This is a genomic window from Pseudomonas zanjanensis (genome assembly GCF_014268745.2).
Lineage (GTDB): Bacteria > Pseudomonadota > Gammaproteobacteria > Pseudomonadales > Pseudomonadaceae > Aquipseudomonas > Aquipseudomonas zanjanensis.
Window position 1 is genome coordinate 402,542 of record NZ_JABWRB020000003.1, and the last position, 230,686, is coordinate 633,227.

The 230,686-nt window shown below is 61.3% G+C and carries 202 protein-coding genes, 2 tRNA genes and 1 pseudogene (1 of these 205 only partly in view); 102 read left to right on the plus strand and 103 right to left on the minus strand.

Annotated elements, in window-relative coordinates:
• The first annotated feature begins 280 nt into the window (after positions 1-280).
• The 7 genes from HU715_RS21545 (at position 281) to HU715_RS21575 (ending at position 9,467) form a co-directional block, all read left to right on the plus strand.
• Positions 281-1,630, plus strand: a complete 1,350-nt coding sequence (locus HU715_RS21545; protein WP_186709501.1) for a TolC family outer membrane protein — start codon at positions 281-283, stop codon at positions 1,628-1,630.
• A 37-nt stretch (positions 1,631-1,667) separates the two neighbouring features.
• Positions 1,668-3,824, plus strand: coding sequence for a type I secretion system permease/ATPase (locus tag HU715_RS21550; protein ID WP_186709500.1), 2,157 nt, complete (start codon positions 1,668-1,670; stop codon positions 3,822-3,824).
• The gene (locus HU715_RS21555) at positions 3,814-5,181 is read left to right on the plus strand and encodes an HlyD family type I secretion periplasmic adaptor subunit (RefSeq protein ID WP_186709498.1); all 1,368 of its coding nucleotides are present in this window, start codon (positions 3,814-3,816) and stop codon (positions 5,179-5,181) included. The genes HU715_RS21550 and HU715_RS21555 overlap by 11 nt, the downstream gene beginning before the upstream one ends.
• Positions 5,182-5,627: 446 nt before the next feature.
• A complete protein-coding gene (locus tag HU715_RS21560) occupies positions 5,628-6,530 on the plus strand; it encodes a TauD/TfdA dioxygenase family protein (RefSeq protein ID WP_186709489.1) in 903 nt (300 codons plus the stop codon).
• A 37-nt stretch (positions 6,531-6,567) separates the two neighbouring features.
• Complete coding sequence (locus tag HU715_RS21565; protein ID WP_186709487.1) at positions 6,568-7,593, plus strand: ABC transporter substrate-binding protein; 1,026 nt, start codon at positions 6,568-6,570, stop codon at positions 7,591-7,593.
• Positions 7,594-7,598: 5 nt separating this feature from the next.
• Positions 7,599-8,459, plus strand: coding sequence for an ABC transporter ATP-binding protein (locus HU715_RS21570; RefSeq protein ID WP_186709479.1), 861 nt, complete (start codon positions 7,599-7,601; stop codon positions 8,457-8,459).
• A gap of 141 nt (positions 8,460-8,600) precedes the next feature.
• Complete coding sequence (locus HU715_RS21575) at positions 8,601-9,467, plus strand: ABC transporter permease (protein ID WP_186709477.1); 867 nt, start codon at positions 8,601-8,603, stop codon at positions 9,465-9,467.
• Positions 9,468-9,474: 7 nt separating this feature from the next.
• Here HU715_RS21575 and HU715_RS21580 read toward each other — a convergent pair whose 3' ends face one another.
• A complete protein-coding gene (locus tag HU715_RS21580; protein WP_186709475.1) occupies positions 9,475-10,299 on the minus strand; it encodes an RHS repeat-associated core domain-containing protein in 825 nt (274 codons plus the stop codon).
• Between the two features lie 460 nt (positions 10,300-10,759).
• Entirely contained in the window at positions 10,760-11,104 is a 345-nt protein-coding gene (locus HU715_RS21585) for a DUF6124 family protein (RefSeq protein ID WP_186709473.1), read from the minus strand.
• A 728-nt stretch (positions 11,105-11,832) separates the two neighbouring features.
• Between HU715_RS21585 and HU715_RS21590 the strand changes: the two genes are divergently transcribed.
• From HU715_RS21590 to HU715_RS21620, 7 genes are all read left to right on the plus strand, one after another.
• Positions 11,833-12,258: a cell division protein gene (locus tag HU715_RS21590; RefSeq protein WP_437182516.1), complete on the plus strand. Its 426-nt coding sequence runs from the start codon at positions 11,833-11,835 to the stop codon at positions 12,256-12,258.
• Complete coding sequence (locus HU715_RS21595) at positions 12,251-13,693, plus strand: TIGR01777 family oxidoreductase (protein ID WP_186709468.1); 1,443 nt, start codon at positions 12,251-12,253, stop codon at positions 13,691-13,693. The genes HU715_RS21590 and HU715_RS21595 overlap by 8 nt, the downstream gene beginning before the upstream one ends.
• 9 nt (positions 13,694-13,702) lie before the next feature.
• Positions 13,703-16,138, plus strand: coding sequence for an alpha/beta hydrolase (locus tag HU715_RS21600; RefSeq protein ID WP_186709466.1), 2,436 nt, complete (start codon positions 13,703-13,705; stop codon positions 16,136-16,138).
• 414 nt (positions 16,139-16,552) lie between these two features.
• On the plus strand, positions 16,553-17,329 hold the full coding sequence (locus HU715_RS21605; protein WP_186709463.1) for an efflux RND transporter periplasmic adaptor subunit: 777 nt from the start codon (positions 16,553-16,555) through the stop codon (positions 17,327-17,329).
• A complete protein-coding gene (locus HU715_RS21610) occupies positions 17,326-18,645 on the plus strand; it encodes an efflux RND transporter periplasmic adaptor subunit (RefSeq protein WP_186709461.1) in 1,320 nt (439 codons plus the stop codon). The genes HU715_RS21605 and HU715_RS21610 overlap by 4 nt, the downstream gene beginning before the upstream one ends.
• A 1-nt stretch (position 18,646) precedes the next feature.
• Positions 18,647-20,743, plus strand: coding sequence for a site-2 protease family protein (locus HU715_RS21615; protein WP_186709459.1), 2,097 nt, complete (start codon positions 18,647-18,649; stop codon positions 20,741-20,743).
• A gap of 15 nt (positions 20,744-20,758) precedes the next feature.
• Positions 20,759-21,250, plus strand: a complete 492-nt coding sequence (locus HU715_RS21620; RefSeq protein WP_186709457.1) for a GNAT family N-acetyltransferase — start codon at positions 20,759-20,761, stop codon at positions 21,248-21,250.
• A gap of 258 nt (positions 21,251-21,508) precedes the next feature.
• Here the strand turns inward: HU715_RS21620 and HU715_RS21625 are convergent, their stop codons facing one another.
• Both HU715_RS21625 and HU715_RS21630 read right to left on the minus strand, forming a co-directional pair.
• Positions 21,509-21,820: a DUF6916 family protein gene (locus tag HU715_RS21625; protein ID WP_186709455.1), complete on the minus strand. Its 312-nt coding sequence runs from the start codon at positions 21,818-21,820 to the stop codon at positions 21,509-21,511.
• A gap of 46 nt (positions 21,821-21,866) precedes the next feature.
• On the minus strand, positions 21,867-22,454 hold the full coding sequence (locus HU715_RS21630; protein WP_186709453.1) for a phage tail protein: 588 nt from the start codon (positions 22,452-22,454) through the stop codon (positions 21,867-21,869).
• Between the two features lie 304 nt (positions 22,455-22,758).
• On the opposite strand from HU715_RS21630, the gene HU715_RS21635 reads away from it, so the two are divergent.
• The 9 genes from HU715_RS21635 (at position 22,759) to HU715_RS21675 (ending at position 37,459) form a co-directional block, all read left to right on the plus strand.
• Positions 22,759-23,604 (plus strand): sulfotransferase family protein, encoded by an 846-nt coding sequence (locus HU715_RS21635; protein ID WP_186709452.1) that lies wholly within the window; start codon positions 22,759-22,761, stop codon positions 23,602-23,604.
• A gap of 52 nt (positions 23,605-23,656) precedes the next feature.
• Positions 23,657-30,895, plus strand: a complete 7,239-nt coding sequence (locus HU715_RS21640; RefSeq protein WP_186709451.1) for an Ig-like domain-containing protein — start codon at positions 23,657-23,659, stop codon at positions 30,893-30,895.
• Between the two features lie 40 nt (positions 30,896-30,935).
• Positions 30,936-32,450: a TolC family protein gene (locus HU715_RS21645; RefSeq protein WP_122565140.1), complete on the plus strand. Its 1,515-nt coding sequence runs from the start codon at positions 30,936-30,938 to the stop codon at positions 32,448-32,450.
• A gap of 15 nt (positions 32,451-32,465) precedes the next feature.
• Positions 32,466-33,251 (plus strand): aspartyl/asparaginyl beta-hydroxylase domain-containing protein, encoded by a 786-nt coding sequence (locus HU715_RS21650; RefSeq protein WP_186709508.1) that lies wholly within the window; start codon positions 32,466-32,468, stop codon positions 33,249-33,251.
• The gene (locus HU715_RS21655) at positions 33,239-34,180 is read left to right on the plus strand and encodes a sulfotransferase family protein (RefSeq protein WP_186709450.1); all 942 of its coding nucleotides are present in this window, start codon (positions 33,239-33,241) and stop codon (positions 34,178-34,180) included. Before HU715_RS21650 ends, HU715_RS21655 begins: the two co-directional genes overlap by 13 nt.
• 198 nt (positions 34,181-34,378) lie before the next feature.
• Entirely contained in the window at positions 34,379-34,624 is a 246-nt protein-coding gene (locus HU715_RS21660) for a DUF2789 domain-containing protein (RefSeq protein ID WP_186709449.1), read from the plus strand.
• A 209-nt stretch (positions 34,625-34,833) separates the two neighbouring features.
• Entirely contained in the window at positions 34,834-35,415 is a 582-nt protein-coding gene (locus HU715_RS21665) for an alpha/beta hydrolase (protein WP_186709448.1), read from the plus strand.
• A gap of 47 nt (positions 35,416-35,462) precedes the next feature.
• Positions 35,463-36,398, plus strand: a complete 936-nt coding sequence (locus HU715_RS21670) for a sigma 54-interacting transcriptional regulator (protein ID WP_186709447.1) — start codon at positions 35,463-35,465, stop codon at positions 36,396-36,398.
• Positions 36,399-36,676: 278 nt separating this feature from the next.
• Entirely contained in the window at positions 36,677-37,459 is a 783-nt protein-coding gene (locus HU715_RS21675) for a MetQ/NlpA family ABC transporter substrate-binding protein (RefSeq protein WP_186709445.1), read from the plus strand.
• Between the two features lie 501 nt (positions 37,460-37,960).
• Here the strand turns inward: HU715_RS21675 and HU715_RS21680 are convergent.
• Positions 37,961-39,121 (minus strand): AAA family ATPase, encoded by a 1,161-nt coding sequence (locus tag HU715_RS21680; RefSeq protein WP_186709443.1) that lies wholly within the window; start codon positions 39,119-39,121, stop codon positions 37,961-37,963.
• A 240-nt stretch (positions 39,122-39,361) separates the two neighbouring features.
• On the opposite strand from HU715_RS21680, the gene HU715_RS21685 reads away from it, so the two are divergent.
• From HU715_RS21685 to HU715_RS21695, 3 genes are read left to right on the plus strand one after another with little or no spacing between them, the layout of a single operon-like run.
• Entirely contained in the window at positions 39,362-40,465 is a 1,104-nt protein-coding gene (locus HU715_RS21685; protein ID WP_186709441.1) for an efflux RND transporter periplasmic adaptor subunit, read from the plus strand.
• Positions 40,462-41,526 carry an efflux RND transporter periplasmic adaptor subunit gene (locus HU715_RS21690; protein ID WP_186709439.1) on the plus strand — a complete coding sequence of 355 codons (1,065 nt, stop codon included), beginning with the start codon at positions 40,462-40,464 and terminating at the stop codon, positions 41,524-41,526. Before HU715_RS21685 ends, HU715_RS21690 begins: the two co-directional genes overlap by 4 nt.
• Positions 41,523-44,570, plus strand: coding sequence for an efflux RND transporter permease subunit (locus HU715_RS21695; RefSeq protein ID WP_186709437.1), 3,048 nt, complete (start codon positions 41,523-41,525; stop codon positions 44,568-44,570). Before HU715_RS21690 ends, HU715_RS21695 begins: the two co-directional genes overlap by 4 nt.
• A 356-nt stretch (positions 44,571-44,926) precedes the next feature.
• Here the strand turns inward: HU715_RS21695 and HU715_RS21700 are convergent, their stop codons facing one another.
• Positions 44,927-47,146 carry a heavy metal translocating P-type ATPase gene (locus tag HU715_RS21700; RefSeq protein ID WP_186709435.1) on the minus strand — a complete coding sequence of 740 codons (2,220 nt, stop codon included), beginning with the start codon at positions 47,144-47,146 and terminating at the stop codon, positions 44,927-44,929.
• An 87-nt stretch (positions 47,147-47,233) separates the two neighbouring features.
• Here HU715_RS21700 and cadR point away from each other — a divergent pair, with 87 nt between their 5' ends.
• A complete protein-coding gene (gene cadR / locus HU715_RS21705; protein ID WP_186709433.1) occupies positions 47,234-47,680 on the plus strand; it encodes a Cd(II)/Pb(II)-responsive transcriptional regulator in 447 nt (148 codons plus the stop codon).
• A gap of 134 nt (positions 47,681-47,814) precedes the next feature.
• On the opposite strand, the gene HU715_RS21710 is transcribed toward cadR, so the two are convergent.
• The 3 genes from HU715_RS21710 to HU715_RS21720 all read right to left on the minus strand — a co-directional run bounded on the left by HU715_RS21710 (position 47,815) and on the right by HU715_RS21720 (position 50,497).
• Positions 47,815-48,786, minus strand: coding sequence for a thymidylate synthase (locus tag HU715_RS21710; protein ID WP_186709432.1), 972 nt, complete (start codon positions 48,784-48,786; stop codon positions 47,815-47,817).
• A gap of 49 nt (positions 48,787-48,835) precedes the next feature.
• Complete coding sequence (gene lgt / locus HU715_RS21715; RefSeq protein WP_053117240.1) at positions 48,836-49,645, minus strand: prolipoprotein diacylglyceryl transferase; 810 nt, start codon at positions 49,643-49,645, stop codon at positions 48,836-48,838.
• A 69-nt stretch (positions 49,646-49,714) separates the two neighbouring features.
• Positions 49,715-50,497 carry a TSUP family transporter gene (locus HU715_RS21720; protein ID WP_186709430.1) on the minus strand — a complete coding sequence of 261 codons (783 nt, stop codon included), beginning with the start codon at positions 50,495-50,497 and terminating at the stop codon, positions 49,715-49,717.
• Between the two features lie 327 nt (positions 50,498-50,824).
• Between HU715_RS21720 and HU715_RS21725 the strand changes: the two genes are divergently transcribed.
• Positions 50,825-51,571 (plus strand): NRDE family protein, encoded by a 747-nt coding sequence (locus tag HU715_RS21725; protein WP_186709428.1) that lies wholly within the window; start codon positions 50,825-50,827, stop codon positions 51,569-51,571.
• Positions 51,572-51,709: 138 nt separating this feature from the next.
• Here HU715_RS21725 and HU715_RS21730 read toward each other — a convergent pair whose 3' ends face one another.
• From HU715_RS21730 to HU715_RS21740, 3 genes are all read right to left on the minus strand, one after another.
• Positions 51,710-53,041 carry an IS110 family RNA-guided transposase gene (locus tag HU715_RS21730; RefSeq protein ID WP_217884307.1) on the minus strand — a complete coding sequence of 444 codons (1,332 nt, stop codon included), beginning with the start codon at positions 53,039-53,041 and terminating at the stop codon, positions 51,710-51,712.
• Between the two features lie 272 nt (positions 53,042-53,313).
• Positions 53,314-55,593, minus strand: coding sequence for a phosphoenolpyruvate--protein phosphotransferase (ptsP, locus tag HU715_RS21735; protein ID WP_186707334.1), 2,280 nt, complete (start codon positions 55,591-55,593; stop codon positions 53,314-53,316).
• 22 nt (positions 55,594-55,615) lie between these two features.
• Positions 55,616-56,095 carry an RNA pyrophosphohydrolase gene (locus tag HU715_RS21740; protein WP_003186867.1) on the minus strand — a complete coding sequence of 160 codons (480 nt, stop codon included), beginning with the start codon at positions 56,093-56,095 and terminating at the stop codon, positions 55,616-55,618.
• Between the two features lie 143 nt (positions 56,096-56,238).
• On the opposite strand from HU715_RS21740, the gene HU715_RS21745 reads away from it, so the two are divergent.
• The gene (locus HU715_RS21745; RefSeq protein ID WP_186707333.1) at positions 56,239-56,895 is read left to right on the plus strand and encodes a histidinol-phosphatase; all 657 of its coding nucleotides are present in this window, start codon (positions 56,239-56,241) and stop codon (positions 56,893-56,895) included.
• 103 nt (positions 56,896-56,998) lie between these two features.
• On the opposite strand, the gene HU715_RS21750 is transcribed toward HU715_RS21745, so the two are convergent.
• Both HU715_RS21750 and ilvA read right to left on the minus strand, forming a co-directional pair.
• Positions 56,999-57,424, minus strand: a complete 426-nt coding sequence (locus HU715_RS21750) for a DUF2269 family protein (protein WP_186707332.1) — start codon at positions 57,422-57,424, stop codon at positions 56,999-57,001.
• A gap of 45 nt (positions 57,425-57,469) precedes the next feature.
• Positions 57,470-58,984: a threonine ammonia-lyase, biosynthetic gene (ilvA, locus tag HU715_RS21755; RefSeq protein WP_186707331.1), complete on the minus strand. Its 1,515-nt coding sequence runs from the start codon at positions 58,982-58,984 to the stop codon at positions 57,470-57,472.
• Between the two features lie 299 nt (positions 58,985-59,283).
• Between ilvA and rpiA the strand changes: the two genes are divergently transcribed.
• Entirely contained in the window at positions 59,284-59,958 is a 675-nt protein-coding gene (gene rpiA, locus HU715_RS21760) for a ribose-5-phosphate isomerase RpiA (RefSeq protein ID WP_186707330.1), read from the plus strand.
• A 141-nt stretch (positions 59,959-60,099) separates the two neighbouring features.
• Here the strand turns inward: rpiA and HU715_RS21765 are convergent, their stop codons facing one another.
• The 4 genes from HU715_RS21765 to HU715_RS21780 form a co-directional block, all read right to left on the minus strand.
• Positions 60,100-61,014, minus strand: a complete 915-nt coding sequence (locus HU715_RS21765) for an SdiA-regulated domain-containing protein (protein WP_186707329.1) — start codon at positions 61,012-61,014, stop codon at positions 60,100-60,102.
• 119 nt (positions 61,015-61,133) lie between these two features.
• Positions 61,134-62,066, minus strand: coding sequence for an SdiA-regulated domain-containing protein (locus HU715_RS21770; protein ID WP_186707328.1), 933 nt, complete (start codon positions 62,064-62,066; stop codon positions 61,134-61,136).
• A 246-nt stretch (positions 62,067-62,312) separates the two neighbouring features.
• Positions 62,313-62,978 (minus strand): fumarylacetoacetate hydrolase family protein, encoded by a 666-nt coding sequence (locus HU715_RS21775; protein ID WP_186707327.1) that lies wholly within the window; start codon positions 62,976-62,978, stop codon positions 62,313-62,315.
• Positions 62,979-63,016: 38 nt separating this feature from the next.
• A complete protein-coding gene (locus tag HU715_RS21780; protein ID WP_186707326.1) occupies positions 63,017-64,417 on the minus strand; it encodes a D-2-hydroxyglutarate dehydrogenase in 1,401 nt (466 codons plus the stop codon).
• A gap of 204 nt (positions 64,418-64,621) precedes the next feature.
• Here HU715_RS21780 and serA point away from each other — a divergent pair, with 204 nt between their 5' ends.
• On the plus strand, positions 64,622-65,851 hold the full coding sequence (gene serA, locus HU715_RS21785) for a phosphoglycerate dehydrogenase (protein WP_053117264.1): 1,230 nt from the start codon (positions 64,622-64,624) through the stop codon (positions 65,849-65,851).
• Between the two features lie 194 nt (positions 65,852-66,045).
• On the opposite strand, the gene HU715_RS21790 is transcribed toward serA, so the two are convergent.
• A complete protein-coding gene (locus HU715_RS21790) occupies positions 66,046-66,471 on the minus strand; it encodes a DUF4399 domain-containing protein (RefSeq protein WP_186707325.1) in 426 nt (141 codons plus the stop codon).
• Between the two features lie 132 nt (positions 66,472-66,603).
• On the opposite strand from HU715_RS21790, the gene HU715_RS21795 reads away from it, so the two are divergent.
• Complete coding sequence (locus tag HU715_RS21795; RefSeq protein ID WP_186707324.1) at positions 66,604-67,170, plus strand: transporter substrate-binding domain-containing protein; 567 nt, start codon at positions 66,604-66,606, stop codon at positions 67,168-67,170.
• A gap of 194 nt (positions 67,171-67,364) precedes the next feature.
• Here the strand turns inward: HU715_RS21795 and HU715_RS21800 are convergent, their stop codons facing one another.
• The 12 genes from HU715_RS21800 to HU715_RS21855 all read right to left on the minus strand — a co-directional run bounded on the left by HU715_RS21800 (position 67,365) and on the right by HU715_RS21855 (position 79,848).
• Positions 67,365-67,991: a class I SAM-dependent methyltransferase gene (locus tag HU715_RS21800; protein ID WP_186707323.1), complete on the minus strand. Its 627-nt coding sequence runs from the start codon at positions 67,989-67,991 to the stop codon at positions 67,365-67,367.
• Between the two features lie 219 nt (positions 67,992-68,210).
• Positions 68,211-68,855 carry a methionine ABC transporter permease gene (locus HU715_RS21805; protein WP_186707322.1) on the minus strand — a complete coding sequence of 215 codons (645 nt, stop codon included), beginning with the start codon at positions 68,853-68,855 and terminating at the stop codon, positions 68,211-68,213.
• The gene (locus tag HU715_RS21810; protein ID WP_186707321.1) at positions 68,845-69,969 is read right to left on the minus strand and encodes a methionine ABC transporter ATP-binding protein; all 1,125 of its coding nucleotides are present in this window, start codon (positions 69,967-69,969) and stop codon (positions 68,845-68,847) included. The genes HU715_RS21805 and HU715_RS21810 overlap by 11 nt, the downstream gene beginning before the upstream one ends.
• A gap of 1 nt (position 69,970) precedes the next feature.
• Positions 69,971-70,780 (minus strand): MetQ/NlpA family ABC transporter substrate-binding protein, encoded by an 810-nt coding sequence (locus HU715_RS21815; RefSeq protein WP_186707320.1) that lies wholly within the window; start codon positions 70,778-70,780, stop codon positions 69,971-69,973.
• Between the two features lie 161 nt (positions 70,781-70,941).
• Positions 70,942-72,300 carry an LLM class flavin-dependent oxidoreductase gene (locus HU715_RS21820; protein ID WP_186707319.1) on the minus strand — a complete coding sequence of 453 codons (1,359 nt, stop codon included), beginning with the start codon at positions 72,298-72,300 and terminating at the stop codon, positions 70,942-70,944.
• The gene (locus tag HU715_RS21825; RefSeq protein ID WP_186707318.1) at positions 72,300-73,493 is read right to left on the minus strand and encodes an SfnB family sulfur acquisition oxidoreductase; all 1,194 of its coding nucleotides are present in this window, start codon (positions 73,491-73,493) and stop codon (positions 72,300-72,302) included. Before HU715_RS21825 ends, HU715_RS21820 begins: the two co-directional genes overlap by 1 nt.
• Positions 73,494-73,516: 23 nt before the next feature.
• Complete coding sequence (locus HU715_RS21830) at positions 73,517-74,758, minus strand: SfnB family sulfur acquisition oxidoreductase (protein WP_186707317.1); 1,242 nt, start codon at positions 74,756-74,758, stop codon at positions 73,517-73,519.
• 371 nt (positions 74,759-75,129) lie between these two features.
• On the minus strand, positions 75,130-75,897 hold the full coding sequence (locus HU715_RS21835; protein WP_186707316.1) for a hypothetical protein: 768 nt from the start codon (positions 75,895-75,897) through the stop codon (positions 75,130-75,132).
• A 419-nt stretch (positions 75,898-76,316) separates the two neighbouring features.
• Positions 76,317-77,078: an L-cystine ABC transporter ATP-binding protein TcyN gene (tcyN, locus tag HU715_RS21840; RefSeq protein WP_186707315.1), complete on the minus strand. Its 762-nt coding sequence runs from the start codon at positions 77,076-77,078 to the stop codon at positions 76,317-76,319.
• A 3-nt stretch (positions 77,079-77,081) separates the two neighbouring features.
• Positions 77,082-77,747 carry a cystine ABC transporter permease gene (gene tcyL / locus HU715_RS21845; protein ID WP_186707314.1) on the minus strand — a complete coding sequence of 222 codons (666 nt, stop codon included), beginning with the start codon at positions 77,745-77,747 and terminating at the stop codon, positions 77,082-77,084.
• Positions 77,747-78,547: a cystine ABC transporter substrate-binding protein gene (gene tcyJ, locus HU715_RS21850; RefSeq protein WP_186707313.1), complete on the minus strand. Its 801-nt coding sequence runs from the start codon at positions 78,545-78,547 to the stop codon at positions 77,747-77,749. The genes tcyL and tcyJ overlap by 1 nt, the downstream gene beginning before the upstream one ends.
• 302 nt (positions 78,548-78,849) lie before the next feature.
• A complete protein-coding gene (locus HU715_RS21855) occupies positions 78,850-79,848 on the minus strand; it encodes a D-cysteine desulfhydrase (protein ID WP_186707339.1) in 999 nt (332 codons plus the stop codon).
• Between the two features lie 482 nt (positions 79,849-80,330).
• On the opposite strand from HU715_RS21855, the gene betT reads away from it, so the two are divergent.
• A complete protein-coding gene (betT, locus tag HU715_RS21860; RefSeq protein WP_186707338.1) occupies positions 80,331-82,292 on the plus strand; it encodes a choline transporter BetT in 1,962 nt (653 codons plus the stop codon).
• Between the two features lie 165 nt (positions 82,293-82,457).
• Here betT and HU715_RS21865 read toward each other — a convergent pair whose 3' ends face one another.
• Positions 82,458-83,198 carry an SDR family oxidoreductase gene (locus HU715_RS21865; RefSeq protein ID WP_186707312.1) on the minus strand — a complete coding sequence of 247 codons (741 nt, stop codon included), beginning with the start codon at positions 83,196-83,198 and terminating at the stop codon, positions 82,458-82,460.
• A 129-nt stretch (positions 83,199-83,327) separates the two neighbouring features.
• On the opposite strand from HU715_RS21865, the gene HU715_RS21870 reads away from it, so the two are divergent.
• Positions 83,328-84,218, plus strand: coding sequence for a LysR family transcriptional regulator (locus HU715_RS21870; RefSeq protein WP_186707311.1), 891 nt, complete (start codon positions 83,328-83,330; stop codon positions 84,216-84,218).
• 330 nt (positions 84,219-84,548) lie between these two features.
• Positions 84,549-85,586 carry an L-glyceraldehyde 3-phosphate reductase gene (gene mgrA, locus HU715_RS21875; protein WP_186707310.1) on the plus strand — a complete coding sequence of 346 codons (1,038 nt, stop codon included), beginning with the start codon at positions 84,549-84,551 and terminating at the stop codon, positions 85,584-85,586.
• Positions 85,587-85,784: 198 nt separating this feature from the next.
• Here the strand turns inward: mgrA and tauD are convergent, their stop codons facing one another.
• From tauD to HU715_RS21910, 7 genes are all read right to left on the minus strand, one after another.
• The gene (gene tauD, locus HU715_RS21880) at positions 85,785-86,627 is read right to left on the minus strand and encodes a taurine dioxygenase (RefSeq protein ID WP_186707309.1); all 843 of its coding nucleotides are present in this window, start codon (positions 86,625-86,627) and stop codon (positions 85,785-85,787) included.
• Positions 86,628-86,677: 50 nt separating this feature from the next.
• A complete protein-coding gene (gene tauC / locus HU715_RS21885; protein ID WP_186707308.1) occupies positions 86,678-87,517 on the minus strand; it encodes a taurine ABC transporter permease TauC in 840 nt (279 codons plus the stop codon).
• The gene (gene tauB, locus HU715_RS21890) at positions 87,514-88,308 is read right to left on the minus strand and encodes a taurine ABC transporter ATP-binding subunit (RefSeq protein ID WP_186707307.1); all 795 of its coding nucleotides are present in this window, start codon (positions 88,306-88,308) and stop codon (positions 87,514-87,516) included. The genes tauC and tauB overlap by 4 nt, the downstream gene beginning before the upstream one ends.
• A 20-nt stretch (positions 88,309-88,328) precedes the next feature.
• Entirely contained in the window at positions 88,329-89,306 is a 978-nt protein-coding gene (tauA, locus tag HU715_RS21895) for a taurine ABC transporter substrate-binding protein (RefSeq protein WP_186707306.1), read from the minus strand.
• Positions 89,307-89,553: 247 nt separating this feature from the next.
• Positions 89,554-91,137 (minus strand): glutamate--cysteine ligase, encoded by a 1,584-nt coding sequence (gene gshA, locus HU715_RS21900; RefSeq protein WP_186707305.1) that lies wholly within the window; start codon positions 91,135-91,137, stop codon positions 89,554-89,556.
• A 270-nt stretch (positions 91,138-91,407) separates the two neighbouring features.
• Positions 91,408-91,791: a PaaI family thioesterase gene (locus HU715_RS21905; RefSeq protein ID WP_122565189.1), complete on the minus strand. Its 384-nt coding sequence runs from the start codon at positions 91,789-91,791 to the stop codon at positions 91,408-91,410.
• Entirely contained in the window at positions 91,791-94,115 is a 2,325-nt protein-coding gene (locus tag HU715_RS21910; RefSeq protein ID WP_186707304.1) for a Tex family protein, read from the minus strand. The genes HU715_RS21905 and HU715_RS21910 overlap by 1 nt, the downstream gene beginning before the upstream one ends.
• A 358-nt stretch (positions 94,116-94,473) precedes the next feature.
• On the opposite strand from HU715_RS21910, the gene ompR reads away from it, so the two are divergent.
• Positions 94,474-95,214: an osmolarity response regulator transcription factor OmpR gene (ompR, locus tag HU715_RS21915; protein ID WP_003196691.1), complete on the plus strand. Its 741-nt coding sequence runs from the start codon at positions 94,474-94,476 to the stop codon at positions 95,212-95,214.
• Between the two features lie 114 nt (positions 95,215-95,328).
• The gene (locus HU715_RS21920) at positions 95,329-96,642 is read left to right on the plus strand and encodes an ATP-binding protein (RefSeq protein ID WP_186707303.1); all 1,314 of its coding nucleotides are present in this window, start codon (positions 95,329-95,331) and stop codon (positions 96,640-96,642) included.
• A gap of 165 nt (positions 96,643-96,807) precedes the next feature.
• Here the strand turns inward: HU715_RS21920 and rimK are convergent, their stop codons facing one another.
• Positions 96,808-97,713 carry a 30S ribosomal protein S6--L-glutamate ligase gene (rimK, locus tag HU715_RS21925; protein WP_053117324.1) on the minus strand — a complete coding sequence of 302 codons (906 nt, stop codon included), beginning with the start codon at positions 97,711-97,713 and terminating at the stop codon, positions 96,808-96,810.
• Positions 97,710-98,192 carry a retropepsin-like aspartic endopeptidase RimB gene (rimB, locus tag HU715_RS21930; protein WP_446534749.1) on the minus strand — a complete coding sequence of 161 codons (483 nt, stop codon included), beginning with the start codon at positions 98,190-98,192 and terminating at the stop codon, positions 97,710-97,712. Before rimB ends, rimK begins: the two co-directional genes overlap by 4 nt.
• 236 nt (positions 98,193-98,428) lie before the next feature.
• Here rimB and HU715_RS21935 point away from each other — a divergent pair, with 236 nt between their 5' ends.
• The 3 genes from HU715_RS21935 to HU715_RS21945 all read left to right on the plus strand — a co-directional run bounded on the left by HU715_RS21935 (position 98,429) and on the right by HU715_RS21945 (position 101,703).
• Positions 98,429-98,833: an RNA-binding S4 domain-containing protein gene (locus tag HU715_RS21935; RefSeq protein WP_060739670.1), complete on the plus strand. Its 405-nt coding sequence runs from the start codon at positions 98,429-98,431 to the stop codon at positions 98,831-98,833.
• Positions 98,834-99,077: 244 nt separating this feature from the next.
• Positions 99,078-99,980, plus strand: a complete 903-nt coding sequence (gene hslO, locus HU715_RS21940; RefSeq protein ID WP_186707302.1) for an Hsp33 family molecular chaperone HslO — start codon at positions 99,078-99,080, stop codon at positions 99,978-99,980.
• Positions 99,981-100,158: 178 nt separating this feature from the next.
• Complete coding sequence (locus tag HU715_RS21945) at positions 100,159-101,703, plus strand: phosphoenolpyruvate carboxykinase (RefSeq protein ID WP_186707301.1); 1,545 nt, start codon at positions 100,159-100,161, stop codon at positions 101,701-101,703.
• A 54-nt stretch (positions 101,704-101,757) separates the two neighbouring features.
• Here the strand turns inward: HU715_RS21945 and HU715_RS21950 are convergent, their stop codons facing one another.
• The 3 genes from HU715_RS21950 to HU715_RS21960 all read right to left on the minus strand — a co-directional run bounded on the left by HU715_RS21950 (position 101,758) and on the right by HU715_RS21960 (position 104,073).
• Positions 101,758-103,029: a type II toxin-antitoxin system HipA family toxin gene (locus HU715_RS21950; RefSeq protein ID WP_186707336.1), complete on the minus strand. Its 1,272-nt coding sequence runs from the start codon at positions 103,027-103,029 to the stop codon at positions 101,758-101,760.
• The gene (locus HU715_RS21955) at positions 103,029-103,520 is read right to left on the minus strand and encodes a helix-turn-helix domain-containing protein (RefSeq protein WP_186707300.1); all 492 of its coding nucleotides are present in this window, start codon (positions 103,518-103,520) and stop codon (positions 103,029-103,031) included. Before HU715_RS21955 ends, HU715_RS21950 begins: the two co-directional genes overlap by 1 nt.
• Before the next feature lie 199 nt (positions 103,521-103,719).
• Entirely contained in the window at positions 103,720-104,073 is a 354-nt protein-coding gene (locus HU715_RS21960) for a DUF1493 family protein (protein ID WP_186707299.1), read from the minus strand.
• A 191-nt stretch (positions 104,074-104,264) separates the two neighbouring features.
• On the opposite strand from HU715_RS21960, the gene HU715_RS21965 reads away from it, so the two are divergent.
• The 5 genes from HU715_RS21965 to HU715_RS21985 all read left to right on the plus strand — a co-directional run bounded on the left by HU715_RS21965 (position 104,265) and on the right by HU715_RS21985 (position 109,639).
• Positions 104,265-105,512: an S-type pyocin domain-containing protein gene (locus tag HU715_RS21965; RefSeq protein ID WP_186707298.1), complete on the plus strand. Its 1,248-nt coding sequence runs from the start codon at positions 104,265-104,267 to the stop codon at positions 105,510-105,512.
• A gap of 7 nt (positions 105,513-105,519) precedes the next feature.
• Positions 105,520-105,774 (plus strand): colicin E3-like toxin immunity protein, encoded by a 255-nt coding sequence (locus HU715_RS21970; protein WP_186707297.1) that lies wholly within the window; start codon positions 105,520-105,522, stop codon positions 105,772-105,774.
• 138 nt (positions 105,775-105,912) lie between these two features.
• Positions 105,913-107,841 (plus strand): RecQ family ATP-dependent DNA helicase, encoded by a 1,929-nt coding sequence (locus HU715_RS21975; RefSeq protein WP_186707296.1) that lies wholly within the window; start codon positions 105,913-105,915, stop codon positions 107,839-107,841.
• A 109-nt stretch (positions 107,842-107,950) separates the two neighbouring features.
• Positions 107,951-109,177, plus strand: a complete 1,227-nt coding sequence (locus HU715_RS21980; protein ID WP_186707295.1) for a 3-hydroxyacyl-CoA dehydrogenase — start codon at positions 107,951-107,953, stop codon at positions 109,175-109,177.
• A 42-nt stretch (positions 109,178-109,219) separates the two neighbouring features.
• Positions 109,220-109,639, plus strand: a complete 420-nt coding sequence (locus HU715_RS21985; RefSeq protein WP_186707294.1) for an acyl-CoA thioesterase — start codon at positions 109,220-109,222, stop codon at positions 109,637-109,639.
• Between the two features lie 84 nt (positions 109,640-109,723).
• Here the strand turns inward: HU715_RS21985 and HU715_RS21990 are convergent, their stop codons facing one another.
• From HU715_RS21990 to HU715_RS22005, 4 genes are all read right to left on the minus strand, one after another.
• A complete protein-coding gene (locus HU715_RS21990) occupies positions 109,724-110,209 on the minus strand; it encodes a glycine zipper domain-containing protein (protein ID WP_053181061.1) in 486 nt (161 codons plus the stop codon).
• 331 nt (positions 110,210-110,540) lie between these two features.
• Positions 110,541-112,889, minus strand: coding sequence for an FdhF/YdeP family oxidoreductase (locus HU715_RS21995; RefSeq protein ID WP_186707293.1), 2,349 nt, complete (start codon positions 112,887-112,889; stop codon positions 110,541-110,543).
• Positions 112,886-113,725, minus strand: a complete 840-nt coding sequence (fdhD, locus tag HU715_RS22000; RefSeq protein ID WP_186707292.1) for a formate dehydrogenase accessory sulfurtransferase FdhD — start codon at positions 113,723-113,725, stop codon at positions 112,886-112,888. Before fdhD ends, HU715_RS21995 begins: the two co-directional genes overlap by 4 nt.
• A 93-nt stretch (positions 113,726-113,818) precedes the next feature.
• Positions 113,819-114,706 carry a LysR family transcriptional regulator gene (locus tag HU715_RS22005; protein ID WP_186707291.1) on the minus strand — a complete coding sequence of 296 codons (888 nt, stop codon included), beginning with the start codon at positions 114,704-114,706 and terminating at the stop codon, positions 113,819-113,821.
• Between the two features lie 133 nt (positions 114,707-114,839).
• Here HU715_RS22005 and lysM point away from each other — a divergent pair, with 133 nt between their 5' ends.
• On the plus strand, positions 114,840-115,280 hold the full coding sequence (gene lysM / locus HU715_RS22010; protein ID WP_186707290.1) for a peptidoglycan-binding protein LysM: 441 nt from the start codon (positions 114,840-114,842) through the stop codon (positions 115,278-115,280).
• Between the two features lie 106 nt (positions 115,281-115,386).
• Here lysM and yrfG read toward each other — a convergent pair whose 3' ends face one another.
• Complete coding sequence (gene yrfG, locus HU715_RS22015) at positions 115,387-116,049, minus strand: GMP/IMP nucleotidase (RefSeq protein WP_186707289.1); 663 nt, start codon at positions 116,047-116,049, stop codon at positions 115,387-115,389.
• An 88-nt stretch (positions 116,050-116,137) separates the two neighbouring features.
• Between yrfG and nudE the strand changes: the two genes are divergently transcribed.
• Both nudE and cysQ read left to right on the plus strand, forming a co-directional pair.
• The gene (gene nudE / locus HU715_RS22020) at positions 116,138-116,704 is read left to right on the plus strand and encodes an ADP compounds hydrolase NudE (RefSeq protein ID WP_186707288.1); all 567 of its coding nucleotides are present in this window, start codon (positions 116,138-116,140) and stop codon (positions 116,702-116,704) included.
• A complete protein-coding gene (cysQ, locus tag HU715_RS22025; RefSeq protein WP_186707287.1) occupies positions 116,701-117,528 on the plus strand; it encodes a 3'(2'),5'-bisphosphate nucleotidase CysQ in 828 nt (275 codons plus the stop codon). Before nudE ends, cysQ begins: the two co-directional genes overlap by 4 nt.
• Before the next feature lie 212 nt (positions 117,529-117,740).
• Here cysQ and HU715_RS22030 read toward each other — a convergent pair whose 3' ends face one another.
• The 7 genes from HU715_RS22030 to rfbB all read right to left on the minus strand — a co-directional run bounded on the left by HU715_RS22030 (position 117,741) and on the right by rfbB (position 124,876).
• Entirely contained in the window at positions 117,741-118,196 is a 456-nt protein-coding gene (locus HU715_RS22030) for a YiiD C-terminal domain-containing protein (protein WP_186707286.1), read from the minus strand.
• Between the two features lie 37 nt (positions 118,197-118,233).
• A complete protein-coding gene (locus HU715_RS22035) occupies positions 118,234-119,625 on the minus strand; it encodes a sigma-54-dependent transcriptional regulator (RefSeq protein WP_186707285.1) in 1,392 nt (463 codons plus the stop codon).
• Entirely contained in the window at positions 119,622-121,430 is a 1,809-nt protein-coding gene (locus HU715_RS22040; RefSeq protein WP_186707284.1) for a sensor histidine kinase, read from the minus strand. The genes HU715_RS22035 and HU715_RS22040 overlap by 4 nt, the downstream gene beginning before the upstream one ends.
• 68 nt (positions 121,431-121,498) lie before the next feature.
• The gene (gene rfbD / locus HU715_RS22045) at positions 121,499-122,383 is read right to left on the minus strand and encodes a dTDP-4-dehydrorhamnose reductase (protein WP_186707283.1); all 885 of its coding nucleotides are present in this window, start codon (positions 122,381-122,383) and stop codon (positions 121,499-121,501) included.
• Positions 122,380-122,925, minus strand: coding sequence for a dTDP-4-dehydrorhamnose 3,5-epimerase (gene rfbC / locus HU715_RS22050; RefSeq protein ID WP_186707282.1), 546 nt, complete (start codon positions 122,923-122,925; stop codon positions 122,380-122,382). Before rfbC ends, rfbD begins: the two co-directional genes overlap by 4 nt.
• A complete protein-coding gene (rfbA, locus tag HU715_RS22055; RefSeq protein ID WP_186707281.1) occupies positions 122,922-123,797 on the minus strand; it encodes a glucose-1-phosphate thymidylyltransferase RfbA in 876 nt (291 codons plus the stop codon). The genes rfbC and rfbA overlap by 4 nt, the downstream gene beginning before the upstream one ends.
• On the minus strand, positions 123,794-124,876 hold the full coding sequence (rfbB, locus tag HU715_RS22060) for a dTDP-glucose 4,6-dehydratase (protein ID WP_186707280.1): 1,083 nt from the start codon (positions 124,874-124,876) through the stop codon (positions 123,794-123,796). The genes rfbA and rfbB overlap by 4 nt, the downstream gene beginning before the upstream one ends.
• A 207-nt stretch (positions 124,877-125,083) precedes the next feature.
• Between rfbB and HU715_RS22065 the strand changes: the two genes are divergently transcribed.
• From HU715_RS22065 to HU715_RS22105, 9 genes are all read left to right on the plus strand, one after another.
• Positions 125,084-127,996, plus strand: coding sequence for an aminotransferase (locus HU715_RS22065; protein WP_186707279.1), 2,913 nt, complete (start codon positions 125,084-125,086; stop codon positions 127,994-127,996).
• Positions 127,997-128,256: 260 nt separating this feature from the next.
• Positions 128,257-129,363 carry an agmatine deiminase gene (aguA, locus tag HU715_RS22070; protein ID WP_186707278.1) on the plus strand — a complete coding sequence of 369 codons (1,107 nt, stop codon included), beginning with the start codon at positions 128,257-128,259 and terminating at the stop codon, positions 129,361-129,363.
• A gap of 244 nt (positions 129,364-129,607) precedes the next feature.
• The gene (locus tag HU715_RS22075; protein WP_057449186.1) at positions 129,608-129,808 is read left to right on the plus strand and encodes a hypothetical protein; all 201 of its coding nucleotides are present in this window, start codon (positions 129,608-129,610) and stop codon (positions 129,806-129,808) included.
• 303 nt (positions 129,809-130,111) lie between these two features.
• Entirely contained in the window at positions 130,112-130,783 is a 672-nt protein-coding gene (locus HU715_RS22080; RefSeq protein ID WP_186707277.1) for a DsbA family protein, read from the plus strand.
• 249 nt (positions 130,784-131,032) lie between these two features.
• Entirely contained in the window at positions 131,033-132,319 is a 1,287-nt protein-coding gene (locus HU715_RS22085) for an OprD family porin (RefSeq protein ID WP_186707276.1), read from the plus strand.
• 290 nt (positions 132,320-132,609) lie between these two features.
• Complete coding sequence (locus HU715_RS22090; RefSeq protein ID WP_186707275.1) at positions 132,610-133,356, plus strand: 2OG-Fe dioxygenase family protein; 747 nt, start codon at positions 132,610-132,612, stop codon at positions 133,354-133,356.
• Positions 133,357-133,369: 13 nt separating this feature from the next.
• Positions 133,370-133,807 carry a GNAT family N-acetyltransferase gene (locus HU715_RS22095; protein WP_186707274.1) on the plus strand — a complete coding sequence of 146 codons (438 nt, stop codon included), beginning with the start codon at positions 133,370-133,372 and terminating at the stop codon, positions 133,805-133,807.
• Positions 133,804-134,517 carry an AzlC family ABC transporter permease gene (locus HU715_RS22100; RefSeq protein ID WP_186707273.1) on the plus strand — a complete coding sequence of 238 codons (714 nt, stop codon included), beginning with the start codon at positions 133,804-133,806 and terminating at the stop codon, positions 134,515-134,517. The genes HU715_RS22095 and HU715_RS22100 overlap by 4 nt, the downstream gene beginning before the upstream one ends.
• Positions 134,496-134,813 (plus strand): AzlD domain-containing protein, encoded by a 318-nt coding sequence (locus tag HU715_RS22105; RefSeq protein WP_186707272.1) that lies wholly within the window; start codon positions 134,496-134,498, stop codon positions 134,811-134,813. Before HU715_RS22100 ends, HU715_RS22105 begins: the two co-directional genes overlap by 22 nt.
• On the opposite strand, the gene HU715_RS22110 is transcribed toward HU715_RS22105, so the two are convergent.
• A complete protein-coding gene (locus tag HU715_RS22110) occupies positions 134,730-135,656 on the minus strand; it encodes a LysR family transcriptional regulator (RefSeq protein ID WP_186707271.1) in 927 nt (308 codons plus the stop codon). The two genes, HU715_RS22105 and HU715_RS22110, sit on opposite strands and share 84 nt — an antisense overlap.
• Positions 135,657-136,048: 392 nt before the next feature.
• Between HU715_RS22110 and HU715_RS22115 the strand changes: the two genes are divergently transcribed.
• The 3 genes from HU715_RS22115 to HU715_RS22125 all read left to right on the plus strand — a co-directional run bounded on the left by HU715_RS22115 (position 136,049) and on the right by HU715_RS22125 (position 138,010).
• Entirely contained in the window at positions 136,049-136,570 is a 522-nt protein-coding gene (locus HU715_RS22115) for a PBECR2 nuclease fold domain-containing protein (protein ID WP_186707270.1), read from the plus strand.
• A gap of 352 nt (positions 136,571-136,922) precedes the next feature.
• A complete protein-coding gene (locus tag HU715_RS22120; protein WP_060739641.1) occupies positions 136,923-137,333 on the plus strand; it encodes an MbcA/ParS/Xre antitoxin family protein in 411 nt (136 codons plus the stop codon).
• Positions 137,333-138,010, plus strand: coding sequence for an RES family NAD+ phosphorylase (locus tag HU715_RS22125; protein ID WP_186707269.1), 678 nt, complete (start codon positions 137,333-137,335; stop codon positions 138,008-138,010). Before HU715_RS22120 ends, HU715_RS22125 begins: the two co-directional genes overlap by 1 nt.
• Positions 138,011-138,149: 139 nt before the next feature.
• On the opposite strand, the gene HU715_RS22130 is transcribed toward HU715_RS22125, so the two are convergent.
• The gene (locus HU715_RS22130; RefSeq protein ID WP_186707268.1) at positions 138,150-139,757 is read right to left on the minus strand and encodes a methyl-accepting chemotaxis protein; all 1,608 of its coding nucleotides are present in this window, start codon (positions 139,755-139,757) and stop codon (positions 138,150-138,152) included.
• A gap of 230 nt (positions 139,758-139,987) precedes the next feature.
• Positions 139,988-140,266: a DUF3077 domain-containing protein gene (locus tag HU715_RS22135; RefSeq protein ID WP_024619250.1), complete on the minus strand. Its 279-nt coding sequence runs from the start codon at positions 140,264-140,266 to the stop codon at positions 139,988-139,990.
• A gap of 564 nt (positions 140,267-140,830) precedes the next feature.
• On the opposite strand from HU715_RS22135, the gene HU715_RS22140 reads away from it, so the two are divergent.
• From HU715_RS22140 to HU715_RS22150, 3 genes are all read left to right on the plus strand, one after another.
• Complete coding sequence (locus HU715_RS22140) at positions 140,831-141,070, plus strand: type II toxin-antitoxin system RelB/DinJ family antitoxin (RefSeq protein WP_186707267.1); 240 nt, start codon at positions 140,831-140,833, stop codon at positions 141,068-141,070.
• Positions 141,060-141,350 (plus strand): type II toxin-antitoxin system RelE family toxin, encoded by a 291-nt coding sequence (locus HU715_RS22145; RefSeq protein ID WP_186707266.1) that lies wholly within the window; start codon positions 141,060-141,062, stop codon positions 141,348-141,350. The genes HU715_RS22140 and HU715_RS22145 overlap by 11 nt, the downstream gene beginning before the upstream one ends.
• A 621-nt stretch (positions 141,351-141,971) precedes the next feature.
• A complete protein-coding gene (locus tag HU715_RS22150) occupies positions 141,972-142,397 on the plus strand; it encodes a type II toxin-antitoxin system HicB family antitoxin (protein ID WP_186707265.1) in 426 nt (141 codons plus the stop codon).
• A 301-nt stretch (positions 142,398-142,698) separates the two neighbouring features.
• On the opposite strand, the gene HU715_RS22155 is transcribed toward HU715_RS22150, so the two are convergent.
• The 10 genes from HU715_RS22155 to vapB all read right to left on the minus strand — a co-directional run bounded on the left by HU715_RS22155 (position 142,699) and on the right by vapB (position 149,845).
• Positions 142,699-142,774 (minus strand) — tRNA-Thr (locus HU715_RS22155).
• Positions 142,775-142,849: 75 nt separating this feature from the next.
• Positions 142,850-143,674 (minus strand): FkbM family methyltransferase, encoded by an 825-nt coding sequence (locus tag HU715_RS22160; protein WP_186707264.1) that lies wholly within the window; start codon positions 143,672-143,674, stop codon positions 142,850-142,852.
• 331 nt (positions 143,675-144,005) lie between these two features.
• Positions 144,006-145,238, minus strand: a complete 1,233-nt coding sequence (locus HU715_RS22165; RefSeq protein ID WP_186707335.1) for a methyltransferase — start codon at positions 145,236-145,238, stop codon at positions 144,006-144,008.
• Positions 145,219-145,908: an ABC transporter permease gene (locus HU715_RS22170; protein ID WP_039592683.1), complete on the minus strand. Its 690-nt coding sequence runs from the start codon at positions 145,906-145,908 to the stop codon at positions 145,219-145,221. Before HU715_RS22170 ends, HU715_RS22165 begins: the two co-directional genes overlap by 20 nt.
• Positions 145,905-146,600 (minus strand): ABC transporter permease, encoded by a 696-nt coding sequence (locus HU715_RS22175; RefSeq protein ID WP_186707263.1) that lies wholly within the window; start codon positions 146,598-146,600, stop codon positions 145,905-145,907. Before HU715_RS22175 ends, HU715_RS22170 begins: the two co-directional genes overlap by 4 nt.
• Before the next feature lie 78 nt (positions 146,601-146,678).
• A complete protein-coding gene (locus HU715_RS22180) occupies positions 146,679-147,431 on the minus strand; it encodes an ABC transporter substrate-binding protein (protein WP_186707262.1) in 753 nt (250 codons plus the stop codon).
• A 13-nt stretch (positions 147,432-147,444) separates the two neighbouring features.
• Positions 147,445-148,218: an ABC transporter ATP-binding protein gene (locus HU715_RS22185; RefSeq protein WP_079301527.1), complete on the minus strand. Its 774-nt coding sequence runs from the start codon at positions 148,216-148,218 to the stop codon at positions 147,445-147,447.
• A gap of 301 nt (positions 148,219-148,519) precedes the next feature.
• Positions 148,520-149,020 (minus strand): hypothetical protein, encoded by a 501-nt coding sequence (locus HU715_RS22190; RefSeq protein ID WP_186707261.1) that lies wholly within the window; start codon positions 149,018-149,020, stop codon positions 148,520-148,522.
• Positions 149,021-149,195: 175 nt separating this feature from the next.
• The gene (vapC, locus tag HU715_RS22195; protein WP_186707260.1) at positions 149,196-149,615 is read right to left on the minus strand and encodes a type II toxin-antitoxin system tRNA(fMet)-specific endonuclease VapC; all 420 of its coding nucleotides are present in this window, start codon (positions 149,613-149,615) and stop codon (positions 149,196-149,198) included.
• Positions 149,615-149,845 carry a type II toxin-antitoxin system VapB family antitoxin gene (gene vapB / locus HU715_RS22200; RefSeq protein WP_058546214.1) on the minus strand — a complete coding sequence of 77 codons (231 nt, stop codon included), beginning with the start codon at positions 149,843-149,845 and terminating at the stop codon, positions 149,615-149,617. Before vapB ends, vapC begins: the two co-directional genes overlap by 1 nt.
• A gap of 182 nt (positions 149,846-150,027) precedes the next feature.
• Here vapB and HU715_RS22205 point away from each other — a divergent pair, with 182 nt between their 5' ends.
• Positions 150,028-150,477 carry a carboxypeptidase regulatory-like domain-containing protein gene (locus HU715_RS22205; protein WP_186707259.1) on the plus strand — a complete coding sequence of 150 codons (450 nt, stop codon included), beginning with the start codon at positions 150,028-150,030 and terminating at the stop codon, positions 150,475-150,477.
• A gap of 9 nt (positions 150,478-150,486) precedes the next feature.
• Here the strand turns inward: HU715_RS22205 and HU715_RS22210 are convergent, their stop codons facing one another.
• The 10 genes and pseudogenes from HU715_RS22210 to HU715_RS22255 all read right to left on the minus strand — a co-directional run bounded on the left by HU715_RS22210 (position 150,487) and on the right by HU715_RS22255 (position 159,043).
• Positions 150,487-150,936 carry a hypothetical protein gene (locus HU715_RS22210; protein WP_186707258.1) on the minus strand — a complete coding sequence of 150 codons (450 nt, stop codon included), beginning with the start codon at positions 150,934-150,936 and terminating at the stop codon, positions 150,487-150,489.
• Between the two features lie 40 nt (positions 150,937-150,976).
• A complete protein-coding gene (locus HU715_RS22215; protein ID WP_186707257.1) occupies positions 150,977-153,211 on the minus strand; it encodes an ATP-binding protein in 2,235 nt (744 codons plus the stop codon).
• Complete coding sequence (locus HU715_RS22220; RefSeq protein ID WP_186707256.1) at positions 153,208-153,813, minus strand: biliverdin-producing heme oxygenase; 606 nt, start codon at positions 153,811-153,813, stop codon at positions 153,208-153,210. The genes HU715_RS22215 and HU715_RS22220 overlap by 4 nt, the downstream gene beginning before the upstream one ends.
• Positions 153,814-153,897: 84 nt before the next feature.
• A pseudogene (locus HU715_RS22225) lies at positions 153,898-154,173 on the minus strand (PDDEXK nuclease domain-containing protein); the annotation flags it as partial.
• A gap of 209 nt (positions 154,174-154,382) precedes the next feature.
• Positions 154,383-154,790, minus strand: a complete 408-nt coding sequence (locus HU715_RS22230) for a hypothetical protein (RefSeq protein ID WP_186707255.1) — start codon at positions 154,788-154,790, stop codon at positions 154,383-154,385.
• 65 nt (positions 154,791-154,855) lie between these two features.
• A complete protein-coding gene (locus HU715_RS22235) occupies positions 154,856-155,185 on the minus strand; it encodes a DHCW motif cupin fold protein (protein ID WP_186707254.1) in 330 nt (109 codons plus the stop codon).
• A 115-nt stretch (positions 155,186-155,300) separates the two neighbouring features.
• Positions 155,301-155,376 (minus strand) — tRNA-Phe (locus HU715_RS22240).
• Between the two features lie 102 nt (positions 155,377-155,478).
• Positions 155,479-155,751, minus strand: a complete 273-nt coding sequence (locus HU715_RS22245; protein ID WP_186707253.1) for an oxidative damage protection protein — start codon at positions 155,749-155,751, stop codon at positions 155,479-155,481.
• Entirely contained in the window at positions 155,748-156,815 is a 1,068-nt protein-coding gene (mutY, locus tag HU715_RS22250; RefSeq protein WP_186707252.1) for an A/G-specific adenine glycosylase, read from the minus strand. The genes HU715_RS22245 and mutY overlap by 4 nt, the downstream gene beginning before the upstream one ends.
• Entirely contained in the window at positions 156,812-159,043 is a 2,232-nt protein-coding gene (locus tag HU715_RS22255) for an AsmA family protein (protein ID WP_186707251.1), read from the minus strand. Before HU715_RS22255 ends, mutY begins: the two co-directional genes overlap by 4 nt.
• A 386-nt stretch (positions 159,044-159,429) precedes the next feature.
• On the opposite strand from HU715_RS22255, the gene HU715_RS22260 reads away from it, so the two are divergent.
• From HU715_RS22260 to HU715_RS22290, 7 genes are all read left to right on the plus strand, one after another.
• Positions 159,430-161,091 (plus strand): OFA family MFS transporter, encoded by a 1,662-nt coding sequence (locus HU715_RS22260; protein ID WP_186707250.1) that lies wholly within the window; start codon positions 159,430-159,432, stop codon positions 161,089-161,091.
• 284 nt (positions 161,092-161,375) lie between these two features.
• Entirely contained in the window at positions 161,376-161,969 is a 594-nt protein-coding gene (gene hisB, locus HU715_RS22265; protein WP_186707249.1) for an imidazoleglycerol-phosphate dehydratase HisB, read from the plus strand.
• The gene (gene hisH, locus HU715_RS22270) at positions 161,969-162,607 is read left to right on the plus strand and encodes an imidazole glycerol phosphate synthase subunit HisH (protein ID WP_186707248.1); all 639 of its coding nucleotides are present in this window, start codon (positions 161,969-161,971) and stop codon (positions 162,605-162,607) included. The genes hisB and hisH overlap by 1 nt, the downstream gene beginning before the upstream one ends.
• Entirely contained in the window at positions 162,607-162,861 is a 255-nt protein-coding gene (locus HU715_RS22275; RefSeq protein ID WP_030141479.1) for a DUF2164 domain-containing protein, read from the plus strand. The genes hisH and HU715_RS22275 overlap by 1 nt, the downstream gene beginning before the upstream one ends.
• Before the next feature lie 99 nt (positions 162,862-162,960).
• On the plus strand, positions 162,961-163,698 hold the full coding sequence (hisA, locus tag HU715_RS22280) for a 1-(5-phosphoribosyl)-5-[(5-phosphoribosylamino)methylideneamino]imidazole-4-carboxamide isomerase (protein WP_014336098.1): 738 nt from the start codon (positions 162,961-162,963) through the stop codon (positions 163,696-163,698).
• A gap of 9 nt (positions 163,699-163,707) precedes the next feature.
• Positions 163,708-164,478 (plus strand): imidazole glycerol phosphate synthase subunit HisF, encoded by a 771-nt coding sequence (gene hisF, locus HU715_RS22285; protein ID WP_003196830.1) that lies wholly within the window; start codon positions 163,708-163,710, stop codon positions 164,476-164,478.
• Positions 164,479-164,541: 63 nt separating this feature from the next.
• Complete coding sequence (locus HU715_RS22290; RefSeq protein ID WP_186707247.1) at positions 164,542-165,288, plus strand: substrate-binding periplasmic protein; 747 nt, start codon at positions 164,542-164,544, stop codon at positions 165,286-165,288.
• Positions 165,289-165,695: 407 nt separating this feature from the next.
• Here HU715_RS22290 and HU715_RS22295 read toward each other — a convergent pair whose 3' ends face one another.
• From HU715_RS22295 to gpmI, 4 genes are all read right to left on the minus strand, one after another.
• Entirely contained in the window at positions 165,696-166,475 is a 780-nt protein-coding gene (locus HU715_RS22295) for a divergent polysaccharide deacetylase family protein (RefSeq protein WP_186710856.1), read from the minus strand.
• 1 nt (position 166,476) lies between these two features.
• Complete coding sequence (locus HU715_RS22300) at positions 166,477-167,793, minus strand: S41 family peptidase (RefSeq protein ID WP_186710854.1); 1,317 nt, start codon at positions 167,791-167,793, stop codon at positions 166,477-166,479.
• A gap of 31 nt (positions 167,794-167,824) precedes the next feature.
• On the minus strand, positions 167,825-169,117 hold the full coding sequence (locus HU715_RS22305) for a murein hydrolase activator EnvC family protein (RefSeq protein ID WP_186710853.1): 1,293 nt from the start codon (positions 169,115-169,117) through the stop codon (positions 167,825-167,827).
• Positions 169,118-169,355: 238 nt separating this feature from the next.
• A complete protein-coding gene (gpmI, locus tag HU715_RS22310; RefSeq protein WP_186710852.1) occupies positions 169,356-170,885 on the minus strand; it encodes a 2,3-bisphosphoglycerate-independent phosphoglycerate mutase in 1,530 nt (509 codons plus the stop codon).
• Between the two features lie 152 nt (positions 170,886-171,037).
• On the opposite strand from gpmI, the gene HU715_RS22315 reads away from it, so the two are divergent.
• The 3 genes from HU715_RS22315 to secB are packed head-to-tail and all read left to right on the plus strand — an operon-like array spanning position 171,038 to position 172,230.
• Complete coding sequence (locus HU715_RS22315; RefSeq protein WP_186710851.1) at positions 171,038-171,451, plus strand: rhodanese-like domain-containing protein; 414 nt, start codon at positions 171,038-171,040, stop codon at positions 171,449-171,451.
• 1 nt (position 171,452) lies between these two features.
• Positions 171,453-171,707: a glutaredoxin 3 gene (gene grxC, locus HU715_RS22320; RefSeq protein WP_186710850.1), complete on the plus strand. Its 255-nt coding sequence runs from the start codon at positions 171,453-171,455 to the stop codon at positions 171,705-171,707.
• Positions 171,708-171,747: 40 nt separating this feature from the next.
• Complete coding sequence (gene secB, locus HU715_RS22325) at positions 171,748-172,230, plus strand: protein-export chaperone SecB (RefSeq protein WP_186710849.1); 483 nt, start codon at positions 171,748-171,750, stop codon at positions 172,228-172,230.
• Between the two features lie 124 nt (positions 172,231-172,354).
• On the opposite strand, the gene trmL is transcribed toward secB, so the two are convergent.
• Complete coding sequence (gene trmL / locus HU715_RS22330) at positions 172,355-172,810, minus strand: tRNA (uridine(34)/cytosine(34)/5-carboxymethylaminomethyluridine(34)-2'-O)-methyltransferase TrmL (RefSeq protein WP_092173386.1); 456 nt, start codon at positions 172,808-172,810, stop codon at positions 172,355-172,357.
• On the opposite strand from trmL, the gene HU715_RS22335 reads away from it, so the two are divergent.
• Entirely contained in the window at positions 172,809-173,249 is a 441-nt protein-coding gene (locus HU715_RS22335; protein WP_186706134.1) for a hypothetical protein, read from the plus strand. The two genes, trmL and HU715_RS22335, sit on opposite strands and share 2 nt — an antisense overlap.
• Positions 173,250-173,744: 495 nt before the next feature.
• Here the strand turns inward: HU715_RS22335 and ntrC are convergent, their stop codons facing one another.
• The 6 genes from ntrC to glnA form a co-directional block, all read right to left on the minus strand.
• The gene (gene ntrC, locus HU715_RS22340) at positions 173,745-175,181 is read right to left on the minus strand and encodes a nitrogen regulation protein NR(I) (protein WP_186706133.1); all 1,437 of its coding nucleotides are present in this window, start codon (positions 175,179-175,181) and stop codon (positions 173,745-173,747) included.
• Positions 175,178-176,263: a nitrogen regulation protein NR(II) gene (gene glnL / locus HU715_RS22345; protein ID WP_003186732.1), complete on the minus strand. Its 1,086-nt coding sequence runs from the start codon at positions 176,261-176,263 to the stop codon at positions 175,178-175,180. The genes ntrC and glnL overlap by 4 nt, the downstream gene beginning before the upstream one ends.
• Before the next feature lie 253 nt (positions 176,264-176,516).
• Positions 176,517-177,140 carry a DUF4124 domain-containing protein gene (locus tag HU715_RS22350; RefSeq protein ID WP_186706132.1) on the minus strand — a complete coding sequence of 208 codons (624 nt, stop codon included), beginning with the start codon at positions 177,138-177,140 and terminating at the stop codon, positions 176,517-176,519.
• A complete protein-coding gene (locus tag HU715_RS22355; protein WP_186706139.1) occupies positions 177,137-177,652 on the minus strand; it encodes a DUF4124 domain-containing protein in 516 nt (171 codons plus the stop codon). Before HU715_RS22355 ends, HU715_RS22350 begins: the two co-directional genes overlap by 4 nt.
• A 326-nt stretch (positions 177,653-177,978) precedes the next feature.
• Complete coding sequence (locus HU715_RS22360) at positions 177,979-178,542, minus strand: chorismate mutase (protein WP_186706131.1); 564 nt, start codon at positions 178,540-178,542, stop codon at positions 177,979-177,981.
• Positions 178,543-178,663: 121 nt separating this feature from the next.
• A complete protein-coding gene (gene glnA, locus HU715_RS22365) occupies positions 178,664-180,070 on the minus strand; it encodes a type I glutamate--ammonia ligase (RefSeq protein WP_014336114.1) in 1,407 nt (468 codons plus the stop codon).
• A gap of 328 nt (positions 180,071-180,398) precedes the next feature.
• On the opposite strand from glnA, the gene thiI reads away from it, so the two are divergent.
• Complete coding sequence (thiI, locus tag HU715_RS22370) at positions 180,399-181,853, plus strand: tRNA uracil 4-sulfurtransferase ThiI (RefSeq protein ID WP_186706130.1); 1,455 nt, start codon at positions 180,399-180,401, stop codon at positions 181,851-181,853.
• A gap of 134 nt (positions 181,854-181,987) precedes the next feature.
• Complete coding sequence (gene typA, locus HU715_RS22375; protein WP_186706129.1) at positions 181,988-183,808, plus strand: translational GTPase TypA; 1,821 nt, start codon at positions 181,988-181,990, stop codon at positions 183,806-183,808.
• Between the two features lie 223 nt (positions 183,809-184,031).
• Here typA and HU715_RS22380 read toward each other — a convergent pair whose 3' ends face one another.
• Positions 184,032-184,469, minus strand: a complete 438-nt coding sequence (locus tag HU715_RS22380) for a YkgJ family cysteine cluster protein (RefSeq protein ID WP_003196865.1) — start codon at positions 184,467-184,469, stop codon at positions 184,032-184,034.
• Between the two features lie 254 nt (positions 184,470-184,723).
• Here HU715_RS22380 and HU715_RS22385 point away from each other — a divergent pair, with 254 nt between their 5' ends.
• The 5 genes from HU715_RS22385 to HU715_RS22405 all read left to right on the plus strand — a co-directional run bounded on the left by HU715_RS22385 (position 184,724) and on the right by HU715_RS22405 (position 194,305).
• A complete protein-coding gene (locus tag HU715_RS22385) occupies positions 184,724-187,174 on the plus strand; it encodes a glycogen/starch/alpha-glucan phosphorylase (RefSeq protein WP_186706128.1) in 2,451 nt (816 codons plus the stop codon).
• Positions 187,175-187,458: 284 nt separating this feature from the next.
• On the plus strand, positions 187,459-191,082 hold the full coding sequence (locus HU715_RS22390; RefSeq protein WP_186706127.1) for a DUF2339 domain-containing protein: 3,624 nt from the start codon (positions 187,459-187,461) through the stop codon (positions 191,080-191,082).
• A 29-nt stretch (positions 191,083-191,111) separates the two neighbouring features.
• Positions 191,112-192,455 (plus strand): DUF3999 domain-containing protein, encoded by a 1,344-nt coding sequence (locus HU715_RS22395; RefSeq protein ID WP_437182517.1) that lies wholly within the window; start codon positions 191,112-191,114, stop codon positions 192,453-192,455.
• Positions 192,456-192,694: 239 nt separating this feature from the next.
• Positions 192,695-193,705, plus strand: a complete 1,011-nt coding sequence (locus HU715_RS22400; RefSeq protein WP_030141457.1) for a class 1 fructose-bisphosphatase — start codon at positions 192,695-192,697, stop codon at positions 193,703-193,705.
• Positions 193,706-193,708: 3 nt separating this feature from the next.
• The gene (locus tag HU715_RS22405) at positions 193,709-194,305 is read left to right on the plus strand and encodes a DUF924 family protein (protein ID WP_186706125.1); all 597 of its coding nucleotides are present in this window, start codon (positions 193,709-193,711) and stop codon (positions 194,303-194,305) included.
• Between the two features lie 398 nt (positions 194,306-194,703).
• On the opposite strand, the gene HU715_RS22410 is transcribed toward HU715_RS22405, so the two are convergent.
• Positions 194,704-196,596, minus strand: a complete 1,893-nt coding sequence (locus HU715_RS22410) for a methyl-accepting chemotaxis protein (RefSeq protein WP_202892779.1) — start codon at positions 196,594-196,596, stop codon at positions 194,704-194,706.
• A gap of 284 nt (positions 196,597-196,880) precedes the next feature.
• On the opposite strand from HU715_RS22410, the gene HU715_RS22415 reads away from it, so the two are divergent.
• Both HU715_RS22415 and HU715_RS22420 read left to right on the plus strand, forming a co-directional pair.
• A complete protein-coding gene (locus tag HU715_RS22415; protein WP_003186715.1) occupies positions 196,881-197,135 on the plus strand; it encodes a hypothetical protein in 255 nt (84 codons plus the stop codon).
• A gap of 31 nt (positions 197,136-197,166) precedes the next feature.
• Positions 197,167-197,736 carry a lipocalin family protein gene (locus HU715_RS22420; RefSeq protein ID WP_186706123.1) on the plus strand — a complete coding sequence of 190 codons (570 nt, stop codon included), beginning with the start codon at positions 197,167-197,169 and terminating at the stop codon, positions 197,734-197,736.
• A gap of 137 nt (positions 197,737-197,873) precedes the next feature.
• Here HU715_RS22420 and HU715_RS22425 read toward each other — a convergent pair whose 3' ends face one another.
• Positions 197,874-199,238, minus strand: a complete 1,365-nt coding sequence (locus HU715_RS22425) for a formimidoylglutamate deiminase (RefSeq protein WP_186706122.1) — start codon at positions 199,236-199,238, stop codon at positions 197,874-197,876.
• Positions 199,239-199,381: 143 nt separating this feature from the next.
• On the opposite strand from HU715_RS22425, the gene hutC reads away from it, so the two are divergent.
• From hutC to mdoH, 17 genes are all read left to right on the plus strand, one after another.
• Positions 199,382-200,092 (plus strand): histidine utilization transcriptional repressor HutC, encoded by a 711-nt coding sequence (gene hutC, locus HU715_RS22430; protein WP_014336125.1) that lies wholly within the window; start codon positions 199,382-199,384, stop codon positions 200,090-200,092.
• On the plus strand, positions 200,089-200,658 hold the full coding sequence (locus HU715_RS22435) for a HutD/Ves family protein (RefSeq protein ID WP_186706121.1): 570 nt from the start codon (positions 200,089-200,091) through the stop codon (positions 200,656-200,658). The genes hutC and HU715_RS22435 overlap by 4 nt, the downstream gene beginning before the upstream one ends.
• A gap of 448 nt (positions 200,659-201,106) precedes the next feature.
• Positions 201,107-202,795 carry a urocanate hydratase gene (hutU, locus tag HU715_RS22440; protein ID WP_186706120.1) on the plus strand — a complete coding sequence of 563 codons (1,689 nt, stop codon included), beginning with the start codon at positions 201,107-201,109 and terminating at the stop codon, positions 202,793-202,795.
• Positions 202,796-202,941: 146 nt separating this feature from the next.
• Positions 202,942-204,408 (plus strand): purine-cytosine permease family protein, encoded by a 1,467-nt coding sequence (locus tag HU715_RS22445; RefSeq protein WP_186706119.1) that lies wholly within the window; start codon positions 202,942-202,944, stop codon positions 204,406-204,408.
• Between the two features lie 70 nt (positions 204,409-204,478).
• Entirely contained in the window at positions 204,479-205,447 is a 969-nt protein-coding gene (locus HU715_RS22450) for an ABC transporter substrate-binding protein (RefSeq protein WP_186706118.1), read from the plus strand.
• A 71-nt stretch (positions 205,448-205,518) separates the two neighbouring features.
• Positions 205,519-206,370 carry an ABC transporter permease gene (locus tag HU715_RS22455; protein WP_181290757.1) on the plus strand — a complete coding sequence of 284 codons (852 nt, stop codon included), beginning with the start codon at positions 205,519-205,521 and terminating at the stop codon, positions 206,368-206,370.
• Positions 206,367-207,197, plus strand: coding sequence for a quaternary amine ABC transporter ATP-binding protein (locus HU715_RS22460; protein WP_063323338.1), 831 nt, complete (start codon positions 206,367-206,369; stop codon positions 207,195-207,197). Before HU715_RS22455 ends, HU715_RS22460 begins: the two co-directional genes overlap by 4 nt.
• Positions 207,198-207,372: 175 nt before the next feature.
• On the plus strand, positions 207,373-208,896 hold the full coding sequence (gene hutH, locus HU715_RS22465) for a histidine ammonia-lyase (RefSeq protein ID WP_186706138.1): 1,524 nt from the start codon (positions 207,373-207,375) through the stop codon (positions 208,894-208,896).
• A gap of 131 nt (positions 208,897-209,027) precedes the next feature.
• Positions 209,028-210,560 (plus strand): histidine ammonia-lyase, encoded by a 1,533-nt coding sequence (gene hutH / locus HU715_RS22470; RefSeq protein WP_186706117.1) that lies wholly within the window; start codon positions 209,028-209,030, stop codon positions 210,558-210,560.
• A gap of 205 nt (positions 210,561-210,765) precedes the next feature.
• The gene (hutI, locus tag HU715_RS22475) at positions 210,766-211,968 is read left to right on the plus strand and encodes an imidazolonepropionase (RefSeq protein WP_186706116.1); all 1,203 of its coding nucleotides are present in this window, start codon (positions 210,766-210,768) and stop codon (positions 211,966-211,968) included.
• Between the two features lie 11 nt (positions 211,969-211,979).
• A complete protein-coding gene (gene hutG / locus HU715_RS22480) occupies positions 211,980-212,783 on the plus strand; it encodes an N-formylglutamate deformylase (RefSeq protein WP_186706115.1) in 804 nt (267 codons plus the stop codon).
• A gap of 294 nt (positions 212,784-213,077) precedes the next feature.
• On the plus strand, positions 213,078-214,025 hold the full coding sequence (locus tag HU715_RS22485) for a choline ABC transporter substrate-binding protein (RefSeq protein WP_186706114.1): 948 nt from the start codon (positions 213,078-213,080) through the stop codon (positions 214,023-214,025).
• 182 nt (positions 214,026-214,207) lie between these two features.
• Positions 214,208-215,119 (plus strand): alpha/beta hydrolase, encoded by a 912-nt coding sequence (locus HU715_RS22490; protein ID WP_186706113.1) that lies wholly within the window; start codon positions 214,208-214,210, stop codon positions 215,117-215,119.
• A gap of 105 nt (positions 215,120-215,224) precedes the next feature.
• On the plus strand, positions 215,225-216,196 hold the full coding sequence (gene pip / locus HU715_RS22495) for a prolyl aminopeptidase (protein WP_003196909.1): 972 nt from the start codon (positions 215,225-215,227) through the stop codon (positions 216,194-216,196).
• Entirely contained in the window at positions 216,193-216,630 is a 438-nt protein-coding gene (dtd, locus tag HU715_RS22500; RefSeq protein ID WP_186706112.1) for a D-aminoacyl-tRNA deacylase, read from the plus strand. Before pip ends, dtd begins: the two co-directional genes overlap by 4 nt.
• A 350-nt stretch (positions 216,631-216,980) precedes the next feature.
• The gene (locus HU715_RS22505; RefSeq protein WP_189656173.1) at positions 216,981-218,720 is read left to right on the plus strand and encodes a glucan biosynthesis protein G; all 1,740 of its coding nucleotides are present in this window, start codon (positions 216,981-216,983) and stop codon (positions 218,718-218,720) included.
• Complete coding sequence (gene mdoH / locus HU715_RS22510; protein ID WP_186706110.1) at positions 218,713-221,283, plus strand: glucans biosynthesis glucosyltransferase MdoH; 2,571 nt, start codon at positions 218,713-218,715, stop codon at positions 221,281-221,283. The genes HU715_RS22505 and mdoH overlap by 8 nt, the downstream gene beginning before the upstream one ends.
• A gap of 94 nt (positions 221,284-221,377) precedes the next feature.
• Here the strand turns inward: mdoH and HU715_RS22515 are convergent, their stop codons facing one another.
• Entirely contained in the window at positions 221,378-222,301 is a 924-nt protein-coding gene (locus tag HU715_RS22515) for a CgnE/CgnB domain-containing protein (RefSeq protein ID WP_186706109.1), read from the minus strand.
• A 433-nt stretch (positions 222,302-222,734) separates the two neighbouring features.
• Between HU715_RS22515 and srmL the strand changes: the two genes are divergently transcribed.
• Entirely contained in the window at positions 222,735-223,883 is a 1,149-nt protein-coding gene (srmL, locus tag HU715_RS22520; protein ID WP_186706108.1) for a PheS-related mystery ligase SrmL, read from the plus strand.
• A gap of 94 nt (positions 223,884-223,977) precedes the next feature.
• Here the strand turns inward: srmL and HU715_RS22525 are convergent, their stop codons facing one another.
• The 9 genes from HU715_RS22525 to ubiB form a co-directional block, all read right to left on the minus strand.
• Positions 223,978-224,319 (minus strand): DUF6124 family protein, encoded by a 342-nt coding sequence (locus tag HU715_RS22525; protein WP_186706107.1) that lies wholly within the window; start codon positions 224,317-224,319, stop codon positions 223,978-223,980.
• Between the two features lie 407 nt (positions 224,320-224,726).
• Entirely contained in the window at positions 224,727-226,643 is a 1,917-nt protein-coding gene (locus HU715_RS22530; protein WP_186706106.1) for a methyl-accepting chemotaxis protein, read from the minus strand.
• 205 nt (positions 226,644-226,848) lie between these two features.
• Complete coding sequence (locus HU715_RS22535; RefSeq protein WP_186706105.1) at positions 226,849-227,556, minus strand: 16S rRNA (uracil(1498)-N(3))-methyltransferase; 708 nt, start codon at positions 227,554-227,556, stop codon at positions 226,849-226,851.
• Positions 227,553-228,350 carry a twin-arginine translocase subunit TatC gene (gene tatC / locus HU715_RS22540; protein ID WP_186706104.1) on the minus strand — a complete coding sequence of 266 codons (798 nt, stop codon included), beginning with the start codon at positions 228,348-228,350 and terminating at the stop codon, positions 227,553-227,555. The genes HU715_RS22535 and tatC overlap by 4 nt, the downstream gene beginning before the upstream one ends.
• Positions 228,347-228,766, minus strand: a complete 420-nt coding sequence (gene tatB, locus HU715_RS22545; protein ID WP_186706103.1) for a Sec-independent protein translocase protein TatB — start codon at positions 228,764-228,766, stop codon at positions 228,347-228,349. Before tatB ends, tatC begins: the two co-directional genes overlap by 4 nt.
• 10 nt (positions 228,767-228,776) lie before the next feature.
• On the minus strand, positions 228,777-229,064 hold the full coding sequence (locus HU715_RS22550) for a twin-arginine translocase TatA/TatE family subunit (RefSeq protein ID WP_186706102.1): 288 nt from the start codon (positions 229,062-229,064) through the stop codon (positions 228,777-228,779).
• Positions 229,065-229,088: 24 nt separating this feature from the next.
• Positions 229,089-229,421, minus strand: a complete 333-nt coding sequence (locus HU715_RS22555; RefSeq protein WP_186706101.1) for a phosphoribosyl-ATP diphosphatase — start codon at positions 229,419-229,421, stop codon at positions 229,089-229,091.
• A complete protein-coding gene (gene hisI, locus HU715_RS22560; protein ID WP_003196931.1) occupies positions 229,414-229,812 on the minus strand; it encodes a phosphoribosyl-AMP cyclohydrolase in 399 nt (132 codons plus the stop codon). Before hisI ends, HU715_RS22555 begins: the two co-directional genes overlap by 8 nt.
• Positions 229,813-229,943: 131 nt before the next feature.
• On the minus strand, positions 229,944-230,686 hold the final stretch of the coding sequence (ubiB, locus tag HU715_RS22565; protein WP_186706100.1) for a ubiquinone biosynthesis regulatory protein kinase UbiB. 862 nt of this gene lie beyond the right edge of the window; the window shows 743 of its 1,605 coding nt (coding positions 863-1,605); the start codon falls outside the window, past its right edge — the gene reads right to left on this strand; its stop codon occupies positions 229,944-229,946.

Below are 230,686 nucleotides of genomic sequence, written 5' to 3' on the forward strand. Positions count from 1 at the left end.
ATGTGTACAAAGTAAGGTTATTTGACGCTTTTCATTGTCAATATTTTGGCTGTTTTTGCCGGCTATTTTGTTTGTGCCAAACTATTGACCTTCTGCCGGCCATCCTAAACAATTGCCAACGTAATGTCACATTGATATTTAAGCGGCGACCTGTTCTTTCAGCGCGTGTTCCAGCTCCTGTTTTGAACTTTCCGACATACGGTCATTCCGGTTGCCATCATCCGATGCAGCGCCACGTTTCGCTGTGATTCAAGACAAGAGTTCTGGGAATAATCCAACCATGCGTTCGCACCTGCTCAAGGCTTTACCCTTCGTCCTCGCCGCCAGTTTCGTACAAGCACAAACCTTGCCGCAGGCCATGCAGCAGGCTTTGGATGTCCATCCTGAAATCCAGGCCGGCGTGAACAGTCGTCTCGCGGCGGATTACCAACTCAAGGCGGCCAAGGGCGGCTACCTGCCTAGAGTGGACCTTGCAGCCGGATATGGCCGCGAAGGCACCGACAGTGTCACCACCCGTTCGGGCGGTAATAACCATTGGGAAACCCTGAACCGCAGCGAATCGAGCCTGCGCTTGTCGCAAATGGTTTTTGACGGTTTTGCGACGTCCAGCGAAGTCGGGCGTCAACAAGCCACCGTCAATGCCCGTGCCTATTCGTTGCTGGACGCCTCCGAGCGCACCGGTTTGACAGTGGCCCAGGTTTACCTGGACGTGCTGACCCGTCGTGAGTTCGTGCGCCTGGCCGAGGAAAACCTCAAGAGCCACGAGCGCATCTTCGATCAGATCAAGCTGCGCACTTCCCGTGGCGTGGGCAGCGGCGCAGACCTGGACCAGGCCGAAGCGCGCATGGCCCAGGCCCGCAACAACTTGATCACCGAACAAACCAACCTGGCCGATGCCGAGACCAACTACCTCAGCGCCGTTGGTCAACTGCCCGATCAACTGGAGCGTCCTGCCGATTTTCTGGCATTGCTGCCGGCCAACCTGACCGAAGCCCGCGCCCAGATGCTGGAAAACAGCCCGGTGCTGCGTTCGGCCGAAGCCGACATCGCTGCCGCCGAGCAACAGTATGAAGCCGCCAAATCGAGCTTCTACCCACGCTTCGATGCTGAGTTGGGTCGCACCGCCGACAACGACCTGGACGGCCAGAACGGTCACAACAATGAATGGCAAGCCATGCTGCGCATGCGTTTCAACCTGTATGCCGGTGGCAGCAACAAGGCCGACCTGGAATCCAAGTCGTACCTGTCCAACCAGGCCCTGGACATCCGCAACAACGCGCTGCGCCAGTTGAACGAAGAACTGGGCCTGGCCTGGAACGCCTTGAACAACGCCAACGCCCAGGTGCCGGTCGCCCAGCAATACGTAGACCGCAGTGCCAACGTGCGCACCGCCTACCAGAAACAATTCAGCCTCGGCGAACGCACGCTGCTCGACTTGCTCGACAGTGAAAACGAGCTGTTCAGCGCTTCCCGTCGCCTGGCGGAAATCAAGAATGTGCAGCTGTTCACCCAGTACCGGATCAAGGCAACCATGGGCCAGTTGTTGAAAAGCCAGGGTGTGGTCGCGCCGTTGGCATCGGTTGTGCAGAACGACGTGAAACCCAAGGTCCAGTTGCCTGGGATGAATTGAGTCTTACCAGCCGTTTTAATCAGTCAGAGTGCCGAGCGTGGAATCAGAAGTCAGTCCAGTCGAACTAGTTCATGACCCGCGCACGCTGCACGACGACCCGCTGCTGGACGGTCTGCTGGCGCTCTGCATGCTGCATCAGAAGCCGGCCAGCGCGGCGATGCTCACCACCGGCCTGCCGCTGCCCAAGCAACGGCTGAGCGTCGAATTATTGTCGCGCGCGGCAGCCCGTGCCGGTCTGCAAGGGCGGGTGTTGCAACGCAAGCTCGAGCAAATTCCGACCATCGCCATGCCGGCGTTGCTGCTGCTTAAAGACGGCCGCAGCGCCGTATTGCTGGGCTGGGTCGGTGACGACCAGGCGCGATTGCTGCTCAGCGAAAGCGACGGCGGTGAGGTGACCGTCAGCCGCGAGCTGCTGGCCGATGACTACAGCGGCAAGGTGTTCTTCGCCCAACCGCAGCATAAATTTGACGTTAACCACGGCACGCTCATTCCCCGGGCGCGTTCGTGGTTTCGCGACACCCTCAAGCGCTCCCGTTGGCTGTACGCCGATGCCATCGCCGCCAGCCTGTTGATCAACATCATCGCCATGGCCGCGCCGCTGTTCGTGATGAACGTCTACGACCGCGTCGTGCCGAACCAGGCCGAATCGACCCTGTGGGTATTGGCCGTCGGCATCACCGGCGCCTATGTGTTCGACCTGATCCTCAAGATGCTGCGCAGCCTCTGCCTGGACCTGGCGGGCAAGAAAACCGACTTGATCATTTCGGCGACGCTGTTCGAGCGCATCGTCGGCATGGCCATGAAACACCGCCCGGCGCGGGTCGGCAGCTTTGCCCAGAACATTCATGAATTCCAGAGCCTGCGGGACTTCCTCGCCTCGCTAACCCTCACCAGCCTGATCGATTTGCCGTTCACCCTGCTGATCTTCATGGTCATCGCGATTATCGGTGGGCACCTGGTGTGGATTCCGGTGCTGGCCTTCCCGATTGCCCTGCTGATCGGCTATGCCTTGCAGAAGCCGTTGGTCGCGACCATGGAACGCACCATGGCCCTGGGCGCCGAGCGCCAGTCGAGCCTGATCGAAACCCTGGCCGGCCTGGACGCGGTGAAGGTCAACAACGCCGAGAGCGAGCGCCAGTACCAATGGGAACAGACCATCGGCACCCTCAGTCGCCTCGAACTGCGGGTGAAGATGCTGTCCGGCCTGGCGATGAACATCACCTTGCTGATCCAGCAATTGGCCGGGGTGATCATGATCGTCTTCGGGGTTTACCTGATCATCGCCGGCAACCTGAGCATGGGTGGGCTGGTGGCCTGCTACATGCTCAGCGGCCGCGCCCTCAGCCCGTTGGCCTCGTTGTCGGGCCTGCTGACGCGTTACCAGCAGGCGCGGGTGACCATGACCTCGGTCGACCAGATGATGGAGCTGCCCCAGGAGCGCAATTTCGACGAGCGCCCGCTGAGTCGCAAGGTATTGCAGGGCGCCGTTGAATGCCGGCAGTTGAACTTCACCTACCCGAACCAGCAGAACCCCGCGCTGAAGAACATCAACCTGGTGATCAAGCCGGGCGAGAAAATCGGCATCATCGGTCGCAGCGGCTCGGGCAAGAGTTCCCTGGCCAAGTTGCTGGTGGGCCTTTATCAGCCCGATGACGGCGCCTTGCTGGTGGACGGCGTGGACATCCGCCAGATCGACGTCAGCGAGCTGCGCTACAACATTGGCTACGTGCCCCAGGACATCCAATTGCTGGCCGGGACCCTGCGGGACAACCTGACCTCCGGCGCCCGTTACGTCGAAGACGAACTGGTGCTCCAGGCTGCTGAGCTGGCCGGCGTGCATGAATTCGCCCGCCTGCATCCGCAAGGCTATGAACTGCAAGTCGGCGAGCGCGGGCAGAACCTGTCTGGCGGCCAGCGCCAGAACGTCGCCCTGGCTCGCGCGTTGCTCCTCAACCCGCCGATCCTGCTGCTGGACGAACCCACCAGCGCCATGGACAACACTGGTGAAGAACGCTTGAAACAGCGCCTGGCCGCCGTGGTGGAAAACAAGACCGTGCTGTTGGTGACGCACCGGGCCTCCTTGCTGTCCCTGGTGGACCGCCTGCTGGTGATCGACCGTGGACAGATCCTCGCCGATGGCCCGAAAGCCGCCGTCATGGAAGCGTTGAAAAAGGGGCAGATCAGTGTTGCTTAAATCAGGTTTCAAGGGCGCTGTGGGTCGTTACTTCAAAGGTTCCGATTCACTGCATGGCCAACCGCTGCCCGAGGTCAACAAAGCCCTGATCGAGGACGCTCCCCGGGTGGTGCGCCTGACAATCTGGGGCATCATCGGCTTCTTTGTGTTCCTGGCGCTGTGGGCCAACTTCGCCGAGATCGACGAAGTGACCAAGGGCGACGGCAAGGCGATCCCCTCGTCCAAGATCCAGAAGATCCAGAACCTGGAAGGCGGCATCGTCGCAGAGCTGTTCGTGAAGGAAGGGCAGATCGTCGAGGCCGGCGCGTCGTTGATTCGCCTGGACGACACGCGGTTTGTCTCCAACGTCGGCGAAACCGAAGCGGATCGCCTGTCGATGCTGTTGCGGGTCGAACGCCTGAGTGCCGAGGTTGATGACCGGCCACTGAACTTCCCGGCCGATGTGCTCAAGGCGGTGCCGGGCCAGGCCGCCAGCGAAGAGTCGCTGTACATCAGCCGTCGCCAGCAATTGCACGATGAAATCGGTGGCTTGCAGGAGCAGTTGATCCAGCGCCAGCAGGAACTGCGCGAGTTTGTCTCCAAGCAGGCGCAGTACCGCTCCGGCCTGGCGCTGCAACGCCAGGAAATCAACATGTCCGAGCCGCTGGTGGCCCAAGGCGCGGTGTCGCCGGTGGAAGTGCTGCGGCTCAAGCGCGCCGAAGTCGAGACCCGTGGGCAACTGGACGCCACGACGCTGGCGATTCCTCGCGCCGAATCGGCGATCAAGGAAGTGCAGCGCAAGATCGACGAGACCCGCGGCAAGTTCCGCAGCGAAGCCCTGACCCAACTCAACGAAGCACGCACTGACCTAAACAAGGCCCAAGCCACCGGCAAGGCCTTGGAAGACCGCGTGAGCCGTACCCTGGTGACCTCGCCGGTGCGCGGCATTGTCAATAAACTGCTGGTGAACACCATCGGCGGCGTGATCCAGCCCGGCAGCGACCTGGTGGAAATCGTGCCGCTGGACGACACCCTCCTGGTGGAAGCGAAAATCCGTCCCCAGGACATCGCCTTCCTGCACCCCGGCCAGGACGCCACGGTGAAATTCACCGCGTACGACTACACCATCTACGGTGGGATGAAAGCCAAGCTGGAACAGATCGGTGCCGACACCATCACCGATGAAGACAAGAAGACCACCTACTACATCATCAAGCTGCGCACCGAACGCAGCCATCTGGGCACGCCTGAAAAGCCCTTGCTGATCATCCCTGGGATGGTGGCGTCGGTGGACATCATCACCGGCAAGAAAACCGTGCTCAGCTACCTGCTCAAGCCAATCATCAAGGCCCGGTCCGAGGCGTTGCACGAGCGGTAATGCCGAGTAGTTGATTATTCTGTGGCTTGGTAGCTTTTGTGGCGAGGGAGCTTGCTCCCGCTTGAGTGCGCAGCACTCATCGCTTTTTTTGGGGCCGCTGCGCGCCCCAGCGGGAGCAAGCTCCCTCGCCACAGTGTGGGGCTAACCCTTAAACCCCTGTGGGAGCGGGCTTGCTCGCGAAGGCGGTTTGTCAGTCAATGTATATGTAGCTGACCCGACGCCTTCGCGAGCAAGCCCGCTCCCACATTTGGTTTTGCAGCTCTAGCCAAAAGCCATATAGTTATTCGTTAACGGTATTTAAATTACTGTTCTTATACCTTTAAAGTCATCCCCCTGCGTACCTGCCGACCAATCGGCGCGCCGCACGACACAAACCAACACGGTGACCCCGTGAGTTTTTGATCGATTGCGCGCCCATTCAAGCGCGCCGTGCGTGGGAGTGATGTATGCCAGCCGTCTCTTTTTCTCCAGCTTCAAATGCCGCGAACATCGCGCCGCAGTCGTTCGACATCCGTCCATTCCCCGATGCCGTAGGCGCCGAGATCGTTGGCCTGGACTTGTCCAGACCCATCAACGACCAGGATTTCGCCCGCATCCACCGCGCCCACCTGGACTATCACGTCGTGGTGTTCCGCGATCAACGCATCACACCCGAACAGCACATCGCTTTCAGCCGTCGTTTTGGCGTGCTGCAGATCCATGTGCTCAAGCAGTTCCTGCTGGCCGGGCATCCCGAGATTCTCATCGTTTCCAACATCATCGAAAACGGCCAGTCCATCGGCCTGGGGGACGCCGGCAAGTTCTGGCATTCAGACCTTTCCTATAAAGAACTGCCCAGCCTCGGCTCGATGCTTCATGCCCAGGAGCTGCCGAGCGAAGGCGGCGATACGCTGTTCGCTGACATGCACAAGGCCTGGGACGGGTTGCCGGAAGCGCTGCGCAAAGCGGTGGAGGGCCGTTCGGCGGCGCACTCCTACACGGCGCGCTACAGCGAGACCAAATTCGAAGGCAACTGGCGCCCGACGCTCACGCCTGAGCAACTGGCCCAGGTCGCCGAAGTCGTGCATCCCATCGTCCGCACCCACCCGGAAACCGGGCGCAAGGCGTTGTTCGTCAGCGAAGGCTTCACCACCCGCATCGTCGGCCTGCCGGAAGATGAAAGCAAAGCCATCCTGACGGAGCTGTATGCCCACAGCGTGCTGCCGCAGAACATCTATCGCCATCAATGGCAGCCCCACGACTTGGTGTTCTGGGACAACCGCTCGCTGATTCACCTGGCCGCCGGCTGCCCGAGTCATCTGCGCCGCAAGCTGTACCGCACCACCATCCAGGGCGACGCCCCTTTCTGATCGGCTGCGCCTCGCGCAAAAAGCCCGGAGAATCACCATGTCCACACGCATTGCTTTTGCCCCGCTGGCCGCCGCCATCGGCCTGGGGTTCAGTTTGCTGGCCGGCAGCCTCGTCGCGCCCGCCAGCGCCCACGCCGAGGGCGAGATTCGCATCGCCGAACAGTTCGGCATCGTTTACCTGTTGCTGAACGTGGTCCGCGACCAGCAATTGATCGAGAAGCATGGCAAGGAGGAGGGCATCGACATCAAGGTCGACTGGACCCAGCTATCAGGCGGCGCGGCAGTCAACGATGCGTTGCTGTCGGGTTCCATCGACATTGCCGGGGCTGGCGTCGGGCCGCTGCTGACGGTCTGGGACCGCACCCGTGGCAAGCAGAACGTCAAGGCCGTGGCCTCCCTGGGCAACTTTCCCTATTACCTGTTGAGCAACAACCCGAACGTCAAGACCATCGCCGACTTCACTGAGAAGGACCGCATCGCGGTCCCAGCGGTGGGAGTGTCGGTGCAATCGCGGTTCCTGCAATTCGCTGCCGCCAAGCAGTGGGGCGACAAGGACTTCAATCGCCTCGACAAGTACACCCTGGCCGTCCCGCACCCGGACGCCACGGCCGCGTTGATTGCTGGCGGCACCGAGTTGACCGGGCACTTTTCCAATCCACCGTTCCAGGACCAGGCCCTGCAAAATCCCAACGTCCACGTCGTACTCAATTCCTATGACGTGCTCGGGCCGAATTCACCCACGGTGCTGTTCGCCACCGAGAAATTCCGCGACCAAAACCCGAAGACCTACAAGGCCTTCGTCGAGGCCCTGACCGAAGCGGCCGAGTTCGCCCAAAAGGACAAAGGCGCGGCGGCGGACACCTACCTGCGTGTGACCAAGGCCAAGATCGACCGGGCGACCTTGCTGAAGATCATCGACAACCCGCAGATCGAATTCACCGTCACCCCGAAAAACACCTACCCGCTGGCCGAATTTCTCTACCGCGTCGGCGCCATCAAGCACAAACCGGCGTCGTGGGAAGATTATTTCTTCCAGGACGCCAAGCCGTTGCAGGGGAGCTGATCGTCATGAACGCGCCATTGCAAGGCCACGCGGCCAGCAACCTCAGCCGTACCGATACCGCGTTGTTATCGGTGGACAACGTCAGCCTGGAATACCGCACCCCGCAGCGTGTGGTGCGGGCCACCCATCAAGTGAGTTTCGAGGTCGATCCGGCGGACCGCTTTGTATTGCTTGGCCCGTCCGGGTGCGGCAAGTCCACGCTGCTCAAGGCCATTGGTGGTTTCATCGCACCGTGCGAAGGCGAAATTCGCCTGCAAGGCCAAACCGTCAACGCGCCGGGCCCGGATCGCATCGTGGTGTTCCAGGAATTCGACCAATTGCCGCCGTGGAAAACCGTCAAGCAGAACGTGATGTTCGCGCTGCTGGCGTCGGGCACGCTCAAGCGTCGCGAAGCCGAGGAGCGGGCGCTGCATTACCTCGACAAGGTCGGCCTGGCGGCGTTTGCCGATGCCTACCCTCACACCTTGTCCGGCGGCATGAAGGCCCGCGTTGCGATTGCCCGGGCGCTGGCGATGCAACCAAAAATCCTCCTGATGGACGAGCCCTTTGCCGCCCTCGATGCCCTGACCCGACGCAAGATGCAGGAGGAATTGCTGCTGCTCTGGGAGGAGGTGCGTTTCACCCTGTTGTTCGTCACCCACTCCATTGAAGAGGCATTGGTGGTGGGCAATCGTATTTTGCTGTTGTCGCCGCACCCGGGACGGGTGAGGGCGGAAATCCACAGCCATCAATACGACCTGCACAGCCTCGGCGGCGTGGGTTTCCAGCACACGGCGCGGCGGATTCATTCGTTGCTGTTCGAGCAAGGCCAGTCGCCGGACGCCGAGCGTGAGCTGGATTTCACCGACATCCGTATCGCCTACTGACCCTGTAGGAGCTGTCGAGTGCAACGAGGCTGCGATCTTTTGATCTTTCGTCCGAGACTCAAGCGTCAGGGGAAAGATCGCAGCCTCGCTTCGCTCGGCAGCTCCTACGGGGCGGTGCCAGGATTTGAAAAGAGAGTGTTTATGAGCCAGTTATCGCCTGCGCGCGAAGAATACGAAGTCGACCTGCAGCCGCTGACCCACGTGCCATTGGAGCGCGAGTTGCCCTTGGGCCAGCGCCTCTGGCAACAGGGTTGGTTGCGCAAAAGCCTGATCCTGTTACTGCTGGCGCTGGTGTGGGAGGGCGTGGCCCGATACCAGAACAATGACCTGCTGCTGCCGAGTTTCCTGCAAACCACCAGCGCTTTGTACGACGGAATGCTCAGTGGCGAGCTGCTGGGCAAGGTGTGGATTTCCCTGGTGGTGCTGCTCAAGGGTTATTTGCTGGGCATCGTCCTGGCGTTTGGCTTGACCACCTTGGCGGTGTCGACGCAGCTAGGCCGCGACCTGCTCAGCACCCTGACGTCGATGTTCAACCCGCTGCCGGCCATCGCCCTGTTGCCTTTGGCGCTGCTGTGGTTCGGCCTGGGGCAGAACAGCCTTATTTTCGTGCTGGTGCATTCGGTGCTGTGGGCGTTGGCGTTGAATATGTATGCGGGGTTTCTTGGCGTGTCGGAAACGCTGCGCATGGCCGGGCGCAACTACGGGCTCAAAGGCCTGCGCTTTGTCTTGTTCATCCTGATCCCGGCGGCGCTGCCGTCGATCCTCGCCGGGCTGAAGATCGGCTGGGCTTTTGCCTGGCGCACCCTCATCGCTGCCGAGCTGGTATTTGGCGCCACCAGCGGCAAGGGCGGCTTGGGCTGGTACATCTTCCAGAACCGCAACGAGTTGTACACCGACAAGGTGTTTGCCGGGTTGGCGGTGGTGATCCTCATCGGGTTGCTGGTGGAGAACCTGGTGTTCGACAGTTTGGAGCGGGTGACGGTGAAGCGTTGGGGGATGCAGCGGTGAAAAGGGGTTAGTCACCTAAATGACGCTTGATTTCAGCCAACCTTTGGTTACGGATCTCTTTGGCTTGCTTGATTGCAACGAATTCACGCTCATCACTGAGTTGCTTCCTGGCGTCTTTGCTTGCCTGCTGGAGACGTTGTTGGGATCGGTAGGTAGGTTGCTGTCGCACTAGGGTGCGGGGAGGGGAAGGTTGGATGCGTGAGATTGTCGAAGTACGTGTAGTAGCGGTATGAGCGTGGAGTGGCATAAGCTGCTGCGGCACTGTCTGCGTCGTCCCTATTTTTTGGGTGACGAACATACTGACCGCTTTTCTTGCTCGACTTGTGCCACCGGAAATAGTTGAGATAACGCTACCGATATTGCTAGCCGCCCGACTAGCTGATGTTGTCGCAACGCTGGTGGTCCGATTTATGGCAGTTCGCAGCCCGCCAATAAATTTCTGCATAACGACCGAAGGCCAGCCAAAATGGTGTCCCGTCGGATCCGAATTCATCACCGGCTCCCCACCGCAATACATATACGAATTCAACCCACCCTTACCAAACGGACTCATATTGTCCGGGCTATGAAAGCGCATCAGGCGTGGGTTGTAGACGCGGTAGCCATTACCCAGGAAATACCATCCGGGCATCGTTTCACGCCGTTCGCCATTGAACCCCAATTGGGATATCACCTCATGCTGCGCCGACTGGTGACCGTACGGCGAGTATGCGATGCGATTGGTATTGCCCGCATCGACTTCAACGAGTACCGAGTTTTTGAGATCCACCGCCAGCAACACGGTACGTTGTTGGCTAGGGTTTGCTGGATCGTTCGTTATGGTCTGAGTCATACGAAACACCGGCAAGCATGAGATTGGGAGCTGTGGGCCATAGTTCTACTCCCTTGGCGTCGGTTGGAGAACTATCAGAACTGTTAGTTTTTCTCACTCCGTACAGCCTGCTTGCAGGTACCCGGACGCCAACATGGACCCGTGGCCAGAGATTGCTCCCGCTCGACTGTTCCCTGTAGGAGCTGCCGAAGGCTGCGATCTTTTGATCTTTCGCTTGGGACTCAAGTGCCTGGGGGAAGATCGCAGCCTCGTTTCACTCGACAGCTCCTACACAGCTCCTACACGCAGGCCGGCGGGAGCAATCTCTGGCCGCGGGGTTTGGGTTGCCTGGGCTGACGCCTTCGCGAGCAGGCTCGCTCCCACAGTTGATCGGGTGTTGGCCTCGATATTGGGTTCGACACAAAACCCCTGTGGGAGCGAGCCTGCTCGCGATGGCAATCTTCAATCCACCGCAGACCTGTCAGCCCGCCGCTTGCACCTCCAGTCGATCCATCGCCCGCTCCACCAACAGATGCACCCCATCGGCCATCCGACTGATCGCCAGGATCACGCTGCGGCGCGAACCGTCGACATCGTCGGCCAGGTCGGCGGCGATGGCGCTGATGGACAGCAGGTCTTCGGAAGCATTGGCCAGCAGGGTTTCGGTGTCGATATCAGGGGCAACCATGAAGAGTTGGGATGCTTGGGTTTTGCCCGAGGCTTCAGCGGTGGGTTTGGGGTTGAGGTAGTAATCGAGGGCGCGTTGGGCTGCTTCGTCGAGTGTGCTGGAGCTGGGTGAAGTGGGCTTCGTTTCTGCTGTTGTCATTGGGGAACTCCTAAACGACCAGTAAGGAGCCTTTGCTACGCAGCGAATCCTACTGAGATCGCTGAATGGCATGGGCTGTTTCGCCCTAAACAGATATTTCGGACTTGCACGTCCGTGTCACCGTTTTTTCAGTGACAAACCCAGACTAGCGGTGAGCCTAAAGGCGGACAAGTTCACCAACATCGCCGCAACTTGAAGGAAATCTCCTAGGACTCAGCTGTAGGTAAGCGGTACACAGAACCTGTGGCGAGGGAGCTTGCTCCCGCTCGGCTGCGCAGCAGTCGTAAAACCGGGCAATGCGGTGTGCCTGAAGGAATGCTGAGGCCTGCTTCGCAGGCCAGCGGGAGCAAGCTCCCTCGCCACGGTTATGGGTTGTCTGGGCTGACGCCATCGCGAGCAGGCTCGCTCCCACAGTGGGACGGGGGTGGTCTCGATATTGAGTTCGACACAAAATCCCTGTGGGCCCGAGCTTGCTCGCGATGACAATCTTCAAGTCACCGCTAACCTGACACTTAAATCCCTGTGGCGAGAGAGCTTGCTCCCGCTGGCCTGCGAAGCAGGTCTCGTTGGCGAGATTTAATTATCGCTGCCAGCCCATCAGCCCAGTAAAGCCCCTCCCATTTCCTTTAGACTGGCCGCCCTCAAGCAAGCCTTCAGGACATGGAATGCCAACCTCTCACAGCCCTCTTCGCAAAGCCCTGGTCGTTTGGTTATACGCGGCGGCCCTGATGCACCTGCTCGCCGGCGTCATGCTGACGTGGGCGGGTCACTCCGGCTTGCTCGATCACTATCTGAACACCATCGAACAAGCGTTCTGGGGTACCAATGCCGTGCCCGCTACGGCACACGCGCAGCAAGTCTGGTGGCTGGCCTTGTTCGGCGCCACATTGCAGAGCTATGGGCTGTACATGCTCGCCCTTGTCCACATCGGTCATCGATTGAAGCGCGCCATGCCCTGGGGTTGGCTGATCGCCGGCATCCTGCTGTGGGCACCCCAGGACATGTGGATTTCCGCCCAGGCCCAGGTCTGGTCGCACCTGTGGTTCGACAGCGTCGCCTTGCTCGTTTTATTGCCGCCGCTGTTCTGGCTCTATCGCCACGACCGCCGCACCTCCCTGACTGACAACGCGTCGAGTGATTCAAACCATGCCTGACTTTTCACTGCTGGACTGGGCCATCACCCTGCTGATTGCCCAAGCGATCCTCGGTGCGCTGGACACCCTGTATCACCACGAACTCACCGTCGCCTTGCCCTATCGCCACAGTGCGCGGCTGGAGCTGTCCATTCATGCCTTGCGCTCGTGCTTTTACGGGATCCTGTTCCTGGGCATGGCGCATCTGGCCTTCGAAGGCACCTGGGCGATTGTCATCGCGCTGCTGTTCGCCCTGGAGATTTGCCTGACGCTCTGGGACTTCGTGGTCGAGGACCGCAGCCGCAAGCTGCCGCCCATCGAGCGCATCATGCACACGGTGCTGGCGGTCAACGGCGGGGCCTTCTTCGCGTTGTACGGCGTGCAATTGGCCCAGTGGGCGAGTTTGCCCACCGGCCTGAGCGCGATCGACCTCGGTTGGCGCGGCTGGCTACTGACCTTGTTCGCCATCGGGGTCACGGCCTCGGGGATTCGCGACGGCTTGGCGGCCTTGCGCATGCAACGGGCAGGCAAGCCGGCCAACCCATTTGCCGGCGGCGCCTACAAGCGCGTGCTGGTCACGGGGGGCACCGGGTTTATCGGCGAGACCCTGGTCAATCAATTGCTCGACGCCGGGCACACGGTCAGCGTGCTGGCTCGCGATCCGTTGAAGGCGGCCTATCTGTTTGACGGCCGCGCCCGCTGCCTGCGTTCGCTGGGCAAGCTGGGCCATGACGAAATGTTCGATGTGGTGATCAACCTGGCGGGTGCCCCGGTGGCCGGGCCGCGTTGGAGTCCCAAGCGCCAGGCGCAACTCATTGCCAGCCGGGTCAACACCACCGAAGCCTTGATGGCCTGGTTGAAAAACGCCCGGCACAAACCGGCGTTGTGGATACAGGCCTCAGCCGTGGGTTTTTACGGCGTGCGTGACGCCACCGAAAGCCTCGATGAAAGCGCCGCCCAGGGCGATGGCTTCATGGCTGAACTCTGTGTGCGTTGGGAAGCCTCCGCCCGGCCTGCCACTGAGTTGGGCGTGCGTCAGGTGGTGATGCGCCTGGGCGTGGTGTTCGGTCCGGGCGGTGCGTTGCTGCCGTTGCTGATTCCGTTTCGCCTGGGGTTCGGCGGGCGCATGGGCGACGGTCGGCAAATCATGAGTTGGGTGCATCGCGATGACGTGATCCAAGTGATCGCCCGAGCCTTCGATGATGAAAGCCTGTGCGGCACCTACAACCTGGTGGCACCGGAGACGGTCAGCCAGGCGTTGTTTGCCGAAAGTGTCGGCAAGGTGCTCAAGCGTCCGGTGTGGTTCCACATCCCTGCCGCGCCGGTACGCGCCTTGGCTGGCGAGATGGCCCAGCTGTTTTTCGACGGCCAGCGGGTGGTGCCCAATCGTCTCGTCGAGGCCGGCTATACGTTCCGTTACCCGACGCTCGACGCCGCCCTGCGCGACTTGGCCTGAGGAGCGCCCATGAGCAAGCCCCGGATGTACCTGCTGGCCGGCAACGGCAGCGCGGTCGATTGGTGGGACGACGCGTTGCCGCATTTTCAACACCACGACGTCGTGCCGCTGGAACTGCCCGGTTTTGGCAACAACCCCCACGCTCCTTGCGAAGACCTGGCGGCCTACGCGCAGGCGTTGCTGGCGGCAACGGACAAGGGCAGCGCGATCATGGCGGTCGGGGTCAACGCCTTGCTGGTGCTGCACGCCTTGCAACGGCAACCGGGACACTTTTGCCGCAGCGTGTTGCTGGCGCCGGTGGGCGCGTTTTTGTGGCAGCGGCGACTGCCGGCATTGATGTCGCCACTGCCGATTCGAAAGACCATTCATTGGCTGCTGGCGAACAAGCCGACGCTGTTTGCCCACAAGTTCTCCAGCCAGGCCTGGACGCCCGCGCAATACCAGCGCATGGGCGCCGGCTACGCTCGTTGCCGAGCCTTTGTGCCGCACTGGGACCTGGTGCGTGCCGACACCGCGTTGCCATTGCTGGAATGGATCACCGACCCGGTCGAACTGGTGTGGGGCGATCAGGACAAGGTATTGGGCATCGCGCAGGCGGCGGCCTGGTCGGCCATTCTGGCCCGTGCCGACTTGACCATCAGCCTGAAGCCCGGTTGGGGCCACTACCCGTGGATCGACTCGCCCGCTGAATTCACGGCATGGCTGGAGTCTGGCGAGCGTGGTTTTGTCGCGCATACCAAAGGCGGCCGCTTGCGTCTCGCGGCGCTGGCGGGGCAGCCGGTGCCGGCGGCGCTGTCGCTCAACCACTGCGATGATCCGAGCCTGCGGGTTTTTTTGGACGGCCAGCCGGACGCTACCTGGGCGGTGCGCTCCTCCAGTTACGGCGAGGATCAGGCCGATGCGGCCAACGCCGGCTTGAGCACCACGTACCTGCGCGAACCGACGCACAACGTACCGGCGCGGATTGCCGAGTTGAGCGCGGCGGGTGTCGAGGAAGTGGTGGTGCAGCGTTTCATCGCGCCACGGCTGTCGGGGATCGCGTTCGTGCGTCACCTGTCCGTTGAGCTGGAATGGGTCGAGGGGCACCTGGAGTCGTTGGCCGATGGCCAAGTGAGCCCCGAGCGGGCGGTTATTTCCCGTCTCGGCGAGGCATGGAACAGTGGCACGTTCAAGCCAGTCCACGGCCTGACCGCCGAGGCGCTATGGCGCTTTCTGCAAGGCGTATTGCGGGTCTTTCACTATGTGCCCGGCGACGTCGAATGGGCCTGGGACGGCAGCCAACTGTGGCTGCTGCAATACCGGCCGATCAGCGACTACGGCTGGCGCCGCCACCTGACCGCCGCCAACATCGCCGAGATCCTGCCGCCCCGACCCAGTGTGTTGGTGGAGTACGCCCAGCGTCGCGCGGCGGCAAGCATTCCGGCGATCATGGCGCGTTGGGATTCGCGGGTACTGCAGGACAACGAGCCCTTCACGGCAGTGTTTGGCGGCGCTTCGTACATCAACAATGACCTGTTTCTCGCCCGGCTGGTCGACTGGGGCATCAGCGCCAGCAGCTACGCCGGCGAGGTCGGCGGCGCGACACCGCACCTGCCTTGGCGGCCACTGCGCCTGATGCGTTCGCTGCCGTTGTTCCTGCGCATGCAACGCATCGCCCGCGGGAACTTGTTGACGCTGGAAAACGGCTTGCGACGTTTTGACCGAGAGCTGCGCGAACTGACCGAACAAGGCGCCGACGGCCAGCAACTGGCCGACTGGTTTACCCGCTTCTACGTGTTCGTAGTGCAGGGCAACCTGTGCATCGCCAGCGCCTTGGCCAGCAGTGGCGGCGACTGGCTGGGGCGGCCACCGACCGCCTATGACAACCTTGAACACAGCCCTCATCGGCTGCCGTGGGAGACCGACCCGGCGACACCACGCCCGGCGCCGATCGCGCTACCGTTGCAGGCCTTTCCACAATGGCCCCTGGCGATTCGCTTGGCCCATGGCGCCGGCCTGCCGGGGCTGCGCGGTTATTACTTGCAAGTGCGCGAGTGGTATCGCGACAACCTGATGCGGATTTTCTTTCGCTTGCATCACGCCATGCCCGCCGCTGACCAGGCGCATTGGTTCGCCCCGCACCCGGATATCCGTAGCCGTGACGGCAGCTTCTGGCAGGACGGTCGTGAAGGCACCGAGCAGGCGAGTGGTTTCTTGATTTACCCGGGGCAGGCCCAAGGTATTTTGGGCGAGGACATCCTGTTGGAGGACACCCTGGACCCTGGTCGCCACGCCCACTATCAAAGCGCCCGTGCGGTGATCGCGCGCATGGGTGGCCGCCTGTCCCACGGCTCGACGCTGCTGCGTGAATTGCGCAAACCTTCGGCGGTATTGCCTCAGGTTGATGTGGGGTGGTTGGGGCGCGAGGTGGTGTATTGCGATGGGGTGTTGAGGTTGGTGGAGTAGGCAGCGCGATGATCCGTCGATCACAGAACCTGTGGCGAGGGAGCTTGCTCCCGCTGGGTTGCGCAGCAACCCCAAGCAATTTGAATGCGATCTGCCTGATACACCGAGGCGTTAGGGTTTGGGACTGCTGCGCAGTCCAGCGGGAGCAAGCTCCCTCGCCACAAGGAGTGCGTTCAACTCTGGAGCTGTTCTCAATCCCCAGAAACGAAAAAACCGGCCGAAGCCGGTGTTTTCACCCCAACGGCCAGAGAATTTAATCTCTGCGTACGGGGTTGAGTGAGGTCATCCCAAGTTGAAGAAGTCGTGAGGTGAACGCTGCCCTCGCCACAGAGATTTTCCCTCTCTTCACCGCTACTCCCTTGACGCCCCCCACCGCTGTCGTAGACTCCGCCCATCCGTCAGGGAGTAACGGTCATGCGACGTTTGAGCAGTTGGGTTGTGGGATTGACCTTCATAACGTGCGGGGTCCAGGCGCAAACGCCGGCTTCCGACGATCCGTTGCTGGAGAGCAACGTCTCGGCCAGTGTGTCGGGAAACGAGGCGCGTGGCGTGCTTCGGGCGCGGGACCAGGCAGTGTTGGCCAGCGAGTTGGCCGGGCGGATTGTCGAGTTGCCGTTCAGCGAGGGCGAGTCGTTCAAGAAGGGTGACACCCTGGCGCGTTTCGATTGTTCGGCCTATCAGGCCCAGCTCAATGCGGCCCAGGCGGCCAGCCGTGGTGCCGGTGAAGAGCTGGCCCATAACCGGCAGTTGGCGGCGTTGAAATCCGTTGGGCGTTTCGAGGTGTCGCGGGCCGAGGCGCGCCTCAGCGAGGCCCAGGCGCAATCCCAGGTCTACCAGGTGCAGGTCAAGCGTTGCAGCGTGATCGCGCCGTTCGATGGACAGGTGGTGGCGCGCAAGGTCCAGCGTTATGAAAGCGTCGCGGCCGGCGCGCCATTGCTGGATGTGGTCGATAACCGCACCCTGGAGATTCACCTGCTGGTGCCTTCACGCTGGATGGACCGGCTCAAGCCCGGCCAGCCCTTTACCTTCGTCCCCGATGAAACCGGCAAGCCGTTGCAAGCGACGGTCAAGCGCCTGGGCGCGCGCATCGACGAGGGCAGCCAGACGCTGCTGCTGGTGGCGAACGTGCCGGATGCCAGCGGCCTGCTGTCCGGCATGAGCGGCACGGCGCGTTTCTCGGAGTCGAAGTGAACGCGCCAGTGACGGGCAGTACCGAGCAGGTGTTCGCCCGCTTCCTCGATCTGGAGCGCCAGACGAGGGCCGCGCGTACACCGGAGCAACTGAGTTACAGCCTGGTCAACGACGGCCAGGCGCTGTTCGGCTTTCGCCACGCCGCGTTGTTGATCGCCGGCAAGGTCCAGGCCGTGACCGGGGTCAGTACCGTGGAACCGAACGCGCCGTTCGTGGCGTTTGTCGAGCAGGCGGTGGCGCAGTTGTTCAAGCTGGGCCTGTTGAACCAGGCCCGGGTGATCGCCGCCGATGGGGTGAGCGAATCCATCCGGGCAGACTGGCGCAGCCTGTCGGCCGGGCAAGTGTTCTGGCTGCCGTTGATCGATCATCAGGGCCAGGTGTTCGGCGGTTTGTGGTTGGCCCGCGACCTGCCATGGACGCCGCCGGAGCAAGTGCTGCTGTCGCAACTGGGCGACACCTACAGCCATGCGTGGTTGGCGTTGCAACCGCGCAAGCCATGGCGCCTGCGTTGGACGCGCAAGCGCCAGGTGGCGCTGGTGGCGCTGTTGCTGCTGGGCTTGCTGATCCCGGTGCGCCAGTCCGTGTTGGCTCCGGCCGAAGTGGTGCCGCTGGGCGGGCAAGTGGTGGCGGCGCCGTTGGATGGGGTGATCGCCGAGTTCCTGGTCAAGCCCAACCAGAGCGTCAAGAACGGCGACCTGTTGTTACGTTTCGAAAGTACCAGTCTCAAGGCCCAGGCCGATGTGGCCGAGCGGGCGTTGGGCGTGGCCGAGGCCGAACTCAAGGCCAATTCCCAGCGCTCGTTTGCCGACGCTGAATCCAGTTCGAAGATTGACTTGCTCGCCGCCCGCGTCGAACAGAAACGCGCCGAGCGCAACTACGCACTTGAACTGCTCAAGCGCAGCGAAGTGCGCGCCGAGCGCGACGGCATTGCGGTGTTCGCCGACGCCGAGCGCTGGCTCGGCAAGCCCGTGCAAACCGGCGAACGCCTGATGGAAATCGCCGATCCAAACCAGGCCGAGTTACGCATTGAATTGGCGGTGGGTGACGCGATTGCCTTGGAGCCCGGTGCGCAAGTGGCGTTGTTTCTCGACAGCGACCCGTTGCAGCGGCACCTGGCCCGGCTCGAACGTTCGGCCTATGAAGCGCAGCCTACCGCCGCCGGCCAACTGGCGTATCGATTGGATGCGCGTTTCGATGCCACGGCGCCGCGCATTGGCCTGCGAGGCACGGCGAAGGTCTTCGGCGACCGTGCCCCGCTGGCGTTGTACCTGCTGCGGCGGCCGCTGGCCGGCCTGCGCCAGAGCGTAGGCCTGTAGCATGGACCTGCCGAGCCTGCGGCCGGACCTGCAATTGTCCACGGCGGCCCCCGATCCGGATGGCTCGCCGCAATGGACGCTGGCCGATCCGGTGCGCGGACGCTATTTCAAGCTGGGCGCGGCGGCGATGCGCATGTTGCGGCACTGGTCCCTGGGCGATCCGGAACAGGTACTGCAGGCCGCGAACCGCGAGCCGGGCCTACCGCTCAACGGGGAATCGCTGGAGCAGTTGCTGGGCTTCTTGCGTGGTCATGACCTGATCAGCGCGATGGACCCGCAACAGCGTGACAGTTATCTGTTCAAGACCGCCGCGCAACGCCAGAGCGTGTGGCAGATCCTGCTGCACCAATACCTGTTTTTTCGCATTCCGCTGTGGCGCCCGGACGCTTTTCTAAATCGGGCCTGGCCCTGGTTGGCGCGGTTCGGCCCTGGGATCCTGCGTTATGGCCTGCCGCTGACCCTGGGTCTTGGCATCTTCCTGGTGTCGCGGGACTGGCAGCGATTCGTCGCGACGTTTCCACACCTGTTCAGCCTGGGCGGTGCGTTGGCGTTCGGGGCGGCGTTGCTCTTCGCCAAGCTGTGCCACGAGTTCGGCCATGCCTTCATGGCCAAGCGCGCCGGTTGCCGGGTGCAGAGCATGGGCGTGGCGTTCATGGTGCTGTTGCCGATGTTCTATACCGACGTCAGCGACGCCTGGCGGATCAGGGATCGCCGCGCACGGTTGCTGATCGGTGCCGGTGGGGTCCTGGCCGAATTGCTGCTGGCGTGCATCGCGCTGCTGGCCTGGTCGCTGTTGCCCGACGGGCCGGCACGTACCGCGGCGTTCATGTTGGCCAGCGCCACCTGGATCACCACGTTGATCATCAACCTGAACCCCTTCATGCGCTTCGACGGGTATTTCCTGCTCAGTGATTTCTGGGCGGTGGATAACCTTCAGGGGCGTGCGTTTGCCCTGTGTCGCTGGCGCCTGCGCGAAGCCTTGTTCGGGTATGGCGCGGCGGCGCCGGAACCCTGGTCGCCGAAGATGCGTCGGCGTTTGTTGGTGTGGGGTTATGGCTCGTGGCTGTGGCGGGCATTGTTGTTTTTCGGGATTGCCTTGGCGGTCTATCACCTGTTCTTCAAGGTGCTGGGAATTTTTCTGATGATGGTGGAATTGGTGTGGTTCATTTTCATGCCCATCGTGAATGAGTGGCGGCAATGGTGGAGTCGTCGTGAGCAAGCCCACGGCGGGCGGATGCTCCTGAGTGGCCTGGTGTTGCTGGCGCTGCTGCTGGTGTTGCTGCTCCCCTGGCGCAGCGCGGTGGAAGTGCCGGCCATGCTCGAGGCCGGGCGCGCCAGCGCCTTGCATGCGCCGGTGGCGGCGCGGGTCAAGCGGGTGAATGTGCACGACGGCCAGACCGTGGCCCAGGGCGATGTGCTGATTGAGTTGGAGTCGCCGGACATGGCGTCGCGCCTGGCCATCGTGCGCCGGGAAATCGAGATCCAGCAGTTGCAGATGCGCCGTCAGGCCGGGCGCAGCGAAACCGCCGCCGATGCCGGCATCGTCGAACAGCAACTGGCCGAAGCGGTGGCCGAGTACCGCGGCCTGGTGGCCCAGCGCGAACGGCTGTTGTTGCGTGCGCCCCATGCCGGCCAGGTGCGCGATGTGTTGCCGCAACTGTCGATAGGGCGCTGGTTGTCACCCACACAGGCGCTGGCGCGGGTGGTGCAGACCGATTCGCGGTTGCGCGGCTACCTCACCGAAGCCGAGCTTTGGCGGGTCGGGCCGGGTGCCACGGGCCGGTTCATCGCTGACGATCCGATGCACACATCGATGGCCGTGCGGTTGAATGAAATCGACACCAACGGCGTGGCCTGGGTCGAACAGCAAGCGTTGACGTCCGACCATCACGGGCCGATTGCGGTGCGCCGCGACTCGCAACAACGGGCCGAGCCGGTCCAGGCGCAATACGGCGTGCGCCTGAGTACGGTGGACGCCACGTCCGCTCCGGTGCAGCCGCTGCGTGGCGTGGCGGTGTTGCAGGGCGAGGGCGAGTCGGTGTTGGGAGCGGCCTGGCGTCGGTTGGCGGCGTTGGGTGTCAGGGAAAGCGGGTTCTAGGCCTAGGGGGCAAGCATGGATTCGGTGGCGGCAGAGGGGTTGGTGGTGCGTCCATCGCGGATCAGCGATGGTCCGTTCCTGCAGGGCCTGTACCAGGCGGCGCGGCCGGACCTGCAATGGATCGACGGCGAACATGAACAGGTACAGCAGGTGATTGCCCAGCAGTTCCAGGTGCAGGAGCAAGGGTTGGGCGAAAATTTCCCCAACGCCATGCATTACGTCGTGGAAAAACTCGGCACTGCGATTGGCGCCTTGAGCACGGATTTCGGCCCCAATGAGATTCGCGTGCTGTACCTGGCCTTCATCCCCCAGGCCCGCGGCCAGGGCTATGGCCGGGCGGTGTTGCAAGGGGTGCAGAAAGCCGCGCAACAGATCCGCTGCCCGGTGGCGACCGTGGTCTGGGCGAGCAACCCTCATGCACGCCGGCACTACTTGGCGCTGGGCTTCGAAGTGCAAGAGCGCAACCCGGCGGCGGAGCGGTTGGTCTGGTATCCGAAAGGCAACTGAATGACGCCGTACCCCTGTGGGAGCGAGCTTGCTCGCGAAGGCGATCTTCCATCCATCCGGAACCCGTGGCGAGGGAGCTTGCTCCCGCTGGCCTGCGAAGCAGGCCCTCTGTCTTTCTCCAGTCGGACAGTTTTGTCAGGTTTTGCGACTGCTTCGCAGCCGAGCGGGAGCAAGCTCCCTCGCCACAGGTTCCGGGTCGTCTGGGCTGACGCCATCGCGAGCAAGCTCGCTCGCTACCACAGTTTGAAATGAGTCCAGTCAGTTAAACGCAATATAGAAATACCCCAGCGCCGGATCCCGCCCCATGGGCGGTATCCGTGATACGAACACCCCCTCGATCTTGCCCAGTTCCGGCACTTCCAGAGCGCAGAGTCCGTCGACGAATTCAGTGCCTTCCAGGCTGTTGAATTCCACGCTGAACGGCATCCGCGCGGTGTTCGGCATCTTCGCCCGTGGGCTTTCTTCAAGGGTTTCGAAGTGCACCGGCAGGCAGCTGCCGTCGGGCAGGGTCAGGCTGCCGGTCCGGCCCAGCAGCGGTTGGAAATGGCGGCTATGAACCTGTTGCAGCATGTCGACACTCCAAAAGGCCGGAGGACCGCAGCCCTCCGGCGGCTCATCAGTTACGGGACGGGAAGTAGCCTTGAAGGGCGATGCTGAAGTTGATCGCCAGGAACGGGTTCATTACCGCCATTGGCGTGTTGCCGCCCGTGGGGGCGACCGTGCCGTTGACCGTGGTGGTGACGCCTTGCAGCGGCACTGGCGAAGCGCCTATCTGGTCGGAATAGATCGCCGCCGAGCCCGGCCCGGTGCCCGAGGTGCCGATGAACGAGTTGGTGGCCGTGGGGGTATTCACCGGATTGCTGGCCGGGTTGGCCAACTGCAAAGTGGTCGAGGCGGTGATGCCGGTGAGGGCGTGGGTGTGGTTGGGCAAGTTGTTGATCGTTGCCGTGACGTTTTCGGTGCCGGAGATTTCACCGATGACCCGCGGGGTCAGGCCCAGGCCATTGCCTTGGCCCATGGGCAGGCGACCTTGCAGGTTGGGCAGCATGAAGGTGGTCTGGCCGTTGCCTCCGTACGTCACGCCGAGCAGGGCGAACAAGGTCTGGTATTGGGAAAGGGCAAGCGTCTGCCCGTTGCACAGCGCCCAATCCCTGGGTGCAAAGTTAAAGGCGAACGACTGGATAGTGCCGATGAATACTTCCATAGATTCCTCATCCTTCAGGTGATTGGTTCTTGCAGTGCCCGGACGTGAAGGACAAGAGTGCGATCAGCCCGACTCCTTGATTCCCTGGCCTGGTCACGCACGGCTGAGCGTAGACCGTGATGTTTGATTTTGCCGGGCGAAGCGGGCGGAAAAATGTCGCGACACGGCTTAATCGATTCAGGTTCCCGAGCGTCGCTACCGTCCATCTTCTTTTATGGCTTGGGATGAATCTGATATCAAAGTACTACTAGGCGAAGATTGTTTCCTCGGCTACGCTTCGGCTACAAAGGGACTACAAACAAAGGTGAATGGATTGCCGCAGTTTCACTTCATTTCCGGTTTACCGCGCTCAGGCTCGACCCTGCTTTCTGCCATTTTGTTGCAGAACCCGCGCTTTCATGCCGGCATGACCAGTCCCGTCGGCACGCTGTTCAGCAGCGTCCTGCAGCAATGCAGCGCCGGCAGTGAGTTCGGCTCGGTGATCGACACCGACCTGCGCCGCCGCCTCTTGCGCGGCCTCTTCGATTCCTACTACGCCGACAAAGCCGACAAGCCGGTCATCTTCGATACGAACCGCCAGTGGTGCGCACGCTTGCCTGCCCTGCAGGATCTGTTTCCCCAAGCCAAGACCATCGCCTGTGTGCGCAACGTCGCTTGGGTGCTCGACAGCCTGGAGCGGCTCTACCGTGCCAACCCGTTCGAGAACACCAAGCTGTTCAACGACGATGACGAGCGCAACACCGTCTACAGCCGCTGTGAAACCCTGGCCCAGCGCAACCGCCTGGTGGGGTTCGCCTGGACGGCGCTCAAAGAGGCTTACTACGGTGAGAACGCCGAGTCGCTGCTGATCGTTGATTACGATTTGTTGAGCCAGGCCCCGGAGCGGGTGCTGCGCCTGGTGTACGAGTTCATCGGCGAGCCCTGGTTCGAGCACGATTTCAATCACTTGACCTACGACGCGCCGGCCTTCGACCAGGCCCTGGGCGTTGCCGGCCTGCACAAGGTCAAGCCCAAGGTCGCGCCGCAAGCCCGGCGGACCTTGCTGCCGCCGGATCTGTTTGAAAAGTATGCCGAGTTGTCGTTCTGGCGCGATGGGTCCGCAAGCGCCGCCAATGTCATTCGTATGAAAACCGACGCCGCCGTCAGCTGACTGCGGTTTTTTTCATTTGCGTGTTCAAGAAGTTCGAGTCCAGGTGATCGTCATGTGGTGGAGCAAAGGCAAATCGCGGGTAACCGAGGGCGCACAGGCCCTGGCATCGCCAATGATCATGTCCCTGGAGCCGCGAATGCTGTTCGACGGCGCGGTGGCGGCAACCGTGGCCGACGCCGCGCAACCGGACGCGCAGCCGACCGCTGATGCCGCGAAGGCGCCGACGGCCGACCAGCCTTCCGACAACCATGCGCCTCAAGGTCAGACTGACGCCACCGAGGCTGCCGTCCCAGGCAAGTCGGTGGTGTTCGTCGATTCCCGGGTCAAGGATGCCGCCAGCCTGCTCGAAGGCGTGGCGCCCGGTACCCAGGTGGTGCAACTGGATGCCACCAAGGACGGCTTGCAGCAGATTGCCGATTACCTGGACACCCACCAGGGCGTCAGCTCGGTGCAGATCATCGCCCACGGTAACGCCGGTGATTTGTGGCTGGGCGATAGCTACCTGTCGGCGGACAACGTCCAGGCCCGCAGCGAAGTGCTCGCGCAGATCGGCCAGGACATGAACGCTGGCGGCGATATCCTGATCTATGGCTGCTACACCGCCGAAGGCGAGCGTGGTTTGAGCCTGGTGGATTCACTGGCGCAGTTGACCGGCCGCGACGTGGCGGCGTCCAACGACCGCACGGGCCTGGGCGGCGACTGGGACCTGGAAATCGCCACCGGTAGCATCGAAAGCGCCAACGTGCTCTCGGCCAATGCCATGAGCGAGTATCAATGGGGCCTGGCCACCTGGACCGCTACAAACAACCTCAATAGCGGCGTGGGCTCTCTGCGCGCCGCCTTGTTGTCTGCACAGAGCGGCGACATCGTCACTTTCAATACCAGCATGACCGTCGCCCTGACCCAGGTGCTGGTGGTCGACGAGAACATCACCATCGATGGCGACCTCAATAACGACAACGTCGCCGACGTGACTCTCGACGGTCAGAACCGCACCCAGATCATGCAAGTGACGTCCGGCACCACGGCCACCCTCGATGGCCTGGTGATTACCCGAGGCATGGTGGCAGGTAACGGTGGTAACGGCGGCGACGATGCGCTGGTGTCCCAGGGCGGCGGCATCTACAACGCCGGCACCTTGACCCTGCGCAACGTTACGGTCACCGCGAACGCCGCTTCAGGCGGCGGTGGCGGTGGCGGTGTGACGCCGCAGTACGCCGGTGGCGGCGGCGGTGGCGGTGGTGCGGTCGGTAGCGGTATCGGCGGCAAGGGCGGCGACACGCTCAACTCCACAGGCTCCAATGGCTCGGCCGGGCAGGGCGGCGCCGGTGGCGGCTTCTTCAACATTGGTGGGCGTGGCGGTTCCACCACGGGTGGCGCCGGCGGTGCGGCTTACCCGGGATACAGCACCGGTTCGGCCGGCGGCACGGCCTCCAGCGGTGGCTTGTCCATCGGCGGTGGCGGCGGCGGTGACGGGTATGACAACTTCGGCGGCGACGGCGGTGGCGCGGTCGGTGGTATCTATAACGACACCGGCGCGACCCTGCGGATCATCGGCAACTCGACCATTTCCAACAACGTCGGCGCCGGCGGCGGCGGCGGTGGCGGCGGGGCGGGCGGTAGCTATCTCCAGGCAGGTGGTGCGGGCGGTGTCGGTGTCGGTGCCATCTGGAACAAAGGCTCGATCCTGATCACTGCCGCCAACTTCGCCGCCCTGGCCGGCAACGTCGGCGGCAGCGGCGTGGGTGGGACGAGTGCGGGCACCGCAGGTGTTTCGCCAGCGTCGGTGGCCAACGTCTACGGCGATGGCGGCACCATCAACACCAACTATGTGCCGGACGAGACGCCGCCCACCGCGACCGTCGTGGTGGCCAATACCAACCTGAACTCCGGCGGCACGTCGACGGTGACCATCACCTTCTCCGAAGCCGTGACCGGCCTCACCGCGGCGGACCTGACGGTGCAGAACGGCACCGTTGGCACCTTGACCAGTGGCGACGGCGGCATCACCTGGACCGGTACGTTGACCGCGGCCAGCAACATCGCCGACACCACCAACATCATCACCCTTAACAATACCGGCGTGGCCGACCTGGCTGGCAATGCCGGGGTGGGCACCACCGATTCGAACAATTACATCGTCAACGACACCGTGGCGCCTACGGCGTCCATCGTGGTGAGTGACACGGCCCTCAGGATTGGCGAGACCTCGACAGTCACCATTACTTTCTCCGAGGCCGTCAGCGGTTTCACAGCCGCCGACCTCACCGTCGCCAACGGCACGCTCAGCGGCCTGAGCACCAGCGACGGCGGTATCACCTGGACGGCCACGCTGACACCGGATGCGACTGTCACCGATACGTCCAATCTCATTGTCCTGAACAACACGGGCGTGGCGGACCTCAATGGCAACGCCGGCGTGGGGGCGACCAACTCCAACAACTACGCCATTGACACGCAACGCCCGACCGCCACCATCGTGGTAGCCGACACCGCGCTGCGTGCTGGGGAAACCTCCGTGGTGACCATCACCTTCAGCGAGGCCGTGAGTGGTTTTACCACCGCCGACCTGACGGTCGCCAATGGCACGGTCACCGGCCTGAGCAGCAGTGACGGCGGCATCACCTGGACCGGGACGCTGACCCCGAGCGCCAGCATCACTGACACCAGCAACCTGATCACCCTGGATAATACCGGCATTGCCGACCTGTCTGGAAACGCCGGCAGCGGTACCACCGACTCGAACAACTATGCCGTCGACACCCAGCGTCCGACCGCTTCCATCGTGGTGGCCGATAACGCGCTGAACATCGGCGAAACGTCCCTGGTCACGATCACCTTCAGCGAGGCCGTCACCGGTTTCACCCTGGCGGACCTGACCGTTGCCAACGGCTCCTTGAGCGGGCTGAGCAGCAGCGACGGCGGCATCACCTGGACCGCGACGCTCACCCCGAGCGCCAGCGTCACCGACGCCACCAACCTGATCATCCTGGCCAATACCGGCGTGGCCGATGCGGCAGGGAACAATGGCAGCGGCACAACCAGCTCCAACAACTACGCGGTCGACACGCAGCGGCCCACTGCTAGCATCGTTGTAGCCGACACCTCCCTGAGCGTCGGCGAAACCTCGCTGGTGACCATTACTTTCAACGAAGCGGTGACCGGCTTTACCGCCGCCGACCTGACGGTCGCCAACGGTACGGTCACCGGCCTGAGCAGCGGCGACGGCGGCATTACCTGGACCGGGACGCTCACGCCAAGCGCCAGCACCAGCGACACCAGCAACCTCATCACCCTGGATAACACCGGTGTGAGCGACGCGGCGGGCAATGCCGGCAGCGGCACCACCGACTCCAACAACTACGCCGTCGACACCGCGCGTCCGACCGCCACCGTCGTGGTCGCCGACACGGCCATCGCCGTGGGCGAAACCTCGGTGGTGACCATCACCTTCAGCGAGGCGGTGACCGGTTTCACCCTGGCGGACCTGAGTGTCACCAACGGCAGCCTCAGCGGTCTGAGCACCAGCGACAACATCACCTACACCGCGACCTTCACGCCGAGTGCGGGCGTCAGCGATGCCTCCAACCTGATCACCCTCAATAACACGGGGGTGGTGGACGGCGCGGGCAATACCGGCAGCGGCACCACCGACTCCAACAACTACGCCGTCGATACCCAGCGTCCGACCGCTACCATCGTGGTGGCCGACACGGCGCTGAGCGTCGGCGAAACGTCGCTGGTGACCATTACCTTCAGCGAGGCGGTGAGCGGTTTCGACAATTCGGACCTGAGCGTAGCCAACGGCACGCTGAGTGCGGTCAGCAGCAGCGATGGCGGCATCACCTGGACCGCGACGTTCACGCCCAGCCTCGGGGTCACCGACGTCTCCAACCTCATTGTCCTGAACAACACCGGGATCAACGATGGGGCGGGCAACACCGGCACCGGCACGACCAGTTCCAACAACTACGCCATCGACACCAACGTGCCGACGGCGACCGTGGTGGTGGCCGATTCGTCCCTGAGCATCGGTGAAACCACCGTGGTCACCGTGACCTTCAACTCGGCGGTCAGCGGGTTCGACAATGCGGACCTGACCGTCAGCAACGGCACCCTGAGCACCATGAGCAGCACCGACGGCGGCGTCACCTGGACGGCCACGTTCACGCCGAGCGCGAGCATTTCCGATACCAGCAACGTCATTACCCTGGACAACACTGGCTTGATCAACGGCGCGGGCAATGCCGGTGTGGGGACTACCGACTCGAACAACTACGCGGTCGACACGGTGCGTCCGACCGCGACCATCGTCGTGGCCGACACGGCCATTGCCGCCGGCGAGACTTCGCTGGTGACCATCACCTTCAGCGAGGCCGTGACGGCGTTCACCAGTGCCGACCTGACGGTCGCCAACGGCGTGATCTCAGGGTTGAGCAGCAGCGACGGCGGCATCACCTGGACCGCGACCTTCACGCCGACCGCTGGCGTCACGGACACCAGTAACGTCATCTCGCTCAACAGTGGCGGCATCGTTGACCTGGCCGGCAACGTCAACGTCGGCGGCACCGACTCCAACAATTATGCGCTGGACACTGAACGTCCCACCGCAACGATCGTGCTGGCCGATTCCAACCTCAGTGTCGGTGAGACCTCGTTGGTGACCATCACCTTCTCCGAGGCGGTCAGCGGTTTCGACAATTCGGACCTGAGCGTTGCCAACGGCACACTCAGCGCTGTCAGCAGCAGTGATGGCGGCCTGACCTGGACCGCCACCTTCACGCCGACCCTCGGCGTGCGTGACGCGACCAACCTGATCGTCCTGAACAACACCGGGATAAGTGACGCGGCGGGCAACACCGGCACCGGCACGACCAACTCGGCCAACTACGCCATCGACACCCAGGTGCCGACGGCAACCATCGTAGTAGCCGATACGTCCCTGAGCATCGGTGAAACCAGCCAGGTAACCATCACCTTCAACGAAGCAGTGAGCGGTTTCGACAACAGCGACCTGACCATCAGCAACGGCACGCTGAGCAACGTGTCGTCCTCCGACGGCGGCGTTACCTGGACTGCCACGTTCACGCCGAGCGCGAGCATTGCCGACACCAGCAACCTGATCACCCTGGACAATACAGGTGTCGTCAACGTCTCGGGCAACGCCGGCGTTGGCACCACCGATTCGAACAACTACGCCATCGACACCGTGCGCCCGACGGCGACCATTGTCGTCGCCGACACCGCCATTGCCGCCGGCGAGACGTCGTTGGTGACCATCACCTTCAACGAGGCCGTGACGGGCTTCACCGATGCCGACCTGAGCGTCGCCAACGGTACGCTAAGCGGGTTGAGCAGCAGCGACGGCGGCATCACCTGGACCGCGACCTTCACGCCTGCCGCCGGCATCGCTGACACCAGCAATCTCATCACCCTCGCCAACAGCGGCGTCGCCGACCTGGCGGGCAACGCCGGCAGCGGCACCACCGATTCGAACAACTACAGCGTCGACAGCCAGGGTCCGACTGCCACCATTGTGCTGAGCGATTCGGTGTTGAAACCGGGCGAAACTGCCCAGGTGACCATCACCTTCAGCGAGGCGGTGACGGGTTTCAGCAACGCTGACCTGAGCGTGGCCAACGGCACCCTGAGCGCCGTCAGCAGCAGCGACGGCGGCCTGACCTGGACCGCGACGTTCACGCCGACCCTGGGCGTGACCGACGCCACCAACCTGATCACCCTGGACAATACCGGTGTGAGCGATGCGGCCGGCAACGCCGGGACAGGCACGACTGATTCGGCCAACTACGCGGTCGAGACACGCGTCCCGACGGCCACCATCGTGGTGGCCGACAGTGCGCTGCGGATAGGGGAAACCTCGCAGGTCACCATCACCTTCTCGGAAGCGGTCAGCGGTTTCGACAACAGCGACCTGACCATCAGCAACGGCACGCTGAGCAACGTCTCCTCTTCCGACGGCGGCGTCACCTGGACGGCCACCTTCACCCCGACCACCAGCATCACCGACACCAGCAACCTGATCAGCCTGGACACCAGCGGCGTGGTCAACGCCTCGGGCAACAGCGGTGTCGACGTGGTGAATTCCAACAACTACGCGATCGACACGGTTCGTCCAGGCGCGACCATCACCGTCGGCGATACCACCTTGGGCATTGGCCAGAGCACCACCGTGACCATCAGCTTCAGCGAGGCGGTGTCCGGTTTCGACCTGTCGGACCTCAGCGTCGCCAATGGCGTGCTGTCCAACCTCGCCAGCAGTGACGGCGGCCTGACCTGGACGGCGACACTGACGCCGACTGCGGGCGTCAACGATGCCACCAACCTGATTCTGCTCGACGCCAGCACTGTGCAGGACCTGGCCGGCAACGCCGGGGTGGGCATCGCGATTTCCAGCAACTATGCACTCGACGCCACCCGGCCGACGGCGACCATCGTCGTCGCCGATCCGGACCTGACGGTGGGCGAGACGACCCAAGTGACCTTCACCTTCAGCGAAGCGGTGACGGATTTCGACCTGTCGGACCTCAGCGTCACCAACGGTGAACTGACCAACCTGACCACCAGCGACGGCGGCAAGACCTGGACTGCGACATTCACGCCAACGGTGAACCTCACCGACCCGAGCAACTTCATCGCCCTGGACACCAGCAACGTCAGCGACCTGACGGGTAACGCCGGGGCCAGCGTGGCGGTGTCCAACAACTATGCGATCGACACCGTGGTGCCCAACGACGTGAAGCCGCCACCGGAGTTCCTGACGTCCGACCCGGTCACGGTGATCCCGCCGTCCGAGGTGCCGCTGCAACCGATCGTCTTTACCCCGCCGACCGGCAACCTGGGTTCGCCGCTGGGCTTCCCGCCGCTGTTCGAGCAACGGGACGTGGGTGGGGGCCTGCGGCCGATCGGGGATATTTTCATCAACCATGGCGCCCTGGCACCGAGCTATATCGCCCAGGTGTTCAGCACTGACGCCGCCGGCGATGGTAGCGGCCAGGGGTTCCTGGGCTTTGGTGGGGGCGATGGCGGGGTGTTCGGCAGCAGCACGCTTTCGACCCTGTTCAACCAGGACTCTGGCTCCGAGGGCGAATCGATGGAGGCCTTCGGCAGCCAGTCGATGCAGGGCGGCGATGTGTCCCAAGGGGTGCGCGGGATGTTCGGGGCACCCACCCTGGGTCAACAACTGCAACAGCTCAAGGACACTGAACAACATCAGGTCGACAGCCTGGCAACCGCGTTACGACAGGTCGGCATCAGCCAAGTGCAGGCCTGAATTCTAAAAAATATTGGGGCAGCCAGGGGCAATCCAGGGAATGAATAGAAGTCAGAAGTTATTCGGTATGAGTGTGCTGGCGTTGGTGGTGAGTGGATGTGCGGTCACCAGCGATCCGATCGAGCGTAGCGTCAGCGAACAGCGCGCTCGAACCGACCTGCAGAACATGTACAAGGACCAGGAGCCGCTGAGCGGCCCACTGACCCTGCACCAGGCCATGGCCCGTGCGGTGAAGTACAACCTCGAAGGTCGCTTGAAGATCATGGAGGAAGCCCTGGCCAAGCGTCAGCTGGACCTGGCCAGTTTCGACATGCTGCCGCGCATGGCCCTGGACGCCGGGTACGTGGGCCGTAACAACGTCAGTGCCTCCAGCAGCCAGAGCGTGGAAACCGGTACCCAGTCCCTCGAACCGTCGACCTCCCAGGACCGTGACCGTGAGGTGGCCGACCTGACCATGGTCTGGAACGTGCTCGATTTCGGCGTGAGCTACATCAGTGCCAAGCAAGCCGGGGACCAGCGGCTGATCGTGCAGGAACGTCGGCGCAAGGTGATCAACACCATCGTCCAGGACGTGCGTTCGGCCTACTGGCGCGCCATGGCCGCCGAGCGCCTGCTCAAGCAGATCGACAGCCTGATGGTCCGGGTCGAGGCGGCACGTGACAACAGCCAGAGCATGAGCGAACAGCGCATCGGCGACCCGGTGCAAGCCCTGGGTTACCAGCGTTCGCTGATCCAGGCCACCCGCCAACTGGAAGAGCAACGCCGGGCGCTGTCCCTGGCCAAGACCGAACTGGCGACGCTGATCAACTTGCCCCTGGGCACCGAGCTGACCCTGGCGACCCAGGATGAATACACCATCCCGGAACTCAAGGTCGACCTGGCCCGTCTCGAACAGGAAGCCCTGGCCAGTCGTCCGGAATTGCGCGAGCAGGATTACCAGACCCGCATCACCGCTGCCGAAACCCGCAAGGCCATGTTACGCCTGCTGCCGGGGCTGGAGTTTTCCGCCGGCGGGCACTACGACAGCAACTCGTTTTTGGTGGAACAAGGCTGGGCCGACTATGGCGTGAAAGTCACCTGGAACCTGTTCAACGTGATCTCCGCCCCGGCGGCCATCGACGTGGCCAAGGCCGGTGAAGAAGTGGCGTCGGCGCGCCGCCAGGCGATGTCGATTGCCGTGCTGGCGCAGCTGTACGTGGCCAATGCCAACTATCGCGAAGCCCTGCGCCAGTTCAAGACCAGCCAGCAACTGTCGGACATCGATGGGCAGATTGTCGGTCAATTGCGTAGCCGTCACCAGGCTGCCGGCATTGGCGAGTTGGACCTGATCCAGGGTGAACTGAACACCTTGCAGGCCGACCTGCGTCGGGACTTGGCTTATGCCGACCTGCGCAACGCCTACGGGCAGATCTTTGCCAGCGCCGGCCTCGATCCACTGCCGAACGAAGTGCAATCGACCGAGGTCCAGTCGATTGCCACGGCGCTGGCCAACCGCGAAGCGGCCTGGGCCCAGGGTGATATCACGCTGCCGAAGCCTGCCACGGTGACTCAATAACCGGGCGCAGCCATGATGATGCGCCCGGCGTTTTCCCGGCTGCCGGTGGCGGTGAACCTGCCGTTGCTGTTGCACGCACTGGCGGCCATTGACGACGCACGTTGGCAGGGGCACTTCAACAGCGCCTATCACAGCGGCGACTGGAGCGGCGTGGCGCTGATATCGGCGGCCGATGCCGTTACCGAACTGTCGCCCGGGCACGGTCAGCCCGTGCATCGCGCGCCTTGGACAGCGGACAGTCGCTGGCAAGAGGCATTGCATGACTGGCCCCTGGAGATCGTCTCGGCCCGGCTGCTGCGGTTGGGCCCCGGTGGGCGCATCCACGAGCATCGCGACTATGATCTGGGCGGGCCGGATGCTGATCTGCGCCTGCACGTGCCGCTGCTCAGCCCACCTGACGTGGATTTTTTCCTGGATGGACACATTATTCCGATGACGGCCGGCGAGTGCTGGTTTCTCGACCTGGCGCGGCCCCATCGCGTTGTGAATCGAAGTGCTCATTCGCGGGTTCACCTGGTGCTCGATTGTCGCCCCGGGCCGTGGCTGGCCCAGCAGATTGCCGATGGGCTACCCACCACACCCGCCGCGGGCGTCGGGCCAAGCGACTTTGTCCGTTTTCAGCAGCGCGTGGGAACGGATCCTCATCTCGCGCGAACCTTGCAGAACTTGCATGAGCTGGACGCTTTTTTTGACTCTGCCCTGGCACTGGGGGCCGAACAAGGGCTTCACTTCACCCGGGAGGAATTGCGGGCTGCGATGCGCACCGGTCGCCAGCAGTGGAGAAACCAGTGGAAGACCTGAATCTGCACGGCTGGTTGCCGATCAGCGTATGGCAAGAGGCCGGGCAGTGGCGGGTCGATTGGTGCTGGTTCGGCGACATGCGACTGTCACAGCCGTTCTTTGGAGATGCGGTGGAAGACGCCCTGCGCCTGCCCTTCAACCAGGCGTTCCGCCGCCAGACACCTTTGGAGGTGCTCGGTCAGTGGCAACGACAAAGCCCGGGCCTGGCGCCCAATGCGTTCATTTTCCATGCCTCCCGTTGCGGCTCGACATTGATCAGCCAGATGCTTGCCCAATTGGACCATCACATCGTCATTTCGGAACCACCGCCCCTGGATACGCTGCTGCGCAGTGATTTGCCGTTGCCCGAGCGGTGCGTGGCGCTCAAGGGCTTGATGTCGGCCTATGGGCAGCGCCGCCGAGGCGTGGAGCAACGGCTGGTGGTCAAGCTCGACGCCTGGAACATCGGTGAACTGCCGTTGTTGCGTGAGTGCTTTCCCGACACGCCCTGGTTGTTCGTGTACCGCGACCCCTTGGAAATCTCGGTCTCCCACCTGCGCCGTCCCGGCATGCACATGGTGCCGGGGATGATCGGGGCGACGGTCCTGGATGATGGATTGCCGTTCGCCGGCCAGGAAGATTTCATCCCGCGCCGGGTGGGACGGTTATTGGCGACCGGCTTGGACCACTGCCAGGCATTGGCTGGGATGGCGGTCAACTACACCGAACTGCCTGAGGCGATGACGGGCAGGCTGGCGGCGTTTTTCGGCCTCGATGAAGGGCAGTACAAACAAGTGTTCGCAGCGGTCGGGCAACATGCCAAGCAGCCGGCGCAGGTGTTTGTTGGCGACAGCGAGGACAAGCGCCGGGAGGCTTCGGCGCTGTTGCGTGAGCGGGTCCTGCGCTGGGCGCAGGAGCCTTACGAGGCGTTGAAGTCACTCTCTCCGTAGCGGATTCAAACCCGCTTTTGTGGCGAGGGAGCTTGCTCCCGCTCGGTTGCGCAGCAACCGCAAAGTCGTGGGGCCGCTTCGCCCGAAGCGTCGGACCGGCCCAGCGGGAGCAAGCCCCCTCGCCACGGTGTGCTCAGCTCCAAGGGACTAGACTGCAGGAATAGCGCCCAGCCATTCATTCATGCCCAGGAGTCCCGCATGGAAACCCCGATCCATACACTTCCCGCCCTGTTCAAACAACTCGGCCTGCCTGACGACGCCGTCAGCATCGATCAATTCATTGCCAGCCATTCGCCGCTCAAACCCGACCTGCGGCTTGCCGATGCGTTTTTCTGGAGCGAGAGCCAGCGGCAGTTGCTACGCGACGAAATCCTCGAGGATGCGGACTGGGCCGTGGTGGTGGATCAACTCGACGTGCTGTTGCGCAAGGGCCGCAGTGAGTGATGCACGAACCTGTGGGAGCGGGCTTGCTCGCGAATGCGCCGTGTCAGGCAACATCAGCGTCAACTGACCCACCGCTTTCGCGAGCAAGCCCGCTCCCACAGAGATACACGATTATTCTTTATTGTTATTAACAAATAGCTTCTTATTCCTTAAGTAATATACCTCTCCTCCCTATACTCGTCCGGGAACAGACACGCAGGAGAGCACCCATGCGCAACGAATCGATTCGCTACCTGATTGTGCCGGGCTGGCAAGGATCGCCGGAAAATCATTGGCAAACCCACTGGCAGAACAGCCTGCCCAACAGCGCCCGGGTCGAGCAGGCCGACTGGGTCACGCCCCGGCGTGAGGACTGGGTCGCGGCGCTGGCCGAGGCCGTGGCCGCCGACAGCACGCCGGTGATCCTGATTGCCCATAGCCTGGGCTGCATCACGGTGGCCCATTGGGCCGCCACCGCACCGGTGCACTTCCTGCGGCAGGTGCGGGGGGCGTTGCTGGTGGCGCCGGCGGATGTCGAGCGGCCGGCCTGCGTCCCGGCGCTGCGCAACTTCGCGCCGATTCCCAATGATCTGCTGCCGTTCCCAAGCCAAGTGGTCAGCTCCGACAACGACGCCGCCGTGAGCGCCCCGCGCGCCTTGGAGCTGGCCCGCAACTGGGGTGCCGAGGCCGGGATCCTGTCAGGGGCGGGGCATATCAATGTGAAGTCTGGCCACCAGCGTTGGGAGCAGGGTTTCGCTTACCTCTACCGTCTGCAAAACCGCATGGAGCATCACGCCCTGCGTCGCGCCTGAATTTTTAGCGCCCCCCGTCTCCCGGCGGCCTGGGGCGGGAGCCTGCCATGAGTTTGCATGAAACCTTCGGTCAGCCCTTGCTGACCTTTCCCGATGCGGAGAAAAGCCCCCTGAGCATTCGCGCCAAGGCGCTGGTGTTCGTCGATCCTCGTTCACGGCAGTTGCGCCAGGAATTGGAGCAACTGGCGCCCCGGGCGATTTCAGTGCTGATACGCGGCGAAACCGGTAGCGGCAAGGAACTGCTGGCCCGGCATATCCATCGCGAAAGCGATCGCGGCGGATTGTTTGTATCGGTCAATTGCGGCGCCATCAGCCCGACCTACGCCGACGCCGAACTGTTCGGCTATGCCGCCGGTAGCTACAGTGGTTCGGCCAGCAGCCGGGCCGGCTGGTTTGGTTCGGCCAACGGCGGCACTCTTTACCTGGATGAAATCGGCGACTTGCCGCTGCCGATCCAGATCAAGCTGCTGGCGGCCCTGGAGAACCATGAAGTCACCCGTGTCGGCGCTCATCAGCCCAGTCCGGTGGATGTCCGCCTGGTCGCGGCCACCAGCATCGACTTGGCGCAAGCGGTGGCGGCCGGGAAATTCCACGAACGGCTCTACCACTATCTGGGCGAAGGCCGGCTCGAACTGCCGGCCCTGCGCGAACGGGTGGGCGATATCCTGTCCCTGGCCGAATACTTCCTGGGCATCTACAGCCAGCGACTCGGCCTGGCCGTGCCGCTGATCAGTGAAGCCGCGCAACATGCCCTCGAACAGCACAGTTGGCCGGGCAATACCCGCGAACTGGAAAACGTCATTCATTTCGCGTTGCTGGTGAGCACGGGGGAGGAGATTTTGCCGGAGCATTTGAATCTGCCGTCCCAACCATCGGCCCTGGAGCTGATCGATCAGCAAGTGGCGCAGGTCATTGCCCAGGGGTCGGACGCCGAGCGTACAGCCCTCAAGGCGCTGCTCAATCAATTGAGCCAAACGCTCTAGACCGGATACCCACCTGTGGCGAGGGAGCTTGCTCCCGCTCGGTTGCGCAGCGATCGCAAAAATCTAGGGTCCGCTACGCGGCCCAGCGGGAGCAAGCTCCCTCGCCACAAAAGCGTCGTCTTGTATATGAATAAAATGAATATGAACTTGAATAAAAGATATTGTTAAGGAATAAAAAATATCGGTATTGTCCGCATCACGCCAGCGATAGCACTTCACTGGCACACCCACATTTAGCCGTCGTCCATGACGACCGTGATTTTCGATAAGGACACTGCATGAAAAAGGTTCTGTTGTTCACCGCATTGGCGGCAGCCCTGGCCTCGGGCCTGGCCCAGGCCGCGGAGAAGCTGGTCGTGGCCGCCACGCCAGTACCCCACGCGGAAATCCTCGAGCTGATCAAGCCGGCCCTGGCTAAAGAAGGCGTGGATTTGCAGATCAAGGTTTTCACCGACTACGTCCAACCCAACGTACAAGTCGACCAGAAACGCCTGGACGCCAACTACTTCCAGACCTTGCCCTACCTCAAGAGCTTCAACGAAGGCAAAGGCACCCACCTGGTGACGGTCATCGGCGTGCACGTCGAACCGTTTGGCGGCTACTCGAAAAAGGTCAAGAGCCTGGCTGAGCTGAAGGACGGCGCAACCATCGCCATCCCTAACGAAGGCAGCAACAGCGGCCGTGCGCTGATCCTGCTGCAGAAGGCTGGCCTGATCACACTCAAGGATCCGAAAAACGCCCTGGCGACGCCGAAGGACATTGCCGAGAACCCTAAGAACTTCAAGTTCAAGGAACTGGAATCGGCCATGCTGCCGCGTGTGTTGGATCAGGTCGACCTGGACATGATCAACACCAATTACGCCTTGGAAGCAGGTCTTAACCCGGCCAAGGACGCCTTGGTGATCGAAGGTGCGGATTCGCCTTACGTGAACTTCCTGGTGGCCCGTCCGGACAACAAGGACAGCCCGGCCATCCAGAAACTGGCCAAGGCCCTGACCAGCCCTGAAGTGAAGGCGTTCATCGAGAAGAAATACAGCGGCGCGGTACTGCCGGCGTTCTGATTCGCGCGGTTAACCCTGTTACGGTTTCAAACGTCGACGGCTGATACAGCGTCGGCGTTTTTTATGCTCGAAAGATTGCTTGGGTCAGGGACCGGATTACCTGTGGCGAGGGAGCTTGCTCCCGCTCGGCTGCGCAGCAGTCGCAAAACCCGCTAATGCGATCTACGTGAAGGACTGCTGGGGGCCTGCTACGCAGGCCAGCGGGAGCAAGCTCCCTCGCCACAAGATCAAACGCGCAAATCAGGCCACCCTGGTCTTCAACGCCCGGCGCAACGCCACCAATAATTTCACTATTTCCTGCGGTTCCAGTCGTTGCGGCACTTTCACGTCAGCCATTTTTTTCTTCCTTGTAATGGTGAGGGGATGTCGAATAGATCCTCCCTGCGGCGCAAGGAAAATAGTCGTCTTTGTCCTAACCGGCAAATCCGGGAACAGTTCTGTGCTCGCTGAAGGCCTACGGTGGGAGCGAGCCTGCTCGCGATTCGGTTGATCAGGCGCCATTCAATCCGGCCAATGCCACGCCGGCTCATCCAACGCCCGCTGCCCGACAATCCCGGTCTGTCCAAGGTCTTTCTCCAGCACGATGCAATTGCACTGTTCATCCTGTTCCAGCGCGGCAATCAGGCGCGAGGCATGGGACACCACCCAGACCTGGCAATTGGCCGAGGCACGGATGATCAACCGCGCCAGGGCCGGCAACAGGTCGGGGTGCAGGCTGGTTTCCGGTTCGTTGAGCACCATCAGCGAGGGCGGTCTGGGCGTGAGCAGGGCGGCCACCAGCAACAGATAGCGCAAGGTCCCGTCCGACAGTTCGGCGGCGGACAGCGGTCGCAGCAGGCCGTGCTGCTGGAACGCGATGGCGAAACGTCCGCCTTGCAGCTTATCGATATGCAGTCGGGCGCCGGGGAACGCGTCACCGATGGCCGCATGCAAGGCCTCGACGTCACCGATTTCAAGAATGGTCTGCAGCGCGGCGGCCAGATCCCGCCCATCGTGATGCAGCACCGGCGTGCGGGTGCCCAGTTGTGGTTGGCGCACCGGGGCGTCGGCGTCGCTGCGAAAGTGATCGTAGAAGCGCCAGCGACGAATGAACTCGCGCATCTGCAGGACCTCCGGCGAAGCGCGCAGGCTGCCGACCTGGTCGAACAGGCTGTCGAAGGTGGGCGTGTGCTGGGTCAGTACATCCCATGAACGGCCTTCGCGGGCACGGATCATCGGCCCGTTGCGGTCCACCAGCAGGCTGGCCGGTCGAAACACCGGGCCGGCCCAGATGCATTCACGCTTGATTTCGGGGTCCAGGGAAAACGCTGAGCGACTGGGCTCCGGCAGGCCCAGGGCGATGGAGTAGCTGAAGTCTTCGCCGGCGAAGCCCAGGCGCAGGCGCTTGGTGCCCTGGCGCACAACCGCCTGGACCGGCACCTCACCGTTACGCATGCGGCGGCTGATTTCCTCCGGCCCGGCCCAGAAGGTCGAGTCCAGTCCGCCTTCCCGGGCCAGGGCGTTGACCACCCCGCCCTGGGCCGTTTCCGACAGCAGCCGAAGGGCGCGATACAGATTGGATTTGCCACTGCCGTTGGGCCCGGTGATCAGGTTCAGCCGGCCCAGGGGGATGACCAGTTTATTGATCGATCGATAGTTGGCCACCGCCAATGTCTTGAGCATGGGCAGACTCCTGCTGCGTGGGTTCGTAGGAGCTGTCGAGCGCAGCGAGGCTGCGATCTTTCCAAACCCCGTTGAGTCCCAAGTGAAAGATCAAAAGATCGCAGCCTCGCTTCGCTCGACAGCTCCTACAAGAGGCGATCAGTTTGCCTGATTTGCCGTACCCGTTGTATTCGTGGAACCCTGTTCTAAGCTCACAGTCGTATCGTCACTGGTACGTCCGTACAACGCAAAGGAGTCTGCATGGCTGGTCCCGGAATCAAATTGATTGTTGGCTTGGGCGTGTGTGCGTTGTTGGCGGGGTGTGGTGACAAGAAGCCCGAAGAAAAGGCCCTGCCACGGGTTTTCGTGCAGCAGGCCGTGCCCAGCGAATACGCGGCCTCGGTGACCCTGACCGGCGATGTCCAGGCGCGGGTGCAGGCCGACCTGTCGTTTCGCGTGGGTGGCAAGATCATCGAGCGCAAGGTGGATGTCGGCGACCGGGTCTCGGCCCGGCAAGTGCTGGCCCGGCTCGATCCCCGGGACCTGCAGACCAACGTCGACTCCGCCCAAGCCCAGGTGGCCGCCGAGCAGGCGCGGGTCAAGCAGAGTGCGGCGGCATTCGTGCGCCAACAGAAGCTCCTGCCCAAGGGCTATACCAGCCAGAGCGAATACGACGCGGCCCAGGCCCAACTGCGCAGCAGCCAGAGTGCGCTGACCGCTGCCCAGGCCCAACTGGCCAACGCTCGCGAACAACTGAGCTACACCGCGCTGATTGCCGAAGCGCCGGGCATCATCACCGCGCGCCAGGCGGAAGTCGGCCAAGTGGTGCAGGCCACGGAGCCGATCTTCAGCCTGGCCCGGGACGGCGAACGCGACGCGGTGTTCAACATCTACGAGTCACTGTTGAGCGAACCGCCGTCTGACCCTGCGATCACCATCAGCCTGTTGGATAACCCCACCATCAAGACCACCGGCACGGTGCGCGAGATCACCCCGGCGGTGTCCGCCCAGACCGGCACCGTGCAGGTCAAGGTGACCCTCGATGAATTGCCCGAAGGCATGCGCTTGGGGTCGGTGGTCAGCGCCACGGCCAAGTCCGCCGGCAAGACCGCCTTCGAGTTGCCTTGGTCGGCCCTGACCAAGAACCTCAGTGAGCCGGCCGTGTGGCTGGTGGACGGCGACGGCAAGGCGCAGTTGCAGACGGTGACGGTCGGCCGCTACCTGACCGGCAAGGTCATCATCAGTGCGGGCCTCAAGGGAGGAGAGAAAATCGTCACCGCCGGTGGGCAGTTGCTGCACCCCGGCGTACGCGTCGAGATCGCTGAAAACACTTATGAAAAATCCACGCCGGGAGCCCAGCCATGAAGCGTGTGTGGATGGTCGCGGCCGGCCTCTTGCTGGCGGCCTGCTCCAAGGAAGAAGCACCGCCCGAACCGGTACGCCCGGTGTTGTCCGTTGAAGTCCGGGCCCTCGACCAGCAGGCCCTCGGGCGTTTCGCCGGGAATATCCAGGCGCGTTACGAGAGCAACGTGGGTTTCCGCGTGCCCGGACGCATTGCCAGCCGCAACGTCGATGTTGGCGCCGAAGTGAAGAAGGGCGACCTGCTCGCCACGCTCGACCCCACCGACCAGCAGAACCAGCTCCGCGCCGCCCAGGGCGATCTGGCGCGGATCGAGGCGCAGTACATCAATGCCCAGGCCAATGCCCGTCGCCAGCAGCAATTGTTCGACCGTGGTGTCGGCGCCCAGGCGCAACTGGACGTCGCCCAGACTGACCTGAAAACCACCGGGGCGTCCCTCGAACAGGCCCGGGCTTCGGTGGAGCAGGCCCGCGACCAACTCAACTACAGCCAATTGCACACGGACCACGACGCCGTCGTCACCGCCTGGAACGCCGAAGCCGGGCAGGTGGTCACCGCCGGCCAGCAAGTGGTGACCCTGGCCCGCCCGGATATCAAGGAAGCAGTGATCGACCTGCCGGCCGGGCTGGTCGAGCGCTTGCCCACGGACGTGGTATTCGAGGTCGCCGCGCAATTGGACCCGAGCATCCACACCACCGCCATCGTCCGCGAGATCGAGCCCCAGGCCCAGAGCGCGACCCGCACCCGCCGCGCGCGCCTGACGCTGACCGACACACCGCCAGGTTTTCGCCTGGGCACGGCCATCAGCGTGACCCTGAGCTCGACCATCGAACCGCGCATCGAACTGCCGCTCAGCGCGCTGCAAGAAATCGACGGCAAGGCGCGCATCTGGCTGATCGACCCGCAAACGCAGACCGTCTCACCCCGTGAGGTACGGATTCTCGAGCGTTCGGCCAACTCGGTTCTGGTGGCCAACGGCATCAAGGCCGGCGATCGCGTGGTCAGTGCCGGCGTGCACAGTCTCCAGCCAGGACAGAAAGTGAAACTCGACGAGGACGCACGATGAAAGGGCCTTTCAACTTATCCGAATGGGCCCTGCGGCATCAGTCGTTCGTCTGGTACCTGATGTTCGTGGCGCTGTTGATGGGCGTGTTTTCGTACATGAACCTAGGTCGCGAGGAAGACCCGTCGTTCACCATCAAGACCATGATCATCCAGACCCGCTGGCCGGGCGCGACCCAGGAAGAAACTCTCAGGCAGGTCACCGACCGCATCGAGAAGAAACTCGAAGAGCTCGACTCCCTCGACTACGTCAAGAGCTACACCCGCCCGGGAGAGTCGACGGTGTTCGTGTACCTGCGCGATACCACCGGGGCCAAGGAAATCCCCGAGATCTGGTACCAGGTGCGCAAGAAGATCAACGACATTCGCGGCGACTTCCCCGAAGGCTTGCAAGGGCCTGGGTTCAATGATGAGTTCGGCGATGTCTACGGTTCGGTGTACGCCTTCACCGGCGACGGCCTGTCGATGCGCCAGTTGCGCGACTACGTGGAACAGGTGCGTGCCGAGATCCGCGAGGTACCGGGCCTGGGCAAGGTCGAGATGGTGGGCGAGCAGGACGAAGTGCTGTACCTGAACTTCTCCACGCGCAAACTCGCCGCCCTGGGCATCGACCAGCGCCAGGTGGTGCAGAGCCTGCAATCGCAGAATGCCGTGACCCCGGCCGGGGTGATCGATGCGGGACCGGAGCGGATTTCCGTACGTACGTCCGGGCAGTTCCAATCGGAAAAAGACCTGGCCAACGTCAACCTGCGACTCAATGACCGCTTCTATCGACTGGCCGACATCGCCGACATCCGTCGCGGCTATGTCGACCCCGCCACACCGATGTTCCGTTTCAACGGTACGCCGGCCATCGGCCTTGCCATCGCGATGAAGAAGGGTGGCAACATCCAGGACTTCGGCAAGGCGCTGCATGCGCGCATGAACGAGCTGACCGCCGACCTGCCGGTGGGCGTTGGCGTGCACACCGTGTCGGACCAGGCCGAAGTGGTGGAGGAGGCGGTCGGCGGCTTCACCAGTGCCCTGTTCGAGGCGGTGATCATCGTCCTGCTCGTCAGCTTCGTCAGCCTCGGCGTACGGGCCGGGCTGGTGGTGGCCTGTTCGATTCCGCTGGTGCTGGCGATGGTCTTCTTGTTCATGGAATACAGCGGCATCACCATGCAGCGGATTTCCCTCGGCGCGTTGATCATCGCCCTCGGCCTGCTGGTGGACGACGCGATGATCACCGTGGAAATGATGGTCACGCGCCTGGAAAAAGGCGACAGCAAGGATCAGGCCGCGACGTTCGCCTACACCTCGACGGCGTTTCCCATGCTCACCGGGACCCTGGTGACCGTGGCCGGTTTCGTGCCCATCGGCTTGAACGCCAGCTCCGCCGGTGAATACACCTTCACCCTGTTTGCGGTCATCGCCGTGGCGATGCTGGTGTCATGGGTCGTCGCGGTGCTGTTTGCCCCGGTGATCGGCGTGCATATCCTCAGCGCTGACGTGAAACCCCACAGCGCCGAGCCGGGGCGGATCGGCCGGGCATTCAACGGCGGCCTGTTGTGGGCGATGCGCAATCGCTGGTGGGCCATCGGCATCACCGTGCTGCTGTTCGTGCTGGCGGTGTTTTGCATGCGTTTTGTGCAGAACCAGTTCTTCCCGTCCTCGGACCGGCCAGAAATCCTGGTGGACCTCAACCTGCCGCAAAACGCTTCGATGGACGAGACCCGCAAAGCCGTCGACCGCCTGGAGGCGACCCTCAAGGGCGACCCGGACATTGAGCGCTGGAGCACCTACATCGGCGAAGGCGCGATTCGTTTCTACCTGCCGCTGGACCAGCAGTTGCAGAACCCGTACTACGCGCAATTGGTGATCGTCAGCAAAGGCCTGGAGTCGCGCACGGCGCTGACCGAGCGCCTGCAAAAGCGTCTGCGTGAGGAATTCGTCGGGATTGGCAGCTACGTCCAGGCCTTGGAAATGGGCCCGCCGGTGGGCCGGCCGATCCAGTATCGGGTCAGCGGCAAGGACATCGACCTGGTGCGCAAGCATGCGATCGAACTGGCCACCGAACTGGACAAGAACTCGCACATTGGCGAAATCATCTACGACTGGAACGAGCCGGGCAAAGTGCTGCGCATCGACATCGCCCAGGACAAGGCGCGGCAATTGGGCTTGTCGTCCGATGATGTGGCGAGGCTGATGAACAGCATTGTCAGCGGCTCGCCGGTGACCCAGGTCAACGATGATATTTACTTGATCAATGTGGTCGGCCGTGCCGAGGATGCCGAGCGCGGTTCGCCGGAAACCCTGCAGAACCTGCAGATCGTCACCCCGAGTGGCACCTCGATTCCGTTGCTGGCGTTTGCCACGGTGCGCTATGAACTGGAGCAACCGCTGGTGTGGCGTCGTGACCGCAAGCCGACCATCACCATCAAGGCCGCGGTGCGCGACGAGATCCAGCCCACCGACCTGGTCAAGCAGTTGCAACCGGACATCGACAAGTTCGCCGCCGGCCTGCCGGTGGGCTACAAGGTCGCCACGGGCGGTACGGTGGAAGAGAGCAGCAAGGCCCAGGGGCCGATCGCCAGCGTCGTGCCGCTGATGCTGTTTTTGATGGCGACTTTCCTGATGATCCAGTTGCACAGCGTGCAGAAACTGTTCCTGGTGGCGAGCGTCGCGCCCCTCGGATTGATCGGCGTGGTGCTGGCGCTAGTGCCGACGGGCACGCCCATGGGCTTCGTGGCGATCCTCGGGATTCTCGCGCTGATCGGCATCATTATCCGTAACTCGGTGATCCTGGTGACTCAGATCGATGAGTACGAGCGTGACGGCTACGAACCCTGGGACGCGGTGGTGGAGGCCACCGAACACCGCCGCCGGCCGATCCTGCTCACGGCCGCCGCGGCGAGCCTGGGGATGATCCCGATTGCCCGGGAAGTGTTCTGGGGGCCGATGGCCTACGCGATGATCGGCGGGATTATCATCGCCACGTTGCTGACGCTGCTGTTCCTGCCGGCGTTGTATGTGGCCTGGTACAAGATCCGCGAGCCGAAGCGTGATTGACGCGGCCGCCTTCGCTGCCCTTGTGGCGAGGGAGCTTGCTCCCGCTCGGCTGCGCAGCAGTCGTGAACCGGTGGACTCGGTCTGCCTGAAGTTACTCATTGTCTGGGTTTTGGGCTGCTTCGCAGCCCAGCGGGAGCAAGCTCCCTCGCCACAGGGATACGTCGCAAACTTGAACTCTGGGTTACTGGAACAGGCTTTGCACCTGCTCCAGCACCGCGTTGGCTGACATACCGCTATCGCGAGCAAGCTCGCTCCCACAGTGGTTCTCCGTTGCTCACAAAATATGTGTTCACTGAAGATCCCTGTGGGAGCGAGCCTGCTCGCGATGAGGCCAGCCCAGTCACCCTGGCCTTTACTTACTTGCGCAACAACCGCAACCCATTGAACACCACCAGCAAACTCACCCCCATGTCGGCAAACACCGCCATCCACATGGTGGCGAACCCGGCGAAGGTGACCCCGAGAAAGATCGCCTTGATCACCAAGGCCAAGGCAATGTTCTGTTTCAGAATGCTGGACGTCTGCCGCGACAGGCGAATGAAGGCCGGGATCTTGCGCAGGTCATCGTCCATCAAGGCGACGTCGGCGGTCTCGATGGCCGTGTCGGTGCCGGCCGCCGCCATGGCGAAACCGATTTCCGACCGGGCCAGGGCCGGGGCGTCGTTGATGCCGTCGCCGACCATGCCGACGCGGTGACCCTGGGCATACAGCGCTTCGATGGCTTGCAGCTTGTCTTCCGGCAACAGGTCGCCCCGCGCCTGGTCCATGCCCACTTGCGCGGCAATCGCTTCGGCGGTGTGGGCGTTGTCGCCGGTGAGCATCAGGGTCTTGATGCCCAGTTCATGCAGTTGCCGGATGGCCTCGCGGCTGGAATCCTTCACGGTGTCAGCCACGGCAAACAACGCCAAGGGGCCTGTAGCGTCGAGCAGCAGCACCACCGACTTGCCTTGTTTTTCCAGGGCGAAGAGTTTTTCTTCCAATTCGGGAGAGCACAGGCCGAGGTCTTCCACCAGGCGGTGGTTGCCCAAGTGATAGGTCCGGCCGTCGATGTCGCCGCGCACGCCGCGCCCGGCCAGCGCCGCGAAGTTATCCACAGCCTGCTGCACCACTTGCTTATCCACAGCCGCGTTGGCAATCGCCCGGGACACCGGGTGGTCGGAACGGGCGGCGAGGCTGGCGGCCAGGGCCGGGGCTGTGCTTTCCAGAGTAGGGTCCAAGGCTACATAGTCGGTTTGCACCGGTTTGCCGTGGGTGATCGTGCCGGTCTTGTCCAACGCCAGATAGTCGAGCTTGTAGCCGCTCTCCAAGTAAACGCCGCCCTTGACCAGGATGCCTTTGCGCGCCGCGGCGGCCAGGCCGCTGACGATGGTCACGGGGGTGGAAATCACCAGTGCGCAAGGGCAGGCGACTACCAGCAGCACCAGGGCCCGGTAGATCCAGTCGAACCACAAGGCGCCCATGAACAGCGGTGGAATGACTGCTACCGCCAGGGCCAGGGCAAACACCGCTGGGGTATAGATCGTCGAAAAGCGGTCGACGAAGCGCTGGGTCGGCGCCCGGGAGCCCTGTGCCTGTTCCACGGCGTGGATGATTCGCGCCAGGGTCGATTGATCGGCCGCCGCCGTCACCCGATATTCCAGTTCGCCAGCCTGGTTGATGGTGCCGGCGAACACCTTGTCACCGGCGATTTTTTCCACCGGCAGGCTTTCACCGGTAATCGGTGCCTGGTCGACGGTCGAGCGGCCGGTGATCACCTCACCGTCCAGGCCGACGCGCTCGCCGGGCCGCACCCGCACCCGCGCGCCGAGGGCAATGGCCTTGACCTCCTGGACATGCCAGGTGCCATCGGCCTGCTGCACGGTGGCCTGTTCCGGGGCCATCTGCATCAGGCCGCTGATGGCGTTGCGCGCCCGATCCAGGGATTTGGCTTCGATCAGTTCGGCCACGGTGAACAGGAACATCACCATCGCCGCTTCCGGCCATTGGCCAATCAGCACGGCGCCGGTCACGGCGATGCTCATCAGCGCGTTGATGTTCAGGTTGCGGTTCTTCAGGGCGATCCAGCCCTTCTTGTAGGTACCCAGGCCACCGCTGAGGATCGACACCAACGCCACCAGCGCGACCACCCAGTTTGGCGCGGCATTGGTGAAATGGATCACCTCGGCGCCCAGGGCCGTCACGCCGGACAGCGCCAACGGCCACCAAGGCTTGGCCGGGGCGGGCAGGTCGTGGCTTTGCGGTTTCTCGCCCGCAATCAGCGGGTCGGCCTGCATGCCTAAGGATTCGATGGCCTTGATGATCGGCGCGTCGCTGGGCAGATCGTGGGTTACGCCCAAGACGCGGTTGATCAGGTTGAACTCCAGTCGCTGCACGCCTTCGAGTTTGCCGAGCTTGTTCTGGATCAGCGTCTGTTCGGTGGGGCAGTCCATGGCTTCGATGCGGAAACTGCTCAGCCGCGCGCCGTCCGTCGGCGTTTTGCCGAGATCGACCACTGCCGGTGCCGCTTTCGAGGCGCAGCAGGAATGCCCGTGGTCATGGCCGTGGTCTGGTTTGTGGATGTGAAGGGAATCGCTCATCGGGTGACGTCCGTGAAAAGTGCCTGTTGCGCAGTAAAGACCCTGTAGCCACTATAGGGTCAAGCACCTATTTTGGGAGGCCGCACCATGAAGATCGGAGAACTGGCGAAAATCACCGACTGCCAGGTCGAAACCATCCGCTACTACGAACGCGAAGGCCTGTTGCCGGAACCGGCCCGCAGCGACGGCAATTACCGGGTCTACACCCAGGCCCATGCCGAACGGCTGACCTTCATCCGCAACTGCCGCACCTTGGACATGACCCTGGAAGAAATCCGCAGCCTTCTGGTGCTGCGCGACAGCCCCCAGGATCAATGTGAAAGCGTCAATGCGCTGATCGACGAACACATCCACCACGTCAAGGCCCGCATCGATGGCCTGCTGGCCTTGCAGGCGCAACTGATCGACCTGCGCCATCGCTGTGGCGAAGGGCCGGATCTGGATCAATGCGGGATCTTGCAGCGGTTGGAGGTGAGCGGGGCGGTGGCGCCGGAGGTGGAGCATTCACATGTGGGGCGTAGCCACGGGCATTGAGCCGATCTTGGAGCACATGCAGATCCAATGTGGGAGCGGGCTTGCTCGCGAATGCGGTGTGTCAGGCAAAGTAATGGTGTCTGACACACCGCATTCGCGAGCAAGCCCGCTCCCACAGGGCCGATGGGGTCCTTTCAGACCGCCATCGGCGCGGTCATCGGCGCGTGGTGCTGGTAGCCTTCGAGGGAGAAGTCGCTCGGCTCCACCAACTCCAGCCACTCAGGCTGGTACACGCCGGCCTTGGCAAACTCTGGCACGCGCTCGGAAATCACCAGCTTGGGCATTGGGAACGGCTCGCGGGTGAGCTGTTCGTTGAGCATGTCCAAGTGGTTTTCGTAGACGTGGGCGTCGCCGATGAAATAGGTGAACCAGCGCGGCGTGTAGCCGGTCAGGCGGCCGATCAGGCTCAGCAGCGCGGCGCCTTCGGTGAGGTTGAACGGCGTGCCCAGGCCCAGGTCGTTGGAGCGGATGTAGAGGGTCAGGGAAATTTCCCTGGTCTCGACATTCGGGTGGAACTGGTAGAGCAGATGGCACGGCGGCAGGGCCATTTCATCGAGCTGGGCGCAGTTCCAGCCGTGGAACAGGATGCGCCGGCTGCCCGGGTCCTTGATGATGGTGTCGACGCACTGGCGAACCTGGTCGATGGCCTTGTACAGCACCACGTAGGCCTGGCCGTTTTCTTCGCCCTCGGCGATCTGCCGGTAACCCTGGGCCAGCGTCTGCTCGATGGCCGCCGGGTTGCTTACCGGGATCTGCTTATAGGCCGGCCACTTGCGCCACTGCACGCCGTAGATCTCACCCAGGTCGTCTTCGCCCTGGCGGAACGGGTTGGCCAGCCACTGGGCGTTTTCGTTGGCGTTCTGGTCCCAGACCTTGCAGCCCAGGGCGCGAAACTCAGCGGCATTGTTCACACCACGGAGAAAACCGCACATCTCGCCGATGGCCGATTTGAAGGCCATCTTGCGGGTGGTGATAGCGGGAAAGCCTTCCTTCAAGTCATAGCGCAGCATGGCGCCGGGGAAGCTGATGGTGTTCACACCGGTGCGGTTGGCTTGCTTGGTGCCGTTCTTGATGACGTGGGCCACCAGATCGAGATATTGCTTCATGGGTTACCTGTGTCCTTGAACCCGGGGCCTGCGCCCCGGGGTTCGAATTTTAAACCTTGGCCGCCGCAGCCGGCGCGCGATGATAAGCCAGCCAGATCAGCGCCAGGCCACCGATGATCATCGGCAGGCACAGCACCTGGCCCATGGTCAGCCAGTTCCACGCCAGGTAGCCGAGCTGGGCATCCGGCACGCGGACGAATTCGACAATGAAACGGAAGATGCCATAGAACAGCGCGAACATGCCCGACACCGCCATGGTGGGGCGCGGCTTGCGCGAGAACAGCCAAAGGATCAGGAACAGTGCCACACCCTCGAGGGCGAACTGGTACAGCTGCGACGGGTGGCGCGGCAACTGCGCCGGGTCGCTGAACGGCGGGAAGATCATCGCCCAGGGCACGTCGGTCGGCTTGCCCCACAACTCGGCGTTGATGAAGTTGCCGATGCGCCCGGCACCCAGGCCGATCGGCACCATCGGCGCGACGAAGTCCATCAGCTCGAAAAACGACTTGTTGTTGCGCTTGCCGAACCACAGCGCCGCCAGCATCACACCAATGAACCCACCGTGGAACGACATGCCGCCTTTCCAGACTTCGAAGATCAGCGTCGGGTTGGCCAGGTAGGCACTCAGGTCGTAGAACAGCACGTAGCCCAGGCGTCCGCCGACGATCACGCCCATGGACAGCCAGAACACCAGGTCGGAGAGCTTTTCCTTGTTCCAGGTCGGGTCGAAGCGGTTGAGCCGGCGCGACGCCAGCCACCAGGCGCCGCCGATACCGATCAGGTACATCAGGCCGTACCAGTGGATTTTCAGCGGGCCGATGGCCAGGGCTACCGGATCGATCTGCGGGTAAGGCAGCATTGATATTCCTCGTAAACGTCAAAAAATACCCGGGCGACGCTGCCACCACGGGATTAAGCCAGGATTGCGTCAGAGCAGAAAACTCACCCCCACGCAGAATAGCAAGGCGGCGAACAAGCGCTTGAGCAAGCGTGGCGACAGGCGATGGGCCAGCCGCGCACCAAAGCGGGCAAAGACCATGCTGGTCAAGGCGATGCCCAGCAGCGCCGGCAAATACACAAAACCGAGACTATGGGCCGGCAGCAACGGATCGTGCCAGCCCAGAATCATGAAACTTAATGCACTGACCAGGGCGATCGGCAAGCCGCAGGCCGATGAGGTCGCCACCGCTTGTTGCATCGGCACGCTGCGCCAGGTCAGGAACGGCACGGTCAGCGAACCACCACCGATGCCGAAAATCGCCGAGGCCCAGCCGATCACCGTGCCAGCCACGGTCAGCCCGGCCTTGCCCGGTACGGTGCGGCTGGCCTTGGGCTTGAAGTCCAGGGCCAGTTGCACGGCAACGATCAAGGCGAACACGCCAATGATCTTTTGCAGGTGCGGGCCGGAAATCGCTTCGGCGGTGATCGCGCCGAAACCGGCACCGATCAGGATGCCGACGGTCATCCAGGCGAATACCGGCCAGCGCACCGCGCCTTTGCGCTGATGTTCGCGCACGGCATTGACCGAGGTAAAGATAATCGACGCCAGGGAGGTGCCGACGGCCAGGTGCGTCAACACCTGCGGGTCGAAGCCCTGCAGGGTGAAACTGAATACCAGCACCGGGACGATGATGATCCCGCCCCCTACGCCAAACAACCCGGCCAGTACGCCAGCGCAGGCGCCGAGTAGCAGATAGAGCACAAATTCCACCAGACTCTCCCCGCCGATCCCCGAAATAAGAGCGGCATGGTAACGGATCGAGGGGCTTGGGCTCTACTGAAGGCGATGGATGCCGGGGCGATGTGTGAGTAGAGTGGCTGGAAACACTCGGGTGTCTGCATCACGACACCGGATGGCGAACCGCTGTTGTGGCGAGGGAGCTTGCTCCCGCTGGAGTGCGAAGCACTCCCGAAAAAGCAGGGTGATAGGTCTGACAAGCCTGGCCCTTGGATTTGGGCTACTTCGTAGCCCAGCGGGAGCAAGCTCCCTCGCCACAAAAAGCGCTGCTCGGTTTTATTCCTATAACAGGACAACCTGATGTGCCTGATCGTATTTGCCTGGCGCCCTGGCCACGCCCAGCCGCTGGTCGTGGCGGCCAACCGCGACGAGTTCTACGCCCGGCCGACCTTGCCCCTGGCCCAATGGCCTGACGCGCCCCATGTCCATGCAGGGCGCGACCTCGAAGCCGGCGGTACTTGGCTCGGCATCGGCGCCGAGGGCCGTTTTGCCGCGCTGACCAACATCCGCGACCCAGGCCAATTGCCGGCCTTCAAGTCCCGCGGTGAACTGGTGGCGCGGTTCCTCACCGGGAATCTGTCGATTGCCGACTACCTGAGCGAAGTCGTGCCCCGTGCTGGCGAGTACGGTGGCTTCAACCTGCTGCTCGGCAATGGCGCCGAGCTCTGGCACTACAACGCCCGTGATACCCGGCCACAGCAGTTGGCCAAGGGCGTGTATGGCCTGTCGAACGCTGGGCTGAACACGCCATGGCCCAAGTTGCTCAAGGCCCGGTTGGCGCTGGAGGAGGTGCTGGACGATCCGCAACCCCAGGCCTTGTTGGCGTTGCTGAACGATCCACAACCCGCGCCGGTGGCTGAACTGCCCGACACCGGCGTCGGGCTGGCGACCGAGGCATTGTTGTCGAGTGTGTTCATCGCCAGCCCGGCCTACGGGACGCGGGCGAGTACGGCGCTGATTGTCCATGCCGATGGGACGCGGCAGATGGTCGAGCGCAGTTTCGGGCCCCATGGGGGGCATTTGGGGGAGGTGGCGCTACACACTTGAATGAGAGTCACTTGTGGCGAGGGAGCTTGCTCCCGCTGGTGGGCGAAGCCCGCCCAAAAAAGCCTTGGGGCTACTTCGTAGCCCAGCGGGAGCAAGCTCTCATCAAACAAAATCCATCCCCTTGTTCTCCAAAGCTTTTTAAGCCGCGACCAATCGAACACCCAGCTTTGTAGCCTTACGCTGTAAGGCTCTCAGCTGGCGATCACGGCTTTTGGCCTCGTATTCGTTCATATCCTGCGCCACGTAAGGTTGTCCCTTGGTCAGCATGGCGTAGATCAGGCGGGCCAGTTGGTGAGCCGTAGCCTTAATGGCGCAGGCCGTATCCATGCGAGCCAATCGGGCGCGGTGACTGGCACCGATAAAGCTTTTATCGGTGCGGGCGCTAGAGGCCGCCTGCTTCAACGCTTGTGCCGCCCGGTTAAATACCTTGGGGACATGACCGGGCAAGGGTTTTCCCCCCGATATTCGGGTTGAGGGCGCTACCCCCATCCAGGAGCTGAAATGTTGCTCAGTCGGAAAACGCGACAAATCAGGTCCGACTTCGCTCGCCAGAACCAAGGCGGATTCGATTCCGATGGTGGGAATCGCGGTCAGGTCCACGCCCATGATTCTCACAAGTGCCTGGTGCAAGCTGGCTTGTTCATCTGCCGAGCGATGCGGGCTACGCAGTGGCTTGGTGGGTTGCGTGGGCTCATGGTTCAGCACTGGAAGTCGATCAAGTGCCTGAGTGATGGTCCGATCACATTCGGCAATCTGCTTCTCAAGGAAATCATGAGCAGCCACCTCCTGAGCCAAAGCATGCAGATGCTCGACTCGCCAGTTACCGTGCAGGCTGCGGGCAATGGTTTGGTGATCGGCCTTGATACGGCCGTCTCGGAAGTTGGCCAAGACTTGAGGGTCACGCTCGCCATCGATGATGGCCTTGATGATTTTCATCCCTGTCACGCCAGCAATATTGCTGATGACATTGGCTAACTGAATGTTCATCTGCGTCAGGGCTTTTTGCATGCGGTTGATGGTCTTGGCTTGATCACGAACCTTCATGGCCCGCTGGCGAACCAATGATCGCATCGAGCAAATATCATCAGCGGGTCGGAAAGCACCTCTGAGTAAGCCATGGGTCATGAGTTGCCAGATCCACTGGCAATCCAGAACATCGGATTTACGTCCGCTTATCTGACGAGTTGCACGGGAATTGACCAGATACACCTCAAAGCCCCTTGAATCGAGAAGCTCGAACAGCGGTATCCAGTAAACGCCAGTGGCCTCCATCGCCACGACCTTGATTTTCAGCGATTCCAACCATTCGGCCAGGCTCACCAAATCCTCAGTGAAGGCCGGAAAACAGCGAACCGGCTTGTCGCTTTGATCGGGATTGACGCCAACCCAGTGCTCGCGGCTGCCGATATCGATACCGGCACAATGAGGGTGAATCACTTCAAATCGTTTCTGCTGCTTCTTGCGCGCCATGACAATTCCTCGCAGGATTGAATGGCGCGCGGGGAACACGGTGGCGAACGGATTCACTCTCTCATACGTGGTCACAGCTTGCTGTGCCTACAACGACTCCACGCCGATACCGTGCCGGCCACTCTCCCTCGCGGGTGCGGACACACCAGTGATAGCTACGGCCTCTTTCCCCGCGCGCACCCAATCTTAAGCCGAGCACTTGTTTGCTGCGCGACAGCGCAGCGTCGGCGACGCGGCGGGGACTCCCTCGCCACAAATGCTCGCTGAACTGTCTAGAGGGTCTTGTTCGAAGCCGGATTGATCATCCGCGCCAACCCAAGGTTCTTCAGCGCCAGTTGCAAGGAGCTGTGGATCACTTGCGGGTTGTCGATGGTCATCACTTCCGCGAGCAATTCCTGGGCCTTGCTGAGGTTGATCTGGCGCAGCATCCACTTCACTTTCGGCAGGTTGGTGGCGTTCATCGACAAACTGTCGAACCCCATCGCCATCAGCAGCACCGCGGCCGCCGGGTCGCCGGCCATTTCGCCGCAGATACTGACCGGCTTGCCTTCGGCATGGGCGTCACGCACCACGTTCTGCAAGGCTTGCAGCACCGCCGGGTGCAGGTAGTCGTACAGGTCGGCGACCCGTGGGTTGTTGCGGTCCACGGCCAGCAGGTATTGGGTCAGGTCGTTGGAACCCACCGACAGGAAGTCCACCTGCCGCGCCAGTTCCTTGGTCTGGTACACCGCGGCCGGAATCTCGATCATCACGCCGACCGGCGGCATCGGCACGTCGGTGCCTTCGTCACGGACTTCGCCCCAGGCCCGGTGGATCAGGTGCAGGGCTTCTTCCAGTTCATGGGTGCCGGAGATCATCGGCAACAGGATGCGCAGGTTGTTCAGGCCTTCGCTGGCCTTGAGCATGGCGCGGGCCTGGACCAGGAAGATTTCCGGGTGGTCGAGTGTCACGCGGATGCCGCGCCAGCCGAGGAACGGGTTGTCTTCCTTGATCGGGAAGTAGGACAGGGACTTGTCGCCGCCGATGTCCAGGCTGCGCATGGTCACCGGTTGTGGGTGAAACGCGGCCAGTTGTTCGCGGTAGATCGCCAACTGTTCTTTTTCGCTGGGGAAGCGCTGGTTGATCATGAACGGCACTTCGGTGCGGTACAGCCCCACACCTTCGGCGCCACGCTTCTGCGCCCGGGCGACGTCGGCCAGCAGGCCGGTGTTGACCCACAATGGCATGCGGTGGCCATCGAGGGTAATGCACGGCAGGTCCCGCAGCGCATCCAGGCCCAGGGACAGTTGCTTTTCTTCCTCCACCACATCGGCGAACTGCTTGCGCAGCACGTCGCTGGGGTTGGTGTAGACCTCGCCGTGGTAGCCGTCGACGATCATCTGGATGCCGTCGACCTTGGAATACGGCAGGTCCACCAGGCCCATCACCGTCGGAATGCCCATCGCCCGGGCCAGGATCGCCACGTGGGAGTTGCCCGAACCCAGTACCGAGACCAGGCCCGCCAGCTTGCCTTCGGGTACTTCGCCGAGCATGGCCGGGGTCAGCTCTTCACTGACCAGGATGGTGTTGTCGGGGTAGACCAGGGTCTGCTGGCGCTCCTGCTGCAAGTACGCCAGCAAGCGACGGCCAAGGTCCTTGACGTCCGAGGCGCGTTCGCGCAGGTAGGCGTCGTCCATCAGTTCGAAACGGTTGACGTGGTCGGTCACCACCTGGCGCAGCGCACCCTGGGCCCACTGGCCGGTCTTGATGACGGTGGTCACTTCGCTGCCCAGGGAGGCATCGTCGAGCATCATCAGGTAGACGTCGAACAGTGCGCGTTCTTCGGGGCGCAACTGCGTCGCCAGCTTGGCCGACAGGGCCCGCATGTCGGCCCGCACGCCTTCGATGGCGGTCTTGAACAAGCCCAGCTCGGCATTGATGTCGGCGACGGTCTTGTCCGGCACCACGTCGAGGTCGGCGGGCGGCAACATGACCACCGCCGTGCCCACTGCCGCGCCCGGTGAGCCGGGCACACCGACGAACTTCGCTTCCTGGATACCCTTGCCCTGGCGACCCAGGCCGCTGATCGAGCCGGTGGCCTCGGCATGGGCGATAACCCCGGCCAGTTGCGCGCTCATGGTTACAAGGAAGGCTTCTTCACCTTCGTCGAACTGTCGGCGCTCTTTTTGCTGGATGACCAACACGCCGACGACGCGGCGGTGGTGGATGATCGGTGCGCCAAGGAACGAGGCGTAGCGTTCTTCACCCGTTTCGGCAAAGTAGCGGTAGCGCGGGTGATCCGCGGCGTTTTCGAGGTTCAGGGGTTCTTCGCGCGTGCCGACCAGACCGACCAGGCCTTCATTGGGCGCCATGCTCACCTTGCCGATGGAGCGCTTGTTCAAGCCCTCGGTGGCCATCAGCACGAAACGATTGGTCTCGGGGTCCAGCAGGTAGACCGAGCAGACCTGGCTGCCCATGGCCTCTTTGACGCGCAATACAATAATCCCCAACGCCGCCTTGAGATCCTTGGCGGAGTTAACTTCCTGGACGATCTTGCGCAGCGTATTGAGCATGGCTCGGGGTCGAACTCCGTCGTCAGTCGCGCGTCAGCAGGCGCGGGGCAAGCTCTTTGAGGGCGCGTCGGTACACCTCGCGCTTGAATGTCACCACCTGGCCCAACGGATACCAATAGCTGACCCAGCGCCAGCCATCGAACTCCGGTTTACCGGTCAAATCCATCCGCACCCGCTGCTCGTTGGAGATCAGGCGCAGGAGAAACCATTTCTGCTTCTGGCCGATGCACAGCGGTTGGCTGTGCGTCCTGACCAGGCGTTGCGGCAAACGATAGCGCAACCAGCCTCGGGTGCAGGCGAGTATTTCGACATCTTCGCGCTCAAGCCCCACTTCTTCATTCAACTCGCGGTACAAGGCCTCTTCCGGCGTCTCCTGGGGGTTGATCCCACCCTGGGGAAACTGCCAGGCGTCTTGATTGATACGGCGTGCCCATAGCACCTGCCCAGCATCATTCGTAAGAATGATCCCCACATTGGGACGGAAACCATCGGGATCGATCACGGCAACAACCTCGCAAACGCATGTCGCCGCATTGTTCCACAAAGGTTGTGAAAGCAGCAACGAGCGTCCCTAGCTTATGTGCACTCTTGTGAAAAGTCCGTATTCTGGACGCCTTTCTTTAGATTTTTCAGCGAGTAACTGCGATGCGGCTGGCTTTATTCGACTTGGACAACACATTGCTGGGTGGCGACAGCGACCACGCGTGGGGCGATTACCTGTGCGAGCGCGGTTTTCTGGACGCTGTCACCTATAAGGCACGCAACGACGCGTTCTACCAGGATTACCTGGCCGGCAAGCTCGACAATGCCGAGTACCTGAACTTTTGCCTGGAAATCCTTGGCCGTACCGAAATGCACATCCTGGCCCAATGGCACTTGGACTACATGCGCGACTGCATCGAGCCGATCGTGTTGCCCCAGGCCATCGAACTGCTGAAAAAGCACCGTGACGCCGGCGACAAGCTGGTAATCATCACCGCCACCAACCGCTTCGTTACCGCGCCAATTGCCGAGCGCCTGGGGGTCGAAACCCTGATTGCCACCGAGTGCGAGATGGTCGACGGGCGCTACAGCGGACGCAGCACCGACATCCCGTGTTTCCGCGAGGGCAAGGTGACCCGGTTGAACCGTTGGCTGGAAGAAACCGGGTACTCGCTCGACGATAGCTACTTTTATAGCGACTCGATGAACGATTTGCCGTTGCTGGAAGCGGTGACGCATCCGGTGGCGGTGGATCCGGATCCGAATCTTCGGGCTGAGGCCCAGAAGCGGGGTTGGCCGGTAATCAGTCTGCGTGGCTGAAACAGCTTTCGCGAGCAGGCTCGCTCCCACATGGACTGTGTTGTTCATACAATCCATGTGGGAGCGAGCCTGCTCGCGAAAGGGGCGATGCGGTCTCTAAGCCTTAAACCGGCTTGGCCCCCATCAACCCCGCGATGGCGACAAAGCAGACAACGCTGAACAGCGCCAGGGCAAAGGTAAACTTCCCGCTACCGCCTGGCGCTTTGCGCAATGTGTTCAGCCGCACCAGCAGCCAGAACCCCGCCAGCGCCGCCAAGGTGTAGAGCACGCTGGAAGCCAGCAGCCAGGTCTGTCCCAGTGGCCAGCCGATTTGATGAACCATCCACCAGCCGGTGAATGGCAGGCTAGCCAGCGCCAGGATCATGACCAGCCAGATGAACAACCGCGGACGTTGCAGCGTGCGCGCAGCCGCCGTGGCGTCGCCGTTGCGGCGCGTGCGCCAGACCCAGATGGCCAGCCCCAGTGCACCCGCCAGCAGTAATACAGTGGCGATGCCGTGGGCGATCTTCAGCGCGGTCAATGTTTCCATGGGTTCGATTTCCTTAAGTCTTGCTCACAGCCTAGCCCGGCTTTATCAACCCAGGAACAACTGATAGGCCGGGTTATCGCTTTCATCCCAGTACGGGTAGCCGATTTCTTCCAGGGCGGCCGGGACCAGGTGGCGTTCATCGTGGGGCACTTGGAGCCCCGCGACCACACGGCCATCCGCCGCGCCATGGTTGCGGTAGTGGAACATCGAGATATTCCAGCGCCCACCCAGCTTGTTCAAGAAGTTGAACAGCGCCCCCGGACGTTCCGGGAATTCGAAGCGCAGCACCACTTCGTCGATGACATGGGCCGCATGCCCGCCGACCATGTGGCGAATGTGCAACTTGGCCAGTTCATTGTCGGTCAGGTCCAGCACCGGGAAGCCTTGTTCGGTCAGGCTGGCGATCAGCGCGCTGCGCGGGTCGTTTTCCGGGTGGGTCTGCACGCCGACGAAGATGTGCGCTTCGCTGCCGGTGTTGTAGCGATAGTTGAATTCGGTGATCTGGCGCTTGCCCACGGCTTCGCAGAACGCCTTGAAGCTGCCCGGCTTCTCGGGGATGGTCACGGCAATGATCGCTTCGCGGCCCTCGCCCAGCTCGGCGCGCTCGGCGACATGGCGCAAGCGGTCGAAGTTGACGTTGGCGCCGGAGTCGATCGCCACCAGGGTCTGGCCGCTGATGTGCCGTGACTCGACGTATTTCTTGATCCCAGCCACGCCCAATGCGCCGGCAGGTTCGGTGATCGAGCGGGTATCGTCGTAGATATCCTTGATGGCGGCGCAGATCTCGTCGGTGCTGACGGTGATCACTTCGTCCACGTGGTGCTTGCAGATATCAAAGGTGTGCTGGCCGATCTGTGCCACGGCAACGCCGTCGGCGAACAGTCCCACGGTCGGCAGCACCACGCGCTCGCCCGCGGCCATGGCCGCTTGGAGGCAGTTGGAGTCGTCCGGCTCGACGCCGATGATCTTGATGTCCGGGCGCAGGTATTTCACGTAGGCCGCGATCCCGGCGATCAGCCCGCCACCGCCCACCGGGACGAAGATCGCATCGAGGCGCCCAGGATGCTGGCGCAGGATTTCCATCGCCACGGTGCCCTGCCCGGCAATGGTGTGGGGATCGTCATACGGGTGGATGTAGACGTAGCCCTTTTCGTCGACCAGTTTCAGCGAATAGGCCAGGGCTTCGGGGAATGAGTCACCGTGCAAGACCACTTTGCCGCCACGGGAGCGCACGCCTTCGACCTTGATTTCCGGCGTGGTCTTGGGCATCACGATGGTGGCCTTGACCCCCAGCACCTTGGCCGCCAGGGCCAGGCCCTGGGCGTGGTTGCCCGCCGAAGCCGTGACCACGCCGCGTGCGCGTTCTTCGTCGCTGAGCTGGGTCAGCTTGTTGTAGGCCCCGCGAATCTTGAACGAGAACACTGGCTGCAAGTCTTCACGCTTGAGCAGGATGCTGTTGCCCAGCCGCTCGGAGAGCTGGCGAGCGGCCTGCAGCGGGGTTTCTACGGCAACGTCGTAAACGCGCGAGGTGAGGATCTTTTTGACGTACTGTTCAAGCATCGGAAAGCATCACTGAGCGGGTTGGGCAGGGCCAAGGAGTCTAACCCGGCTTTTGGCTGGGCGACCACACGATTAAGGCACTTTGAGCGCAGAAACCCCCGTGGCGAGGGAGCTTGCTCCCGCTGGGTCGCGCAGCGGCCCCTTCGATATGCGGTAGACATCAATCACGACTGCTTCGCAGCCGAGCGGGAGCAAGCTCCCTCGCCACACTGGCTCGGTGCCAATCAGGCAATGACCAGGGCCCTTTCGGCGCCTATAATGCCGGCCTTTCGTTCTCTCTCGGCACCTTCGGAGCCCGCATGACCCAGGATCAACTCAAACAGGCCGTGGCCCAGGCCGCCGTCGACCTCATCCTCCCGAAACTGGATGACAAGAGCGTCGTCGGGGTCGGCACCGGCTCCACGGCCAATTGCTTCATCGACGCGCTGGCGCAACACAAGGGTGCGTTCGATGGCGCCGTCGCCAGCTCCGAAGCGACCGCTGCGCGCCTCAAGGGCCACGGGATCCCGGTGTACGAACTCAATACCGTCAGCGACTTGGAGTTCTACATCGACGGCGCCGATGAAAGCGACGCGCGCCTGAACCTGATCAAGGGCGGCGGCGCGGCCCTGACCCGCGAGAAGATCGTCGCGGCGGTGGCCAAGACCTTCATCTGCATCGCTGACGCCAGCAAACTGGTGCCGGTACTCGGCGCGTTCCCGTTGCCGGTGGAAGTTATCCCCATGGCCCGTAGCCATGTGGCCCGCCAACTGGTGAAGCTGGGCGGCGACCCGGTGTATCGCGAAGGCGTGCTGACCGATAACGGCAACATCATCCTGGATGTGCACAACCTGCAGATCACTAACCCGGTGGAACTGGAAAGCCAGATCAACGCCATCGTCGGCGTGGTCACCAACGGTTTGTTCGCTGCTCGCCCGGCGGATGTGCTGTTGCTGGGGACTGCTGATGGGGTGAAGACCCTGCGGGCTGAGTAGGCCCAGGGGCTATTGATTTAAGCTCGAGTCCTGTGGGAGCGGGCTTGCTCGCGAATGCGGTGTGTCAGTTGGCATATATGTGTCTGATATACCGCATTCGCGAGCAAGCCCGCTCCCACATGGTTCTGCGTCAGGCCAAGATCAAGGCAGCGGCTTCTTGAACACATAAAACAGGTTCGGCTCGCTCACCAGGTACAGGTTGCCATCGTCGTCCATGGCCAGGCCTTCGGCCTGGGGTACGGTTTGTTGCAGCCCCTGGCGGCCCTTGCTCAATGAGAGCGTGCTCAACGGTCGGCCGTCGATATCCAACTCGATAATCAACCGCGACTCATCGGACAGCGCCAGCAAATGGCCGCTGCGTTCATCGTATTGCAGGCTTGAAAGGTCGCGTACGAACAGCCCGGCATCGCGCTTGGGGTTGTTGATCACATGCACCGCGTAGGACTTTTCCGGATTGTGGTGGGGAAACCCGTGCACTTCGTAAATCAGCATCGGGTCGCGTTCCTTCGCCACGAACAGGCGTTTGCCCACCGAATCGTAGGCCAGTCCTTCGAACCCCTTGTTGCTCCTCATGTGCACGCCGAGGGATATCTGCTCGGCGTCGGCGGCGTCGAGGAATTGGGTGTCGTCTTCCAAGTGAATCTTGATCAGCCGTTGCTGGCGCTCGTCAGTGATGACGTAGGTGTCTTCGCTGATGAACTCCACCGCCTCCGGGTCGCCAAAGCCGATCAGGGCGATGCGCCGCAGAATCTTGCCATCCAGCGACAGCTCGATCAGCTCGGCGTTTTTATTGGTGACAGTGAACAGGCTCTTGCGGACCGGATCGAACGTCAGCGCGGAAACGTCATCATCCAGGCCTTCGATCACCCGCGCCTCGACGGTGACCCGGTATTGATCCAGGGCAATGGCCTGTTCGCTGGTATTTTTCCAGAGCGTATTCAGGTTGAACCAGGCGCGTTCGAACAGGCGCAGGTGCTGGCCGACGGCGATCAGGCTGATCAGCACCAGCGTCAGCAGTATCAGGATCAAAGATTTGGGGTGGGCGAGTCGACGCATGTTGGGGTGGGCTCGGATAAGAACAGGTGGGTGGAAATACCACGGCTGCCTGAACTGAAACTTAATGGCTGCGTGCCACACCCTACAGCGAAGCAGGACTTATCCTACAGAGTTAGTTGTCAGCGCTGTTTTTCGAAACGATAGAACAGGTTCGGCTCGCTGACCATGTACAGGTTACCGGCCTCATCGATCGTGACACCTTCGGCACGAGGGATCGTGTCTTTCAGGCCGTTGAAGCCGCCTAGCAAGGTCATGAAGCTGACCTGCTCGCCTTCTTCGTCCAACTCCAGCAATAGATGGGAGTCGGCTGACAGCACCAGCATGTGACCGGTGCGGGGGTCTACGGCCAATGCTGAAAGGTTGCGAAGGTCCAATTCGTTGCTGACATGGATTTGCTTATCGCCCTTGAGCAACTGGCTGCCGTCACTTTTCCAGGTGAACAGCGCAGGTGGGCGCTCTTCGCCGAGGACCAGTCGCTGATTTTTCGGGTCCCAGACGATGGCTTCGAATCCCTTGTTCTGATTCTTCGACGTGCCCAGGTCATAGCGAGGAAAGTCATTGATGTTCAGCGCGCGGGTGTCGGCATCGACCTGAACGATCGATAGCAGGTGCTTTCGTTCATCGGTAATGGCCAGCAGACCGTTTTCCATAAACGCCACGCCTTCCGGATTGCCCCAGCCCACCAATGGCATCTTGCGCAATACATCGCCTTGCAGGGTCAGCTCCACCAGGAATGGGTTCTTGCCCATGACTGCGAACAGGGTCTTGGTCTGCGAGTTATAGGTCACATCGGACGCTTCGTCCTTCTCCATGCCCGGTAGCGGCTTGGCGTCGATCACGGCGCGATAGTCTGGCAACCAGATGCTTTCCTGGCGCTGGACCGGACTCTGGAAGTGTTCCGACAGCCAAAGCAGGCCGCGGTCGTCCCAATGCATCGCAAACGCCAAGCCATAGGCTGCAGCCACCGTCAGCAGCGACCAGGCATACCAGGGCAGGGCGAAGCGAGAGCGGCGGGCAGGCTTGGCGGCAGGCAGTGTTTGGGTTTTGGCCATCGGGGAATGCGTTCCAGAAAGTTCGGCTAAGGGAGTGGCTGGCTCAGATGCCGCATTCCTCGGAATTATCCGGATGGCATGTGAAAAAAACGGTAAAACTTCGGTCTTCAGGAAAGCCTGGATCTCTAATGTGGGAGCGGGCTTGCTCGCGAATGCGGAGTGTCAGTCGACATATATGTTTCTGATACACCGCATTCGCGAGCAAGCCCGCTCCCACATTTGATCTGTCGTGGTCACAAAACCGAGTTAGCGAACGCTACTCTGGAAGCGGCTCGCCCCTGGCAGTTCCAGGATCAGTTCATCGCCCGCATTCAGCGGCCCGACGCCCGCCGGGGTGCCGGTGAGGATCACGTCGCCGGCCTGCAGCGAGAAACAACCGGCCATGTATTGGATCATCGGCACGATGGGATTGAGCATCAGGCTGCTGTTGCCGTCCTGGCGCACTTCACCGTTGATGGTCAGGCGCACGGGAATGTCGGTCAGGTCGGCAAACGTATCCTTCGAGACAAATGGCGCGATCACTGCCGCGCCGTCGAAGGACTTGGCGACTTCCCACGGCAGGCCCTTGGCCTTGAGCTCGGCCTGTTTGTCCCGCAGGGTCAGGTCCAGGGCCGGGGCGAAGCCGGAGATCGCGTCCAGCACCTCTTCAACGCTGGGCTTGGTGGACAGCGGCTTGCCGATCAACACGGCGATTTCCGCTTCGTAGTGCACCGAGCCACGGTCGGCGGGAATGCTGAAACCGCCTTCCAGCGGCACCACGCAGCTGCCCGGCTTGATGAACAACAAGGGTTCGGTGGGCACCGGGTTATCCAGTTCCTTGGCATGTTCGGCGTAGTTGCGGCCAATGCACACCACTTTCCCTAGCGGGAAATGAATACGTGTACCGTCGACATACTGGTGCTGATAGCTCATTTACCGACTCCTGCTCTAGGGTTCATCAGGTGTTTTTTTTAGGCGTTAACCGCGAAAATCTTGCCCGGGTTCATGATGCCGTTCGGGTCGAATACGGCTTTCACGGCTTTCATGTACTCGATCTCCACTGGCGAACGACTATAAGTCAGGTAGTCGCGCTTGGTCATGCCCACGCCGTGTTCGGCGGAAATCGAGCCGTTGTACTTCTCGACGGTTTCAAAGACCCATTTGTTCACGGTCGCGCATTTGGCGAAGAATTCATCCTTGCTCAGGTTTTCTGGCTTGAGGATGTTCAAGTGAAGGTTGCCGTCGCCGATGTGACCGAACCAGACGATTTCGAAGTCCGGGTAATGTTCGCCAACGATCCCGTCGATTTCCTGCAAGAAGGCTGGGACTTTGGAGACGGTCACCGAAATGTCGTTTTTGTACGGCGTCCAGTGGGAGATGGTTTCGGAGATGTACTCGCGCAATTTCCACAGGTTTTGCAGTTGGGTTTCGCTCTGGCTCATCACACCGTCCAGCACCCAGCCCTGTTCCACGCAATGCTCGAAGGTTTCCAAGGCCTGGTTGGCGACCTCTTCGGTGGTGGCTTCGAATTCCAGCAGCGCGTAGAACGGGCACTCGGTTTCGAATGGCGCCGGTACGTCGCCACGACCGAGGACCTTGGCCAGGGCCTTGTCGGAGAAAAATTCGAAAGCGGTCAGGTCCAGCTTGCCCTGGAAGGCGTGCAGCACCGGCATGATGGAGTCGAAGTCCGAGGTGCCGAGCACCATGGCGGTGAGGTTCTTTGGCGTACGGTCCAGGCGCATGGTGGCCTCGACCACGAAGCCCAGGGTGCCTTCGGCGCCAATGAACAGCTGCCGCAAGTCGTAGCCGGTGGCGTTCTTGATCAGGTCCTTGTTCAGTTCCAGCAGGTCGCCCTTGCCGGTGACGACCTTCATGCCCGCCACCCAGTTGCGGGTCATGCCGTAGCGAATGACCTTGATTCCGCCGGCATTGGTGCCGATATTGCCGCCAATCTGGCTGGAACCTGCCGAAGCGAAGTCAACCGGGTAGTACAGCCCATGTTCTTTAGCCTTGTTCTGCAGTTGCTCGGTGACCACGCCCGGCTGGCACACGGCAGTGCGGTCGGTGAGGTTCACGTCGAGAATCTGGTTCATGTAGTCGAATGACACCACCACTTCGCCGTTGGCGGCCACGGCGGCGGCGGACAACCCGGTGCGCCCGCCCGACGGCACCAGCGCGACGTTGTGCGCATTGGCCCAGCGCACAATGGCCTGGACCTGTTCGGTGGTCTTGGGAAAGACGATGGCCGAAGGCGCCGGGGCGAAATGCTTGGTCCAATCCTTGCCGTAAGCGTTCAGGGAGTCGGCATCGGTCAAGACCTTGCCAGGCTCAACCAGGGTCTTCAGCTCATCTATCACGGCAGGATGGGTCATCGACAGAACTCTCGAACAATTCATGGTCATCCTGAGAACGCTTCACGTCGCAGGAATGAGTGTTTGCGGGGGGCGTATGCTAGCATACCGACCCCGCAGCGTAGTGCCCAACGGCTGTTCTGCGGCGACGGCTGTCACGCCGGTCGGGCCAGCATGCGCTGTCCGATTCCCTGCCATTTTTCTCCGGGACACAGGTTTACGCAGATGAGCAAGACTTCTCTCGATAAGAGCAAGATCAAGTTCCTTCTTCTCGAAGGCGTCCACCAATCGGCTGTCGACGTCCTCAAGTCGGCGGGCTACACCAGCATCGAGTACATCACCAGTTCTCTGCCGGAAGCCCAGCTCAAGGAAAAGATCGCCGATGCTCACTTCATCGGCATTCGCTCCCGTACTCAACTGACCGAAGAGATCTTCGACCACGCCAAGAAACTGGTCGCGGTCGGCTGCTTCTGCATCGGCACCAACCAGGTTGACCTCAACGCGGCGCGCGAGCGCGGTATCGCGGTGTTCAACGCACCGTACTCCAACACCCGTTCCGTTGCCGAGCTGGTGTTGGCCGAAGCGATCCTGCTGCTGCGCGGCATCCCCGAGAAGAACGCTTCCTGCCACCGTGGCGGCTGGATCAAGAGCGCGGCCAACTCCTTCGAAATCCGCGGCAAGAAGCTGGGTATCGTCGGCTACGGCTCGATCGGCACGCAGTTGTCGGTACTGGCTGAAGGCCTTGGCATGCAGGTGTTCTTCTACGACACCGTGACCAAGCTGCCCCTGGGCAACGCCACCCAGGTCAACGACTTGCACGAGTTGTTGGGCATGTCCGACATCGTGACCCTGCATGTGCCGGAAACCGCTGCCACCCAGTGGATGATCGGCGAGAAGGAAATCCGCGCTATCAAGAAAGGCGGGATCCTGATCAACGCCGCGCGTGGCACCGTGGTCAAGCTCGACGCCCTGGCCGACGCGATCAAGGACAAGCACCTGATCGGCGCCGCCATCGACGTGTTCCCGGTGGAGCCGCGCTCCAACGACGACATCTTCGAGAGCCCGCTGCGTGGCCTGGACAACGTGATCCTGACCCCGCACATCGGCGGTTCCACCGCTGAAGCCCAAGCCAACATCGGCCTGGAAGTGGCGGAGAAACTGGTCAAGTACAGCGACAACGGTACCTCGGTATCGTCGGTGAACTTCCCGGAAGTGGCCCTGCCTGCCCACCCTGGCAAGCACCGCCTGCTGCACATCCACGAGAACATTCCGGGTGTGATGAGCGAGATCAACAAGGTCTTCGCCGAAAACGGCATCAACATTTCCGGTCAGTTCCTGCAGACCAACGAGAAAGTCGGCTACGTCGTGATCGACGTCGACGCCGAATACTCGGACCTGGCGCAAGAGAAGCTGCAGCACATCAATGGCACGATTCGTTGCCGCGTGTTGTTCTAAGCAGCTCTGGCTTGCAATGAAAAACGGGAGCCCCGAAAGGGCTCCCGTTTTTTTTTGAAACACCATCAAACCCCTGTGGGAGCGGGCTTGCTCGCGAAGGCGGTGTGCCAGTCGATATATTGCCGGCTGATACACCGCCTTCGCGAGCAAGCCCGCTCCCACAAGGGATCTGCGTAGTGCCAGCCGGTGCTGTGTTACTTCACATTGACAGTGATTTTCTTGGACACAATCGACGGGTCGAACGGCATGTGGCCGCTGTCGCCCAGGATCAATTGCAAGGTGTGCTTGCCCGGGGGCAGTTTGATGGTGGCCTCGGTCTGTGCCTTGCCGAAGTGCATGTGGTGGGCGTCGGTCGGAATCGGCGCGACTTCGGCGGGTACGTCGTCGACATCGATCAGCAAATGATGGTGGCCGGTATTCTTGGTCACATCGCCCGCCGGGGCCAGGGCGATGTTCTTGACGCCGAACTTGACCTTGAATTCCTGGGCGACCGTGGCGCCGTCTTCCGGGGAAACGATGAACACTTCTGCACCTTTGGGCGCCGGCGTCGCGGCACTTGCCAGCATCGAAGCGCCCAATAACAGACCGGCCAACGCGGCACGAGACATAAAGCTTTTCATTTTTTTCTCCAGTTTTTCCATGAAATCCGCCTGGCCATCACAACTTCATGGCCAATCGTTGTCGAAGCCTGCAACAACCATAGCAAAGCGAGCCTGAAACGAGCGTCGCTTGTATAAATACTAGGAGTGACCATGCGTTTCCTGCCTGGCCTGATCTGCCTGCTACCCCTTTTGAGCCCCCTGGCTCATGCCGAACTGATCGACGACATCAATGACCGTGGCGAGCTGCGCATTGCTCTCGAAGCCAACACCGCGCCCTTCAACTTCAAGGAAGACGGCAAACTCACCGGTTTCGAAGTGGAGCTGGGTGAAATGCTCGCGGCCGAGCTGGATGTACGCCCCGACTTCGTCGTCACCGATGCCGCGGATCTGCTGCCCGGTGTGGAGAGTGGCAAGTACGACGTTGCCATCAACCACATAGCAATGACCCCGGAACTGGCGGAACGTTTCGACCTCAGTGCGGCGTATAGCCGTCCGGATGCGCAACTGCTGGCGAGCAAGGAAGAGCCGCAGCGTCCGTTGGTCATGGCGCAGTCGTTCCAGCCGGAAGAAAAGAGCGACCCGCCGCCGAGCCTGGTAATTCCGTTCCAGAAGGGCAACCCGGCGTTCAAGGCCAGCCTGGATAATGCCTTGGCGCGGATCAAGGATGATGGGAGGCTGGAGCAGTTGTCGCAGAAGTGGTTGGTTAAGCAGGACTGAGGAAAACCTTGAATCAAGCGCAACTCTTGTGGCGAGGGAGCTTGCTCCCGCTCGGCGGCGCAGCCGTCGTAAAGCCGATGACGCCGTCTGCCTGGAAAATCACATCATCCGGATTGGGGCCGCTTCGCGGCCCAGCGGGAGCAAGCTCCCTCGCCACAGAGGTTAGCATCCATCCGGTTCGGGCGGGTTTGCCTTCAAGGTCTACGCCACACACTCGCCAGCCAAGGCTGTTGCTCCCGTGGCAGCCCCGCCGGTCGGTAGTAGTGCTCCAGTTCCACGAAGCCCGCTTCGCCAAGCAGCGTTTGCCAGGCCGCGAGGTCGTGGTAGGCGCCGAAGCGCTGGCCGTTCCAGCCTTCCTGGTTTTCGCCCCGGGGGTTGGAGCTGAACAGCACGCCGCCGGGCTTGAGCGTGGCGCGCAATTGCTTGAGCACCCGAGGCAGTTCCTGGACGGGGACATGAAACAGCACCGCGTTGGCGAAAATCCCGTCAAAGCGTTCGGCCGGCAGGTCGAGCTCCAGGAAGTCTTGTTGCCACACCTCGCAGCCGCTGTCCTGACGCGCCATCCGGGCAAATTCTTCTGAGCCGTCGAGGCCGACCGCGACATGACCCATGGCCGTGAATGTGCGCAGGTCGCGCCCCGGGCCGCAGCCCAGATCCAGGATGTGCAGCGGTGCCTGGCCCTGGATATGGCGCAGTAAGGCGTCGATGTTCTGGCTGACATCGTGATCGCGGGTGCCTTCGCGGAAACTTTCCGCCACGGCATTGTAATGGCCCAGGGTCGTGGCGGTGATGGCGTGCAGGTCTTCGGTGGTGTGTTTCATGATCGGGCTTGGGTGAGGAGTGTCAGCCGACTATACCGCAAGCCCGCTGACCTGCCTGTGGGAGCAAAGCTTGCTCGCGATTGCCGTCGTCCAGCTGGCATCCATGTTGGATGGAATACTGCTATCGCGAGCAAGCTTTGCTCCCACAGGTTGGATTGCCCCCACAGGTCAACTGCCCACAGGTTGGATTGCCCCCAATAGGTCAACTGCTTCCACAGCTCAGCGTTTATTCAAGCCCCGTGCCAGGCGGTCACCACCCAATTGGATCACGGCCACCAACGCCACCAGCAACACGATCACCGTGAGCATGATCTGGCTGTCGAAACGCTGGTAGCCATAACGGTAGGCAATGTCGCCCAGGCCGCCGGCGCCGATCGCTCCGGCCATGGCCGAGGAGTTGATCATGGTCACCAGCGTAATGGTAAAACCACCGACGATGCCCGGCAGGGCTTCGGGCAGCAGCACATGCCAGACAATGTGCCAGCGCCTGCAACCCATGGCCTGGGCCGCTTCGATCAGGCCATGGTCGACTTCCCGCAGGCTGACTTCGGCGATGCGGGCGAAGAACGGCGTGGCGGCGATGGTCAGCGGTACGACCGCAGCCCACACGCCATAGGTGGTGCCGACGATCAGCCGGGTAAACGGAATCAGCGCCACCATCAGGATCAGGAACGGTATCGAGCGGAACAGGTTCACGAACGCGCCCAGGGCCTTGTTCAAGACTGGCGCCTCATAGATCCCACCCTTGCCGCTGGTGACCAGAATCACCGCCAGCGGTATGCCCGCCATCAATGCGATCAACGACGACACGCCGACCATCAGGAACGTGTCGATGAAACCCTGCAACAACCGATCAAACCACATAACCCAGTACCTCCACCCGTTGCGCCCAATTGCCCGCCCGTTGGCGCAGCTCCTCGGCACCCCACGACGAACCGCTCACGGCCAGCAGCAACTGCCCCAGCCCGTGGCCCTGAATCCGTTCGATGCCGCCGTGCAGCAAGCGCACCCGCCCACCCAGGGCGCTGAACAAGGCGGCAAGGTCTACTTCATCATGACCAGCGCCGGTGAATTGCAGGCGCAGCACCGTAGCCGCATCCGCCGACGCCGGCTGCACCTGCAAGCGGCTTTGCAGTTCCTCCGGGATGGCGTGTTGCAACGGCGTCAGCAGCGTCCGGCTGACCTCGTGTCGCGGGTTGCCGAAGACTTCCCAGACCGGGCCCTGCTCGACGATTCGTCCTTGCTCGAGCACCACCACCCGGTCGCAGACTTCGCGAATCACCGCCATCTCGTGGGTGATCAAGACGATGGTCAGGCCCAGCCGCTGGTTGATCTCGCGCAGCAGGCCGAGGATCGATTGAGTGGTCTCCGGGTCCAGGGCCGAGGTGGCCTCGTCGCACAGCAATATCTGCGGGTCATGCACCAGCGCCCGGGCAATCCCGACCCGCTGCTTCTGCCCACCGGAAAGCTGCGCCGGATAGGCCAGGTGCTTGCGTTGCAGGCCCACCAGTTCCAGCAGCTCGCGGACTTTGCGCTGGCGCTGCGCCTTGGGCACGCCGGCGACTTTCAAGGGCAATTCAACGTTCTGCCACACGGTCTTGGCCGACATCAGGTTGAAGTGCTGGAAGATCATGCCGATGCGTCGGCGCAGTTTCACCAGGCGGTCTTCATCGAGTTCGCCAATGTCCACCCGATCGATCAACACCCGGCCGCTGGTGGGTCGTTCGAGCCGGTTGATGGTGCGGATCAGTGAGGATTTGCCGGCGCCGCTGCGGCCGATGATGCCGAACACTTCGCCGCGTTGGATCGCCAGGTCGATGCCTTGCAACGCGGCCACCGGACCCTGGGCGCCGTTGTAGGTCTTGCCCAGGCCGATGAAGCGCACGTGGGCGCGGTTCAGCTCCGGGTGCAGTTCGGTCTGGTCGGCGCTTTGCGGCGCGGGGGCTTCGTGGCGGAGTCGAGCGTTGACGGCGTTCATGTCAGCCTTCCCAGCCGGCTTGGTAGAGCTTGCCGTGGGCCTTGTCCAGGGCGGCGCGCACGGCGGGCGAGTGTTGGTAGATGTCGACGAACTTGATCAGCCGCGGGTCGTCCTTGCTCTTGGGCTGGATCACGAACTGAATCACGTATTCCTTGTGATCGAGGCCGTCGAACAGCAAGGCGGAACTGGCATCGAAAGTCTTAGCCAGGCGGATGTAGGCCGGATATCCCTGCACCAGGTCGGCGTCTTCATAAGCGCGTACCAGTTGCACGGCTTCGACTTGCAGGATCTTGAGTTGCTTCGGGTTGGCGACGATGTCGTCTTCGGTGGCTTTGTAGCCGACGCCCGGCTTGAGGCTGATCAGCCCGGCCTTGGCCAGCAATTGCAGGCCGCGACCGCTGTTGATCGGGTCGTTGGCGATGGCGACGCTGGCGCCTTTGGGCAGTTCGTCGAAGCTTTTGTATTTTTTCGAATAGAGGCCGACGTTGTTGATGATCCCCGGGGCGAAGGGCACCAGGTCGAATCCGGCGGCGGCCTTGGCATTTTCCAGGAACGGGATGTGCTGGAAGTAATTCACGTCGATATCACCGGAGGCCAGGCTGACATTGGGCGCGATCCAGTCGCTGAACTCCACCAGCTCGACTTTCAGGCCCTGCTTGTCGGCTTCTTCGACCGCCGCCTCCAGGGGAATGGCGAAGGCGGCGGTGGTGCCGATCTTCAACGGTGCGTCGGCGGCATACAGCGCCGAGCTGAACAGGCCGAGGGCCAGGGCCAGGGTTTTGACTGGCAGGGTGAGGAAGTGTTTGGTCATGTCGGTTATTCCAGTCATTGATGGATGAGTCTCAGGCCTTTGTGGCGAGGGAGCTTGCTCCCGCTGGGCTACGAAGTGGCCCCAAAGCCTTTTTGGGCGGGCTTCACCCACCAGCGGGAGCAAGCTCCCTCGCCACAGGATCAGTGTCGGTAGCCATAGGATCAGTGCCGGTAGGTCGAGCCAGTGTGTTGTTCGGGCAACCGGGGCCCGGCGTGAAACAGCTTCTCGCGCAGGGTGCCGCTGGCGTATTCGGTCTTGTACGAGCCGCGTCGCTGCAACTCGGGGATCACCAGGTCGATGAAATCCACGTAGCTTTGCGGCGTGACGATGCGGGTCAGGTTGAAGCCGTCGAGGCCGGTTTCGGCGATCCACGATTCCAGCTCATCGGCCACCTGTTCGGGTGAGCCAACCACCGTGATGTAGCGACCGCCCAGGGCGTGCTGTTCGAGCAATTTGCGCCGGGTCCAATCGTTGTTCTGCAAGGTCTTGGTGGCCGACTGGATCGCGTTGCTCTTGACGTACTGGATCGGCTCGTCCAGTTCGTACTGGGAAAAATCGATCCCCGTCGACGCGGAGAAATGCGCCACCCCGGCCTCGGCGCTGGCGTACCCCAAGTACTCGGCATGCTTGGCCCAGGCGGCGGCTTCGGTCTCGGCGACGATCACGTTCAGGCCCATGAACACCTTGATGTCTTCGGGGTTGCGCCCGGCCTCGGCGGCGCTGGCGCGGACCTTGTCCACCTGGACCTTGGTCGTCGGTTTGTTCTGGCCACTGATGAACACGCACTCGGCATGCTGCCCGGCGAACGTCAAGCCGCGCTCGGAACTGCCGGCCTGGAACAGCACCGGCGTGCGTTGGGGCGAGGGCTCGCAAAGGTGATAGCCCTCGACCTGGTAGAACTCGCCTTGGTGCCGGACCTTGTGCACTTTCTCCGGCCGGGCATAGATTCGCTGCTCGCGGTCGTTGATGACCGCGTCGTTTTCCCAACTGCCTTCCCATAATTTGTAGAGCACTTGCAGGTATTCGTCGGCCTGGTCGTAGCGGCGGTCATGCTCGACTTGCACCGTCAGGCCCATGGCTTTGGCGGCACTGTCCAGGTAGCCGGTGACGATGTTCCAGCCGACCCGGCCGCGACTCAGGTGATCGAGGGTGCTCATGCGTCGGGCGAACAGGTAGGGCGGTTCGTAGGTCAGGTTGGCGGTGAGGCCGAAACCCAGGTTTTTCGTCACGGCGGCCATCGCGGAGACCAGCAGCAGCGGGTCATTGACCGGCAGTTGGATCGACTCCTTGAGCGTGACGTCCACCGACTGTTGATACACGTCGTAGACCCCGACGATGTCGGCGATGAACAGCCCGTCGAACAAGCCGTGCTCGAGCAATTGCGCCAGGGCGGTCCAGTATTCGATCGTGTTGTACTGGGTCGATGTGTCCTGTGGATGGGTCCACAGGCCATGATTGATGTGCCCGATGCAGTTCATGTTGAACGCATTGAGGAGGATTTTTTTCTTGCTGGCCGCCATCAGATCGTCCCCCGCAGCGGCGGTTTTTCATCGTTGAGGTAGAAGTTACCTACGGCGTGGTATTTCCAGCGCACCGGGTCGTGCAGGGTGTGCACCCGGGCGTTGCGCCAGTGGCGGTCGAGACCATGCTCGGCCAGGGTCGCCTGGCTGCCGGCCAGCTCGAACAGCGTGCTGCTGGCGGCGAGGGAAATCTCGGTGCTGATGGCGCGGGCTTCGGCCACGGCAATCGAGGCGGCGGCGACCGTGTCGGCCCGGGGGTCGGCCTGGGCCCGGTCGAGGAATTCACCGGCGCGTTCCAACAGGGCTTCGGCGGCGTGCAGGCGGATGCTCAGTTGGCCGAAACTCTTGAGGGTGTGCGGGTCTTCGGTGGCGACATCGCTGGTGGCATCGATCCAGGGACGGGTTTTGCTGCGGACAAAATGCAAAGCGTCTTCATAGGCGGCGCGGGCGATGCCGGTGTCGATGGCGGCGTGAAGAATCTGCGCCAGCGGCCCCACCGGTGTGGGCCGTTCGAAGGCGCTCTGGAAAGGCACGATGTCGTCGGCAGTGACGTACACGTCTTCGAACACCACCGAACCGCTGCCGGTGGTGCGCTGGCCAAAACCGCTCCAGTCATCGATCACCGTCAGGCCTTGGCTGTTGCGGGGGACGAACGCCAGTTGCTGCACGCCATTTTCATCCACCACCGACGTGGGGATGCGCTGGGCGTAGATCGCACCGGTGGCGTAGAACTTGCGCCCGTTGATGCGATAACCCTCGCCGTCGCGGCGCAGTTGAGTGACGCGGTCGTGGGCGGTCTTGGTGCCGAGCTCGGCCAAGGCATTGCCAAAGCGTTGGCCGGCCAGGACTTCGGCGTACAAACGTTGCTTCTGCGCTTCGTTGCCGTTTACCCGCAGCACTTCCAGGGCGTAGAAATGATTCTGGGGAATCTGCCCAAGAGAGCCGTCGGCCTGGGAAATCAAGGCGATCACTTTGGCCAGGGTGACGTTGGACACACCGGCGCCGCCGTAGGCCTTGGGCACACTGATGCCCCACAGGCCGGAGCGGGAGAAAGCTTCCAGTTCCGGGTACGGCAAGCGACGCTCACGGTCGCGCAGTGCGCTGTCGCGCTTGAAGTCATCGGCCAGGTCACTGGCCACGATCAGGGCTTGTTCATCGCTGGTGATCACCGCGACGTGTTGGGAAAACGGCATGTGCTGCTCCAGAGGTCGGGTCGTCAGATCCAGGAATGTCGGGCCGGCAAGGTGCCGTTCAGGTGGTAGGCGCCTATCGCGTGATATTTCCAGCGCACCGGGTCGTGCAGGGTATGGACCCGGGCGTTGCGCCAGTGGCGATCGAGGTTGAATTCAGCGAGGGTGGCGCGGCTGCCGGCCAGTTCGAACAGTTTTTCGCTGGCTTGCAGGGCGATCTCGGTGGTGAGCGCCTTGGCTTCGGCCACGGCAATCGAGGCGCGGGCGGACGATTGCGCCGTGATGGGGGCGGCGCTGACCTGGTCCAGTACCTGTCCAGCCTTGCGCAGCAACGCTTCGGCGGCGTGCAGTTCGATTTTCAGCTTGCCGATGTCGGCGATCACGTAGAGGTCATCACGGGCCCGGTCGACCTTGGCGTCGATCCAGGGCCGGGCCCGTTCGCGCACGAAGGCGATGGCATCGTCGATGGCGCCGCGGGCGATGCCGGCATCGATGGCGGCCTGAATCAGTTGGGAAATCGCCCCTTGCACACCGGGCGTATCGTTGATGCGCCAGTTATCCAGGACCAGCTCGGCATCCACCCGTACATTGTTCAGCAGCACGGTGCCACTGGCCGTGGTGCGCTGGCCGAAGCCCGACCAATCGTCGACGATCCGCAGGCCCGGGGTGCCGCGCCGCACGAACGCCAGCACCTGCCGGCCCTCGTCGTTCAGCGCCTTGACGGCGACCCAGTGGGCAAACAGCGCCCCGGTGGAATAGAACTTCTGGCCATTGATGACAAACCCATCACCGTCGGCGCGGATCCGGGCCTTGAGTTCAAGGGTATTGCGAGTGCCACGTTCGGGCCCGGCGTTACCGATGCGCCAGCCTTCGAGCACGCTTTGCAGCAGGATTTTCTTCTGCCGCTCGGTGCCGGTGCCGAGAATCAGTTGGAGCACGCCAAATTGGTTTTGCGGAATCTGCCCGAGGGCCGGGTCGGCGGCGGAAATGATCGCGAACACGTCGGCCAGGGTGACGAATGAAACCTGCGGGCCGCCGTATGCCCGGGGAATGGCGATGCTGCCCAGGCCGCTGCGGGTGAATTGCTCGATTTCAGCCCAAGGCAGCTTGCGTTGCTGGTCACGACGCGCCGCTTGTTGACGGGCGACCTGTGCCAGTTCGTGGGCGGCCTTGATCGCTTCGGCATCGTTGCGCAGCACTTGTGCAGGCAACAGCAGGGGTGCGATGTCCAGGTCGCTCTGGACCTTTGCTTGCGCCAGATCCGACATTACAGCCACTCCGTGGCTGCGGGCAGTGCCTTGGCATACTGCACTGGGGTGATTGTGTTCCGTTCCATACCCACCTCACATCTCAAGAAACGCCGCGATGATTGCGGCGAGTAAAAATCAAGAATGTCCGGTGGTCCGGTCCATATACCCTAAGCGTGTATAAATTATTTTTGAACTAACTTTTAGGAATATCAATAGAGGTCTTTTGCCGAGTGATGTTGTGGCGAGGGGATTTATCCCCGTTGGGCTGCGACGCAGCCTCAAAATCTGCGACTCCGGCAACATCAGATTGCTGGATTGACTTCTTTGGGGGCTGCTCCGCAGCCCAGCGGGGATAAATCCCCTCGCCACAAAAGCTCCTCCCATAGTGCTCAATTTCGGCGGCGCGTTTCGGCGGCCATGAGCGCCTGCTTCGGTGGAATGCTCAGGTACGGGTTCGCATAACCAATCTTCAACGTCCGTGGCGGTGCCCAGTGGGAGTTGTTGCCCACGCGGTCGAGGACGCAATAGGTCACTTCCAGGCGCAGGTCTTCTCCCGCTTCCAGAATGATTTGCGGCGGGACCCAGATATTGATTGGCTGGCCGACTTCGCTGGCGGTGACCGCCGGCAGGTCCATGCGCACGTCGCCCCAGCGCAGGGTCACGGCGTCGCCGGCGGCCATGTTCAGGTAGGGTTCGATGGTCAGCGGTACGCCACGTTTGATCTGGTTCGGGTTCACCCCTTGGCGTCGAATGGCGGCGGGAATGCGCACCGGCGCCAGGCCCTGGTTTTCATCGCCGCTCAAGGCCGAGGGCTGGCCGCCGGGACAGTCGAGCTTGACCTGGACCCGTTGCTTGGTTGACAGCGCCGGCCCGCGACCAACCTGCATCACCCGATAATGGATGCGCGAGGTCCCGTTGACGATGAAACTCTCCGGGATGCGCATCGTGATGCCGTCCAGCACGTCGGCCTGTGAGAGCACGCGCGAGCCGACGTAGCAGTTGTCCCAGAACAATTCGATCAGGTCACCCGCGTCCATGCCGGGGTAAGGTGCGATGACAACTTCCAGGTGAGCGGCGCTGGCGATGTTGATGCCCGCAGGGTGGGCATTGGCCAGGGTCGGGGCGGCCAGTTCGGGACTCTTCGACTTACATGTCATGGTGTTCTCCTTGATGCTTGAAAACTAAGTCCGTTTCAGAAAGATCAAAGGCGACGGATAATACGGCCTATTTTATTTAGGCAGTTATATGGGCTGTCTGCGCTAAATCATTGCGCAACTAAAGTCATGTGCGTCGCCTGTCGGGCACTAGATAAGGGCTCTATAGTTTCAGTGTCAATAGAGTGGGTTGCTTAATAACTCATTATGAAAGGCTTCAGAAACGTCCTACGCTTTTCTGTTAAGAATACTCGGTGCCGCAGGTCGTTTTCCCAGGCTTTCCGGTATTTGAAACTCGATAAATAGTTGAGGGGGTGGTGAGGCAGAAGTTGCAAGTTGTGTCGTTTGAATTAAGTGAGTGGCGATGATGTGTTAGTTGTGTAATGGCATGACTTCCATCCCTGGAAGTGATGCACACTTACTTACTGATCGCCGTGTCCGGCAGAGAGGAACTTGCTGAGGAACTGTCGCGTGCGTTCTTCCTTGGGCGCTGCAAACAAGGCCTTGGCTTCGCCTTGTTCGACGATCACGCCTTTGTCGAAAAACACCACACGGTTGGCCACGTCCCGGGCAAAGCCCATTTCGTGGGTCACGATGACCATGGTGCGTTTTTCTTCGGCCAGGCCGCGAATGGTTGCCAGGACCTCGCCTACCAATTCCGGATCGAGGGCCGAGGTTGGCTCGTCGAACAGGATCACCGCCGGTTCCATCGCCAACGCCCGGGCAATCGCCACGCGCTGTTGCTGGCCGCCGGAAAGGCGCCGAGGGTAGGCATCCTCCTTGCCGGCCAGCCCGACCTTGGCCAACAGCTTGCGCCCCAGGGCTTCGGCTTCGGCACGGGGGACTTTTTTCACCACCTGCGGGCCTTCGGTGACATTTTCCAACGCGGTGCGATGGGGGAACAGGTTGAAGTTCTGGAACACGAAGCCCACCTGCTGGCGCAAGCGGCGCACCAGCCCCTGTTGCTGGTTCAGCGGTCGGCTGCCATCGATTTCGATGTCGCCGACCTTGATCCGGCCGCTGGTAGGCTCTTCGAGGAAATTCAGGCAGCGCAGGAACGTGGTCTTGCCCGAGCCGCTGGGGCCGATGATCGCAACCACTTCGCCTTCTTCGATCTTCAGGTCGATGCCGTTGAGCACCACCTGACCCTTGAACTGTTTTGTCAGTTTTTCCACGACAATCATGGGTCAGGACTCCTGGTCGTGCCGATTGACCCGGGCTTCCAATACGTTCTGCAGGTGCGAGAGCACGGTGGCAAGAACCCAGTAGATCAGCGCGGCGGCAAGGTACATGGTGAAGATTTCGAAGGTTCGCGCGGTGATCAACTGCGCCTGGCGAAACAGCTCCGGTACCTGGATGGTCGCCGCCAGCGCGGTGTCCTTGACCAGGGAAATGAAGCTGTTGCCCAGCGGTGGCAGGGCCGTGCGCGCGGCTTGCGGCAGGATGGCCCGGCGCAGGGTCTGCGCGCGGGTCATGCCGATACTCGCCGCGGCTTCCCACTGGCCGCGCTCGATGGAACTGATGGCGGCCCGCAGGATTTCACACGCATAGGCAGCCATGTTCAGCGAGAAACCGATAAGCGCCGCCGGCAGTGGGTCAAGTTCGAGGCCCAGTTGCGGCAGTCCGTAGTAGATCAAGAATAACTGCACCAGCAATGGCGTGCCGCGAAAGAACGACACGTACATGCGGGCGATCCAGTTGATCACCTTGAGACGCGACAGGCGCATCAGCGCCAGGCCGAACCCCAGCAGCAAGCCGAAGAACATGCCGCCGAGGCTGAGGATGACCGTGTAGTACGCGCCCTTGAGCAAGAAGGGCGCGGAGTCCAGTGCGAGTTGAAGTGCTGCTTCCATTATTGGGTGACGTCAGCGTCGAAATATTTTTCCGAGAGTTTTTTCAGCGTACCGTCGGCGCGAAGTTTTTCGATGGCTTTGTTCACGGCGGCCAGCAGTTCAGGTTCGCCTTTGCGCAGGGCAATACCGGATTCCTGGCGCGAGAAGGCTTCGCCGGCGGCCGTCGTGTCCTTGGCTTTCTTGGCGTATTCCAGCGCGGCCAGGCGATCGATCAGGATGGCGTCAATGCGGCCTACGCGTAGATCCTGGAACTTGGTCGGGTCATCTTCGTAGGTGCGCACATCGGCGGTGGGTACGTTGGCTTTGACCCACTGTTCGTAATTGGTGCCCAAGCCAACGCCGACTTTTTTACCGCCTAGGTCAGCTGCCGACTTGATGTTCAGATCGGCTGCTTTCTTGGTCAGGACCAGCGCTTGAATCCCGGAAACGGTGTACGGCTCGGAGAAGTCGTACTTTTTCTTACGTTCCTCGGAGATGGTGACTTGGTTGACCACGGCGTCCAGACGCTTGGATTCCAGGGCCGCGAGAATGCCCGCCCATGGGGTGGTCTGCAGCTTGACCTTCACACCCAGCTCCTTGGCCAGGGCTTCGGAAAACTCCACTTCGAAGCCGGTCAGTTTGCCGCTTTCATCCACGAAGCTGAACGGTGGATAAGTGCCTTCCAAGCCGATCTTGATTTCACCGGCATCCTTGATTTTCTGCAGTTGCTCACCGGCAACCGCTTGCCCCAACAGGCCGGCGCTCAATGCCAGGCCCAGCGAACCCACCAGCAGGTTGCGACGTAATGCGGAAAAATTCATGACAAGCCCCTGTATTTTCTTATGAAGAGGTTATTTTGGCTGAGATAAGGCGTAGCCGCGATCCAAAAAGATTGCCACATCCTGCCTTAAAGCAGCCTGGGCGTCTCGCGGCAAATGCGCCTGCGGCGAGACTATAGGGTGGCTTTTATAGATTGGAAAATAATATTAAATCATCTACATATTCCAAATGTGATGTCGATTCTGTGGGAGCGGGCTTGCTCGCGAAAGCTATTTGTCAGTCCAGGTGATGCTGGATGTGCCGACGCCTTCGCGAGCAAGCCCGCTCCCACAAGAGCACTTCACTAAGCCTGGAACGCTGCGTCATAGGCAAACAGCGCCGGTGCGCCGCCGGTGTGCAGGAAGATGATCGGGCCTTCGTCGAAGCGGTTGCGACCCACGCCGTCAAGCAGGCCGGCCATGGCCTTGCCGGTGTAGACCGGATCGAGCAACAACCCTTCCTGGCTGGCCAGCAGCTTGATCGCCGCCAGTGTCCCGGCGTTCGGTTCGCCATAGCGGGGGGCGAAATATTCATCCCACAGGTTCACTTTGAACGCTTCTGGCAAGGCGATTTCGAGCAACGCGGCCGTGCGCTCGGCCAGGCCCTGGACCTTTGGAAACTGGTCCTCCTCGCTGCGCGAAACCGTGACGCCAATGACCGGAAGCGCCGGCAGGCTTTCGCTCAAGGCCAACGCCAGGCCACTGTGGGTCCCGGCACTGCCCGAGGCCAATACCACGGCGGCGAACTCGATCCCGGTGTCCTTGATCTGCTCGGCCAGTTCCAGGCCGGCGCGTACATAACCCAGCGCACCCAAGGCGTTCGAACCACCAATCGGCACCAGGTAGGGTTTTTTTCCATTGCTGCGCAGGCGACCGGCGAGGGCCTGCAATTGCTCATCGGCGTTGTCCAGGTTTGCCACCAATTCGACCTTGGCGTCGAACAGCTCCAGCAGCAGCCGGTTGCCATTGCCCAGGTAATTGCTGTCTTCGGTGCCGATGGGGTTTTCCAGCAAGGCCACGCAACCCAGGCCGAGCTTCGCGGCGAGGGCGGCGGTCTGGCGTACGTGGTTGGATTGGATCGCCCCGGCGGTGATGAGGGTATCGGCGCCCTGGGCGATGGCATCGGCGGCCAGGTATTCGAGCTTGCGCAGTTTGTTGCCGCCCAAGGCCAGGGGCGTCAGGTCGTCGCGCTTGATATAGAGGTCGCGGCCGAGCCAGGTGGAGAGGCGGTCGAGTTTTTCCAGCGGTGTCGGATGGCCGAGCAGGTCGAGACGGTTAAAGCGAGACAGCTGTTGTTTGATCATGGGTCCGTACTGGTTGTAGGCGATGCCTGGACTATAGGCATGCGGATATTCAGGGGCAACCGGCATGTTTTTGTCCGAGCTTGGATCTGGCGACACCGCCCGCTTGTCCTGTACTTGACCTGTGGGAGCGGGCTTGCTCGCGAAAGCGATCTGTCTGTACCGATGATGTTGGATATGCCGACGCCTTCGCGAGCAAGCCCGCTCCCACATTGGGATTGCCGCTAATGAACGAATGCTCTACTGGCACCGTCATACCCACCCGTAAGCTAGTGTAGGAAACATGCCGTTTAGCCCTGCGATTAGTCCTTAGCTGCCTATTCATGTTTAACTTGAACGTTCATTCAAGTTAAACCGTCGGTTTGCTGCCCGCTCACAACAGGAGGCTTGCCTTTGCCGAGTCCGTATTTCACTGCCGCCCTTTCGCTTCCCGAGGTGCCTCGTCCATGAGCGCTTCGTCCCTTCCACCCAGCGGCCTGGTCCGCATGAACCCGCCGGTCTTTTACTTCGCCGCGACTTTCATTCTGCTGTTCGGCCTGGTGGTCATTGCCATGCCCGCCCAGGCCGGCGCCTGGTTGCTGGCGGCGCAGAACTGGGCGGCCAATACGGTCGGCTGGTACTACATGCTGGCGATGACGCTGTATCTGGTCTTCGTGGTGGTCACCGCCTTGTCCGGCTACGGCAAGATCAAGCTCGGTGCCGACCACGACGAGCCCGAATTCAGTTATCTGTCCTGGGCCGGCATGTTGTTCGCCGCCGGCATCAGCATCACGCTGTTTTTCTTCTGCGTGTCCGAGCCGCTGACTCACATGGTGCAGCCACCCCAGGGTGAAGCCGGTACCGCGCAGGCAGCGCGCCAGGCCATGCAGATCTTGTTCTTGCACTGGGGCCTGCATGGCTGGGGCGTTTTTGCGTTCGTCGGCATGGCCCTGGCGTACTTCGCCTACCGGCACAATTTGCCCCTGGCCCTGCGCTCGGCGCTTTACCCGCTGATCGGCAAGCGCATCAACGGTCCCATCGGTTACGCCGTGGACGGCTTCGGCATTATCGCGACGGTGTTCGGCCTCGGCGCGGACATGGGCTTTGGTGTGCTGCACCTCAATTCCGGGCTCGATTATCTGTTCGGCATCGCCCACACCCAATGGATTCAGGTCGGCCTGATCGTGCTGATGATGGGGGCGGCGATCATCGTCGCCGTGGCCGGCGTCGACAAGGGCGTGCGGGTCATGTCCGACATCAACATGCTGCTGGCCTGCGCGTTGTTGCTGTTCGTGTTGTTCGCCGGCCCGACCCAGCATTTGCTCAACACCTTGATCCAGAACATCGGCGATTACCTCGGCGCCCTGCCGATGAAGAGTTTCGATCTGTACGCCTACAACGAACCCAGCGACTGGCTGGGTGGCTGGACGGTGTTCTACTGGGCCTGGTGGATCGCGTGGTCGCCGTTCGTGGGGCTGTTCATCGCGCGGATTTCCCGTGGCCGCACCATCCGTGAGTTCGTGTTTGGCGTGTTGCTGATTCCCCTGGGGTTCACCTTGGCGTGGATGTCGATCTTCGGCAACAGCGCCATCGACCAGGTGTTGAACCACGGCATGAGCGCCCTGGGCATGTCCGCCCTGGAAAACCCATCGATGAGCCTTTACCTGCTGCTGGAGACCTACCCCTGGAGCAAGACCGTCATCGCGGTCACGGTGTTCATCAGCTTCGTGTTTTTCGTCACGTCCGCCGACTCAGGCACCGTGGTGCTGTCGACGCTGTCGGCCAAGGGTGGCAACCCCGACGAGGACGGGCCGAAATGGTTGCGAGTGTTCTGGGGCGCGATGACCGCCCTGGTGACCAGTGCGTTGTTGTTCTCCGGCAGCATTGATGCCTTGAAGTCGGCGGTGGTGCTGACGTCCCTGCCGTTCTCGCTGATTCTCTTGCTGATGATGTGGGGCCTGCACAAGGCGTTCTACCTGGAGTCCCAGAAGCAGATCGCACAATTGCATTCCCTGGCACCGGTCTCGGGTTCACGTCGGGGCACGGGCGGCTGGCGCCAACGCTTGAGCCAGGCGGTGCATTTCCCGTCCCGTGATGAGGTGTACCGTTTTCTCGACACCACGGTGCGCCCGGCCATTGAAGAAGTGACCGCGGTGTTTGCCGAGAAGGGCCTGACGGTGGTGACCCAGCCCGACCCGGCCAACGACAGCGTCAGCCTGGAGATTGGCCATGGCGAGCAGCATCCGTTCATCTACCAGGTGCAGATGCGCGGCTACTTCACGCCGTCCTTCGCCCGTGGCGGCATGGGGTCCAAGCAATTGAACAACCGTCGTTACTACCGCGCCGAGGTGCACTTGAGCGAAGGCAGCCAGGATTACGACCTAGTGGGCTACACCAAGGAGCAAGTCATCAACGACATCCTCGACCAGTACGAGCGGCACCTGCAGTTCCTGCATTTGGTGCGGTGACCCAAAGGGACCGCAGTGCCTAATGCCTGTCAGTTAAGTAGATGCCACAGGCAAACATACAAACCGTGGCGAGGGAGCTTTCTCCCGCTGGGCTGCGTAGCAGTCCCAGAACAGGGCCGCTTCGCGACCCAGCGGGAGCAAGCTCCCTCGCCACAGAACTAAACCTCAGACCAGCCCGCCATTGGCCCGCAAGATCTGTCCATTCACCCAGCCCGCGGCCGGGCTCACCAGGAACGCGATGATGCTGGCAATGTCCTGCGGCTGGCCGAGGCGCTCCAGGGGCGGCATCTTGGCGTAGTGTTGCACCTGCTCCTCACTCTTGCCGTGCATGAACAACTCAGTGGCGACCGGGCCGGGAGCTACGGCATTGACCGTGATCTGGCGACCGCGCAGTTCCTTGGCAAATACCTGGGTCAAGGATTCCACCGCCGCCTTGCTGGCGATGTACACCGAGTAGCCGGGCAGGTTCAGGCCTACGGTGCTGCTGGAAAAATTCACGATCCGGCCGCCGTCGTTCAGTCGGCTCGCGGCTTCGCGCAGGGTGTTGAAGGTGCCACGGGTGTTGATGGCGAACGTCTGGTCGAACAACTCGTCGCTGTGCTGCGCCAGGGGCATTACTTGGAGGATGCCGGCGTTGTTGATCAACACATCGACCTTGCCCAACTGCGCTTCGGTCTCATCGAACAGCCGACGCACATCGGCGGCGGAGGATACGTCGGCTTTGACCGCTATGGCTTGGTGGCCGGCCTGGCGCAATTGCACCACCAGCTTGGACGCTTCGCTGGCGCTGTTGGCGTAATTGACGACAACGGCGAAGCCTTCGCTGGCCAGGTGCTTGGCGATTTCGGCGCCGATGCCGCGGGAGGCGCCGGTCACGATGGCAACTTTCGAGTTTTGAACAGTCATGTGAGGGTTCCCTTTGTTGTTGAGGCTTGAGTCGTTGAAGCCAGATTCACATGTTTACTCTTGGCGATAAATGCCGGAAAGTTGCCTTGACTGTTCAACATTTCCCAACAATCAGAGCGCAGGATTCAGATGGATCAGGTCAAGGCAATGAGGGTGTTTGTCCGCATCTACGAGCGCAGCAGTTTCACCCTGGCCGCTGAAGACCTGAACATGCCCCGGGCCACGCTGACCCACACACTCAACCAATTCGAAGCCTGGCTGGGCGTGCGTTTGCTGGAGCGCAGCACCCGCAAGGTGCGCCCGACCCTCGACGGCGAAGCCTATTACCCGCGTTGCGTGCAATTGCTGGCGGAGCTGGAAGAAGCCGAGCTGGCGTTTCGTGGCGTGGCGCCCAAAGGCAAACTGAGAGTAGACCTGCACGGCACCCAGGCTCGGTATTTCGTCATTCCGGCGTTGCCACAATTCATGGCCCGCTACCCCGAAATAGAACTGTTCATCAGCGAAGCGGATCGTTTCGTCGACCTGATTGCCGAGGGCGTCGATTGCGTGTTGCGCTCCGGTACGCTGGCGGATTCGTCATTGATCGGCCGGCGTGTCGCCAATCTTCGGCAGATCACCTGTGCCAGTCCCGGTTACCTGCGCCAGTACGGCGAACCGAAAAGCCTCGATGACCTGAAACATCACCGGGCAGTGAATTACGTCTCGCGGACCACCGCCAAGCTGTATCCATTCGAGTTCATGGTCGATGGCGAGCTCAAGGAAGTTCCGATCGGGGGCACATTGTCGGTGTCCGGCGCGGAAATCTACGCCGCCTCGGCCATCGCCGGCCTGGGCCTGATCCAATGCCCGCATTACCGAATGGAAGAGCCGATCCGGCAGGGCCTGATGCAGGAGGTCCTCACCCACACCCCACCACCGTCCATGCCGGTGTCGGTGCTCTATCCGCACAACCGACTCATGTCGCCGCGGGTTCGCGTATTCGTGGACTGGGTGGCGGAGGTGTTTGCGCAGGCGCGTTAACGTGGTCCCCGATTTCCTCGCACTGCAAAACCCTGTGGGATGGGTACCAAATTCCGGCCATTGCCAAGCCCCCGTGGCGAGGGAGCTTGCTCCCGCTCGGCTGCGCAGCAGTCGTAAAATCAAACAACGCGTTCTGCCTGTCAGCATGCTGGGGCCCTGCTGCGCAGGCCAGCGGGAGCAAGCTCCCTCGCCACGGGTTCTGGGTTGTCTGGGCAGATGCGTTCGCGAGCAAGCTCGCTCCCACACTTGATTCGCGAACTTTCCGCCTGACCGAGGCGTCTGTGAAATGTTAGCTTCTGCCTCCAGCCGTCCGAACAGAGAGCCTTTTCGATGACCTACACCGCTGCGCAAAACCGCTACGAGTCCATTCCTTACCGCCGCGTCGGGCGCAGCGGGCTGGTGCTGCCGGCGTTGTCGCTGGGGTTGTGGCATAACTTTGGCGACAGCACGCCCATCGACACCCAGCGCGCCTTGCTGCGCACGGCGTTCGACCTGGGCATCAACCATTTCGACCTGGCGAACAATTACGGCCCGCCCTACGGCAGCGCCGAGATCAATTTCGGCCGCTTGCTACGCGAAGACTTCAAGCAGTACCGCGATGAGTTGATCATCTCCAGCAAGGCCGGTTGGGACATGTGGCCGGGGCCTTACGGCCAGGGCGGGGGCTCGCGCAAATACGTGCTGGCCAGCCTCGACCAAAGCCTGCAGCGCCTGGGGCTGGACTATGTGGATATCTTTTATTCCCACCGTTTCGACCCCGATACGCCCCTGGAAGAAACCGCCAGTGCGCTGGCCACTGCGGTGCAGCAGGGCAAGGCGCTGTACATCGGCATTTCCTCGTATTCCGGAGTGAAGACCCGGGAAATGGCGGCGCTGCTCAAGGAATGGAAAGTCCCCTTGCTGATTCACCAACCGGCCTACAACCTGCTCAACCGCTGGGTGGAAAAAGACCTGCTGGATGCCACCGAGGAATTGGGTACGGGTGTGATCGCCTTCACCCCCTTGGCCCAAGGCCTGCTGACCGACAAGTACCTCAAGGGCGTTCCGGCCGATGCCCGAGTGAATCGTCCGGGGGGCGGTTCGTTGCAGGCTTCGCACTTGTCGCAGGAGAACCTTGCCCACGTGCGGGCGCTCAATGAGATCGCCCAGCGACGCGGCCAGAGCCTGGCCCAGATGGCCCTGGCCTGGACTTTGCGCGACCCACGGATCACCTCCGCCCTGATCGGCGCCAGCCGGCCGGAGCAGATCATCGAGAACGTCGCGGCGTTGCAGAATTTGAGTTTCAGCGCCGACGAACTGGCCGAGATCGACCGGTTTGCCCAGGAAGGCGGGATCAATCTTTGGGAGAAGCCTTCGTCGGCTGAGTAACGCAAGTAGGGTGCACACAAATCCCTGTGGCGAGGGAGCTTGCTCCCGCTGGGCCGCGAAGCGGCCCCAAACCCATTCAACACTGCGTATCAGGAAAAGCAGTGGGGCAGGTTTTGCGACTGCTGCGCAGTCGAGCGGGAGCAAGCTCCCTCGCCACGGGGATATGCGTTACCCCGGAAAAACATTCGGGCAAGACACTCACCTGAAAAACGGCACATCCCCCAACACCGTCGCACGGTGCATCACCCTCCGGGCAGGGCGGTAGTCGTCCACGGCAAAATGCTGGGTGACGCGGTTGTCCCAGAACGCCACGTCGTTGACCTGCCATCGCCAGCGCAGGGTGAACTCCGGGCGGGTGGCATGGGCGAAGAGCAGTTTCAGGATCACCTCGCTCTCGGTGTCCGACAGCTCGTTGATGCGCGTAGTGAAGCCTTCATTGACGAACATCGACCGTCGCCCGCTCACCGGGTGAGTGCGGATCACCGGATGGGACAGCGGCGGGTTTTTTCGCCGTGCTTCTTCCCAGCGCGCCAGGTCCTCGGCGCTATTGCCAAACCGCTCCAACGGAAACGAGCGGGTGAAATCGTGGATCGCCGTCAGGCCTTCCAGCAAACGTTTCATGGGCGTCGACAAGGCTTCGTAGGCGGCGATGCCACTGGCCCACAACGTATCGCCACCCACCGCCGGTAGCAGCTTGGCGCTGAGCACCGCGCCCAGGGCGGGCGTCGAGAGAAAGGTCACGTCGGTGTGCCACACGGCGTTGTCGCGCACATCGGTGACGGCGGTGTCGAGTACCAATACTTCGGGCTGCTCCGGCACGTTGGGGTAGATCGGATGAATGTGCAGGTCGCCAAAATACGCGGCGAAGCGTGCCTGCTGGGGCGGCTCGATCGGCTGGTTGCGGAAAAACAATACCTGATGCTCAAGCAGCGCCTGCTCAACGGTGTCGCGATCCGCCAGGCTCAGCGGCTGGCTGATGTCGATCCCATCGATCTGCGCGCCGAGGGCGGTGCTCAAAGGCGTAATGGTCGGACGGTTCATCGCAATGTTCTCGGTCTGGGGCGCCGAATGGTCGGCGTGGTCATTGGATATCAATGGATCTGGCCGTGCCACGGCACCAGTTTGCGTTGCAGGGCGCGCAGGCCCATTTCCATGGCGAAGGCGATCAGTGCGATCACCAGGATGCCCAGCACCACCACGTCAGTAACGAGGAACTGCGCCGCCGACTGCACCATGAACCCCAGGCCACTGGTGGCGGCAATCAGTTCGGCGGCCACCAGCGTCGACCAACCCACACCCAGGCCAATGCGAATGCCGGTGAGAATGTCCGGCAGGGCACTGGGCACGATCACATGGCGAATCAACTGGGCCCGCGTGGCACCCAACGATTGCGCCGCGCGCAGTTTGGCCCGATCGACCGTGCGCACGCCGGTGGCGGTGGCAATGGCAATCGGGGCGAAGATCGCCAGGTAGATCAGCAGCACCTTCGACAGCTCGCCGATGCCGCACCAGATCACGATCAACGGCAGGTACGCCAACGGTGGAATCGGCCGGTAGAACTCGATCAACGGATCGAGCACGCCGCGCGCGATGCGGTTGGCGCCGATGGCGATGCCTACCGGCACCGCCGTCAGTACCGCGCACAACAGTCCCAGGCCAATGCGTTCAAGGCTGGCGGCCAAGTGCTGCCAGAGGGTGGAATCCATGTAGCCGCGAGTCGCCAGCAGCCAGCCTTTTTCCAGCACGGCCGACGGTGAGGGCAGGAACAGCGGTTCGATCAGGCCGCTGGCGGTGACTGCCCACCAGATCACCAGCAAGGCGATCAGGGTCAAGCCGCTGATCCAGCGCGTGCTCAGGTGGAGTCTCAAGCCACGGGCCGTGGGCTTGGTCGCCGCGTCACGGACCACCGCTGGAATTTCATAGCTGCTCATGCGCGCTCCTGTGGCCGAGTGGTGCTGCGTTGGGAGAACACTTTGGCGAGCACATGCTCGCGGGTTTCGATGAAGCGCGGGTCGGACTTGATCGAGCGCGCCGATTCCCCGGCCCCGTAGCGCTGGCCGAAATCCAGGCTCAGGCGCTCGACGATTTGCCCCGGGTTCGGTGCCAGCAGAATCAAGTCAGTGGCAAGGAACACGGCTTCTTCAATGTCATGGGTGATCAGGAACACCGGCTTGGCGGTGCGCTGCCAGACCTGCAGCAACAGTTCCTGCATCTGCTCGCGGGTGAAGGCATCCAGGGCACCGAACGGTTCGTCCATCAACAGCACGCGAGGGTCGGCCGCCAATGCCCGGGCCAGGCCAACACGTTGTTTCTGGCCGCCGGAGAGCTGCCAGACGCGGCGTTGCTCGAAGCCGGCCAGGTCCACCAGTGCCAGCATTTCCCGAGCCCGGGCTTCGCGCGTTTGCTTGGCGACCCCGGCCAGTTCCAGGCCGAACCCAACGTTTGCCAACACGTCCTGCCAAGGCAGCAGCGCATCGTCCTGGAACACCACGCCGCGCTCGGCGCCCGGGCCCTTGACGGGTGTGCCGTCGAGGGTGATCTGTCCGGCGCTGGGCTCGACGAACCCGGCAATCAGGTTCAACAGCGAGGTCTTGCCGCTGCCGGACGGGCCGAGGGCAACCAGCAATTGCTTCGGCCCCAGGGTCAGGGATATATCCGCCAGCACCGGTTCCGTCGCGCCGGGGTACTGTGCGCTGATGCGCTCCAGCTGTAGCAAGGCCATCGCGTGTCTCCCTTTTTCGATCAGCGAGTGATGTATTTGGCGCTGACGTACGGTGCGTAGTCCGGCAGCACGGCGTCGACCTTGCCTTGCTCCTTCAGGAACGCCGCGGTGTCGGTGATGGCTTGGGTAGTCGGCGCGCCGAGGCTCACGACCTGATCGGCTGCCAGGGGGAAGACGTTGCCTTGCAGCAACAGCGGGATATCGCTGGCCTTGGCGCCGGAAAGCTTCACCAGTTTGTCGACGTTGGACGCATCGGCCAGCCAGGCCTGCGGGTCCTTGCGGTACTGGGCGTAGGCATCCAGGGTCACTTTGGCGAAGGCGGTGACAATCTCGGGATGCTTCTGGGCGAAGTCCTTGCGCACGATCCAGGCGTCGAAGGTCGGTGCGCCGAACTTGGCCAGCTCCGCGGAGGTGATCAGCACCTTGCCGTTTTCCTTGGCCACGCCCAGGGCCGGGTCCCAGACATAAGTCGCGTCGATGTCGCCACGCTTCCAGGCAGCGATGATGGCCGGTGGCGCCAGGTTGAGCACGGTGACTGTCGACGGGTCGATGTTCCAGTGCTTCAACGCGGCGAGCAGGCTGTAGTGGCCCGTGGAGACGAACGGCACGGCGATTTTCTTGCCGATCAGGTCTTTTGGTGAATTGATGCCAGAGCCGTCACGCACCACCAAGGCTTCGGCGGCGCCGATCTGCGTGGCGATGAGGAAGGTTTCCACCGGGACCTGGCGGGTAATGGCCGCGGTCAACGGGCTGGAACCGAGGTAGCCGATCTGCACATCGCCCGAGGCAATGGCAGTGATGACGTCGGCGCCATTGTCGAACTTGCGCCAGTCGATCTTGGCTTGGGTGGCTTTTTCATAGGCGCCATCGGCCTGGGCGACTTTGGCCGGGTCGACGGTGGTCTGGTAAGCGACGGTCAGGTCGGCCGCCTGGGCAAAAAGACTCGTTGCAGCCAGGGAGGCGGCTGCGAGAAGGCGAAGGGGGAAGCGCAAAGACATGGGGAAGCTCCTCAACAGGCCGCCGGGAGTTCGGCGTTGGAGGAGACTAAATGATCTAAGAATTAGAAAATAAATAACTTTTTCGAATGAGCTTATTTTCGAAAAAATCTATCGAGAGCGGCTCGGAACCTTTGTGGCGAGGGAGCTTGCTCCCGCTGGATTGCGCAGCAGGCCCGTTTTCACGACTGCTGCGCAGCCGAGCGGGAGCAAGCTCCCTCGCCACAAAAGCGTTCTTGTCAGCGAGGTGTCAGTTGCTGATCGCCAGGATGCTCGCCTGATACGAGCCCACGAACACATCGAAATCCCCCACCTCGTTCTGTTCCAGCTCGGCCTGCTGGACCAATGACTTACGGGCAGTTTCCTCGAACGTCGCTTGCTCCTGGGCAGGCAACGGCTCGGCGCGGAAGAACTCGGCGTGGGCCTTGCTCTGGCGCAGGGAGAACTGGGCGAAGCTTTCCTGGTGTTCGGCCATGGCGGCGAGCACCTGGGCGGAAGGGGTCAAGGACGGGTCGCGGACTTTCGCCAGTTGCGCATCCAGGGCCTGGCGGTGGGCATCGCCACCCTGGCTCTGGTCGAGCAACGAGGCCAGCGGGGCGATTTTTTCCAGCAATTCGACGGCCCAGGTCTGCATATCCACCGCTTGGTCCTGACGCTGCAATTGCAGGCCAGGCTTGCGGCCTTCCTTGACCACGGTCAGGAAGTTGCTGGTGGCGTTGCCGCATTCGTTGTTTTCCAGCTGCGGGCTGTCGTTGAGGCCGCAATACAGCAGGAACGCATCGAGGAAGCGCGACTCGGTGAGATCGATGCCCATCGGCAGGAACGGGTTAATGTCCAGGCAACGCACTTCGACGTACTGGATACCCCGGGCCATCAAGGCCTGGATCGGCCGCTCGCCGGTGTAGGTCACGCGTTTGGGGCGGATGTTGGAGTAATACTCGTTTTCGATCTGCAGGATGTTGGTATTGAGCTGCACCCACTCGCCGTTCTGGTGCGTGCCGACTTCGACGTACGGTGCGTAGGGCGTCGCCACCGCTTTGCGCAGGCTGTCGGTGTAGCTCGCCAGGTCGTTGTAGCACGGCGTGAGGCCGGCTTGGGCGTTGCTTTGGTAACCCAGGTCGCTCATGCGCAGGCTGGTGGCGTAGGGCAGGTACAAGGTGTCCGGATCCAACTGCTCCAACTGGTGCGGACGGCCTCGCAGGAAACCGATGTCCAGGGCCGGCGAGGCACCGAACAGGTACATCAGCAACCAGCTGTAGCGGCGGAAATTGCGGATCAGCGCGATGTAGGCTGACGACTGGAAGTCACGGTCGCTCACCTCGGCGGCTTCGTCCTGCCGGAGCAGCGGCCAGAGTTTTTCCGGCAGGGAAAAGTTGTAGTGGATACCGGCAATGCACTGCATGGTCTTGCCGTAGCGCAGGGCCAGGCCCTGGCGATAGACGTACTTGAGCCGACCGATATTCGAGGTGCCGTAATACGCGATCGGGATGTCTTCTTCCGCCGGCAACGGGCACGGCATCGAGGGGCTCCACAAGTACTCGTCGCCGAGCTTGCTGTAGGCGAACCGGTGGATCTTGTCGAGGCTGCGCAGGGTATCGGCCGGGTTGGCCAGGGCCGGCGTGATGAACTCCAGCAGCGACTCGGAATAGTCGGTGGTGATCTGTTCGTTGGTCAACGCCGAGCCCAGGGCCTTGGGATGCGGGGTCTGCGCCAGGCGCCCATCGCCAGTGACGCGCAGGCATTCACGCTCGATGCCGTGCAGGCACTGTTCGAGCAGGGAGAGGTTGGCGCGCTCGCCGAGCAGGGCCAGGCGGCGGTTTAAAAGGTCGCTCAAGTTGAATTCCTTCACGCGTCAGTCGCCCCAATATGGGGGTGGGCAAGACGGTCTACAAGGGTGAAGTTAAAACTGGCGTTTTCGCCTGGTTTTTTGGGTCAAGGACTGATCGCCTCGATCCCCTGTGGGAGCGGGCTTGCTCGCGAATAGGGACTGTCAGTCAACATTGTAGTCGCCTGACACACCGCCTTCGCGAGCAAGCCCGCTCCCACGGAGAAATTTCGACACCGCATTCATGCGTCGAAATTAACTCAAATCAATGACAGGGAGCTATAGGACAGCGAACGTGCCTTGCGCTTTTGCGACCAGTTTGTCGCCTTGCATCACCTCGGCCTCGACCACCAGCGTGCGCCGGCCGGGGTGGATGACCCGGGCGGTGCACAACACGTCGCCGTCGGACACGGCGCGAATGTAGTTGATCTTGCATTCGATGGTCGCGCTCTGCTGGTCAAAGCCATGGACACTGGAGCAGGCCAGTCCCATGGCAATGTCCACCAGGCTGAACAGCGCGCCGCCGTGCAGCTTGCCGCCGCGGTTGCGCAGCGGCGGTTCGAGGCTCAGGGCGACTTGCGCCACCCCATCCCCAAGGCTCTGCAGACGGCAGCCGAGCAGCTTGAAGAACGCGCTCTCGACCAACCCGGCCGGTGCGTCCATCAGCGTTTCTTCAACTGCTTGGCGTTGGCGAACAACGAAGCCATGGCGCTGTTCGCCGGGGCCGCGGTGGCGGTTTCCTTGCGTGGCGCGGTGTTTTGCGACTGGCGTGGCGTCGAGCCAGGACGCGCACCACGGGCACCGTCGACTTTCTCGCCCGGCGTGTCGCTCATGCGCATCGACAGGCCGACGCGTTTGCGTGGGATGTCGACTTCCATGACCTTCACTTTCACCACATCACCGGCCTTCACCGCTTCGCGCGGGTCCTTGATGAACTTCTCTGACAAGGCCGAGATGTGTACCAGACCGTCCTGGTGCACGCCGATGTCGACGAAGGCACCGAAGTTGGTGACGTTGGTCACCACGCCTTCGAGGATCATGCCCGGTTGCAGGTCCTTGAGGTCTTCGACGCCGTCCTGGAACTCGGCGGTCTTGAACTCTGGACGCGGGTCGCGGCCCGGTTTCTCCAGTTCTTGCAGGATGTCGGTCACGGTCGGCAGGCCGAAGGTTTCGTCGGTGAATTTCTTCGGATCCAGGCGCTTGAGGAACGCGGCGTCACCGATCAGCGAGCGGATGTCGCGGTCGGTCTGGGCGGCGATACGTTGCACCAGCGGGTAGGCTTCAGGGTGGACCGCCGACGAATCGAGCGGATTGTCGCCATTCATGACTCGTAGGAAACCGGCGGCCTGTTCGAAGGTTTTCTCGCCCAGGCGTGGGACCTTCTTCAGCGCGGCGCGGGTCTTGAACGCGCCGTGTTCGTCACGGTGGGTGACGATGTTCTGCGCCAGCGTGGCGTTCAGGCCGGAAATGCGCGCCAACAGCGCCACCGAAGCGGTGTTCACGTCCACGCCCACGGCGTTCACGCAATCTTCCACCACGGCGTCCAGGCCGCGCGCCAGTTTCAGTTGGGAGACGTCGTGCTGGTACTGGCCGACACCAATGGATTTAGGGTCGATCTTCACCAGCTCTGCCAGTGGGTCCTGCAGGCGACGGGCGATGGACACCGCGCCACGGATCGACACGTCCAGGTCCGGGAATTCCTTGGAAGCCAGTTCCGACGCCGAGTAAACCGAAGCGCCGGCCTCGGAGACCATGACCTTGGTCATCTTCATGGCTGGGTATTTCTTGATCAGCTCGGCGGCCAGCTTGTCGGTCTCACGGCTGGCGGTGCCGTTGCCGATGGCGATCAGGTCCACCGAATGCTTGGCGCACAGGGCGGCGAGCACGGCGAGGGTCTGGTCCCACTTGTTGTGCGGCACGTGCGGGTAGACCGTGGCGTGGTCCAGCAGTTTGCCGGTGGAATCCACCACGGCCACCTTGCAACCGGTGCGCAGGCCCGGGTCAAGGCCCAGGGTGGCGCGCGGGCCGGCCGGCGCGGCCAGCAACAGGTCGTGCAGGTTGTGGGCGAACACGTTGATCGCCTCGGTCTCGGCGTTGTCACGCAACTCGCCCAGCAGGTCGGTTTCCAGATGGGTGTAGAGCTTGACCTTCCAAGTCCAGCGCACCACTTCGGCCAGCCATTTGTCGGCGGCGCGGTTCTGGTTCTGGATGCCAAACTGCTGGCCGATCATGCCTTCGCACGGGTGCATGGTGCCGGGCAATTCTTCACCGACCTTCAGTGCAGAACTGAGAATGCCTTCGTTGCGACCACGGAAAATCGCCAGGGCGCGGTGGGACGGCATGCTCTTGAGCGGTTCGTCGTGTTCGAAGTAGTCGCGGAACTTCGCGCCTTCCTCTTCCTTGCCGGCGATGACCCGGGCGCTGAGGGTGGCTTCCTGCTTGAGGTAGCTGCGCAGCTTTTCCAGCAGGTTGGCGTCTTCGGCGAAACGCTCCATGAGGATGTACTTGGCGCCTTCCAGCGCCGCCTTCACGTCCGCCACGCCTTTTTCGGCATCGACGAAGCGCGCGGCTTCGGTTTCCGGGGCCAGGGTCGGGTCGTTGAACAGGCCGTCGGCCAGCTCGCCGAGGCCGGCTTCCAGGGCGATCTGGCCCTTGGTGCGGCGCTTTTGCTTGTAGGGCAGGTACAAGTCTTCGAGACGGGTCTTGGTGTCGGCCAACTTGATGTCGCGCTCGAGTTGCGGGGTCAGCTTGCCCTGCTCCTGGATGCTGGCCAGGATGCTGATACGCCGTTCGTCGAGTTCTCGCAGGTAGCGCAGGCGCTCTTCCAGATGCCGCAATTGGGTGTCATCGAGGCTGCCGGTCACTTCTTTCCGGTAACGGGCGATGAAAGGCACCGTGGAGCCTTCATCGAGTAGCGCGACGGCCGCTTCGACCTGCTGTGGGCGTACACCGAGTTCCTCGGCGATGCGGCTGTTGATGCTGTCCATAAAACCACCTGACAAATTGTGAAATCAGGCTCGCCACCGCAGAAACAGGGCTCGGCGAGACTGGTTGAGCGGCCTGGCATGCGCCGCTGCCTGGGTCAAAAGGCTGCCTGTTGACCCGCGAAATTCAAAAAGTGCTGCCTGGCCAAGATAATAAAGCGCGGCGCCGATCCGGCGATCCGGTCTGCCCTGGCACAAAGGGCCGCGCATTATAACCAGCGTTCCGCTGTTCGGGGGGCGTTGTGGAATGTGGCTTTGATGGGCGGTTTGCTGGAGATAGAGGAAAAATCTGCTAACAATGCACACGGTGCGTATAACGGCAGCTAAGCCATAATGCGCGCCAAGATCAAAGGAGCTTCCTATGAGCAGCACTGCACAAACTGCTGAAGGCGAAAAAATTCTGATTGTTGACGACGATCCAGGGCTGAGCAGCCTGCTGGAGCGTTTTTTCGTCAGCAAGGGCTACCGCGCCCGCACCGTCCCGAACACCGAGCAAATGGACCGGTTGCTGGCCCGTGAAGTGTTCAACCTGGTCGTACTCGACCTGATGCTACCCGGCGAAGACGGCCTGACTGCCTGCCGCCGCCTGCGCGGCGCCAACAACCAGATCCCGATCATCATGCTCACCGCCAAGGGCGACGAGCTGAGCCGTATCAAGGGCCTTGAACTGGGCGCCGACGATTACCTGGCCAAGCCGTTCAACCCCGACGAGCTGATGGCCCGCGTCAAGGCGGTGCTGCGTCGCCAGTCGGCACCGGTGCCGGGTGCGCCGGGCAGCGAAGACGAAAGCGTGACCTTCGGCGACTATGAACTGTCCCTGGCCACCCGCGAGCTCAAGCGCGGCGATGAGGTCCACATGCTCACCACCGGTGAGTTCGCCGTGCTCAAGGCCCTGGTGATGAACGCCCGCCAGCCGCTGACCCGCGACAAACTGATGAACCTGGCCCGTGGCCGTGAGTGGGATGCGCTGGAGCGCTCCATCGACGTACAGATTTCCCGCCTGCGCCGGATGATCGAGCCCGATCCTTCCAAGCCGCGGTACATCCAGACCGTCTGGGGCGTCGGTTATGTGTTCGTGCCGGATGGCGCCGCCAGCAAGTGATCGGCGATTTGTAGGAGCGGGTGGCCTGGCCGGTTGAAATGTCTTCTTCCAGGCGACTCGCGGTCTGTCATTGTGCGAGCATCGCTCGCTCCTGCAAGTGTGTAGCGGTTATTCATGAAAACCCCCGTGTGGTTCCCCCAGAGTTTCTTCTCCCGCACCCTCTGGCTGGTGCTGATCGTCGTGCTCTTCTCCAAGGCACTGACGTTGGTGTACCTGCTGATGAACGAAGACGTGCTCGTGGACCGGCAGTACAGCCATGGTGTTGCTCTGACCCTACGGGCTTATTGGGCGGCGGACGAAACCAACCGGGCGAAAATCGCCGAGGCGGCGACGCTGATCCGCGTCGTCGGTGCCGGCGTGCCGGTGGGCGAGCAGCACTGGCCGTACAGCGAGATTTATCAACGCCAGATGCAGGCCGAACTGGGCGCCGATACCGAGGTGCGATTGCGCATGCATTCGCCGCCGGCGCTTTGGGTGCGAGCCCCGAGCCTGGGGGATGGCTGGCTGAAGGTGCCGCTGTATCCGCATCCGCTGCGCGGTCAGAAAATCTGGAACGTGCTCGGCTGGTTCCTGGCTATCGGCCTGCTGTCGACCGCGTCGGCGTGGATCTTCGTCAGCCAGCTCAACCAACCGTTGAAGCGCCTGGTCTACGCCGCTCGGCAACTGGGCCAGGGGCGCAGCGTGCGGCTGCCCATCAGCGATACGCCCAGCGAGATGACTGAGGTCTACCGTGCCTTCAACCAGATGGCCGAGGATGTGGAACAGGCCGGGCGCGAGCGCGAATTGATGCTTGCGGGCGTCTCCCACGACCTGCGTACGCCGCTGACCCGGCTGCGGCTGTCGCTGGAGTTGATGGGTGAGCACACCGACCTGACCGACGAGATGGTCCGCGATATCGAGGATATGGACGCGATTCTCGACCAGTTCCTGGCGTTCATTCGCGACGGACGTGATGAGTCCGTGGAAGAGGTGGACCTCAGCGAGTTGGTGCGGGAAGTGGTCGCGCCCTATAACCAGAACGACGAGAAAGTGCAGTTGCGCCTGGAACCGATCCAGCCGTTTCCATTACGCCGGGTGTCGATGAAGCGTTTGCTGAACAACCTGATCGGCAATGCCCTGAACCATGCCGGTGCTGGCGTCGAAGTCGCGGCCTATGTCTCCGGCGACACCAGCGCGCCCTACGTGGTGCTGAGCGTCATGGACCGTGGCGCCGGCATCGATCCCTCGGAGCTGGAAGCCATCTTCAACCCCTTCACCCGGGGCGATCGCGCCCGTGGGGGGAAGGGCACGGGGCTGGGCCTGGCCATCGTCAAGCGCATCGCCTCGATGCACGGCGGCAACGTCGAGCTGCGCAACCGCGCCGGTGGTGGATTGGAAGCTCGGGTGCGGTTGCCGTTGGGCTTGATGCTGCCTCGGGATGCGGTGTAGCGATCTCTCTCAAGCAAGACAGAGACGCTGTGGGAGCGAGTCCTGTGGGAGCCGAGCTTGCTCGCGATAGCGGTGTGTCAGTCAAGATCAACTTTACTGATCCACCGCTATCGCGAGCAAGCTCGGCTCCCACAAAAGCTAGCTCCCGCAGGGGTTTGTGTTGAATTAACCCTTACCCTTGGTCCTGGTCATGTTCGGCCCGCCATTCTTTTCCAGGTGCTCGATGATGATTCCCGCCACGTTCTTGTTCGTGGTGGTCTCGATGCCTTCCAGGCCCGGCGAGGAATTGACCTCCATCACCAGCGGCCCATGATTGGAGCGCAGGATATCCACGCCGGCCACGGCCAGGCCCATGACCTTTGCGGCCCGCAGGGCGGTCATGCGCTCTTCTGGCGTGATCTTGATCAGGCTGGCGCTGCCGCCGCGATGCAGGTTGGAGCGGAACTCACCGGGCTTGGCCTGGCGTTTCATCGAGGCAATCACTTTGTCGCCGACCACGAAGCAGCGAATGTCTGCGCCCCCGGCTTCCTTGATGTATTCCTGGACCATGATGTTCTGCTTCAGGCCCATGAACGCTTCGATCACCGACTCCGCCGCCGTCGCGGTCTCACACAGGACCACGCCGATGCCCTGGGTGCCTTCCAGCACCTTGATCACCAGCGGTGCGCCGTTGACCATCGCAATCAGGTCGGGAATATCGTCGGGGGAGTGGGCAAAACCGGTGACCGGCAGGCCGATCCCACGCCGTGACAGCAGCTGCAACGAGCGCAATTTGTCCCGGGAACGGGCGATGGCTACCGACTCGTTGAGGGGAAACACCCCCATCATTTCGAACTGGCGCAACACCGCGCAGCCATAGAACGTCACGGATGCGCCGATCCGCGGGATCACCGCGTCGAACCCTTCCAGCGGTTTGCCACGGTAATGGATCTGCGGCTTGTGGCTGGCGATGTTCATGTAGGCGCGCAGGGTATCGATCACCACCATTTCATGGCCACGTTCGGTCCCTGCTTCGACCAGGCGACGGGTGGAATACAGACGCGGATTACGCGACAGCACAGCGATCTTCATGCAACACCTGTGGCAGAGGTAGTGGACACCGGGAATGCCGGCTTGTCTTGAACGTATTTGCTACCCGGATTGACCACCAGTTGGCCGTCGATCAAGGCTTTGGAACCCAGTAACAGGCGATATCGCATGGATTTGCGGCAGGCCAGGGTGAACTCGACCCGCCAGATCCGGTCGCCCAGCGCCAACGTGGTGCTGATCACGTAGCGGACCTGAGCGTGGCCGTTGGAACTCTTGATGGTCTTGCGCGCCACCAGCGGGGCTTCGCAGCGGCGATGGCGCAACTGCACCACCGTGCCGAGGTGCGCGGTGAAGCGTACCCACTTTTCGCCATCGCGCTCGAAGGGTTCGATGTCAGTGGCATGCAGGCTGGAGGTGCTGGCCCCGGTGTCGATTTTTGCCCGCAGGCCGGCGACTCCCAGATCCGGGAGCGCCACCCACTCGCGCAGACCGACAACGGTCAAATGGTCAAAAATCTTCAATAAAAAAACCTGCGATCAGTGCATCGGATCGTGGACTCCGCGAATCGCGGTATTCACGCAGAATAATCACAAAATGGCGACAGTTATCTACGCACTTGTTTGTGCTTGTAACCGATTCCGACCCCAGCGATGCGTACGGCGTCGGTTTGACGGGCATTCTATCCGTCGGGCCGGATTCGTGCGCCCGACAAAAACGGTAGTACAGTTCCGGCTATTGGCAGAAAAGAGGAATGGCAGTGGCACAAAAAAAGGAAGAGGACGACAAGGTCCGTCTCGATAAATGGTTATGGGCGGCGCGATTCTACAAGACGCGGGCCCTGGCCAAGACCGCCATCGAAAGCGGCAAGGTCCATCACCGGGGAGAACGTTGCAAGCCGGGCAAGGAGCCACGTATCGGCGATGAGTTTGTCATCCGCACCGGGTTCGATGAAAAGACCGTGGTGGTCGAGGCCCTGTCGATCGTGCGGCGCGGCGCGCCTGAAGCACAGGCGCTGTATCGTGAAACCGAAGCCAGCATCGCCAAGCGCGAAGCCGCCGCCGCGCAACGCAAGGCCGGCGCCCTGGGGGTCAGCACCGACGGCAAACCGAGCAAGAAGCAGCGCCGGGACCTGTTCAAGTTTCATGGCAGCAACAACGAATAAGACGCCGGTCATTTCACCCGTGGCGAGGGAGCTTGCTCCCGCTGGGCTGCGCAGCGGCCCCGAAATCTTGCGGTCGCTGCGCAACCGAGCGGGAGCAAGCTCCCTCGCCACAATGTGTCAGCCTACACATTCAGATGGGCGTCAGTCCCTTCCCGTCAGGCAAACCCAAGCCTTGCTTGGAACCCACCCTGAATGCCCCTAAAATGCCTGCCATCATTTGTCATCACTTCAGATACCAGACCCTATGACTGATTTACCGGATACCGACTACACCCAGCGTTTCATCTTCGATGACAGCGACGCCCGTGGCGAGCTGGTGGCGTTGGAGCGTAGCTACGCCGAAGTCCTCGCCAAGCACCCCTATCCGGAGCCGGTCGCACAAATGCTCGGCGAGCTGATGGCGGCCGCAGCGTTGCTGGTGGGCACCTTGAAGTTCGATGGCTTGCTGATTCTCCAGGCGCGCTCCGAAGGTCCGGTCCCGCTGCTGATGATCGAATGCTCCAGCGAGCGTGAGATCCGTGGCCTGGCCCGGTATGACGCCGAACAGATCGCGCCCGACGCCACCCTGGCCGACATGATGCCCAACGGCGTGCTGGCCCTGACGGTCGATCCGACCCAAGGCCAGCGTTACCAGGGCATCGTCGATCTGGACGGGGCGACCCTGGCTGAATGCTTCACCAATTACTTCGTCATGTCCCAGCAGACCAATACCCGCTTCTGGCTCTACGCCGACGGGCGGCGCGCGCGTGGTTTGCTGCTGCAACAGCTGCCTGCCGATCGCCTGCGTGACCCGGAAGAACGTGATGCCAGCTGGCAGCACATTACCGCTCTGGCCAGCACCTTGAGCGCCGATGAGCTACTGGGCCTGGACAACGAAACGGTGCTGCATCGCCTCTACCACGAAGAGCAGGTGCGCTTGTTCGACGGCCAGCCGTTGCGCTTCCAATGCAGTTGCTCTCGTGAACGTTCCGGCAATGCGCTGGTCAGTCTGGGTCTGGAAGATGCGCAGCAACTGGTGATCGAGCATGGCGGCGCCATCGAAGTCGACTGCCAGTTCTGCAACGAACGCTACCTGTTCGACGCGGCGGACATCGCTCAATTGTTCGCCGGTGCGGGTGTCGACACACCGTCAGATACTCGACACTAAAACGGTTCAGCGCAGGTAAATCTCCTGGCAAACGCCGGATTTACGCCGTACTGACGGGAGGGCCCTACTCTTTTTGGGGTTTTCTGGCATAATCCGGCCCACTTTTTTCGGGTAGTAGTGCGCGACTTCCTACTACAAAACGTTTGGAGCACTCGGCCACGGGCCGACGGGGAATCTCATGACGCAAGCCAATAACGCCGTGTACACCGATCTGAGTGTCGATGATCTGGTCAAAGAAGCCCTGAATCGCGGTGAAGGCGAGCTTGCCGATACTGGCGCGCTGGTTGTCCGTACCGGTCATCGTACCGGTCGCTCGCCAGTCGACCGTTTCATTGTGGAAGAGCCAACCACCCAGGACGCCATCGCCTGGGGCCCGATCAACCGCAAGTTCCCGGCCGACAAGTTCGATGCCCTGTGGAGCCGCGTTGAAGCCTACCTGGGCGAGCGCGAGCGTTTTGTATCCCATGTGCATGTAGGTTCCGATCCTGCGCACTACCTGCCGGTCAAGATGACCACCGAGACGGCGTGGCACAACCTGTTCGGCCGTTGCCTGTTCATCAACCCCGAGCAGTACAACGCCGGTGGCAAGGACGAATGGCAGATCCTCAACGCGCCGAATTTCGTTTGCGAGCCTGAGCGCGACGGCACCAACTCCGACGGCACCGTGATCATCAACTTCGCGGCCAAGAAAGTGCTGATCGCCGGCATGCGCTACGCCGGTGAGATGAAAAAAGCCCTGTTCTCCGTGCAGAACTTCCTGCTGCCGGCTGTTGACGTGCTGCCGATGCACTGCGCCGCGAACATGGGCGAAGAGGGCGATGTGACCCTGTTCTTCGGCTTGTCGGGCACCGGCAAGACCACCCTGTCCGCCGATGAAAGCCGTTACCTGATCGGTGACGACGAGCACGGCTGGGGCGTGGGCGTGGTCTTCAACATCGAAGGCGGTTGCTATGCCAAGTGCATCGACCTGTCCGAGAAGAACGAGCCGGTCATCTGGAAAGCCATCCAGCACGGTGCCGTACTGGAAAACGTCGTTCTGGACCCAGTCACCAAGAAAGCCGACTACGCCGACGACAGCCTGACCCAGAACAGCCGCGCCGCCTACCCGCGTGAGCTGATCGAAAAACGCGCACCGAAAAACCTCGGTGGCGAGCCAAACGCTGTAATCTTCCTGACCTGCGACCTGACCGGCGTTTTGCCGCCGGTGTCGATCCTCAGCGAAGAACAAGCCGCCTACCACTTCCTGTCCGGCTACACCGCACTGGTGGGCTCGACCGAAATGGGTTCGGGCAGCGGCATCAAGTCGACCTTCTCCACCTGCTTCGGCGCCCCGTTCTTCCCGCGTCCAGCCGGTGAATACGCTGAGCTGCTGATCAAGCGCATCCGCGGTTTCGGCTCCAAGGTCTACCTGGTCAACACCGGTTGGACCGGTGGTGGCTACGGCGTCGGCAAGCGCTTCAACATCCCGACCACTCGTGCTGTGATCGCAGCGATCCAGAGCGGCGCGCTGATCGGTGCTGAAACCGAACACTTGGACATCATTAACCTGGACGTGCCGCTGGCAGTTCCAGGCGTCGAGACTGGCCTGTTGAACCCACGCAACACCTGGGCCGACAAAGCCGCCTACGACGAAGCCGCCAAGGCGTTGGCCGGTCTGTTCATCGAGAACTTCAAGAAGTTCGACGTGAGCGACGCGATCAAGGCGGCAGGTCCACAGCTGTAAGGCTTGGTTGGTGAATAAAAAACCGCCCTTTTTGGGCGGTTTTTTTATGGGAGGCTATTTGTGTGAAAGCTGAAATGCGGACGCCATATTGTCCTGATCTCGCCTCGATAGCCCCAAAGCACTAGCCAGTACGGGCCATTGGCTGATCACCTCTTGGAATTGCGCAATGATCTCCTGAGCATCGATCTGACTGACCCGAAAGTACTCAGCCACCTCAAGGGCGAGTTCAAGATCCAAGGCATTGTCCGCATCGGTGATGTTGAGTTTCAGCCCATCGGCGTGTGGTACCGGGTTCATGTCGTAGGCAGCGGACAAGCGCCATCCTCGGCCTGGTTCGAGGATAAAACCGTGATTGCGCAGATGGTCGTCGGTATTGGAGACCAGAATGTTGAACACAATCCGAGACCATAGCTCACGCAGGTCTGCCTTCGCTTGTGAGCCATGTTTCATCAATACTTCCGCCAGCTCCAGATAACTGGCGCCTGTCGAGGCATCATCACCGTCCACCCTGTCGGTCATGGTCATGGCTGAGGAAAAGTGCAGTCGGCCACCTCGTTCTGTACGGTCGAATCGTTTGACCATGAAGCAGTGGTGATCACTTCCGTAGCGTCGAGCAGTGCCGGTGGCGACCCGTAGACCACAATGATTGGCCAGCGCGTTCACCACCATCTCCCAACCGCCGACGTCATAGTCATCGCGAATGCTTGGAAACTTGGCGATCCATAGGTGTCCGTGCTCATCTGCGACGCTGGCCTTGGGCCTGGCTCCACCGAGTGATCCTCCTGGGGCGATCAACATTTTCAGCCATTCGCGGCCATTGAGGGCTGTGTTATCTGGATCGTTTTCCAGTGCTCGGCTTGCTTGCTCCAAGGCGCGTAGTTCAACAAAAGGAGGGGCTGCGACACCGTCGCGGTCATCGAGAAAGTTGCCTTCGTCATTGAGTTTGTATCGGAGCGCCCCGACTCGATAGCGATCATGCACCCCTAAAAGGTAGTCGGACTCGTACAGCTTGCTGTCCTTGGGAAGCAATCCGTCCCGAATGTCTCGCTCCAGTCGCCGCTTCATCAGCAGTTGTCCCCAACGGTCAGGGCTCGAATCGGCGAACACGCCAAAGCGAGTCTGGTACTGGCCTGGAAACTGACGGCCTTCAAAGGGCCCTATGCGAGGGTCCAGAGCCGTGGCGTTCAACTCCGGATCGGACAGCGCGGCGGCGTCGTACTCAAATTCGAATACGTTGGTGGAGCGAGCTTTTCTCGCATGCAGGAAACCAAGGCGTCTCGGACCCTCTAACGACTCCCAGTCGGCATACACAGCTATCAACGTCATCATTCACCCGTCGAAGGTTTGGTTTTCTTCTTCGTTAACAAATTGGAGAGAGAGTGGGTGTTGAACGCAAAGTCCGCAGGAGCATCAGGAGTTGGACTGTTGCTCTCGATCACGTCCGTATCCTTGCCGTGAGCTGCAGGAGATATTTTCAAGGGGCGAGGCCTGCGAACGCGCAAACCTTTACCAACCGCTGTACCTGCTGAAGGAAGCAGTTGAGCATCTTGCAGTTGCCTGCCAATTTCATCGGCTGCCACTAGGTTGTCCAAATCTCTTTCCAAGCCCAGCACCTGCATCACTGACAAATAAGCGCCAATGGTCACGCCTGCCCCGCCTGACTCCAGGGATCTCAAGGTTGTGAGGGACATCCCCGCTCTCTCTGCGACCTGCTGGGCTGTCAGCCTGCGGCGCAGCCGGGCAAGCTTGAGCCGCTCACCGAAGGCGGACAGCAGCTTGGATGTGGTGGGCAAGAGAGGCGCTGTTTTTTTTGCCATATGTCAATATTCCCTCATTTTTAAGCTTTAATTGACAGAATATTAGCACTTAGCTCCGAGGCCCATCGCGCTGCCTCAAAAAATCCAGAGACTGTGCATTTTTGGAGCATGATGCTTATAAAAATTTATATTAACTAGCATTATTCCGGCATAAATTAGCTAATTTAGAGAGAATAATGGCAGTTATTCTTTCGAGCAGCTAGGCCTCTTCCACTTCCCGCGTATCCCATCGCTGTGCCTTGATCGCCTTGTAAAGCATGCCGATGGTCAATGGCAGCTTGTTCCCCCGGCCCTTGGCCCTGCGCTTTTGAAACACATCGAACCCTTCAGGCTGGAAATAGCGGTAGGCGTCGTAATCGATGAACTCGATGGCGAACCGTTCCTCCACGGCTTCCATCAGATGCCGGGCGTCCGCGCCGTCACAACCCAAGTCGAGATTGATCGCGGTGTCCAGGCGAATAGTCTTGCGTTCGGGCAGGCCGATTTCTTCGTGGAGCAGCTCCATGAGCTGGCGCATGGTGTGATCGTCGGGGAAGTCTGGGGCGAGCTGCATGGCGAGGTTTCCGGGGTGTTGGCGTGTGTTCGTCTGGAGGGAAAGTTTAGGGGGAATCGCTGGCCATTGGAAAAAGAAGAAAGATCTCACAGTGGTCTCGGAACCGTCTGCTGAGTATTTCCCTGGCCGCTCGGTAAGGTTCGCCACGCCCTTTTAATGGGGGGCCACGGCGACCGAGCAGGGATGAAAAGATGACGAAAGGAAAGGCCGGCGTTCCGCAGGTCTGGGAGCATTACGGTGCCGATCGGGGCTACAGGATCCTGCGGGACATGACCCCCAGCGAACTGGCGAAAAGAGACGACGCTCAACAGGCCTATGAGGCCATGCTCGCCAGGCAGACGGCGTACGTGAGCGAGCGTCTGACCCAGGTCCGCGAAGCATCTCCTTTCGACGTGAAGGGCTGTGTATTTGCAAAGTCCTGCAAGCTGCCTGACTCGGTGATCGACTATCACAACCCGAGCGGCTACATCCCGACTGAAGCCTTGAGGGAGTACGGCCAATTTACCTTGTTGGGCGGGCGTCAAGCTGACGAGTCAGGGCGCATTCAGCTTAAGAGTATCAGTGGGGCGTTGCCGGCAAGCTTCGGCACGTTTGCCTTGGGTAGGACGATGCCGGTTTCCCTTGGCATGGCGGCGGGGGCTGCTGGCGCGGTCACTGCACCCGTTGCTGCGGGAGTACTGATCGGCCTGGTGGGGCTGCTGATGCCCACGAGCCTGGGTGACGGTTCGTTGTACACCGAAGAGCAACTGCGCTCCATGGAGCAGGCACGTACGCGGGTGCGGTTGCACGTCGAGACCCAGGCCGATGGCACGCTCAAGGGATACGGCTACAACACCCAGGCGCGACGCGACTGGGAAATGATCCCGGTGGTGACGTTCCAGACTCGCGGTGAGCAGCAAGTAGCGGACTTTGGCGATGGGGTCGAGTTGATCTGGACGCCTGCGGTCGATCCCTCCGCGACGCTGGGCATCCCGGCGCTGGAGGCCGCCCCCCAGGCTCCGCACATCTGGATTTTTCCGCCGACACCTGCGGCGGACAGCATCATCGTCAACCCGATCTATCCGCCGGAGTACAAGGATTTCATTCTGGTGTTTCCGGCGGATTCTGGGGTTTCGCCGTTGTATGTTGTTTTCAACATTCGGCGCAAAGGACTGCCCGAGGTGGGGCATGAATATCATCCAGCGCCAAAAACACATGAATTAACGGGCTTTATCAACCTGACTGAAGTTAAGGCTAAGACCCCTCGTCAAGGTGGTGGTGGTTTTCGGGAGCGTTGGACAGATGCAAAGGGCAGGAAAATTTACGAGTGGGATTCCAGACACGCAGAGTTAGAGGTCTATCGCGCAAGTGATGGTAGCCACTTGGGTTCATTTGATCACCTTACAGGTGAGCAAAAGAAAAAAGCGGATCCGAAACGTAATATCAAAAAATTTCTGTGAGGATGCTATGGGATTGAAAATCAGGTTGAGATGGTTCAATAAAAAAACGGAAGCTTTGGTCGGAAAGGAGTATTCGAAGGATTTTGAAGATGACTCTACGGTTCTTGACGATCTGGATCTTCCTTTAGAGAACAATATCAATAATGGAAATTTCGACGTGAGTACTGAATGGGCAGAGATACTGCAGCCATATTTCGAGCATGCATTGGAGTTGTCGATATACGACTATCAGGTGTCTTTTGACTATCGGGATGTTTGGTAATCTTCACGCTTAAGTCCAACCGCCTCTTAGGCACCAAGCTGTATCATCCAGTATCGTTTTTGCCCCCGACCTTTTCTCGACTCGCCGCATTGTCCCGCTAGGCTTTGGGCATCGCAGCAGTCAAAGGAGCGACCGCGCATGCACAGCACCCTGGAACAGGTTTTCGGTTATCCACAGTTTCGTCCCGGTCAGGAGGCGGCCATCGGCGCCGTGCTGGCCGGTCGGTCGGCGGCGGCCATTTTCCCCACCGGCTCGGGCAAGTCCCTGTGTTATCAATTGTCGGCCCTGCTCTTGCCGCACCTGACCCTGGTGGTCTCACCGTTGCTGGCGTTGATGCAGGACCAGTTGGCGTTCCTCCAGTGCCACGGCATCGCGGCGGCCAGCATCGATTCGGCCCAGAGCCGTGACGAAGCCAACGACACCATGGCGCGGGCCCGTTCAGGTGAGTTGAAGATCCTGATGGTTTCCGTGGAGCGCCTGAAGAACGAGCGCTTTCGCAATTTCCTGCAGCAGGTGCCGATCTCGTTGCTGGTGGTGGACGAGGCCCACTGCATTTCGGAATGGGGGCATAACTTCCGACCTGATTACCTCAAGCTTCCCGATTACCAGCACCAGTTCAATATTCCCCAGGTATTGCTGCTGACGGCCACCGCGACACCCAAGGTCATCGCCGATATGCAGGCGAAATTCGCCATCGCTGCCGTCGATGTGGTGACGACCGGTTTCTACCGACCGAACCTCAATCTGCTGGTCGAGCCCGTGCGCGGTGCCGACAAGCGCGCGCGACTGGTGCAGTGGTTGGGCGAGCGTGCCGGGCAGCCGAGCATCGTCTACGTCACCTTGCAGCGAACCGCCGAGCAGATCGCTGAGCACTTGGGGCGGCACGGTATCCAGGCCGAGGCCTATCACGCTGGTTTGCCTCATGAACAGCGCGAAACCATCCAGCGGCGATTCATGGGCGGCCAATCCAATTGCATCGTCGCGACCATCGCCTTTGGCATGGGCATCGACAAGAGTGATATCCGCAACGTCGTGCATTTCGACTTGCCCAAGTCCATCGAAAACTACAGCCAGGAGATCGGCCGCGCCGGACGGGACGGGAAGCCCTCCGATTGCCTGGTGCTGGCCAACCGCGACAGCCTCAACGTGCTGGAAAACTTCGTGTATGGCGATACGCCGGAGCTTACCGGCATTCGTTGCGTGCTCGATGAATTGAAGGCCGCGGCAGCCGACGGGCAGTGGGAATTCTTGTTGGGACCGCTGGCGGACCAGAGCAACATCCGGCAACTGCCGCTCAAGACGCTGCTGGTCCAGTTGGAATTGCGCCGGCTGATCGCGCCGCGTTATGCCTATTTCGCGGAGTATCGCTTCAAGTTCCTGACCGAGCCGCACGAGCTGCTGGAGCGCTTCGAAGGCGAGCGACGGGACTTCGTCGCGGCCATCATCCAAACCTCCAGTCGCGCCCGGAGTTGGGCCACGGTGGATTTTGACGGGATGTACCAGCAGTATCGCGCCGAGCGTAATCGGGTGGTGAAGGCGCTGGATTATTTCCAGGAAAAGGGCTGGATCGAGCTGGAAAGCAAACAGATGACCGAGGTGTACAGCGTGCTGGAAGCGGATCTGGATGCGCAGCTCTTGAGCGCCGAGCTACACGCCTACTTCACTCGGCACGAACACGGTGAGATCGCGCGGATCCATGCCATGCTCGAATTGTTTGCCACTGGCCGTTGTCTGGGGCATCGCTTGGCGGAGTACTTCGGCGACGACAATGCGCCCCGCCAGTGCGGTCATTGTTCGGTGTGCCATGGGCATGTTGCTCGCCTGCCGGAGCCGCCCGTGTTGCCGGCGCTTGTGGATAAAAATTTCGAGGCGCTGTGTGGCGATTTTATCCACACGCATGAGCAGCACAGCGGCAGCGTGCCGTCTGCCGAGCGCCTCACCCGGTTCCTGTGCGGAATCAGCGTGCCGCTGTTCACTCGTTTGAAGGCACGGAAGATCCATGGGTATGCCGCATTGGAAACCTATCCATACGCTGAAGTTCGCCAGTGGGCCCAAGCGCACCTGTGAGCTGCATCCATCCGCTGAATGCCCCTCATCACACGAATAAATTTCAAAAACATTCGTTGGCTGACTAAGGTGAAGGCTGTCTTCGGATCGCCAAAACAAGAGAGCAGACATGAGCCAGACACCCTTCGATATTCAGCGCGCCGCGGTGGTCGGTGCAGGCACCATGGGTCGGGGCATCGTGATGTGCCTGGCCAATGCCGGCGTGGCGGTGCAATGGGTCGACAACAATCCGCAAATGCTCGAGCAAGCGTTGGCCGCCGTAGCCGAGACCTACGCCCATGGCGTGCGCCAGGGCCGTATCGACCAGGGTGAGGCGGATGCGCGGATCGCCCGGGTGACGCGGGCACAGGATTACGCGGCGATCCGCGACGTGGACCTGGTGATCGAGGCGGTCTACGAAAACCTGGAGCTCAAGCAGACTATCTTTCGCGAGCTGGACGGCCTGTTGAAGCCCGAGGCGATCCTGGCGAGCAATACGTCGGCACTGGACATCGATGCCATCGCCGCTGTCACTCGCAGGCCAGCCCAGGTCCTGGGCCTGCATTTCTTCAGCCCGGCGCACATCATGAAGCTGCTGGAAATCGTCCGCGGTGCGCAAACCTCCAAAGTGGTGCTGGACGCGGCCTTGGTGCTGGGCAAGCGCATGGGCAAGGTCAGCGTGATATCGGGCAACTGCCATGGTTTCATTGGCAACCGGATGCTCCACCCGTATGTGCTGGAAGCGCGCAAGATGCTGCTGGAGGGGGCGTTCCCCCATCAGGTGGATGCGGCGTTGCAAGGCTTCGGCTTCGCCATGGGGCCGTTCCGCATGTACGACGTGGTCGGCATCGACCTGGAATGGCGTGCCCGTGAGCTGGCGGGTAAAGGCCAGGACGCGCCTGAGGTGCAGGTGGACAACCGTTTGTGTGAACTGGGGCGGTTCGGCCAGAAAAGCGGCAATGGGTACTATCACTACGAGCCGGGCAGCCGACAGGCCGAGCATGACGTCGAGGTCGATGCGCTGGTGCTGCGGGTCAGCGAAGCGCTGGGGTTCCAGCGCCGCGAGGTCGGCCCGGAGGAAATCCTTGAGCGCTGCTTGCTGGCGCTGGTCAACGAGGGGGCGAAGATCCTGCAGGAAGGCATTGCCGAGTCGGCCCACGACATCGACCTGGTCTATCTCAATGGCTACGGCTTTCCCGCGGACAAGGGCGGGCCGATGGCCTGGGCCGACGGGCAGGGGCTGGAAGCTATCCACGAGCGCCTGCTGGAGCTCGAAACGAAGCAGGGCGACCAGTGGCAGCCCGCGCGCCTTATCGGCGAACTGGCGGCGCAGGGCAAGGGGTTCGCGAGCCGATAGGCCGTCATCCTGAAATCATTGAACAACCATGAAGAGCACTTGATGCCCCAACGTAGCGAATACCCTCACTTGCAAGCCATCACCACGCGTTGGCACGACAACGATGTGTACGGTCACGTCAACAACGTCACCTACTACAGCTTCTTCGATACCGCCGTGAATACCTACCTGATCGAGGTCGGTGGCCTGGATATCCATGACGGAGAGGTGGTGGGGTTCGTGGTGAGTTCGGCCTGCGACTACTTTGCCTCGATCGCCTTTCCAGACCGGATTGAAATCGGCCTGCGGGTCGGCAAGTTGGGCAGCAGTTCGGTGCAGTACGAGCTGGCGGTGTTCAAGGCCGGCGAGGAAGAGGCCTACGCGGCGGGGCGTTTTGTCCACGTATTCGTGGATCGGGCATCGAATCGGCCGGTGGCGATTCCGGATCGGCTGCGTGGGGCGATGGAGCGTTTGGTGGTCTGAAACGAAAATCGCAGCCTCCGGTCAGGCTCTGTGAAGAGCTGCCAAAGGCTGCGATCTTTTACCGGCGGGTATCAAAGCGAGCGATCAATCGTCGTAATAACGATGTTTATGCTTGTGCTTGCGATGTCCATAGGCATGGCCGCGACCCGGATGGCCGTCACGGTAGTAGCGGCGGTCGCCACGGCGGCCGTCATAACGGCGGTCATCGTCATCGTCCTTGCCCATGTAGTTACCCAGGGCGCCACCGGCGCCACCGCCCGCTGCCGCACCGATCAGGCTGCCGGTGCTGCCACCGACGCTACGGCCGACCACGTTACCGCCGGCCGCGCCCAGCGCGCCGCCGATTGCCGCTTCGCCGCGGCTGTGTCTGTCTGCACCGACTGCACTACCGCCTGCACCGCCCAGCGCCGCGCCGATAGTGGAACCGGTATTGCCGCCCAGGGACTGGCCGACGACCGAACCCAAAACCCCGCCTAATGCGCCGCCCACACCTGCTTCGGCAGTACCACCGGCGGAAGCGATGCCACTGGCCAGGCTAAGGGACAACAAGAGAATGGAGGAGAACTTCATAGAGGAGCCTCAAAGGGATGACGGCGCGATCCTGAGGCTGGCTTCGCTTGCTTACAATCGAAATCCGACGAGTAGCACGACTTGTGCACAATTCTCTAAGTTATTGTTTTTCGGTGGGAACTTAACGTGAATTGGCCGGTCTTTAGCTACTTGAGACAGGCCGTTTTCCATGGGGAACGGCCTTTTTTGTGCCCGATTGTGAGAGCAAAGCTATGTGGGAGCAAAGCTTGCTCGCGACACAGGCGACTCTACTTCTGAAAGACCGCAGCGCATCCATCGCGGGCGAGCCTTGCTCCCACACAACCCAATCTCCTCGCCATGGAACTGTGTATCAAGCCGACTTGGCCAGGATCAGTCCGTTCTCACTCGCCGCTTCCAGGCGGATCGCGACGAATTTCGACGTCGGCGTATGGCTGCCATCACCGGTGCTTTCCAGCGGTACCAGCGGGTTCACTTCAGGGTAGTAGGCCGCAGCCTGCCCGGCCGGAATGTCGAACGCCAGCAAGGTAAACCCCTTGACCCGACGCTCGCGACCGTCTTCCCAGAGCGAGACGATGTCAGCTTTCTGCCCCGGCTTGAAGCCCAGGCGAATGATGTCCGCTTCGTTGACGAACAACACGTCGCGCTGGCCCTTTACACCGCGATAGCGGTCGTCGAGGCCGTAAATAGTGGTGTTGTACTGATCGTGGGAACGCATGGACTGCATGATCAGGTCGGGCAACTGGCCGGTGGCACGGGTGCGCTCATGCACGAGGTCGGTCGGCAACCGGTTCGGCTTGAAGTTGGCGCGGCCCGACGGGGTGTTCCAGCGTCGCGAGCCGGCGCTGTTGCCCAGGTAGAATCCGCCGGGGTTCTTCAGCTTTTCGTTGAAGTCCTTGAAGCCGGGGACGGTCTCGGCGATCAGGTCGCGAATGCGGCTGTAGTCGGCCACCAGCCAGTTCCAATCCACCGGGCGGCTACCCAGCGTGGCGGCGGCGATGCCGGCGACGATCCACGGTTCCGAGCGCATCTGGTTCGACAGCGGCTGCAACTGACCCATGGAGGCATGCACCATGCTGAAGGAGTCCTCCACGGTCACCGCTTGCGCGCCTTCGGTCTGCAGATCGATGTCGGTGCGGCCCAGGCACGGCAGGATCAGCGCGTCCTTGCCGTGGGCCAGGTGGCTGCGGTTGAGCTTGGTGCTGATCTGCACCGTCAGATCGCAATTGGCCAGGGCCTGGAACGTGCGATGGCTGTCCGGCGTGGCTTGGGCGAAGTTGCCGCCCAGGGCGATGAACACTTTCGCTTGGCCGTCGGCCATGGCGTGGATCGCCTCGACCACGTTGTGGCCGTTCTCACGCGGAACCTTGAACTGGAAGCGCCGCTCCAGCGTGTCGAGGAACGCCACTGGCGGACGTTCGTTGATGCCCATGGTCCGGTCGCCCTGCACGTTGCTGTGGCCGCGGACCGGGCACAGGCCTGCGCCTGGCCGGCCAATGTTGCCGCGCAGCATCATCACGTTGGCGATTTCCTGGATGGTCGCCACCGAGTGACGGTGCTGGGTGATGCCCATCGCCCAGCACATGATCACGTTCTTGCTTCTGGCGTACATGCGCGCCGCCTGTTCGATTTCGACCAGGGTCAGGCCCGATTGCTCGACGATCTGCGCCCATGGCGTATCGTCGACCGCCGCCAGGTAATCCAGCACGTTGGTGCTGTGTTCGTTGAGGAACGCGTGGTCGAACACGGCCGGCGCACCGCTGTCCTGCGCCTCCCGCTCCCATTGCAGCAGGAACTTCGCCATGCCGCGCAAGATCGCCATGTCACCACCCAGGGCCGGGCGGAAGTACGCGGTGTTGGTCGGCTTATTGCCGTTGGTGAGCATTTCGATCGGGCTCTGCGGATGCTGGAAGCGCTCCAGGCCACGCTCCTTGAGCGGGTTGATGCAGATCACTTGGGCGCCGCGCTTCACCGCCTCGCGCAGTGGTTCGAGCATTCGCGGATGATTGGTGCCAGGGTTCTGGCCCCACACGAAAATCGCGTCGGCGTGCTCGAAGTCGTCGAATGTCACCGTGCCCTTGCCCACGCCCACGCTCTGGGCCAGCGCTACGCCGCTGGCCTCGTGGCACATGTTCGAGCAGTCAGGGAAATTGTTGGTGCCATAGGCGCGTACGAACAGTTGATACAAATAGGCCGCTTCGTTGCTGGCCCGGCCCGAGGTGTAGAACTCGGCCTGGTTGGGGCTGGACAGCCCCTGCAGGTGCTTGCCAACCAGGGCGAACGCCGCTTCCCAACTGATGGGCTTGTAGCGGTCGGTTTCGGCGTCGTAGCGCATTGGCTCGGTCAGGCGACCTTGGTATTCGAGCCAGTAGTCGCTCTGTTCCAGCAGCGAGGTCACGCTGTGTCTGGCGAAAAATGCGGCATCGACACGGCGCTTGGTAGCCTCCCAGTTCACGGCCTTGGCGCCGTTCTCGCAGAACTTGACCATGCCGCTTTCCGGCGAGTCGCCCCAGGCACAGCCCGGGCAGTCAAAACCACCGTTCTGGTTGGTCTTGAGCATCATGCGGATGTTTTTCAGCGCGTTGTCGCTGGTCAACCAGGCCTGAGCGACACTGATCAGCGCACCCCAACCACCGGCTGGGCCCTTGTAGGGCTTGTAGCGTGGTACGGGTTTCTGGTCGGCTTGTTGATGATTGCTCACGCTTGTTTCTCCATCGCAGGGCTGTAGACCCGCGGCGCACTTTTTTGCGGCAGGTGGATGAGGTTGAGGTTGTGTTGACGGGCCCATTGCACGGCGAGGCCCGTGGGCGACGACAGGCTGACCAGGGTCTGGATGCCGGCGCGCAGTACTTTCTGGATCAGTTCGAGGCTGCAACGGCTGGTGACGATCGCCACGCCACCGGCCACCGGGATTTGTTGCCGGATCAGCGCGCCGATCAGTTTGTCGAGGGCGTTGTGCCGACCGATGTCTTCGCGGCCCAGGAGCAACTCACCCTGGGCATTCATGAACAAGGCTGCATGCACCGCGCCGCAATGTTGGCCCAAGGGCTGGAACTGACCGATGCGGTCACGCAGGCCATCGAGCCATTGCGCGGCAGGCAACGACGCGCCGGGCAGCACCTTGAGGTTGGGCAAGGCCTGTTCCACCGCTTCCACACCGCACAACCCGCAGCCACTGGTGCCCGCCAACTGCCGGCGTTGCTGCTTGAGGTTCCAGAAGGCGCGGTTGGCGATGGTTACCTGGGCGTAGTGCGCGGCACCGGTGCCGCTCAGTTGCAGGTCGTAGATGTCCGATGAGTCTTCAATGATGCCGCTGCCGAGGCTGAAGCCGACGATGAAATCTTCAAGGTCGGTGGGCGTGACCAGCATGACCGCCTGGCTAATGCCGTTATAGGCAATCGCCAGCGCCACTTCCTCGGCCAGCGCGGTGCTGTCCGATTGGGCGTGGTCCAGATTGCAGTAGCGATAGCTCTGGCTGGCGGCCGGCGCGGATGTTTCCATCGCAGGCGCTGGACTGACCGGAGGCTTGTCGTTCATAGGCATCACTGAAAGTAGGAATAGTGCTAAGACTAAATGCGGCAATCTGCCACGTCTAATCGCTATTACTGATCTTCCAATAGATGACGTCGATCAAGAAGTCGTCGCTGATTTCTGATAGAGGGCAAAACAGGCCTCGGCCAACGCCGAGCGGGGGGCACCGCGCCGCATGATCAGGCCCAGCGAAACCAGTGTCTGGGCGTTTTCAATGGGCTGGATGCGCAAGTCTTCGGTCAGGACATTCAGGCCGCTGTCCAGGGGCATCACCGCGCAACACAAGCCCCCATGCACAGCTTGTAACAATTGATGCACCGCGTCGGTTTGCAACAGCGGTTGGGGCGTCAGACCCCGGCTGTGGAAATTGTGGTCGATGGACTGACGAAAATGCATGCCGCTGGTGAGCATGCCCAGCGGCAGTTCGATCAGCGCTTCCCAGCTCAACGGTTGTTCACCGAAAAAGAAATACCGCTGGTCGTAAAGCAAGCCCATGCGGGTGGGGCTGAAGGGCAGGGCCTCGAAGCGTTCATTGTCCAGCCGCTCCAAGTAGGAAATGCCCAGGTCGATGCGGTTGTTCGCCAACTGTTCGAGGATGCGTTCGGAACTCAGGGACGACAATTCGAAACGCAGGCTGGGGTGTTCGGTGTGCAAGCGCTGCATCATCGCCAGCGGGTCGAAGTCCGACAACGGCACCACGCCCAGGCGCAGCGTGCCCACCAGGTTGCCGCGGCAGGCTGCCGCTTCGGCCTGCAGCCCGTCATAGGCCGCCAGCACCGTGCGTGCCCAGGCCAGCACCCGTTCTCCCGGCGCGGTGAAACCTTCAAAGCGTTGGCCGCGGTTGACCAATGGCAGGTCGAGTTCTTCTTCAAGGCTGCGCAGGCGCATCGACAACGTTGGCTGGGTGATATGGCAACGTGCGGCGGCTTGGCCGAAGTGACGGGTTTCGTCCAGCGCGATGAGAAATTTCAGCTGCTTGATGTCCATCTTCGCTCCAGGGCGCGGGAAGATTCGGATTCTAGCGCTTGCGCGTGGCGGGGTCATTGGTCGGCTGGGAACCGGGTTCGTCTCGCCTGGTCTAGTCTTTGCGTCTGGACACTTAAATCAAGGAGCGTGTGCCATGAGTATCTTTAGCTTTGTGAAGGAAGCCGGTGAAAAGCTGATCGACCTGCTGACCCCCGGTAACGCCAATGCCAGCGAACAACTGAAAGAGCACATTGCAAAGGTCGGCCTGGGTAATCCGAATGTACAGGCGACCATCGAGGGCGACAAAGTCATCGTCACAGGTGAAGTGGCGAGCCAGGAAGAGAAGGAAAAAATCCTGTTGGCGGTGGGTAATATCGCCGGTGTCGGTAGCGTAGACGACCAGATCACCGTGACTGGCCCAGTGGCACAAGCGGCGCGTTTCGTGACTGTGAAGAAGGGGGACACCCTCAGCGCCATCTCCAAGGCCGAGTACGGCGACGCGAACAAGTACAACAAGATCTTCGAGGCCAACAAGCCGATGCTGTCGCATCCGGACAAGATCTATCCGGGGCAGGTGCTGCGTATCCCTGAATAGCAGCCCCTTGTGGCGAGGGAGCTTGCTCCCGCTGGGCTGCGAAGCGGCCCCAATGCGTCTGCTGCGCAGCCGAGCGGGAGCAAGCCCCCTCGCCACACCGATCCTGTCAAAGCCCTTCGATCAACTCCCGATAATCCGTCACCGCCTCGAACTCCCCCGTATCCTTCGGCCCCTTGCGACTGTCCGGCTCGCTGACCGCCAGCAGGTGCGCCACGCCGAAATCCCGGGCGCTGCGCAACACCGGGAGGGTGTCGTCGATGAACAGGCTGCGGGCCGGGTCGAAGTTCAGGTCGGCTTGCAATGCGTCCCAGAACTGCGGGTTTTCCTTGGGGAAGCCGTAGTCGTGGGAGCTGATCAAACGCTCGAAGTAGGGAGCCAGTTCGATGCGTTCGAGCTTCAGCGACAACGAATCGCGGTGAGCGTTGGTGATCATCACCACGCGTTTGCCGGCGCGCTGAATCGCGGCCAGGAACGTATCGGCGTCCGGGCGCAAGGCGATCAGGTGGGCGGTTTCCAACTTCAGTTCGCGCACCGGCAGTTTCAGCTCGGCGCTCCAGAAATCCAGGCAATACCATTGCAACTGGCCGGCGTTGCGCTCGAACAATGGCTGCAGCTCCATCTCGGCCATCGCCCGGCTTACACCATGCAGGTCGGCGTAGCGCTGGGGCAGGTGTTCGAGCCAGAAGTGGTTGTCGTAATGCAGGTCCAGCAGGGTGCCGTCCATGTCCAGCAGAACCGTATCGATCTCATGCCAGGGCAGCAAGGCCATAAAACTTCTCCAGCGGTCATCGGATATCCGACACAAACAATCAGAATAGGCCGGGTATAGTAGCCCGCTATCGCCCAGGGAGCCGTTTATGCGCCAGAAACCCACCATACTCGATCGCCGGATCGTCGCTACCAGCCGCCTGTTCTGTGTGGAAGAACTGAAATTGCGGTTTTCCAACGGTGTGGAGCGCACTTATGAGCGTCTGGCGAGCAAGGGTGCAGGCTACGGCGCGGTGATGATCGTGGCGATGCTCGACGCCGACCATGCGGTGCTGGTGGAAGAGTATTGCGGTGGCACCGATGCTTACGAGTTGTCCCTGCCCAAGGGCTTGATCGAGCCAGGGGAAGATGTACTGGCGGCGGCCGAGCGGGAGCTCAAGGAAGAGGCCGGTTTCGGGGCGCGACAGTTGGAACATCTGACCGAGTTGTCGCTGTCCCCTGGCTATATGAGCCAGAAGATCCAAGTGGTGCTGGCGACCGATTTGTATGAAGAGCGCCTGGAGGGCGACGAGCCCGAGCCGATGCGCGTGGACAAGGTCAACCTGCACGAGCTGTCGGCCCTGGCGCAAAACCCGCAATTCACCGAGGGCCGGGCCTTGGCGGCGCTGTACCTGGCCCGTGACCTGCTGGCCCAGCGTGGAGCATTCCTGTCATGACATTTCCTCATTCGCTGATGGCCCCGGTGGTCGAGCTGGCGCTCAAGGCCGGCGAGGCGATCCTGCCGTTCTGGCGCGCCAACGTGTTGGTCAACCACAAGGCCGACGAGTCGCCGGTGACCGCTGCCGACATGGCGGCTCATGATGTGCTCGTGGCCGGGCTGGCGGCGCTGGCCCCGGACATTCCAATCCTTTCCGAAGAAGACGCCGATATCGCGCAAAGCGTGCGGGCCGGCTGGCAACGCTGGTGGTTGGTGGACCCGCTGGATGGCACCAAGGAATTCATTTCCGGTAGCGAAGAGTTCACCGTCAACATTGCCTTGGTAGAGCAGGGGCGTGTGGTGTTCGGCGTGGTGTCGATGCCCACCAATGGTCGCTTCTACGTGGGTGGCGCTGGGCTGGGTGCCTGGCGTGGTGACAAGGGGGGCGTACCGTTGCCTATCGCGGTGCGTGACGCAGTGGCGCCGGGCGAGGCGTTCACCGTGGTCGCCAGTCGCCGGCACACCAGCCCGGAGCAGGAGCGCCTACTCAATGGTTTGAGCGCGAGCCTGGGTGAGCTGCAACTGACCAGTATTGGCAGCTCGTTGAAGTTTTGCCTGGTGGCCGAAGGCGCGGCGGATTGTTATCCACGGTTGGCGCCAACCTCTCAATGGGACACCGCCGCCGCCCAGGGGGTATTGGAAGGTGCGGGAGGCGCGGTGCTGGATTTGAGCGGCGAGCCGTTCTGTTATCCACCGCGTGAGTCGCTATTGAATGCGTCGTTCCTGGCGTTGCCGGCGAAAGCGGCGTGGCGTGGGAAACTGTTGGAGCTGGCACGCTCCTGAGCCCTACCTGATTCTTGTGGTAAAAGTTTTTTGTCTGGCAAGAGTGCTTTTTGTGGCGAGGGAGCTTGCTCCCGCTGGGTTGCGAAGCAGCCCCTGCTTTGGCGGTTGCTGCGCAACCGAGCGGGAGCAAGCTCCCTCGCCACAGGGGCTACCCACCCTCCAATCCAGGTCACAGGGGCTACCCACCCCTACAATCCAAGCCATGTGCTGTTTCAGCGGTGCAACACGTATTGCCCCTCGAACTGTACCGCCACGTCCTCGCTCCCGCTGTTCATCACCTGGGTCTGCAAGGCCAGCCGCGCCCGTCCGTAACGCCGGTAGGTGGCCAGGAAGCGTTTCCAGAGCTTTTCCTCAGGCGCTTGGCAGACGACGGCCGCATCGCGGGTCACCGGCAACGGATAACTGATCTGCCCTTCTTGAATCACGATATGCCCGTCTTCAATGCCTTCCTCGCGCAGGGCCAGGTGCAGCCAGCCCCAGCCACCGAGTACGGCGCCGCAGTACAGGCTACCGCCGAACATGGTGCTCTTGTGGTTGACGTTGGCCGCCAGCGGCAAGGACAGGCGCAGTTGCCGGGCCTGCCAATCGAGCACCTTGAGGCCCATGTCCCGGGTCAAGGGGATATCGTGGTGCAGGATCGATTCCAGGTAACGGCTGTCGCGGTTCATTGCGGGGCCTCTTGCTTGGCAGGGTAGTGACGATAATTCAATCGGATTCATCGGCCGACCCCTGGCTGCTGTCGCCGAAGGTCAGGCCATGCTTGCGCAACTTGTCGTGCAGGGTCTTGCGGGGAATGCCCAAGGCCTCGGCCAGGCTGCGCACCGAGCTGTGGGGGCGGGCCAATTCGGCGGCGATCAGGGTTTTCTCGAAGTTTTCCACCTGCTCGCTCAAACCGCCACTGACCAGTTCCACCGGTGCCCCAGGGTTGCCGTCGGGCGCGCTGTTGTCCAGGGCCAGCTCCAGGCCCAGGGCAAAGCGTTCCGCGGCGTTCTGCAGTTCTCGCACATTGCCCGGCCAGCTGTGGCGCAGCAGCAACGCCCGGTGCGCCGGCTGCAATTCGTGGGGCGGCAGGCCATGTCGGGCACTGGCTTCGTTGGCGAAATGCTGGAACAGCATCAGCGCATCCTCGCCCCGTTCGCGCAACGGCGGTATGCGCAGCGGCGCGACGTTGAGACGGTAATACAGGTCGGCGCGAAAACGCCCCTGGTCGGCGGCCTGGCGCAGGTCTTCCTTGGTCGCGGCGATGACGCGGATATCCAGGGGGATCTGTTGATTGCCGCCCAGCCGCTCCACCACGCGCTCTTGCAGCAGACGCAGCAGTTTGACCTGGACATCCAGGCTCATGCTCTCGATTTCATCCAGGAACAGCGTGCCGCCGTTGGCGAACTCGAACTTGCCGATGCGGCGTTTCTGCGCGCCGGTAAAAGCACCGGGCTCGTGGCCGAACAGTTCGCTCTCCACCACCGACTCGGCCAGGGCACCGGCGTTGATCGCCACGAAGGGGCCGTTGCGCCGGCCGGAGAGGTCGTGCAAGGCGCGGGCGACCACCTCCTTGCCGGCGCCGGTTTCACCGAGGATCAGCACGTCGGCACGGGTGGCGGCCAGCGCGCCGATCTGCTCGCGAAGGCGCAGCATCGGGGTCGATTGGCCGACCAGGCGGGCACTGAGTTCATGGCGATCGCTCAGGGCCAGGCGCAGGCTGCGGTTGTCCAGCACCAGGCGGCGCAAGGCCAGGGCGCGGCGTACGCTGTCGAGCAGGTGATCGCTGGCGAACGGTTTTTCCAGGAAGTCGTAGGCCCCGGCGCGCATCGCCTGCACCGCCAGCGGCACATCACCGTGGCCGGTAATCAGCAGCACCGGCAGTTCCGGGTCTTGCGCGTGGAGTTCGCCCAGCAGTTCGAGGCCGTCCATGCCCGGCATGCGAATATCACTGACCACCACCCCCGGCCAGTCACGGGACAGTTGCCCGGCCACGCCCTTGGCTTCGGCCAGGGGCAGGATTTTCAGGCCGGCCAGGTCGAGGGTCTGGCTCAAGGCCTGACGCAGATGGGGATCGTCATCGATCAGCACCACCTCAATCCGGTTGTCGATGGTCATACACTTCGGTCCTCGGACGGTTGCAGGCTCACCCCGGGCGCACCGGCGCGCAGCTTCAGGGTAATCAGGGCGCCGCCTTCCTTGTGGTTGGCGAACGACAGTTCGCCGCCGAAGGCGCGCATCAGGGTGTCGCAGATCGCCAACCCGAGGCCAAGGCCCTGGGTGCGCGTCTTGGTGGTGTAGAAAGGCTCGCCGGCGCGGCCCAAGGCTTCCATGCAAAACCCTGGACCGTTATCACGGATGTACAGGTTGACGCCCGTGTCGGTGGCCTGGGCACTGATCCAGAGTTTGCGCGGCGGGCCCTTCTCGGTGAGCGCATCGAGGGCGTTGGCCAGCAGGTTGCCGAGTACCTGGCGCAGGCGGGTTTCGCCGGCCTCGACCCACAGCGTGGCGGCCGGCAAGTCGCGGATCAGCTCCACTTCCATGCTGCGCCGGCGTTTGGCGAGCAGCGCCAGGGCATCGTCCAGCGCCGGCTGCAGGGCGACGCTTTCCGGGGCATGACGGTCGCGACGGGCGAAAGCGCGCAGGTGGGCGATGATCGATGCCATGCGCCCGGTCAGTTCGCTGATCAGTTTGAGGTTGCCGCGGGCGTCTTCGGTGCGTTGGTGGTCAAGCAGGATCTCGGCGTTTTCCGCGTAGCTGCGAATCGCCGCCAGTGGCTGGTTGAGCTCGTGGCTAATGCTCGCCGACATGGTGCCCAGGGCCGACAGCTTGCCGGCCTGCACCAGGTCATCCTGGGCGCGGACCAATTCCTGCTGGGCCTGCTCGCGCTCCAGCACTTCTTGTCTCAGTCGTCGGTTCAGCCCTTCCAGGTCGCTGGTCCGTTCGGCCACCCGGCCCTCCAGCTCCTGGCGGGCCTTGGCTTCGAAGGCGATCCGATCCAGATAGTGGCGCCGGCGTTGCATCATCAACCCGAGCAACAGCATCAACACCAGCAAGGCCGCGCCACCGGTGGCAACCACGGTACGCACGGGACGGTCGATCAGCGTGCGCGGGGCGAGGATGCTCACGCTCCAGCCGGTTTCTTCGATGGATTGGGTCTGGGGCAGCCAGGCGTTGGCATCCAGGTTCAGCGGTTTGGGATCGCGGGTTGGATAAGGTTGTACCGCGCTGATGGCCTTGCGCTCGTCGTCGCTGAGCGGCCGGGTCGCGCGAAAGCGCCATTCCTGGCGCGACGTGAGAATGACCACGCCGTTGTGGTCGGTCACCAGCAATTGTTCCGGGGTCTTGCCCCATAGGCTTTCGGTGTGGTCGAGGTCGACCTTGACCACCAGCACGCCGATGACTTTTTCGCGGTCGTGCACGGCGGCCGCGAAGAAATAGCCGCGCTTGGCCGACGTCGTGCCCAAACCGAAGAAACGCCCCAGGCGCCCGGCCATGGCTTCGATGAAGTACGGCCGGAAGGCGAAATTGCGCCCAACGAAACTGTCATGTTTGTCCCAGTTCGACGCGGCCAGCGTCTTGCCGGAAGGGTCCATCAGGTACATGACTTCGGCGCCTGTCTGGGCGCTGATGTTTTTCAGCAGCCGGTTGGCGTTGCCTTGGGTGACACCGTCGTCCGGGGCCGACAAGGCGGCGCGCAAGGCCGGCAGCTCGCCGAGGATCTGTGGCAACACTTCATAGCGGTGCAGCGTGCCCAGCAGGTTGGCGACGTAAAGGTCCAGGGTCTGGCGGTTCTGGCCGGCCAGTTCACTGCGGTAATAACGCTCGGCCAGGTGCTCCAACGGCCACAGCAACGGCGCCAGGCACAGCGCGAGCAAGGCCAGGCTGCGCCAACGGGGTCTGCGAGGAAGGGTGGAATTCATGAACATGGGGCGCCTGTGGTGTCAGGCGTATTATGCCTAGTTGTCTCGCAAATACTATTTGTAAGGCCTTACCAGGCTTGTCCGGCCAGACACCGCTGCAACGCGCTTCGCCAGTCGGGCTGGCTCACCACCCATTCCGTGGACAGGCGGCTGCAATCCAGGCGCGAGTTCAACGGTCGAGGGGCCGGCGTCGGATAATCGCTGGAGGCAATGGGCTCCAGTAGCGCGCACGGCTTGTGTCGCTCGAGCAGGTTTTCGCCGATGGCCTGGGCGAAACCGAACCAGGACGTCTCTCCCCGGGCGGTCAGGTGATAGGTGCCCCAGGCTCCGGCTTGACCGGCCTGCCAGCGTTCGATCAGTTGGGCGGTGCTGTCGGCAATGGTGCCCGCCCAGGTCGGTGCGCCAATCTGATCGGCCACCACCCGCAGCTGCGGTTTTTCCTGCAACAGGCGCTGCATGGTCAACAGGAAATTGCGGCCCTCGGTGGAATACACCCAACTGGTGCGCAGGATCAGGTGCTGGTCGCCAGCCTGGCGGATGGCATTTTCGCCGGCCAGTTTGCTGCGCCCGTAGACACTCAGCGGGTTGGGCGTGTCGTCCTCGGTGTAGGGGGTGGGCTTGAGGCCATCGAAGACGTAGTCGGTGGAGTAGTGAATCAACGGTATGCCCAGTTCGGCCGCTGCCTGGGCCAGGATGCCCGGCGCCGTGGCATTGATGGCGAACGCCCGTTCCGGCTCGCTCTCAGCCTGGTCGACGGCCGTGTGGGCGGCGGCATTGATGATCACGTCGGGTCTCAGGGCCTTGATGGGGGCGCGCAAGGAATCCGCCTGCGCCAGGTCAAGCTGGTCGCTGCCGCGTACGAGCAACTCGCCCATGCCGCTCAGGCGCGACTGGAGCGCTCGGGAAACCTGGCCATTGCGGCCGATGATCAGGATGCGCAAGGGCGTACTCATGGGAACAGGTCTGCCTCGTGCAAGGGCTTGCCGTTCTGGTCCTTGGCTGAGAGGATGGGCGCGCCTTCCAGTTCCCAATCGATGGTCAGTTGCGGATCGTCCCAGCGGATGCAGCGTTCAGATGAGGGCGCGTAGTAATCGGTGGTCTTGTAGAGGAAGTCCGCCGATTCGCTGAGCACGACGAAACCGTGGGCAAACCCTGGCGGCACCCACAGCTGCCGATGGTTTTGCGCCGACAGGCGAACGCCCGCCCATTGGCCGAAGGTCGGCGAGCTGCGGCGAATGTCCACCGCGATATCCAGCACCTCCCCCGCCGTGACGCGCACGAGTTTCCCCTGGGCCTGTTCGATCTGGTAGTGCAGGCCCCGCAGCACGCCCCGGGTGGAGCGTGAGTGATTGTCCTGGACGAACGGCAGGGTGCTGCCGGTCGCCTCGGCAAATGCCCGGGCATTGAAGCTTTCGTAGAAAAAACCCCGATCATCACCGAAGACTTTCGGTTCGATGATCAAGACGTCCGGCAAACGGGTGGCGATGACGTTCAACGTGTTTCTCCGACGATCTTGAACAGGTACTGGCCGTAGCCGGTCTTGCCAAAATACTGGGCGCGCTCAAGGATGTGCTCGCGGCTGACCCAACCTTGCTGGTAGGCAATTTCTTCCAGGCATGCCACTTTCAGGCCTTGGCGATGTTCGATGGTCTGTACGTATTGCGAGGCTTCCAGCAGGCTGTCGTGGGTGCCGGTGTCCAACCAGGCGAAACCACGGCCGAAGCGCTCGACGTGCAGGTCGCCGCGTTGCAGGTACGCATTGTTGACGTCGGTGATTTCCAGTTCGCCGCGTTTGGATGGCTTGATGGCCTTGGCGATCTCGATCACATCATTGTCGTAGAAATACAGGCCGGTCACCGCGTAGCTGGATTTGGGTGCGGTAGGTTTTTCTTCGATGGACATCGCCCGCCCTTCTGCATCGAAGTCGATCACGCCAAATCGCTCAGGGTCCTTGACCCAGTACCCGAACACCGTGGCGCCACTCGGTCGGTTGATGGCGGTCCGAAGTTGCTCGCCAAAATACTGGCCGTGGAAAATGTTGTCGCCCAGGATCAGGCACACAGAATCGCTGCCAATGAACTGCTCGCCGATCAGGAACGCCTGGGCCAAACCATCGGGCGACGGCTGCTCGGCATAGTTGAAATTCACACCAAACTGTTGACCGTCGCCCAACAGGTTGCGGTATTGCGGCAGATCCTGAGGGGTGGAAATAATCAGGATGTCCTTGATGCCTGCGAGCATCAGCACCGAGATCGGGTAATAGATCATCGGTTTGTCATAAATCGGCAATAGCTGCTTGGAAACCCCGAGGGTAATCGGGTGCAGGCGGGTGCCGGAACCGCCGGCCAGAACAATTCCTTTCATCATGCAATTGCATCCTTGTTGTCGAGCGAGCCCAGGCGCTCGCCCTGGTAACTGCCGTCCTGGACCCGTTGGCACCACAGCAGGTTTTCCAGATACCACTGCACCGTCTTGCGCAGCCCGGTCTCGAAGGTTTCTTGAGGTGTCCAGCCCAGTTCCCGTTCGATCTTGCTGGCGTCGATGGCGTAACGCAGGTCATGGCCGGGGCGGTCCTGGACGAAGCTGATCAGGTCGGCATAGTGCTCGACGCCTTCGGGTTTGCGTGGCGCCAGTTCTTCGAGCAGCGCGCAGATGCTGCGCACCACGTCGATGTTTTTCTGCTCGTTGTGCCCGCCGATGTTGTACGTCTCGCCGATCGCGCCTTGAGTGACGACTTTGAGCAGCGCCCGGGCATGGTCTTCGACGAACAGCCAGTCGCGCACTTGCTGGCCGTTGCCGTAGACCGGCAGCGGTTTACCGGCCAGCGCGTTGAGAATCACCAGGGGAATCAGTTTTTCGGGGAAGTGGAACGGCCCGTAGTTGTTCGAGCAGTTGGTCAACAGCACAGGCAAGCCGTAGGTGCGTTGCCAGGCGCGGACCAGATGATCGGACGCCGCCTTGCTCGCCGAATACGGGGAGCTTGGGGCATAGGCAGTGGTTTCGGTGAACAGGTCATCCACGCCGTGCAAGTCGCCATACACTTCATCGGTGGAGATGTGGTGGAAGCGAAACGCGCGCTTATGCGGTTCTGCCAAAGCCTGCCAATACGCGCGAGTGGCTTCCAGCAGGCTGTAGGTGCCCACGATGTTGGTCTGGATGAAGTCCGCCGGGCCATCGATGGAGCGGTCCACATGGGACTCGGCCGCCAGGTGCATGATGGCGTCAGGTTGGAATCGCGCCAGCACCGCACTGACAGCCGCTTGATCCACTATGTCGGCCTGGACGAACTCGTAGCGGCTGTCGTGATCGATGCTGCTCAGGGACTCGAGGTTGCCAGCGTAGGTCAGCTTGTCGAGGTTCAGGACCTGATGTTCGGTATCGAGAATCAAGTGCCGTATGAGCGCCGAGCCGATGAAGCCAGCACCGCCAGTGATGAGAATGCGCATCCGGGTAAGCCTTTTTCCGTGGTACGACAAAGCGTAGGAGCATAGCTTGTCGGCATGGCGGGAGCGGTGCAAGCGAATATCCCATGGACACAGCCTCCTATACAGCTTCCTAGGAGGGCTGTGCATATTTTTGAACAGGGGGGTTGCTTATCCCCCGACTCGGTGGCGAGATAGGCATCCGAACAAAACCACCTCAGGGGTCGTTGTATGCCACTCGCTACGTTGGTTCACCGCGCCAGTTTGCCAAGCCCACAGATCAGCGCCGAGCAAGCGCTGGTGCTGTTGCGCTCGAATTACGGACTCAGCGGCGACCTGCGACCCCTTGGCAGCAACCAGGACCTCAACTACCGCGTCGACAGCGAGCGCGGACGCTTTGTGTTGAAAATTTGCCACGGCGACTACGCTGTCCAGGAAATCCAGGCCCAACATGCCGCGCTCAAGCACTTGGCCGGACACGGCGCGGTGAAAGTGCCGCGGGTCATTGCGGCGATTAATGGCCAGGACCTGCTGACCTTGGACGTCGACGGCCAAGCGATTCACATGCGTCTGCTGGAATACATCGACGGCCAGTCCCTCACGCAGCTCAAGCACCTGCCCCCCGAGCTTGTCATTGGCCTGGGCAGCCTGTGCGCGGAAATGGACCTGGCCCTGGCCACATTCGACCACCCGGGCCTGGAGCGCACCCTGCAATGGGACGCGCGCCACGCCCCGGCCCTGGTCGATTACCTGCTGCCTGTCATCAAGGATGAAACACGACGGCATCGGGTCGCCGAGGTCGCGCAACAGGCCGAGCGGCGCTTGCAGCCGCTCAAGGCCAGCCTGCCGGTGCAGGCGATCCACATGGACATCACTGATGACAACGTGGTCTGGCAGCGCGATGCCCAGCGCCAATGGCAATTGCAGGGCGTTATCGATTTCGGCGACCTGATCCGTACCTGGCGCATCACTGACTTGTCGGTGACGTGCGCAGCCCTGCTGCATCACGCCGACGGCGACCCGTTCTTTATCTTGCCGGCGATCAAGGCCTACCACGCGGTCAATCCCTTGCAGCCCCAGGAACTGTTGGCGCTGTGGCCGCTGATCGTGGCGCGCGCCGCAGTGCTGGTGCTCAGCGGTGAGCAGCAGGTTTCCATCGACCCGGACAACCACTACAGCCGCGACAACCTGGCCCATGAGTGGGAGATTTTCCGCGTCGCCCATTCGGTGCCCTTCGAACTCATGGAAGCGGCGATTCTCACCGCCGTCGGCCACAACCTGCCAGCCATTGCCAGCGAGGGCTTTGCGCCACTCTTGCCGACCCTGGTAGGGCGCGAGTTCGCCCTGATCGACCTGGGGGTGCTGAGCCCGCATTTCGAGGCCGGCAATTGGGAGCAGCCGGGAATCGACCAGCGCCTGCTGGATGAAGCCGCCGGTGTTCACGGCCTGGCGGCCAGCCGCTATGGGCAGTACCGCTTGTCTCGCACTCGGCCGGACAGCGCCGTCGAACCCGACACTTATCCCTTGCACGTGGCGTTGAGTGTGCCGCGGGGAACGCCGCTCGAATCTCCGTTCGCCGGGGTTGTGCACACGTCTGCCGACGGCATGTTGCAACTGGACAATGCACAGTTGAGCGTGCGCTTGTGGGGGGTGACGTCGCCGCTGCATTCCGGCGCGGCGCTGGTCAAGGGGCAGGTGCTGGGCGAAGTGACTGGGTCGCTGTGTGTCCAGTTGTGCCGGGGCGCCCACGTGAATCCGCCTCTGTTCTGCACGCCCTCCAGGGCCCTGGCCTGGCAGGCGCTTTGCCCTTCGCCGGCGATGCTGCTGGGGCTGGCGTGCGATGCCGAGCCGGAGACCGATCCCGAGGCGCTGCTGGCTCGTCGCGATGCGAGCTTTGCCCGTTCGCAGAAACACTATTACGTCGATCCGCCGCGCATCGAGCGTGGCTGGCGCAACCACCTGATCGACATGCAGGGGCGCTCCTACCTGGACATGCTCAACAACGTCGCGGTGCTGGGCCATGGCCATCCACGCATGGCGGCGGTGGCTGCCCGGCAATGGTCGCTGCTCAATACCAACTCGCGTTTCCACTATGCGGCGATTGCCGAGTTTTCCGAGCGCCTGCTGGCGCTGTCGCCCTCCAACATGGACCGAGTGTTCCTGGTCAACAGCGGCACCGAGGCCAACGACCTGGCGATCCGCCTGGCCTGGGCCTACAGCGGCGGACGGGACATGCTCAGCGTGCTGGAGGCTTACCACGGCTGGTCGGTGGCCGCCGATGCGGTATCGACCTCCATCGCCGACAACCCCCAGGCCCTGAGCAGTCGCCCGGACTGGGTGCACCCGGTGACCGCGCCGAACACCTATCGCGGCGAATTCCGCGGCCCCGACAGTGCGCCGGACTACGTGCGCAGCGTCGAACACAACCTGGCGAAAATTGCCGAGAGCAAACGCCAACTGGCCGGTTTCATCTGCGAGCCGGTCTACGGCAACGCCGGTGGGATCGCACTGCCGCCCGGTTACCTGAAGCAGGTCTACGCGATGGTGCGCGAGCGCGGTGGGGTCTGCATCGCCGACGAGGTGCAGGTCGGTTACGGGCGCATGGGCGAGTTTTTCTGGGGCTTCGAAGAGCAAGGCGTGGTGCCGGACATCATCACCATGGCCAAGGGCATGGGCAACGGCCAGCCGCTGGGCGCGGTCATCACTCGCCGGGAAATCGCCGAGGCGCTGGAGGCCGAGGGGTATTTCTTCTCGTCGGCCGGCGGCAGCCCGGTCAGTTGCCAGATCGGCATGGCGGTGCTGGATGTCATGGAAGAGGACAATCTCTGGGAAAACGCCCGGGTGGTTGGCGGGCATTTCAAGGCTCGACTGGAGGCCTTGATCGATCAGTATCCATTGGTCGGCGCAGTGCACGGCTCAGGGTTCTACCTGGGCGTGGAGCTGATCCGCGACCGCGACACGTTGGAGCCGGCCACCGAGGAAACCACTGTGCTGTGCAATCGCTTGCGGGAGCTGGGCATCTTCATGCAGCCGACGGGTGATTACCTGAACATCCTCAAGATCAAACCGCCGATGGTGACTACGCGCCAGAGTGTGGATTTCTTTGTCGATATGCTGATGAAGGTATTGGACGAGGGGCTGTAATCGATCTGGAATGCCGAGCTGTGAAGCTGTATTCCCCTGTGGGAGCGGGCTTGCTCGCGAAAGCGGTGGTTCAGATGGCATTGATGCTGAATGTGCCGCCGCCTTCGCGAGCAAGCCCGCTCCCACAGGTTTTCTCGTTATAAAATCGATTTTTGTCGATGTTTTAAGAGGATTTTTGATTGCTTTCGGTTTTTGTGACTTTATTAGTCGATATTTATCGTCTATAAAGTGACCACTGCCTATCGCCCAGGAGATGACCCATGACAACGTTGCACAGCACTCCGCGCGCGGATGGTTTCCACATGCCTGCCGAATGGGCGACCCAGACCCAGGTCTGGATGATCTGGCCCGAGCGCCCGGACAACTGGCGCCTGGGCGGCAAGCCCGCACAGGCTGCCCACGTGGCGGTCGCCAAGGCCATCGCCCGTTTTGAACCGGTGACCGTGGCGGTGTCCGCGGGCCAATACGAAAATGCCCGGGCGCGGCTCGACGTGCCGAATATCCGCCTGGTGGAAATGTCCAGCGACGACGCCTGGGTCCGCGATACCGGCCCGACGTTCGTGATCAACGACAGCGGTGAAGTGCGCGGTATTGACTGGGACTTCAATGCCTGGGGCGGCTTTGACGGCGGCCTGTACGCGCCGTGGAACCGTGATTCGCAAGTGGCCGGCAAGATCCTCGAGCTCGAGCGCAGCCCACGTTATCGCACCGAAGGTTTCGTACTCGAGGGTGGGTCGATCCATGTGGATGGCGAAGGCACCGTGATCACCACCGAGGAGTGCCTGCTCAACCGCAATCGCAACCCGCACATGAGCCGTGAGGAGATCGAGGCGGTGCTCAGTGCGCAATTGGCCGTGGATAAGATCATCTGGCTGCCGGACGGTCTGTTTAATGACGAAACCGACGGTCATGTGGATAACTTCTGCTGTTACGTACGGCCTGGCGAAGTCCTGCTTGCCTGGACCGACGACCCGCAAAACCCGAACTACACCCGCTGCCACGCGGCGTTGGACGTGCTGCAAAACAGCACGGATGCCAAGGGGCGCTCGTTTACAGTGCATAAAATGCCGATCCCGGGGCCGTTGTATGCCACCGCAGAGGAATGCGCGGGCGTGGATGCGGTGGAGGGTTCCCAGGAACGCAACCCAAGCGTGCGACTGGCCGGTTCCTATGTGAACTTCCTGATCGTCAACGGCGGCATCATCGCGCCGAGTTTTGACGACCCGCTGGATGCACCGGCCAGGGACATCCTGCAGAACTTGTTCCCGCAGCACGAAGTGGTCATGGTGCCAGGACGCGAACTGTTACTGGGCGGCGGGAATATCCATTGCCTTACCCAACAGCAACCCGCGCCGCGGACAAAGTGAGTGGCGATGTAACAGCCTGGTGATATCGCCAGCGCCGGCTCTAAACCGGTGATTTTGGATCCATCCCGGCAAGCCCGCGGCCCGATTGGGTCGCGGGTTTTTTTGTGTCCGTTCGTGGGTGGGCAGGGATGGATTGGCATAGCTCTTGTATTGGATCAGCAGCAGTTCCGGGGAAGGGAACTGAGTTGTTTTGTCATAAACCTTGGATAAATTAGCCGCTCATCAACCAGGAGAGGGCGCTGGAATGAATATGACAAGCGAGCGCACATGCCATCCCTTGGCCGTTAATGGTGAGTCGCTTCAAGCGTTGGCGCAGTGGTTGAAGTCCAACGGAACGCGTCAGATCAGAGAACCTGATCCGCGCCGGATGATCGTTGAGCGGTACCCTGCTGGCCTGTTCAGCGAGGCTGAGCTGGAAGCACTGTGGGATGTGATGCAAGGATAGAATTCTACGGATTGATAAAAAGCGCTGGCCGGGATGGCAGCGCTTTTTTTGTGTCCGCTGGATTTGTGGATTGATGCAATTTCCCTGTGGGAGCGGGCTTGCTCGCGAAGGCGTCGGGTCAGCTACCTATGCGGTGACTGACACACCGCTTTCGCGAGCAAGCCCGCTCCCACAGAGGATGGTGTTCAATTCTGGGCATTCGCCCGATCCACGAAACACACTGAAAGCCGTTCCGGCGTTTTTCCGCAGCGCTCGCGAGGCTACCCTGCTGCCATCGAATCCCCATGGCTAGCGGAGTTTTCCATGACCACTCTCCATTATATCTACGACCCGCTGTGCGGTTGGTGCTACGGTGCCAAACCGCTGGTGCAGGCGGCCCAGGCTGTATTGCCAGTGATCGCCCATGGCGGCGGCATGATGACCGGCACCAATCGCCAGCAGGTCTCGCCACAATTGCGCAATTATGTGATGCCCCACGACCGGCGCATCGCCGAATACTCCGGGCAGCCCTTTGGCGAGGCCTATTTCGACGGTTTGCTGCGCGACCACAGCGCGGTGTTCGATTCGGCGCCGCCGACCGCCGCCGTCCTTGCGGCCGAACAGCTCGGCGGCCATGGCCTGGAACTGCTAGGACGGCTGCAAACCGCACACTACGTCGAAGGGCGGCGCGTTGCGGACGAAACCGTCCTGCTGGAGCTCGCTCAATCCATTGGCCTGCCGGCCCAGGCGTTCCTGGCGGCGTTCCGCGCGGCTGATGTGCAGAGGCATATCAAGGCCAGTCGCGCCTTGCTCGCTCAGGTTGGCGGTCAGGGCTTTCCAACTTTGGCTCTAGAGCGGGACGGCCAGTTCACATTGATCGACATCGGCTCCTGGCTGGGCAAGCCCGAGGCATTCGCCCAATGGTTGAAGCGAGCCGTGCCGGAGCAGGCATCGGCGCCATCAGCGACTTGCGGTTTGAACGACTGTTCGCTTTGATCGATTCTTAGATGTTTTTCGCCTAATTACAGACGATTCACGAAATTGACACACCGTTGAGGGCGCGACTACGATTCGTCCTACGCCTGTGGCTGACAGCCATGACTCTTAAATAATAAAAAGGCCCGACACGATCAGACGTGGGCGGGCCTTTTCATTATTTCCAGGAGCAAGAGTCCGAAAAAGAGCGCAAAGCGCCATTTCGGCTGCTCGCCGCGGTGCGTATCAACCCGTACAAGGAAAATAATCATGTTGAACAAGCGCATCAGTTTGATCGCATTGGGGATCTTGAGCACGACACACGCCATGGCCAATGACCAGGCGGAGTCAAAGGGGTTCGTTGAAGACAGCAGCTTGAAAGTGCTGTTGCGCAACGCTTATATGAACCGCGACTACAAGGACGGCAGAGAAGACAAGGCCGAATGGGGCCAGGCGGCCATCGGTACGTTCTCGTCCGGTTTCACCCAAGGCACGGTGGGCGTGGGTGTCGATGCCTTTGGCCTGTACGCGTTGCGTCTGGATGGCGGCAAGGGGCGTAGCGGTGCGCAAGGCATCGACTTCTTCAAGCAAGGCGACAGCGGCAGCGCGGCCGATGATTTGTCCAAGTTCGGTGCGGCGGTCAAGTTCCGCGTTTCCAATACCGTACTGGCCTACGGTGACCAGATGCCGGCCCTGCCGGTGCTGAGCTATGACAACTCGCGCCTGCTGCCGGAAAGCTATACCGGCACGCTGATCACCTCCAAGGAGATCAAGGGGCTGGAACTGAACGCCGGCCGTTTCACCGCCGAATCGCGCAAGAGCGCCGAAGGCCATGACAGTGGTGGCCTGAAGTCGATCAACGTGTTGGGCGGCAGCTATCAGTTTACCGAGCAGTTCAAGGCTTCGCTCTACGCCTCGGATGTCGAAGATGTATTGAAGAAGCAATACGTAAACGCCAACTACGTGTTCCCACTGGCCAAGGATCAATCCCTGACCCTGGACTTCAACGGTTATCGCACCAAGCTGGACGACAGCTACGTTCGTGAAAACAACGTCACCGGCGACGACAACAAGATCTGGAGCCTGGCCGCTACTTTCGCCACAGGCCCTCACAGCTTCACGCTCGCCCACCAGCGCAGCACCGGCGACAGCAACCTGGGCTACGCCTACGGCGGCTATCAGCGCGAGCAGAACCGTGTGGGTGATGGCGGTAACACGATCTACCTGGCCAACTCCTACTGGTCCGACTTCAACGCTGAGGACGAGCGCAGCTGGCAGTTGGGCTACGGCCTGGACTTCACCACCTTCGGCGTACCGGGCCTGACCTATAACGTCGCTTACGTACGTGGCGATAACATCACCACGTCCACCAGCGAAGGCGGGACCGAGCGCGAGATCTTCAACCAGTTCAAGTACGTGGTCCAGAACGGCCCGGCCAAGGACTTGAGTGTCAGGTTGCGCAGCTCTGTGTTGCGGGTGTCGCAGAAATCCAGCGAGTACAACGTCAGCGGCAATGAGCTGCGGGTGTTCGTGGATTATCCGATCAGCGTCTTCTGATGCCTGATCAGGTTGTAAGTCGATAACGGTGGCGAGGGGGCAAGCTCCCTCGCCACCGTTGATTCATGCCTGCCTGAAGTGAACAGCATGGCGACGCCAAGCTCGGGTTCTTTTTGCTTTTAGCTCAAGAAAAGCCGCTGGAATCGCCTGTTTCCCCGAGAAAAAGTCGTCTTTATGTAACGTTGCCCGCCGTTTCAAGCGCCGCTTGAAATGCCTCAAATACTTTCTCATGGACGTAAATCCTGCACCTACTAGATTAGGCCGCTCAACGCAGTGGAGACCTATGAAAAATGATCGTTCTGAACAGGGAAGTGGGCGAAGCGCTGAGACGTGACAAATACGTCAACGTTCGCGGTGGGGACTTCAACCTCTACGGTCATTTCGGCGACTTTGTCCGGCTGACCAAAAGCTGGGAAAACATGGAGCCCGACAGTTACTACGGCCAGGCCGAGTCAGGCATGCGTTTTCGCCGCTACAGCGACTTCGAATACAACCCAACGACCCGTGAGCTCAAGCAGCTCGAGCACCGGGCCTACGTTCAGTCCAAGGCCAACAACAGCTATGTCGGCGGACTGGAGCGGCACTTCGAGGATTTCTCCAACGAAGTGATCAACTCGCCGGTGATGCGCAGCCTGATCGACACGGACTTCGAGGTGTACAAGAACGTCCTGCCGCAGGAACTGCACGATGAAATCTGGCAGTGCCAGATCCATCAGATCCGCATCGAGATCAAGCCGGGCAAACAGCTGGAAATCACCCCTGAAGGGATTCACTGCGACGGTTATCCGTTCAGCGGCGTGCACTTCTGGGGCCGTCAGAATGTGGCGGGGGCGGAAAGCCGCTTGTACACCGCCCAGGAAGAACAACTGGCGGCGACGACTTACGAGGACATTCTCGACACCACGTTTTTCCTGGATCGCGACATGCGCCATTACGTAACCCCGGCGCGCAACACCCATAGCCATGACATGGCGTACCGGCAGATCCTCGCCATTTCCTTCTCGCGGCCCGGGACCGCTTTCGACATTGTTCGCTGAACGGCTCGAACCCATGGACGACCTGACGCAGCAAGTCCTGTTGCGTCGGGCCATGGTCCGGGACGCCGAGCGGCTGGAGCGATTCTTTCGCGGTTTCGACGAAGTGTCGTTCTGCGAATGGCAGGATGCCCGATTCTTGCGCGGCGTGTTGTTGCAGGACACCACCACCGCGTACCTGGCCATCGATGCGAGCGGTGAAGTGGTGGGCGCGGTGATCGGCGGCATGCTCGGCACCCGCGGCACGATCAATCACCTGGCGGTCAGCCCGCAGCATCGCACCAAAGGCCTGGGCCAGCGTCTGGTCGAAGCGGCATCGGCAGACATGAAGCGGGTGGGCGTGCTGCGCATGTTCCTTTTCGTCGACGATGCTAATCTGGCCGGCAAGCGTTTCTGGGCCGCCCAGGGGTTCTGTGAGCCTCGGGGTGAAATCACCTTCGAGAGGGATTTATGAACAAGACTTCCAGCCAGCCGCTGGCGGTCGAACCACAAGCCTCGCGTACCTTTGCTGAAGCCAGTCCGGTGGTAGCGGGTTATTTCACGGTTTCGTTTGTGTTCGGTCTGATGGCGGTCAACGCCGGGCTGCCCCTGTGGTTGCCGGTGGCGATGTGCCTGTTCGTCTACGCGGGCGCTTCGCAATTCGCGGCGCTGGCGTTGATTTCCAGCGGTGCCTCGCTGACCACGATCGTGCTCACCACGTTTCTGATCAATGCCCGGCACATGCTGATGTCGGTCTACATGGCCAAGGCCCTGCGCGCGCTGGGGCTCAGTCGTTTCGAACGCTGGTGCTACGCGGCGGGGCTGACGGACGAGTCATTCGCGTTCCACAGCGTCAAGCTCGGCAGCGGGGCGCCGGTGAGCGTGCGCTACCTGGTCGGCTTCAACCTGTTCTGCCATACATCCTGGGTGCTCGGTGGCTTGCTGGGCGCAGTGTGTGCGCAATACGCGGCGCACCTCATCAAATACCAGCTCGACTATGCCCTGACGGCGATGATGCTCTATGTGCTGGTTTCGTTGTGCGACACCCGCAACAAACTGATCGCGGCCCTGGCGGCTGTCGTCTGCATGGGCGGGCTGAGCCTGCTGGGCAACTCGCCGTTCAACGTCTTCATCGCCACGTTCGTTGGCTGCGGGGTAGGCGTATGCCTGACCAAACGTTCCTGATCCTGGTCGTGGTCCTGATGATGGCCGTGACCTTCCTGCCGCGCGCCCTGCCGTTGCAGATCAATACCGACCACTGGCCGCCCTTCGTCGCCCGTGCCTTGGAATACCTGCCCGTGGCAATCGTCGCTGCCATCAGCCTGACCCCGTTGTTGATCAAGGACCAGCAGATACAACTCGATCGCCCTGAATTTTATGCCGCGATCCCGACGCTGTTATGTGCGTATTTCAGCCGCAACCTGTTTCTCAGTGTGGCGCTGGGCACGGCGGCGTACATCGCGCTCGGTTCGTTCCTGTAGCCTCAGGTCCACCACATCGTGCAGCGCCTGCCCAGATAACTCGGGATTGTTCACCGCCAGGCGAACCTCAAGGAAATCCTCGAAGTCCGGGAAAATCGCCAGGCCGTTGCCCAGCGCGGCCTCCCGGGACACCAGGCCCAGGCCGTCGAGCTGCGTGATCAGCGACAACGTCAGCGTTTCACTGCAGGAATAGACCATGCGCTGGCTCGACCCGTATTCGCCCAGGCCAGCGTCGAGAAAACGCAGGAAGCTGTGGGAATACGGACATTCTTCTGCCGGACGCACCTGAAACTTGTCACCGAGCAGGCCAAGGGAATCGTCCTCGTCGCCACAATGGGCACCGACCACCCGCACCTGCACATCCGGCATGGTGATGCTGGTAAAACCACCCTGTTGCTGCCCGATCAGGATCGCCAGGTCAAAATCTTCATTCCTGAGCTTGCTCAGGTTCTCCATCGACTCGGCGTAGCTGAACTCCAACTGATACTGGGGAAACACCGCGATCAATCGGTCGATCATCCGCCGGTTGAACTCCGCCGGCAGGGTGGTATTGAGCGCCACTTTGAGTGTGCGCTGTCGCGGCGTCTTGAGCGCTGCGACTTTTTCTTCCAATTGCCGGGTGGCAATCAGCACCTGATCGATGAAGGGGGTCAGTTCCGAGCCCTGGCTCGTCAACGTCAGGCCTTTGTTCGAGCGCCGGAACAATCGGAAACCGAACTGCTCCTCGACCTTGTTCAATTGCGCCGCCAACGCCTGCACCGTGAGGCACGAATGCTCGGCCGCTGCCGACAACGAGCCGGTCTGCACGATACGCATGAGGTTGCGTAGGGTTCTGCTATCCATGAGGTAATGCCCTCTGCTTAAGTGGGCTCGCTATTGTTGTGCATCTGAACCGGGCCAGATGGTCATGCTGGCTATCATCATGCACCTTGCCACGCTTGTCGCGATTTTGTGCCAAAAAGCGCCGGGAGGCGATGGTTGGAGCTTATGCGGGATTTGGGGGTTTTGCCGGTTTGGCGTGAATTGGCTTATATCGTTCGCCTGGCTAACGCTTTGCTTGCAACCTTGTCAGAAATTTCCCAAGAAAGAAAAAGCCTTGGCTGATATCCCCGTGCTGTTCGAACGGTTGAAATGTGGCGCTTACATTAGAGAGGCATCGCCACGTCTGGATCGGTTGGATAAAGGCAATTGCCGGCGTCTACGAAACATGCAAGTGGTTGCTGAAGGTCACTTGCATGAATCTTCCTGGGACGAAGGAGGTGTCTGGGCAAACAAGCTGGAAAGATCTTGGCTTGCCCGATATTCGAGATATTTCGATCGCGCCGACGGCCTCCCCAGTACGGGAGTTACCCGGTGCTGTTGACTTCGACAGTGCCCTGAAACAGGTAGCCTTGGGTTTTGGGCTGCAAGAAGATATGGATACCGTCTGGATAGATACACCATATGTGCCGGTGATTGTCAGGCGGCGCTACCTTTTACATATCGTGGAGAAAAGACCCAACGCCCGGGAGCGCTTCACGGAATTTGCAGTGGATACGGTGCGCAACCCTTTAGAGATTTGGCGGGTTCTTTACTCTGACGGGTCGTATCGCCTCGCGTTCATAGGCGTGTACGCGGCGAAATACCAGATGCTTGTGGTGATCAATGTCGATCATGGGCACGTGCTCTGGAATTTCATGAACTGCGATAAGAAGGCGCTTAACAAGCACAGGCATGGCCATTTGGTTTATCAGCGAGGCTTGGGCCTCCAAGAATAAAAGCAGCCCAAGGGCTGCTTTTATTAAAGAGTCGCTTGATATTGTGCTCCCTCAAGCAGGGGAGAAGAGGTCTCACCCGGGCGCTAATGTTCAGGTCATCAACGGGGTTCCTAACGCCGACTGTTGCCACCTGAAGGCAGTCGGTTTCGCGCTCTTGAAGCCGATTTTCTGACATGGTTAAGGTTTATGTCAATCCGTGCCGTGTTCTTCTTCAAGTCAGAAATGTAACAAGGGGAAGCCTGGAGAATTCATCCATTCAAGCTTTTTTGTTCGCATAAGAATAAAAACTTAAAAATAATCCATATCTGTACTATCCTCTAAGCACCACCCCGCTACAAAGGAGCCCAAACCCATGGCGACTTCCTCCATCACCCTCAACGCACAGCAACAATTGGATTCCCCGGACGCGGGTCGAGTCGCGTTGAAGTTTTTCTTCAACCTCATGGCGCTCTGGGGTTGCAGCGTCGAGCAGCAGCGCACCTTATTGGGCAAGGTGGGCAATACGACCTTCTACAAGTACAAGCAATTGCCGGAAAACGTGAGGCTGCCTCGCGATACGCTGGAGCGCATTTCCTACCTCATGGGTATTCACAAGGCGCTGAGCATCATCTTCAGCAACAGCCGGGACCGTGCCTATCAGTGGGTCAGCAGCCCCAACACCGCGGCACCGTTCAACGGCCAGTCGGCGCTGTCCTACATGTTGACCGGTCGGGTGGTGGACATCGCTGATGTGCGGCGATACCTCGACGGAGTGCGCGGCTGATGGTGCCACCACTGGCGGACCCGCAATGGAAACGGGCCTATCGGATCGTCAACAGCAGCTTCCCGCCGATTTCGCTGTTTGAAGACGTACTCGACCCCGAAGACCTGCCCACCGCCTATGCCCTGGAAGCGTTGACCAATGATCGGCTGATGGAACAGGCTGGGGTGCTGTCCCGGGTACGCCCCGAAGACCGTATTTCCGGGCCCGGTTCCTCGCCGGTGATGGCGGCGTTTACTCACATCGGCAAGAGCAGCCGCTTCAGCGATGGCACCTTCGGCGTCTACTACGCCGCCAGCAGCCAGGAAGCGGCCATCGCCGAAACCTGCTATCACCAGGCACGATTCCTCGGCGCGACCAACGAGCCCGACCTTGAGTTGACCATGCGCACTTACGTCAACAAGGTCGTCAAACCCTTGCACGACATCCGCCACGACTATCCCCACCTCCACGACCCGGACCCTACCGCCTACGGTCCATCCCAAGTGTTCGCCCGACAACTGCGTGAAACCCTGTCGTGGGGGCTGCTGTACAACAGCGTCCGATTGCCCGGCCACGAATGCGTGGCCGCGTTTCGCCCGCCGGCGGTTTCGATTCCGGTGCAGGGTAAACATATTCGGTATGTCTGGAGCGCCCAGAAGCGGGAGATTTCGTTTGTGTTTGAGGTGAGCGAGGTGTGAGGCAGGGTTTTTAGAGTGTTTTATGGCTGGGCAATAATTATTGCCCAGCCATAATTTTCAGTAATTCGCGATTATTGAAACCAGAGGCTGCTATGCAGCCCACGGGAGCAAGCTCCCTCGCCACAAGAGCGTCTATTGATCAAATCTTGAACTGCTGCACCGAAGCCTGCATCGACCCCGCCGCATCGTTCAATTGATCCGCGGTTTGCGTCAGATTGTGAATGGAACGGGTGTTCTCGCGAGACTGCTCGGCAATCGACTCCACACGCTGGGCCATTTCATCACTGGCTTTGGACTGCTCGGCAATGGTCTGGGAAATTTCCTCCACCACTTCGGCCGCATGCCGGGCGCCGGTGCGGATTTCGCTGATGGACACCCCGGCCTGCTGGGCCAGGTTGACGCCTTCGTCCACACGGCTGACGCAGGCCTGCATGTTCGCCACCGCGTCCCGGGCGCTGGACTGGATGCGCTCGATCATCGCAGTGATTTCCTGGGTGGACTGCGTCGTGCGCGCCGCCAGGTTGCGCACCTCATCGGCCACCACCGCAAAACCACGGCCCGCCTCACCGGCGCGAGCGGCCTCGATGGCGGCGTTGAGGGCCAGCAAGTTGGTCTGTTCGGCGATGCTCTTGATCACCTGGATAATCGAATGAATGTCTTCGGATGAGGCGTCCAGCGCCGTGATCTTGCTGGACGATTGGTTGACCACCTCGGCGATCCGGTTCATGCCTTCCACCACCCCGAGGATCACTTGGCCACCGCTGCTCGCCAAATGCTCGGACTGCGCTGAAATCGTCCGGGCGCTGTCGGCGTGCTGATGGATCTGGCTGATGTTCGCCATCATCTGCTCCATGCTCGCGGCCATGCTGGTCGCGCTCTGGGCCTGTTGATCGGCGCTGGACACAATCTGCCGGGCCGTATTACCCAAATTCTGGGAGGTGCCGTGCAACTCATCGCTCTGGCTGCGGATCGTGGCGATCATCTGCCGTAGATTGGTCTGCATCTGCTCGATCACGCCCTGCAACTGACCCAGCTCGTCCTTGCTCTGGGCCCCCATCGAGCGCTGCAAATCCCCTTGGGAAATCGCCTGGGTATTGAGGATGATCTTGTTCAGCGGCGTCAGCACCGCCTTGAGCAGGCTCCACGACAACAGCGCCAGCGCCACGCAAGTGGCCAGCAACGTCGCGATCAGCCAGCGCTCCGAGGTGTGAATGCTGTGGTCCTGATGATCACGCGATGACTGCGCCTGGTTTTCGATCAGCTCGCTCACCGCTTCGTTGCGCTCCTCCAGCGCCGAAAACGCCCCGTCGAACTCCGCCCGCAACGCCTGGCCATCCTGGGCGCCGTTCAGCGCCTTGCCAATGACTTGCTTGGCTTTATCGATGTAGGTTTCGACCTGGGGCTTGAGCTCGCCAATCGCCTTGGCGACATCCCCCGGCAACTTCGCCTCGGCATTTTCGGCGATGACCTTGCGCATCCGCTGCGTATGCTCATCGAACGCCTCCAACACTTCCTTCGCCCCCTGGGCATCCCCCGGCTTCACCAGCAGGGCGGCGAGCACATCGGCACGAATGGCGTCGTGCATCATGTCCGCCTCCATGTGCTTGCGCATGGCCGAAATACTGGTCTCGTTCTGCACCAGGGCCTCGGTCATCGTGTGATAACCCCACAGCCCGATACCGCCAAGCAACAGCGCAAAAGAAAGACTGACCAACCCCGAGCCTATGACCTTGGTGCGGATTTTCATCGCTTACTGCTCCTTGGAGCGGGGGAATTCTGGGAAGTGTAGTTGAGCGCAAGCGGAGCCTTGGAACAGGCAATGCCCTTATTCGAGGCTATCGGCGGGGGGAATGATTAGATGAGCCGTGGCGAGGGAGCTTGCTCCCGCTGGGCTGCGCAGCAGCCCTTCTTTATTTCGTGGTGACTGAGGAAAGCCCAACGCTGCCCCGCTCGTGAGCAGCATTGCGCCTGCGGCCCTTAAGCCGGATTGCTCCCCGGCGCCTCCAGCACCTTCACCACATCATCGATGACGGCCTTGCTCATATCCTGCAAATAACACGACGCCCAGGCATACCGATCCGTACTGCGAATCATCGCCGCGTCCTCGGCCAGGACCTTGGCAACGTGGAGCAGGTCGGAGGCGTGGGACAGGGCTTCGCCGATGGGTATGCCGCTGTTGACGCGGAAGAGCGGGCGGTCGGAGTGGTAGCAGAAGGGGGTTAGGCCTGGGGTTTTGAGGTCTTGCGGATTTGGCATTGTCTGGCTCCTTGACTGTGAGAGCCGCAACCGTCCTTTCCTACGGGATTGGGTGGCGGCCATGCACGGGGTAGGAAAACCGGGAATCAAGGCACCCGGCACACCCGAAGGTGTCCCGCGCACAGCCGCCATAACGCATATCGCAGACACAAAAAAAGCGCCTGCAATAGTAAGCGAGGCGCAGCTGATGCGCCTTGATTTACTTCGGGTTTCCTACGCCCGGTCGCTGAATTGGCAGCGACGGTCAGAGAGTAGCTGGCGATTGGGGAGGGTGCAATCGTGGCGCGATGCTGGCGGGTGAGGGCTTCGTTTTGCATGCGCGGATCTGCCGAAACATCTCATCGTTTTAGCGCATAAAAAACCCGCACGATTTGAGCATGCTGACCGGGTCAACCTAGGCTTGGCGGGTGTTTGGCAGTCATTTTAGGCTGCTGGAAAAGGTCGTCAACGTCATGATGAAAGTATTTGTAACCCTGGATTGGAGGTGGACGAGTTTAGGGGGTTGCCGGACTCAAGCTTTTCCTTCAATGTAAAGACCTATGTCATTACAGTGAGGGCCATCTCATGGCTTCCATCAACGTCCGTATCGACGACGACCTGAAGGCGCGTGCATACCGCGAGCTGAAAAAGCTCGGCGTTACCCCTTCTGAGCTGATGCGCCAAGCCTTGCAGTACGTAGCGGAGCGCGGCCAGTTGCCGTTCAAGCCCGTCCTGATGACCGAGGACGATGAAGCCTTGATCGCAACGGTGCGCGAGCGACTCGCAGCCCCGCAGCGGGTTAAGGTTTCGCTAGATGACCTATAGCCTCGAATTCGATGCACGGGCATTAAAGGAATGGCACAAGCTAGGGGATACCGTCCGTGAGCAGCTCAGAAAGAAACTCGCTACGATCATGGCCAATCCGCGCATCGAAGCAAACCGACTGCATGCCTTTCCTGATTGCTACAAGATTAAGCTGCGGAGCAGCGGTTATCGGTTGGTTTATCAGGTGATTGACCAGGAGATCGTGGTGTTTGTCGTGGCTGTCGACAAGCGTGAACGAGATCAGGTTTATCGGAAAGCGGCTGAGCGATTGCGTGGTTGAGTTCGACGGTCGGTGCGATCATCGAAAGGTGACCAAATTAATCCATTTTTTTGCGCGCCCCTATAAATACTCTTAGTCAGGAACAACCTCGGCCATTTTCGGCTGAGGTCCTTTCCTCCTGGCTGGAGTTCAACTCATGAAAACCATGATCTTGTTTGGTAACGATACCCCCGTCGACAGTACAACCCATATTTGGTTGATGACGATTGGTCACGTGGCTTACTTCATTCCTCGTTGGTGATCTCGATGTCCGATGGTTCTTGGGGCCATCGGACATTGTTGCTTCTTAGCCCGCTTGCCGCACATTAAGGCTTATTCCACGGCACCAAAAGGGAGACTGATGGGCATCGCCCGGCAAATCGATGCGCAACATAAATATTGCGAGCGCATCTTTTTTGTTGCACGGTATGCTCCACCGAAACGGCGAAGGATGCACATGAAATACAGCGAGTTTCGGCAATGGTTGAAAGCCCAAGGGGTTGAGTTTCAACCTGGGAAGGGCAGTCACTTCAAGGTTCCTTGAATGGCAGGTCAACTGTGTTTCCCGACCATGGAAGCCAAGGAAATGGGCAAAGGGTTGAGGCCTAGCTGTACCGGTAGTTGAGGCAGAGGAGAAGCGGCATGTTTGAATATGCGTTGGAAATTCACGAGGAGCCGGGCTGCGTCTGGCTGTCGTGCGCGGAAATTCCGGAAATGCACGCCGCTGGCGATAATCTCGCAGACGCCTTGGACGGTGCCCTTGATGCGATCGAGACAGCACTGTCCATCTACGTCGATGAACGTCGGGCAATTCCCGACGGTAAACCAGATGGGAAGACAGACCATTTCCTGCTCCGCCTGCCTGCTCTAACTGCAGCCAAGGTTGGGCTGTGGAATGCGCTTCTGGAATCTGGAATGAGCAAAGCCGAGCTGGCGCGCCGCCTGGACGTACAAAGGCCTCAAGTAGATCGTCTGGTCGACTTTTTGCACCACTCCAAAATTGAGAACGTCGAGCGCGCTTTGGAACAACTCGGGCGCCGACTCTCGCTTTCAGTGGAAGCAGCCTAGGCCCAGTGGCTGATCGCTGATGACAAGCCCCCACAACGTCGCTGTCGGGGGCATTTTTGTACCTGGACATTGGGAGGCGGGTGCTTCGATTGCCATTGTGGGTGAGGATCATTGGCAAAAGATGCTGTTAGGTTGAGCGGGTCCAAGAAAGGCTGCCCGTTGTCTTGGCTGGAAGATTGTCGATGGGTTTGATGGCCTCATCGCGAGCAAGCTCGCTCCCACAGGTTTTCAGGGGGTGGAGGAAAAGTGAATGCCCAGAAACAACAAAGCCCTCGCATTTCTGCGAGGGCTTCGTTTTGTATGGTGCCGGCACCAGGAGTCGAACCCGGGACCTACTGATTACAAGTCAGTTGCTCTACCAACTGAGCTATACCGGCGTGTGGGCGACGATTATAGCGATTGGGCGCGTTCTGTAAACCCCTGAATTCTGACTATTTTTGCATGACCCATGCTCAAGCGCGGCGCAGCAGGGTGCGTACTTTCTGCAAGGCTCGCCACGCACGGCTGTTTTGCATGGCGTGAAGTTGGGCTTCGGCCTGTTCCGCCCGTTGCAGTGCAGCGCTGAGCTGTAGGTCTGCATCGTCGACGGGGTGGCTGAGTTTGTGGCCTTTGCAAAGTTGAAAGCCGTCGAGGTTGCACGGGGGGATGTCGAAGGCGGGTTTGAGGGCCAGGTGTTCTTCGGCGAGGTAGTAGGTGTTGATGCCGTCGAACAGGATGGATTGGTAGCCGGCGTCGGTTACCAGGTTTTCCCAGGTCTGGTCGCGGGCCCATGGGGTTTCGATGAGGATGATCCAAGGGCGCCAGCGGCTGAAGTCCATGCCGCGCAGCACGGTTTCTTCATGGCCTTCGACGTCGATTTTCAGGAAGTGGATGGGGCGGTCCTGGGCGTATTGCTCGCAAATGGAGGCCAGGGTGCGGGATTGGACGGTCTGGGTGCGCACGTCCATGCCGGCGTCGCGGTGTTGTTGGGCGACGCTGGTTTCTACTGTGGATAAGCCTGTGTCGGCGATGGTGTAGAAAGTCAGGCTGTCGGCGTTTTCGCCGGCCACGCATTGCAGGTTGATGTCGTCCGGGCGTTGTTGGCAGAGTGCGTCGTGGTAGGCCGGTACCGGTTCGATGTTGATGCCGCGCCAGCCACGATCGTAAAACGCGCGGGTGACCGAATCATCTGTCGGATGGTTGGCGCCGACGTCGAGGTAAAAGCCGTTTTCCACCGATTGAAGGGCGCGCCACAGGCGTATGTCTTCGAAGTTTTGTGCGTAGGAAATGAACGTCACGGCCAGTCCTTGAGTGTGTCGGCATTGTGTCAATCACGATACGTTGGGCTGTTGTATAGCACGGGCGCGGTGGACGCAATTATTGGCGCGGGGCAGCACTGAATTCGGCGGTTATGTCGTTTTGCTTAGACGCTTATGCACAACGGGCTGGATGACGCGCAGGGTATCTTGCGATTTTGTGACCGCTTTCGCGTTTCGTCGCAAATGCCTGTTTTCATGGTTTTTTATCCATATGAACAAAAAATGACCAATGCTGATTCGGTCAGGAAATCGCGGATTTCTTGGATCCGAGTTTATTTCATCAACAGAGTTATCCACAGGCTGTTTCGTCTCAGTAACGCTCTGCCAGCAACAGAAGATTGCGCGGCGTCAGGGGTGTTTCGCAGAAGGTGCCAAGGCGAACGTCGTAGCCCTTTTGCGTGAGGAAAAGTGCTCGGTCCAGCACCAGCCAAAGCTCCAGTGGCCGTCGGAAAAGGCCTCGCAGCAACTCCAGGTTGCGCACCTCGGCCAGGCGCTGGTGACCTGCTGCTTCCAGAGCGACCCAATCAGGCGTGCCGACTGTGGATAAGTCTTTCAGGGCCGCCAGATCGGTGCAGTACTGGGCGAAGGATTTTTCCAGCCAGGCGCTGGGCAATGACGGGGTGGGCAGGTAGTCGTCGCACCCTCTGATCTGCCGTTGCAGGAGGTCGAAACCCAGGCGCCAGGCCATCGATTGGTCCCGCTGTCTTCTTACACGCGCGCCAGCGGTGACGGTTTCGGTCTGCGGCAGGCCGAGATCGTCGAGTGATAGCTGTAGGGCAGAGACTTTGGCTGCGTCGGACAGTGCTTGATAGCGCTCGCTGCTGACGCGGTTGTAACAGCATGGCGCGATAGCCAGTTGTGCACAGCCAGCGGCGCTGGCCAGGTGCATCAGGCGCACATGCAGGTCGCCGCAGGCGTGCAGGGCCACGGGGGTGTGTCCCGGATGCAGTGCCTGGGCCGCGTCCGCCGCGAGCACATCTTGTTGCCGGTGCGTGGCGGGCAGGTGATGGCGCTGGCTCAACAATTGGCCGCTGGCGACCAGCTTAGGATCGTACTCCAGGCAGGTCAGTTGCTGCTCACCTTGCACCAAGCGGCGACCGAGATGGCCTTTGCCGGCGCACCAATCGAGCCAGTGAGTTGGCGGGGTGGTGAAGCGCAGGCGGCTGGCGAAGGCTTCGATCTGTTGCCATTTACGCCCGGGTACGTCGACGTTCAGGCGATGGCTTGGTGCTTCGAGCGTGTTGGCGGGTAATGCTGCGACAGCGCTCAACGCGCGAGAGGTAGCGGCCAGTTCCGGGAAGGGCGCTGGCGCGTCTTCCATCAACCATGGCTGGTGATGATCGTGTTCCGCCGCTTCCAGCGATCGCTGGCGTAGCCATTGGGCCAATTCCGGGTGGGATGTTTCCCAAGGCAGATGCAGATGGGTGAACGGACGTGGTTTCCACAGTGCCTGATGCGCTGTGAGAAAAACCTCCAGCGCCGTGAAGCGGGCGAGCAGTGCCTCGCCCGTCAGAACGCCGCTGTCAGCGTCCTTGGCAGGCATCGACACGCAACCAGCGTTCCAGTTGCTTGAAACCTTGAACCAGGACGAAGGACATCAGCAGGTAGAACATGCCCGCCGCGAAGAAGATCTCCACCGGCATATAGGTCCGGGCAATGATGGTGCGGGCCATGCCGGTGAGTTCCAGCAGGGTCACGGTGCTCGCCAGGGCGCTGGCCTTGAGCATCAGGATCACTTCGTTGCTGTAGGCCGGCAGGCCTATGCGCGCGGCGCGGGGCAGCATGATGTAGAACAGCGCCTTGGGCCGCGACATGCCCAAGGCCCGCGCGGCTTCGATCTCGCCACGGGGGATGGCCTGGATCGCGCCGCGCAGGATCTCGGCGATGTAGGCAGCCGTGTGCAGGGTCATGGTGGCCGTGGCGCACCAGAACGGATCCCGCAGGTACGGCCACAGCGCGCTGCTGCGCACGGCATCGAATTGCGCCAGGCCGTAGTAGACCAAAAACAGCTGGACCAACAGCGGTGTGCCACGGAAAAAGAAGATGTAGGCGTAGGGCAATGCCCGCACCTGCCATAGGCGCGAAGAGCGGGCGATGCCCAGTGGAATCGCCAACAGCAGCCCGGCGATCACGGCGATGGCCACCAGCTCCAGGGTCAGCGTCGCGCCTTGGGCCAGCTTCGGCAGCCACTTGATGATGACGTCCCAGTTCATTGGGTGCTCCTGGCAAATCCACGGGCGGCGCGTCGTTCCAGCAGGTGCATGCCGATCATGGCGAGCACCGTCAGGCCCAGGTACATGAAGGCGGCGACCATATAGAAGGTGAACGGTTGCTTGGATACGGTCACGCCGATTTGCGCATGGCGCATGATTTCTTCCAGGCCGATCACCGAGACCAGCGCGGTGTCCTTCATCAGGATCATGAACAGGTTGCCCAGGCCAGGCAGGGCGATGCGCCACATTTGCGGCATGATCAACCGGGTGAAGATCCGCCACTTCGACAGGCCGAGGGCGACGCCGGCCTCGCGGTGGCCCTTGGGGATCGCCAGGATCGCGCCGCGAAACACTTCGGTGGCGTAGGCGCCAAAGCACAGGCCCAGGGCAATGACCCCGGCGGCGAAGGCGTCGAGGGCGAGGTCGGGGTTGCCGAAATACTCACCCAGGGCACGCATCAGGTTGACGGTACCGAAATAGATCAGCAGTACCCAGAGTAATTCCGGGATGCCGCGAACCAGTGTCGAATAGGTGCCGCCCAGCCATTGCAGCGGCTTGTGCGGCGAGGTCTTGGCCAAGGCGCCGAGCAGGCCGAGCACCAGCCCCAGGCAGAGGGCCGTGAGCGCCAACTTGACGGTCATCAGCGCGCCGGCGGCAAGCGCCGGGCCGAATCCGTAGAGATCGATCATCATGGGTAGGAATTCATATCGCGGCAGGCTTTGCTAAGGGCCGGCGCTGCCAGAGAGCTGCGCCGGCCAGGCACGTCAATATCAATAGATATTGAACGGGAAGTACTTGTCGTTGATCTTTTTATAGGTGCCGTCGGCCACGATTTCTTTCAAGGCCGCGTTCAGCTTGTCGCGCAGCGGATCACCCTTGCGCACGGCGATACCGATCTTGTCGCTTTCCACCACCGGGTCGCCCTTGAATTCGTAAGCACGGCCAGCATCGGTTTTCAGCCAGTCGTAGTTCACGTATTTGTCCGCCAGGATCGCGTCGACGCGGCCGGAGGTCAGGTCCAGGTAGGCGTTATCCTGGGTGTCGTAAAGCTTGGTGGTGATGTCGCTGCCCATTTCATCTTCCAGCCAGGTGCCGGCGAGGGTGGAGCGTTGTGCCCCGATGACCTTGCCGTTGAGTGAGGCTTTATCGGTTTTGAAGTCGACATTTTTTGGCGCGATGAATTGCAGTTTGTTGGAGTAGTACGGGTCAGTGAAGTCCACGGCCTGCTTGCGTTCTTCAGTGATCGACAGCGACGAGACCAGGAAGTCGAACTTCTTGGCGTTCAGGGCCGGGATGATGCCGTCCCAGTCGGAAGTGACCACTTCACACTCGACTTTCATCTTGGCGCACAAGGCATCGCCAATGTCCTTATCGAACCCCACGACCTGGCCGCTGGCGTCCTTGTTGTTGAACGGCGGATAGGCCGCTTCGATGCCCATCTTCAGCTTTTCGGCCGCCATGGCGCTGGCCGAGAAGACCAGGCTGGCCGCTGCGGCCATGAGGAATTTCTTGTAGGTCTGCATGTGTACTGCTCCGTTAGCGGTTGCTGGACATGAATTGTTTGCAGCGCGCCGAAAGCGGGTTCTCGAAGACCTGCTGTGGCGATCCTTGCTCCTCGACCAGGCCTTGATGAAGAAACACGATTTCGCTGGAAACCTGACGGGCGAAGCCCATTTCATGGGTGACCAGCAGCATGGTGCGTCCTTCTTCGGCCAGGGCGCGGATCACACTAAGTACTTCCTGGACCATTTCCGGGTCAAGGGCGGAGGTGGGTTCGTCGAACAGAATCACCTTGGGCTGCATCGCCAGGGTGCGGGCGATGGCGGCGCGTTGTTGCTGGCCGCCGGACAGCTCGGCCGGGTAGGCGTGGCGCTTGTCGGCGATACCGACCTTGGCCAGCAGCGCTTCGGCCACTTCGACGGCTTCGGCCTTGCTCTGGCCAAGCACCCGGCGCGGGGCTTCGATGATGTTATCGAGCACGCTCATGTGCGGCCAAAGGTTGAAGTTCTGGAAGACAAAACCGATCTCGCTGCGCAGGCGATTGATCTGTTTGCCATCGGCGGCCACCAGTTCGCCGTTTTTCGCGGCCTTGAGCTTGAGCTCTTCGCCAGCCACCAGGATCTGGCCCTGGTTGGGGTTTTCCAGCAGGTTGATGCAGCGCAGGAATGTGGACTTGCCGGACCCGGAGGATCCGAGGATCGAGATCACATCGCCGTCGCGGGCGGTCAGCGAGACGCCTTTGAGCACCTCCAGCTGTCCGTAGCGTTTGTGCAAATTGCGAATTTCAAGCGCGGGCGTGGCCTGGGCCATGTGCGGTCCTCATGGTATGTGCTCCCTTGCTGTTGGCAGCCTTCCTTGGCGAGGCGGCCAAGCTAGCATGCGTCCGAATGGCCGCCAACAGCGCGACGGGCGGTAAACCGGTGATGTGCGGCAGGTTGTCGCATCGGCACAGCAGACTGTCGCGCCATCAACAACCGAACGGCCGTTTGAACCTTGTTTACCGGTGAAAGCCCCGGGGAGTCGCGTAAAAAAAGGCGCGATGGTGCCAGCTTTGGGCGGGGGTTGGAAGGGTTAACCGGATGAGCGTTGCCGCAATCAAAAGTCTGTTGGGTTACTCGGGAGCGTCCTCCAGATCCCACAGTATTTTGAGCACCTCTTTGAAGCTGGCTTGTGCAGTTACGAAATCTGCCTGCACTTCAGGGCTGTGAAGCCAATCCTCCGCTGCTTCCTGGTCGATATCGTCAGCCCACTTTCGGTAAGCGACCAGGGTATTTTCGGTCAGAATCTGAACCGCCATGGTTTCGTTTTCAGCATTTTCGTTATCCAGCAGCTCGGGCTGTTCATTGGTCATGGCAAGAAGTAATGCCATCATCCTGACCATCATGTCGATGCGCCCCGCCTCTTCTTCGGCGTCTCGCATTTCATAAAACAGCGACAGGAAGTCTCTGGGGCGTTCTGCGAATTCGTCTTGCAGGGCATCCAGGAAGTAGGGATCGTCGTATTCGGGAAGATCAAACGTGGCGGCAGCAGGTTTTGCACGACTGACGCGTATTTGCTTGGCTTTTGCTTTTGCACGCTTGGCGCGTTTTTGTTGCTTGTTCGCGGAGGCCATGGGTGTGGTTCCGTTACTCGTTAAAGAAAGTGGCCCTAAAACTTGTGGAAGCGAGCTTGCTCGGGATAGCGGCAGAAAAGCCAACGGAGATATGAAGTTGATGGCTTTATCGTGAGCAAGCTCACTCCCATAGGAGGCTCGATGGAGCTGTTTTTTTAACTTCAAACCACCGAAGTTACAACCCCGGCTTCGGCGCAGTGGTCCAATCTTCGATGCGCAGTCCCGGGACTCTTTCGAATTCTTTCAGGTTATTAGTGACCACGATCAGCCCGAGGGAACGGGCATGGCCAGCAATCATCTGGTCGTAGGGGCCGATTGGTCTGCCAATCTTTGCCAACTCTGCCCGGATCATTCCGGTATGTGCTGCAGCCTCATAACCAAAAGGTAAAACCTCAAGTCGGGCACAGAACCCTTCGATGACGCCGAGATTTTTCTCTGGGGCGGATGATTTTTCTGCACCGTAGATCAACTCCATCAGCGTGACGGCGCTGATGCAGAGCTGGCCGTGATGACGATTGAAGGCTTCTCTAACGACCTGAGGTTTGTTCTTGATGGTGAAAATACAGACGTTGGTGTCGAGCATGAATTTGATCATCAGAAAGACTCGCGCTCCTGATCGGCAGGCTGCTCACGCTCTGCCATGAAGTCTGCTGTCGCGCTATCGCCGTCGAACCAGCTGTCCCACGCTTCGCCGGCCGGTGTAATGATGCGCGCTCTGCCTATGGCGATCACATCTACACGCTTTACGTCGCTTGGCATCGCCACTGCTTTGGGGAGCCGGACCGCTTGGCTGCGGTTGCTCATGAAAAGGGTGGTTTGTTCCATGTGCAGTCCTCCACTAAATGCAATGGGAAGCATAGGATAATGAAGGGATATGTCAATGGGATATACCGGCTGCAGAAGTGATCTCGTCCTAACCCATAGTCCCAATCGATCTAAACCTTAAAGCGCACCTGTGCTCCAACAAAAACTCATGTGAGTTGTTTCCAGAACTTGGAGTCCTCGCCATGAAGCTCATTCATTATGTCGTATTACCTTTCATCGCCATCAGCGTTCTGCTGTTCCCCATCGCCCTCAACGCCACCAACCTGACCTCTGTGGACAACACAGGCGTCCAAGTCCAACCCATGCAGCAGAACGGCATCACTTATCTGTCCGGCGGTATCGGCGAGGACGAAGCCCGAGCCATCGAGCAGGCCCAGGGTTACAACTTGCACATGGCCTTTGCGATCGGCCCGGAAAACAAATACGTCCCGGATGTGGAGGTCACCGTGCAAAGCGCATCAGGACAGACTTTGCTGACCCTCAGCGATGCAGGGCCGCTGGTTTATGTGCAACTGCCGCCAGGCAAGTACAACGTGGTGGCGACCCGTAATGGTGAAGCGCGGCGCGACACGGCTGAGGTAGGCAGCGGGGCCGCGCGCAAACTGGTGTTCCATTGGAACAGTGACGAATAGCCGGCCGGCTTATTCGGCGGCGGATTCTTTTTCCAGGACTTGGCGATAGCGGTCCAGCGCCTCGCTGAAGTCCTTGATGAACTCCGGTGTGCTGAGCCAGCGCTGGGCGGTCTCGCGGTCCATCTCATCGACCCACATGCGGTAGTCCACCAGCATGTCGGCGGCCAGGTTGGTCGCCGCCATGCTTTCGTTTTCGGCGTTTTTCAGGTCGAGCAGACCCGGGCGTTCGATGATCATTTCGCTAACATTTGCCAGCAGCGTATCGAGCATTTCACTGCGGCTGACGGCCTCGGCATCGCGCAACTTGGCGAACAATTCCAGCACGTAGACCGGAGGCTGGGCGGTGGCGTGGGCCGGGTCGCCATACATCGGGATCGATTTGCGCCCGGTCATGCGGATTTGCTTGGCTTTGTCTTTGGCGCGCTTGGCGCGTTTTTGCTGTTTGTTCAATGAGGCCATTGGGCTTCGGTTTCCAATTCGTTAGGGGACGGTGCCCGGCTCAGTCGATTTTCGGCACGGTAAAGCGGAATTCGCTGCCCTGGCCTGGCCGGCTTTCGGCGTGCAGTTTACCGCCATGGGCCTGGACAATCCCCTTGGAAATGTACAACCCCAGCCCGGTGCCGTTCGGGTTGCCTTCCTTGGTCGTCCAGTAGCGCTCGAAAACATGAGGCAATTGCTCTGGTGCAATTCCTTCACCGGTGTCGCGGACACTGAACACGATCTCGTTACCGACGGACATCGCACTGATCCCCACCGAGCCCTGTTGCGGCGTGAACTTGATGGCATTGCCGATCAAGTTGGACAGTACCTGGAACAGCCGCTCGGGGTCGGCGTTGATCCGCAGGTTGGGTTCGGCATGGAAGGACATGTCGATGGCCTTGGCGGTGGCCAGCGGTGTCAGCAGCGAACAGGCGTCTTCGAAGATCTGGCTGACATTAGTCGGCTGGGGATTGATGGTGTAGCGCCCGGCATCGATGCGCGAGGTGTCGAGCAGGTCTTCCAGCAGCGCGTTCATGCGGCTGGTGGCCTGCTGCATGGTATCGATGGCGGAAGAGATTCGTTTGGAACTGTGGGAGCCGTCGGAGCTGAAGGCCTTTTGCATCATGCCGCAGAGCATGGAAATGACCGTCATCGGGCTGCGCAGGTCATGGGACACCACGGCCACCAGTTCATCGCGGGCTTGCACGGCCTGGCGTTCCTTTTGCACCTGACGGGCCAGGTCGTTTTCCAGGGCCGAGCGCCGCAGGTCGTTGGCGGCGAACAGATCGCCATGGGTCCATTGGGTGCTGATGCCGGCCATTTCGACTTTCCAGATCTCGAAGGATGTCCGGGGCCGCAGGCGCAGGCCGGTCTCGCTGTTTTCCAGGTCCAGGGGTTTTTGCGGGTCGCCGCTCCATTGGAGGGTTTGCTTCACTTCGGGACGGAACCACAGCACGCCGTTTTCTACCGGTTTGGGCAGGTGGATCGCCAACACGCCGCTCGCCACATCCTGATAAGCCTTGGCAGGTGCGAAGACGCTGCCCAGGTTGTGGTGGGCGAATACCGGTTGGCCGGTTTCCAGAATCCATTGGTGCAGCTCGCGGATTTGCTCAGGTTCCGGGCATTGGCCGTGGCGATGCAGCTTGTTGTCCTCGAAAATCGCGACACCGCTGGCCCCGGTCAGGTCCATGAGGCGTTGCGGCTCGTGGGACAAGCCATCGAAGACATTGTCGCTGGACTCGACCATGGCAGTGGCGAGGACCTTGAGGTCTTCCAGCTTGGCGTCCCGTTGCCGGGTGAGTTCCAGCGCCTGCATGGCGCTGATCTGCAGCGACAGCACCTGACCGATAGTCTGGCAGGCCATGCGCATTTCATGGGGCACCAGCAATGGCTGGCGATTGCCGCAACTGATCAGCCCCCACAAGCGCTCGCCGTCCATCAACGAGATGCTCATGGACGACAGCACGCCCATGTTTTTCATGTACTGACGGTGGATCGGCGAGACGCTGCGCAATGTGGCAAAGCTCAGGTCCAGGGGCGCCAGGGTGTCGGGCCGCGCCTCCGGGACCAGCGGCACCGGTGCGTAGTCGGCGTTGGGGATGATCCGCAGCCAGTTGGTGCGATACAGCTCACGGGCCTGTTCGGGAATATCCGAGGCTGGGAAAAACAGCCCTTTGTAGAGTTCCATTGAAGGTGCGCTGGCCTCGGCGATCACCTGGCCGTGGCCTTCTTCCTCGAAGCGATAGATCAGCACCCGGTCGTAACCGGTCATGGCCTGGATTTCCCGCACGCTGATTTCGTACAGGGCCTGGAGGGTTTTTGCACTTTGCAGGCGTTGCAGCATGCGGCCCAGGTTGGCCTCGCCGCTGACGCCTTCGGGGCGATAGTCGCTCAGGTGCTGTTCCAGTTCGACGATCAGAGCCCCCTGATGGCGATGCACCAGGGCATCAAAGCGCTGCTGATTCACGACAATGGCCACGGGCACGTTGTCGCTATCCGGGGCAGCGCGACAGGCGACGAGGATCGCCTCGGCCTGTTCCAGCCCCAACAGTGCGTCGAGGGTCTGGCCCAACAGCCTGTGGGGATCGTGCGCCATCAACTGCAACACGTTGGCGCTGACCTGACGGATCACGAAGTCGGGCTCGGACAGCATCAACAACACACCATGAGGCTGGATGGCCCCGGGGAAGCGAATCGGTTCGTCTGCGCAATTGGCCAGCAGTTCTTCGAAGGCTTCCTGGTTTTCCGAGGTCATAACAGTACCTTTTGGCTGTCCAGCCAGTGTTCAAAATGAGTGAACGTCGCCTTGGCGGCGCGTGTGACTTCGAGCGTCCGGGCCTCGCCAAGGTTCCTGTCGTCCAGGTATTGGAGGAAATCCTTCCAGCGTCGGCCGGTGAGTTCGCCATACACATCGAGAAAGGCCGCGCCACTGGACGCATCCAGACCGAGCTGCTCGGCCACCCTGCGCCGCAGGATCTGCCCGCCGAGGGTTGCGCCTTCCAACACATAGGAAACGCCCAGGGCGGCGGCTCGGGAGTCGATTCGTGGCAGTGCCTGGCAGGTGGGCAGTGCCTCGATAGCGCCGTCATCCAGGCCCAGAGCCGCGAGATCGGCCCGCAATACCGGGAGTTTGATGCGCAAGGATTGGTCCAGCCCGGTTGGAATCAGCGTCAGCCTGTGAAGCCGCTGCTCCAGGGGCTGATAAAAACCGTAGTAGGCCGCCATCAAGCGCCGGTATAGATCCAGGTCCAACTCTGGCGAGAAAAACGGCAGGCGTTTTTCCAGGGCGACGTGCAGCTCCGCGGTTTCGGTCCGCAATGTCTGGATCAAGGAAGGGGGGGAAGAGGCCGGTGACATGCGGGATGGAGCTCATTGAGTGGAGCGTTGCTGGAAAAAAAGCGCATCAAGCTTACATGGGTTTTCTGAGTGCGCGATCAGCTTTTATTCCTTGAAGTCACTGCGCCCGATTGCCCCTTCCTCAAGGCGTGCCTGTTCGCGATCCAGCGCGTTGCGCAGCTCTTCTTCGGTGGGGAGCACCAACTGATACTGGCTGGTGAATAACTGTTCATTGCCCTGCAACACGGAATAACGCACCACCGACTCATCCTTTTGAGCGCAGAGAATGATGCCCACGGTAGGTTTCTGGCGAGCCTGACGAATCAGCTCGCCGAGTTCGTTGATCAAGGGGGCAAGCTGTGGGTCATCCTGGGGCAGCAGTGGCGTCATCGCGGTATCCAGCCATTGAGAGGGGGCGGACCGCAAGGATGCTCCAGGCGACGTCTCGATGATGCCGGACGGGGCTGATTGCTTGGAGGGAAAAATAACTGATTTATGCAGGACGGGGATGACGCCGTCCTATGTCCGTTGGCCTTGGTGTGTAGGAGCTGTCCCTACAGCCTGTAGTCAAGCGCGAGTCCCTTCGCTGCTCAGACCTTACCTTGCGCCAGAGCCTGGGAGGCGGCGACATAATCAGCCTGGAATTGCTTGCTCTCCACCCAGTCCAGCGCCGTCTGCTCATCGACACCCGTGGTCAGGCGGCGATATTCGATCAGGGCGGTAATGATGAAGTCAGTGGCTTCTTCCTCACCTTCCTGCTCCAGCACCAACTCCAGCAGTGGATGGCCCAGGAAGGCCGTGCACATGGCCTGTTGGCTGATCTTTTCGGCGGCACCCATCAGTTGGAACAGGTCCGATAGGTCCACGGTTTCCAGATCGATGCGCTCATCGTTCGGGTCGAGGAAGTCATTCGGCGCAGTGGAGCGCTTAACCCGGTTCTGCTTGGCTTTCACCTTGGCGCGCTGGTTTCGTTTCTGCTGTTTGTTGACCGATGCCATGGGTCGGTTCCTTGCTGGAAAATAAGGCCACCTATCCTACAGCTTCAACGCGGACGCTTCGAATCTCAATCCACGATGAAGAGCGTAGCTCCCGATGAAGTGGAGGAACGATGGGGTTCGGCCTGGTCGGCGACCTGGTAGCTCATGCCGGCCTTGAGCAAAAATTGCCGACCGTCTTCGAGTTCAGTATTGAGCTCGCCCTTGAGGCAAAACAGGATATGGCCCTTGGTGCACCAATGGTCGGCCAGGTACCCGGCCGTGTATTCCACCATCCGTACCCGAATATGCCCGAATTGCCGTGTGCGCCAATAAGCGGTTCCGGTGATGCCCTTGTGCTCGGTGGGTTCGATGGTTGACCAATCGGTGGTGCCGAAGGGAATGCCCGTGATGTCCATGTCGACTCGCTTGCTGGAGGGGAGCGGACGAATGTAGCTGAGTCGTTAAGGCGGAGGAAGAAAATCCAGGCAATAAAAAAACCCGATCAATTGCTTGATCGGGGTTTTCGGTATTTGGTGCCCAGAGACGGAATCGAACCGCCGACACGGGGATTTTCAATCCCCTGCTCTACCGACTGAGCTATCTGGGCAACGGGGCGCATTAAACGGGTTTTTCAGGGGGGCGTCAAGCAAGTTTTCAAAAAATATTTAATTATTACCGTCGCTTACGATTCGCCCCCACGCTGAACAGCTTATTCGGACGGCGGTACGTAGCCTTCGGCCTTGGCGTAATCTTCGCCGGAAAAGAACTTGTCCATCTCGCCCTGAAGGTATTTGCGATCTTCGGCGTTCATCATGTTCAGGCGTTTTTCATTGATCAGCAGGGTCTGGTGTTTCTGCCAGTCGGCCCAGGCCTTGGCCGAGACGTGGTCAAAAATATCCTGGCCCTTGGCGCCCGGGAATGGAGCACGTTCCAGGCCTTCCAGTTCTTCTTTGTACTTGCGGCACATGATGGTGCGGGTCATTGCAACTCTCCTGCGTTCATTACGGCGGCCGCGCGTTCGAGCAAGGTTTTGACCGGGGCGGCAAGGCCCAGGCGCGGCGGGGTGGCGAGGTTATACCAGAGCCAGTCGGCCTCGGCCACGTGATGGCCGGTTTCCCGGACCCGGACCAGCCAGGGCTCGATCGCCAGCTGGAAGTGGCTGAAGGTGTGCACCAGGCCCGGCATTTCGTGTTGGCTGCCCAGTTCCAGCGAGTGTTGCAGGGCCAGGTGCTGCAAGTCGTCGAGGTCGTCGAGTTCCGGCAGGCTCCACAGCCCGCCCCACAGCCCGGTGGAAGGGCGACGGTAAAGCAGGATCGCGCCCTCGTGGTTGGCCAGCATGGGCATCAAGGTGCGCTTTTTCGGCACCTCCTTGCGCGGCTTGGGGATCGGGTAGCGGGTTTCCAGGCCCAGCATGTGGGCCTCGCAACCTTGCTTCAGCGGGCAGAGCAGGCAACTGGGTTTGCTGCGGGTGCAGAGCGTGGCGCCAAGGTCCATCATCGCCTGGGTGTAGGCGTTGACCCGGTCCTGCGGCGTGAAGCGCTCAGCGGTGGCCCAGAGCTGTTTCGCCACCTTGGGTTCGCCTGGGTAGCCTTCCTGGGCGGTGAAACGCGCCAGCACCCGCTTGACGTTACCATCGAGGATCGGCGCCCGCAGGCCCATGCTGATGCTGGCGATGGCGCCGGCGGTGGACAGGCCGATGCCCGGCAACTCGGTGAGTTTTTCCACGTCCCGGGGGAATTCGCCGCCGTACTGCTCGACGACGATTTTCGCAGTCTTCTGCAAGTTGCGCGCACGGGTGTAGTAACCCAGCCCGGTCCACAGGTGCAGCACTTCGTCCTCCGGCGCGGCGGCCAAGGCTTGAACGGTGGGCAGCGAGGCCATGAACCGGTCAAAGTAATTGAGCACGGTGCTGACCTGGGTCTGCTGCAACATGATTTCCGAGACCCACACCCGATAGGGCGAGATGTCTTGTTGCCAGGGCAAATCGTGACGCCCGTGGCGGTCGAACCAATCTAGGACGGCCGTGGAAAACTGCTCGGCTCTCATCGCTTGAACAGCCCCTTGAGCGCATCTTTCAGTTCGGGGCTGACCTTGTCGCCGAGCTTCTCATCGATCTTGTCGCCGAGCCGGTCGCCGGCCAGCTTCGCCGCGACCTTGCCCAGCCCGTCGTTGTCCAGGCGGCAGGCCTTCGCCCCCAGCTCCAGGGGACCGCGGCAGCGCAACGGCCATTCGACGTCGACATAGCGCTCGTTGACCTGGCAGGCCGGGTCGGGCATGTCGCTCTTGTCGCCTTCGACGATGACGCCGACACGGTAGTCCATGCCCAGCACTCGCAGGTCGATATCGCCGTTGCCGTTGACGGTCATGCCGGGGATGCGGACTTTCAGGTCCGGGTTGTGGGCAACGCCATTGTTGAAGGTGAGATTGCCGTTGAGTTGCTGGAACGGCGTGTCCTTGCCCCGGGGGTCGCCGCTGAGGGACTTGCGATTGAGGGTGGCGATGCCTTTGCACAATTGCTGTTCAAGGTTGGCATTGAGCAGCACGCCATCGTTGATGACGAACCCGGCGTTGCCGTTGAGGCTGTCGATCAGGGCCTTCTGGCTATTGCCATTGGCGGTTATTGTGCTGTTGAGCGTGACCAGGCCCTTGACCGGCGGATTCTTGCCCTGGCTTTCGATGATCTTCTCGGCGGGGACCCGGTTGATGCGGGTTTGCAGGCTCAACTGTGGCGTAGGCTGGCGTACATCCAGGGTGCCCTTGGTTTCGAAGTTGCCGCTGTACAGGTCACCCCGCAGGTTCTCCAGGGTCAGCAGGCCACCCAGGCCGCTGGCCTTGAGCGCGGCGTTCTCGATCGGCAGTTTATCGAGGGTCAGTTGCCCGAAGGTCAGGTCGGCATCGAGGTCCAGCTTGCCCAGGCGCTCCACCGGAAACAGCCGATCGTTACTCCAGGCACCCTGGGTCGGAGCGCTCGGCAGCGGTGTGCTGCCGGCACCGGCCATGGCGCTGGCTTCGGTGTTGCTGACTTCAGCCTCACGGGCCGCCTTGGAACTGTCGGCTTCGGCGGATTTTGGCGGCAGGTAACGGTCGACGTTGAAGGTGTCGGCCTTGAGCTGCACGCGCAGGGCCTGCTTGGCAAAGTCTGCCACGGCGATACGGCCGCTGAAGTGGCTGTCGTCGACCTTCAGGTTGATGTCGTTGAATTCGACGCTGCTTGGCGTGCCGGCAATGCGGCTGGCCAATTCGACCTTGCTCAGGCTGCCTTCGGCCATGGCCGGGAGTGTCTGGCCGACGCTGTCGACGAATTTCGCCAGATCGAACTGGGCGATCGATATTCCGCCATTCAATTGCGGGTTCTTGTCGAGGTCGTTGACCTTCAGCTCACCGAGGGCGCGCAGTTGGTTGAGCGACAGCTTGATGCCGGTCCATTCGGCGACATTGGCCGCCTTGTCCAGGAACAGTTGGCCTTGGGCGGCGAAATTCAGGGTCTTGCCCTGCAACGGGTCACCGGTGGCCTCGCCGGACAGTTTCAGGTCTTCGAACTTGTAGCGCTGCAAGGCGCGCTCGAAGCGCAGTTCGCCGGTCACTTCGGTGCGTACGCGCACGGCCGGTTGGTTGCTGGACAGGAATGCAGTCAGGGTCACCGGAATATTGGTGGAGTCGTGGACCGGGCCGGTGCTCAGTTGGATGCTTTCGGCGGTGAACAGCTTGCCGGTCTGCTCGTCGGTGTATTCGACCCGGGCGTTGTTCACGGTCAGGCTGTCGATGTCCAGGCGGGTCGGCTGGGCAGGTTTTTCTGCCGGGGTGCTAGCAGGCGGGGCTGGCTGTTCGGCCGGCGTCGGTGCCGGGGTGTTCGCCGTCGTCGCGGAGGCCGGCGCTTTACCGATGTCTTCCCAGTTTCCGTGACCGTTCTTGTCACGGTTGAGCCGCAGGTTCAGGCCTTCGACGCGCACATCGCTCATCTGCACTTCCCGGCGCAGCAGCGGGATGACCCGGACCGAAAGACCGAGCATCTGCAGGTCGGCGAAAGGTTGGGTTGGATTGGCCAAGGTCGCGACGCTGGCGTCGTGCAACTCCAGGCCCAGCCATGGAAACAGGCTCCAGCCGATATCGCCATTGAGGGTCAGCTCGATGTGGGCCTTGTCGCGGGCTATCTGGCGGATCTCTTCTTTGTAGTCGTTGGGATCGAACAGGTGGGTCAGGGCAAAGCCCAGGGCCACAATGATCAGCAACAGCCCGAGAAGTACCAGACCCAGGATTTTGCCGAACGCTTTCATGGGCGAATCCTTGTAGGTTGAGTTCAAAATTTAGCCGCGAGTATAACGCCCCGAGTTGGTGGCGCGTTGAGTGATCGTTCTTCCGGCAGGCCTGCCGAACAAAGACCCATGGGGACGGGGCTGGTTTCAGCCGCGGAAAAAATAAATCGTTAGTCCCCTACAGAAAGCGAGCAAGCGTGCGATAAGACAGATGGCACGAAAAAGGTGATATCACTTTGGTTTTTCTGCCACGAGCAAATGGTAACCTTTGCCCGTTCGTCCGTCCTTCTGCGACTTGATGTCGCACACTATGGAGCTTCACCAGAAAATACAGCCATGCCTGCGTGCAATGAAGGCTGAGGGTGATGCGTGGCTGACGAACCATTCCAATAACTGGGGGATACACAATGAGCACGAGCATCACGGCGGGCGGCGTCGCCGACCAGCCAGCGTTCCTCTCCAAGGAGCGCATCATCGCCAAGCCGGGTTTCAACCGGTGGCTGGTTCCACCGGCCGCACTGGCCATTCACTTGTGCATCGGCATGGCCTATGGCTTCTCGGTGTTCTGGTTGCCACTGTCCAAAGCCTTGGGGATTACCAAGCCTGTGGCCTGTGCACCGGATATGAGCTTCATCTCGCAAGTCTTTTCGTCCCAATGTGACTGGCCGATCTCGATGCTCGGCTGGATCTACACCCTGTTCTTCATCTTCCTGGGCTGCTCGGCAGCGATCTGGGGCGGCTGGCTGGAACACGCCGGGCCACGCAAGGCCGGCGTTGTATCGGCCTTGTGCTGGTGCGGTGGCCTGCTGATTTCCGCGCTGGGTATCTATACCCATCAGATCTGGCTGATGTGGGTCGGTTCCGGGGTGATCGGCGGTATCGGCCTGGGCCTGGGCTACATCTCGCCAGTGTCCACGCTGATCAAGTGGTTCCCGGACAAGCGCGGCATGGCGACCGGCATGGCGATCATGGGCTTCGGCGGTGGTGCGATGGTCGGTGCTCCGCTGGCTGCGGCGCTGATGAACCACTTCGCTTCGCCGACTGGCGTGGGCGTCTGGCAGAGCTTCCTGGTCATGGCTGCGATCTATTTCGTGTTCATGATCGGTGGCGCCTTGTCGTACCGCGTGCCGCCGACTGGCTGGAAGCCTGAAGGCTGGACCCCGGCACCGAAGAAAGCCGCGAACGCGATGATCACCCATCGCCACGTTCACGTGAATGTCGCCTGGAAAACCCCGCAGTTCCGTCTGGTATGGCTGGTGCTGTGCCTGAACGTATCGGCGGGTATCGGCATCCTCGGCATGGCTTCGCCATTGTTGCAGGAAGTGTTCGGCGGCAAGCTGCTGGGCAATGACCTGCCGTTCGGTCAGTTGGACGCTGTGCAACTGGGCCAGATCGCGGCCATCGCGGCCGGCTTCACCGGTCTGTTGAGCCTGTTCAACATCGGCGGTCGGTTCTTCTGGGCCTCGTTCTCGGATTACCTGGGTCGTAAAAACACCTATTTCGTGTTTTTCGCCCTGGGCTTTGCCCTGTACGCGCTGATCCCGAACCTCGGTCATCTGGGCAGCGTCGCGCTGTTCGTGGCGGCGTTCTGCATCATCCTGTCGATGTACGGCGGCGGTTTCGCCACCGTGCCAGCCTACCTGGCGGACCTGTTCGGTACGCAAATGGTTGGCGCAATCCACGGTCGTCTCCTGACTGCCTGGGCTGCTGCGGGCGTGCTGGGTCCGGTACTGGTGAACTACCTGCGTGAATATCAGCTGAGCATCGGCGTTGAACGTGCCGCGGCCTATGACATCACCTTGTATATCCTTGCCGGCCTGTTGGTGCTGGGTTTCCTGTGCAACCTGCTGGTCCGTCCGGTCGCCGACAAGTACTTCATGACCGACGCCGAACTGGCCGCCGAACAGGCGCTGGGCCATGACAAGGGCGCCGACAGCACCACTTCGCTGGAATGGAAAGCCGCACCGGGCACCAAGCCCCTGGCGATCGCCGCCTGGCTGGTGGTGGGCATTCCGTTGGCGTGGGGAGTGTGGGTGACCCTGCAGAAGACGGCGGTGTTGTTCCGCTAAGACCGTTGCCCTGACCGTCAGGCCAGGGCAACCCTAAATGTGGGAGCGGGCTTGCTCGCGAATGCGGTGTGTCAGTTAACGATGATGTCGACTGATACGCCGCCTTCGCGAGCAAGCCCGCTCCCACATTTGCTTTTGGGTGACCTTGAAAGCTTGTATGGACATGTCTATCACCGACAGCCCGGGCTTCAGCCCGTCAGTGATGTCACCTCTTTTGTTTCTGTTTGCCGCTCGCGCCCCTATAATGGCTGCCTTTTTCGCCCAATGATTTTGCGGAGCTGGTGATGGCCGAACGTAAGGCGTCTGTCGAGCGCGACACTCTGGAAACCCAGATCAAAGCCTCGATCAACCTGGATGGCACCGGTAAGGCCCGGTTTGATATCGGTGTGCCTTTTCTTGAGCACATGCTGGACCAGATCGCCCGTCACGGGCTGATCGACCTGGACATCGTCAGCAAGGGCGACCTGCATATCGACGACCACCACACGGTGGAAGACGTCGGTATCACCTTGGGCCAGGCCTTTACCAAGGCCGTCGGCGACAAGAAAGGCATCCGCCGTTACGGCCATGCCTACGTGCCGCTCGATGAAGCGCTGTCGCGCGTGGTCATCGACTTCTCCGGCCGCCCTGGCCTGCAAATGCATGTGCCCTATACCCGTGCCACCGTCGGCGGCTTCGACGTTGACCTGTTCCAGGAATTCTTCCAGGGCTTCGTCAACCACGCCAACGTGACCCTGCACATCGACAACCTGCGCGGGCACAACACCCACCACCAGATCGAAACCGTGTTCAAGGCGTTCGGCCGCGCGCTGCGCATGGCTGTGGAGCTCGACGACCGCATGGCCGGCCAGATGCCTTCCACCAAAGGCGTCCTGTAATGCAGACGGTCGCGGTTATCGACTACGGCATGGGCAACCTGCACTCGGTGGCCAAGGCCCTCGAACACGTGGGCGCCGGCAAGGTGCTGATCACCAGCGATGCCGACGTGATTCGCGAAGCCGACCGAGTGGTGTTCCCCGGCGTCGGGGCGATTCGTGATTGCATGGCCGAGATTCGTCGCCTGGGCTTCGACAAGCTGGTGCACGAAGTCAGCCTGGACCGTCCATTCCTCGGTATTTGCGTGGGCATGCAGGCCTTGCTCGATCGCAGTGAAGAGAACGACGGTGTCGATTGCATTTCGCTGTTCCCAGGCCAGGTGAAGTTCTTTGGCAAGGGCCTGCATGAAGACGGCGAGCACTTGAAAGTCCCGCACATGGGCTGGAACGAAGTGAAGCAGGCGGTGGATCATCCGCTGTGGCACAACATTCCGGACCTGGCGCGTTTCTACTTCGTGCACAGCTACTACATCGCCGCCGGTAATGCGCGGCAGGTGGTGGGCAGCGGTCACTATGGCGTCGATTTCGCCGCGGCCCTGGCCGACGGTTCGCGCTTCGCCGTGCAATTCCACCCGGAGAAGAGCCATACCCACGGCCTGCAACTGTTGCAGAACTTCGCGGCGTGGGACGGGCGCTGGTAATGGCCCGCAAGAAACCGCCGATCCTCACCCTCACGCCCGAGCAGGAGAGTGAAGCGAACCGCAAGATCCAGCGGTTCATGGAGGAACGTTTCGAGCTGGACCTGGGCTCGTTCGAGGCGGCGGAAATTCTTGACCTGTTTACCCGCGAAATTGCTCCGCATTATTACAACAGGGCGATTTTCGATGTGCAGGCGCACCTTAAAGAAAGGTTCGAAAGCATTGAAAGCGACTTGTGGGCGCTCGAAAAGAATTAGAGCAGCGGCAAGCTTCAAGCTTGAAGCTGCAAGTATTGGAATGCGTGCCTGCTTGCAGCTTATGGCTTGCAGCTTGCAGCTCTTTGACGAAGGAAAAGCATGCTAATTATCCCCGCTATCGATCTCAAGGACGGCGCTTGCGTACGTCTGCGCCAGGGCCGCATGGAAGACTCCACGGTGTTTTCCGATGACCCGGTGAGCATGGCCGCCAAGTGGGTGGAAGGCGGCTGCCGTCGCCTGCATCTGGTCGACCTCAACGGCGCCTTCGAAGGGCAGCCGGTCAATGGCGAAGTGGTTACGGCCATCGCCAAGCGCTATCCGAACCTGCCGATCCAGATCGGCGGCGGCATTCGCTCGCTGGAAACCATCGAGCACTACGTCAAGGCTGGCGTGAGTTACGTGATCATCGGCACCAAGGCTGTGAAAGACCCGGCTTTCGTCGCCGAAGCCTGTCGCGCGTTCCCTGGCAAAATCATCGTTGGCCTGGATGCCAAGGACGGTTTCGTCGCCACCGATGGCTGGGCTGAAATCAGCACCGTGCAGGTCATCGATCTGGCCAAGCAGTTTGAAGCCGACGGCGTGTCCTCGATCGTTTATACCGATATCGCCAAAGACGGCATGATGCAGGGCTGCAACGTGCCGTTCACCGCTGCACTGGCCGCTGCCACCAAGATCCCGGTGATCGCTTCCGGTGGTATCCATAACCTGGGTGACATCAAGTCGCTGCTCGACGCCAAGGCGCCGGGCATCATCGGTGCAATCACCGGTCGTGCGATCTATGAAGGCACCCTCGACGTCGCTGAAGCGCAAGCTTTCTGCGATTCGTACAAAGGCTGAGGACTGACCATGGCGCTGGCCAAACGCATCATCCCTTGCCTGGACGTGGACAACGGCCGGGTGGTCAAGGGCGTCAAGTTCGAGAACATCCGTGATGCCGGCGACCCGGTGGAAATCGCCCGTCGCTACGATGAACAGGGTGCGGACGAGATTACCTTCCTCGACATCACGGCCAGCGTCGATGGCCGCGACACCACATTGCACACCGTCGAGCGCATGGCCAGCCAGGTGTTCATCCCGCTGACCGTGGGCGGTGGCGTGCGCACCGTGCAGGACATCCGCAACCTGCTCAATGCCGGGGCGGACAAGGTGTCCATCAACACTGCGGCGGTGTTCAACCCGGAATTCGTCGGCGAAGCGGCCCAGCACTTCGGCTCGCAGTGCATCGTCGTGGCCATCGACGCGAAGAAGGTCTCCGGCCCGGGCGAAACCCCGCGCTGGGAAATCTTCACCCACGGTGGGCGCAAACCTACGGGCCTGGACGCCGTCGAGTGGGCGAAGAAGATGGAAGGCCTCGGGGCCGGTGAAATCCTGCTGACCAGCATGGACCAGGACGGCATGAAGAACGGCTTTGACCTAGGTGTCACCCGCGCCATCAGCGATGCCCTGGGCATTCCGGTGATCGCGTCCGGCGGCGTCGGCAACCTGCAACACCTGGCCGACGGCATCCTCGAAGGCCATGCCAGCGCGGTGCTGGCGGCGAGTATTTTCCACTTCGGTGAATACACCGTGCCGGAAGCCAAGGCCTACATGGCTCATCGCGGTATCTGCATTCGCTGATCGCTGGACACCATGGCGGGCCCAAGGCACTCTTGGGCACACCATGGATTGCGGTAGCCCGACATGCTCAAACGCCTCGTTCTTGCCTTTGCCGGTGCCACGTTGCTGCTCGCAGGCACCGTCCGTGCCGCTGATACATCGCTGGTGTTGCTGACGGAAAACTTCCCCCCGTACAACATGGCCAAGAACGGCAAGAACTTCGCCCAGGACGAGAACATCCATGGCATTGCCGTGGACATCGTCCGGGAAATATTCAAGCGTGCCGATATCTCCTACAGCCTGACGCTGCGTTTCCCTTGGGAGCGCATCTACAAACTCGCCCTGGAAAGTCCGGGTTACGGTGTGTTTGTCATGGCGCGGTTACCGGAGCGTGAAAAACTGTTCAAATGGGTCGGCCCCATTGGTCCGGACGACTGGATCTTGCTCGCCAAGGCCGACAGCAAGATCGCTCTCGACTCGCTGGAGCAGGCGCGCCAATACAAGATCGGTGCCTACAAGGGCGACGCGATCGCCGAGACGTTGGCCAAGCAAGGGCTGAAGCCGATGGTCGTGCTGCGTGACCAGGACAATGCCCGCAAGCTGGTCAATGGCCAGATCGACCTGTGGGCCACCGGTGACCCGGCCGGGCGGTACCTGGCGCGACAGGAAGGGGTGAGCGATCTCAAGACTGTGCTGCGCTTCAACAGTGCCGAGCTGTACCTGGCCTTGAACAAGGACGTGCCTGACGACGTGGTTGCCCGGCTACAAAAGGCCTTGGATGAGCTGCGCAAGGAAGGTGAAGTGGACGCGATCATGGCGCGGTATCTCTAGAACTTCAGCCGCCGCGCTGCCGCCTTCGTCGGATCGCCGCCCGGAGCAGGCTCGCTCCCACAAAGTTGCCTGGGTGTTCACAGATACGATGCCCACCTCAGAATCCCTGTGGGAGCGAGCCTGCTCGCGAATGCGGTGGATCAGCTTGCAGAGATGTTGAATGTGCTGGCCCCTTCGCGAGCAAGCCCGCTCCCACAAAGTTGCCTGGGTGTTCACAGATACGATGCCCACCTCAGAATCCCTGTGGGAGCGAGCCTGCTCGCGAATGCGGTGGATCAGCTTGCAGAGATGTTGAATGTGCAGCCTTCATCGCGAGCAGGCTCGCTCCCACAGGGGATCAGCTGTGAACACAAATCTTGTGCCCGATGCAGAACCACTGTGGGAGCGAGCTTGCTCGCGATGGGCTGCTACCGATAAACCCCATCTTTCCCATGCCCAACCATCGCCCGGTTGCTGCGCAGGCTGATCATCGATTTGATGTCGATCCATTCGATGCCCTGGGCCTTGAGCTTGGGCAGTTCGCGTTCGAGCACGGCCAGGGTCTGCGGGTAGGGATGGCCGATCATCACGGCCGAGCCTTGCCGGCGGGCCAGGTCAATGGCGATCTGGAGCTGGCCGGCTATGGCTGCTTCGGTGCGCTCGTCATCCAGGAACACATCCCGCGACACACTGGCGAGGCCGATCTTCTGCGCCTCGGCGGCGGCGACGGTCTGGGCGCTGGTGCGGCTGTCGACGAAAAACTTGTGACGCTGCTGCAAATTCGCCATCAGCCAGGCCATGGCCTGGGGTTGGGCGGTCATGCGGCTGCCCATGTGGTTGTTGATCCCGCTGGTATAGGGCACGGCGGCGAACGCGGCGTCCAGGCGTTTGCCCAGTTCTTCGATGGGCAGTTCCGGATGCCAGGCGAATGGCCCGGTGGCCGGGTCCATGGGCATGTGGAGCATGACCAGCTTGCCGGCGCGATGGGCTTCGCGGGCGAGCTCGGCGGCATGGGGCGTGTCGGGCATGATCGCGGCGGTGACCGGACCAGGGAGGGCCAATACCCGGCGATCCCGAGGCAGGTTCTGCCCCAGGTCGTCGATGATCAGGCTCAGGTACGCCTTGTGCGGCGAAGAAGGTGTGGCGGGGGCCGCGTTAACGGCTCCCGCCAGCAGGCACAGCAGGACGAAGGTGAAGCGCAAGCCCATCTCAGCGGCCGGACGTGATGTTCAACCCCTTGAGCAAGCTCAAGGCCTGGGCCAATTGATAGTCGTCGTCCTGCGGCATTGGCTTGGCCTTGGCGCCGGAGCCGGTCGGTTTGTCGGCGCCGCCGTTGCCATTGCCCAAGTGACCTTGCAGGTCGGCTTCCTTGAAGTATTCGCTATCCGCCTCGCTAGTGATCTTGGCCTTGCGCACTTCGATGTCCGGGACGATGCCCTGGGCCTGGATGGAGCGGCCGTTAGGCGTGAAGTACAGCGCGGTGGTGATCTTCAGGGCGCGCTCGTTGTTCAGTGGCAACACAGTCTGCACCGAGCCCTTGCCGAAGCTGGTGGTACCCATGACCACGCCGCGTTTCTGGTCCTGCAGGGCGCCGGCGACGATTTCCGAGGCCGAGGCACTGCCGCCGTTGATCAGCACCACCAGTGGCACGGCTTCGCTCAAGTCGTTGCCAGTGGCCGAGAAACGCAGTTCGGAATTGGCGATGCGCCCCTTGGTGTAGACGATCAGGCCCTTGGTGATGAAGTGGTCCACCACTTCCACGGCCGATTGCAGCACGCCGCCGGGGTTGTTGCGCAGGTCCAGGACCAGGCCGTTGAGTTTCTTGCCGTTGTCCTTGCGCAGCTTGGCCAGGGACTTGGCGACTTCTTCGCCGGTCTTGACCTGGAACTGAGTGATACGGATGTAGCCGTAGCCCGATTCCAGCAGCTGGCTCTTCACGCTCTTGACCTGGATGACCGCCCGGGTCAGGGTCACATCGAACGGCGTGCCGCCGTCGCGTACCAGGGTCAGGGTGATCTTCTGGCCGATCTTGCCGCGCATCTTGTCCACGGCTTCGGTCATGCTCTGGCCGCGGGTCGGTTGGCCGTTGATCTTGACGATGAAGTCACCGGCCTGGATGCCAGCCTTCGAGGCAGGCGTGTCGTCGATCGGCGAGACGACCTTGACGAAACCGTCTTCGCTGCCGACTTCGATGCCCAGGCCGCCGAACTCGCCGCTGGTGCTTTCCTGCAATTCGGCAAAATCTTCCGGCCCCAGGTAGGCCGAGTGCGGGTCAAGGTTGCTGAGCATGCCTTTGATGGCGTTCTCCAGCAGCATCTTGTCATCCACGGGCTCGACATAGGCGGCCTTGATCCGGTCCATGACCTCGGCAAAGGTGCGCAGTTCGTCCAGCGGCAGCGGGGCCTTGGTGGTCGCGGCGGTGGCGGCGGGTGCCGATGGGGCCGGTTCGGCGGCAAAAGCCAGGGGCGCACCGATCACGAGGGCGATCGTCAGGGCCAGCGAGGTGAGGCGGGACAAATGCAGCATGTCGAACGAACTCCTTAATAGGATGGGCGCGCTATCCTTGCGCACGACACCATTGGGCCGGGTCACTGGGGCGACCCTGCTGACGAATAGCGAAATACAGCGCTGGCGTATCCTGCCCGCCACTGTTGCCGACCGTGGAGATGGACTCACCGGCCTTGACCACATCGCCCGCCGCCTTGAGCAGCGTCTGGTTGTGGCCGTACAGGCTCAAGTAACCGTTGCCGTGATCGAGGATCACCAACAGGCCGGCGCCACGCAACCAGTCGGCGAATACCACGCGACCGCCATGCACGGCATGCACCTGGCTGCCGGCGGAAGCGCTGATCATGACCCCGTCCCACTTGGTGCGGGTGTCGTCGCCGCGGGTTTCACCGAAGCGCGCAAGCAATCGACCATTGACCGGCCATGGAAGTTTGCCTCGGGCTGAAGCAAAAGCACCGCCGAAGGTTTCGCCATCACTGGAAACCAGCGCGCCGGGGCTGGTTTTTGCCGGTTTGCGCGGGGCGTCGCCGGCGTCCGCGTCGGCCTGGGCTTCACGTAAGCGCTTTTTTTCGGCTTCCTGCTGGGCGATCAGCGCTTTCTGACGCGCTTCTTCTGCCTCTCGAGCCTGACGGGCCAGGGTTTCCTCGATGGTTTTCAACACATTGGCCAGTTCGGCCTGGTCCTGCTCGCGAGCCTTGAGCTTGCTGTCGCGGGCCTTCACGTCGTCATTGAGCTTGGCCAGGGCCACCTGGCGCTCCTTGCGAACCTTCTCGAGTTCTTCACGCTGGGTGTCGAGGCTGCTTTTCTGCACCAGCAACTGGGCTTGCTGCAGCTCGATGTCTTTTTCGACATTGGCCAGTTGGCGCAGGGTTTCGTTGAAATTCTTGAGTTGCTCCAGGCGGGCCTGGCTCAGGTAGTCGTAATAAGTGAGGGTGCGGGCGAATTTCTCGGGGTTCTGTTGGTTGAGCAGCAGCTTGAGGTATTCCTGGCGGCCGTTCTGGTAGGCGGCCCGGGCCTGGATGGCGATCAGCTTTTGCTGCTCAGTGCGCGCGCCCTGGAGTTTTTTTTTCTCTCCATCGAGCCGCTGCAGCTCGGATTCGCTTTTCTTCAGCTCTTTTTGCAGGGCGTCGACCTGCTTCTCCAGCTTGCCCATCTCGGTTTCGGTGCCGCGCAGGTCTTTCTGCACGCTGGATTTTTCTTCCTGCAACTTGCCCAGCAGTTTTTTCAGCTCGGCAATGTCCTGGCGCGTGGCTTCCAACTGCTGTTGGGTTTGCGCGCGCTCGTCGGCAAAGGCCGGTTGGAGCAGGCAGGTCAGAGCGAGGGCTATCAGGACGCGAAGCATAGAGGCGGGCGGCACCAGGGTAAGGGACGGCCTAGTATGCCCGCCCCACGCTGCAAAAAAAACGCCCATTTGGGGCTGTGTGATAACTGGAGCAGGGCAAGGCACTCATTTCCCGCCAAACCCCTGTGGGAGCAAAGCTTGCTCGCGATGACGTCGGCACATCCAACGAAGATGTAAATGGTTGGATTGCTATCGCGAGCAAGCTTTGCTCCCACAGGTTTGCGGGATTTGTGTTTCGTCAGACGAGGATCGAAGTCCCGGTCATCTCCGCCGGCTTCTCCATGCCCAGCAACATCAGCATGGTCGGCGCTACGTCAGCCAGCACGCCGCCGTCGCGAACCTTGAAGTCACGCTTGCCGACATAGATGAAAGGCACCGGCTCGGTGGTGTGGGCGGTGTGGGCCTGGCCGGTGGATTCGTCGGACATTTGCTCGACGTTGCCGTGGTCGGCCGTGATCAACGCTTCCCCGCCGACTTTTTCCAAAGCCTCGACGATGCGACCCACGCAGGCATCCAGGCATTCCACGGCCTTGACCGCCGCCTCGAACACGCCGCTATGGCCCACCATGTCGCCGTTGGCATAGTTCACAACGATGACGTCGTAGCGCTGGTTCTCGATGGCATCGACGATGCGGTCGGTCACTTCCGGCGCGCTCATTTCCGGTTGCAGGTCGTAGGTGGCGACTTTTGGCGACGGGATCAGGATGCGTTCCTCACCCGGGAAAGGTTCTTCACGGCCACCGGAGAAAAAGAACGTCACGTGGGCGTACTTTTCGGTCTCGGCGATGCGTAGCTGGGTCTTGCCGTTTTTCGCCAGGTAGTCGCCGAGCACATTTTCCAGGCTGCCGGCGGCGAAGGCCGATGGCGCGGGAATGCTGGCGGCGTATTGAGTCAGCATCACGAAACCGGCCAGTTTCGGCTGGCGGGCGCGTTCGAATTCCTGGAAATCGTCTTCGACAAATACGCGGGTCAGTTCGCGGGCGCGGTCGGCGCGGAAGTTCATGAACACCACGGCATCGCCGTCTTCGACTTTAACCGGCGCGCCGAGGGTGGTGGCCTTGACGAATTCGTCGCTTTCGCCGCGCTCGTAGGCGGCTTGCAGGCCTTCTTGCGCGGTGGCGGCATGAAACTCGGCATTGCCATCGACGATCAGGTTGTAAGCCTGGGCGACTCGGTCCCAGCGGTTATCGCGGTCCATGGCGAAGTAGCGACCGATCAGGCTGGCGATCCGGCCTTTGCCCAGCGCCTTGAACGCGTCGTCCAATACTTTGATCGACGACTCGGCGCTCTTCGGTGGCGTATCGCGGCCATCGAGAAAGGCGTGCAGATAAATATTTTCAGCACCACGCCTGGCAGCGAGTTCGGCCATGGCGACCAGGTGATCCTGGTGGCTGTGCACGCCACCGTCGGACAACAGGCCCATGAAATGCACGGCCTTGCCGGCGGTCACGGCTTTATCCACGGCGGCGCAGATGGTCGGGTTTTCGAAGAATTCGCCGTCGCGGATCGATTTGGTCACGCGGGTGAAGTCCTGGTACACCACACGGCCTGCGCCGAGGTTCATGTGGCCGACTTCGGAGTTGCCCATCTGCCCGTCCGGCAGGCCGACATCCATGCCGCTGCCGGAGATCAGGCCGTTGGGCACGGTGGCCCACAAACGGTCCAGCACCGGCTTGTTGGCCGAATACACGGCGTTGGATTCGTGGCTGTCACTGTGACCGAAGCCGTCGAGAATCATCAGGACCAAAGGTTTAAGCGTGGTAGTCATGGAATCCACTCGTGGCGGGTTAAAAGAAGACGATGGAAAAGGGACGGGCAGTTTAAAGGTAAGTTCCGACGGCGTCACCGCCGGGCGGGGTTTGGCCGGCCTTGCGTGCTGTGTATACTGGCCGACATTTTAACGCCCTGGAACCTCCTTCGATGGTTGCTCACCTGATTGAATTTGCCACTAACCACTACATTCTCGTCGGTATCTTCGTCGTACTGCTGGCGTTGCTGGTTGCCCACACGATGCAGGGCGGCGGACGCAGCCTGAGCACCGGCGAGCTGACCGCGCTGGTCAACAAGGACGCCGGCGTCGTGGTCGATATCCGCCCGAGCAAGGACTACGCCGCCGGTCACATTGTCGGCGCGCTGAACATTCCCCAGGACAAACTGATCGCTCGTGCGGCCGAACTGGAAAAACACAAGGCCAAGACGCTGATTCTGGTGGACGCCCAGGGCCAGCAGGCCGGTACCCTTGCCCGCGAACTGATGAAGTCCGGCTTCACCGCCGCCAAACTGTCCGGTGGCGTTGCGAGCTGGAAAGCCGACAATCTGCCCCTGGTGAAGTGACATGCCCCACGTAGTTGTCTATTCCAGCGATTACTGCCCTTATTGCTCCCGAGCCAAGCACCTGCTCCAGAACAAAGGCGTGGCTTTCGAAGAGATCAAGGTCGACGGCAAGCCGCAACTGCGCGCCGAAATGACCCAGAAGGCCCGGCGCACCTCCGTGCCGCAGATCTGGATCGGCGACACCCACGTGGGCGGTTGCGATGACCTGTTCGCCCTGGAGCGCGCCGGCAAGCTCGACGCGCTGCTCAAGGCCTGAATTCCCAATTAATAGAACCTGAAAGTAAGAAGGATCTGCGATGACTGACCAACAGAACACAGCTGCCACTGAAGAAGAAGCCGCACCGCAATTCTCCTTGCAGCGCATTTACGTTCGCGACCTGTCCTTCGAAGCCCCGAAAAGCCCGGCGATCTTTCGCCAGCAGTGGGAGCCGAGCGTAGGCCTGGACCTGAACACCCGTCAGAAAGCCCTGGAAGATGACTTCCACGAAGTGGTGCTGACCCTGTCGGTGACCGTGAAGAACGGTGACGAAGTGGCGTTCATCGCCGAAGTGCAACAGGCCGGTATCTTCCTGATCAAGAACCTGGACGCCGCTTCGATGAGCCACACCCTGGGCGCGTTCTGCCCGAACATCCTGTTCCCTTACGCCCGCGAAACCCTGGACAGCCTGGTGACCCGCGGTTCGTTCCCGGCCCTGATGCTGGCTCCGGTGAACTTCGATGCCCTGTATGCGCAAGAACTGCAGCGCATGCAACAGAAAGGCGGCGCGACCGTTCAGTAAACCGGTCGGCGCAAGTCCAATGTGGGAGCGGGCTTGCTCGCGAAAGCGGTGTGTCAGGCGACATTGATGTTAACTGACACACCGCTTTCGCGAGCAAGCCCGCTCCCACATTTGTTATGCGGTGTTATTGAAAGCCGTTCTGCCGCCACGCCTCATAAACCGCCACCGCCACGGTATTGGACAGGTTCAGGCTGCGGCAGCCTTCGCGCATCGGCAGGCGCAGGCGCTGCTCGGCGGGCAGGGCGTCCAGCACGTCAGCCGGCAGGCCACGGCTTTCCGGGCCGAACAGGAACGCATCACCGGCAACGAAGCTGGCGTCATGGAACGGCCGCGAACCCTTGGTGGTAAAGGCGAACAGACGCGGATGCCCGAGGCTCTCCAGGCAACTGGCGAGGTCGGCGTGACGCTGCAAGGTGGCATACTCGTGGTAGTCGAGGCCGGCCCGGCGCAAGCGCTTGTCGTCCATGTCGAAGCCCAGCGGTTCGATCAAATGCAGGTGGCAGCCGCTGTTGGCGCACAGCCTGATGACGTTGCCGGTATTGGGCGGTATTTCCGGTTGAAAAAGGATGACGTGAAACATGCACGGCTCCGCAGATAAAGATGAGCGGCATTCTACGCCGCAAACCGACCGACGTTCGAAGCTAATGCCTCGGGTGATGGGTTCGTTGGCGATCGTCGGCATGATGGTGGGGCTGATGATCGGGCGCCTGACCACGCCCGACCCGAGCGCGTTGCAACAGGTCGAAGTGACAGACGGGGTGCTGGTGGCCTGGTTCAACAATGAACCCAAGCTCCATGGGGAAATCGTCGACGGCTCGGTGGCGCTGCTGTTCCAGGCAGAAGGTCGGCCGCAGAAGGGCCAGTTGAAAGTCAACGGCAAGGACGTGAACTGGCGGGTGCGTTTGAGTGACAAGGGGTTGTTGCTGACGCTGGTGGCGGCGCGTCCGTTGCGAGGGGAGTGGACCGGCAGCGAAGTCGATGACCGCTGGCGGCTGGAGGTCCGTCTCCAGGAGCAATAAAAGAGGGAATCCCCGGCCTGCCTGTACCAAGGTCCCCAAAACGGGAGGGCGCGCGCTGAGCGCATGGCCCTGGGTATAAAGAAGGGAAACCTTGACCTGCCTGTATCAAGGCCCCCAAAACAGTGGGCTCGCTGAGCCCGTATAAAATGGGGAATCCCCGGCCTGCCTGTACCAAGGTCCCCGAAACTGGGTAGTGATCTAGCTATTGCAGGGGGCGTGCCAGTTTTAAATGGCTTGTCACAAAAAGACCGCTGGTGATGCGAAAAGCCCCGTATTCCGGGGCTTTTGTTTTTATTTGTGCGGTTTTTTCGAACGGGGTCGATGGGGTTTGGCTCGTTGTGTATGCGCAATTGCGGTTCGCAGTGCATTGATGCGGTGCACAAAGATCCAATGTGGGAGCGGGCTTGCTCGCGAAAGCGGTGTTTCAGGCGACATTGATGTCAACTGACACACCGCTTTCGCGAGCAAGCCCGCTCCCACAGGGTTAAAGGCTGATCAGCCCTCATCCCCATCATCATCATCCCCTCCATCGACCTTCATACCCAATTCCTTGATCTTGCGGGTCAAGGTATTGCGGCCCCAGCCCAGTAGCACGGCGGCGTCGCGGCGGCGGCCGGCGGTGTGCTTGAGGGCGGTTTCGATCATGATCCGCTCGAAGCTGGGCACGGCACTGTCCAACAGGCTCGACTGGCCACGGGCCAGGGCCTGGTCGGCCCACTGGCGCAGGGCTTGTTCCCAGTTGGTCACCGGGGCCGAATCCTGCGGCAGGCTCAACAGCTCCGGCGGCAGGTCGCTGATGTGCACTTCGCGACCCGAAGCCATCACCGTGATCCAGCGGCAGGTGTTCTCCAACTGGCGCACGTTGCCCGGCCACGGCAGGTTCTTGAGGTATTCCTCGGTTTCGCTCTTGAGCAGCTTGGGCTCGACCGCCAGTTCCTGGGCCGCGCGGCTGAGGAAGTGCCGGGCCAGGGTCGGGATGTCTTCACGACGGTCCGCCAGGCGCGGGATATGGATGCGGATCACGTTCAGGCGATGGAACAAGTCCTCACGGAATTTGCCGGCGTGTACCAGGGTTTCCAGGTTCTGGTGGGTCGCGGCGATGATGCGCACATCGACCTTGACCGGCGTATGACCGCCGACCCGATAGAACTCGCCATCGGCCAATACGCGCAGCAGGCGGGTCTGGGTGTCAGCCGGCATGTCGCCGATTTCATCGAGGAACAGCGTGCCGCCGTCGGCTTGCTCGAAGCGCCCGCGGCGCAGGTTGGCCGCGCCGGTGAACGCGCCTTTCTCATGGCCGAACAGTTCGGACTCCATCAGGTCCTTGGGAATCGCCGCCATGTTCAACGCGATGAACGGCGACGCCGCCCGTGGGCTGTGGCGGTGCAGGGCGTGGGCCACCAGTTCTTTACCAGTGCCCGACTCGCCGTTGATCAGCACGGTGATGTTGGAGTGGCTCAAGCGCCCGATGGCGCGAAACACTTCCTGCATCGCCGGCGCTTCGCCGATGATTTCCGGGGTGCGGGCCAAGGCCGGCACTTCTTCCAGGCCCTGTTGCTCCTGGGCGTGCTGGTTGGCGCGCTTGACCAGCGACACCGCTTCGTCGACGTCGAATGGCTTGGGCAGGTATTCAAAAGCGCCGCCCTGGTAGGACGCCACGGCGCTGTCCAGGTCGGAATGGGCGGTCATGATGATCACCGGCAGGCGCGGATGCTGTTCGCGAATCCGCGCCAACAGATCGAGGCCGCTGGCGCCCGGCATGCGGATGTCGGAAATGATGACGTCCGGTTGCTGACGCGCCAGGCGACTCATCACCCCATCGGCGCTGTCGAAGCTCTGGGTGGTCATGCCTTCCTGTTGCAAGGCTTTCTCCAGGACCCAACGGATAGAACGGTCGTCATCGACGATCCACACGGTTTCACTACGGCTCATGTCGATGTGGCTCCTTGTTCCAGTGGCAGGAAGATCGAGAAGGTGGTGTGGCCGGGGTGGCTCTCACATTCGATCAAGCCCTGATGCTGACTGATGATGTTCTGGGTAATGGCCAGGCCCAGCCCGGTACCGTCCGGACGGCCGCTGACCATGGGGAAAAAGATGGTTTCCTGCAGCTCGGCTGGGATGCCCGGGCCGTTGTCGATGATTTCGATCTTGGTCACCAGGCGATGGCGCACGTGGCCGATGGTGAACTGGCGCATGGCGCGGGTCCGCAGGCTGATGCGGCCCAGGCGCAGTTCGTTCTGGCTGCTGATGGCCTGCATGGCGTTGCGCACGATGTTCAGTACGGCCTGGATCATTTGTTCGCGGTCGATCAAGACATCGGGAATGCTCGGGTCATAGTCGCGCACCAAGGTGATGCAACCCTGGCTTTCGGCTTCCACCAGGCTGCCGACACGCTCCAGCACTTCATGGACGTTGCACATCGCCAGGGATGGCAGCTTGTTCGAACCCAGCATGCGGTCCACCAGGTTCCGCAGGCGGTCGGCTTCCTCGATGATGACGTTGGTGTAGTCCTTGAGGCTTTCTTCCGGCAGTTCGCGGGCGAGCAACTGCGCCGCGCCACGTATCCCGCCGAGGGGGTTCTTGATTTCATGGGCGAGACCGCGCACCAGCATCTTGCTGGTTTCCTGCTTGGACAATTGCGCCTCTTCCTTGGTGATGCGCAGCAGTCGATCACGGGGATGGACTTCCAGCAGCAGCAAAGTGGCACCGTTGTTCAGGATCGGCGTGACGGCGTAATCCACGGTCAGGGTCTGGCCGGTCAGGGCGGTGAGCATTGCTTCACGCTTGGTGAACGGGTGGGCCTGCTCCACCGCTTGGCGCAGGGAGTTGAGCGCTTCGGCGGATTCGGTGAATAACTCGCTGATGAACTGCCCGTGACTGCGCTGGCCGCTGACGGCCAGGAGCATCTCCGCCGCCGGGTTCATATACTCGAGGCGCAATTCGGCGTCGAGCAGGATGGTCGCGGTGGTGAGGTTGTCGAGCAGCAAGCGGTGTAGTGCGTCGCTAATGGTCATCAGGACCTCTTTTGGAGCGTAGCAACTGGGGACCGATCCCAAATTGCGCGCGCGATTAATGCGCTGTTGCGAGGAAAATGCAAAAACCAAACCAAGGCTCCGAAAAGAAGCGTTTAGAGCCTCAAAAGGGTGTTTTTCGGTCGGTTGCGTGGCGTTCTGCCAGCTTTTTCGGGTACTTTCGAACCAAAATGGGTTTTAGAACTGGGTATCGTGCAAGCTATTGCACTAATATAGTGCGTCGGTGTGGGCGGTGTTAGAAGAACGGCAAGATGCTGCTTTTTTCTTCTTCAGGTTTTTCGGCGAGAGGGCACTCGGGCCTTTGACCGTAGTCGGCCGTGGCGCAGGGCTTGATGCGGCGCTTTTGCGCCAGGGACATGCGCTGCATGTGGAAGGGCTGGTTGGCGGTGCGCTCGACGATGCGGTCCTGCTCGTCGAGGATTTCGACCGCCAGGTGATGAGTGCCTCGATCGATATTACTCAAGGCGAATACCGGGCTCGGCCCCGGCGCGCCCGTCGGCTGGCCGTCGAGCAACAGGCGGTAGCGGTGGCCTTTTTTCAGGCCGGGCTCGCTGGTGACGCTGACGATCAGTTCGCCTGCGGTGCTGCGTATCGTCGCGTCCGGCTCGGGTATCAACAGCCGGAGCATTTCGTAATGGAACAGCGGCTCGGGCCGGGCTTCGGCCGCAGGCGCCGAGGGTGTGCTCGCGGGCGGCGTCGGCATCCGGTTGCCGGGTGACACTTGGACTTTCTTTGCGTTGCCAGGGCGCGGCTGATCGGTGAACACGCGATTACCCTGGGCATCGATGTAGGTGTAGACCTGCGCCACCCCGGGCAGCGCCGCCAATGCCAGGCCAAGGGCGAGCCACCAGCGGATCATGGTCGGTGCACCCGTTGCACGGTGAACGTGACGGTTTCGCTTTGCTGCACAAGGTTCTCTCCGTCGATGACCTGAACCGCCAGGCTGTGTTCGCCCCGATCGATATTCATCAATTGCAGGCGCGGCACGTTGCTCGGCTGGCCGTAGGGCTGCCCGTCCAGCAGCAAACGGAACAGATGGGGGCTGCGCAGGCGCGGTTGGGTACGCACGCCCACGGTGAAGGTGCCGTTGTTGGCTCGCAGGGCCTCCTCGGTGGGGATGTCGATCAGTTCCAGGATCTCATAGGCATTGCGCGGCTCGTCGCTGTTCGCGGGGGCTGGTGGCGTGTCCGGGCTGGTCGGGGATTGACGTTCGATGCTGTTGAGCGGCGGCAACTCCACCGTCTGCGCCGGTACGCCTTGGGGCGGCTGGTTGCTGTAGGCGGTGTTGCCCTCGGCGTCGGTGTACTTGTAGATCTGCGCGGCGGCGGGCAGTGCCAGCAGCAACAGGATGATTGAAAAACCGCGACCCATGGGAAATCGACCGAAAACCAAAGTGATGGATGCAGCATAGGCCAGGGCGGATGGTTGGCCCAGTGTTGTGTTCACAGCAAATCCCCTGTGGGAGCGGGCTTGCTCGCGAAGGCGGTGTGTCAGTCGCTGAGATATTGAATGTGCCGGCCCCTTCGCGAGCAAGCCCGCTCCCACAGGGGATCTGCAGTGAACACAATCTTGTGCCCGATGCATAACCACTGTGGGAGCGAGCCTGCTCGCGAAAGCGGTGTGTCAGACGCTGATATGTTGAATGTACAGGCCTCATCGCGAGCAGGCTCGCTCCCACAAGGGAAGGGGGGGCTGTCTTAAGCTTTTGTGGAGATACACAGTCCTCCGGTCGCTCGGATCAGCGCGAGGCGGTGCACCGGGTGCTGTTTGTTGTGGTGGGTGGCTCGGGCCAGCCATTGCGGGCAGTGCGGGTCGGTGCGGTAGGGGGCGAAATCGGCCAGTTGTTGCAGCAGGCGTTTTTGCAGTCGATCAAGTTGTGGGCGGATCTCGCCAACCAAGTCCGGCCGTGGCAGGTCCGGGGCCTTGCCGTCCAGGGCCCAGTCGGACAAGTTGATGTATTGCACCATCTTGTTGGCTTCTATCTGGGCGGCGAAAAACGCTTCCACGGTTTCACCACTCAGCTTGTAGGCCGGCGCCTGGGCAACGGCGGCGGCAATGACTTCACGCTCGCGCTGACGGTCCTCTACAGGTTTGCCACTGTCCCATTTGCTCAACGCTACCTGGTCGGCGATGGCCAGGCGTTCGCCAATGGCGTTGAGCAGCGGGGTGAGGTCGTCAGGGGCGGGGGTCGAGGCGGCTTCGGCGGTGGTAGCCAGCAGCGCGGCAGACAGGGCAAGGCAGAGCTTGAAGCGCAACGTCATGGTCAGTCTCGTCTTCTGTGGGGAGCGACGAGGCATCATGCACTTAACCTGCACCCATAAAAAAGGCCTCCCGAAGGAGGCCTCTCTTTAGTTCACGCCGTGCGTGGCGGCGCTTACTGGATCAGCAGCTGTAGTACAGCTCATATTCCAGTGGGTGTACGAAGGTGCGAACCTTGATTTCTTCTTCGCTTTTCAGCGCGATGTAAGCGTCGATGAAGTCATCGCTGAATACGCCGCCCTTGGTCAGGAATGCACGGCCCTTGTCCAGCTCTTCCAGGGCTTCTTTCAGGCTGCCACAGACCTGTGGGATTTCCTTGGCCTCTTCAGGCGGGAGGTCATACAGGTTTTTGTCAGCGGCATCGCCAGGGTGGATCTTGTTCTGGATACCATCCAGGCCGGCCATCATCAGTGCAGCGAAGGCCAGGTACGGGTTGGCAGCCGGATCCGGGAAGCGTGCTTCGATACGGCGGGCTTTAGGGCTGTTCACGTAAGGAATACGGATCGAGGCGGAACGGTTGCGAGCCGAGTAGGCCAGCATGACCGGAGCTTCGAAGCCTGGGACCAGACGCTTGTAGGAGTTGGTCGACGGGTTGGTGAAGCCGTTCAGGGCCTTACCGTGCTTGATGATACCGCCGATGAAGTACAGGGCAGTGTCCGACAGGCCGGCATAGCCTTCGCCTGCGAAGGTGTTCTTGCCGTCCTTGGAGATCGACATGTGAACGTGCATGCCCGAACCGTTGTCGCCGTACAGAGGCTTCGGCATGAAGGTCGCGGTGCGGCCGTAGGCGTCAGCCACGTTGTGCACGCAGTACTTGAGGGTCTGAACTTCGTCAGCCTTCTTGACCAGCGTGTTGAATTTCACGCCGATTTCGTTCTGGCCGGCAGTCGCCACTTCGTGGTGGTGAACTTCGACGGTCTGGCCCATTTCTTCCAGTGCGTTGCACATGGAGGTACGGATCTCGTGGTCGAAGTCGAACGGTGGAACCGGGAAGTAACCGCCCTTGATACCTGGGCGGTGGCCTTTGTTGCCGCCTTCCACGTCCTGGTCGGACATCCACGAACCTTGTTCGGAGAAGATCTTGAACATCGAGCCGGAGATGTCGGACTTGAACTTGACCGAGTCGAAGATGAAGAACTCAGGCTCAGGACCGAAGAAAGCGGTGTCGCCGATACCGGTGGACTTCAGGTATTCCTCGGCACGGTGGGCGATGGCGCGTGGGTCGCGGTCATAGCCTTGCATGGTCGAAGGTTCGATGATGTCGCAGACCAGGATCAGGGTCGGCTCTTCGGTGAACGGGTCCAGGACGGCGGTTTCGTCGTCCGGCATCAGGATCATGTCGGAGGCTTCGATGCCTTTCCAGCCGGAGATGGAGGAACCGTCGAACATCTTGCCGATTTCGAAGAATTCGTCGTCCAGCGCATCACGGGCCGGCATGGTCACGTGATGTTGAGTGCCTTTGGTGTCAGTGAAGCGCAGATCAATCCACTTGACGTCATGATCTTTGATGAGTTGAACCGACTTCGACATATGTCCTCCGGGTGGCTTCGGGCGGGTAGTGGAGTGCCCTTAGATATGGGTGATGCCGGCGCGAATACTCTGCCAAGGCAACCTGCCTCACAAGGGAGCAAATTGCATGCCAGTGCCCCACCATGGGTTTTTTGCACCAAATCCTCGCTTTTAAAGGCGTAAATCACAGATTGTCAGACAATAACGCACTGCAATGTGGCGCCGTCAATCGATAATGACCTGTTTTGGTGCATGCAAAACCATCTGCACAGAAACTGGTTAAACCTTGAGCAATTTCCGCTATAATCCGCGCCCCCCTTTTTCGGCTGGCCGTTCGCGCGCTGTTTTCATGAAACTAATCGTAAAAGTCTTCCCCGAGATCACCATCAAGAGCCGCCCGGTACGGATGCGTTTCATCCGCCAGTTGGCCAAGAACATCCGTGCCGTGCTCCGAGACCTGGACCCGGCTGTGGTGGTGAATGGCGTGTGGGACAACCTCGAGCTGGAAACCCGTGTCAGCGAACCCAAGGTCCTCAAGGAAATGACCGAGCGCCTGAGCTGCATGCCGGGCATCGCGCATTTTCTGCAAGTCGATGAATACCCGTTGGGTGATTTCGACGACATCCTTGCCAAGTGCATGCTTCATTATGGTGACGCACTGACCGGCAAGATCTTTTCGGTGCGTTGCAAGCGTGCGGGCAAGCATGCGTTCAGCTCGATGGATGTGGAGAAGTACGTCGGCAGCCAGTTGCGCCGGCAGTGCGGCGCGGCCGGTATTTCGTTGAAAGACCCGGAAATCGAAGTCCGCATCGAAATTCGCGACCAGCGGCTGTTCGTGATCCACAGCCAGCACAACAGCATCGGCGGTTATCCGCTGGGTTCGCTGGAGCAGACCCTGGTGCTGATGTCCGGTGGCTTCGACTCCACGGTAGCCGCCTACCAGATTATGCGTCGCGGGTTGATGAGCCATTTCTGCTTCTTCAACCTCGGCGGGCGCGCCCATGAATTGGGCGTAATGGAAGTGGCGCACTTCATCTGGAAGAAGTACGGCAGCTCCCAACGCGTGTTATTTGTGAGTGTGCCGTTCGAGGAAGTCCTGGGCGAGATTCTCGGCAAAGTCGATAACAGTCATATGGGCGTCATTTTGAAGCGTATGATGTTGCGTGCCGCGTCGAGCATTGCCGACCGCCTGCAAATCGATGCGCTGGTGACCGGCGAGGCGATTTCCCAGGTATCGAGCCAGACGTTGCCGAACCTGTCGGTGATCGATTGCGTGACCGAGAAGCTGGTCTTGCGGCCGCTGATTGCCAGCCACAAGCAGGACATCATCGACCAGGCCAACGAAATCGGCACCGCCGAGTTTGCCCGGCACATGCCTGAGTACTGCGGCGTCATCTCGGTCAATCCGAAGACGGCGGCCAAGCGCGGGCGGGTAGAGCACGAAGAGAAAGAATTCGACATGGCGGTGCTCGAGCGAGCGCTCGAAAACGCCAGGCTGGTGCCGATCGATCGAGTCATCGATGAGTTGGGCCAGGATGTTCAAATTGAAGAAGTCGGCGAAGCACTGGCCGGTCAGATCATCATCGACATCCGCCACCCGGATGACGCTGAAGACGACCCGCTGAGTGTCGCCGGCATCGAGGTAAAAACGATGCCGTTCTATGCAGTGAACGCGCGTTTCAAGGAACTGGACCCTACTCGCCAGTACCTGCTCTATTGCGACAAAGGCGTGATGAGTCGCCTGCATGCCCACCATTTGCTCAGTGAGGGGCATGCCAATGTGCGCGTTTATCGACCGAGCTAAGTGCCCGGGGCTGTTTGCCTGTGGCCTGCGTCACCGGCCCCCCGACGCCGCCGACACGCTGTAACTGTCGGACTCTACTGTAAATCGCTGCCACGACCTGTCAGCACACCGAATCCTCTGATCGAGATACACAAGTGATCGAAAATCTACGCAACATCGCCATCATTGCTCACGTTGACCATGGTAAGACCACCCTGGTAGACAAACTCTTGCGTCAATCCGGCACCCTGGAGCGCAACGAGCTCAACGACGAGCGCGTGATGGACTCCAACGACCAGGAAAAAGAGCGCGGTATTACCATCCTGGCAAAAAACACCGCCATCAACTGGAACGGCTACCACATCAACATCGTGGACACCCCGGGCCACGCCGACTTCGGTGGTGAAGTAGAGCGCGTGATGTCGATGGTTGACTCCGTACTGCTGCTGGTTGACGCTCAAGACGGCCCTATGCCGCAAACCCGTTTCGTGACCAAGAAGGCGTTCGAAGCCGGCCTGCGTCCGATCGTGTGCATCAACAAGGTTGACCGTCCAGGCGCGCGTCCAGACTGGGTTCTGGACCAGATCTTCGACCTGTTCGACAACCTGGGTGCCACCGAAGAACAGCTGGACTTCAAAGTCGTCTACGCCTCGGCCCTGAACGGCATTGCCGGTCTGGACCACACCGAAATGGCCGAAGACATGACCCCGCTGTACCAGTCGATCGTCGACAACGTACCTGCGCCGAAAGTCGACCGTGACGGTCCGTTCCAGATGCAAATCTCGGCACTGGACTACAACAGCTTCCTGGGTGTTATCGGTGTTGGCCGTATCGCTCGTGGTCGCGTCAAGCCGAACACTCCGGTCGTGGCTGTCGGCGCCGACGGCAAGCGCCGCAACGGTCGTATCCTGAAGCTGATGGGTCACCACGGCCTGCACCGTGTAGACGTTGAAGAAGCAGCCGCCGGTGACATCGTCTGCATCAGCGGTATGGACTCGCTGTTCATCTCCGACACCCTGTGCCACCCGGACACCGTTGAAGCGATGAAGCCGTTGACCGTCGACGAGCCAACCGTTTCCATGACCTTCCAGGTCAACGACTCGCCATTCTGCGGTAAAGAAGGCAAGTTCGTGACGTCCCGTAACATCAAGGAACGTCTGGACAAAGAGCTGCTGTACAACGTTGCACTGCGCGTTGAAGAAGGCGACTCGGCTGACAAGTTCAAGGTCTCCGGCCGTGGCGAGCTGCACCTCTCGGTGCTGATCGAAACCATGCGTCGCGAAGGCTTCGAAATGGCTGTAGGCCGTCCGGAAGTGATCATCCGTCTGGTTGACGGCGTGAAGCACGAACCGTTCGAAAACGTCACCATCGACCTGCCGGAAGAATCCCAAGGCAAGGTGATGGAAGAGATGGGCCTGCGTAAGGGCGACCTGACCAACATGGTGCCGGATGGCAAAGGCCGTGTACGTCTGGAATACAACATCCCTGCTCGTGGTCTGATCGGTTTCCGTAACCAGTTCCTGACCCTGACCAACGGTGCTGGCATCCTGACCTCGATCTTCGACCGTTACGACGTGATGAAGTCGGGCGACATGTCCGGCCGTCAGAACGGCGTTCTGGTTTCGGTTGAAACCGGCAAGGCGCTGACCTACTCCCTGGAAACCCTCCAGGCGCGTGGCAAGCTGTTCGTCGAGCACGGCCAGGAAATCTACGGCGGTCAGATCGTTGGTCTGAACAGCCGTGACAACGACCTGGGCGTGAACCCTACCAAGGGCAAGAAGCTCGACAACATGCGTGCTTCGGGTAAAGACGAAACCATCGCCCTGGTTCCACCTGTTCGCTTCACTTTGGAACAGGCCCTGGAGTTCATCCAGGATGACGAGCTGTGCGAAGTGACGCCTAAGTCGATCCGCCTGCGCAAGAAGATCCTGGACGAAAGCGAGCGTACCCGCGCCGCCAAGAAAGCCAAGAACTGATTGCCTTAGCCTCGGCTGAATGAAAACGCCCCCGGTTGTGAGACCGGGGGCGTTTTTTTGTGCCTGGAAATTATTGGGTGTCTGATAGGGCCCCTTCGCGAGCAAGCCCGCTCCCACAGTGGATCTTCAGTGGACACAGATTTTGTATCCGCCGTAGATCCATTGTGGGAGCGGGCTTGCTCGCGAAAGCGATCTGCAAAACGCCGCAGAAACTAGCAGTCGATCAGAATTTGTCCAACGTCCGCGGATTGCGCTCGCGCTCCACTTCCTTGGGCTTGTAGGCGCAATAGCCTGGCCGTGGCCCGACCCGAGGATGGTTGCGGCAGGTGTCCGGGCGCTTCTCGTAAATGGTGCACAGCCGGCTCTTGCGGTCCAGATAAAGGCAATCGTTGTTGCTCATGCGCTGGAGCGTGAAGATTTCCGACTTCTGGTTGTAACGCTCGACGATCCCTTCCTTTTGCAGGCGCTTGGCGATGTTCTTCGGTGGGTCGCCCAGTTCGAACTCATCGACGATGCCAATGCGGATCAGGTCCTTGATCTTGACCTCCACCGGCAGCGTGCAGCAGCTCGACACGCAGGAACCGCACATCGGGGCGGAGTACTTGGCCCAGGTATCGAGTCGGTCGATCTCCGCGGCGGCGATCAGGTTGGGCTTCATCATCACGGTTTACCAGCATGCATCAGGGCGCGCGATCATACCGGGACTGGTGAAATTTTGAACGACCATCTGCCGGTTTTTTTTGCATCCCGGCAAAACCTGTCCGGACCGGCACGGCCCCTGCATTCATTCGGCCATCCGGCAATTCCATGGCGGCGATTCTCCGACACTCGGGGAAATCCACCGAACCAAGAGCCTGTACCGTCTGTCAGACCGTCTAGGCTCAGACAATTCCATGCTCGTTCGAGGTCTTATCAATGACTCAAGAACCACTTGTTCGCGAAGCTGAAGTTGCGGCATTTCGCGACGCCGTGTTGACCAAACTCACTTATGCCGTCGGCAAGGACCCCGATCATGCGTTTGATCACGATTGGTTCGAAGCCATTGCCCTCGCCGCCCGCGACCACATGGTCGAACACTGGATGGACCACACGCGGCAGATCTACCGCAAGGGCCAGAAGCGGGTCTATTACCTTTCCCTGGAATTTCTCATCGGTCGCTTGCTCTACGACAGCCTGAGCAACCTCGGCTTGCTGGACACCGCCCGTGAGGCCTTGACTGAGCTGGGCGTGGACCTGGAGCGCATCCGCCTGCTCGAGCCCGACGCGGCGCTGGGCAACGGTGGCCTTGGCCGCTTGGCGGCGTGCTTCATGGAAAGCATGTCCACACTGGGTATCGCCGGCCATGGCTACGGTATTCGTTACGAACACGGCTTGTTCCGCCAGGCTATCGTCGACGGCTGGCAGCAGGAGCAGACCGAGCACTGGCTGGATTTCGGCAACCCGTGGGAGTTCGAACGTCCGGAAGTGGTCTACCCGATCGGCTTTGGCGGCAGCGTCGAGACCGTCACCGATGACACCGGCAAGACCCGCCAGGTCTGGTCCCCGGCCGAAACCGTGCGGGCCATTGCCTATGACACGCCAGTGGTGGGCTGGCGCGGCGCGAGCGTCAACACCCTGCGCCTGTGGCGTGCCCGGGCCATGGAAGAGCTGCACCTGGAGCGCTTCAATGCCGGCGACCACCTCGGCGCCGTAGCCGAAGTGGCTCGCGCCGAAAGTATTTCCCGCGTGCTGTACCCGGCCGACAGCACCGAAGCCGGCCAGGAGCTGCGCCTGCGCCAGGAGTATTTCTTCGTTGCCGCCTCGTTGCAGGACTTGCTGCGCCGGCATCGCAACATGCACACCTCGGTGCTGACCCTGGGCGATCACGCGGCCATCCAGCTCAACGACACGCACCCGTCCATTGCCGTGGCCGAGTTGATGCGGCAATTGGTGGATGTCTACGACGTGGCCTGGGACGCGGCTTGGCAGGTCACCCAGGACACGCTGTCGTATACCAATCACACGCTGTTGCCCGAAGCCTTGGAAACCTGGCCGGTGGGGCTGATGGAGCGCATGTTGCCCCGGCACATGCAGATCATCTACCTGATCAACGCCCAGCACATCGATTCGCTGCGGGCCAAGGGTGTGCACGATTTCGACGTCCTGCGCGCGGTGTCGCTGATCGAGGAAGACAACGGTCGCCGGGTGCGCATGGGCAACCTGGCGTTCCTCGGTTCCCACAGCGTCAATGGCGTGTCCGGGCTGCATACCCAGTTGATGCGCAGCACGGTGTTCTCCGAACTGCACAAACTCTATCCGGAGCGGATCAACAACAAGACCAACGGCATCACCTTCCGCCGCTGGCTGTTCCAGGCCAACGCTGAATTGACGTCGATGATGGTCGACGCCCTCGGCCCGAGCGTGCTTGACAACCCAGAGGAGCGCTTGATCGAACTGGAACCGTTTGCCGACAAGCCGGCGTTTCGCAAGCAGTTCGCCGAGCAGCGCCTGCACAGCAAGAAGGCCCTGGCTTACTTGATTCATGAACGATTGGGCATCGCCGTCAACCCGGCGGCGATGTTCGACGTGCAGGTCAAGCGGATCCACGAGTACAAGCGCCAATTGCTCAACCTGATGCACACCGTGGCGTTGTACCAGGCGATTCGTGCCGAGCCGGAAGTGGACTGGGTGCCGCGGGTGAAGATCTTCGCCGGCAAGGCCGCCGCCAGTTATCACCAGGCCAAGCTGATCATCAAATTGACCAACGACATCGCCCGGGTGGTGAACAACGACCCGACCGTGCGCGGCTTGCTCAAGGTGGTGTTCCTGCCCAACTACAACGTCAGCCTGGCCGAAAGCATCATCCCGGCGGCGGACTTGTCGGAGCAGATTTCTACCGCCGGTTTCGAAGCCTCGGGCACCAGCAACATGAAGTTCGGCCTCAACGGCGCGCTGACCATCGGCACCATGGACGGCGCCAACGTGGAAATGCATGACCGCGTCGGTGGCGAGCACATGTTCATCTTCGGCCTGACCGCCGAGCAGGTGGAGGCGCGCAAGCGCAACGGCGAATTCAGCGCCGCACCGGACATCGCCGCCTCCCATCGCCTCAACGATGTGTTGCAGGCGATTCGGGGCGGGGTGTTCTCGCCGGATGACCCGATGCGCTACGCCGGTCTCGTCGACTCGCTGGTGGACTACGACCGCTTCCTGGTGTGCGCCGATTTCGACGCCTACTGGAACGCCCAGGCCAAGGTCGAAGAGAAGTGGCACGACTCCAAGCAATGGTGGCGCTCGGCGGTGCTCAACACCGCGCGCATGGGCTGGTTCTCCTCTGACCGGACTATCCGGGAATACGCCACCGACATCTGGAAAGCCCTGGAATAGCCTTTACTGCAAGAAATGTGAGCGAAGCCCAACGGCGGTTGGGCTTCGTCGATATACTAGGCGCCAGTTTCGCCGGGCTGTGGTGTCATAGGCTCAGTCAGATAGGGCCATTGTGGGAGCGAGCCTGCTCGCGAAAGCGGTCTGTCAGCCAACATTGATGTTCGGTTTGAAGGCCCTTTCGCGAGCAGGCTCGCTCCCACAGGGTTTGGGGGTTTCCACTAGACTGATCCAGGCACCGCATCACCCCGGTTACGCCCGCAACGGGCCGCTTAGGGATATCGACCATGCAATGGATCTTGACGTTGTTGGGCCTGGCACTCGGCTGGGTGGTGGACGAGTCGTTCGCCGATGCGCTGATAGGCGCACTGGTGGGGCTTGGCATCGCCCAGTCGTTTCGACTGGGGCGCCTGGCTATCCAGGCGGCCAAGCAACAGATCTTGTTGCAAGAAGCCCAGCAGAGCGTGCTCACGTTGGAAGCCCGCCTGGCGGTTCTCGAACGCGGCAATGTGGCCGAACCGCCTGATCCGGCGCCAGCGCCCGAGGTAGTCGAGCCCCAGGCCTCGCGCCCTGCAACGCGCACCGAGCCGCAGCTCGTCTGGGAGTTGCCGCCAGACCTCGAACCCGTTTCCGCGATGGCCAGCCAGGCCAGCCAGCCGTTGCCCGATGACATTTGGACGCCCGCGCCAGAGACGTCCAGTCGACGTGCCAACCGCGACTTTGCCCCTTTGCCCCTGGAGCCGATCGCTGCGGAGCCGGCGGCCCCGCGCGGCCCGAATCTGTTCGACCGCGCCGTGACGGGCGCGCGCAACTGGCTGTTTGGCGGCAATACCGTGCTGCGAGTCGGTGTGCTGCTGTTGTTCCTCGGCCTGGCGTTCTTGCTGCGCTACGCCACCGAAGGCATGGTGGTGCCGATCGAAGTGCGTTACGCCGGTGTGGCGGCCAGTGCGTTGGGCCTGCTGGGCCTGGGCTGGTGGTTGCGCCAACGCAACAGCAGTTATGCGCTGATGCTCCAGGGGACCGGGATCGCCGTGCTGTACCTGACGGTGTTCGCCGCCATGCGCCTGCATCCGTTGCTCGATTCCAAGGCGGCCCTGGGTTTGCTGGTGGCGGTCACGGTGTTCTCGGCGATCCTCGCGGTTACGCAGAACGCCATGGGCCTGGCTGCTGCTGCGGCGCTGGGTGGGTTTGCCGCCCCGATCCTGACCTCCACTGGCAGCGGCAACCACGTTGCCCTGTTCAGCTATTTCATCCTGCTCAATGCCGGCATCCTCGCGATTGCCTGGTTCAAGGCCTGGCGCCTGCTCAACCTGATCGGTTTTGTCGGCACCTTCGGCATCGGTTTCGCCTGGGGCCTGCGTTCCTACGCACCGGAACTGCTGTGGAGCACCGAGCCGTTCCTGATCCTGTTCTTCCTCATCTACCTGGCGATTGGCTTGCTGTTCACGCGGCGCAAATTGTTGGAAATGAGCGACGCTCCCGAGGACGCTAGCCGCGAGGCGTTGCTGCGCTGGTCGGCGCGCAAGGGCGATTACGTGGACGGCAGCATGCTCTTCGGCCCGCCGCTGGTGGGCTTCGGCTTGCAGTTCGCGTTGGTGCAGCACCTTGAATTCGCCGCCGCCTTCAGCGCCCTGGCCCTGGGCATGATCTACATGGGCCTGGCTCGGCTATTGATGGGTGGGCGCGCCCTGCTGTTGGCGGAAACCTGCCTGGCCCTGGGGGTGATTTTTGCCAGCCTGGCGATTCCGTTGGGGCTCGATGCCCGTTGGACCGCGGCGGCGTGGGCCGTGGAAGGCGCGGGGATCTTCTGGCTGGGCCTGCGCCAGCAACGTCCATTGGCCCGGGCTTTTGCCTTGTTGCTGCAAGTGGGCTCGGCACTGGCGTTCCTCAGCGAGTTGCGCACTGGCGACGGCAGCCTGCTCGATGGTTCACCGCTGGGGGCATTGATGCTCGGCGGCGCCTTGCTGTTCACCTTCTACCAGTTGCTCAAGGCTGAACCCGGACACTGTTCGCATTGGGAACGCCAAGGCCGGCCTATGCTGGCGGTGCTGGGGCTGAGTTTCCTCTATCTGCTGGCACCGCTGTTCTTCCTCACCCACGGCACCGCCATTGCCTGGGCCCTCGCCGGTTTGGCGACGCTGTTTGTCGGCCTGCGCCTGCAATCGCGTAGCTTCCTGTTCACGGCGTTTGCGGTGCAATTGCTCGGCGGCGCGCTGTTCCTGTTGCGCTTGCAAGGTGCCGAGGGCGATGCCTCAGCGGTGTTCAGCGCGGGTTGGAGCGGTTTGCTCAGTGCTTCGCTGATCGGCCTGGCGTTGATCGGCGGCATGTTGCTGGCGGCGCGCGACGACATGGTGCGCAACGATGTCCGGCTGCTGCGCGGCTTGTCAGTGGTATTGCTGGCGGGGCTGGTGCTGATCAATCTCGCGGTGCTGTTCGTCCTGCCGTGGCAAACGGCGAGCGGCGTATGGGCGGCCAGCGGCCTGTTGATCATCTGGCTGAGCCTGTACTTGAAACAACGGGTGAGCTTTGTCTTCGGCCTGCTGCTGCAACTGCTGGGCGGTGCGGCGTTCCTGACGGCGGGGCCGGCGCTGTTGGGGCCGCTCAATGCCGAGGACCTGCGGCCCCTGGCCCATAGCGGCTTCTGGACGCCGTTGGTGCTGGGGCTGGCAGCGCTGGTGGGGGCATGGCGCCTGCAACGGGCGCATGCGGCGCAGGAACTCGATGCCTTGAGCTTGCAGCGCCTGTCCGAGCTGTTGCTGATCTGGGGCGCCGGTTGGTGGGCGCTGGCGTGGGTCAGCGAAGTGCTGCGCTTCGCCCCGGCGAATCTGCAAGGCAGCTTGCTGTTGGCGGTCGCGGCGCTCAGCGTGGCGGTGTGGAGCGTATTGTCGCTGCGCTTGAAATGGCCGGCGCTGGGGCTGCTGTGCACCTTGTTGATCCCGGCGGCGGGTTGTGTGCTGGTGGCAACGGGGCACAGCCATTACCACCCGGCGGCGAACTTTGGTTGGCTGGCCTGGCTGGCGGTATTCGCCGTGCATTTCCTCTCGCTCAAGCGCTTGGCCGAGACGCTGCCGGCGCAGGCGCGCAGCACGGCCCACGTCCTCGGTTGCTGGTTGCTGATGGCGGTGTTGATGCTGGAGTTGCGTTACGGCCTGCTGTTGCTGTCCGAGCAGTACAATGCCTGGCGCTGGCTGGCCTGGGCGATCCTGCCTGGCTTGTACCTGGTGCTGATGGCCACGCCGCGTACCTTGCCATGGCCGGTCTCGGCCCAGCCGCGCGAATACCGTGTCTATGCGGCGGCGCCCATGGCGCTGTTGATGCTCGGTTGGTTCTGGTTGACCAACACCTTCAGTGATGGCAACTCAGAGCCACTGCCTTATGTGCCGTTGCTCAATCCCCTGGAACTGGGCCTGCTGTTCGCCTTGTTCGGTATCTATGTGTGGGCTCGCAACGCCGTGGCGCAATCGACGAACCGCTGGAGTCGCGTCGGGCACATCGCCCAGTTGATCGCCGGTGTGTCGCTGTTCGCGTTCTTCACTGCCCTGGTGATGCGCACTGCCCACCAGTGGATGGGCGTGCCGTACGAGCTGGATGCGTTGCTCGAGTCAATGTTCGTGCAGGCCGGCTTGTCCATTGTCTGGACCCTGATCGCCCTGGGCCTGATGATCGGGGGGCACCTGCGCCATCGCCGGGAAGTGTGGCTGGTGGGCGCGGCGTTGATCGCCGTGGTCGTGGCGAAGCTGTTCTTTGTCGAATTGAGTAACCGTGGCGGTCTGGCGCGGATCGTGTCGTTTATCGGCGTGGGCGTGTTGTTGCTGGTGGTGGGCTACTTCGCGCCGCTGCCGCCAAAACGCCCGGAAACGGCCTCACCGGTCGAGCCGCCGATGCCTGTCAGTGAGGGAGTGTCATCTTGAGTCGCACGTTGAATCGGATCGGGCTGGGTATGGTCGGCTTGTGGGTGGTCTTGTCGGCTACGGCCCAGGAGCAACCGGCGGATTTCGCCCATCAGGTGCCGTTGGCCTTGAGCGGCGAAGGGCCGTGGTATCGCCTGCCATTGCCATTGGATGTTCAATTGCAAGCGCGGCAGACCGACCTGAGTGACCTGCGGGTCTTCAACGCCGCCGGCCAGGCCCAGGCCTACGCCTTGGTGCGCGAGTCGGCCCAGAGCCGGGAAAACCGCACCCTCACCGACGTGAAGTGGTTCCCGCTGTACAACGCCGCCGATGACAACGAGCGCGCGCCCAGCGTGCGGGTGCAATCGAACGCCAATGGCACCCTGGTGGAAGTGCAGCCCGCCAGCCGGCTCGAAGCCGGGGAAGAGGCGTTGCGTGGCTGGTTGTTGGATGCCAGTGCGATCAAGGCACCGCTGCAGCAGTTGATCCTCGACTGGACCAGCGAGCGCGACGGCTTCCAGCGATTCACCATTGAGGCCAGCGACGATTTGCAGCACTGGCAGTCATGGGGCGAAGGCCAGGTGGCGCGCCTGACCTTTGCCGACGAGCAGGTCGAACAGCATGAAGTGAACCTGCCGGGGCAGCCGGCGCGCTATCTGCGGCTGCTGTGGGATTCGCCGTCCTCGGCGCCGGTGCTGACCTCGGCCCAGTTGCAAAGCGCCAGCCGCGAAAACCTGCCGTTGCCACTGGCCTGGTCGCAGCCGTTGGCCGGCAGCACGACGAAGACCGGTGAATACACCTGGCAGCTGCCCATGGGGCTGAACATCGAACAGGTGGAGGTCGAACTGAGCCAGGCCAACAGCCTGGCGCCGGTGACCCTGGCTGGCCGCCGCGAAAGCAGCCATCCGTGGCAGCCGCTGGGCGCTGGTTTGCTTTATCGCCTGACCCAGAACGGCCAGGACGTGCTGCAAAACCGTTTGCAACTGTCCGGCCAGACCGTGCAGCAACTGAAATTGACCGTGGACGAGCGCGGCGGTGGCCTGGGAACCGAAGCCCCGGCGTTGCGCTTTGCCGTGCGTCCGACCCAAGTGGTGTTCCTGGCGCGGGGCGAAGGCCCCTACCGCCTGGCGCTGGGCAGCGCGACAGCCAAGACGGCCAGCCTGCCATTGACCACGCTGGTGCCCGATTACAAACCGTCGCGCCTGGCGACGCTGGGGACGGCGACAGTGAACGGCTCGGCCACTTCGACGCCGACTGTAGCCCCTGCATCTGCGCCTGCGGCGGTGGGTAGTGACTGGAAGAAAATCGGCTTGTGGGCAGTGTTGCTGCTCAGTGTGCTGTTCCTCGCGGCGATGGCCTTCAGCCTGCTGCGCAAGCCGCCGGTCAAATCCTGAGTTTGGGACAACCGATAAACCGAGTCGCCTGTTTCGCGAGCAAGCCCGCTCCCACAGGAGTCCGCATTCCAATGTGGGAGCGGGCTTGCTCGCGAAAGCGGTCTTCCATCCACCCAAAATCCACGAGCAACCGCCGGCCTGTGAACTCAATCCTCCATATCCCGTCTCATAGGAGGAATTAAGTCCCGACTCGCGCTAAACTGCGCGGGTTTTCCGCCCCCTATTCTTCGGAGCCGTCCATGTCCCGCGTTACCTTGAGTCGCTATTTGATTGAGCAGACCCGCAGCAACAATACCCCTGCCGATCTGCGCTTTTTGATCGAAGTGGTGGCGCGTGCGTGCAAGGAGATCAGCCACGCCGTCTCCAAAGGCGCCTTGGGTGGTGTCCTGGGCAGCATGGGCACCGAAAACGTGCAGGGCGAAGTGCAGAAGAAGCTGGACGTGCTGTCCAACGAAATCCTGCTCGAAGCCAACGAATGGGGTGGTCACCTGGCGGGCATGGCGTCCGAGGAAATGGACAATGCCTACCAGATCCCCGGCAAATATCCCAAGGGTGCCTACCTGCTGGTGTTCGACCCACTGGACGGTTCGTCGAACATCGACATCAACGCGCCGGTCGGCACCATCTTTTCGGTACTGCGTTGCCCGAACGAGTACCTGAGCCAGAACGAAGCCCTGAATGAAAAGGCCTTCTTGCAGCCAGGCACCGAGCAGGTTGCCGCCGGTTATGCCATCTACGGCCCGCAGACCATGCTGGTGCTGACCTTGGGCGACGGCGTCAAGGGCTTCACCCTGGACCGCGAGATGGGCAGCTTCGTCCTGACCCACGAAGACATCACCATTCCTGAAACCACCCAGGAATTCGCCATCAACATGTCCAACCAGCGTCACTGGGAAGCTCCGGTACAACGCTACGTCAGTGAGTTGCTGGCCGGTGAAGAAGGCCCGCTGAAGAAGAACTACAACATGCGCTGGGTTGCCGCGATGGTTGCCGATGTGCACCGGATCCTGACCCGTGGTGGCCTGTTCATGTACCCGCGCGACAGCCGCGAGCCCTCCAAGCCAGGCAAGCTGCGCCTGATGTACGAAGCCAACCCGATGTCGTTCCTGGTGGAGCAGGCCGGTGGCGCTTCCACCGATGGCCACCAGCGCATCCTTGATATCAAGCCTGAAGGCCTGCACCAGCGCGTGGCCGTGTTCCTCGGTTCGAAGGAAGAAGTGGCCCGCGCCACGGCTTACCACAAGGAGTAAATCATGGCCGAGCCCTGGCAGCCGTTGCTCGATTGGTGGTTTGGCACAGCCGAAAAACCAGATGAGATCGCGGCTGACAAGGGCAAGCTATGGTTTGGCAAAGGCCATGATCGCCAGGCGCAAGAGCGCTTCGGTGATCAGGTCGAGCAGGCACTGGCCGGTGGATTGACCGATTGGGCGCAACGCCCGGAAGGTTGGCTGGCCTTGGTGCTGCTATTGGATCAACTCCCCCGGATGATCTATCGCAACACCCCCGAAGGTTTTTCCGGCGACCTGCGTGCCCAAGCGCTGGTGGCTCAAGGACTGGCGGCGGGCTTCGATCAGCAACTCAAACCCATCCAGCGCGTATTCATCTACCTCGTACTCGAACACTGCGAAAATCTCGCGGTGCAGAACGAAGCCGTGTCGCGGTTTATCGACCTGGTGCGAGAGCAGCCGGAGGCGCAGCGGGCGGTGTTTGAAGATAACCTGGACTATGCCGAGCGGCATCAGAAGATCATTGCGCGGTTTGGCCGCTTTCCCCATCGCAATGCGGTGTTGGGGCGCGAGTCCACGGCTGAGGAAGTGGAGTTCTTGAGTAGGCCTGGGTCCAGGTTCTAAATAGTGTTGTGGCCGCTATCGCCATCGCGAGCAGGCTCGCTCCCACAGTTGATCTTCCACGGACGCACCTTTTGCTGCTCAACAGAAACCCAGTGTGGGAGCGAGCCTGCTCGCGATGGGGCCAGATGCTTCAACCGCGATGCTTGCTGCTTAAGAGCGGGGCAAGTCTGTAAATTCTCCATGTACGCTCATTGAAGATCCATCTCATCCAATTCGGTGACACCGCAAGTCCATTGTGGGAGCGAGCTTGCTCGCGATAGGGGTGCCACAGTCGACGAAAATGTTGGATGTGCCGGCCTCTTCGCGAGCAAGCCCGCTCCCACAGCTGATCAGGTTTCCCTGACGGAACGCGGTCAACTGTGGGAGCGGGCTTGCTCGCGAAAGGGCCCTTGAAAGCACTAGATCCGGAAACTGCCCACCAACTGCTTAAGCCGCGCCGCCTGTTGTTCGAGGTCGGCACAGGCCCGCAAGGTGGCTTGCAGGTTTTCCACGCCTTCCTGGTTCAGCGTGTTGATCTCGGTGATGTCGACGTTGATCGATTCCACCACGGCGGTCTGTTCTTCGGTGGCGGTTGCCACGGATTGATTCATGCCGTCGATTTCACCGATGCGTTGGGTCACGCTGCCCAGTCGTTCGCCAGCCTGGTTGGCGATGCTGACGCTGCCTTCGCTCTGGCGCTGGCTGTCGGTCATGGTCAGTACCGCTTCCCGTGCGCCGACTTGCAGTTCTTCGATCATCTTCTGCACTTGTTGCGCCGAGTCCTGGGTGCGGTGGGCCAGGTTGCGCACTTCATCGGCCACCACCGCGAAGCCGCGCCCGGCTTCACCGGCCCGTGCCGCTTCGATGGCGGCGTTGAGGGCGAGCAGGTTGGTTTGCTGGGAGATGCTGGTGATCACCTCGAGGATCTGGCCGATGTTCACCGTGTTGCTGTTCAAGGTTTCGATGTTGCCGCACGAATCGCTGATCTTGGCTGACAACTGCTGCATGGCCGCGATGGTTTTATCCACCACTTGCTGGCCATCTTCGGCCAGGTTGCGGGCCTCGCTGGAATGTTGCGAGGCGAGGGCGGCATTCTGGGCGATTTCCTGGGCGGCGGCGCCGAGCTGGTTGATGGCCGCGGCCACGCTGCTGGTGCGCGACGCCTGTTGGTCGGAGTTGAACATCGACGAGTTGGATGCACTGACCACGCGCAGGGCGACTTCGTTGACCTGGCCGGTGGCCGAGGCCACTTCGCGGATCGAGGTGTGAATGCGCTCGACAAAACGGTTGAACGACGTGCCCAGGGCGCCGAATTCGTCCTGGCCGTGGATCACCAGGCGCCGAGTCAGGTCGCCTTCGCCTTCGGCGATGTCATGCATGGCGCGGCCCATGGTCAGCAGCGGTTGCATCAACACGCGGATCAACATGCCCAGCAAAGCGATGATGAACACCACGGCGATGAACATGGCGATCAGTGCCGAAGTGCGGAACTCACTGAGCATCGCCAGGGCGGTGTCCTTGTCGAGCACCAGCGCCACGTACCAATCGGCGCCCGGCACACCATTGACCCGGGTGAAGGAGATGAATTGGGTCTTGCCGTCGAGGTCGACTTCTTTCACGCCCGGGCTGATTTGCGGCGCGCCGTTGGGGTAGGCCTCGGCCAGGGTCTTGAGCACGCGCTTGCTGTCGGGGTGGATCAGGATCTTGCCGTCGGCGCTGACGATGAACGCGTGGCCGTGGCCGCCGAAGTTCAGCGAGTTGATGATGGCGCTGACGCTGGACAGGTCGATGTCCGCACCGGCCACGCCGATCATCTGGTTCTGGCGTTGTACCGGGGTGGCGACGGTGATCACCAGCTTGCCCGACGAGGCGGCGATGTAGGGTTCAGTGACGATGGTTTGCTGTGCGCTGTTGGCAGCCTTGTACCAGCCACGGGCGCGAGGGTCGTAGTCGGCGGCGCGATTGCCGGCCGGCACCGAGAACATCACGCCGTCGGTACCGCCGAAATAGCTGAGCTGGAAGTTGCCGGTATAGGCCGGCAAGCCCACGGCGCGCTTGAGGCTGTCGGCACCGCTGCCGTCCACGGCGATCTGTTGGGCCAGCGATTGCAGCAATTGGATACGGCCGTCGACCCATGTCTGGATGTTACGGCTGGTCAGGCTGCCGAGCTCCTGCATGGAAGTCTCGGTGCTGGCGTGCAGGCTTTGGCGTTGACGGTAGTCGTTGAACAGGATGAAACAGGCGAAAGCAACGGCCACCACGAGGGCAGCAGCCAGCAGGATTTTATGGCTGAATTTCATGTTTCTGGTCATTAAGAACACTACCGCGGAGGGACGGGTCAGGACGGGCTGTCAATTTGCCATAACGCAGGATTTTGCGCTGTGACTTTTTATCGGCGTAGAAGCCCGGCTCATCAGGCGTCCCGGGTCCAATCCCGACGAAAGGTACGACGGCGTCACAATCCGGTTGATTCATTCCTGAAACACCTCTGTACGGCCAATAAATACTGGCGGCGCGAGGGAACCAGATAGGGGTTTTCTCTTCTAAGGATCAGGTTGGCACCCTGCCACCTCCCTTCCGCTCCAGGAGTTACACCATGTCGCTGCGTTCTATCGCTCTGCTGTTTATGTGCGTCGTGCTGACCGCATGCAGCAAGGTCAACCAGGAAAACTATTCGAAGCTGTCGGCTGGCATGCCCAAGGCCGAAGTCGAAACGTTGCTGGGGAAACCGACCGATTGCTCAGGCGCCCTCGGCATGTCCAGCTGCACCTGGGGCGACCAGAAAAGCTTTATCAGCGTGCAGTACGCCGGTGACAAAGTGTTGATGTTTTCCGGCCAAGGCCTGAAGTAAACCGAGGCCACAGGCCTGCGGGAGAAAAATAATGATGCGGTTAGTTTTTGTGCTTTTGGCCGGCCTGATATTGGCTGGCTGTGCCACTTCTGGCGAGGATCCGTTGGCACCCAAGACGGTCAACAGCGTCAATCTCAAGCGTTACCAGGGGACCTGGTATGAGTTGGCCCGCCTGCCCATGTATTTCCAGCGCAATTGCGCGCAATCGGAAGCGCACTACACCCTCAAGCCAGACGGCAACGTTGGCGTGCTCAATCGCTGCCTGACCTCGGACTGGCAGTGGGAAGAAGCCAGGGGCACCGCGACGCCGCAGGTGCCGGGCAAGACCGACAAGCTCTGGGTCGAATTCGATAACTGGTTTTCCCGGATCGTCCCGGGCGTGGCGAAGGGGCAATACTGGGTGCTCTATGTCAGCGATGACTACAAGACCGCCATCGTCGGCGACCCGAGCCGTCGCTACATGTGGCTGCTGTCCCGCACACCGACCGTCAACAGCGTCGTGCGCGAGGAATTGCTGAGCAAGGCGCGCCAGCAGGGTTACGACACGACACGCCTGGTCTGGCGCGCGTCGGACCGGCAGATGGCCAAGACTTCGGACTAAGCGACGCCTGGGATCATAGTGTGGGAGCGGGCTTGCTCGCGAATGCGGTGTATCAGTCGACATCTAGGTGTCTGGTACACCGCATTCGCGAGCAAGCTCGCTCCCACATTTGGTATCTGTCACATTGATTCTTGGGGTCAGCCCAGCAATTCGCGCAATACCTGGGTAAACGCCCGGGCGCTTTCTTCTTCGCCGGCATGACGCCCCTCACGCACCACCCACTGTCCGCCGACCATCACATCGCGCACCTGGCGATCGCCGCCGGCGAACAGCCAGCGATTGAGGATCCCGTCGCCTTGGGCCGTGGCCAAATACGGGTCGCTGCCATCGAGCACCAGCCAGTCGGCGCGCTTGCCGATTTCGAGAGCGCCGATCGGCTGCCCCAGGGCCTGGGCGCCGCCTTCCAATGCGGCGTCAAACAAGGTGCGGCCAACCATCGGCTGATCCGCCCGGTACAAGCGGTTGCGCCGTTGATCCCGCAGGCGCTGGCCATATTCCAGCCAGCGCAATTCTTCGACCACGCTCAATGACACATGGCTGTCGGAGCCAATACCGAGGCGTCCGCCCTGGGCGAGGAAATCCACGGCCGGGAAAATCCCGTCCCCCAGGTTGGCTTCGGTGGTCAGGCACAGGCCGGCAATCGCCCGGCTCTTGGCCATGAGGCTGACTTCCTGGGCGTTGGCGTGGGTGGCGTGGACCAGGCACCAGCGCTGATCGACCTCGGTGTTGTCATACAGCCATTGCAGCGGACGCGCGCCGCTCCAGCCCAGGCAGTCGTCGACTTCCTTTTGCTGCTCGGCGATGTGGATGTGCACCGGGCAATCACGGTCGCTGGCAGCCAGCACGTCCTGGATCTGCCCGGGTGTCACGGCGCGCAGCGAGTGGAAGCACAGGCCCAGCGCCTGGGACGCTTGCCCGGCCAGGATCGGCTGCAAGCGCGACTGAAGTTTCAAGTAGTTTTCGGTGTTGTTGATGAAGCGGCGCTGCCCGTCGTTGGGGGCCTGGCCGCCAAAGCCGGAATGGCTGTAGAGCACCGGCAGCAGCGTCAGGCCAATGCCGGCGGCGCTGGCGGCGTGGCTGATACGCAGGGCCAGCTCCGCCGGGTCGGCGTAGGGCGCGCCGTCGGTGTCATGGTGGACATAGTGGAATTCGGCGACCGAGGTGTAGCCGGCCTTGAGCATTTCGATGTACAGCTGGCGGGCGATGACGCCGAGTTGGTCGGGGCTGATTTTTCCGACGAGGCGGTACATCAAGTCGCGCCAGGTCCAGAAACTGTCGTTGGGATTGCCCGCCACTTCCGCCAGCCCGGCCATCGCCCGTTGGAAGGCGTGGGAGTGCAGGTTCGGCATGCCCGGCAATAGCGGACCGCCCAGCCGTTCGGCGCCATCTGCGTGGGAGCCGGCCTGGATATGGGTCAGGACGCCTGCGGCATCCACCTCAAGACGTACATCATTGGCCCATCCACTAGGCAGCAGCGCGCGTTCGGCAAAGAAGGCGGACATGGTTCAACCTCATCGTGCGTAATTTGTATATACATATACAGACGTTTGCCTGGCCGGTAAACTCCGGCAAGCTAGCAACCTTATTCGCAGAACAGGGAACCGCCGTGCCGACTCCGCCTGCCAAACCGCCGCTGGCCGCAAACATGGGTGACAGTCCGGCGCCCTTGTACGCCCGCGTTAAACAAATGATTACCCAGCAGATCGACAGTGGAAACTGGCCGCCGCATTACCGTGTGCCGTCGGAAAGCGAACTGGTCAGCCAGCTGGGTTTCAGTCGCATGACCATCAACCGTGCCCTGCGAGAAATGACCGCCGACGGCCTGTTGGTGCGCATGCAGGGCGTCGGCACCTTCGTGGCCGAGCCCAAGAGCCAGTCCGCGTTGTTCGAAGTGCATAACATCGCGGATGAAATCGCCTCCCGTGGTCATCGTCACAGCTGCAAGGTCATCACCCTGGAAGAAGAGGCGGCCGGTTCCGAGCGGGCCCTGGCCCTGGACATGCGTGAAGGCCAGAAGGTGTTCCATTCACTGATCGTGCATTTCGAGAACGACATCCCCGTGCAAATCGAGGACCGTTTCGTCAACGCACTGGTGGCACCTGAGTACCTCAAGCAGGACTTCACCGTGCAAACCCCCTACGCCTACCTGAACCAGGTTGCACCGCTGACCGAAGGCGAGCACGTAGTGGAGGCGATCCTGGCCGAGCCGAGTGAGTGCAAGCTGTTGCAGATCGAAAGGGGTGAGCCGTGCTTGTTGATTCGCCGCCGCACTTGGTCTGGACGCCAGCCGGTCACCGCCGCACGCCTGATCCATCCGGGCTCCCGTCACAGTCTGGAAGGGCGTTTTCATAAATGAGCCAGTTGAAAGTGCTACGTGCCGCGGATTACCCGCGCATGCCTTGGAAGAACGGTGGCGGCAGCACCGAGGAAATCACTCGCGATGCCGGTACCGGCCTGGAGGGTTTCGGCTGGAGACTGTCGATTGCCGATATCGGTGAGTCGGGTGGTTTTTCCACCTTCGCCGGCTACGAGCGGGTCATCAGTGTCCTGCAGGGGGACGGCATGACGTTGAACGTCGACGGCCAGGCCACGCGTCCTCTGCATCCGCTGGACCCTTTTGCGTTCAGCGGCGAGAGCCATGTGCATTGCATGCTGCTGGGCGGACCGATTCGTGACTTCAACCTGATCTACGCACCGAAGCGTTACCGCGCGCGATTGCAATGGTTGGGCGGGCAGCAGCGGTTTTTCAGCGAGGCGGCAACAGTGCTGGTGTTTAGTGCCGCGCCGACGCTGAGGGTCAAGATGGATGAGGCTGTCGAGGCGCTGGGGCTTTATGACTGCCTGCAACTGAGCGGCAATACCGGGCTGCTGGAAATCACCACCCACGGCCAATGCTGCGTGATCGAGCTGACCGCCCACTAAGAAGTCCTGCGACAGAGCTTTTGTGGCGAGGGAGCTTGCTCCCGCTGGGGCGCGCAGCGGCCCTGTTTTTTGGGTCTGCTTCGCAGCCCAGCGGGAGCAAGCTCCCTCGCCACAAAAGCTCACATCATTGTTCCCTCCATGCGCACCAACTTGTTACCGAACGCCCCAGCGTGGCGCAATACCACGATTCTATGCCCTTCCGACTTCCCCCTCAGATACCCTCCTGAATAATTTCATGCAGCTCGGCAGCCCTTCAATCACAAGGCTTTCAACCCTATCCCCACTCTTTCTTGAACACCCCGCCAACAAGTTGGCCGCTTGATTGCATATGCTTGTACATACAAGTAAAGACGTATGCGTATGAGTCACCGATATTCAACGCAACGTTCGTAGAAATCGCTGCCCACTGCCCGGGCTGGTCTGGATTGATCGCTGAGGAGTTTTTGCTGTGACCGACGCTACCCGCAAACCCGAAAAATACCGTGACGTTGAAATTCGCGCCCCTCGCGGTAACACGCTGACCGCCAAGAGCTGGCTGACCGAAGCGCCGCTGCGCATGCTGATGAACAACCTCGACCCGGAAGTGGCGGAAAACCCCAAGGAGTTGGTGGTCTACGGTGGCATCGGCCGCGCGGCGCGCAATTGGGAGTGCTACGACAAGATCGTCGAAAGCCTCACCCACCTGAACGACGACGAAACCCTGCTGGTGCAATCCGGCAAGCCGGTGGGCGTGTTCAAGACCCACAGCAACGCCCCCCGCGTACTGATCGCCAACTCCAACCTGGTGCCGCACTGGGCCAGCTGGGAGCACTTCAACGAACTCGACGCCAAGGGCCTGGCCATGTACGGCCAGATGACCGCCGGCAGCTGGATCTACATCGGCAGCCAGGGCATCGTCCAAGGCACGTATGAAACCTTCGTCGAGGCTGGTCGCCAACATTACGATTCCAACCTCAAGGGCCGTTGGGTGCTGACCGCCGGCCTGGGCGGTATGGGCGGTGCGCAACCGTTGGCCGCGACCTTGGCCGGTGCGTGCTCGCTGAACATCGAATGCCAGCAGGTGAGCATCGATTTCCGCCTGAAAACCCGCTACGTCGACGAGCAGGCCAAAGACCTCGACGACGCCCTGGCGCGCATCGAGAAATACACCGCCGAAGGCAAGGCGATTTCCATTGCGCTGTGTGGGAACGCGGCTGAAATCCTGCCGGAAATGGTCCGTCGGGGTGTGCGCCCGGACATGGTCACCGACCAGACCAGCGCCCACGATCCCCTCAACGGCTACCTGCCGGCCGGCTGGACCTGGGACGAATACCGTGCCCGCGCCAAGACCGAGCCCGCCGCCGTGGTGAAGGCTGCCAAGCAATCGATGGCCGTCCACGTCAAAGCCATGTTGGCCTTCCAGAAAATGGGTGTGCCGACTTTCGACTACGGCAACAACATCCGCCAGATGGCCCAGGAAGAGGGCGTCGAAAATGCCTTCGACTTCCCCGGCTTCGTCCCGGCGTACATCCGTCCGCTGTTCTGCCGTGGCATCGGCCCGTTCCGCTGGGCGGCGCTGTCGGGTGACCCGCAGGACATCTACAAGACCGACGCCAAGGTCAAGGAACTGATCCCCGACGACGCCCACCTGCATAACTGGTTGGACATGGCTCGCGAGCGCATCAGCTTTCAGGGCTTGCCGGCACGTATCTGCTGGGTTGGCCTGGGCCAGCGCGCCAAGTTGGGCCTGGCGTTCAACGAGATGGTGCGCAGCGGTGAGTTGTCGGCGCCGATCGTCATCGGCCGCGACCACCTCGACTCTGGCTCCGTGGCCAGCCCGAACCGTGAAACCGAATCCATGCAGGACGGCTCCGACGCCGTTTCCGACTGGCCGCTGCTCAATGCCTTGCTCAACACCGCCAGCGGCGCGACGTGGGTATCGCTGCACCACGGTGGCGGCGTCGGTATGGGCTTCTCCCAGCATTCGGGCATGGTGATCGTCTGCGACGGCACCGACGAAGCGGCCGAGCGGATTGCCCGCGTGCTGCACAACGACCCGGGTACCGGGGTGATGCGCCATGCCGATGCCGGTTACCAGATCGCCATTGATTGCGCGAAGGAGCAGGGGCTGAACCTGCCGATGATTACTGGCAAATAACGCAGCCCCCATGTGGGAGCGGGCTTGCTCGCGAAGGCGGTTTTTCATCCGAGGCATGTGTTGAATGACACACCGCTTTCGCGAGCAAGCCCGCTCCCACAAATAAAAGCATTGCCCGAACCAGAACAATCCACAGAGGTTGAACCATGGCTGTCACCAGCTCACGCGCAAGCAGCAAGCCGTTGATCGAGAAACGTTCGATCGACTACATCCCGGAAGCGGAGCGACACGGTCGGCTGTTGAGCCAGTTCACCCTCTGGATGGGGGCCAACCTGCAAATCACTGCAATCGTCACCGGTGCATTGGCGGTGGTGCTGGGCGGTGATGTGTTCTGGTCGTTGATCGGTTTGCTGATCGGCCAAGTGCTCGGCGGTGGCGTCATGGCGTTGCATGCCGCCCAGGGGCCAAAGCTGGGCCTGCCGCAGATGATCTCCAGCCGGGTGCAGTTTGGTGTGTATGGCGCGGCCATCCCGATCGTGCTGGTGTGCCTGATGTACCTGGGTTTCACCGCAACGGGCACGGTGCTTTCCGGCCAGGCGCTGGGCCAGTTGTTCGGCGTCAGCGACAGTGTCGGCATCCTCATTTTCGCCAGTGTCATCGTGTTGGTCACGGTGCTCGGGTATCGGGTGATTCACTTCATTGGCCGTGTCGCCAGCGTGATTGGTGTGATTGCCTTTGTTTACCTGTTTGCTCGCCTGATCAGCCAGACCGACGTGGGCGCACTCCTGCAAATCCGCCATTTCAGCTGGAGCAGTTTCCTGCTGGCGGTGTCGCTCGCGGCCTCCTGGCAGATCGCCTTCGGCCCCTACGTGGCGGACTATTCGCGTTACCTGCCGAGCAAGACCTCTTCGGTGAAAACCTTTTTTGCCGCAGGTGCCGGTTCAGTCATCGGCGCACAAGTGGCGATGATCCTCGGCGTGTTTGCCGCCGCCTCGGCCAACGGGCAGTTCGCCGGTCACGAAGTGGCCTACATCGTTGGCCTGGGCGGTACCGGTGCCACGGCTGCGTTGCTGTACTTCAGCATCGCGTTCGGCAAGGTCACCATCTCCACGCTGAACTCCTACGGCAGCTTCATGTGCATTGCGACCATCATCAGCGGGTTCCGGGGGCACCTGAACGTAACGCGTGTGCAGCGTCTGGTCTTCGTGCTGGTCATCGTCGGCGCTGCGACGCTGATCGCGCTGCTCGGCCAGCACTCGTTCCTCGGTGCGTTCAAGTCTTTCATCCTGTTCTTGCTGGCGTTCTTTACGCCTTGGAGCGCGATCAACCTGGTGGACTACTACTGCATCACGCGCGAGCGCTATGACGTGCCGGCACTGGCCGACCCGAACGGTCGCTACGGTCGTTGGAACGCCCTCGGCATCAGCGTCTATGTCTTCGGTGTCCTGGTTCAACTGCCGTTTATCGCCACCAAGTTCTATACCGGTCCGCTGGTGGAAGAGATGGGCGGTGTGGATATTTCCTGGATCATCGGTCTGGTGGTTCCGGCGGCGCTGTATTACGTCCTCGCCAGGAAGTGGCACAGCGCAGTACCCGATCAATTGATCCTGCCGGTCGAGCAGGACGCGGTTGACGCACAACCGAGCAGGGCGGGCCGCATCCAAGCGGTCTGATGGGACGTTGACAGGGCTGGATGCCTCTTGACTGCCGTAAGCCAATCCAACTGATTAGGAGCGTCACATAATGAAGTCGAACAAGACCCTGCTGACCACATTGCTTTCCATGGGCCTGCTGGCCAGCGCCGGCGCCACGCAAGCGGCCGGTTGGTGCGAGTCGGGTAAACCGGTGAAATTCGCCGGCCTGAACTGGGAAAGCGGCATGCTGCTGACCGACGTCCTGCAAGTGGTGCTGGAAAAAGGCTACGACTGCAAGACCGACAGCCTGCCCGGCAACTCCATCACCATGGAAAACGCCCTGAGCAGCAACGACATCCAGGTATTTGCCGAAGAGTGGGTCGGCCGCAGTGAAGTCTGGAACAAGGCCGAGAAGGCCGGCAAGGTGGTCGGCGTCGGGGCCCCGGTGGTGGGTGCCATCGAAGGCTGGTATGTGCCGCGCTACGTGATCGAAGGCGATGCCAAGCGCAAGCTCGAAGCCAAGGCCCCGGGCCTGAAGAACATCGCCGACCTGGGCCAGTACGCCGCCGTGTTCAAGGACCAGGAAGAACCGTCCAAGGGCCGCTTCTACAACTGCCCGGCCGGCTGGACCTGCGAGCTGGACAACAGCGAAATGCTGAAGAGCTACGGCCTGGAAAAAACCTACACCAACTTCCGTCCAGGCACCGGCCCGGCCCTGGATGCGGCGGTGCTGTCGAGCTACAAGCGTGGCGAGCCGATCCTGTTCTACTACTGGTCGCCAACGCCGCTGATGGGCCAGGTGGACTTGGTCAAACTCGAAGAAAAACCCGGCGTGGATAAAAGCGTGAGCATCAAGGTCGGCCTGTCCAAGACCTTCCACGACGAAGCCCCGGAATTGGTGGCGGTGCTGGAAAAGGTCAACCTGCCGATCGATATCCTGAACCAGAACCTCGGGCGCATGGCCAAAGAGCGGATCGAGTCGCCGAAACTGGCGAAGATCTTCCTGAAGGAACATCCTGAAGTCTGGCACGCCTGGGTCAGTGAAGACGCTGCCAAGAAAATCGACGCGGCTCTGTAGGTCGAATCTTTCCCGGCCAACCGTGGGGCTGGCCGGGACATTCACCGCATCCACCTGATCGAGAGTCTCTTATGTTTCCCGAAAGCTTTACCTTCTCCATCGCCGACTGGGTCAACGGTTGGGTTGATTCCTTGGTGACCAATTATGGCGATGTGTTCCGGCACATCTCCGACACCCTGCTGTGGGCCATCGTCAACCTCGAAGGCCTGCTGCGCATGGCGCCGTGGTGGTTGATGCTGGCCATCGTCGGCGGCGTTGCCTGGCACGCCACCCGCAAGGTCGTCGCTACGGCGGTGATCGTCGGCCTGTTGTTCCTGGTGGGTGCGGTGGGCCTGTGGGACAAATTGATGCAGACCCTCGCCCTGATGCTGGTGGCGACGCTGATCTCGGTGATGATCGGCATTCCCCTGGGCATTCTCTCGGCGCGCAGCAATCGCCTGCGTTCGGTGCTGATGCCGTTGCTGGACATCATGCAGACCATGCCGAGCTTCGTGTACCTGATTCCGGTATTGATGCTGTTCGGCCTGGGCAAGGTCCCGGCGATCTTCGCCACGGTGATCTACGCCGCGCCGCCGTTGATTCGCCTGACCGACCTGGGCATCCGCCAGGTGGACGGCGAAGTGATGGAGGCGATCAACGCCTTCGGCGCCAACCGCTGGCAGCAGCTGTTCGGCGTGCAACTGCCCCTGGCCCTGCCGAGCATCATGGCCGGGATCAACCAGACCACCATGATGGCCCTGTCGATGGTCGTCATCGCCTCGATGATCGGCGCCCGTGGCTTGGGTGAAGACGTGTTGGTGGGCATCCAGACCCTCAACGTCGGGCGTGGCCTGGAAGCGGGCCTGGCCATTGTGATTCTCGCCGTGGTCATCGACCGCATTACCCAGGCCTATGGTCGTCCTCGGCATGAGGTGAGCAAATGAACAACGCAGCCATCAGCAAGATCGAAGTCAAAAACGTCTTCAAGATTTTCGGCAACCGCTCCAAGGAAGCCCTGGAGCTGATCCGCCAGAACAAGACCAAGGACCAGGTGCTGGCCGAAACCGGCTGCGTGGTCGGCGTGAACGACCTGTCGCTGAGCATCGGTACCGGTGAGATCTTCGTGATCATGGGCCTGTCCGGCTCCGGCAAATCCACGTTGGTGCGCCATTTCAACCGGCTGATCGATCCCACTAGCGGCGCGATCCTGGTGGACGGCGAAGACATCCTGCAACTGGACATGGACGCCTTGCGCGAGTTTCGCCGGCACAAGATCAGCATGGTGTTCCAGAGCTTCGGCCTGCTGCCCCACAAGAGCGTGCTGGACAACGTCGCCTATGGCTTGAAAGTGCGCGGCGAGAGCAAGCAGGTGTGCGCCGAGCGGGCGCTGCACTGGATCAACACCGTGGGCCTGAAAGGCTATGAGAACAAATACCCGCACCAGCTCTCCGGCGGCATGCGCCAGCGCGTCGGTTTGGCCCGGGCCTTGGCGGCGGACACGGACATCATCCTGATGGACGAAGCCTTCAGTGCCCTCGACCCGCTGATCCGCGCGGAAATGCAGGACCAGTTGCTGGAACTGCAAAAGACCCTGCACAAGACCATCGTCTTCATCACCCATGACCTCGACGAGGCCGTGCGCATCGGCAATCGCATTGCGATTCTCAAGGACGGCAAGCTGATCCAGGTCGGCACGCCGCGGGAGATCCTGCACTCGCCGGCGGATGAGTATGTCGATCGATTCGTGCAGCGCAGGGCTGCGGTGGTTTGAGGGATTTGTGGTGGCTGGCGCGCTTTTGTGGCGAGGGAGCTTGCTCCCGCTCGGGCGCGTAGCGGCCGCTTCTTTTGGGCCTGCTGCGCAGTCCAGCGGGAGCAAGCTCCCTCGCCACAGAGGCTGTACCTTTAGCCAGATGTGCTGCTGAAAAGAATTTTCCATGAGGTTTGAGATGTCCCAGGCTGAAAAAATCATCATCACCGGCGCCCCGTTGCGCTGGCAGGACGTGGTCGCCGTCGCTCGCTTCGGCGCGGTGCTAGAGCTGTCGACCCAGACCTGGGCACGGATCGACAATGCCCAGGCCATCGTCCAGCGCATCGTCGCCAGCGGCGAGCGTGCCTATGGCGTCAACACCGGCCTGGGCGCCTTGTGCAATGTCTCGCTCAAGGATGAACAACTCAGCCAACTGTCGCGCAACACCCTGCTCAGCCATGCCTGTGGCGTCGGCCCGGTGCTCTGCGACGAGCAGACCCGGGCGATTCTCTGCGCGGCCATCCACAACTACAGCCAGGGCAAGTCCGGCATCCACCGCCGCGTGGTCGAGGCGCTGCTGGCCCTGCTCAATCGCGGCATCACCCCGCAAGTGCCGTCCCAGGGTTCGGTGGGTTACCTGACCCACATGGCCCACATCGGCATTGCGTTGCTGGGCGTTGGCCAGGTCAGCTATCGCGGGCAAATCGTCCCGGCGCAACAGGCCCTGGCCGCCGAAGGTTTGCAACCGGTGCAACTGGGGGCCAAGGACGGTTTGTGCCTGGTCAACGGCACGCCGTGCATGACCGGTCTCAGTTGCCTGGCCCTGGCCGATGCCACGCGGCTGGTGCAATGGGCCGACGTGATCGGCGCCATGAGTTTCGAGGCCCAGCGCGGCCAGATCGCCGCGTTCGACGCCGACGTCATCGCCCTCAAGCCACACCCGGGCATGCAGAAGGTCGGCGTCAACTTGCGGGCACTGCTCGACGGCAGCGAAGTCATCGCCGGTAGCCTGGGTATTCGCACCCAGGACGCCTTGAGTATCCGTTCGATTCCCCAGGTACACGGCGCGGCTCGCGACCAATTGGCCCATGCCCGACAACAGATCGAAACCGAACTCAACTCGGTGACCGATAACCCGCTGTTGCTGGGGACACCGGAGAACTTCCGGGTCATGTCCCAGGCCAATCCCCACGGCCAATCGGTGGCGTTGGCGGCAGACCTGCTGGCGATTGCCATGGCAGAGATCGGCTCCATCGCCGAGCGCCGCCTCGACCGTCTGATCAACCCGCACGTCAGCGGGCTGCCAGCCTTCCTGGTGGCCAACCCCGGCGTGAACTCTGGAATGATGATCGTGCAATACGTCGCCGCATCGCTGTGCGCGGAAAACAAGCAATTGGCGCAACCGGCGGTGCTGGACAATTTCGTCACCTCCGGGTTGCAGGAAGACCATTTGAGCATGGGCACCAACGCCGCCCTGAAGTTGCATCGAGCGCTGGAAAACTGCACGCAGATCCTCGCCATCGAATACCTGCTGGCGGCCCAGGCCTTTGAATTTCTCAAGACGCAGCGCTTCGGCGCCGGGACGGACATCGCCTGGAAGTTGCTGCGCGAGCGTGTTCCGGCCTACGACCAGGATCGCTGGCTGGCGCCGGACATCGCCAGCGCCGCCGGGCTGCTAAAAGATCCGAACGTGCTGCACAACCTACTACCCAATTTGAACTGATCAAAAATAGCGCCAGCGTGCCAAGGCACCTATAGCCCACAAGGCATCGCCCAAAAAGCGAAGGTGACGGATAACGGAACATTCCGGAGCGACTGGCGGGTGAAAAACAAAACTCTCAAAAGGAGCAATACATGACTGCCTTAAACCTGATTCCCGGCCAATTGAGCCTGGCTCAATTGCGTGACATCTATCAGCACCCGGTCACCCTGAGCCTGGACGCCAGCGCGTCGGCGCAGATCGAGGCCAGTGTTGCGTGCGTGGAACAGATCCTCGCCGAGAACCGTACCGCCTACGGCATCAACACCGGTTTTGGCCTGTTGGCCTCGACCCGCATTGCCAGCGAAGACCTGGAGAACCTGCAGCGCTCCCTGGTGCTGTCCCATGCCGCTGGCGTGGGCGAGCCGATCAGCGATGCGCTGGTGCGCTTAGTCATGGTGCTCAAGGTCAACAGCCTGAGCCGGGGTTTTTCCGGCATCCGTCGGCAGGTGATCGATGCGCTGATTGCGCTGATCAATGCCGAGGTCTACCCGCACATCCCGCTCAAGGGTTCGGTCGGTGCGTCCGGTGACTTGGCGCCGCTGGCCCATATGTCCTTGGTGCTGCTGGGCGAAGGCAAGGCCCGCTACAAGGGCGAATGGCTGCCGGCCGTCGACGCCCTGAAAGTGGCGGGCCTCGCGCCGCTGACCCTGGCCGCCAAGGAAGGCCTGGCGCTGCTCAACGGCACCCAGGTCTCCACCGCGTTTGCCCTGCGTGGCCTGTTCGAAGGCGAAGACCTGTTCGCCGGTGCCCTGGCCTTGGGCAGCCTCACGGTGGAAGCGGTGCTCGGTTCGCGTTCGCCATTCGATGCACGCATCCATGCCGCCCGCGGCCAGAAAGGCCAGATCGATGCCGCCGCGGCCTACCGCGATCTGCTGGGCGAGCGCAGCGAAGTCTCCGATTCGCACCAGAACTGCGACAAGGTCCAGGACCCGTACTCCCTGCGCTGCCAGCCGCAAGTGATGGGCGCCTGCCTGACCCAGTTCCGCCAGGCTGCCGAAGTGCTGGTGATCGAGGCCAACGCGGTGTCGGACAACCCGCTGGTGTTCGCCGCCGAGGGTGACGTGATTTCCGGTGGCAACTTCCACGCCGAACCGGTGGCGATGGCCGCCGACAACATGGCCCTGGCGATTGCCGAAATCGGCTCCCTGAGCGAGCGGCGCATTTCGCTGATGATGGACAAGCACATGTCGCAGCTGCCGCCGTTCCTGGTGGCCAATGGCGGGGTGAACTCCGGCTTCATGATTGCCCAAGTGACTGCGGCCGCCCTGGCCAGTGAAAACAAGGCGCTGTCCCATCCCCATTCGGTGGACAGCCTGCCGACCTCGGCCAACCAGGAAGATCACGTCTCCATGGCCCCGGCTGCGGGCAAGCGCTTGTGGGAAATGGCCGAGAACACCCGTGGGATTTTGGCGGTGGAATGGCTGGCGGCGTGCCAGGGGCTGGACCTGCGCGGTGGTTTGAAGACCTCCGCCAAGCTGGAACAGGCCCGGGGTCTGTTGCGTGCAGAAGTGCCGTTCTATGAGAAGGACCGGTTCTTTGCGCCGGACATCAATGCAGCCAGCGAGCTGTTGGCGAGTCGGTGCCTGAACGAATTGGTTACGGCGCAGTTGTTGCCGAGCCTGTAAGGGCCTCATCGCGAGCAGGCACACATGATGTTGATCCGACTCGATACCTGTGGGAGCGGGCTTGCTCGCGAAAGCGCAGGGTCAGCTTGCATCAATGTCGAATGTACCGCCGTCTTCGCGAGCAAGCCCGCTCTCACAGGTTCTGTGCAGTCCTTGTGGGAGCGAGCCTGCTCGCGATTGATTTTGATAATTCGAGGAAACCGGGATGAAAACCCTCTGGCAAAACTGCCACGCCGCCACAATGGCCCAGGGCGTCTACTCGATCATCGAAGACGCCGCCATCGTCACCCAGGGCGAGCACATTCAATGGATCGGCCCGCGCGCCGAGTTGCCAGCAGGCGACTACCCGGCGGTCTACGACCTCAAGGGCGCCTGGGTCACGCCGGGGCTGATCGACTGCCACACCCACACGGTGTTTGGCGGCAACCGCAGCGGTGAGTTCGAACAGCGCCTGCAAGGTGTCAGCTACGCCGAAATCGCCGCGGCCGGCGGTGGCATCGCCAGCACCGTGCGCGCCACCCGCGCCGCCAGTGAAGACGAGCTGTTCGCCAGCGCGGCCAAACGCCTGAAAAGCCTGATGCGTGACGGCGTGACCACGGTGGAAATCAAGTCCGGCTATGGCCTGGACCTGGCCAGCGAACGCAAGATCTTGCGGGTCATTCGCCGCCTCGCTGCCGAACTTCCGGTCAGCGTACGCAGCACCTGCCTGGCGGCCCACGCCTTGCCACCGGAATACAAGGACCGCGCCGATGATTACATCGAGCACATCTGCACCGAGATGCTGCCGGCCCTGGCGGCAGAGGGGCTGGTGGATGCGGTGGACGCCTTTTGCGAATACCTGGCCTTTTCCCCGGCGCAGGTCGAGCGGGTGTTTATCACCGCGCAACAACTGGGGCTGCCGGTGAAGCTGCACGCCGAACAGTTGTCATCGCTGCATGGTTCCAGCCTTGCGGCGCGTTACCAGGCGCTGTCGGCCGATCACCTGGAGTTCATGACCGAGGACGATGCCAAGGCCATGGCCGAATCCGGCACCGTGGCGGTGCTGTTGCCGGGCGCATTTTATTTCCTGCGCGAAACCCAGCTGCCGCCCATGGACGCCCTGCGCAAGCACGGCGTGAAAATCGCCGTGGCCAGCGACCTCAACCCCGGCACTTCGCCGGCGTTGTCGTTGCGCTTGATGTTGAACATGGCCTGCACCTGTTTGCGCATGACCCCGGAAGAAGCCTTGGCGGGGGCGACGATTCATGCGGCCCAGGCCTTGGGCATGGCGCAGACCCACGGTTCGCTGGAAGCCGGCAAGGTCGCGGATTTTGTCGCCTGGCACATCGACCGCCCAGCCGACCTGGCGTACTGGCTCGGTGGCGACCTGGAAAAACGCGTCGTGCGTCACGGCGTGGAAATCGATTGAGGAGAACGGTTGTGGAGAAGGTCCTGAATTTCAAGCAAGGGCGCGTGCCGCTGTTGATCAGCATGCCCCACGCCGGCCTGCGCCTGACCCCGGCGGTACAGGCCGGGTTGATCCCCGAGGCCCAGAGCCTGCCGGACACTGACTGGCACATTCCCAAGCTCTATGAGTTCGCCAATGAGTTGGGCGCCAGCACCCTGGCTGCGGAATACTCGCGGTTCGTCGTCGACCTGAATCGTCCCGCCGATGACAAACCGATGTACGTCGGCGCCACCACCGGTCTGTACCCGGCGACGCTGTTCGATGGCGTGCCGTTGTTTCGCGAAGGACTGGAACCGTCGGCCGAGGAGCGGGCGACGTATCTGCAACAAGTCTGGATGCCGTACCACCAGGCACTGCAGCAGGAACTGGCGCGGCTCAAGGCCGAGTTCGGCTATGCCTTGCTGTTCGATGCCCATTCGATCCGTTCGGTGATCCCGCACCTGTTCGACGGCAAGTTGCCGGATTTCAACCTGGGTACTTTCAACGGCGCCAGTTGCGACCCGACCCTGGCCAGTCAACTCGAAGCCATCTGTGCTCGCCATGGCCAGTTCACCCATGTGCTCAACGGGCGTTTCAAGGGCGGACACATCACCCGGTATTACGGCAACCCGGCCGAGGACATTCACGCGGTGCAACTGGAACTGTGCCAAAGCACCTACATGGAAGAGTTCGAACCGTTCAACTATCGCTCCGATCTGGCGGCGCCGACCCAGGTGGTGCTCAGGGAATTGTTGGAAGGCTTCCTGGCGTGGGGGCAAAAGGCCTACAAACATTAACCTGTGACCAAGCAGTCTTTGTGAAGGACTTCTTGTGAACGGGGGCTTCTGTGGCGAGGGAGCTTGCTCCCGCTTGAGTGCGCAGCGCTCAGAAGATTCTTGGGGCGGCTTCGCCACCCAGCGGGAGCAAGCTCCCTCGCCACAAAAGCATTTCAAGCCGCTCTCCCTGTCGCCACCGTGCAAAACCAAGTCGCCACAGTTCACCTTTACCTCCTCGACGCTGCGTAATGTTCCAGGCACGGTGCACCTAGACGCCGACCTACAACAATCCACTGCCGCACGAGACCCCTCGCGATGAAAAGACTGTCCAAGCGCTGTCTGTCGTTCCTCTGCGGTACCGTTCTACTAAGCTCCGGCGCGATGGCCGCCGAGCCTGCATCCTGCCAGACCGTACGCATGGGCGTGGTCAACTGGACCGACGTGATTGCCACCAGCGGCATGGCCGACGTGTTGCTCTCCGGGCTGGGATACGAAAGCAAGCAGACCAGCGCCGTGCAGCAGATCATCTTCGCCGGCATCCGCGACAAGCGGCTCGACATCTTCCTGGGCTATTGGAAACCGGCGATGGACAAGAACATCGCCCCGTTCCTGGCGGCCAACCAGGTGAAGGTCCTGGATAAACCCAGTCTGGCCGATGCCCAGGCCACCTTGGCCGTCCCGGACTACGTGGCCGCGGCGGGGCTCAAGACCTTTGCCGACATCGCCCGGTTCAAGGATCAGCTCGGAGGCAAGATCTATGGCATCGAGCCGGGCAGTGGCGCCAACACCACCATCAAGACCATGATCGAAACCAATCACTTTGGCCTCAAGGATTTCAAGCTGATCGAATCCGGTGAGGCCGGGATGCTGGCAGCGGTGCAGCGGGCCGTGAATCGCAAGGAGTTCGTGGTGTTCGTTGGCTGGACCCCGCACCCGATGAACATCAACATGAACATCGCCTACCTGACGGGCAGCGAAGACGTCTATGGTCCGAACGAAGGCGCCGCGACCGTGTCCACGGTGACCGCGCCGGACTACGCCCAGCGTTGCCCCAACGTTCAGCGGCTGCTGGAAAATCTCACGTTCACCGCCGCCCAGGAAAGCCAGCTGATGGTGCCGATCATGGAACGCAAGACACCCCAGGACGTCGCTCGGCAATGGCTGCGCGAGCATCCCGAGGATTTGCAGCGCTGGCTCGCCGGCGTGACCAGCTTCGATGGCAAGGATGGCGTAGCGGCGGTTCAGGCCAGCCTCAAGCGCTGACACAACCTTATGGACACTGATACCCCTGTGGCGAGGGAGCTTGCTCCCGCTGGGTTGCGAAGCAGCCCTAAAAAAAAGCGGGCGCTGCGCACCCGAGCGGGAGCAAGCTCCCTCGCCACAGAAGCCACAGAAGCCACAAAAACGGCTGAGCCACATCCTCTTTCGACGCATGGCAATCCAAGATGGCCTACCCACTTTCCCAGGCAATGTCCGCCTTCATCGACAAAACCCTGAGCTTCACCGCCCCGGACGACAGCCTCGACGGTTCGCGCCAGGCCTACAGCCAGATGTGCCGGGCGTTTACCCCGCCGCGTCCGCCAACGCTCGCGGTGGAGGATTTGCAGTTGGCCGGCGTGGCCATCCGGGCCTATCACCCGCGCATTGCGCCGCCGCTCGCCGGCTGGCCGTGCATTCTCTACCTGCACGGTGGCGGTTGGGTGGTGGGGGACCTGGATTCTCATGACTTCATCTGCATGGAACTGGCGGCTGAGCTTGGCGCGTTGGTAGTGGCGGTGGATTACCGGCTGGCCCCGGAGCATCCGTTTCCGGCCGCGTTCGAAGATTGCCTCGCGGTGTGGCACCACTTGGCGGACACCCCGTTTGCCATCGACCCGCGTCGCCGGGCGGTGGCCGGTGACAGTGCCGGCGGCAACCTCGCCGCTGCGTTGTGCTTGGCCTTGCGCGATGCCGGGCAGCCGTTGCCCCGGGCCCAGGTGTTGATCTACCCGGCGCTTGGTGGCCCGGCGGATTTGCCCTCACGTCAAGCGTGCGAAGATGCCCCGCTCTTGAGTGGCCGCGACCTGGAGCGCTATGAGGCGCTGTACCTGTGTGGCGTCCGGCCCACGCCTTATGCCATGCCGCTACTCGCCGACGACCTGGGCGGCCTGCCGCCAGCGCTGGTTGCCGTCGCGCAATGGGACCCGCTGCGCGACGATGGTGTCCGTTACAGCGAGCGGCTGAAAGCCGCAGGGGTGGACTCCGTGCTGTATATCGGCGAAGGGCTGGTCCACGGTTGCCTGCGTGGCCGGGGCCAGGTGCCAGAGGTCGATCAGTTGTATCGCACGCTGCTGGCGTTCCTGGCTGACATGCTTTGACTGCGCAGGGGGCATGCTCATTAAGGTGATTCGGGTTTATGATGCCGGACGGCAGATTAAATAGACGTCCCCACAGGGATGACTCGACCCCTTACGGAGCGCGCAATGCAGACTTTGTACCCGCAGATCAAACCCCATGCCCGGCACGATCTGGCTGTCGATGACACCCACACGCTCTATGTCGATGAAAGCGGTTCCCCGGAAGGTCTGCCAGTGGTTTTCATTCACGGTGGCCCGGGTGCTGGCTGCGATGCGCAGAGCCGGCGCTACTTCGATCCGAACCTTTACCGTATCGTCACCTTCGACCAGCGCGGTTGCGGTCGCTCCACTCCCCACGCCAGCCTGGAAAACAACACCACCTGGGATCTGGTCGAAGACCTGGAGCGCATCCGCAAGCACCTGGGCATCGAAAAATGGGTGCTGTTCGGCGGTTCCTGGGGCTCGACCCTGGCCCTGGCCTACGCCCAGACCCATCCGGAGCGGGTGCATGGCCTGATCCTGCGTGGGATCTTTCTCTGCCGTCCGCAGGAAATCGAGTGGTTCTATCAGGCTGGCGCCAGTCGCCTGTTCCCCGACTATTGGCAAGACTACATTGCGCCGATTCCGCTGGATGAGCGCGACGACTTGCTCAGCGCTTTCCACAAACGCCTGACCGGTAACGACCAGATTGCCCAGATGCATGCGGCCAAGGCCTGGTCCACCTGGGAAGGTCGTACCGCGACCCTGCGTCCTAACCCGCTGGTGGTCGATCGTTTCTCCGAGCCGCAGCGGGCGCTGTCGATTGCCCGGATCGAATGCCACTACTTCACCAACAACGCGTTCCTCGAACCCAACCAGTTGATTCGCGACATGGGCAAGATCGCCCATTTGCCGGGCGTCATCGTGCACGGCCGCTACGACGTCATCTGCCCGTTGGACAACGCCTGGGAGCTGCATCAGAACTGGCCCAACAGCGAACTGCAGGTGATCCGCGACGCCGGTCACGCCGCTTCGGAACCGGGAATTACCGACGCGCTGGTGCGCGCCGCTGCGCAAATGGCCCGGCGCCTGCTCGACCTGCCGCCCGAGGAAGCATGAAGGGGCTGCTGCAACGTGTGCGCTGCGCACGGGTCGAAGTAGCCGGTGAGATCGTCGGGGCCGTAGACCAAGGCTTGCTGGTGCTGGTGGCCGTCGAGCCCGGGGATACCCGGGCCAGCGCCGACAAACTTCTGCATAAGCTGCTTAACTATCGCGTGTTCAGCGACGCCGAGGGCAAGATGAACCTGTCCCTGGTGGATGTCGGTGGTGGGCTGCTGCTGGTGTCGCAGTTCACCTTGGCGGCGGATACCAAAAGCGGCCTGCGTCCAAGTTTTTCCACGGCCGCGCCTCCGGCCTTGGGCGAAGAGTTGTTCAACTATTTGCTGGCCCAGGCGAAACAGGTGCATGGCACAGTGGCATCAGGTAGATTCGGCGCCGACATGCAGGTGCATCTGGTCAATGATGGCCCGGTAACCTTCCTGTTACAGTCCTGAAAGCGTTTGAAACATCTTTTCCGTTCTGTTTCGAGGCTAAACAGGGAGTTTTCTCGATAAATACTTTGCTACCCCTGATGCGTTGTCACGCGGGCTACTAGATAATCGCGCGCTACGGGGGATCAGCGTTCGCTGGTCCATTTGACTTAGGTAGAGACTTGTCCTGAACCGTTTGGGGAATCATTTTGCCCCGTCGGAGTCGGAACAATGCTCGCCAACTTGGCAAGAGTGGTCCGCAGGAACGGTTTTTCAGCGCCGTTACCGTGTAGATACTTTATCTGGCCGTTGGTTTTTTGATCAGTTTTCGGCGAGGGTTGCTCGTGATTGTTAGTCCCTGTAATGCACCAAAAATGACTGCCAAACGGTTTAGAAGCGCCTTGGTAGCGGGCTCGGCCCTGCTGTGCCTGTTCGGCGCGGGCCAACTGTGGGCATTCAGCCTGGATGATGTATCGGCGAAGGCACAAGAACTGGCCGGGCAGAAATTCGAAGCCCCGCGCAGCAATTTGCCGAACGAATTCCGCGAAATGAAGTTCGCCGATTATCAGAAAATCCGTTTCCGCACCGAAAAAGCGGAATGGGCCGACCAGAAGACCCCGTTCCGGCTGTCCTTCTATCACCAGGGCATGCATTTCGACACGCCGGTGAAAATCAACGAAATCACCGCGACCACCGTCGACGAGATCAAGTACGACCCGACACGGTTCGATTTCGGCGACGTGAAGTTCGATCCCAAGGCCACCGAACAGTTGGGCTACGCGGGTTTTCGCGTGTTGTACCCGATCAACAAGGCCGACAAGCAAGACGAAATCATGACCATGCTGGGCGCGAGTTATTTCCGCGTCATCGGCAAGGGCCAGGTCTACGGCTTGTCCGCGCGTGGCATGGCCATCGACACCGCGTTGCCATCCGGTGAAGAGTTCCCACGCTTTCGCGAGTTCTGGATCCAGCGTCCGAAACCAACCGACAAGCACCTGGTGATCTTCGCCCTGCTGGATTCGCCACGGGCCACTGGCGCTTATCGCCTGACCGTGCGTCCGGGCACCGACACCGTTGTCGACGTGAAATCCCGGGTGTTCCTGCGCGATCGCGTCAACAAACTGGGCATCGCCCCGTTGACCAGCATGTTCCTGTTCGGCGCCAACCAGCCGTCCAAGGTGCTCAACTACCGTCGTGAACTCCACGACTCCAGCGGCCTGTCCATCCATGCCGGCAACGGCGAGTGGATCTGGCGTCCGCTGAACAACCCGAAACACTTGGCCGTGAGCAACTTCTCGGTAGAAAACCCGCGTGGTTTCGGCCTGCTGCAACGGGGTCGTGACTTCAGCCACTATGAAGACCTGGATGACCGTTACGAAAAACGCCCAAGCGCCTGGATCGAACCGAAAGGCGATTGGGGCAAGGGCACCGTCGATCTGGTCGAGATCCCGACCGCCGACGAAACCAACGACAACATCGTTGCGTTCTGGAGCCCGGAAAAACTGCCTGAGCCAGGCCAGCCACTGGACTTCGCCTACCGTCTGCACTGGACCCTCGACGAAGCCAACCTGCACTCGCCAGACAGTGCCTGGGTCAAGCAGACCCTGCGCTCCACCGGTGATGTGAAGCAGTCCAACCTGATCCGTCAGCCGGACGGCAGCGTGGCCTACCTGGTGGATTTCGAAGGGCCGTCCCTGCAAGCGTTGCCTGAAGACGCCGAAGTGCGTAGCCAGGTGAGCGTTGGCGACAACGGCGAGATCGTCGAGAACAGCGTGCGCTACAACCCTGAAACCAAGGGCTGGCGCCTGACGCTGCGCCTGAAGATCAAGGACCCGAAACAGGCCACCGAGATGCGTGCGGCACTGGTTCGTCCGCTGACGCCTGTCGAAGCCCCGGCCGCCTCGCATTCCGCGACCACGACCCTGGCCAAGGCTGACAAGATCGCCCGCCAGCAGACTGAAAAAGAGCTCGCGAAAGAAAAAGCGCAAGACGAAGCCAAGGCTGTCCAGGCGGACACCGCCGCGGTCGAACCGACCCCAACCCAGCAGGAACCGGAACCGACTGAGCAAGTCCTGACCGAGACCTGGAGCTATCAGTTGCCAGCCGATGAGTAATACTCCAGTACAGCCAGAGACGCTCAGTGAGTACCTGGCCCACTTGCCCATGACCGACGAGCAGCGCGCCGAACTGGCGGGCTGCAAGTCCTTCAGCGAATTGCACGAACGCCTGTCGTCGCCGACGTTCGACGCGCCCACCGAGGCTGTGCAAGCCTCGGTGGGCCGCCGGCTGACCCTGAGCACCGCCGAAGAGCTTGAAGAAGCGGAAATGCTGGGGCTCGACGCCAGTGGCCGGGTGTGCCTGAAAGCGACGCCGCCGATCCGTCGGACCAAGGTCGTGCCGGAGCCGTGGCGCACCAATATCCTGGTGCGCGCCTGGCGGCGCCTGACCGGTCGCACCAACCCGCCGAAGCCGCCCAAGGATGAGCGCGTGCTGCCCCATGCACGCTGGCGTACCGTGGGTTCGATCCGCCGCTACATTCTGTTGATCCTGATGCTCGGCCAGACCATCGTCGCCGGTTGGTACATGAAGGGCATCATGCCGTACCAGGGCTGGTCGTTCGTCGACCTGGAAGAAGTCCTGCACCAACCGCTGTTGCAGACGGCCACGCAAGTGCTGCCGTATGCGTTGCAGACCAGCATCCTGATTCTGTTCGGGATCCTGTTCTGCTGGGTGTCGGCGGGTTTCTGGACAGCGTTGATGGGCTTTCTCGAATTGCTCACCGGCCACGACAAATACCGCATCTCCGGCGCCAGCGCCGGCAACGAGCCGATTCCCAAGGATGCCCGCACCGCGCTGGTGATGCCGATCTGCAACGAAGACGTGCCGCGGGTATTCGCCGGTTTGCGCGCCACCTTCGAGTCGGTGGCCGCCACCGGTGACCTGGATCGCTTCGATTTCTTCGTGCTCAGCGACAGTAACGAAACCGATATCTGCGTAGCCGAACAGCAAGCCTGGCTGGACGTCTGCCGTGAAGCCGGGGGCTTCGGCAAGATCTTCTACCGTCGTCGTCGCCGTCGCGTGAAACGCAAGAGCGGCAACCTCGACGACTTCTGCCGTCGTTGGGGCAGCGACTACAAGTATATGGTCGTGCTCGATGCGGACTCGGTGATGAGCGGCGAATGCCTGACCAGCCTGGTGCGCCTGATGGAAGCCACGCCGGACGCCGGCATCATCCAGACCGCGCCGCGGGCTTCGGGCATGGACACGCTGTATGCGCGCATGCAGCAGTTCGCCACGCGAGTGTACGGTCCGCTGTTCACCGCCGGTCTGCACTTCTGGCAGTTGGGTGAATCCCATTACTGGGGTCACAACGCGATCATCCGGATGAAGCCGTTCATCGATCACTGCGCCTTGGCGCCGTTGCCGGGTAAAGGCGCGTTCTCGGGCGCGATCCTGTCCCACGACTTTGTCGAAGCCGCGCTGATGCGCCGTGCCGGCTGGGGCGTGTGGATTGCCTATGACCTGCCGGGCAGCTACGAAGAGCTGCCACCGAACCTGCTGGACGAACTCAAGCGTGACCGTCGCTGGTGCCACGGCAACCTGATGAACTTCCGGCTGTTCCTGGTCAAGGGCATGCACCCGGTGCACCGTGCGGTGTTCCTGACCGGCGTGATGTCTTATCTGTCGGCGCCGCTGTGGTTCTTCTTCCTGGTGCTGTCCACCGCGCTGCTGGCGGTGAACACGCTGATGGAGCCGCAGTACTTCCTTGAGCCACGCCAGCTGTATCCGCTGTGGCCGCAATGGCATCCGGAAAAGGCCATCGCCCTGTTCTCGACCACCATCGTGTTGCTGTTCCTGCCCAAGCTGCTGAGCATCGTGCTGATCTGGGCCAAGGGCGCGAAGGAATTCGGTGGCAAGTTCAAGGTGACCATGTCGATGCTGCTGGAGATGCTGTTCTCCATGCTGCTGGCGCCGGTTCGCATGATCTTCCACACCCGTTTCGTGCTCGCCGCTTTCCTGGGCTGGGCCGCGACCTGGAACTCGCCGAAACGTGACGACGACTCAACGCCCTGGAGCGAAGCGGTCAAGCGTCACGGTCCGCAAACCTTGCTGGGCTTCTTCTGGGCCTTGCTGGTGATCTGGCTGAACCCAAGCTTCCTCTGGTGGCTGGTGCCGATCGTTGGGTCGCTGATCCTGTCGATCCCGGTGTCGGTGATCTCCAGTCGCGTGGGCCTGGGCTTGAAATCTCGTGATGAGAGCTTGTTCCTGATTCCCGAGGAATACGCACCGCCCCAGGAACTGCTGTCGACGGACCAGTACACCCATGAAAACCGTTGGCACGCGCTGAACGACGGTTTCATCCGGGCGGTGGTCGATCCACAGCAGAACGCCTTGGCGTATGCGCTGGCCACCTCGCGTCACGGCCAGGCCGAGCCGATTGAATGGCTGCGGGTCGAACGCGTTCGTCACGCCCTGAAGGTCGGCCCTGCCGGTCTCAATAACGCTGAGCGGCTGGCCTTGCTGAGCGACCCGGTGGCCTTGTCCCGCTTGCATGAGCAGGTCTGGAGCGAGGCGCATCCCGAGTGGCTGGCGGCGTGGCGTGAGTCGGTGAAGGCTGATCCCCATGCACCGTTGCTGCCGCTACAGCCGGTGAGCGTACAGCCTCAAGTGGCCTGATACACAAAAAGCCTCGCTTCTGGAAAGAAGCGGGGCTTTTTGTTGGCCTAAGGATTTGTACCAAGGACTTCCGAAGTTCGAGCGACTAGCGTTATTAAACAACCGGCGTGACATTGACGTCTGGACTGAGGAAATCAATGTGAAAGCCGCTGGAGCCATCTCCGATAGCTAAATGGACACCGCTGATACCCTCATTCATTTGAGAGTTCACCTTGTAATCTATGAAGGCTGTTATTTCTTCGTTGACGCCGATGGCGAATTCGGTCAAGCCGAGCCCTCGAACCCCGGCAGCCGATTTCAATGTTTCGATATGTTCCTCGTTGTCGACTTGTAAAGACGTGACTTTGTTTTCCACGACTGTCAGCCATCCTCCCGCCTTGGCTATCGACTCTGATAACAGCTTAAGCCTGGCTCGAATGTCCTCAGGTAGTTGTGGGTTGGCTTTTCTTAATACCGTTAAGATCCCAGAAATCTTAAGTTTGCCGTTCAAGCAAAACGGACAGCGTTCATGGGTATTCATGTGGGCATAGTGGACTTCGAAAAACTCGGCCGCTGAGTGTATGAAACTCTCTGAGATGTCTTCCTCTATCAACGCATAGGGTTCTGCTTGGCGGTTGAGTGTGACTTTTCCAGAGGTGTCTTCGCCTGAGAGGAGAAAAGAGTCATAGGAGTTAAGCATGTTTAAAAAGAAGCGCTGTCTTTCTAATGCTCTTCTGAAATCGCTGTTGAGAAGTAAGTGCAAACTGTAGTTCGCGCTACTGAAAGACGGGTCGAAAACCTGTGCTGCGCAGAAAACGCTCTTCTTGACTGGGGTGGCCTTGGCTATCTCCAACGTGAGCTTGGCCGCGTTGTTGCTGAACGAGAAAATTATGCTATTTCGAGGAAGAGCACTAAGCTCGTGGATGTGTGCTGTGTTTAATCCTTGATGACTGCATTCATCAAGGAATTCCTGTGAGTCTGCAACGACCCAGAATTCTTCCTCTCCAAAAAGTGTGTGGATACGGGGCATGGATGACATGGGTTGCTCCTGAATAGGCGGACGGCATGTACATGCCGCCCGCTGGTTAGCGGAAGTCAGTCCTCCGTGTAGGCCCAAGCCAATGGAGCCCATCCAAAGTTTTCCGGCCCCGAGGTCAAGCGACTCAGTTTCTCTGATGTATCTATTTTCTGTTCCATATTCACCCTCCTTTTTTGTTGGGAATCCCTTTGTCGAACAAGGGAGGCTCTATTAATTCAAGTCTTTCTGGAATTTGGAATAGGTTTGCCTGAGTGTTTTTAGAATGAATTGTGCTGTTTTTGATTTGCTGGCTGTGAAGAAGTTATTTGTGTAGGAAGTGTCTGTAGCGGATTTCTGAAATTTAAGGAAATGGCAGTCTGACGTTGTTTGGGTGGTCTAGTGTTGATAGGTTTTATTACTGTTCGTTTGAGATTTGGAATTAAGGGGGTCGGAAATGGCAGGTACAAAAAAATATTTGTCTGATGCAGCTCTCCAGCAGGCATTGACCGTAACAGACTTGACGGAAACACATACACCCGTCCACGCGGTTCGGCTGATGGTTAATGAGATTGTCGAGGGATTGGTCCGTAGCGGCTGGCCTCGGGCATGTATTCAGACTGGCCCGCGTATCGTGTCCGCTGAAGAAAACTATGGGCTACTAGGCTATGACCCGGCAGAGATCACCTTGGGCAGCGAACACACTCGCTGGGTGAGCGAGCATTCGCTATTGCGCACACAAACCACTAGCCAGATTCCCGCCGCCCTTCAACGGGCTGCTCAAGAGCGCAAGACGGGGGAGATGATCCTGCTCGCCGCTCCGGGCATTACCTTTCGCCGCGACAGTCGGGATAGATGGCATTGCGCCGAACCGCATCAAATGGATATTTGGGTTCTGGGCGATCCGGAACTTTCGGATCGCGACCATCTGTTGCGTCTGGTCGGCGATATTCTCGGCGCTGCGGTACCTGAGAAGCCTTGGGTCTACAGCGACAGCCCGCATCACTACACCGAGGGCGGAATCGAAGTGAATGTATTGAACGACGGTGCCAATGTTGAAGTACTCGAATGTGGCCTCATCGCCACTTCATTGCTGCGGCGATTGGAAATTGATCCTCGGCGCCATGGTGGACTGGCGTTGGGAATGGGCCTGGATCGGCTGACGATGCTACGCAAGGGCATTCCAGATATCCGTTTGTTGCGTGACTCTAACGAGCGGGTGCAGGCCCAAATGCTGGATCTGCGGCCATGGAACGCCGTTTCGCGATTGCCTTCGATTTCTCGGGATATTTCGGTGGCGGTGTCTCCTGGATTGAGTGAGGAGGTGCTGACTGAGAGGATGCTGCAGGCGGCCGGGGACTGTTCTGGCTGGATCGAGGAAATGCAGATCAAAGGACGTTGGGTCTCGTCTGAATTGCCCCCCCAGGCTATTGAGCGGCTCGGCCTTCTGGCCGATCAGGAGAATGTTCTACTGCGCGTCGTACTGCGTGATTGTTCTCGGTCAATCACGACTGCGGAGGCCAATGCTTTGTATGAAAGGATTCAGTCGGCGTTGCACGAGGGCGCTCCGGGAGCAGGGTACCGAATGGACTTGACGGTACGTTGATGCACTCGCCAATTGTTCTGGTTGCGTCTCCCAGATAAATCAAAATAGCCCCGCTTCTGGAAGAGTGCGGGGCTACTTATTGTGGCGATGTCGGTCAGTGCTGCGGGTTGATGCTATCCAACATCTGGTTTTCCAATAACCTGCTTAGTTCGATCAGTTGCTGAATGTCGAAGGCAACGTGGCGCCGCGAGCCTTTGAGATCGAACGCGAGGTCGCTGACCATGGCATCGGCTGAGGCCAGGTTTTCGCTGAGGTTGGCCAGCAGGCTTTCGGTGTCGATGCCGTCGACGACGGTGAAAAGCTGGCCTGGCGAGGATTTGCTCTCGGATTTGGCCTGTTTGGGGTTCAGGTAGTAATCGAGCGCGCGATCAGAGGCTTCCTGGAGTTTCTTGGGGTCGGTTTCTGGCTCTGGGGGATTGGGTGTGGCTTTGTACATGTTGACGCTCCTAGGGTAATGGAGCCGCCAGATACCGCTGCTAAACGAGAATGGTGGCGACTGTACGCGGGTTAGCAGACCGGGACCCTAGAACCCGGCAGACCCGAAGGTCTCCCACGCACAACCGCCATGACATAGATGCGCAGGTGCTGAAGCCTGCTCACGCATGTGGAGAGCGTACGTCTAGGATTGTCCAGGCTGCTAAACCCGATCGCTGAACTGACAGCGACCCGCAAACGTTAAAGCCCGGGCCCAAGGCGTACAAGCCGGCGGATTCTGGCGTAGTTGTAGGCAATGGCGCAAGGCTCCGTAGCCTTGGGATGACGGACTGTGGGAGTGGGGGATTTTTGTGTGTATATCCGTTATTTAGGTAACGGATATTCACACAACCCTAACACCACACCAGGTCAAACCCGAAACCGCCCCACCAACGTCTGCAAATGAACCCCCAACCGCGCCAGCTCAGCACTGGAAGCCGCAGTCTCCTCACTGGACGCCGCCGTCTGCTCCGACACATCACGCACATTCAGCACACTACGATTAATCTCCTCAGCCACCGCACTCTGCTGCTCGGCCGCTGCGGCAATTTGCTGATTCATCGACTGGATCGCCGAAACCGTCCGAGTGATGTTCTCCAACGAACTCCCCGCACGACGGGTCAGTTCGACGCTGCTGTCGGTCAGGCTACGGCTGTTGTCCATGATGGTCGCGACCTGTTCGGTACCGGTCTGCAGGCCCACGATCAGTTCTTCAATCTCTTCGGTGGATTTCTGGGTGCGCTGGGCCAGGCTACGGACCTCGTCGGCCACCACGGCGAAGCCCCGACCGGCTTCGCCGGCACGGGCTGCCTCGATGGCCGCGTTGAGGGCTAGCAGGTTGGTCTGCTGGGCCACGGACTTGATCACGTCCAGGACGCTGCCGATCTTGTCGCTCTCACGCTTCAAATCGCCCATGGCGGCGGTGGAGTTGCCTACTTCCTTGGCCAGGCGCTCGATCTGGGCGATGGCTTCGCCAACGACCTTGTCGCCTTCACGGGCTTGCTGGTCGGCGGCGACGGCGGCTTCGGAAGCTTCCTCGGCGTTGCGCGCCACTTCCTGCACCGTGGCGGTCATTTCGTGCATGGCGGTGGCGACCTGATCGGTTTCCACTTTTTGGCTGTTGACCCCGGCGCTGGTCTGTTCGGTCACGCTTGAGAGTTGTTCAGCGGCGCTGGCGATCTGGGTAACCCCTTCACCAATGCCACCGATCAATTGCCGTAGGCCGACGGTCATGCTTTGCATGGCACGTTGCAGTTGGCCGAGTTCGTCGCGGCGGTCGGAGGTAAGGTTGTGGGTCAGGTCGCCAGCGGCGACGCGCTCTGCCACCTTCAGGGTCTGATCCAGCGGGCCGACGATCTGTCGGGTAATGAGCAGGGCGGCGATCACGCCAAACAGCAGCGCCAGTGCGGCGGCTGCGATCAGGACGCTCTTGGCCTGGGCGGTGTCGTGGTCGCGCACGGCGGTCTGGGACACGGTGAGCTTCTGGCTGGAATCGATCAGTACCTGGCCCTGCTGACTCATGCTCTGCAATGCGGCGCCGTTATCAAGTTGGGAATCGCGGAACTGGCTGACCGCCGCTCGATAGATGTTCATCGAGTCGCTGGCCTGTTGGAGCTTGTCGGCGTGCTCTTCGGGCAACTGCGCCGGCAAGCGTGCCAAGAGTTTCAAGACATCGGTGATTGCATCGATGGCCGGTTGTTGGGCCTCGCTTTTACCGCTGTAGGTGTAGCCGCGAACCTGATAGCGCGCCTGTTGGATGGCCTTGCTCAAGGTCACGATGCTGTTGAACTGGGTGATGTCGCCACCTTGCAGCAGCGCTTTTTCCACTTCGGCGACGCGGGCCACGGTGTTATCGGCGCTGGCGCCCAGCTTGCTGCGGGCATCTTCGCGGCTGACGGTGGCGCTGGTCATTTGGGCGAAGGCGCTTTTGTATTCGGCGACGGCGGCCAGTTGCTGGTCGATCAATGCAGCATCGGCTGGCTGTTCGATCAACTCGCGAGCGGTTTTCAGGCCGGCTTCGAGTTTGCCAAGCAGGTCGTTGACCTGTTGTGGCCCTTTCTCGCCCCGCGTGGTGTTGTAGTCGATGCTGGCCAGGTTCAAGTCCTTGCTCAAGTCATTGAGACTGGCAATGAACCCCAGCTTGTCGCCCCGGCTGATGACATTGCCCAGGCCGGACCAGCCGGTGAACGCAATCATCAAGGTGAGGAGCAGCACCAGGCCGAAGCCTGCGCCGAGTTTGCGGTTAACGCTTACATTTCCCAGACCCTGGGCAAGCCACCCGAACATGCTGATACTCCCTTGGAGCGCTGATTTGGTTTTATGGGGACTGTATCGGCGGCTTGGGTGGGATCTGTAGGCGTTTGTCGATATTTCGTGGCGAGGGAGCTTGCGCCCGCTTGGTCGCGGAGCGGCCACCTCAGCTTCAGGATTTGCGACTGCTTCGCAGCCGAGCGGGAGCAAGCTCCCTCGCCACAGGGAAACAGTCGGGCCGTTAGAACAACCGGGCTAGCAGCGCCGTAACGGCAGTCTCGACCCGCAGGATCCGCTCTCCCAGCTGCACCGGTTGCAAGCCAGCCTTGCCCAGCAGCTCGATCTCGTAGGGGATCCAGCCGCCTTCGGGGCCAATTGCCAGGGTGACGGGTTCCGTCAGGGCCCGGGGGCAGGGCGGGTGGTTGCCTGGGTGGCCGACCAGCCCGAGGGTCCCGTCCACAAGGGCCGGCAGGCGGTCTTCAACGAAGGGCTTGAAGCGCTTTTCAATGACGATTTCAGGCAGCACGCTGTCCCGAGCCTGCTCCAGGCCCAGGATCAATTGCTCACGAATCGCCTCGGGCTCCAGGAACGGCGTCTGCCAAAAGCTCTTTTCCACGCGATAGCTGTTGACCAGCACCACCCGCGGCACGCCCATGGTGGCGACGGTCTGGAACACTCGCCGGAGCATTTTCGGACGCGGCAGGGCGAGCACCAGGGTCAGCGGCAACTTGGCCGGTGGCGCCTGGTCGAGGATCACTTGCAGTTCGGCTTCCCGAGCTTCCAGGCGCAGCACCTGGGCTGTGCCCATCAACCCGCCAATGCGCCCGACACGCAGGTTGTCGCCGACCGCGCTGCGGTGGACTTCCTGCATGTGGGTCAACCGCCGATCGCTCAGGATGACGCGGTCAGGCCCGATGAAATCGGCCTCTTCGAGCAGCAGCAGGTTCACGCTTGGGTCGCTGGCGGCTGATCGTTGTGGTCATCGACCGGTTGGTCCTCGGGGTCTTCCTGCCGACGTTTGCGCACCAGGCCACCGAACAGGATGCCGATCTCGAACAGTAGCCACATCGGCACGGCCAACAGGGTCTGGGAGAAGATATCCGGCGGGGTCAGGATCATGCCGACTACGAAGCAGCCGATGATCACGTAGGGGCGGATCTTCTTCAGGTAGGCGACGTCGACCACGCCGATCCACACCAGCAGCACCACCGCCACCGGGATTTCGAACGCCACACCGAAGGCGAAGAACAGCGTCATGACGAAATCCAGGTAGCTGCTGATGTCCGTCATCATCTCCACGCCCGCCGGGGTGGCGGCGGCGAAGAACTTGAAGATCAGTGGGAACACCAGGTAATAGGCGAAGGCCATGCCGGTGTAGAAGAGCAGGATGCTGGACACCAGCAGCGGCACGGCGATGCGTTTTTCATGCTTGTACAGGCCCGGTGCGATGAAGCCCCAGATCTGGTGCAGGATCACCGGGATCGCCAGGAACAGCGAGACCATCATCGTCAGCTTCAGTGGCGTCAGGAACGGCGACGACACGTCGGTGGCGATCATCGTCGCCCCTACCGGCAAGTACTGGCGCAGCGGCGTGGAGACGAAGGTGTAGATCTGCTGGGTGAAGGAAAACAGCCCGGCGAAGATGATGAAAACCGCCGCGACGCAACGCAGCAGGCGGGTGCGCAACTCGGTGAGGTGCGATACCAGCGGCATCGGCTGGTCGTTTTCAGGGATATCGCTCATGGGGCTCGCGGCGGCAAAGTAGGGTCGTTAGGCGCAGGCGCAGCGGTGGAGGCGGTGTCCGCTACCGTCGGTGTCGCTGGCGCCGGTTCTGCCACCGGCACGCCGCTTTCTGGCGTTTGGGAAGCCATCGTCGGCTCGACCACGGGCTGGACCGGCGTCGGTTCCTGTTGGGTCGGCGTGAAGATTTTCCGCGCTTCCTGCTCCAGGGACAGAATATGTTCGTTGTGCAGTTGCCGACGGATATCGTCGGCACCGATTTCACGTTCAACTTCCTGTTTGATCGCATTGAAGCTGCGCTTCAGGCGCCCGATCCACAGACCGGCAGTGCGCGCAGCACCCGGCAGGCGCTCGGGGCCCAATACCAACAGGGCGACGAGGCCGACGAGCAGCAGTTCAGTGAAGCTGATCCCAAACATTAGTCAGTGCTCACGAGTCTTTGCGGATGGGCTCTTCGACTTTCTGGGCCTGCACATCGATGGTATTCGGTGCATTCACAGGCTGAGTGGCCTGCGGGTGTACCGGTTGGGCCGGTTGTCCGGGCTGGGCTTGGGTGGTCGTCGGATCGGCCGGTTTTTCATCATCATTCATGGCTTTGCGAAAGCCCTTGATCGACTCGCCGACATCGGTGCCGAGGTTTTTCAGTTTCTTGGTACCGAACACCAGCACCACGACGACCAGGATGACGACCCAGTGTTTCCAGTCAAAGATACCCATGTGGCTACTCCTCTCAAAAATTGATCAGGCGGACGGGCGCGAGGCTTTCTCGACGTGCCCGGACAGACCGAAACGACGGTCCAATTCATCCAGTACGGCCTGCGGATGCTGCCCCAGTTGGGCCAGCATGACCAGGCTGTGGAACCACAGGTCGGCGGTCTCGTAGATCACGTCGCTGCAGTCGCCGCTGACAGCGGCGTCCTTGGCGGCGAGGATGGTCTCAATCGACTCTTCGCCGACTTTCTCCAGAATCTTGTTCAAGCCCTTGTGGTACAGGCTGGCGACATAGGAACTGTCGGCGGCGGCGCCCTTGCGCTCTTCCAGCACCTGGGCCAGGCGGGTCAGGGTGTCACTCATGGGTATGTCCTGAATAAATGGCATGCGGGTCCTTGAGCACCGGGTCGACGGTTTTCCAGTCGCCGTTCTCGAAGACGCGATAAAAGCAGCTTTGACGGCCGGTGTGGCAGGCAATTTCGCCGACCTGCTCGACCATCAGGATGATCACGTCGCCGTCGCAGTCCAGGCGCATCTCGTGCAGGTGCTGCACGTGGCCGGACTCTTCACCCTTGCGCCACAGCTTGCCACGGGAACGTGACCAATAGATGGCGCGGTTCTCGGCAGCGGTCAGGGCCAGTGCTTCGCGGTTCATCCAGGCCATCATCAATACGCGCCCGGTCTTGTGGTCCTGGGCGATGGCCGGCACCAGGCCGTCAGCGTCCCACTTGATCTCGTCCTGCCAGTTTTTCATCGTTGGTCCTGACGGCAGCGGCAAGCTTTAAGCTTCAAGCTGCAAGTAAAAGCGATTCTGTGTTGGGTTGAGCGATGGGTTCAACCGTTTTAGCTTGAGGCTTGCAGCTTATCGCTTGCAACTGATCCGTGCTATCGACGAACGACCAGATACAGACCGACCACCACCATGATACCGGCCGGCCAGTGGCCCAGTTGGCTCAGCGGCCCGCCGGTCGCCAGCACCGCGCCGCCCCCCAGGTGAGCCGCGCCAAGCAGGCGCAACAGCCAGTCGTCCTTGCGTCGATGCCACGGGGGCGCCGGGTCGTGGGCGTGGGGCTGGGACATGCGTTCGAGCAGGTCGCGGGTCATATTGGCCAGGTGCGGGATCTGCTCGAATTGGCTCTGCACGTTGCCCAGCAAGGTTCGCGGGCTGACGCGCTCGCGCATCCAGCGTTCGAGGAACGGTTGGGCGGTGTTCCACAGGTCGAGGTCCGGGTACAGCTGACGGCCCAGACCCTCGATGTTCAGCAGGGTTTTCTGCAACAGCACCAACTGCGGCTGGACCTCCATGTTGAAGCGACGCGCAGTCTGGAACAGGCGCATCAGCACCTGGCCGAAGGAAATATCTTTTAACGGTTTTTCGAAGATCGGTTCGCACACGGTACGGATCGCCGCTTCGAATTCGTTGAGCTTGGTCTCGGCGGGCACCCAGCCTGAATCGATGTGCAGTTGGGCGACGCGACGGTAGTCACGCTTGAAGAAGGCGAACAGGTTACGTGCCAGGTAGTCCTGGTCCTCAGGGGTCAGGCTGCCGACGATGCCGCAGTCGATGGCAATGTATTGCGGGCTCCATGGCTGTACGGTGCTGACGAAGATGTTGCCCGGGTGCATGT

Bases quoted from the DNA above. Each gene is read 5' to 3' on its own strand.
- HU715_RS21545 (WP_186709501.1), top strand. From the start codon at position 281: ATGCGTTCGCACCTGCTCAAGGCTTTACCCTTCGTCCTCGCCGCCAGT.
- HU715_RS21560 (WP_186709489.1), top strand. From the start codon at position 5,628: ATGCCAGCCGTCTCTTTTTCTCCAGCTTCAAATGCCGCGAACATCGCG.
- HU715_RS21565 (WP_186709487.1), top strand. From the start codon at position 6,568: ATGTCCACACGCATTGCTTTTGCCCCGCTGGCCGCCGCCATCGGCCTG.
- HU715_RS21570 (WP_186709479.1), top strand. From the start codon at position 7,599: ATGAACGCGCCATTGCAAGGCCACGCGGCCAGCAACCTCAGCCGTACC.
- HU715_RS21575 (WP_186709477.1), top strand. From the start codon at position 8,601: ATGAGCCAGTTATCGCCTGCGCGCGAAGAATACGAAGTCGACCTGCAG.
- HU715_RS21580 (WP_186709475.1), bottom strand. From the start codon at position 10,299: ATGACTCAGACCATAACGAACGATCCAGCAAACCCTAGCCAACAACGT.
- HU715_RS21585 (WP_186709473.1), bottom strand. From the start codon at position 11,104: ATGACAACAGCAGAAACGAAGCCCACTTCACCCAGCTCCAGCACACTC.
- HU715_RS21590 (WP_437182516.1), top strand. From the start codon at position 11,833: ATGCACCTGCTCGCCGGCGTCATGCTGACGTGGGCGGGTCACTCCGGC.
- HU715_RS21595 (WP_186709468.1), top strand. From the start codon at position 12,251: ATGCCTGACTTTTCACTGCTGGACTGGGCCATCACCCTGCTGATTGCC.
- HU715_RS21600 (WP_186709466.1), top strand. From the start codon at position 13,703: ATGAGCAAGCCCCGGATGTACCTGCTGGCCGGCAACGGCAGCGCGGTC.
- HU715_RS21605 (WP_186709463.1), top strand. From the start codon at position 16,553: ATGCGACGTTTGAGCAGTTGGGTTGTGGGATTGACCTTCATAACGTGC.
- HU715_RS21615 (WP_186709459.1), top strand. From the start codon at position 18,647: ATGGACCTGCCGAGCCTGCGGCCGGACCTGCAATTGTCCACGGCGGCC.
- HU715_RS21620 (WP_186709457.1), top strand. From the start codon at position 20,759: ATGGATTCGGTGGCGGCAGAGGGGTTGGTGGTGCGTCCATCGCGGATC.
- HU715_RS21625 (WP_186709455.1), bottom strand. From the start codon at position 21,820: ATGCTGCAACAGGTTCATAGCCGCCATTTCCAACCGCTGCTGGGCCGG.
- HU715_RS21630 (WP_186709453.1), bottom strand. From the start codon at position 22,454: ATGGAAGTATTCATCGGCACTATCCAGTCGTTCGCCTTTAACTTTGCA.
- HU715_RS21640 (WP_186709451.1), top strand. From the start codon at position 23,657: ATGTGGTGGAGCAAAGGCAAATCGCGGGTAACCGAGGGCGCACAGGCC.
- HU715_RS21645 (WP_122565140.1), top strand. From the start codon at position 30,936: ATGAATAGAAGTCAGAAGTTATTCGGTATGAGTGTGCTGGCGTTGGTG.
- HU715_RS21650 (WP_186709508.1), top strand. From the start codon at position 32,466: ATGATGCGCCCGGCGTTTTCCCGGCTGCCGGTGGCGGTGAACCTGCCG.
- HU715_RS21660 (WP_186709449.1), top strand. From the start codon at position 34,379: ATGGAAACCCCGATCCATACACTTCCCGCCCTGTTCAAACAACTCGGC.
- HU715_RS21665 (WP_186709448.1), top strand. From the start codon at position 34,834: ATGCGCAACGAATCGATTCGCTACCTGATTGTGCCGGGCTGGCAAGGA.
- HU715_RS21670 (WP_186709447.1), top strand. From the start codon at position 35,463: ATGAGTTTGCATGAAACCTTCGGTCAGCCCTTGCTGACCTTTCCCGAT.
- HU715_RS21675 (WP_186709445.1), top strand. From the start codon at position 36,677: ATGAAAAAGGTTCTGTTGTTCACCGCATTGGCGGCAGCCCTGGCCTCG.
- HU715_RS21680 (WP_186709443.1), bottom strand. From the start codon at position 39,121: ATGCTCAAGACATTGGCGGTGGCCAACTATCGATCGATCAATAAACTG.
- HU715_RS21685 (WP_186709441.1), top strand. From the start codon at position 39,362: ATGGCTGGTCCCGGAATCAAATTGATTGTTGGCTTGGGCGTGTGTGCG.
- HU715_RS21690 (WP_186709439.1), top strand. From the start codon at position 40,462: ATGAAGCGTGTGTGGATGGTCGCGGCCGGCCTCTTGCTGGCGGCCTGC.
- HU715_RS21695 (WP_186709437.1), top strand. From the start codon at position 41,523: ATGAAAGGGCCTTTCAACTTATCCGAATGGGCCCTGCGGCATCAGTCG.
- HU715_RS21700 (WP_186709435.1), bottom strand. From the start codon at position 47,146: ATGAGCGATTCCCTTCACATCCACAAACCAGACCACGGCCATGACCAC.
- cadR (WP_186709433.1), top strand. From the start codon at position 47,234: ATGAAGATCGGAGAACTGGCGAAAATCACCGACTGCCAGGTCGAAACC.
- HU715_RS21710 (WP_186709432.1), bottom strand. From the start codon at position 48,786: ATGAAGCAATATCTCGATCTGGTGGCCCACGTCATCAAGAACGGCACC.
- lgt (WP_053117240.1), bottom strand. From the start codon at position 49,645: ATGCTGCCTTACCCGCAGATCGATCCGGTAGCCCTGGCCATCGGCCCG.
- HU715_RS21725 (WP_186709428.1), top strand. From the start codon at position 50,825: ATGTGCCTGATCGTATTTGCCTGGCGCCCTGGCCACGCCCAGCCGCTG.
- HU715_RS21730 (WP_217884307.1), bottom strand. From the start codon at position 53,041: ATGGCGCGCAAGAAGCAGCAGAAACGATTTGAAGTGATTCACCCTCAT.
- ptsP (WP_186707334.1), bottom strand. From the start codon at position 55,593: ATGCTCAATACGCTGCGCAAGATCGTCCAGGAAGTTAACTCCGCCAAG.
- HU715_RS21745 (WP_186707333.1), top strand. From the start codon at position 56,239: ATGCGGCTGGCTTTATTCGACTTGGACAACACATTGCTGGGTGGCGAC.
- HU715_RS21750 (WP_186707332.1), bottom strand. From the start codon at position 57,424: ATGGAAACATTGACCGCGCTGAAGATCGCCCACGGCATCGCCACTGTA.
- ilvA (WP_186707331.1), bottom strand. From the start codon at position 58,984: ATGCTTGAACAGTACGTCAAAAAGATCCTCACCTCGCGCGTTTACGAC.
- rpiA (WP_186707330.1), top strand. From the start codon at position 59,284: ATGACCCAGGATCAACTCAAACAGGCCGTGGCCCAGGCCGCCGTCGAC.
- HU715_RS21765 (WP_186707329.1), bottom strand. From the start codon at position 61,014: ATGCGTCGACTCGCCCACCCCAAATCTTTGATCCTGATACTGCTGACG.
- HU715_RS21770 (WP_186707328.1), bottom strand. From the start codon at position 62,066: ATGGCCAAAACCCAAACACTGCCTGCCGCCAAGCCTGCCCGCCGCTCT.
- HU715_RS21775 (WP_186707327.1), bottom strand. From the start codon at position 62,978: ATGAGCTATCAGCACCAGTATGTCGACGGTACACGTATTCATTTCCCG.
- HU715_RS21780 (WP_186707326.1), bottom strand. From the start codon at position 64,417: ATGACCCATCCTGCCGTGATAGATGAGCTGAAGACCCTGGTTGAGCCT.
- serA (WP_053117264.1), top strand. From the start codon at position 64,622: ATGAGCAAGACTTCTCTCGATAAGAGCAAGATCAAGTTCCTTCTTCTC.
- HU715_RS21790 (WP_186707325.1), bottom strand. From the start codon at position 66,471: ATGAAAAGCTTTATGTCTCGTGCCGCGTTGGCCGGTCTGTTATTGGGC.
- HU715_RS21795 (WP_186707324.1), top strand. From the start codon at position 66,604: ATGCGTTTCCTGCCTGGCCTGATCTGCCTGCTACCCCTTTTGAGCCCC.
- HU715_RS21800 (WP_186707323.1), bottom strand. From the start codon at position 67,991: ATGAAACACACCACCGAAGACCTGCACGCCATCACCGCCACGACCCTG.
- HU715_RS21805 (WP_186707322.1), bottom strand. From the start codon at position 68,855: ATGTGGTTTGATCGGTTGTTGCAGGGTTTCATCGACACGTTCCTGATG.
- HU715_RS21810 (WP_186707321.1), bottom strand. From the start codon at position 69,969: ATGAACGCCGTCAACGCTCGACTCCGCCACGAAGCCCCCGCGCCGCAA.
- HU715_RS21815 (WP_186707320.1), bottom strand. From the start codon at position 70,780: ATGACCAAACACTTCCTCACCCTGCCAGTCAAAACCCTGGCCCTGGCC.
- HU715_RS21820 (WP_186707319.1), bottom strand. From the start codon at position 72,300: ATGGCGGCCAGCAAGAAAAAAATCCTCCTCAATGCGTTCAACATGAAC.
- HU715_RS21825 (WP_186707318.1), bottom strand. From the start codon at position 73,493: ATGCCGTTTTCCCAACACGTCGCGGTGATCACCAGCGATGAACAAGCC.
- HU715_RS21830 (WP_186707317.1), bottom strand. From the start codon at position 74,758: ATGTCGGATCTGGCGCAAGCAAAGGTCCAGAGCGACCTGGACATCGCA.
- HU715_RS21835 (WP_186707316.1), bottom strand. From the start codon at position 75,897: ATGACATGTAAGTCGAAGAGTCCCGAACTGGCCGCCCCGACCCTGGCC.
- tcyN (WP_186707315.1), bottom strand. From the start codon at position 77,078: ATGATTGTCGTGGAAAAACTGACAAAACAGTTCAAGGGTCAGGTGGTG.
- tcyL (WP_186707314.1), bottom strand. From the start codon at position 77,747: ATGGAAGCAGCACTTCAACTCGCACTGGACTCCGCGCCCTTCTTGCTC.
- tcyJ (WP_186707313.1), bottom strand. From the start codon at position 78,547: ATGAATTTTTCCGCATTACGTCGCAACCTGCTGGTGGGTTCGCTGGGC.
- HU715_RS21855 (WP_186707339.1), bottom strand. From the start codon at position 79,848: ATGATCAAACAACAGCTGTCTCGCTTTAACCGTCTCGACCTGCTCGGC.
- betT (WP_186707338.1), top strand. From the start codon at position 80,331: ATGAACCCGCCGGTCTTTTACTTCGCCGCGACTTTCATTCTGCTGTTC.
- HU715_RS21865 (WP_186707312.1), bottom strand. From the start codon at position 83,198: ATGACTGTTCAAAACTCGAAAGTTGCCATCGTGACCGGCGCCTCCCGC.
- HU715_RS21870 (WP_186707311.1), top strand. From the start codon at position 83,328: ATGGATCAGGTCAAGGCAATGAGGGTGTTTGTCCGCATCTACGAGCGC.
- mgrA (WP_186707310.1), top strand. From the start codon at position 84,549: ATGACCTACACCGCTGCGCAAAACCGCTACGAGTCCATTCCTTACCGC.
- tauD (WP_186707309.1), bottom strand. From the start codon at position 86,627: ATGAACCGTCCGACCATTACGCCTTTGAGCACCGCCCTCGGCGCGCAG.
- tauC (WP_186707308.1), bottom strand. From the start codon at position 87,517: ATGAGCAGCTATGAAATTCCAGCGGTGGTCCGTGACGCGGCGACCAAG.
- tauB (WP_186707307.1), bottom strand. From the start codon at position 88,308: ATGGCCTTGCTACAGCTGGAGCGCATCAGCGCACAGTACCCCGGCGCG.
- tauA (WP_186707306.1), bottom strand. From the start codon at position 89,306: ATGTCTTTGCGCTTCCCCCTTCGCCTTCTCGCAGCCGCCTCCCTGGCT.
- HU715_RS21905 (WP_122565189.1), bottom strand. From the start codon at position 91,791: ATGGACGCACCGGCCGGGTTGGTCGAGAGCGCGTTCTTCAAGCTGCTC.
- HU715_RS21910 (WP_186707304.1), bottom strand. From the start codon at position 94,115: ATGGACAGCATCAACAGCCGCATCGCCGAGGAACTCGGTGTACGCCCA.
- ompR (WP_003196691.1), top strand. From the start codon at position 94,474: ATGAGCAGCACTGCACAAACTGCTGAAGGCGAAAAAATTCTGATTGTT.
- HU715_RS21920 (WP_186707303.1), top strand. From the start codon at position 95,329: ATGAAAACCCCCGTGTGGTTCCCCCAGAGTTTCTTCTCCCGCACCCTC.
- rimK (WP_053117324.1), bottom strand. From the start codon at position 97,713: ATGAAGATCGCTGTGCTGTCGCGTAATCCGCGTCTGTATTCCACCCGT.
- hslO (WP_186707302.1), top strand. From the start codon at position 99,078: ATGACTGATTTACCGGATACCGACTACACCCAGCGTTTCATCTTCGAT.
- HU715_RS21945 (WP_186707301.1), top strand. From the start codon at position 100,159: ATGACGCAAGCCAATAACGCCGTGTACACCGATCTGAGTGTCGATGAT.
- HU715_RS21950 (WP_186707336.1), bottom strand. From the start codon at position 103,029: ATGACGTTGATAGCTGTGTATGCCGACTGGGAGTCGTTAGAGGGTCCG.
- HU715_RS21955 (WP_186707300.1), bottom strand. From the start codon at position 103,520: ATGGCAAAAAAAACAGCGCCTCTCTTGCCCACCACATCCAAGCTGCTG.
- HU715_RS21960 (WP_186707299.1), bottom strand. From the start codon at position 104,073: ATGCAGCTCGCCCCAGACTTCCCCGACGATCACACCATGCGCCAGCTC.
- HU715_RS21965 (WP_186707298.1), top strand. From the start codon at position 104,265: ATGACGAAAGGAAAGGCCGGCGTTCCGCAGGTCTGGGAGCATTACGGT.
- HU715_RS21970 (WP_186707297.1), top strand. From the start codon at position 105,520: ATGGGATTGAAAATCAGGTTGAGATGGTTCAATAAAAAAACGGAAGCT.
- HU715_RS21975 (WP_186707296.1), top strand. From the start codon at position 105,913: ATGCACAGCACCCTGGAACAGGTTTTCGGTTATCCACAGTTTCGTCCC.
- HU715_RS21980 (WP_186707295.1), top strand. From the start codon at position 107,951: ATGAGCCAGACACCCTTCGATATTCAGCGCGCCGCGGTGGTCGGTGCA.
- HU715_RS21985 (WP_186707294.1), top strand. From the start codon at position 109,220: ATGCCCCAACGTAGCGAATACCCTCACTTGCAAGCCATCACCACGCGT.
- HU715_RS21990 (WP_053181061.1), bottom strand. From the start codon at position 110,209: ATGAAGTTCTCCTCCATTCTCTTGTTGTCCCTTAGCCTGGCCAGTGGC.
- fdhD (WP_186707292.1), bottom strand. From the start codon at position 113,725: ATGAACGACAAGCCTCCGGTCAGTCCAGCGCCTGCGATGGAAACATCC.
- HU715_RS22005 (WP_186707291.1), bottom strand. From the start codon at position 114,706: ATGGACATCAAGCAGCTGAAATTTCTCATCGCGCTGGACGAAACCCGT.
- lysM (WP_186707290.1), top strand. From the start codon at position 114,840: ATGAGTATCTTTAGCTTTGTGAAGGAAGCCGGTGAAAAGCTGATCGAC.
- yrfG (WP_186707289.1), bottom strand. From the start codon at position 116,049: ATGGCCTTGCTGCCCTGGCATGAGATCGATACGGTTCTGCTGGACATG.
- nudE (WP_186707288.1), top strand. From the start codon at position 116,138: ATGCGCCAGAAACCCACCATACTCGATCGCCGGATCGTCGCTACCAGC.
- cysQ (WP_186707287.1), top strand. From the start codon at position 116,701: ATGACATTTCCTCATTCGCTGATGGCCCCGGTGGTCGAGCTGGCGCTC.
- HU715_RS22030 (WP_186707286.1), bottom strand. From the start codon at position 118,196: ATGAACCGCGACAGCCGTTACCTGGAATCGATCCTGCACCACGATATC.
- HU715_RS22035 (WP_186707285.1), bottom strand. From the start codon at position 119,625: ATGACCATCGACAACCGGATTGAGGTGGTGCTGATCGATGACGATCCC.
- HU715_RS22040 (WP_186707284.1), bottom strand. From the start codon at position 121,430: ATGAATTCCACCCTTCCTCGCAGACCCCGTTGGCGCAGCCTGGCCTTG.
- rfbD (WP_186707283.1), bottom strand. From the start codon at position 122,383: ATGAGTACGCCCTTGCGCATCCTGATCATCGGCCGCAATGGCCAGGTT.
- rfbA (WP_186707281.1), bottom strand. From the start codon at position 123,797: ATGATGAAAGGAATTGTTCTGGCCGGCGGTTCCGGCACCCGCCTGCAC.
- rfbB (WP_186707280.1), bottom strand. From the start codon at position 124,876: ATGCGCATTCTCATCACTGGCGGTGCTGGCTTCATCGGCTCGGCGCTC.
- HU715_RS22065 (WP_186707279.1), top strand. From the start codon at position 125,084: ATGCCACTCGCTACGTTGGTTCACCGCGCCAGTTTGCCAAGCCCACAG.
- aguA (WP_186707278.1), top strand. From the start codon at position 128,257: ATGACAACGTTGCACAGCACTCCGCGCGCGGATGGTTTCCACATGCCT.
- HU715_RS22075 (WP_057449186.1), top strand. From the start codon at position 129,608: ATGAATATGACAAGCGAGCGCACATGCCATCCCTTGGCCGTTAATGGT.
- HU715_RS22080 (WP_186707277.1), top strand. From the start codon at position 130,112: ATGACCACTCTCCATTATATCTACGACCCGCTGTGCGGTTGGTGCTAC.
- HU715_RS22085 (WP_186707276.1), top strand. From the start codon at position 131,033: ATGTTGAACAAGCGCATCAGTTTGATCGCATTGGGGATCTTGAGCACG.
- HU715_RS22090 (WP_186707275.1), top strand. From the start codon at position 132,610: ATGATCGTTCTGAACAGGGAAGTGGGCGAAGCGCTGAGACGTGACAAA.
- HU715_RS22095 (WP_186707274.1), top strand. From the start codon at position 133,370: ATGGACGACCTGACGCAGCAAGTCCTGTTGCGTCGGGCCATGGTCCGG.
- HU715_RS22100 (WP_186707273.1), top strand. From the start codon at position 133,804: ATGAACAAGACTTCCAGCCAGCCGCTGGCGGTCGAACCACAAGCCTCG.
- HU715_RS22105 (WP_186707272.1), top strand. From the start codon at position 134,496: ATGCCTGACCAAACGTTCCTGATCCTGGTCGTGGTCCTGATGATGGCC.
- HU715_RS22110 (WP_186707271.1), bottom strand. From the start codon at position 135,656: ATGGATAGCAGAACCCTACGCAACCTCATGCGTATCGTGCAGACCGGC.
- HU715_RS22115 (WP_186707270.1), top strand. From the start codon at position 136,049: ATGAATCTTCCTGGGACGAAGGAGGTGTCTGGGCAAACAAGCTGGAAA.
- HU715_RS22120 (WP_060739641.1), top strand. From the start codon at position 136,923: ATGGCGACTTCCTCCATCACCCTCAACGCACAGCAACAATTGGATTCC.
- HU715_RS22125 (WP_186707269.1), top strand. From the start codon at position 137,333: ATGGTGCCACCACTGGCGGACCCGCAATGGAAACGGGCCTATCGGATC.
- HU715_RS22130 (WP_186707268.1), bottom strand. From the start codon at position 139,757: ATGAAAATCCGCACCAAGGTCATAGGCTCGGGGTTGGTCAGTCTTTCT.
- HU715_RS22135 (WP_024619250.1), bottom strand. From the start codon at position 140,266: ATGCCAAATCCGCAAGACCTCAAAACCCCAGGCCTAACCCCCTTCTGC.
- HU715_RS22140 (WP_186707267.1), top strand. From the start codon at position 140,831: ATGGCTTCCATCAACGTCCGTATCGACGACGACCTGAAGGCGCGTGCA.
- HU715_RS22145 (WP_186707266.1), top strand. From the start codon at position 141,060: ATGACCTATAGCCTCGAATTCGATGCACGGGCATTAAAGGAATGGCAC.
- HU715_RS22150 (WP_186707265.1), top strand. From the start codon at position 141,972: ATGTTTGAATATGCGTTGGAAATTCACGAGGAGCCGGGCTGCGTCTGG.
- HU715_RS22165 (WP_186707335.1), bottom strand. From the start codon at position 145,238: ATGCCTGCCAAGGACGCTGACAGCGGCGTTCTGACGGGCGAGGCACTG.
- HU715_RS22170 (WP_039592683.1), bottom strand. From the start codon at position 145,908: ATGAACTGGGACGTCATCATCAAGTGGCTGCCGAAGCTGGCCCAAGGC.
- HU715_RS22175 (WP_186707263.1), bottom strand. From the start codon at position 146,600: ATGATGATCGATCTCTACGGATTCGGCCCGGCGCTTGCCGCCGGCGCG.
- HU715_RS22180 (WP_186707262.1), bottom strand. From the start codon at position 147,431: ATGCAGACCTACAAGAAATTCCTCATGGCCGCAGCGGCCAGCCTGGTC.
- HU715_RS22185 (WP_079301527.1), bottom strand. From the start codon at position 148,218: ATGGCCCAGGCCACGCCCGCGCTTGAAATTCGCAATTTGCACAAACGC.
- HU715_RS22190 (WP_186707261.1), bottom strand. From the start codon at position 149,020: ATGGCCTCCGCGAACAAGCAACAAAAACGCGCCAAGCGTGCAAAAGCA.
- vapC (WP_186707260.1), bottom strand. From the start codon at position 149,615: ATGATCAAATTCATGCTCGACACCAACGTCTGTATTTTCACCATCAAG.
- vapB (WP_058546214.1), bottom strand. From the start codon at position 149,845: ATGGAACAAACCACCCTTTTCATGAGCAACCGCAGCCAAGCGGTCCGG.
- HU715_RS22205 (WP_186707259.1), top strand. From the start codon at position 150,028: ATGAAGCTCATTCATTATGTCGTATTACCTTTCATCGCCATCAGCGTT.
- HU715_RS22210 (WP_186707258.1), bottom strand. From the start codon at position 150,936: ATGGCCTCATTGAACAAACAGCAAAAACGCGCCAAGCGCGCCAAAGAC.
- HU715_RS22215 (WP_186707257.1), bottom strand. From the start codon at position 153,211: ATGACCTCGGAAAACCAGGAAGCCTTCGAAGAACTGCTGGCCAATTGC.
- HU715_RS22220 (WP_186707256.1), bottom strand. From the start codon at position 153,813: ATGTCACCGGCCTCTTCCCCCCCTTCCTTGATCCAGACATTGCGGACC.
- HU715_RS22230 (WP_186707255.1), bottom strand. From the start codon at position 154,790: ATGGCATCGGTCAACAAACAGCAGAAACGAAACCAGCGCGCCAAGGTG.
- HU715_RS22235 (WP_186707254.1), bottom strand. From the start codon at position 155,185: ATGGACATCACGGGCATTCCCTTCGGCACCACCGATTGGTCAACCATC.
- HU715_RS22245 (WP_186707253.1), bottom strand. From the start codon at position 155,751: ATGACCCGCACCATCATGTGCCGCAAGTACAAAGAAGAACTGGAAGGC.
- mutY (WP_186707252.1), bottom strand. From the start codon at position 156,815: ATGAGAGCCGAGCAGTTTTCCACGGCCGTCCTAGATTGGTTCGACCGC.
- HU715_RS22255 (WP_186707251.1), bottom strand. From the start codon at position 159,043: ATGAAAGCGTTCGGCAAAATCCTGGGTCTGGTACTTCTCGGGCTGTTG.
- HU715_RS22260 (WP_186707250.1), top strand. From the start codon at position 159,430: ATGAGCACGAGCATCACGGCGGGCGGCGTCGCCGACCAGCCAGCGTTC.
- hisB (WP_186707249.1), top strand. From the start codon at position 161,376: ATGGCCGAACGTAAGGCGTCTGTCGAGCGCGACACTCTGGAAACCCAG.
- hisH (WP_186707248.1), top strand. From the start codon at position 161,969: ATGCAGACGGTCGCGGTTATCGACTACGGCATGGGCAACCTGCACTCG.
- HU715_RS22275 (WP_030141479.1), top strand. From the start codon at position 162,607: ATGGCCCGCAAGAAACCGCCGATCCTCACCCTCACGCCCGAGCAGGAG.
- hisA (WP_014336098.1), top strand. From the start codon at position 162,961: ATGCTAATTATCCCCGCTATCGATCTCAAGGACGGCGCTTGCGTACGT.
- hisF (WP_003196830.1), top strand. From the start codon at position 163,708: ATGGCGCTGGCCAAACGCATCATCCCTTGCCTGGACGTGGACAACGGC.
- HU715_RS22290 (WP_186707247.1), top strand. From the start codon at position 164,542: ATGCTCAAACGCCTCGTTCTTGCCTTTGCCGGTGCCACGTTGCTGCTC.
- HU715_RS22295 (WP_186710856.1), bottom strand. From the start codon at position 166,475: ATGGGCTTGCGCTTCACCTTCGTCCTGCTGTGCCTGCTGGCGGGAGCC.
- HU715_RS22300 (WP_186710854.1), bottom strand. From the start codon at position 167,793: ATGCTGCATTTGTCCCGCCTCACCTCGCTGGCCCTGACGATCGCCCTC.
- HU715_RS22305 (WP_186710853.1), bottom strand. From the start codon at position 169,117: ATGCTTCGCGTCCTGATAGCCCTCGCTCTGACCTGCCTGCTCCAACCG.
- gpmI (WP_186710852.1), bottom strand. From the start codon at position 170,885: ATGACTACCACGCTTAAACCTTTGGTCCTGATGATTCTCGACGGCTTC.
- HU715_RS22315 (WP_186710851.1), top strand. From the start codon at position 171,038: ATGGTTGCTCACCTGATTGAATTTGCCACTAACCACTACATTCTCGTC.
- grxC (WP_186710850.1), top strand. From the start codon at position 171,453: ATGCCCCACGTAGTTGTCTATTCCAGCGATTACTGCCCTTATTGCTCC.
- secB (WP_186710849.1), top strand. From the start codon at position 171,748: ATGACTGACCAACAGAACACAGCTGCCACTGAAGAAGAAGCCGCACCG.
- HU715_RS22335 (WP_186706134.1), top strand. From the start codon at position 172,809: ATGCACGGCTCCGCAGATAAAGATGAGCGGCATTCTACGCCGCAAACC.
- trmL (WP_092173386.1), bottom strand. From the start codon at position 172,810: ATGTTTCACGTCATCCTTTTTCAACCGGAAATACCGCCCAATACCGGC.
- ntrC (WP_186706133.1), bottom strand. From the start codon at position 175,181: ATGAGCCGTAGTGAAACCGTGTGGATCGTCGATGACGACCGTTCTATC.
- glnL (WP_003186732.1), bottom strand. From the start codon at position 176,263: ATGACCATTAGCGACGCACTACACCGCTTGCTGCTCGACAACCTCACC.
- HU715_RS22350 (WP_186706132.1), bottom strand. From the start codon at position 177,140: ATGATCCGCTGGTGGCTCGCCCTTGGCCTGGCATTGGCGGCGCTGCCC.
- HU715_RS22355 (WP_186706139.1), bottom strand. From the start codon at position 177,652: ATGGGTCGCGGTTTTTCAATCATCCTGTTGCTGCTGGCACTGCCCGCC.
- HU715_RS22360 (WP_186706131.1), bottom strand. From the start codon at position 178,542: ATGACGTTGCGCTTCAAGCTCTGCCTTGCCCTGTCTGCCGCGCTGCTG.
- glnA (WP_014336114.1), bottom strand. From the start codon at position 180,070: ATGTCGAAGTCGGTTCAACTCATCAAAGATCATGACGTCAAGTGGATT.
- thiI (WP_186706130.1), top strand. From the start codon at position 180,399: ATGAAACTAATCGTAAAAGTCTTCCCCGAGATCACCATCAAGAGCCGC.
- HU715_RS22380 (WP_003196865.1), bottom strand. From the start codon at position 184,469: ATGATGAAGCCCAACCTGATCGCCGCCGCGGAGATCGACCGACTCGAT.
- HU715_RS22385 (WP_186706128.1), top strand. From the start codon at position 184,724: ATGACTCAAGAACCACTTGTTCGCGAAGCTGAAGTTGCGGCATTTCGC.
- HU715_RS22390 (WP_186706127.1), top strand. From the start codon at position 187,459: ATGCAATGGATCTTGACGTTGTTGGGCCTGGCACTCGGCTGGGTGGTG.
- HU715_RS22395 (WP_437182517.1), top strand. From the start codon at position 191,112: ATGGTCGGCTTGTGGGTGGTCTTGTCGGCTACGGCCCAGGAGCAACCG.
- HU715_RS22400 (WP_030141457.1), top strand. From the start codon at position 192,695: ATGTCCCGCGTTACCTTGAGTCGCTATTTGATTGAGCAGACCCGCAGC.
- HU715_RS22405 (WP_186706125.1), top strand. From the start codon at position 193,709: ATGGCCGAGCCCTGGCAGCCGTTGCTCGATTGGTGGTTTGGCACAGCC.
- HU715_RS22410 (WP_202892779.1), bottom strand. From the start codon at position 196,596: ATGACCAGAAACATGAAATTCAGCCATAAAATCCTGCTGGCTGCTGCC.
- HU715_RS22415 (WP_003186715.1), top strand. From the start codon at position 196,881: ATGTCGCTGCGTTCTATCGCTCTGCTGTTTATGTGCGTCGTGCTGACC.
- HU715_RS22420 (WP_186706123.1), top strand. From the start codon at position 197,167: ATGATGCGGTTAGTTTTTGTGCTTTTGGCCGGCCTGATATTGGCTGGC.
- HU715_RS22425 (WP_186706122.1), bottom strand. From the start codon at position 199,238: ATGTCCGCCTTCTTTGCCGAACGCGCGCTGCTGCCTAGTGGATGGGCC.
- hutC (WP_014336125.1), top strand. From the start codon at position 199,382: ATGGGTGACAGTCCGGCGCCCTTGTACGCCCGCGTTAAACAAATGATT.
- HU715_RS22435 (WP_186706121.1), top strand. From the start codon at position 200,089: ATGAGCCAGTTGAAAGTGCTACGTGCCGCGGATTACCCGCGCATGCCT.
- HU715_RS22445 (WP_186706119.1), top strand. From the start codon at position 202,942: ATGGCTGTCACCAGCTCACGCGCAAGCAGCAAGCCGTTGATCGAGAAA.
- HU715_RS22450 (WP_186706118.1), top strand. From the start codon at position 204,479: ATGAAGTCGAACAAGACCCTGCTGACCACATTGCTTTCCATGGGCCTG.
- HU715_RS22455 (WP_181290757.1), top strand. From the start codon at position 205,519: ATGTTTCCCGAAAGCTTTACCTTCTCCATCGCCGACTGGGTCAACGGT.
- HU715_RS22460 (WP_063323338.1), top strand. From the start codon at position 206,367: ATGAACAACGCAGCCATCAGCAAGATCGAAGTCAAAAACGTCTTCAAG.
- hutH (WP_186706138.1), top strand. From the start codon at position 207,373: ATGTCCCAGGCTGAAAAAATCATCATCACCGGCGCCCCGTTGCGCTGG.
- hutH (WP_186706117.1), top strand. From the start codon at position 209,028: ATGACTGCCTTAAACCTGATTCCCGGCCAATTGAGCCTGGCTCAATTG.
- hutI (WP_186706116.1), top strand. From the start codon at position 210,766: ATGAAAACCCTCTGGCAAAACTGCCACGCCGCCACAATGGCCCAGGGC.
- HU715_RS22485 (WP_186706114.1), top strand. From the start codon at position 213,078: ATGAAAAGACTGTCCAAGCGCTGTCTGTCGTTCCTCTGCGGTACCGTT.
- HU715_RS22490 (WP_186706113.1), top strand. From the start codon at position 214,208: ATGGCCTACCCACTTTCCCAGGCAATGTCCGCCTTCATCGACAAAACC.
- pip (WP_003196909.1), top strand. From the start codon at position 215,225: ATGCAGACTTTGTACCCGCAGATCAAACCCCATGCCCGGCACGATCTG.
- dtd (WP_186706112.1), top strand. From the start codon at position 216,193: ATGAAGGGGCTGCTGCAACGTGTGCGCTGCGCACGGGTCGAAGTAGCC.
- HU715_RS22505 (WP_189656173.1), top strand. From the start codon at position 216,981: ATGACTGCCAAACGGTTTAGAAGCGCCTTGGTAGCGGGCTCGGCCCTG.
- mdoH (WP_186706110.1), top strand. From the start codon at position 218,713: ATGAGTAATACTCCAGTACAGCCAGAGACGCTCAGTGAGTACCTGGCC.
- HU715_RS22515 (WP_186706109.1), bottom strand. From the start codon at position 222,301: ATGTCATCCATGCCCCGTATCCACACACTTTTTGGAGAGGAAGAATTC.
- srmL (WP_186706108.1), top strand. From the start codon at position 222,735: ATGGCAGGTACAAAAAAATATTTGTCTGATGCAGCTCTCCAGCAGGCA.
- HU715_RS22525 (WP_186706107.1), bottom strand. From the start codon at position 224,319: ATGTACAAAGCCACACCCAATCCCCCAGAGCCAGAAACCGACCCCAAG.
- HU715_RS22530 (WP_186706106.1), bottom strand. From the start codon at position 226,643: ATGTTCGGGTGGCTTGCCCAGGGTCTGGGAAATGTAAGCGTTAACCGC.
- tatC (WP_186706104.1), bottom strand. From the start codon at position 228,350: ATGAGCGATATCCCTGAAAACGACCAGCCGATGCCGCTGGTATCGCAC.
- tatB (WP_186706103.1), bottom strand. From the start codon at position 228,766: ATGTTTGGGATCAGCTTCACTGAACTGCTGCTCGTCGGCCTCGTCGCC.
- HU715_RS22550 (WP_186706102.1), bottom strand. From the start codon at position 229,064: ATGGGTATCTTTGACTGGAAACACTGGGTCGTCATCCTGGTCGTCGTG.
- HU715_RS22555 (WP_186706101.1), bottom strand. From the start codon at position 229,421: ATGAGTGACACCCTGACCCGCCTGGCCCAGGTGCTGGAAGAGCGCAAG.
- hisI (WP_003196931.1), bottom strand. From the start codon at position 229,812: ATGAAAAACTGGCAGGACGAGATCAAGTGGGACGCTGACGGCCTGGTG.